This is a genomic window from Haemophilus aegyptius (assembly GCF_900475885.1).
GTDB classification, from domain to species: domain Bacteria; phylum Pseudomonadota; class Gammaproteobacteria; order Enterobacterales; family Pasteurellaceae; genus Haemophilus; species Haemophilus influenzae.
Genome location: NZ_LS483429.1, coordinates 1553541 through 1784226, shown reverse-complemented (window position 1 = coordinate 1784226; position 230686 = coordinate 1553541). Strand labels below are relative to the sequence as shown.

At 38.4% G+C, this 230686-nt stretch carries 201 protein-coding genes, 2 tRNA genes, 2 other RNA genes, 13 pseudogenes and 1 riboswitch (2 of these 219 only partly in view); of the genes and pseudogenes, 120 read left to right on the top strand and 98 right to left on the bottom strand.

Translation table 11 applies throughout. The features are described 5' to 3' along the window. Positions 1-833: the 3' portion of an acyltransferase gene (locus tag DQN49_RS09180; RefSeq protein ID WP_223395572.1), read on the top strand. It extends 289 nt beyond the left edge of the window; the window shows 833 of its 1122 coding nt (coding positions 290-1122); the start codon falls outside the window, past its left edge; its stop codon occupies positions 831-833. Further along, a complete protein-coding gene (locus DQN49_RS09175) occupies positions 830-2386 on the top strand; it encodes a glycosyltransferase (RefSeq protein ID WP_006995800.1) in 1557 nt (518 codons plus the stop codon). Before DQN49_RS09180 ends, DQN49_RS09175 begins: the two co-directional genes overlap by 4 nt. A gap of 46 nt (positions 2387-2432) precedes the next feature. Here DQN49_RS09175 and DQN49_RS10535 read toward each other — a convergent pair whose 3' ends face one another. Genes DQN49_RS10535 through DQN49_RS10530 form a run of 5 tightly spaced genes read right to left on the bottom strand, consistent with a single transcriptional unit; the run spans position 2433 to position 7994 of the window. Then, a complete protein-coding gene (locus DQN49_RS10535) occupies positions 2433-3659 on the bottom strand; it encodes a hypothetical protein (protein ID WP_006995801.1) in 1227 nt (408 codons plus the stop codon). A gap of 2 nt (positions 3660-3661) precedes the next feature. Further along, entirely contained in the window at positions 3662-4798 is a 1137-nt protein-coding gene (locus DQN49_RS09165) for a DUF2827 family protein (protein ID WP_006995802.1), read from the bottom strand. Positions 4799-4801: 3 nt separating this feature from the next. Then, complete coding sequence (locus DQN49_RS09160; protein ID WP_006995803.1) at positions 4802-6013, bottom strand: glycosyltransferase; 1212 nt, start codon at positions 6011-6013, stop codon at positions 4802-4804. Positions 6014-6016: 3 nt separating this feature from the next. Continuing rightward, positions 6017-7159, bottom strand: coding sequence for a DUF2827 family protein (locus DQN49_RS09155; protein WP_006995804.1), 1143 nt, complete (start codon positions 7157-7159; stop codon positions 6017-6019). Positions 7160-7211: 52 nt separating this feature from the next. Beyond that, positions 7212-7994 carry a YadA-like family protein gene (locus tag DQN49_RS10530; RefSeq protein ID WP_154645757.1) on the bottom strand — a complete coding sequence of 261 codons (783 nt, stop codon included), beginning with the start codon at positions 7992-7994 and terminating at the stop codon, positions 7212-7214. Positions 7995-8397: 403 nt separating this feature from the next. Between DQN49_RS10530 and DQN49_RS10525 the strand changes: the two genes are divergently transcribed. The 7 genes from DQN49_RS10525 (at position 8398) to DQN49_RS10495 (ending at position 14424) form a co-directional block, all read left to right on the top strand. Beyond that, positions 8398-8925, top strand: a complete 528-nt coding sequence (locus tag DQN49_RS10525) for a hypothetical protein (RefSeq protein ID WP_172593768.1) — start codon at positions 8398-8400, stop codon at positions 8923-8925. Positions 8926-9195: 270 nt separating this feature from the next. After that, a complete protein-coding gene (locus DQN49_RS10520) occupies positions 9196-9723 on the top strand; it encodes a hypothetical protein (protein WP_172593768.1) in 528 nt (175 codons plus the stop codon). Between the two features lie 375 nt (positions 9724-10098). After that, the gene (locus DQN49_RS10515; RefSeq protein WP_172593767.1) at positions 10099-10752 is read left to right on the top strand and encodes a hypothetical protein; all 654 of its coding nucleotides are present in this window, start codon (positions 10099-10101) and stop codon (positions 10750-10752) included. A 417-nt stretch (positions 10753-11169) separates the two neighbouring features. Further along, positions 11170-11592 (top strand): hypothetical protein, encoded by a 423-nt coding sequence (locus DQN49_RS10510; protein ID WP_172593766.1) that lies wholly within the window; start codon positions 11170-11172, stop codon positions 11590-11592. A gap of 417 nt (positions 11593-12009) precedes the next feature. Continuing rightward, the gene (locus DQN49_RS10505; RefSeq protein WP_154645758.1) at positions 12010-12186 is read left to right on the top strand and encodes a hypothetical protein; all 177 of its coding nucleotides are present in this window, start codon (positions 12010-12012) and stop codon (positions 12184-12186) included. Positions 12187-13776: 1590 nt separating this feature from the next. After that, positions 13777-13992, top strand: a complete 216-nt coding sequence (locus tag DQN49_RS10500; RefSeq protein ID WP_154645759.1) for a hypothetical protein — start codon at positions 13777-13779, stop codon at positions 13990-13992. Positions 13993-14031: 39 nt separating this feature from the next. Then, a complete protein-coding gene (locus DQN49_RS10495; RefSeq protein WP_223395570.1) occupies positions 14032-14424 on the top strand; it encodes a hypothetical protein in 393 nt (130 codons plus the stop codon). A gap of 278 nt (positions 14425-14702) precedes the next feature. Here the strand turns inward: DQN49_RS10495 and DQN49_RS09145 are convergent, their stop codons facing one another. Then, complete coding sequence (locus tag DQN49_RS09145; RefSeq protein ID WP_006995809.1) at positions 14703-15470, bottom strand: TOBE domain-containing protein; 768 nt, start codon at positions 15468-15470, stop codon at positions 14703-14705. Between the two features lie 137 nt (positions 15471-15607). Between DQN49_RS09145 and modA the strand changes: the two genes are divergently transcribed. The 9 genes from modA (at position 15608) to DQN49_RS09100 (ending at position 25314) form a co-directional block, all read left to right on the top strand. Beyond that, positions 15608-16372 (top strand): molybdate ABC transporter substrate-binding protein, encoded by a 765-nt coding sequence (gene modA / locus DQN49_RS09140; RefSeq protein WP_006995810.1) that lies wholly within the window; start codon positions 15608-15610, stop codon positions 16370-16372. Between the two features lie 134 nt (positions 16373-16506). Then, complete coding sequence (gene modB / locus DQN49_RS09135; RefSeq protein WP_006995811.1) at positions 16507-17235, top strand: molybdate ABC transporter permease subunit; 729 nt, start codon at positions 16507-16509, stop codon at positions 17233-17235. Then, complete coding sequence (modC, locus tag DQN49_RS09130) at positions 17222-18277, top strand: molybdenum ABC transporter ATP-binding protein ModC (protein ID WP_006995812.1); 1056 nt, start codon at positions 17222-17224, stop codon at positions 18275-18277. Before modB ends, modC begins: the two co-directional genes overlap by 14 nt. A gap of 264 nt (positions 18278-18541) precedes the next feature. After that, positions 18542-19150 (top strand): fimbrial protein, encoded by a 609-nt coding sequence (locus tag DQN49_RS09125; RefSeq protein ID WP_223395567.1) that lies wholly within the window; start codon positions 18542-18544, stop codon positions 19148-19150. 78 nt (positions 19151-19228) lie between these two features. Beyond that, entirely contained in the window at positions 19229-19936 is a 708-nt protein-coding gene (locus DQN49_RS09120; protein ID WP_006995814.1) for a fimbria/pilus periplasmic chaperone, read from the top strand. Positions 19937-20188: 252 nt separating this feature from the next. Further along, on the top strand, positions 20189-22771 hold the full coding sequence (locus tag DQN49_RS09115) for a fimbria/pilus outer membrane usher protein (protein WP_006995815.1): 2583 nt from the start codon (positions 20189-20191) through the stop codon (positions 22769-22771). 15 nt (positions 22772-22786) lie between these two features. Beyond that, on the top strand, positions 22787-23410 hold the full coding sequence (locus DQN49_RS09110) for a fimbrial protein (protein WP_223395556.1): 624 nt from the start codon (positions 22787-22789) through the stop codon (positions 23408-23410). Between the two features lie 13 nt (positions 23411-23423). Then, entirely contained in the window at positions 23424-24056 is a 633-nt protein-coding gene (locus tag DQN49_RS09105; RefSeq protein WP_223395553.1) for a fimbrial protein, read from the top strand. Further along, complete coding sequence (locus DQN49_RS09100; RefSeq protein ID WP_006995818.1) at positions 24049-25314, top strand: fimbrial protein; 1266 nt, start codon at positions 24049-24051, stop codon at positions 25312-25314. The genes DQN49_RS09105 and DQN49_RS09100 overlap by 8 nt, the downstream gene beginning before the upstream one ends. A 196-nt stretch (positions 25315-25510) precedes the next feature. Here the strand turns inward: DQN49_RS09100 and DQN49_RS09095 are convergent. From DQN49_RS09095 to sohB, 10 genes and pseudogenes are all read right to left on the bottom strand, one after another. Continuing rightward, positions 25511-25990 (bottom strand): annotated as a pseudogene (locus DQN49_RS09095) (sodium-dependent transporter); the annotation flags it as partial. A gap of 58 nt (positions 25991-26048) precedes the next feature. After that, positions 26049-26684 carry an endonuclease III gene (gene nth, locus DQN49_RS09090; RefSeq protein ID WP_005631918.1) on the bottom strand — a complete coding sequence of 212 codons (636 nt, stop codon included), beginning with the start codon at positions 26682-26684 and terminating at the stop codon, positions 26049-26051. A 121-nt stretch (positions 26685-26805) separates the two neighbouring features. Next, positions 26806-27513 (bottom strand): electron transport complex subunit E, encoded by a 708-nt coding sequence (locus tag DQN49_RS09085; RefSeq protein WP_006995820.1) that lies wholly within the window; start codon positions 27511-27513, stop codon positions 26806-26808. A 1-nt stretch (position 27514) separates the two neighbouring features. Further along, positions 27515-28138 carry an electron transport complex subunit RsxG gene (gene rsxG / locus DQN49_RS09080; protein ID WP_006995821.1) on the bottom strand — a complete coding sequence of 208 codons (624 nt, stop codon included), beginning with the start codon at positions 28136-28138 and terminating at the stop codon, positions 27515-27517. After that, the gene (gene rsxD / locus DQN49_RS09075) at positions 28138-29214 is read right to left on the bottom strand and encodes an electron transport complex subunit RsxD (RefSeq protein WP_006995822.1); all 1077 of its coding nucleotides are present in this window, start codon (positions 29212-29214) and stop codon (positions 28138-28140) included. Before rsxD ends, rsxG begins: the two co-directional genes overlap by 1 nt. A gap of 4 nt (positions 29215-29218) precedes the next feature. Beyond that, positions 29219-31342 (bottom strand): electron transport complex subunit RsxC, encoded by a 2124-nt coding sequence (rsxC, locus tag DQN49_RS09070; RefSeq protein WP_006995823.1) that lies wholly within the window; start codon positions 31340-31342, stop codon positions 29219-29221. Further along, entirely contained in the window at positions 31343-31924 is a 582-nt protein-coding gene (gene rsxB / locus DQN49_RS09065; protein WP_005650033.1) for an electron transport complex subunit RsxB, read from the bottom strand. An 87-nt stretch (positions 31925-32011) separates the two neighbouring features. Continuing rightward, positions 32012-32590, bottom strand: a complete 579-nt coding sequence (rsxA, locus tag DQN49_RS09060; RefSeq protein WP_006995824.1) for an electron transport complex subunit RsxA — start codon at positions 32588-32590, stop codon at positions 32012-32014. Positions 32591-32798: 208 nt separating this feature from the next. Next, positions 32799-33653 carry an OmpA family protein gene (locus DQN49_RS09055; protein ID WP_006995825.1) on the bottom strand — a complete coding sequence of 285 codons (855 nt, stop codon included), beginning with the start codon at positions 33651-33653 and terminating at the stop codon, positions 32799-32801. A gap of 157 nt (positions 33654-33810) precedes the next feature. Continuing rightward, positions 33811-34872, bottom strand: a complete 1062-nt coding sequence (sohB, locus tag DQN49_RS09050) for a protease SohB (RefSeq protein ID WP_006995826.1) — start codon at positions 34870-34872, stop codon at positions 33811-33813. A 199-nt stretch (positions 34873-35071) separates the two neighbouring features. Between sohB and DQN49_RS09045 the strand changes: the two genes are divergently transcribed. After that, the gene (locus DQN49_RS09045; RefSeq protein WP_006995827.1) at positions 35072-35737 is read left to right on the top strand and encodes a curli polymerization inhibitor CsgI-related protein; all 666 of its coding nucleotides are present in this window, start codon (positions 35072-35074) and stop codon (positions 35735-35737) included. Between the two features lie 67 nt (positions 35738-35804). Beyond that, positions 35805-37961 (top strand): YccS family putative transporter, encoded by a 2157-nt coding sequence (yccS, locus tag DQN49_RS09040; RefSeq protein WP_006995828.1) that lies wholly within the window; start codon positions 35805-35807, stop codon positions 37959-37961. A gap of 97 nt (positions 37962-38058) precedes the next feature. On the opposite strand, the gene DQN49_RS09035 is transcribed toward yccS, so the two are convergent. After that, positions 38059-38601 carry a KdsC family phosphatase gene (locus tag DQN49_RS09035; RefSeq protein ID WP_006995829.1) on the bottom strand — a complete coding sequence of 181 codons (543 nt, stop codon included), beginning with the start codon at positions 38599-38601 and terminating at the stop codon, positions 38059-38061. 9 nt (positions 38602-38610) lie between these two features. Continuing rightward, positions 38611-39546 carry a KpsF/GutQ family sugar isomerase gene (locus DQN49_RS09030; RefSeq protein WP_006995830.1) on the bottom strand — a complete coding sequence of 312 codons (936 nt, stop codon included), beginning with the start codon at positions 39544-39546 and terminating at the stop codon, positions 38611-38613. Between the two features lie 170 nt (positions 39547-39716). On the opposite strand from DQN49_RS09030, the gene rnpB reads away from it, so the two are divergent. The 5 genes from rnpB (at position 39717) to moaE (ending at position 42747) form a co-directional block, all read left to right on the top strand. Continuing rightward, an RNA gene (rnpB, locus tag DQN49_RS09025) (RNase P RNA component class A) lies at positions 39717-40093 on the top strand. A 234-nt stretch (positions 40094-40327) separates the two neighbouring features. Then, a riboswitch (molybdenum cofactor riboswitch) is annotated at positions 40328-40471 on the top strand. After that, positions 40460-41473: a GTP 3',8-cyclase MoaA gene (gene moaA, locus DQN49_RS09020; protein ID WP_006995831.1), complete on the top strand. Its 1014-nt coding sequence runs from the start codon at positions 40460-40462 to the stop codon at positions 41471-41473. (Overlaps the previous riboswitch by 12 nt.) A gap of 91 nt (positions 41474-41564) precedes the next feature. Next, the gene (moaC, locus tag DQN49_RS09015; protein ID WP_005642378.1) at positions 41565-42047 is read left to right on the top strand and encodes a cyclic pyranopterin monophosphate synthase MoaC; all 483 of its coding nucleotides are present in this window, start codon (positions 41565-41567) and stop codon (positions 42045-42047) included. A gap of 1 nt (position 42048) precedes the next feature. Then, the gene (gene moaD, locus DQN49_RS09010; RefSeq protein ID WP_005684958.1) at positions 42049-42294 is read left to right on the top strand and encodes a molybdopterin synthase sulfur carrier subunit; all 246 of its coding nucleotides are present in this window, start codon (positions 42049-42051) and stop codon (positions 42292-42294) included. After that, a complete protein-coding gene (gene moaE / locus DQN49_RS09005; RefSeq protein WP_006995832.1) occupies positions 42295-42747 on the top strand; it encodes a molybdopterin synthase catalytic subunit MoaE in 453 nt (150 codons plus the stop codon). 54 nt (positions 42748-42801) lie between these two features. Here the strand turns inward: moaE and DQN49_RS09000 are convergent, their stop codons facing one another. Together DQN49_RS09000 and DQN49_RS08995 are read right to left on the bottom strand one after the other, a co-directional pair. Then, positions 42802-45453 (bottom strand): PqiB family protein, encoded by a 2652-nt coding sequence (locus DQN49_RS09000; RefSeq protein ID WP_006995833.1) that lies wholly within the window; start codon positions 45451-45453, stop codon positions 42802-42804. Continuing rightward, positions 45437-46687: a paraquat-inducible protein A gene (locus tag DQN49_RS08995; RefSeq protein WP_013527574.1), complete on the bottom strand. Its 1251-nt coding sequence runs from the start codon at positions 46685-46687 to the stop codon at positions 45437-45439. Before DQN49_RS08995 ends, DQN49_RS09000 begins: the two co-directional genes overlap by 17 nt. A 184-nt stretch (positions 46688-46871) precedes the next feature. Between DQN49_RS08995 and proQ the strand changes: the two genes are divergently transcribed. The 8 genes from proQ to odhB all read left to right on the top strand — a co-directional run bounded on the left by proQ (position 46872) and on the right by odhB (position 57964). After that, positions 46872-47510 (top strand): RNA chaperone ProQ, encoded by a 639-nt coding sequence (gene proQ / locus DQN49_RS08990; protein ID WP_006995836.1) that lies wholly within the window; start codon positions 46872-46874, stop codon positions 47508-47510. A 27-nt stretch (positions 47511-47537) separates the two neighbouring features. Further along, complete coding sequence (gene prc, locus DQN49_RS08985; protein WP_032826274.1) at positions 47538-49619, top strand: carboxy terminal-processing peptidase; 2082 nt, start codon at positions 47538-47540, stop codon at positions 49617-49619. 73 nt (positions 49620-49692) lie between these two features. Next, positions 49693-51162: a L,D-transpeptidase family protein gene (locus DQN49_RS08980; RefSeq protein WP_011272730.1), complete on the top strand. Its 1470-nt coding sequence runs from the start codon at positions 49693-49695 to the stop codon at positions 51160-51162. Positions 51163-51177: 15 nt separating this feature from the next. Further along, the gene (locus tag DQN49_RS08975; RefSeq protein WP_006995839.1) at positions 51178-51738 is read left to right on the top strand and encodes a YcbK family protein; all 561 of its coding nucleotides are present in this window, start codon (positions 51178-51180) and stop codon (positions 51736-51738) included. A 51-nt stretch (positions 51739-51789) separates the two neighbouring features. Further along, entirely contained in the window at positions 51790-52545 is a 756-nt protein-coding gene (locus DQN49_RS08970; RefSeq protein ID WP_013527576.1) for a TatD family hydrolase, read from the top strand. Between the two features lie 9 nt (positions 52546-52554). Continuing rightward, entirely contained in the window at positions 52555-53193 is a 639-nt protein-coding gene (locus DQN49_RS08965) for an MBL fold metallo-hydrolase (protein WP_005650080.1), read from the top strand. Positions 53194-53822: 629 nt separating this feature from the next. Further along, positions 53823-56630 carry a 2-oxoglutarate dehydrogenase E1 component gene (sucA, locus tag DQN49_RS08960; RefSeq protein WP_032826275.1) on the top strand — a complete coding sequence of 936 codons (2808 nt, stop codon included), beginning with the start codon at positions 53823-53825 and terminating at the stop codon, positions 56628-56630. Positions 56631-56734: 104 nt separating this feature from the next. Continuing rightward, the gene (gene odhB / locus DQN49_RS08955) at positions 56735-57964 is read left to right on the top strand and encodes a 2-oxoglutarate dehydrogenase complex dihydrolipoyllysine-residue succinyltransferase (RefSeq protein WP_006995842.1); all 1230 of its coding nucleotides are present in this window, start codon (positions 56735-56737) and stop codon (positions 57962-57964) included. 116 nt (positions 57965-58080) lie between these two features. Here the strand turns inward: odhB and nrdB are convergent, their stop codons facing one another. From nrdB to DQN49_RS08925, 6 genes are all read right to left on the bottom strand, one after another. Further along, positions 58081-59211 (bottom strand): class Ia ribonucleoside-diphosphate reductase subunit beta, encoded by a 1131-nt coding sequence (gene nrdB, locus DQN49_RS08950; RefSeq protein ID WP_005650087.1) that lies wholly within the window; start codon positions 59209-59211, stop codon positions 58081-58083. A gap of 142 nt (positions 59212-59353) precedes the next feature. Beyond that, complete coding sequence (gene nrdA / locus DQN49_RS08945; protein ID WP_006995843.1) at positions 59354-61624, bottom strand: class 1a ribonucleoside-diphosphate reductase subunit alpha; 2271 nt, start codon at positions 61622-61624, stop codon at positions 59354-59356. Between the two features lie 254 nt (positions 61625-61878). Continuing rightward, positions 61879-62460, bottom strand: coding sequence for a division/outer membrane stress-associated lipid-binding lipoprotein (gene dolP / locus DQN49_RS08940; protein ID WP_006995844.1), 582 nt, complete (start codon positions 62458-62460; stop codon positions 61879-61881). 56 nt (positions 62461-62516) lie between these two features. Beyond that, the gene (locus tag DQN49_RS08935; RefSeq protein ID WP_006995845.1) at positions 62517-63101 is read right to left on the bottom strand and encodes a D-sedoheptulose-7-phosphate isomerase; all 585 of its coding nucleotides are present in this window, start codon (positions 63099-63101) and stop codon (positions 62517-62519) included. A 12-nt stretch (positions 63102-63113) separates the two neighbouring features. Further along, a complete protein-coding gene (locus tag DQN49_RS08930; protein WP_005654204.1) occupies positions 63114-63473 on the bottom strand; it encodes a YraN family protein in 360 nt (119 codons plus the stop codon). Next, on the bottom strand, positions 63473-65200 hold the full coding sequence (locus DQN49_RS08925; protein WP_006995846.1) for a penicillin-binding protein activator: 1728 nt from the start codon (positions 65198-65200) through the stop codon (positions 63473-63475). Before DQN49_RS08925 ends, DQN49_RS08930 begins: the two co-directional genes overlap by 1 nt. A 71-nt stretch (positions 65201-65271) precedes the next feature. Between DQN49_RS08925 and rsmI the strand changes: the two genes are divergently transcribed. From rsmI to DQN49_RS08910, 3 genes are all read left to right on the top strand, one after another. Further along, positions 65272-66123, top strand: coding sequence for a 16S rRNA (cytidine(1402)-2'-O)-methyltransferase (gene rsmI, locus DQN49_RS08920; protein ID WP_006995847.1), 852 nt, complete (start codon positions 65272-65274; stop codon positions 66121-66123). A gap of 101 nt (positions 66124-66224) precedes the next feature. After that, positions 66225-67673 carry a metalloprotease TldD gene (tldD, locus tag DQN49_RS08915; protein WP_006995848.1) on the top strand — a complete coding sequence of 483 codons (1449 nt, stop codon included), beginning with the start codon at positions 66225-66227 and terminating at the stop codon, positions 67671-67673. A 115-nt stretch (positions 67674-67788) separates the two neighbouring features. Beyond that, positions 67789-68340 carry an NlpC/P60 family protein gene (locus DQN49_RS08910; RefSeq protein WP_006995849.1) on the top strand — a complete coding sequence of 184 codons (552 nt, stop codon included), beginning with the start codon at positions 67789-67791 and terminating at the stop codon, positions 68338-68340. An 82-nt stretch (positions 68341-68422) separates the two neighbouring features. On the opposite strand, the pseudogene DQN49_RS10300 reads toward DQN49_RS08910, so the two are convergent. Next, a pseudogene (locus tag DQN49_RS10300) lies at positions 68423-68644 on the bottom strand (IS3 family transposase); the annotation flags it as partial. On the opposite strand from DQN49_RS10300, the pseudogene DQN49_RS10490 reads away from it, so the two are divergent. Next, a pseudogene (locus DQN49_RS10490) lies at positions 68645-68833 on the top strand (Hpt domain-containing protein); the annotation flags it as partial. 45 nt (positions 68834-68878) lie between these two features. Here DQN49_RS10490 and DQN49_RS10620 read toward each other — a convergent pair. Further along, the gene (locus DQN49_RS10620; RefSeq protein WP_324185943.1) at positions 68879-69079 is read right to left on the bottom strand and encodes a type I restriction endonuclease subunit R, EcoR124 family; all 201 of its coding nucleotides are present in this window, start codon (positions 69077-69079) and stop codon (positions 68879-68881) included. A gap of 167 nt (positions 69080-69246) precedes the next feature. On the opposite strand from DQN49_RS10620, the gene dld reads away from it, so the two are divergent. Continuing rightward, positions 69247-70941, top strand: a complete 1695-nt coding sequence (dld, locus tag DQN49_RS08900) for a D-lactate dehydrogenase (RefSeq protein WP_006995850.1) — start codon at positions 69247-69249, stop codon at positions 70939-70941. Positions 70942-71488: 547 nt separating this feature from the next. Here dld and pdxT read toward each other — a convergent pair. Continuing rightward, positions 71489-72067 carry a pyridoxal 5'-phosphate synthase glutaminase subunit PdxT gene (pdxT, locus tag DQN49_RS08895; RefSeq protein WP_005650119.1) on the bottom strand — a complete coding sequence of 193 codons (579 nt, stop codon included), beginning with the start codon at positions 72065-72067 and terminating at the stop codon, positions 71489-71491. Continuing rightward, positions 72068-72943, bottom strand: coding sequence for a pyridoxal 5'-phosphate synthase lyase subunit PdxS (gene pdxS, locus DQN49_RS08890; protein WP_006995851.1), 876 nt, complete (start codon positions 72941-72943; stop codon positions 72068-72070). A gap of 500 nt (positions 72944-73443) precedes the next feature. On the opposite strand from pdxS, the gene cmk reads away from it, so the two are divergent. The 7 genes from cmk to yciH all read left to right on the top strand — a co-directional run bounded on the left by cmk (position 73444) and on the right by yciH (position 78875). Continuing rightward, positions 73444-74121 (top strand): (d)CMP kinase, encoded by a 678-nt coding sequence (cmk, locus tag DQN49_RS08885; RefSeq protein WP_013527582.1) that lies wholly within the window; start codon positions 73444-73446, stop codon positions 74119-74121. A 96-nt stretch (positions 74122-74217) separates the two neighbouring features. Beyond that, positions 74218-75867 carry a 30S ribosomal protein S1 gene (gene rpsA, locus DQN49_RS08880; RefSeq protein ID WP_006995853.1) on the top strand — a complete coding sequence of 550 codons (1650 nt, stop codon included), beginning with the start codon at positions 74218-74220 and terminating at the stop codon, positions 75865-75867. 122 nt (positions 75868-75989) lie between these two features. Continuing rightward, entirely contained in the window at positions 75990-76274 is a 285-nt protein-coding gene (locus DQN49_RS08875; RefSeq protein ID WP_005683713.1) for an integration host factor subunit beta, read from the top strand. 74 nt (positions 76275-76348) lie between these two features. Beyond that, positions 76349-76642: a LapA family protein gene (locus tag DQN49_RS08870; protein WP_013527584.1), complete on the top strand. Its 294-nt coding sequence runs from the start codon at positions 76349-76351 to the stop codon at positions 76640-76642. Continuing rightward, positions 76642-77832 carry a lipopolysaccharide assembly protein LapB gene (lapB, locus tag DQN49_RS08865; protein ID WP_006995855.1) on the top strand — a complete coding sequence of 397 codons (1191 nt, stop codon included), beginning with the start codon at positions 76642-76644 and terminating at the stop codon, positions 77830-77832. Before DQN49_RS08870 ends, lapB begins: the two co-directional genes overlap by 1 nt. 23 nt (positions 77833-77855) lie before the next feature. Continuing rightward, the gene (gene pyrF / locus DQN49_RS08860; RefSeq protein WP_006995856.1) at positions 77856-78548 is read left to right on the top strand and encodes an orotidine-5'-phosphate decarboxylase; all 693 of its coding nucleotides are present in this window, start codon (positions 77856-77858) and stop codon (positions 78546-78548) included. 6 nt (positions 78549-78554) lie between these two features. Further along, positions 78555-78875 (top strand): stress response translation initiation inhibitor YciH, encoded by a 321-nt coding sequence (gene yciH, locus DQN49_RS08855; protein ID WP_005650140.1) that lies wholly within the window; start codon positions 78555-78557, stop codon positions 78873-78875. A gap of 28 nt (positions 78876-78903) precedes the next feature. Here the strand turns inward: yciH and hda are convergent, their stop codons facing one another. From hda to aceE, 8 genes are all read right to left on the bottom strand, one after another. Then, the gene (hda, locus tag DQN49_RS08850; RefSeq protein ID WP_013527585.1) at positions 78904-79599 is read right to left on the bottom strand and encodes a DnaA regulatory inactivator Hda; all 696 of its coding nucleotides are present in this window, start codon (positions 79597-79599) and stop codon (positions 78904-78906) included. Between the two features lie 63 nt (positions 79600-79662). After that, positions 79663-80907 (bottom strand): nucleobase:cation symporter-2 family protein, encoded by a 1245-nt coding sequence (locus tag DQN49_RS08845; RefSeq protein WP_006995858.1) that lies wholly within the window; start codon positions 80905-80907, stop codon positions 79663-79665. A 103-nt stretch (positions 80908-81010) separates the two neighbouring features. After that, positions 81011-81637, bottom strand: coding sequence for a uracil phosphoribosyltransferase (upp, locus tag DQN49_RS08840; protein ID WP_006995859.1), 627 nt, complete (start codon positions 81635-81637; stop codon positions 81011-81013). 123 nt (positions 81638-81760) lie between these two features. After that, complete coding sequence (gene dnaX / locus DQN49_RS08835) at positions 81761-83827, bottom strand: DNA polymerase III subunit gamma/tau (protein ID WP_006995860.1); 2067 nt, start codon at positions 83825-83827, stop codon at positions 81761-81763. 11 nt (positions 83828-83838) lie between these two features. Further along, complete coding sequence (gene apt / locus DQN49_RS08830) at positions 83839-84381, bottom strand: adenine phosphoribosyltransferase (RefSeq protein ID WP_006995861.1); 543 nt, start codon at positions 84379-84381, stop codon at positions 83839-83841. 159 nt (positions 84382-84540) lie between these two features. After that, positions 84541-85965, bottom strand: a complete 1425-nt coding sequence (gene lpdA / locus DQN49_RS08825; RefSeq protein ID WP_005663527.1) for a dihydrolipoyl dehydrogenase — start codon at positions 85963-85965, stop codon at positions 84541-84543. Between the two features lie 113 nt (positions 85966-86078). Beyond that, complete coding sequence (gene aceF / locus DQN49_RS08820; RefSeq protein WP_006995862.1) at positions 86079-87977, bottom strand: pyruvate dehydrogenase complex dihydrolipoyllysine-residue acetyltransferase; 1899 nt, start codon at positions 87975-87977, stop codon at positions 86079-86081. 62 nt (positions 87978-88039) lie between these two features. After that, positions 88040-90700, bottom strand: coding sequence for a pyruvate dehydrogenase (acetyl-transferring), homodimeric type (aceE, locus tag DQN49_RS08815; protein WP_006995863.1), 2661 nt, complete (start codon positions 90698-90700; stop codon positions 88040-88042). A gap of 299 nt (positions 90701-90999) precedes the next feature. Between aceE and mgsA the strand changes: the two genes are divergently transcribed. Then, positions 91000-91458: a methylglyoxal synthase gene (gene mgsA / locus DQN49_RS08810; protein WP_006995864.1), complete on the top strand. Its 459-nt coding sequence runs from the start codon at positions 91000-91002 to the stop codon at positions 91456-91458. A 144-nt stretch (positions 91459-91602) separates the two neighbouring features. Here the strand turns inward: mgsA and DQN49_RS08805 are convergent, their stop codons facing one another. Further along, positions 91603-93045, bottom strand: coding sequence for a YdgA family protein (locus DQN49_RS08805; protein WP_006995865.1), 1443 nt, complete (start codon positions 93043-93045; stop codon positions 91603-91605). Positions 93046-93310: 265 nt separating this feature from the next. Here DQN49_RS08805 and dnaK point away from each other — a divergent pair, with 265 nt between their 5' ends. Then, a complete protein-coding gene (gene dnaK / locus DQN49_RS08800) occupies positions 93311-95218 on the top strand; it encodes a molecular chaperone DnaK (RefSeq protein WP_006995866.1) in 1908 nt (635 codons plus the stop codon). A gap of 86 nt (positions 95219-95304) precedes the next feature. Then, positions 95305-96453 (top strand): molecular chaperone DnaJ, encoded by a 1149-nt coding sequence (gene dnaJ / locus DQN49_RS08795; RefSeq protein ID WP_032826309.1) that lies wholly within the window; start codon positions 95305-95307, stop codon positions 96451-96453. 77 nt (positions 96454-96530) lie between these two features. On the opposite strand, the gene proA is transcribed toward dnaJ, so the two are convergent. Beyond that, positions 96531-97784, bottom strand: a complete 1254-nt coding sequence (gene proA, locus DQN49_RS08790) for a glutamate-5-semialdehyde dehydrogenase (protein ID WP_006995868.1) — start codon at positions 97782-97784, stop codon at positions 96531-96533. A gap of 20 nt (positions 97785-97804) precedes the next feature. After that, entirely contained in the window at positions 97805-98467 is a 663-nt protein-coding gene (locus DQN49_RS08785) for a trimeric intracellular cation channel family protein (protein WP_005652973.1), read from the bottom strand. A gap of 97 nt (positions 98468-98564) precedes the next feature. Here DQN49_RS08785 and DQN49_RS08780 point away from each other — a divergent pair, with 97 nt between their 5' ends. Next, positions 98565-99365, top strand: coding sequence for a hypothetical protein (locus DQN49_RS08780; RefSeq protein WP_006995869.1), 801 nt, complete (start codon positions 98565-98567; stop codon positions 99363-99365). Between the two features lie 31 nt (positions 99366-99396). On the opposite strand, the gene DQN49_RS08775 is transcribed toward DQN49_RS08780, so the two are convergent. Together DQN49_RS08775 and rsuA are read right to left on the bottom strand one after the other, a co-directional pair. Next, positions 99397-100593, bottom strand: coding sequence for a Bcr/CflA family multidrug efflux MFS transporter (locus tag DQN49_RS08775; protein WP_006995870.1), 1197 nt, complete (start codon positions 100591-100593; stop codon positions 99397-99399). 1 nt (position 100594) lies between these two features. Next, positions 100595-101293 (bottom strand): 16S rRNA pseudouridine(516) synthase RsuA, encoded by a 699-nt coding sequence (rsuA, locus tag DQN49_RS08770; protein WP_006995871.1) that lies wholly within the window; start codon positions 101291-101293, stop codon positions 100595-100597. Positions 101294-101426: 133 nt separating this feature from the next. Here rsuA and DQN49_RS08765 point away from each other — a divergent pair. After that, positions 101427-102754, top strand: a protein-coding gene (locus DQN49_RS08765; RefSeq protein ID WP_111723549.1) for an IS3 family transposase whose coding sequence is annotated in 2 segments (ribosomal slippage) — positions 101427-101880 and positions 101880-102754 — 1329 coding nt in all. Because the reading frame shifts where the segments join, the coding sequence is not laid out codon by codon here. 45 nt (positions 102755-102799) lie between these two features. On the opposite strand, the gene DQN49_RS08760 is transcribed toward DQN49_RS08765, so the two are convergent. After that, a complete protein-coding gene (locus DQN49_RS08760; protein ID WP_006995872.1) occupies positions 102800-103420 on the bottom strand; it encodes a DUF1919 domain-containing protein in 621 nt (206 codons plus the stop codon). Between the two features lie 197 nt (positions 103421-103617). On the opposite strand from DQN49_RS08760, the gene DQN49_RS08755 reads away from it, so the two are divergent. Beyond that, positions 103618-105888 (top strand): NADP-dependent malic enzyme, encoded by a 2271-nt coding sequence (locus DQN49_RS08755; RefSeq protein WP_006995873.1) that lies wholly within the window; start codon positions 103618-103620, stop codon positions 105886-105888. A gap of 269 nt (positions 105889-106157) precedes the next feature. Next, entirely contained in the window at positions 106158-108083 is a 1926-nt protein-coding gene (locus tag DQN49_RS08750) for an LTA synthase family protein (protein ID WP_032826276.1), read from the top strand. A gap of 30 nt (positions 108084-108113) precedes the next feature. Here DQN49_RS08750 and uvrB read toward each other — a convergent pair whose 3' ends face one another. Further along, on the bottom strand, positions 108114-110153 hold the full coding sequence (gene uvrB, locus DQN49_RS08745; protein ID WP_006995875.1) for an excinuclease ABC subunit UvrB: 2040 nt from the start codon (positions 110151-110153) through the stop codon (positions 108114-108116). 418 nt (positions 110154-110571) lie between these two features. Beyond that, positions 110572-110647 (bottom strand) — tRNA-Asn (locus DQN49_RS08740). A 327-nt stretch (positions 110648-110974) separates the two neighbouring features. Between DQN49_RS08740 and DQN49_RS08735 the strand changes: the two genes are divergently transcribed. Next, positions 110975-114460 (top strand): YadA-like family protein, encoded by a 3486-nt coding sequence (locus DQN49_RS08735; RefSeq protein ID WP_065246974.1) that lies wholly within the window; start codon positions 110975-110977, stop codon positions 114458-114460. Between the two features lie 219 nt (positions 114461-114679). Here the strand turns inward: DQN49_RS08735 and zevB are convergent, their stop codons facing one another. Both zevB and zevA read right to left on the bottom strand, forming a co-directional pair. Further along, positions 114680-115654: a zinc transporter permease subunit ZevB gene (gene zevB, locus DQN49_RS08730; protein WP_006995878.1), complete on the bottom strand. Its 975-nt coding sequence runs from the start codon at positions 115652-115654 to the stop codon at positions 114680-114682. 2 nt (positions 115655-115656) lie between these two features. Beyond that, on the bottom strand, positions 115657-116277 hold the full coding sequence (gene zevA, locus DQN49_RS08725) for a zinc transporter binding subunit ZevA (protein ID WP_005694310.1): 621 nt from the start codon (positions 116275-116277) through the stop codon (positions 115657-115659). Between the two features lie 324 nt (positions 116278-116601). Here zevA and DQN49_RS08720 point away from each other — a divergent pair, with 324 nt between their 5' ends. The 7 genes from DQN49_RS08720 (at position 116602) to mfd (ending at position 125164) form a co-directional block, all read left to right on the top strand. After that, positions 116602-116907 (top strand): type II toxin-antitoxin system RelE/ParE family toxin, encoded by a 306-nt coding sequence (locus DQN49_RS08720; RefSeq protein ID WP_005650215.1) that lies wholly within the window; start codon positions 116602-116604, stop codon positions 116905-116907. 10 nt (positions 116908-116917) lie between these two features. Continuing rightward, on the top strand, positions 116918-117241 hold the full coding sequence (locus DQN49_RS08715) for a HigA family addiction module antitoxin (RefSeq protein WP_005650217.1): 324 nt from the start codon (positions 116918-116920) through the stop codon (positions 117239-117241). 162 nt (positions 117242-117403) lie between these two features. After that, on the top strand, positions 117404-119074 hold the full coding sequence (gene ettA / locus DQN49_RS08710; protein WP_005663485.1) for an energy-dependent translational throttle protein EttA: 1671 nt from the start codon (positions 117404-117406) through the stop codon (positions 119072-119074). 60 nt (positions 119075-119134) lie between these two features. Next, positions 119135-119476, top strand: a complete 342-nt coding sequence (locus DQN49_RS08705) for a SirB2 family protein (protein ID WP_006995879.1) — start codon at positions 119135-119137, stop codon at positions 119474-119476. A 4-nt stretch (positions 119477-119480) separates the two neighbouring features. Further along, complete coding sequence (locus tag DQN49_RS08700) at positions 119481-121451, top strand: tRNA(Met) cytidine acetyltransferase TmcA (protein ID WP_006995880.1); 1971 nt, start codon at positions 119481-119483, stop codon at positions 121449-121451. Then, a complete protein-coding gene (locus DQN49_RS10250) occupies positions 121448-121621 on the top strand; it encodes a DUF5363 domain-containing protein (RefSeq protein ID WP_005657572.1) in 174 nt (57 codons plus the stop codon). The genes DQN49_RS08700 and DQN49_RS10250 overlap by 4 nt, the downstream gene beginning before the upstream one ends. Before the next feature lie 102 nt (positions 121622-121723). Beyond that, on the top strand, positions 121724-125164 hold the full coding sequence (gene mfd, locus DQN49_RS08695; protein ID WP_032826311.1) for a transcription-repair coupling factor: 3441 nt from the start codon (positions 121724-121726) through the stop codon (positions 125162-125164). A 52-nt stretch (positions 125165-125216) separates the two neighbouring features. Here mfd and DQN49_RS08690 read toward each other — a convergent pair whose 3' ends face one another. Next, positions 125217-126608, bottom strand: coding sequence for a DegQ family serine endoprotease (locus DQN49_RS08690; RefSeq protein ID WP_032826277.1), 1392 nt, complete (start codon positions 126606-126608; stop codon positions 125217-125219). Between the two features lie 193 nt (positions 126609-126801). Here DQN49_RS08690 and accD point away from each other — a divergent pair, with 193 nt between their 5' ends. Both accD and folC read left to right on the top strand, forming a co-directional pair. Continuing rightward, a complete protein-coding gene (accD, locus tag DQN49_RS08685; RefSeq protein WP_006995883.1) occupies positions 126802-127692 on the top strand; it encodes an acetyl-CoA carboxylase, carboxyltransferase subunit beta in 891 nt (296 codons plus the stop codon). Between the two features lies 1 nt (position 127693). After that, complete coding sequence (folC, locus tag DQN49_RS08680; protein ID WP_032826312.1) at positions 127694-128998, top strand: bifunctional tetrahydrofolate synthase/dihydrofolate synthase; 1305 nt, start codon at positions 127694-127696, stop codon at positions 128996-128998. Between the two features lie 287 nt (positions 128999-129285). Here folC and DQN49_RS08675 read toward each other — a convergent pair whose 3' ends face one another. Next, complete coding sequence (locus tag DQN49_RS08675; RefSeq protein WP_006995886.1) at positions 129286-129966, bottom strand: SanA/YdcF family protein; 681 nt, start codon at positions 129964-129966, stop codon at positions 129286-129288. A gap of 157 nt (positions 129967-130123) precedes the next feature. Between DQN49_RS08675 and metX the strand changes: the two genes are divergently transcribed. Then, positions 130124-131200 carry a homoserine O-acetyltransferase MetX gene (metX, locus tag DQN49_RS08670; protein ID WP_006995887.1) on the top strand — a complete coding sequence of 359 codons (1077 nt, stop codon included), beginning with the start codon at positions 130124-130126 and terminating at the stop codon, positions 131198-131200. 54 nt (positions 131201-131254) lie between these two features. Here metX and gyrA read toward each other — a convergent pair whose 3' ends face one another. The 6 genes and pseudogenes from gyrA to DQN49_RS08640 form a co-directional block, all read right to left on the bottom strand. Beyond that, the gene (gene gyrA, locus DQN49_RS08665) at positions 131255-133897 is read right to left on the bottom strand and encodes a DNA topoisomerase (ATP-hydrolyzing) subunit A (protein WP_006995888.1); all 2643 of its coding nucleotides are present in this window, start codon (positions 133895-133897) and stop codon (positions 131255-131257) included. Positions 133898-134338: 441 nt separating this feature from the next. Then, complete coding sequence (locus DQN49_RS08660) at positions 134339-135475, bottom strand: fimbrial protein (protein ID WP_006995889.1); 1137 nt, start codon at positions 135473-135475, stop codon at positions 134339-134341. 11 nt (positions 135476-135486) lie between these two features. Beyond that, positions 135487-137988 carry a fimbria/pilus outer membrane usher protein gene (locus DQN49_RS08655; RefSeq protein WP_006995890.1) on the bottom strand — a complete coding sequence of 834 codons (2502 nt, stop codon included), beginning with the start codon at positions 137986-137988 and terminating at the stop codon, positions 135487-135489. A 61-nt stretch (positions 137989-138049) separates the two neighbouring features. Further along, a complete protein-coding gene (locus DQN49_RS08650; protein WP_006995891.1) occupies positions 138050-138745 on the bottom strand; it encodes a fimbrial biogenesis chaperone in 696 nt (231 codons plus the stop codon). Positions 138746-138824: 79 nt separating this feature from the next. Continuing rightward, positions 138825-139424: a fimbrial protein gene (locus DQN49_RS08645; RefSeq protein WP_006995892.1), complete on the bottom strand. Its 600-nt coding sequence runs from the start codon at positions 139422-139424 to the stop codon at positions 138825-138827. A gap of 450 nt (positions 139425-139874) precedes the next feature. Continuing rightward, positions 139875-140045, bottom strand: a pseudogene (locus DQN49_RS08640) (hypothetical protein); the annotation flags it as partial. 2 nt (positions 140046-140047) lie between these two features. On the opposite strand from DQN49_RS08640, the pseudogene DQN49_RS08635 reads away from it, so the two are divergent. From DQN49_RS08635 to gloB, 5 genes and pseudogenes are all read left to right on the top strand, one after another. Further along, positions 140048-140680, top strand: a pseudogene (locus tag DQN49_RS08635) (ABC transporter substrate-binding protein); the annotation flags it as partial. Beyond that, positions 140677-141451 (top strand): annotated as a pseudogene (locus DQN49_RS08630) (FecCD family ABC transporter permease). The pseudogenes DQN49_RS08635 and DQN49_RS08630, both read left to right, overlap by 4 nt. Next, positions 141451-142182 (top strand): ABC transporter ATP-binding protein, encoded by a 732-nt coding sequence (locus DQN49_RS08625; protein WP_006995898.1) that lies wholly within the window; start codon positions 141451-141453, stop codon positions 142180-142182. The pseudogene DQN49_RS08630 and the gene DQN49_RS08625 overlap by 1 nt, the downstream one beginning before the upstream one ends. 29 nt (positions 142183-142211) lie before the next feature. Further along, positions 142212-143019: pseudogene (locus tag DQN49_RS08620) on the top strand (methyltransferase domain-containing protein). A gap of 51 nt (positions 143020-143070) precedes the next feature. Further along, entirely contained in the window at positions 143071-143772 is a 702-nt protein-coding gene (gene gloB, locus DQN49_RS08615) for a hydroxyacylglutathione hydrolase (RefSeq protein ID WP_005689848.1), read from the top strand. Between the two features lie 50 nt (positions 143773-143822). Here the strand turns inward: gloB and tehB are convergent, their stop codons facing one another. Both tehB and metG read right to left on the bottom strand, forming a co-directional pair. Then, positions 143823-144683, bottom strand: coding sequence for an SAM-dependent methyltransferase TehB (gene tehB, locus DQN49_RS08610; RefSeq protein ID WP_006995902.1), 861 nt, complete (start codon positions 144681-144683; stop codon positions 143823-143825). Positions 144684-144795: 112 nt separating this feature from the next. Then, entirely contained in the window at positions 144796-146844 is a 2049-nt protein-coding gene (gene metG / locus DQN49_RS08605; protein WP_006995903.1) for a methionine--tRNA ligase, read from the bottom strand. Between the two features lie 150 nt (positions 146845-146994). On the opposite strand from metG, the gene apbC reads away from it, so the two are divergent. From apbC to DQN49_RS08590, 3 genes are all read left to right on the top strand, one after another. After that, the gene (gene apbC, locus DQN49_RS08600) at positions 146995-148107 is read left to right on the top strand and encodes an iron-sulfur cluster carrier protein ApbC (protein ID WP_006995904.1); all 1113 of its coding nucleotides are present in this window, start codon (positions 146995-146997) and stop codon (positions 148105-148107) included. A 222-nt stretch (positions 148108-148329) separates the two neighbouring features. Continuing rightward, positions 148330-148599 carry an AbrB/MazE/SpoVT family DNA-binding domain-containing protein gene (locus DQN49_RS08595; RefSeq protein WP_006995905.1) on the top strand — a complete coding sequence of 90 codons (270 nt, stop codon included), beginning with the start codon at positions 148330-148332 and terminating at the stop codon, positions 148597-148599. Then, entirely contained in the window at positions 148599-148952 is a 354-nt protein-coding gene (locus DQN49_RS08590) for a type II toxin-antitoxin system PemK/MazF family toxin (protein WP_006995906.1), read from the top strand. Before DQN49_RS08595 ends, DQN49_RS08590 begins: the two co-directional genes overlap by 1 nt. A gap of 38 nt (positions 148953-148990) precedes the next feature. On the opposite strand, the gene DQN49_RS08585 is transcribed toward DQN49_RS08590, so the two are convergent. Then, entirely contained in the window at positions 148991-149653 is a 663-nt protein-coding gene (locus tag DQN49_RS08585; protein ID WP_006995907.1) for an NAD(P)H-dependent oxidoreductase, read from the bottom strand. 113 nt (positions 149654-149766) lie between these two features. On the opposite strand from DQN49_RS08585, the gene siaB reads away from it, so the two are divergent. Then, positions 149767-150441 carry a 5-acetyl neuraminic acid cytidyl-transferase gene (siaB, locus tag DQN49_RS08580; RefSeq protein WP_006995908.1) on the top strand — a complete coding sequence of 225 codons (675 nt, stop codon included), beginning with the start codon at positions 149767-149769 and terminating at the stop codon, positions 150439-150441. A gap of 359 nt (positions 150442-150800) precedes the next feature. Further along, positions 150801-151032: pseudogene (locus DQN49_RS10680) on the top strand (DDE-type integrase/transposase/recombinase); the annotation flags it as partial. A gap of 330 nt (positions 151033-151362) precedes the next feature. On the opposite strand, the gene DQN49_RS08570 reads toward DQN49_RS10680, so the two are convergent. The 21 genes and pseudogenes from DQN49_RS08570 to ssrA all read right to left on the bottom strand — a co-directional run bounded on the left by DQN49_RS08570 (position 151363) and on the right by ssrA (position 164754). Beyond that, complete coding sequence (locus tag DQN49_RS08570) at positions 151363-151671, bottom strand: helix-turn-helix domain-containing protein (protein WP_006995911.1); 309 nt, start codon at positions 151669-151671, stop codon at positions 151363-151365. Further along, positions 151668-152006 (bottom strand): type II toxin-antitoxin system RelE/ParE family toxin, encoded by a 339-nt coding sequence (locus tag DQN49_RS08565; protein ID WP_006995912.1) that lies wholly within the window; start codon positions 152004-152006, stop codon positions 151668-151670. The genes DQN49_RS08570 and DQN49_RS08565 overlap by 4 nt, the downstream gene beginning before the upstream one ends. 590 nt (positions 152007-152596) lie before the next feature. Further along, entirely contained in the window at positions 152597-154789 is a 2193-nt protein-coding gene (locus tag DQN49_RS08560; RefSeq protein WP_006995913.1) for a DUF927 domain-containing protein, read from the bottom strand. Continuing rightward, positions 154777-155169, bottom strand: coding sequence for a hypothetical protein (locus DQN49_RS08555; protein WP_006995914.1), 393 nt, complete (start codon positions 155167-155169; stop codon positions 154777-154779). The genes DQN49_RS08560 and DQN49_RS08555 overlap by 13 nt, the downstream gene beginning before the upstream one ends. Beyond that, on the bottom strand, positions 155162-155845 hold the full coding sequence (locus DQN49_RS08550; protein WP_006995915.1) for a hypothetical protein: 684 nt from the start codon (positions 155843-155845) through the stop codon (positions 155162-155164). The genes DQN49_RS08555 and DQN49_RS08550 overlap by 8 nt, the downstream gene beginning before the upstream one ends. Beyond that, a complete protein-coding gene (locus tag DQN49_RS08545) occupies positions 155832-156035 on the bottom strand; it encodes a hypothetical protein (protein ID WP_006995916.1) in 204 nt (67 codons plus the stop codon). Before DQN49_RS08545 ends, DQN49_RS08550 begins: the two co-directional genes overlap by 14 nt. After that, complete coding sequence (locus tag DQN49_RS08540; protein WP_006995917.1) at positions 156025-156396, bottom strand: hypothetical protein; 372 nt, start codon at positions 156394-156396, stop codon at positions 156025-156027. Before DQN49_RS08540 ends, DQN49_RS08545 begins: the two co-directional genes overlap by 11 nt. Next, the gene (locus tag DQN49_RS10485; protein WP_223395549.1) at positions 156389-156628 is read right to left on the bottom strand and encodes a hypothetical protein; all 240 of its coding nucleotides are present in this window, start codon (positions 156626-156628) and stop codon (positions 156389-156391) included. Before DQN49_RS10485 ends, DQN49_RS08540 begins: the two co-directional genes overlap by 8 nt. A gap of 5 nt (positions 156629-156633) precedes the next feature. Then, on the bottom strand, positions 156634-157149 hold the full coding sequence (locus tag DQN49_RS10480) for a host cell division inhibitor Icd-like protein (protein WP_006995919.1): 516 nt from the start codon (positions 157147-157149) through the stop codon (positions 156634-156636). Positions 157150-157503: 354 nt separating this feature from the next. Next, positions 157504-158278 (bottom strand): annotated as a pseudogene (locus DQN49_RS10675) (antA/AntB antirepressor family protein). Beyond that, on the bottom strand, positions 158268-158570 hold the full coding sequence (locus DQN49_RS08525) for a hypothetical protein (protein WP_006995923.1): 303 nt from the start codon (positions 158568-158570) through the stop codon (positions 158268-158270). The pseudogene DQN49_RS10675 and the gene DQN49_RS08525 overlap by 11 nt, the downstream one beginning before the upstream one ends. Beyond that, the gene (locus DQN49_RS08520) at positions 158570-159037 is read right to left on the bottom strand and encodes a terminase small subunit (RefSeq protein ID WP_006995924.1); all 468 of its coding nucleotides are present in this window, start codon (positions 159035-159037) and stop codon (positions 158570-158572) included. Before DQN49_RS08520 ends, DQN49_RS08525 begins: the two co-directional genes overlap by 1 nt. Further along, a complete protein-coding gene (locus tag DQN49_RS08515; protein ID WP_006995925.1) occupies positions 159018-159311 on the bottom strand; it encodes a hypothetical protein in 294 nt (97 codons plus the stop codon). The genes DQN49_RS08520 and DQN49_RS08515 overlap by 20 nt, the downstream gene beginning before the upstream one ends. Continuing rightward, positions 159304-159789: a hypothetical protein gene (locus DQN49_RS08510; protein ID WP_006995926.1), complete on the bottom strand. Its 486-nt coding sequence runs from the start codon at positions 159787-159789 to the stop codon at positions 159304-159306. The genes DQN49_RS08515 and DQN49_RS08510 overlap by 8 nt, the downstream gene beginning before the upstream one ends. Before the next feature lie 14 nt (positions 159790-159803). Beyond that, a complete protein-coding gene (locus DQN49_RS08505) occupies positions 159804-160064 on the bottom strand; it encodes a helix-turn-helix domain-containing protein (RefSeq protein WP_032826278.1) in 261 nt (86 codons plus the stop codon). Positions 160065-160074: 10 nt separating this feature from the next. Continuing rightward, on the bottom strand, positions 160075-160323 hold the full coding sequence (locus DQN49_RS08500) for a helix-turn-helix transcriptional regulator (protein WP_005681754.1): 249 nt from the start codon (positions 160321-160323) through the stop codon (positions 160075-160077). A gap of 206 nt (positions 160324-160529) precedes the next feature. Then, positions 160530-161552: a hypothetical protein gene (locus tag DQN49_RS08495; protein WP_006995928.1), complete on the bottom strand. Its 1023-nt coding sequence runs from the start codon at positions 161550-161552 to the stop codon at positions 160530-160532. Positions 161553-161696: 144 nt separating this feature from the next. Then, entirely contained in the window at positions 161697-162137 is a 441-nt protein-coding gene (locus tag DQN49_RS08490; RefSeq protein ID WP_006995929.1) for a hypothetical protein, read from the bottom strand. A 1-nt stretch (position 162138) separates the two neighbouring features. Next, the gene (locus tag DQN49_RS08485; RefSeq protein WP_006995930.1) at positions 162139-162723 is read right to left on the bottom strand and encodes a Panacea domain-containing protein; all 585 of its coding nucleotides are present in this window, start codon (positions 162721-162723) and stop codon (positions 162139-162141) included. 168 nt (positions 162724-162891) lie between these two features. Further along, entirely contained in the window at positions 162892-164148 is a 1257-nt protein-coding gene (locus DQN49_RS08480) for an integrase arm-type DNA-binding domain-containing protein (protein ID WP_006995931.1), read from the bottom strand. Between the two features lie 240 nt (positions 164149-164388). Continuing rightward, positions 164389-164754, bottom strand: a transfer-messenger RNA (tmRNA) gene (gene ssrA / locus DQN49_RS08475). Positions 164755-165182: 428 nt separating this feature from the next. Between ssrA and DQN49_RS08470 the strand changes: the two genes are divergently transcribed. From DQN49_RS08470 to DQN49_RS08450, 5 genes and pseudogenes are all read left to right on the top strand, one after another. Beyond that, positions 165183-165259, top strand: a tRNA-Met gene (locus tag DQN49_RS08470). 222 nt (positions 165260-165481) lie between these two features. Next, the gene (gene rimP, locus DQN49_RS08465; RefSeq protein WP_005657488.1) at positions 165482-165937 is read left to right on the top strand and encodes a ribosome maturation factor RimP; all 456 of its coding nucleotides are present in this window, start codon (positions 165482-165484) and stop codon (positions 165935-165937) included. A gap of 16 nt (positions 165938-165953) precedes the next feature. Next, entirely contained in the window at positions 165954-167441 is a 1488-nt protein-coding gene (gene nusA, locus DQN49_RS08460) for a transcription termination factor NusA (RefSeq protein WP_013527653.1), read from the top strand. Positions 167442-167452: 11 nt separating this feature from the next. Continuing rightward, positions 167453-169987 carry a translation initiation factor IF-2 gene (gene infB, locus DQN49_RS08455; RefSeq protein ID WP_006995933.1) on the top strand — a complete coding sequence of 845 codons (2535 nt, stop codon included), beginning with the start codon at positions 167453-167455 and terminating at the stop codon, positions 169985-169987. A 101-nt stretch (positions 169988-170088) separates the two neighbouring features. Next, positions 170089-171416 (top strand): annotated as a pseudogene (locus DQN49_RS08450) (IS3 family transposase). A 65-nt stretch (positions 171417-171481) separates the two neighbouring features. Here the strand turns inward: DQN49_RS08450 and DQN49_RS08445 are convergent. From DQN49_RS08445 to DQN49_RS08430, 4 genes and pseudogenes are all read right to left on the bottom strand, one after another. Then, entirely contained in the window at positions 171482-174664 is a 3183-nt protein-coding gene (locus DQN49_RS08445) for a type I restriction endonuclease subunit R (RefSeq protein WP_032826317.1), read from the bottom strand. A gap of 1 nt (position 174665) precedes the next feature. Then, positions 174666-175712, bottom strand: a complete 1047-nt coding sequence (locus DQN49_RS08440; protein WP_006995937.1) for an SIR2 family protein — start codon at positions 175710-175712, stop codon at positions 174666-174668. Beyond that, on the bottom strand, positions 175705-177051 hold the full coding sequence (locus DQN49_RS08435; RefSeq protein ID WP_006995938.1) for a restriction endonuclease subunit S: 1347 nt from the start codon (positions 177049-177051) through the stop codon (positions 175705-175707). Before DQN49_RS08435 ends, DQN49_RS08440 begins: the two co-directional genes overlap by 8 nt. Further along, a pseudogene (locus DQN49_RS08430) lies at positions 177044-178763 on the bottom strand (class I SAM-dependent DNA methyltransferase). Before DQN49_RS08430 ends, DQN49_RS08435 begins: the two are co-directional and overlap by 8 nt. A 115-nt stretch (positions 178764-178878) precedes the next feature. Between DQN49_RS08430 and rbfA the strand changes: the two are divergent. From rbfA to tyrA, 3 genes are all read left to right on the top strand, one after another. Next, positions 178879-179265, top strand: coding sequence for a 30S ribosome-binding factor RbfA (gene rbfA / locus DQN49_RS08425; RefSeq protein ID WP_006995940.1), 387 nt, complete (start codon positions 178879-178881; stop codon positions 179263-179265). Continuing rightward, complete coding sequence (truB, locus tag DQN49_RS08420) at positions 179265-180185, top strand: tRNA pseudouridine(55) synthase TruB (protein WP_006995941.1); 921 nt, start codon at positions 179265-179267, stop codon at positions 180183-180185. The genes rbfA and truB overlap by 1 nt, the downstream gene beginning before the upstream one ends. A gap of 88 nt (positions 180186-180273) precedes the next feature. Beyond that, on the top strand, positions 180274-181398 hold the full coding sequence (gene tyrA, locus DQN49_RS08415) for a bifunctional chorismate mutase/prephenate dehydrogenase (RefSeq protein ID WP_006995942.1): 1125 nt from the start codon (positions 180274-180276) through the stop codon (positions 181396-181398). Positions 181399-181428: 30 nt separating this feature from the next. On the opposite strand, the gene queF is transcribed toward tyrA, so the two are convergent. From queF to DQN49_RS08390, 5 genes are all read right to left on the bottom strand, one after another. Beyond that, positions 181429-182268: an NADPH-dependent 7-cyano-7-deazaguanine reductase QueF gene (gene queF / locus DQN49_RS08410; protein ID WP_006995943.1), complete on the bottom strand. Its 840-nt coding sequence runs from the start codon at positions 182266-182268 to the stop codon at positions 181429-181431. 125 nt (positions 182269-182393) lie between these two features. Further along, positions 182394-183179, bottom strand: coding sequence for a Zn-ribbon-containing protein (locus DQN49_RS08405; RefSeq protein ID WP_006995944.1), 786 nt, complete (start codon positions 183177-183179; stop codon positions 182394-182396). Further along, positions 183170-183550 (bottom strand): SufE family protein, encoded by a 381-nt coding sequence (locus DQN49_RS08400; RefSeq protein WP_005665228.1) that lies wholly within the window; start codon positions 183548-183550, stop codon positions 183170-183172. Before DQN49_RS08400 ends, DQN49_RS08405 begins: the two co-directional genes overlap by 10 nt. Then, positions 183547-184746, bottom strand: coding sequence for a cysteine desulfurase (locus DQN49_RS08395; protein WP_006995945.1), 1200 nt, complete (start codon positions 184744-184746; stop codon positions 183547-183549). The genes DQN49_RS08400 and DQN49_RS08395 overlap by 4 nt, the downstream gene beginning before the upstream one ends. Before the next feature lies 1 nt (position 184747). Next, positions 184748-185230, bottom strand: coding sequence for a thermonuclease family protein (locus DQN49_RS08390; protein ID WP_006995946.1), 483 nt, complete (start codon positions 185228-185230; stop codon positions 184748-184750). 114 nt (positions 185231-185344) lie between these two features. On the opposite strand from DQN49_RS08390, the gene DQN49_RS08385 reads away from it, so the two are divergent. From DQN49_RS08385 to DQN49_RS08370, 4 genes are all read left to right on the top strand, one after another. Beyond that, positions 185345-185767, top strand: a complete 423-nt coding sequence (locus DQN49_RS08385) for a CidA/LrgA family protein (protein ID WP_005650310.1) — start codon at positions 185345-185347, stop codon at positions 185765-185767. Between the two features lie 18 nt (positions 185768-185785). Further along, positions 185786-186481, top strand: coding sequence for a CidB/LrgB family autolysis modulator (locus DQN49_RS08380; RefSeq protein ID WP_006995947.1), 696 nt, complete (start codon positions 185786-185788; stop codon positions 186479-186481). A 92-nt stretch (positions 186482-186573) separates the two neighbouring features. Beyond that, the gene (locus DQN49_RS08375) at positions 186574-187959 is read left to right on the top strand and encodes an anti-phage deoxyguanosine triphosphatase (RefSeq protein WP_006995948.1); all 1386 of its coding nucleotides are present in this window, start codon (positions 186574-186576) and stop codon (positions 187957-187959) included. Between the two features lie 94 nt (positions 187960-188053). After that, positions 188054-189997, top strand: coding sequence for an ABC transporter ATP-binding protein (locus DQN49_RS08370; RefSeq protein ID WP_006995949.1), 1944 nt, complete (start codon positions 188054-188056; stop codon positions 189995-189997). A 28-nt stretch (positions 189998-190025) separates the two neighbouring features. Here DQN49_RS08370 and can read toward each other — a convergent pair whose 3' ends face one another. Together can and asnS are read right to left on the bottom strand one after the other, a co-directional pair. Beyond that, positions 190026-190715 carry a carbonate dehydratase gene (gene can, locus DQN49_RS08365; protein WP_005631770.1) on the bottom strand — a complete coding sequence of 230 codons (690 nt, stop codon included), beginning with the start codon at positions 190713-190715 and terminating at the stop codon, positions 190026-190028. Between the two features lie 75 nt (positions 190716-190790). Next, the gene (asnS, locus tag DQN49_RS08360; RefSeq protein ID WP_006995950.1) at positions 190791-192194 is read right to left on the bottom strand and encodes an asparagine--tRNA ligase; all 1404 of its coding nucleotides are present in this window, start codon (positions 192192-192194) and stop codon (positions 190791-190793) included. A gap of 226 nt (positions 192195-192420) precedes the next feature. Between asnS and ribH the strand changes: the two genes are divergently transcribed. The 6 genes from ribH (at position 192421) to dapB (ending at position 196331) form a co-directional block, all read left to right on the top strand. Continuing rightward, a complete protein-coding gene (gene ribH, locus DQN49_RS08355; protein WP_006995951.1) occupies positions 192421-192894 on the top strand; it encodes a 6,7-dimethyl-8-ribityllumazine synthase in 474 nt (157 codons plus the stop codon). A 3-nt stretch (positions 192895-192897) separates the two neighbouring features. After that, complete coding sequence (gene nusB, locus DQN49_RS08350) at positions 192898-193332, top strand: transcription antitermination factor NusB (protein ID WP_005650345.1); 435 nt, start codon at positions 192898-192900, stop codon at positions 193330-193332. A 66-nt stretch (positions 193333-193398) separates the two neighbouring features. After that, entirely contained in the window at positions 193399-194385 is a 987-nt protein-coding gene (gene thiL, locus DQN49_RS08345) for a thiamine-phosphate kinase (protein ID WP_006995952.1), read from the top strand. Beyond that, positions 194382-194873, top strand: a complete 492-nt coding sequence (locus DQN49_RS08340; protein ID WP_006995953.1) for a phosphatidylglycerophosphatase A family protein — start codon at positions 194382-194384, stop codon at positions 194871-194873. Before thiL ends, DQN49_RS08340 begins: the two co-directional genes overlap by 4 nt. Beyond that, on the top strand, positions 194873-195502 hold the full coding sequence (locus DQN49_RS08335) for a LysE family transporter (protein ID WP_005662497.1): 630 nt from the start codon (positions 194873-194875) through the stop codon (positions 195500-195502). The genes DQN49_RS08340 and DQN49_RS08335 overlap by 1 nt, the downstream gene beginning before the upstream one ends. A 16-nt stretch (positions 195503-195518) precedes the next feature. Next, positions 195519-196331 (top strand): 4-hydroxy-tetrahydrodipicolinate reductase, encoded by an 813-nt coding sequence (gene dapB / locus DQN49_RS08330; protein WP_006995954.1) that lies wholly within the window; start codon positions 195519-195521, stop codon positions 196329-196331. Here the strand turns inward: dapB and yfaE are convergent. Continuing rightward, positions 196326-196574: a class I ribonucleotide reductase maintenance protein YfaE gene (gene yfaE / locus DQN49_RS08325; protein ID WP_006995955.1), complete on the bottom strand. Its 249-nt coding sequence runs from the start codon at positions 196572-196574 to the stop codon at positions 196326-196328. The genes dapB and yfaE overlap by 6 nt on opposite strands. 48 nt (positions 196575-196622) lie before the next feature. On the opposite strand from yfaE, the gene DQN49_RS08320 reads away from it, so the two are divergent. The 12 genes and pseudogenes from DQN49_RS08320 (at position 196623) to recD (ending at position 211768) form a co-directional block, all read left to right on the top strand. Next, positions 196623-197300, top strand: a complete 678-nt coding sequence (locus DQN49_RS08320) for a hypothetical protein (RefSeq protein ID WP_223395544.1) — start codon at positions 196623-196625, stop codon at positions 197298-197300. Positions 197301-197448: 148 nt separating this feature from the next. After that, positions 197449-198438: a phenylalanine--tRNA ligase subunit alpha gene (pheS, locus tag DQN49_RS08315; protein WP_006995957.1), complete on the top strand. Its 990-nt coding sequence runs from the start codon at positions 197449-197451 to the stop codon at positions 198436-198438. 33 nt (positions 198439-198471) lie between these two features. Further along, positions 198472-200859 carry a phenylalanine--tRNA ligase subunit beta gene (gene pheT, locus DQN49_RS08310; RefSeq protein ID WP_006995958.1) on the top strand — a complete coding sequence of 796 codons (2388 nt, stop codon included), beginning with the start codon at positions 198472-198474 and terminating at the stop codon, positions 200857-200859. Positions 200860-200866: 7 nt separating this feature from the next. Next, entirely contained in the window at positions 200867-201157 is a 291-nt protein-coding gene (locus DQN49_RS08305) for an integration host factor subunit alpha (protein ID WP_006995959.1), read from the top strand. 52 nt (positions 201158-201209) lie between these two features. After that, entirely contained in the window at positions 201210-201695 is a 486-nt protein-coding gene (locus DQN49_RS08300; RefSeq protein ID WP_005650361.1) for an NlpC/P60 family protein, read from the top strand. A gap of 338 nt (positions 201696-202033) precedes the next feature. Beyond that, positions 202034-203698: a sodium:solute symporter family transporter gene (locus tag DQN49_RS08295; protein WP_006995961.1), complete on the top strand. Its 1665-nt coding sequence runs from the start codon at positions 202034-202036 to the stop codon at positions 203696-203698. Between the two features lie 84 nt (positions 203699-203782). Then, a pseudogene (locus tag DQN49_RS08290) lies at positions 203783-204596 on the top strand (D-hexose-6-phosphate mutarotase). A gap of 129 nt (positions 204597-204725) precedes the next feature. Further along, the gene (infC, locus tag DQN49_RS08285) at positions 204726-205271 is read left to right on the top strand and encodes a translation initiation factor IF-3 (protein ID WP_425287131.1); all 546 of its coding nucleotides are present in this window, start codon (positions 204726-204728) and stop codon (positions 205269-205271) included. Positions 205272-205481: 210 nt separating this feature from the next. Further along, positions 205482-205679, top strand: coding sequence for a 50S ribosomal protein L35 (gene rpmI / locus DQN49_RS08280; protein WP_005596065.1), 198 nt, complete (start codon positions 205482-205484; stop codon positions 205677-205679). Positions 205680-205744: 65 nt separating this feature from the next. Beyond that, positions 205745-206098: a 50S ribosomal protein L20 gene (gene rplT / locus DQN49_RS08275; protein ID WP_005596075.1), complete on the top strand. Its 354-nt coding sequence runs from the start codon at positions 205745-205747 to the stop codon at positions 206096-206098. A gap of 112 nt (positions 206099-206210) precedes the next feature. Continuing rightward, on the top strand, positions 206211-209846 hold the full coding sequence (recB, locus tag DQN49_RS08270; RefSeq protein WP_006995963.1) for an exodeoxyribonuclease V subunit beta: 3636 nt from the start codon (positions 206211-206213) through the stop codon (positions 209844-209846). Continuing rightward, positions 209846-211768, top strand: coding sequence for an exodeoxyribonuclease V subunit alpha (gene recD, locus DQN49_RS08265; RefSeq protein WP_006995964.1), 1923 nt, complete (start codon positions 209846-209848; stop codon positions 211766-211768). Before recB ends, recD begins: the two co-directional genes overlap by 1 nt. 68 nt (positions 211769-211836) lie before the next feature. Here recD and matP read toward each other — a convergent pair whose 3' ends face one another. After that, complete coding sequence (gene matP / locus DQN49_RS08260; protein WP_005628871.1) at positions 211837-212283, bottom strand: macrodomain Ter protein MatP; 447 nt, start codon at positions 212281-212283, stop codon at positions 211837-211839. Between the two features lie 126 nt (positions 212284-212409). On the opposite strand from matP, the gene DQN49_RS08255 reads away from it, so the two are divergent. From DQN49_RS08255 to rpsO, 5 genes are all read left to right on the top strand, one after another. Then, on the top strand, positions 212410-214185 hold the full coding sequence (locus tag DQN49_RS08255) for an AAA family ATPase (protein ID WP_032826279.1): 1776 nt from the start codon (positions 212410-212412) through the stop codon (positions 214183-214185). 169 nt (positions 214186-214354) lie between these two features. After that, complete coding sequence (gene fabA / locus DQN49_RS08250; RefSeq protein ID WP_006995966.1) at positions 214355-214888, top strand: bifunctional 3-hydroxydecanoyl-ACP dehydratase/trans-2-decenoyl-ACP isomerase; 534 nt, start codon at positions 214355-214357, stop codon at positions 214886-214888. Between the two features lie 241 nt (positions 214889-215129). Then, complete coding sequence (locus DQN49_RS08245) at positions 215130-215858, top strand: BUD32 family EKC/KEOPS complex subunit (protein WP_006995967.1); 729 nt, start codon at positions 215130-215132, stop codon at positions 215856-215858. Then, on the top strand, positions 215858-215992 hold the full coding sequence (locus tag DQN49_RS10595) for a hypothetical protein (RefSeq protein WP_032826280.1): 135 nt from the start codon (positions 215858-215860) through the stop codon (positions 215990-215992). Before DQN49_RS08245 ends, DQN49_RS10595 begins: the two co-directional genes overlap by 1 nt. A 135-nt stretch (positions 215993-216127) precedes the next feature. Beyond that, complete coding sequence (gene rpsO, locus DQN49_RS08235; RefSeq protein ID WP_005652821.1) at positions 216128-216397, top strand: 30S ribosomal protein S15; 270 nt, start codon at positions 216128-216130, stop codon at positions 216395-216397. A gap of 71 nt (positions 216398-216468) precedes the next feature. On the opposite strand, the pseudogene DQN49_RS08230 reads toward rpsO, so the two are convergent. Together DQN49_RS08230 and dacB are read right to left on the bottom strand one after the other, a co-directional pair. Beyond that, positions 216469-217077: pseudogene (locus DQN49_RS08230) on the bottom strand (IS1595 family transposase). A gap of 93 nt (positions 217078-217170) precedes the next feature. Then, complete coding sequence (gene dacB / locus DQN49_RS08225; RefSeq protein WP_065246944.1) at positions 217171-218610, bottom strand: serine-type D-Ala-D-Ala carboxypeptidase; 1440 nt, start codon at positions 218608-218610, stop codon at positions 217171-217173. A gap of 163 nt (positions 218611-218773) precedes the next feature. Here dacB and greA point away from each other — a divergent pair, with 163 nt between their 5' ends. After that, on the top strand, positions 218774-219250 hold the full coding sequence (greA, locus tag DQN49_RS08220) for a transcription elongation factor GreA (RefSeq protein ID WP_006995971.1): 477 nt from the start codon (positions 218774-218776) through the stop codon (positions 219248-219250). Between the two features lie 38 nt (positions 219251-219288). Here greA and yhbY read toward each other — a convergent pair whose 3' ends face one another. Beyond that, on the bottom strand, positions 219289-219588 hold the full coding sequence (gene yhbY / locus DQN49_RS08215; RefSeq protein WP_005650404.1) for a ribosome assembly RNA-binding protein YhbY: 300 nt from the start codon (positions 219586-219588) through the stop codon (positions 219289-219291). Between the two features lie 127 nt (positions 219589-219715). Between yhbY and rlmE the strand changes: the two genes are divergently transcribed. The 6 genes from rlmE to DQN49_RS08185 all read left to right on the top strand — a co-directional run bounded on the left by rlmE (position 219716) and on the right by DQN49_RS08185 (position 226053). Beyond that, a complete protein-coding gene (gene rlmE / locus DQN49_RS08210) occupies positions 219716-220345 on the top strand; it encodes a 23S rRNA (uridine(2552)-2'-O)-methyltransferase RlmE (RefSeq protein WP_006995972.1) in 630 nt (209 codons plus the stop codon). A gap of 90 nt (positions 220346-220435) precedes the next feature. Continuing rightward, positions 220436-222343, top strand: coding sequence for an ATP-dependent zinc metalloprotease FtsH (gene ftsH / locus DQN49_RS08205; RefSeq protein WP_032826281.1), 1908 nt, complete (start codon positions 220436-220438; stop codon positions 222341-222343). Positions 222344-222454: 111 nt separating this feature from the next. After that, positions 222455-223282 carry a dihydropteroate synthase gene (gene folP / locus DQN49_RS08200; RefSeq protein WP_006995974.1) on the top strand — a complete coding sequence of 276 codons (828 nt, stop codon included), beginning with the start codon at positions 222455-222457 and terminating at the stop codon, positions 223280-223282. A gap of 37 nt (positions 223283-223319) precedes the next feature. Further along, complete coding sequence (gene glmM, locus DQN49_RS08195; protein WP_006995975.1) at positions 223320-224657, top strand: phosphoglucosamine mutase; 1338 nt, start codon at positions 223320-223322, stop codon at positions 224655-224657. Between the two features lie 58 nt (positions 224658-224715). After that, positions 224716-225210 carry a phosphohistidine phosphatase SixA gene (sixA, locus tag DQN49_RS08190; protein ID WP_006995976.1) on the top strand — a complete coding sequence of 165 codons (495 nt, stop codon included), beginning with the start codon at positions 224716-224718 and terminating at the stop codon, positions 225208-225210. A 213-nt stretch (positions 225211-225423) separates the two neighbouring features. Further along, a complete protein-coding gene (locus DQN49_RS08185; protein ID WP_032826282.1) occupies positions 225424-226053 on the top strand; it encodes a histone in 630 nt (209 codons plus the stop codon). 77 nt (positions 226054-226130) lie between these two features. Here the strand turns inward: DQN49_RS08185 and tdeA are convergent, their stop codons facing one another. Continuing rightward, positions 226131-227495, bottom strand: coding sequence for a toxin/drug exporter TdeA (gene tdeA / locus DQN49_RS08180; RefSeq protein ID WP_006995978.1), 1365 nt, complete (start codon positions 227493-227495; stop codon positions 226131-226133). 312 nt (positions 227496-227807) lie between these two features. On the opposite strand from tdeA, the gene DQN49_RS08175 reads away from it, so the two are divergent. From DQN49_RS08175 to DQN49_RS08165, 3 genes are all read left to right on the top strand, one after another. Further along, positions 227808-228491, top strand: a complete 684-nt coding sequence (locus tag DQN49_RS08175; protein ID WP_006995980.1) for a Hep_Hag superfamily protein — start codon at positions 227808-227810, stop codon at positions 228489-228491. Positions 228492-228709: 218 nt separating this feature from the next. Next, positions 228710-229255, top strand: a complete 546-nt coding sequence (locus tag DQN49_RS08170; RefSeq protein WP_005652768.1) for a sigma-70 family RNA polymerase sigma factor — start codon at positions 228710-228712, stop codon at positions 229253-229255. A gap of 9 nt (positions 229256-229264) precedes the next feature. Beyond that, the gene (locus DQN49_RS08165; protein ID WP_005693910.1) at positions 229265-229462 is read left to right on the top strand and encodes an anti-sigma factor family protein; all 198 of its coding nucleotides are present in this window, start codon (positions 229265-229267) and stop codon (positions 229460-229462) included. Between the two features lie 70 nt (positions 229463-229532). On the opposite strand, the gene DQN49_RS08160 is transcribed toward DQN49_RS08165, so the two are convergent. After that, positions 229533-229916 carry a helix-turn-helix domain-containing protein gene (locus DQN49_RS08160; RefSeq protein WP_006995982.1) on the bottom strand — a complete coding sequence of 128 codons (384 nt, stop codon included), beginning with the start codon at positions 229914-229916 and terminating at the stop codon, positions 229533-229535. Positions 229917-230071: 155 nt separating this feature from the next. On the opposite strand from DQN49_RS08160, the gene DQN49_RS08155 reads away from it, so the two are divergent. Further along, a complete protein-coding gene (locus tag DQN49_RS08155; RefSeq protein WP_006995983.1) occupies positions 230072-230605 on the top strand; it encodes an opacity family porin in 534 nt (177 codons plus the stop codon). After that, positions 230559-230686, top strand: partial view of a DUF2846 domain-containing protein gene (locus DQN49_RS08150; RefSeq protein WP_050789038.1) — the 5' end (the start) only. It continues 379 nt past the right edge of the window; only the first 128 of its 507 coding nucleotides appear in the window; the start codon lies at positions 230559-230561; its stop codon lies off the right edge, out of view. Before DQN49_RS08155 ends, DQN49_RS08150 begins: the two co-directional genes overlap by 47 nt.

Here is a 230686-nt window from a genome sequence, read left to right as displayed (position 1 = left end):
TTGTTTTTTATATTCTTAGTATCACAATGGCGTATTCTTGGATAAATAATGTGACTACAGCACAGTGGTTTCGGGCTTTTTTCCCTGTTATGACTTATCAATATTGGTATATTACAGCCTATTTTGGGCTTTGCTTGTTTATGCCAATATTAAATAAATATTTACAACAAACCAGTAACAAGACCCTTTATTTACATATGGGGCTTATTTTTATTTTCATTTCATTATTGCCTGCATTTATTGGCGGCGATCCTTTTATTTTAAATGCAGGTTATAGTACATTATGGATTATTGTAATGTATTTATTTGGTGCAACATTATCGAGAATACAATCTGCTTCAGTGCCTGTTTCCGGATTATTATGGTTTAGTTTATTGATTTTGGGTACTTGGTATTACAAAATGCGAATTGACTACGCTAATATTTGGAATAATGCGGAATTATCTATGCCAAACCTTGTAGATTATCGTTCTCCTAGTATTGTGCTTGCTTCAGCTCTATTACTATTTTGTTTTGCAAAAATTAAAATAAAACGACTTTTCTTAGGTAAAACAATTGTTCTTATATCCAATGCAACCTTGGGTATTTATTTAATTCACGAACATCCATTTATTCGTGAAAATTTTATTGTAAATTATGCTATGCATTTTGCAAATAAACCGACGCTTACAATGGTTTTATCAATATTTAGTGGTGCGCTCAGTATCTTTTTTATTTGTTTAATGATTGAAATTTTACGTCGTTTTTTATTTAAATTATTGGCTATTAATTTATTTATAAAAAAGTTACAGAAAAAATTATTACAAAATTTTCTTATTAAGAGAAAGAAATGAATCTAAAAAAATATGTCTTATATTCTCCCTCTCAGCCTGCTGAATTGGCTGAATTTTTACAACAAGAAAATGGCGTAGAATTTACGCCAATTAAGGGAGTCCAAGTAGAAGAGATTAATGCTTTAGCAGCAAATCATTTATTTGATGTTGAAAAATTTTATCGCTATTTTAATCGCACGCCTTTCAATGATGAAATTGCTCACACTTATTCGCATTTGCAACTTTGGCAAATTATCGCTAAAGATAATGAATTAGACGAAAATGGTTATGCTTTAATTGCTGAAAGTGCGGTCAGATTTTCTTCGCTTTTTCAACATTTTGTTGAGCTATATATTGAAAAATATCCTTACGATATTATAAAACTACAACGCAATGGCGTAGCTAAGGCAACACTAAATCCAGAACTGCCCGAGCTAGGTGCGGTAATTTATCATAATCCTGCGGAATTAGATGGATATGGTTGTGCATTTTACTTAATCAAAAAATCCGTCATTCGCCAACTTTTGGCTCAATACCAATCGCACAAACCTTTTTGGAAGGCAGATTATTTTAGTTTGTTTTATGCCCTTGAAAAAATAGTGGAAATCACACAATTTTTAGGTGATGTCGCAGTAAATATTTCTCCAAAACTTAGTCCGTTTTTTTCAATTATTATTCCTGTTTACAACACTGAAGATTATTTAGCGCAATGTCTTGATTCTGTTTTAATGCAGGATTATTCCCATTATGAAATCATTTTAGTCAATGACGGATCAAGCGATCATTGTGCAAACATTGCTTTTCAATATTCCCAAGCACATTCAAATATCACCTTTGTAAATTCGCGCAATCAAGGTGTTGCTGCCGCAAGAAACAGTGCAATGAAATTAGCCACAGGGAATTATCTTATGTTTATGGATAGTGATGATTATTGGGCTGATGCGCATTATTTAAGCCAGTGCCATAATTTGCTTGAGCAACAGCCTCAACTCGATTTAGTATTAACCAGCTATTGCACGTTTTCTCAGCAAAATGGCGAATATTCACGTATTAACAATATGGATAATCTTCATCAATATTCTTTTGGGCAAGATTTTGTAAAAGATTATTATCATTTAGTTAAACACAGTCTTTATTTAGGATTTCCTAGTATAAAAATTATTAAACGAGATTTGATAATTGAAAATCAGCTTTTCTTTCCGAAAAATAAAGTGTTTGAAGATGTGTATTGGTCGATAGAATTAAGTTATTTCATTCGTCGCTATGCTATTTTACCCGTGCAAAATTATGTGTATCGAATTGAACGGAATGGCAGTATTACACGTTTTGTTTCCCCTGATTCTTTCCTTGATTTATTAGACGTGGCACGTCATCAAATACATCAACTTGAATCAAGAAAAACAACCCATTCTGCTTTATATGATGGCAATGTATTATTTTTAACAGGATTACATCAGTATATTTTAAAATCCCATAACTTATTAACTGAATCACAACAAGCGCAGGTGGAAAGTAAATATCAAGCTTATTTAAAGGTGCATCATCAATTTTTATCAGCTTTTGACGAGCATTAAGAAAAAGAGGTTTCAATATACAAATGCTCGTTGAAACCTCTTTGGATTAAATTAAACGTAAATTATCAAAGAACCAGCGAATACGTTTTCCATCGCGATCTAATTCTCGGGTGCAAAAACTTAAGCTTTCATTGGGGGCAAGATCAACGAAATACACACTGCCCATTTGGGGATGAAAGTCGCTGTGGGCAAAACAAATTTTCACTTCTGAACAGGGCGCATAGCCCACAATAGATTGATAACCATACAGCAAGCGTACATTATGTTGATGTGGATTACGCAAGGTAATTTGACTAAATCCCGACACTTCTAACCAAAGGGAATCGACTTTAAACATTTCGCCTGATTCTTCAATTTTAGTAAAAAAATAACCGCCATTCGCAAAAGCGCACAAAAGTTCTAAAGTTAAATGATGAGATTCTGGAGGAAAAACCAGCAAGCTTTCTTTTGTTAATTCATAATCTTGATTGCCCGATAAAGCATAATCTCGCCCTTGAGTATAATATTGTTGTGGATACAAAAAGCGGTAATTAACCAGTTTTTCATCACGATGATTACGAGAAATATGGAATCCTTCGACAAGTTCATTTTGAATTAAAAATCGTTTATCGCCTTTAATTTCCACCGCGGCTACAGGTAAGCAATTATATTTCATCGGCAGTTTTTGTACTTGATTTGTTTCAAAAGAATAAAGATTTAATAGAGTGCTATCAATGCCATATTCTAATTTAAATTTTCCCGTTGTAAGAGATTGCAGGACAAAATCTTGATAATGTTGCCAAGCATCTTTATTTCCAACAATTAACCCGCATTGCCAAACCCTACTGTTTTTTTTGCTTAAGATATTGATTTTATTGATTATTTCTTCTTTGTTTTGTTCTTTTATACAAGCGGAAATAAACGAACAAAACCAAACATCTTGTGCAGCAAAAAGTGCGGTTGAATTTTCAATGGTTTTAAAAAGGCTGAGATGTGGGTTTGGAAACCAAATATCCGCATCATACACTGCCACATTGTCATAATTATATTTCTTGGCAATATCTGCCGCAGATAAATGACGGTCTAATAACAACTCTGTCACCCTATTTGATGCAGGAAAAATTTTAATTCCTTGACGATGTAAGCGGTCTTTTTTTAATTCAGACATTCCATAATCAATAACCCCCACTTCATCTTGGTAATCTGTTTGTTTGAGACTTAAACAAAAAGGAATGAAATTATCGTAATACAATGCACTGTCATCATTTAGCGCGGTTAAAATTAAGTTTTTCATGTTTATTCAAAAAGACGTTTAATTTCTTTTTCATAAAGATAAAGATTAATTGGGTTAGACGGCAACAGTGAATCTAAATAATCATTGGCACGCTTTAAGTAATCTGCGTGTTGTTTATCGTGATTTTCCATTACATCTAACAAGACTTCTGCACCCTCAAAAGCATCAAATTGGTCATAATAATAACCAACACCTTTTGGCAATAAACGAGAATTATGAATAAATGGATAGCCACCATAAAGCGCATCATTATAGGCATAATTTAAGCCGTTTTCCCATTGATGGGCTAAGACAATATCAGTATAACGTGTTAAAAAATCTGGCATTTGATAGCGAGATTCCACGCTCATAATGCCATCTCTTACCATTTGCGTACGTCCAATAAAATTAAAAAAAGTTGGATGGTCTTTTTTATCATAAATATTGGTAACATAATAATGTTCAAATTTTTCAGGGGCAGTACGATAAGCCTGTTCGCAAATTAAAATAGGCGTAAAACAACTTTTTATAACGAAAGTATTAGGCTCAAAACTGGCGATACGCCATTTTTCACGAGAAAGATTAGGGCGATAACCAAATTCAATATTATGCTCTGTTTTTAAATGATTAATGACTAAATCGCAAAATGTGGGAGCCCAAATTGCAGGGACTTGATACACTGGGCAGTTGAGCATAATAGAAAGATAAGAACGCCCTGTATTTTCATTTTGTGGAATAATCCACACCGCATCAAATGTCGCACCATTAAAAATGCGTCCGGGCTTTTGATTAAATAACACATATTCAATATCCATCACATAATCATTACCCATTTTATAGCATACAACTTTACCACCATGCGCATGCATACGATCAGATAATACGGGCTCAATGCTTAATCCCCCTTCAATTAAAATATCCAGTTCATCAATTACATCAAAAATATAGGCACAATTAAGGTTCATATTTTCCATCATAAAACCTTTTGGGGGCGTAGTTTCATTAGTTGCTCCCCAAGAAACTAAATAAACCTCTTCCACAATATCTAATCGTTTAAATAAATCATACAAAAAGATGACATTTTGATTTGCGCCGTTTGACCAAATATCGCTCTTTTTTTCTTCCAAATTCAGTGTGATACCAATTTTATATTTCCGCACCTGTTATTCCTCTTTTTTAATAAAATGTTCAATTAAATCGATGAATTGAGCCTCAATGGTTATCTGATGAAAACGTGTCATTGCTTCTGGTAATAAATCCACATAATGTTGATATAACGCAGGTGTGGTTAATAATTCATAGGTTTTTTCAATAAATGTTTGTTGCTCACCCATAGGAATTAATGCGCCATATTTTCCATTGTCTAAAATATCACGAGGCCCTGTCGGGCAGGCGTAACTGACTACGGGTGTGCCGAGTTCCATTGCTTCTAAAAACACCGTAGGTAAGCCTTCGTCTAATGAAGTATTTAAAAATAATTTCGCCTTTTTCATAAATGGCATTGGGTTATCTTTTCTTCCCAACATAATGCAATCATTTTCCAACCCTAATTCAATAATGCGTGCTTTAATCGCAGGGGATTGATCTCCCTCGCCAATTAAATAGAGTTTTTCTTGAATGCCTTTATGTTTTAATACGGCATAAATATCGACTAACTCTAACGCATTTTTTACACTAGAAAATCTTGAGACGTGAAGTAGAAAAGGTTCATCAGACACGTCAAAGATACCCCCTAAGAGGTGGCCCCCCCTAAACTCCGCTTTCTGATGGATACTATATTCATCAATCGGGTTATATAAACGCATACTTTGCACCTTATCGTGCAAATTAATCTCTTGTAAATAACTATCTACTAATGTTTTCATTTCATCTGCAATGCTGATAATGCCTGCATATTGACGAAAAATGTGAGGATAAAAATCAGGATTACCACGCCAAATATCAATATGCACCTTACCATGACACCAGCGAATTACAGGAACATTCACATGATGCTCAAACAAATAATCCCCGAAATGCAATTCAGATGATTGAAAATCAATAATTAAATCATAATGCTGTTCCGTTAATTTTTTTGATAATTTACGATTAACTTTATTAATACAGCCATGTCTCCAGCTTTCAAAATAGTGAGGATTTTCATTCATATGATTAATGCAATAAATTAAAAATTCTGATTCAATGCCTGTTAAACCATATGAAATGGAAATAGAAAAAGGAATTTCATCAATACGATGGTTCTGACGGTTTTCCAACAACAGCAATTCTACATTATATTGATCTGAGTATTTGCCCAAAATTTTGAGAAAATCAATTAATACGCTTTCCGCACCACCCAAGACAAGAGCGGGATGCACAACTAAAATCTTTTTCATTTTTTATATCTCGAATAAACGTAAAATTTCACGTTCATATTTTTTAATATTAACTATATTGCTCGGTAGCAAACTATCTAAATACTCATTGGCACGAGCTTGATACTCGGTTTGATGTTGATCGTGTTCAGCGATAACTTTTGCCAATAACTTTTTGCCAGCTTCTGCATCAAATTCATCATAATAATAGCCCACGCCTTTTGGCAAAAAGCGGGAGTTATGAATAAACGGATAACCACCATAAAGAATATCATTATAAGCATAATTTAAGCCATTTTCCCATTGATGACTCACTACCACATCGGTATAACGCGCCATAAAATCAGGTAATTGATAACGGCTTTCCACACTTAACACACCATTTGCCACCAAGTCTGTCCAACCAATAAAATTATGCATCGACGGGTGATCTTTCTTATCATAAACATTGCAAATATAGACGTGTTGTAAGGCTTCAGGCTGTTCACGATATAATTTCTCGCAAATTAAGATTGGCGTAAAACAGGTTTTTACCACATCAATATTTGGCTCAAAACAGCTAATACGTTTGCCAGATTTTGTCGGATCAGGACGATAACCAAAATGTACATCGTGATTTTCTTTTAAATGGCTCGCAAGCTGATCAACAAACACGGGTGACCAAATCCAAGGAACAACTTGCACAGGGCAACGATACATAACTTCAAAATAACTGCGACACATATTTTCATGGTGTGGCAATGTCCAAATCATATCTAATGATTTACCATTAAAAACTTTCCCTGTGGCACGATTAAACAGCACATTTTCAACATCCATAATGTAATCATTGCCCATTTTATAGCACACGACTTTGCCACCATGCGCATGCATTCTATCTACCTGCCAAGCTTCAATGGTGAGAGAGCCATCAATCAAAACATCTAACTCATCAATCACATCATCTAACAAGGCAAATTTTAAATTAAGTTTATCCAACATAAAGCCTTGTGAGGGAACAGTCTGATTTTGTGGACCAAAACACACCAACATCACATCTTCAACAATTTCAGATTGCTCAAGCAACAAATATAAATTCACTACATTTTGATTTAAACCGTTCGACCAAATATCTTGATTTTCGCCCTCAAGATTAAAGGTAATGCCAATTTTATATCGCGCTTTCATACTTTTCTCCCTACTAGAAAAGTGCGGTCAAAATTGACCGCACTTTTTTATCTTACCATTGGAAACCAATCCCTGCGCCTACTGCGTAATCTTTCTGAGAGGTTGCACCCGCCGTAGCTTTAAAGATCACCTTGTTGTTATCGCTACTTCGTGTGTAACCAACAGCCAGAGAACTTTGTCCGCGGAAGTTGCCTACCCCAATACCGATCATTGCGCCACCTGGCACTGACACGGTTGGAATATTCGCAATAGCGACCGCACTTGCGACACCCGCACTCAGTTTCTTATCTAACTTATTAACCTTGTTAGTTAAACGGTTTTCAACACCTTGAGTAGTCGAATTGAGCTGTCTTACAGTGACTGCATCAGACAATTCTTTACCATCTCTAATATTGCTCACTGTGCGATCACCCATGCTGACCGTATTGTCACGAGTGACAGTTTGATTTGAGCCAATAGCAACAGAATTGTTAGCACTTACTGTTGAGTTATGTCCGATTACCACCGAGTCTTTACCGCTGACACTCGAGGCTGAACCAATCACGGTTGAATTTTCACCGCTCGCTTTACTGTCTTTACCTAATGAAACCGTGCCATTTGCGGTTGCATGGGCATTATGACCCAATGCTGTAGCATTTTTGCCAGTAGCTTGTGCATTTGTCCCCAATGCAGTTGTCATATTGCCAGACGCTTGTGAACTATGACCAATCGACACCGCACCATCGCCACTTGCAGTAGAATTCCAACCTAATGCAGTTGCATTTACACCAGAGGCTTTTGCATCAGGCACAGATCCTTTATCCCCCGTGTGAGCTGCCGAGAAGGCAGTATGCACTTTTCCATCTGCATCACGCTCAAATAATCCTGAATCCTCAATTTGCTGCGCTGCTGTAGAAGCTTGTTGAGCCGAACTTGAAGCTGCGTTAGCAGAAGAGCTTGCTGCGTTAGCAGAACTTGATGCTTGTTGTGCGGAGCTTGAAGCTTGTTGAGCAGAGCTAGAAGCTTGTTGAGCGGAGCTAGAAGCTTGTTGTGCAGAGCTTGATGCTGCATTGGCTGATGAACTTGCTGCGTTAGCAGAGCTTGATGCTGCATTGGCTGATGAACTTGCCGCGTTAGCAGAGCTTGAAGCTTGTTGAGCAGAGCTAGAAGCCTGTTGCGCCGAGCTTGATGCTTGTTGTGCCGAGCTGCTTGCTTGTTGCGCCGAACTAGAAGCCTGTTGTGCAGAGCTTGATGCTGCATTGGCTGATGAACTTGCTGCGTTAGCAGAGCTTGATGCTGCATTGGCTGATGAACTTGCTGCGTTAGCAGAGCTTGATGCTGCGTTAGCTGATGAACTTGCCGCGTTAGCAGAGCTTGAAGCTGCGTTAGCTGATGAACTTGCCGCGTTAGCAGAGCTTGATGCTGCGTTAGCTGATGAACTTGCTGCGTTAGCAGAACTTGAAGCTGCATTGGCTGATGAACTTGCCGCGTTAGCAGAGCTTGAAGCTGCGTTAGCAGAGCTTGAAGCTGCGTTAGCTGATGAACTTGCCGCGTTAGCAGAGCTTGATGCTGCATTGGCTGATGAACTTGCTGCGTTAGCAGAGCTTGATGCTGCGTTAGCTGATGAACTTGCCGCGTTAGCAGAGCTTGAAGCTGCGTTAGCTGATGAACTTGCCGCGTTAGCAGAGCTTGAAGCTGCGTTAGCTGATGAACTTGCCGCGTTAGCAGAGCTTGAAGCTGCGTTAGCTGATGAACTTGCTGCGTTAGCAGAACTTGAAGCTTGTTGAGCAGAGCTAGAAGCCTGTTGAGCGGAGCTAGAAGCTTGTTGAGCGGAGCTAGAAGCTTGTTGTGCAGAGCTTGATGCTGCATTGGCTGATGAACTTGCTGCGTTAGCAGAGCTTGATGCTGCATTGGCTGATGAACTTGCCGCGTTAGCAGAGCTTGAAGCTTGTTGAGCAGAGCTAGAAGCCTGTTGCGCCGAGCTTGATGCTTGTTGTGCCGAGCTGCTTGCTTGTTGCGCCGAACTAGAAGCCTGTTGTGCAGAGCTTGATGCTGCATTGGCTGATGAACTTGCTGCGTTAGCAGAGCTTGATGCTGCATTGGCTGATGAACTTGCTGCGTTAGCAGAGCTTGATGCTGCGTTAGCTGATGAACTTGCCGCGTTAGCAGAGCTTGAAGCTGCGTTAGCTGATGAACTTGCCGCGTTAGCAGAGCTTGATGCTGCGTTAGCTGATGAACTTGCTGCGTTAGCAGAACTTGAAGCTGCATTGGCTGATGAACTTGCCGCGTTAGCAGAGCTTGAAGCTGCGTTAGCAGAGCTTGAAGCTGCGTTAGCTGATGAACTTGCCGCGTTAGCAGAGCTTGATGCTGCATTGGCTGATGAACTTGCTGCGTTAGCAGAGCTTGATGCTGCGTTAGCTGATGAACTTGCCGCGTTAGCAGAGCTTGAAGCTGCGTTAGCTGATGAACTTGCCGCGTTAGCAGAGCTTGAAGCTGCGTTAGCTGATGAACTTGCCGCGTTAGCAGAGCTTGAAGCTGCGTTAGCTGATGAACTTGCTGCGTTAGCAGAACTTGAAGCTTGTTGAGCAGAGCTAGAAGCCTGTTGAGCGGAGCTAGAAGCTTGTTGAGCGGAGCTAGAAGCTTGTTGTGCAGAGCTTGATGCTGCATTGGCTGATGAACTTGCTGCGTTAGCAGAGCTTGATGCTGCATTGGCTGATGAACTTGCCGCGTTAGCAGAGCTTGAAGCTTGTTGAGCAGAGCTAGAAGCCTGTTGCGCCGAGCTTGATGCTTGTTGTGCCGAGCTGCTTGCTTGTTGCGCCGAGCTTGATGCTTGTTGTGCCGAGCTGCTTGCTTGTTGCGCCGAACTAGAAGCCTGTTGTGCTGAGCTAGAAGCCTGTTGTGCCGAGCTTGAAGCCTGCTCTGCCGAACTAGAAGCCTGTTGTGCAGAGCTTGATGCTGCATTGGCTGATGAACTTGCTGCGTTAGCAGAGCTTGATGCTGCATTGGCTGATGAACTTGCTGCGTTAGCAGAGCTTGATGCTGCGTTAGCTGATGAACTTGCCGCGTTAGCAGAGCTTGAAGCTGCGTTAGCTGATGAACTTGCCGCGTTAGCAGAGCTTGATGCTGCGTTAGCTGATGAACTTGCTGCGTTAGCAGAACTTGAAGCTGCATTGGCTGATGAACTTGCCGCGTTAGCAGAGCTTGAAGCTGCGTTAGCAGAGCTTGAAGCTGCGTTAGCTGATGAACTTGCCGCGTTAGCAGAGCTTGATGCTGCATTGGCTGATGAACTTGCTGCGTTAGCAGAGCTTGATGCTGCGTTAGCTGATGAACTTGCCGCGTTAGCAGAGCTTGAAGCTGCGTTAGCTGATGAACTTGCCGCGTTAGCAGAGCTTGAAGCTGCATTGGCTGATGAACTTGCTGCGTTAGCAGAGCTTGATGCTGCGTTAGCTGATGAACTTGCCGCGTTAGCAGAGCTTGAAGCTGCGTTAGCTGATGAACTTGCCGCGTTAGCAGAGCTTGAAGCTGCGTTAGCTGATGAACTTGCCGCGTTAGCAGAGCTTGAAGCTGCGTTAGCTGATGAACTTGCTGCGTTAGCAGAACTTGAAGCTTGTTGAGCAGAGCTAGAAGCCTGTTGAGCGGAGCTAGAAGCTTGTTGAGCGGAGCTAGAAGCTTGTTGTGCAGAGCTTGATGCTGCATTGGCTGATGAACTTGCTGCGTTAGCAGAGCTTGATGCTGCATTGGCTGATGAACTTGCCGCGTTAGCAGAGCTTGAAGCTTGTTGAGCAGAGCTAGAAGCCTGTTGCGCCGAGCTTGATGCTTGTTGTGCCGAGCTGCTTGCTTGTTGCGCCGAGCTTGATGCTTGTTGTGCCGAGCTGCTTGCTTGTTGCGCCGAACTAGAAGCCTGTTGTGCTGAGCTAGAAGCCTGTTGTGCCGAGCTTGAAGCCTGCTCTGCCGAACTAGAAGCCTGTTGTGCAGAGCTTGAAGCCTGCTCTGCCGAACTAGAAGCCTGTTGTGCAGAGCTTGATGCTGCATTGGCTGATGAACTTGCTGCGTTAGCAGAGCTTGATGCTGCATTGGCTGATGAACTTGCTGCGTTAGCAGAGCTTGATGCTGCGTTAGCTGATGAACTTGCCGCGTTAGCAGAGCTTGAAGCTGCGTTAGCTGATGAACTTGCCGCGTTAGCAGAGCTTGATGCTGCGTTAGCTGATGAACTTGCTGCGTTAGCAGAACTTGAAGCTGCATTGGCTGATGAACTTGCCGCGTTAGCAGAGCTTGAAGCTGCGTTAGCTGATGAACTTGCCGCGTTAGCAGAGCTTGATGCTGCGTTAGCTGATGAACTTGCCGCGTTAGCAGAGCTTGAAGCTGCGTTAGCTGATGAACTTGCCGCGTTAGCAGAGCTTGAAGCTGCGTTAGCTGATGAACTTGCTGCGTTAGCAGAACTTGAAGCTTGTTGAGCAGAGCTAGAAGCCTGTTGAGCGGAGCTAGAAGCTTGTTGAGCGGAGCTAGAAGCTTGTTGTGCAGAGCTTGATGCTGCATTGGCTGATGAACTTGCTGCGTTAGCAGAGCTTGATGCTGCATTGGCTGATGAACTTGCCGCGTTAGCAGAGCTTGAAGCTTGTTGAGCAGAGCTAGAAGCCTGTTGCGCCGAGCTTGATGCTTGTTGTGCCGAGCTGCTTGCTTGTTGCGCCGAACTAGAAGCCTGTTGTGCTGAGCTAGAAGCCTGTTGCGCCGAGCTTGATGCTTGTTGTGCCGAGCTGCTTGCTTGTTGCGCCGAACTAGAAGCCTGTTGCGCCGAGCTTGAAGCCTGCTCTGCTGAACTAGACGCTTGTTGCGCCGAGCTAGAAGCCTGTTGTGCTGAGCTTGAAGCTGCGGTGGCGGAGCTGGCTGCGCTGCTGGCGGATGTGGATGCGGCACTGGCAGATGTGGATGCCGCACTGGCGGATGTGGATGCGGCGCTGGCGGATGTGGATGCCGCACTGGCGGATGTGGATGCGGCGCTGGCGGATGTGGATGCCACACTGGCGGAGCTGGCTGCGCTGCTTGCGTAGCTTTTTGCTGTGCTAACTTGTGTATTAATTTCGTTTAATGTATTTGTTACTGTTTCGGCTGCGGCTGCTGCAGAAGAGATTGAGTCTTTTGCAGTTTGACTTAATCCATAGATAATTTTGCCATTGCCGTCTGTGCTAACAGTAAGATCGGAGGTTGCACCAAACGTGATTTCGTTATCTTGGTTTAATCCCCACTCTTTAGCGTTACCATCTTTAGTATTTTGTTCTGTTTGACTATTTTGAATTTTGAACGTTTGTTTACGTGCTTCAAGTGCGGTCGCTTTGTCTAATGCTTTGGTAGCCTCATCTTGTGCTTTGTTTGCTAGAGTGTTTAATTCTGTCGCAACGTGATAAAGCTGTGAACCATTGATCGCATCGCTTGAATCTGCCGTAATCTTACCTGCGCCTACGTTTTGAATTTGACGATTAACGGTTGAGTTACCGATAGAAAGTACGCCTTGATCTGAGCCTAGAACGAAATTTTTACCTATGTCTTTTCCATTTAGAGTAAATGTGTTTGCATCGTGTTGCAAGGCTGTAATAGATCCGTTACCTAATGCAATATCGCCATCTTTGGTGTTTGCTTGTGCGTTGTAACCCAAGGCGATAGCGTTTTCTTTTGATGCGTTTGCGGAACGTCCGATGGCTATTGTTTGGTTTGCAGAGGCATTTGCACCATTACCCATTGCAACAGAGTAGTTTGCAATAGCTTTGGCATCAGGACCGACGGCAGACGCCCTCTCTCCTGTTGCTTGTGCGTTGTAACCCAAGGCGATAGCATTTTCTTTTGATGCGTTTGCGGAACGTCCGATGGCTATTGTTTGGTTTGCAGAGGCATTTGCACTATTACCCATTGCAACAGAGTAGTTTGCAATAGCTTTAGAATCAGGGCCGACTGCTGTTGCCCATATTCCTTTTGCTTGAGCTTGATAACCTAATGCAATAGCAGCGAGTGCTGTTGCATTTGCTCTTTGACCTAATGCGGCAGAACTTCCTGCTGTTGCATTTGCTTGCGTACCTACAGCTGTACCGCTTGAACCGCTTGCATTTGCGCCCTGACCAATAGCGGTGGTGCTAACATTAGTTGCTCTTGCCGAACCAATGGCGACAGAATTAGTTCCTGTCGCATTACTGTAAGAACCAATTGCAGTTGCATTTGTGTTTATTGCAGAAACTCGATAACCTAAAGCAACCGATGCAGATTGTGTAGAATTTGATTCTTGCCCAATGGAAATTGAACTTTGTCCTGAAGCCTTGGCATCTTTACCAATCACTACAGTTGATGTGTTAGCACTAGTTGCGTTTGTACCAACAACAATGGCATCATAATCCGTTCCTTTCGTTCTAGCATTTCGACCAATTACGGTTGCATTAAGACCCGTTGCGGTTGCATTTGTACCCAAAGCAATGCTGTAGTCGTAGTTTGCTTTAGATTCATCGCCAATTGCAATTGAGCTGTTGAGAGAGGCGCTTGCGTTAGGGCCAATTGCGATAGAGTCTGTACCTGTTGCGCCAGCGGTTTCGTTATATTTGCCTTTATTGCCAGTTTTTGCGGAATTGACGTGCAAATAACTTGTTTGGTTGTTAAGTGTGGTTTCAAGGGTAGTTGCTTTTGCTAATGCTGTACTTGCATTCGATTTCGCTTCTGCCGCTGCAGTCGCAGCTGAGGTTGCTGCAGTTAATGCTGAATTTGCTGTGCTTGCAGCAGCGGTGACATTATCGTTTGTTTGCTTTAATTGTTTGCCTGTTACAGCCTCTGTACTTGCGGCTGTAAGTGCGGCGTCGGTTAATCCTGTAATTTTGTGATTTTTAGCATCTAGAGCAAAACCATTTTTACCAACTTCAATGCCGCCTGCAGCACCATTTTCTGTTGCTCCATCGGTGCCAGCATTATTCGCAACCCCAACTATGACAGGTAATGTATTATTCTGTTCAACGGAGTTTGTAGCAGTGTTTCCCACCCCCAAATCATTTCTCGGAACCGAAAACAGATCGCCATATCGTTTTTCAGCAAAAGCCTTGCTGGATAGCATTAGCATCGATAATGCCAGTAGGGTTAATGTAAAGGACGGTTTACCTTTGGCTGAGGCTATCCCCCCCCCCCCCGCAGAAACATGGTTATCTGTTGTGGCGGCTGCTTTTCCTTGGCTTCTCGCCAATTCAGAAACAACTTCTAATCGTTGCGTTGCTTTATTCCAAATTACCTTAAAAACTTTGTTCATTAATTCATTTTCCTAAATTTACTACCAAAATATTCACTCTTTATGTTTTTGCAGCTTGTGTGAAATTAAAGAATAAAGAGGCATCCTAAAAGGTGCACAATTTTGTCACAAATATGACGATAAAAGTATCATTTTTTGTAAAAATTTGAAAGTAACATAAAGTGAACGTTTGTTTTTTCTTTCGTGCCTTATATTACAGCCCTAAAGAAGGCTGTTTTAGCAAGAAAGATGAAAAGTGCGGTTGATTTTTGGGGTGTTTTAGATTTTAGGTTAATCTCTTGGCTAATGTGGGAATTAGCCCAGCGTTGCTAAAATAATTTGCTCTTGATCAATGTGAATCCAAACTTGTTGTCCGATTTGCCATTGATTTGGTTGGTGGACTGTGGCGCAAAATTCAATGTCGCTTTCAGCAAATTGAAGGATGGCTTCTTCTTCATTTAGTGATTTGATATTTACGGGGAACTGATTCGGTTGATTTGCTAATGGTTGTTCACTGATTTTTACCCAAGGTGCCTTGAACATCAGCATCACTTCTTTTTCTGTAATCAGTTTCAAACGCACCGAGCTTTTGGTGGTAATAGAAACTTGCAACGGCGTTGGTAATCCTTGCACATTCACATCCACAACACAACGGGCGTCAATAATTCTCTGTTGTGCCACTCGCCCAAAAAATTGATTGCGTGCGCTACTTTGTAAATAAAAACGTGCGGTTGCCGTGATCAAACTATCTAACGGCACGGATTCATCTTGTAGAATATGAAACGCGTGTTCTTGCGTACGTTCTAATAAATCATAAAGTTGTAGCAAACGCTCGGCATAAGTGGTAAGTGCTGTACCCCCGCCGTTTTTTCCGCCTGTATTTCGTTCCAGCAATGGGCGAGGGCTGATTTTATTCATGGCTTCTAAATGATCCCACGCACTTTTATAGCTCACTTTTGCATTTTTCGCTGCTTGATTAATCGAACCGCATTGTTGAATTTCTTTGAGTAAACGAACTCGTTTTGGATCGATAAAAAGTGCTTGTTGAAGTTTAATTGTGAGTAAAATTTCGGTGTTTTTCATTTTGCTGTTCCTAAGTAATCCTAAGTGGTAAGCCTAAGCGTTATATATTTTACTAAATAATTTTTCTTTTGCTATATGATTGTTATTTATTTCAATATATAATCAAGTAAATAACGTTTAATCGTAGGAGATGATTCATGAAAAAATTAACTAAAATTTCAACCGCACTTTTAATCGCAGGATTAGGCTTTTCTTTTGCGGCATCCGCTAAAGTGACTGTATTTGCAGCGGCTTCAATGACTGATGCTTTACAACAAGTTGCAAAAGATTACGCAAAACAAAATCCGAAAAATGAAGTAGTGTTTTCTTTCGCTTCTTCTTCAACTTTAGCAAAACAAGTTGAAGAAGGCGCACCAGCGGATATTTTTGTATCTGCAAGCAATAAATGGATGAAATATCTTTCTGAAAAAGATTTAACCGTAAAAGAAACCGAAAAAGTTTTAGTGGGCAATGATTTAGTCTTAATCGCACCAGCAAAAAGTGCGGTAAATTCTGTGGATATTGCTAAAGGTGAATGGATCAATGCATTAAAAGATAGCTATTTATCTGTTGGCGATCCTGCACACGTACCTGCTGGTCAATACGCAGCAGAAGCATTAACCAAATTAAATTTATGGGATAAAGTGCAAGATCGTTTAGCGCGTGCAAAAGATGTGCGTGGTGCATTAGCTTTAGTTGAACGTGCAGAAGCACCTTACGGTATTGTGTACAGCACTGATGCAAAAGTTAGCCAACAAGTTAAAACGGTTGCAGTGTTCCCAGCTGATAGCCATAAACCAGTTGTTTATCCCGTTTCTATTGTAAAAGGTCATGATAATGTGGATTCTCGCGATTTCTTGAAATATTTAGAATCAGATGCAGCGAAGAAAGTGCTTGTAGGGTATGGTTTCTCTGCAAAATAAGATAGAATCTTAATAGTCATGAAGGGCGGATATTTCTGCCCTTTTGTTATTATAGAGCATCTTACCTCTCATCAATGTGGGATATTCCCATAAATAAGGGATTTAAAGAGAGGCTATTTAGATAAGGATTCATTTTGCTTACCCAATTTTTTTCATTTTTTAATCTGACGCCAATGGAAATCTCAGCAATTAATTTAAGCCTGAGTGTTGCAGTCAGTTCCATGCTTTGGAGTTTGCCGTTAGCCATTTTTGTGGCGTGGCTCTTAGCACGCAAAAACTTCTATGGAAAATCCCTGATTACTGGCGTAATTCATTTGCCTTTAGTATTGCCACCTGTGGTTATCGGTTATCTATTGCTTGTGGCAATGGGGCGTAATGGTTTCATTGGAAAGTATTTATATCAGTGGTTTGGCTTATCTTTTGGCTTTAGTTGGAAGGGGGCGGTGCTTTCCTCTGCCGTGGTTGCCTTTCCATTGGTTGTTCGCGCGATTCGACTTTCTTTAGAAAATATTGATATTAAATTGGAGCAAGCGGCGCAAACACTCGGTGCTTCCGCTTGGCGTGTATTTTTTACAATAACCTTGCCACTTTCTTTACCAGGTGTTTTAGCCGGGCTCGTGCTTGGTTTTGCTCGATCATTAGGGGAATTTGGCGCGACCATTACGTTTGTATCGAACATTGCAGGCGAAACTCAAACGATTCCCCTTGCGATGTATTCTTTTATTCAAACACCCGCTGCAGAAGAACAAACCGCTCGCTTATGTTTATTTGCTATCATTCTTTCATTGATTTCTTTGTTACTGTCTGAATGGTTGAGCCAGCGAATGCAGAAAAAATTAGGACAAGGAAATGTTGCAGATTAATGTGAAAAAACAGCTCGGGCAACTTGCCTTGCAAGCGAATATACAAGTGCCAGATCAAGGTGTGACAGCTATTTTCGGTTTGTCTGGCTCAGGCAAAACATCGCTGATTAATCTTGTCAGTGGCTTGATACAACCAGACGAAGGATTCATCCGTTTAAATGACCGCACTTTAGTGGATATGGAAAGCCAAGAATCATTGCCGACCCACTTGCGTAAAATTGGCTATGTATTCCAAGATGCGCGTTTATTTCCTCACTACAGTGTGAAAGGTAATTTACGCTATGGTATGAAAAACGTATCGCAAGATGATTTTAACTATATTGTGGATCTTCTCGGCATTACTCACTTATTAAAGCGTTATCCGCTCACGCTTTCTGGCGGAGAGAAACAACGTGTGGCAATAGGGCGTGCGCTGCTGACTGATCCAGATATTTTGCTCATGGACGAACCACTTTCTGCCCTTGATTTTCCCCGCAAACGCGAGCTAATGCAATATTTGGAACGTCTTTCTAAAGAAATTAATATCCCGATTTTATATGTTACACATAGCTTGGACGAATTGTTGCGTTTAGCTGATCGCGTTGTGCTGATGGAAAACGGCATTGTGAAAGCCTATGACAGCGTAGAAAAAATTTGGAATAGTCCTATTTTTGCCCCTTGGAAAGGGGAAAGCGAACAGAGTAGTGTACTTGCATTGCCCGTTCATTTGCATAATCCACCTTATAAAATGACCGCACTTTCCTTAGGCGAACAAGTGCTTTGGATTCATCAAGTACCCGCGAATGTAGGCGAGCGAGTGCGAGTTTGTATTTATAGTTCAGATGTTTCTATCACACTGCAAAAGCCAGAACAAACAAGCATTCGTAATATTTTACGTGGCCAAGTTGCACAAATTGAGATACAAGATTCTCGAGTGGATCTTGCCGTATTAGTGGAAGGGAATAAGATTTGGGCAAGTATCAGTAAATGGGCGCAAAATGAACTGCGTTTTGCTGTTGGGCAAGATGTTTATGTTCAGATTAAAGCGGTGTCGGTAATGTAGTAAACGCTTTACTGAATAAAACACTAATATGACATAATATAAAAAACGCTTGTAGTGTATATTACAAGCGTTTTTTTTTTGCTTGACATCTAGAAAAATAAAGAAATTTATCAAATTACCTTAATATTTATACAGCTTGCATTTTTTTTTTTTTTTTTATAATGGGTAAGTTTTCACTATAAACAATCGGGTTTAAAGGGTTTAAACGTGGTCATCCAATCTAGGATGAAATTTATTCTAAAGTTTTTATATAGGATTTTTAAAATGAAAAAAACAATCTTAGCTTTATTAGCATTAGGGGTGTTTGGTGCTAATAGTGCGTTTGCAGCGGCGGTACAAACACAAAACCAATCCGCAACTCATGCAAAAATTACCGTTAATGGTGAAGTTGTGACTCAAACTTGTGAAATTTTTATGAATGATAGAGATAAACATGTTAAGTTGGATACAGTAGGTACAAATAGTTTAAAACAAAAAGGTGACGTGGCAACTCAACAATTAGTTACTATTCATTTACAAAATTGTCTCACTACAAATGGCGTTCATACTCCACATACAGGTACAACAGATAATCAAACTACTAAAAATAAAGTCTCTGTTACCTTTAACCATACTGAAAAAGTAGATACTGCTAATCAGTTTACATTAAAAAATATTGAGACTAATGATCCAGCTACAAATGTTAATATTCAATTTGCTAATATTAATGGCAATGGATTAAAAATTGGACAAAATGATACTGATGCTAAATTAAGCGTAACTGATCTTTCTACAACGCCAGCGATAAACTTCCTTGCCCGTTACTACGCAACAGGCCAATCTCAAGCAGGTAAAGTAAAAGCTGAAGCTGAATTAGACTTAGCATACGAGTAATCAAAATATTACGTTTATTCCCTTGCCCACCTTTTTGTGTGCTTTTCGGTATCATTATTTATGCTAAGAGAGTGATGTATGTTGTCCTTTTCTAAAAAATCTATTTTTATTTCTGCGATTTTATCCTGTTTATTTGCCACCTTTTCCGCTCACGCTAGTGTGATTATTCTTGGTACGCGTTTAATTTACCCAGGGAATCAAAGCAGTCTCAATGTGCAATTGAATAATCAAGATTCTTCCCCTGCTTTGGTGCAAAGCTGGATTGAAGACAAACAAGGCAGCCAAGCACAGGTGCCATTTATTATTACACCACCCGTCACGCGTGTAGAGGGAAATCAAGGGCAAACCTTGCGTATCACCTTTACTGGCACACAAGCTTTACCACAAGATCGCGAATCGCTTTATTATTTTAACTTATTGGATATTCCGCCTAAACCAAGTAAAGCCTATTTAAAAGACAACCCAAATTATTTGCAGTTTTCGGTACGTAGCCGTTTAAAACTCTTTTACCGCCCAAGCAATTTGCCTTATCCACCAGCAGAGGCCTACAAAAAAGTCACTTGGCAAGCCAAAGGCGGCAAACTTTGGGCAGATAATCCAACACCTTATTATTTAACTTTTACACAAGCCTCAGTTGGTGGTAAATCCGCCCCTGAAGCTGTGATGGTCGCCCCTTTTAGCCAAGGAGAATTTGACGTAAAAGGTGTAAATAACGGACAAAAAGTGAAATGGTCGTTAATTAATGATTATGGCGGCGACGTAGCAGGCGAATCAACCATCAATTAACTGTACGCCCCCCTACGAGGTTTTGGTGCGATGCGATGAAATACATTCATTTTACCGTGGGCTTACGTCCACCCTACGAGGTTTTGGGGGGTGAGATGAAATATGTTCAAGTAATGGATACGAGCAATATTTAATGTTGTGAGAATGATTAATGTAGGGTGGGCGTGAGCCCACGCGTTTAATTCAAATTGTTATCGTTGGTTATATTCATTTTATCGTGAGAGTAATCCACGTAATTATTAACGAGATATTATGAGAGAATTTTCTTTTAATCCGCATTTAAGTCTAATTGGTTTTTTAATTGGATTGGCTTTTTTTCCCTTGTATGCAAAGGCGGAAAACGTACCAAATACACCAAAAGAAAGCTTGAATGTAGAAGATGAAGATGTGGAATTTAGTGCTGGCTTTTTGAATATGGGCGGTAATGGTTCTAACATTGATGTTACACGTTTTCAACAAAAAAACAGCGTATTACCTGGAGAATACCCTGCTGCTGTTTGGGTAAACGGCAAAGAAAAAGGCGAAATGACATTGCGTTTTCGTGATAATGAAAATGCAGATATGCCTTTTGCACAGCTTTGTTTTACCCCTGAATTAGAAGCGTTGTTGGATCTAGAATCAGCTGCTATCAAACACTCCCCAAGTGAGAAAGAGTGTGTGTTTATTCAAGACGCAATTCCTGATGGGAAAGCAGTATTTAACACAGGGCAACAGCGTTTAGAATTTACGATTGCACAAGCCTTAACGATTAATCGTCCTCGCGATTACATTGCGCCAAGCCGTTGGCAAACAGGCGATGTGGCAGCGTTTGCTGATTACAATATTAACCACAGTCGTTATGCAAACCAAGGTACGCAATCTTCGCAAATGTTTTTAAATTTGCGAACAGGGGTTAATTTAGGTAACTGGGCATTTCGTCATTCTGGTTCAAAAAGTTGGAGCCAAAGTGAAGAGCAAAGCTACAATACGCCGTACCAAACTTACGAAACCTATGTACAGAGAGATTTTGCACCGATTCGTGGGCTGGTTACTTTAGGCGATTTTTATACATCTGGGCAAGTGGTTGAAGGGTTTGCATTACGTGGTATTGACATCTCTTCTGATGATCGAATGCTCTCGCCATCACAACTTGGCTTTGCGCCTCGTGTGCAGGGGATTGCAAATAGTAATGCTGTAGTGAGCATTTATCAAAATGGCAATATCATTTATCAAACTAATGTTACGCCTGGGCCTTTTGTGATCGATGATCTTTATTCTAGTGGCTATAACGGCGATCTCACGGTGGAAATTAAAGAGGCAGACGGCAAAGTGCGGTCATTTATCGTGCCGTTTTCTAATGTTGCCCCTCTGATTAGAATGGGACAATTCCGCTATCAACTCGCTGCAGGGCGTTATCGCAGTGGGGAAGAAATCTATCCTGATAATGTCGCACAAGGTATGTTGCAGTATGGTTTGTATAATAATATCACTATTAATACGGGTGTGACTTATAGTAAAAATTACTTGTCAGGTGCGTTAGGGTTAGGATTGAATACCCCGATTGGTGCGTTTTCTGTAGATAGTACTTGGACTCGTAGTACCTTTTTGCCGCACAGTCTTGTGAATCAAAATGGTGCAATGAACACACAGCCAAGCGTGAGAAAAGGTTATAGTTTACATGGTAATTACAGTATTAATTTTAACCGCACTCGCACCAATATTACGTTAGCAGCTTATCGTTATTCTTCTCGTGATTTTTATAGTTTAAGTGACGTGATTAATGCAAATCATTTCATTGGGAAAAGCTTTTTTTCTGTGTTATCGCCTCGTCCTAAAAATCAGTACCAACTATCCATTATTCAAGATTTTGATAAATGGGGAAGTTTATATTTAGTTGGCGCAACACGTAATTATTGGAATAAATCAGGCAGTTACCATCAATATCAACTCTCTTATGCGAATCGTTTTAAATGGCTAAGTTATCAAATCGGCTTTTCACAAACGATTGATCGACAAAGTGGGCAGCGCGATAACCAAATTTATTTGAGTATGAGTGTTCCGTTAGGTCATAACCATTCACTTTCATCTAATTACGCACGTAATTCAGCAGGTAATAGCAGTAGCCAAATTGGTATCAATGGAAGTTTTGGTAAAAATAGCCAATGGAGTTATGGCGTATATGGCAACTCAGGACAAGAGGGATACCGCAATATGTCAGCAAATATGAGTTATCGTAATTCTTATTTCGACTTTGATGCTTCTGCTTCTAGAGATAATCGTGGATCTCGTCAAATGAGCTCTAATTTATCTGGTGTCGTGGTTGCACATCGCCACGGAATAACCTTTGGCGAATCTGTTGGCGACAGTTTTGCGGTGGTGCATGCAGATGGTGCAGCTGGTGCAGAAGTGAATAGCGGACAAGGGCAAATGTTGGATTGGTTCGGTAATGCCATTGTGCCTTACACCCAGCCTTATCGCATTAATGAAATTGGTATCGATCCGCAAAATTTACCGCTAAATATTGAATTTGATGGTACGGAGAAAAAAATTATTCCGCGAGCCAATAGTATTCATGTGATTAATTTTGAAACTAAACGTAATCGCCTCGTACTGTTTAACTTAACCCGTACGAACGGCGAATTATTACCAATGGCATCAGAAGCTTATGACGAACAAGGGCAATTTGTCGGCTATGTGGTACAAAATGGCGTACTGTTTGCTGGTGGTTTACAACAGCCTAAAGGCACAATCAAAGTCAGCTGGGGAAATGGCGAGCAAAACCAATGCCATTTTGATTACAGCGTGAATTTAGACAATGCTACCCAAATGCAACAATATGAAAAAGTGTGTCAATAAATGGAGGATAAACCAATGAAAAAAGTGAAAAAACAGCTTTTATTCCGCCAAATGATAGGCTTGTTCAGCTTATTGTTTGCTGTTGTGCCTTTTAGTTTGGCACGTGATGGCAGTGTGAAATTTACCGTAACGATTAAAAATGGTGGCACTTGCCAAGTGCATAGTGGCTATGAAAATCAACAAGTTGCTCTTGGCACAGTGTATGCCAATGAACTTAGCACAGCCAACCAAACCGCTGGCGAAAAAGATTTCGATCTTTGGGTGGAAGAGTGCGGCGATTTAATCAGTGAAACAAATAAACTGAAATTTGTGTTAATGAATACCACAAACAAGCCTGATTTATTAGCCAAAGGTGTATTGCCAAATCTTGCAACAGGTGCCAATAAAGATAGCGTTGGTGTACAATTATTGACCAAAAAAGATAATCCTGTTGAAATTAAATACAATGCCTTGCAATTACCCTATGAAGGACTTGTTTCAAGCCCGAATGGGGATACTCTCGGGGCAGAAGCTGTAGCTGGGCAAGCTCACGCTTTTAAATTGCCTTTAAAAGCACGCTTTTATGCTATTACAGATGGCAAAGACGATAAAGCAGGCGATGTGCGGGCAGAAGTGATTTTTGCTGCCTTTTATGAATAAGCAAGGAGTTAAAATGAAAAAAACGAGCTTATGGGCAGGCGTGCTATTTTTGCTATTCGCCTTGCCACAAGGCTATGCTGCAAATCAAGGCAAAGTGACTTTTTCAGGCAAGGTGCTTGCTGCCAGACTATGTAATATTACCACCGAAACCGCGGGCAAAACCATCGATTTAGGGCGGGTAAGAAGCCATCAGTTTACAGGCGAAGGAACAACTGTTGGTGGAACAGACTTTACTCTTTCTGTAAGAAATTGTGGCGAAATGCCGAATATGAACAACACACATCGCTTGAAATACTATTTTGTTTCGCCTTATGTATTTGCTCGGGTAGTTAATGGAAATTTTGCGAATATACAATACTATTTAAAAAACACGGTGCAGGATTCAGTCAATCGAGATAGTGTTGGTATCCAAATTTTTGCTAAAGAAGGCAGTGAGGCTGGAAAAGTGATTAATATAATAAAACCACCCCTACCGACAGATACTTCCACTGGTAGTAAATACACTGGCACCCAACTTGGGGCAAAAGCAAAGGGAGACACTTTTGACATTACCCTAACAGCCAAATTCTATGCTGTAACCGCTGGATCTTCAGACAAAGCTGGCAAAGTCGCCAGCGAAATGACCTTTGAGGTATTCTATGAATAAATTTGTAAAAACATTTCAAAAATTGACCGCACTTTTTATTATTCTCAATGCTATACCTAAAGAGGTGCAGGCGGATAAAGTCGGGGAATGGCATAGACAAGACTGTGATTCTGGGATATTTAGTGCTTGTATTAGATTTCCTAATATATCTTCTGTTACTAAATATCCTTCAACAAAAATCACTACTCAACGTTATCTTTTTCCACGAGATAACCCTGTTTCTACAACTCGCCCTATTGATATGGCAGGTATAATTAATGCTTTGGGCGAAAGAGATATAAAACTGGACACTTACCGTATTCCAAGTAGAGGAGTTACAGGTAGTAACTCTTGTTTTGCATTTACATATCGGGTTGATTCATCAGCTTGGAATATAGTTCAAACAAGAGAGGGAGCCGCATTTCAATTAAAACGATTTCCTCTATTAGGCTTTATTTTAAAGATAAGAACAACTTTTATCGGCCCTGCTAATTTTAACCCAGGGAATAATCAATATAAAGCATGGAGAGATGTTACTCAATATGAGGTAGAATTTCCAACTGCTTGTTCTCAAACAGGATTATTAATAATAACCCCAGAGGTAAAAATTAAACCTCTTGATCTTAGTCGCTATGTGCCAATAGATTTTGCTTTTGAACGTGATCAAATCAATACAAACGGCGAGTTTGAACTTAATTTGCAAAACACCTTTTTCGGGGCATTTTCATTAGATGGAAGGTATGGTGGCACAGCGGTTGCTACAAAGGTAACTTCTGATGGCGGAATAACCGTTGAAGGCAATAACGTAACCATCCGCCTTTCTGCGGTAACCTGTAATATTGAAGGAGGGGCAAACCATACTCGAGATTTCGGCACGAAAAAAAGTTCAGAAATCAGTACTTCTCCTATTAAAGAAAATGATGTAAGCATTCGCGTAGACTGTGGTGCAAACGCTTATATTAACCCGTGGATTGTATTTACCGATGCAAATAATCCTAGCAACAGAACTGATATACTTAAAATGATTTACAAAAATAACGGCGCGCAAACTGCCAATGTTGGCATAAAACTGAAACAAAAAAATGGTAATTACATCAGTTTCGGACCTGATAGCTCTAAAAAAGGCACTCAAAACCAAATTCAATTAACCAGAGAGTTTCAACAACAAAATAAGTACATTATTAATTTTACTCCCGAATTAATTAAATTGGATAATTCCAAAAAAATCGAAGGTGGAGAATTAGAAGGCCTCGCAACTTATACCTTGTCATATCAATAACCAAGCTAAAACAATCATAAAGTGCGGTTAAAAAATATAATAAAAGACGGACAAAGAATTGGCTTAAAAGTAATAATATTTTTGTAGAAATTAAAAAAAACCGACTAAAACTCGGTTTTTTCTTTTTTAGAATAGGTTGCTGATAAAAATGACTAAAATAATCACTGGCACAACAAATTTCACGTAGTTAAACCAAATATATAATTTCATAAGGGCTATTGCCGATATGAAGATCGTAGAAATTTTTGGCAATGTCTTTTGTGATGGGGGTTGAAATGTCTAAGGTACCGCTGATTAGGCTAATGATATAAGAAATAACCCAGCCACCAAGCACCATATAATACGCCATAATGCCAAATGCACCGAGTAAGCCCATATAACCTAATATTTTCCAATATTTAGAAATGCCTTTTCCTTTGTCGAGAATTTTATCGCCGAACGCATCAATGGAATTTACACGTAAACGGCGACCTATCACGTTTTCAACTAAAATCATTGGGATACCGATTACAATCATTGCGATACAGAAAAGTAGAACGTAAGCACCGCCACCATTTTTACCCACAAGATAAGGGAAACGCCAAGTTGCACCGAAACCGACCGTTGCGCCTGCGACCGTCATTACATAAGTGAGGCGGCTCGACCAAGTTTGTCGCTGTTTATTGTTTGTTGTCATTTTTTATCCTATTTTTAATAAAAAGTGCGGTAAATAATTAGGCTGTTTTACCGCAAAATTAAAATTCAACTTTTTCTTTATATTCACAAAGATCTTCGATAATGCAAGATCCGCAACGTGGTTTACGCGCGATACAAGTGTATCGACCGTGTAAAATTAACCAATGATGAACATCCACTTTAAATTCATTAGGTACGACTTTAAGCAGCTTTTCTTCCACTTTTACCACATCTTTACCCGCTGCAAAATTAGTGCGATTGCATACACGGAAAATATGGGTATCCACCGCAATAGTTGGATGACCAAATGCTGTGTTTAAAACCACGTTAGCTGTTTTTCGTCCGACACCTGCTAATGCTTCTAAGGCTTCACGATTTTCGGGGATTTCGCCGTTGTGCTTTTCGATTAAATCTCGGCAAGTTTTGATAATATTTTCTGCTTTACTATTAAAAAGCCCGATAGTTTTAATATAGCTTTTTAAACCATCTAATCCTAAATCTAAAATCGCTTGAGGCGTGTTTGCCACGGGGAATAGTTTTTCTGTTGCTTTATTCACGCCTTTATCGGTTGCTTGCGCCGATAGAATGACCGCAATTAATAATTCAAAGGGCGAATTATACTGTAATTCTGTGGTCGGGTGGGGGTTTTGCTCTCGTAATCTTGTGAGTATTTCGATTCTTTTTGTTTTGTTCATATTTTTGTAGAAATTAGCCTATTTAATTTATTGGAATTATCTGTTTAGAAGACTGTAAGCCCCCTTCCGTCGCTTCGTGACACCTTCCCCCGCAAGCAGGGAAAGGCAAGATTTGGTTGCTTTATTTTTTTACATTATCAATTCGATTTTTTATGGCGAGGAGCAAGCCTAAGCCTATAAATGCGCCTGGTGGCAGAATGAAAAGTAAAAAGCTACTGTCTGTATGGTAAATATGGTGCGTTAAAAATTTTGCTTGTTCGCCAAATAGATTTTCTATGCCCTCAAAAATCGTGCCTTGTCCAATAATTTCACGTAATCCGCCGAGTATGGTTAGACTAAGTGCCATTCCTAATCCCATTGAAAACCCATCCCAGATGGAATGGAGTAAGCTATTTTTTGAGGCGAATGCTTCTGCGCGACCGATAATAATACAGTTGGTCACAATTAATGGAATAAAAATCCCCAGTGATTGATAAAGCGTATAAGTGTAAGCATTCATTAAAAGTTGAACCGCTGTTACTGTGGTTGCAATGATCATCACGTAGATTGGAATACGGATTTCCTTAGGAATATATTGACGGAAAAGGGAAATGACCGTATTTGTGCAAGTGAGTACAAGCATTGTTGCTAAACTCAAACCAAGCGCGTTGGTGGCGGTGCTAGACACCGCTAAAAGTGGACAAAGCCCGAGAAGTTGAACAACCGCAGGGTTATTTTTCCAAATTCCTTGAGCAAAAATTTCTTTCCAGATGGATTTTTGTTGATTTTCAACCGCACTTTCTATTTTTTCTTCTTCAAGTGCGGTATTTTTTTCAGTTAAATCTGTCATATTATTTCACTTGTGTTGAAAGCTGTTGTAACAAGGCTTGATTATTTAGCATGATTAATGCTGAGCGTTTAGTTTGATTAACCACTGCGCGAGGTGTAATGGTTGCACCAGAAAATTGATCAAATTTTCCGCCATCTTTTTTTACCGCCCATTCGCTTAAATTATGTTCATTAATCGATTGATTTGTGAAACCTAAAATCCAGTTAGAAATTCGGCGTTCAATTTTATCGCCTAAGCCTGGTGTTTCGTGATGTTCGATTACTCGTACGCCTAACACTTCGCCTTTCGGATCTAATCCCACAAGCAAGCGAATATCACCAGAGTAACCATCTGGTGCGGTGGTTTCATAGGCATAGGCAGAAATATTTCCATCTTTTTTCGCAAAATAAATTTTTTGGATACCCACAAAATTTTTATCTTGAGGAATAACCGCACTTTCTAGCAAATTATTGTTGAAATAATCTTGTGGGATAACTTGTAGAAGTAATTCTCGCTGTTGTGCTGCGATTACCGCATCAATTTTATCTTTGGTTAGGAAATAAATCCCTGCAGAAATTGCTGTGCAAAGTAGGGCAATAAAGCCTAACAATATGCCATAACGCGATGTGATTTTTACTGTACCCATTATTTTCTTCCTTTTGTTGGATAACCAGATACGCGCGGACGTGTGTAATGATCGATAAGTGGGACGCAAATATTACTTAATAAAATGGCGAATGCCACGCCGTCTGGATAATTTCCGTGATAACGAATGAGATAAACAAATAACCCCACTAATGCGCCAAAAATAATTTTTCCGCGTGGTGTAATGGAGGCTGTGACAGGATCTGTTGCAATAAAAAATGCACCAAACATCATTGCACCACTAACGAGTTGGCTAATCGCACTTAAATGTGTGAAACCAGTAAAAGCGGTCGCGGTGGCTAAACAGAAAAAGGTGACAAGCATTGCCACTGGAATTTGCCAGTGAATGATGCGTTTTAAAATAAGGAAAATTCCGCCCGCTAAGAAAGCCACGTTGATTTGCCACCAGCCTTGAGCGAAATCAGTTCCATTACCCATAAATATAGGCAGTTTAATTAATTCATAAAAATCACTTAATTGAGTGTGACTTTTATAGAAAATTTTTGCGCTATCCAAAGGCGTTGCTTGGGTGATGCCATCAATGTTATGTGTAAGTTGTGAAAGGGTAAATCCATCCGTGGTTAAACCTGAAAATATTAATGAAAAAGTATCTGAAAAAGTCGGTGGTTCCTGTAATAAATTAATTGGTGGCATCCAAGTTGTCATTTGTAATGGGAATGAAATTAGAAGAATTACATAGCCAATCATCGCGGGATTGAATGGGTTTTGCCCTAAACCCCCATAAACCTGTTTACCTAATAAAACTGCACAGAGTGTTCCAATGATGATGACCCAATAAGGTGCATAAGGTGGAATAGCCATTGCCAAAATTAACGCAGTCAGGGCTACGCTGAAATCTGAAAGATAATTGAGCGGTTTTTTACCTCGTAATTTTATTGCAATAAATTCCGCAATGATTGCCGTACCAATGGCTAATGCGGATTGAAGCACCACGCCAAATCCAAAATAATAAATTTGCGTGAAAAAAGCGGGCATCATTGCCAAAATGACCCAAAGCATAATATGCGCTGTGAGTTTTCCCGAATGGGTATGTGGGGAGCTAACCATTTTAAACATTATTTTATTCCTGATTATTTTCTAATGTTGCTTGTGTTTTTGCCAGTTTCTTCGCTTTTGCCCGAGCAATGGCGGCGGCTACGGCTGCTTTTTTAGGGTCAAGTGCGGTTGAATTTTCTTCTGTTTTTTCTACCGCACTTTTTGTTTTTTCTACTTCATTTTCTGCGGTTTGAGCGTTTGAAATAGCTTCGCTGGTGCTATTTGCTTGTGCAAGTTTTTTTGCTTTTGCCCGAGCAATCGCTGCGGCTACGGCTGCTTTTTTCGCATCAAGTGCGGTTGAATTTTCTTGTGTTTTTTCTACCGCACTTTTTGTTTTTTCTACTTCATTTTCTGCGGTTTGAGTGTTTGAAATGGCTTCGCTGGTGCTATTTGTTTGCGCAAGTTTTTTTGCTTTTGCACGAGCAAGTGCGGCTGCAACTGCTGCTTTTTTCGCATCGGTTGGTTGAGTTTGTTGTTCTTGGTTTTCGACTTGAGATGCTGCTTGCTGACGAGCTAAACGGCGTGCCTTACGTTGTGCCATTAAATCTGTGTTATCAGGTAAAACTTCTCCTTTTTCTGAGGTTAGTGTTTTAATCTGCGTTGATTCTGTTTCATTGGCTTTTTTCGCTTTCAAGCGTTCGAGTGCCGCCTTGACTGGATCTTCCCCTTTAGTTTGTGCTAATTCTTCACGGCGAGCCTGTGCTGCACGTTGTGAACGTGCTTTACGCTCTTGTTCTTCACGTTCCATCCGTGCTTGTTTTGCTTCAAAGCGAATTTTGGCTTCATCTGATTTTTTCTGTTTTTCTTTTATTTGCCAGATTTTAGCTTTTTCTTGGCGGAAATATTGAATTAGAGGAATATGGCTTGGGCATACGTAGGCGCAAATTCCACATTCAATACAATCTTTGAGAGCGTATTCTTCCGATTTTTTGTGATCTTCACTGCGCGCAAACCAATAAAGTTGTTGTGGCATTAAATTTACTGGGCAGGCATCAGAACAGCTAGAACAACGAATACAAGCCTGTTCTGCTTCAGGTTCGGCATATTCAAGATAATCTGGCGCAAGTAAACAATTGACAAGTTTTGTCACAGGCGCATTTAGGTTTGGAAGCTCTAGCCCCATCATTGGCCCACCTGCAAATATAGGAAAATGCTTGTCAAATTGATAGCCCGCATCGCTCAATATTTGGGAAATGGGTGTGCCAAGACGCACCCAATAATTGCCTTTTTCAGCGATTTTATTTCCAGTAAGGGTGACAACACGCTCAATTAAAGGCTCGTCATTTATAACTGCTCTTTTTATTGCGAACATTGTTCCCACATTTTGCATTAATACGCCAATGCTGGATGAACGCTCACCGCTTGGCACTTCTATCCCTGTGAGCAAATAAATCAGTTGTTTGGTAGCACCTGAAGGATATTTTGTTGGAATAACCCGAACGCTAATATCATTTGCTCCCTGTAGTGCATTGCGGATTGCCGATATGGCTTCTGGTTTGTTATCTTCAATGGCAATGACAACTTTTTCAGGGTGCAATATATAACGTAAAATACGAATGCCTTTTATGATTTCATCAGCGCGTTCACGCATAAGACGATCATCACAAGTGATATAAGGCTCACATTCTGCACCATTGATAATTAAGAGTTTGACTTTTTGCTCTGCTGACTGAATTTTGGCAGCAGTTGGGAATACTGCACCGCCTAAACCTGCTATACCTGCTTGATAGATTTTGTGAATAAGTTGTTCTGGCGATAGCGTTGAAAAATCATCAATAGGATTACGTTCGATCCATTGATCTAAACCATCCGACTGTAAATGAATTGTGGGTTCATCAAGACCTGAAGGATGCGTGGCAACATAAGGTTTAATCGATTTAATTGTGCCAGAAGTGGGCGCGTGAACTGGCAACATACGCAAGCCATCGCCTTTTGTTAAGGCTTGTCCTTTTAAGACGTAATCGCCCTCTTTTATTAAAAGATTGCCTGTTGTTCCTAGGTGCTGTTTGAGTGGAATGTAAAAATCCGTGCCGAGAGGCAGATGGCGTAATGGCTGTGAATTAGATTGAGATTTCATTTCTGGTGGATGAATTCCACCTTTGAAATCCCATAATTTACCGGAATTGAAACGAGATAATACGTCCGCCATTTATTCCCCCACAACCAATTTTTTTTCAGAGCCATCGACATTCATTACTGGAATAACGAGTTTTGCATCAAATTTCCAATCCCAATTATCAATATTTTTTTTCACGGGAATCATTAAAATACAATCTGTCGGGCAGGGCGCAACACAAAGCTCGCAACCTGTACAAAGATCGGGAATGATCGTGTGCATTGCTTTATTTGTACCAATAATGGCATCAACGGGACAGGCTTGGATACATTTTGTGCAGCCAATACACATATTTTCATCAATAAAAGCAACTTTCTCGATAGGTTCTTCTATGCCCTCCATTGTTGGTACATCAACCCCTAAAATTTCGGCAATTTTTACGATAGTTGTTTGACCACCTGGAATACATTTTGTGATTTCATCGCCATTGCAAATGGCTTCAGCATAAGGCTTACAACCAGGATAACCACATTGCCCACATTGGCTTTGCGGTAAAATAGCATCAATTTTCTCTACGACAGGATCAGCTTCCACTTTGAGCTTGATTGATGCAAAGCCCAAAATCGCACCGAAAATTAAAGCGAGTAGCGTAATTACGATGAATAAAAAGGTCATTATTTCTTTCTTTTTCCTGAAAAATACTGAGAGAACCCAATAAATAAAATTAACAGAGTTATTATCATTAAAAGGTAAATCATTTTATTATTTTACAAGTCCTGTAAATCCCATAAAAGCGAGGGACATTAAGCCTGCGGTAATTAAAGCAATGGCTGAACCGCGAAAAGTGGCAGGTATATTAGCGGCGACTAAACGTTCACGAAGCGCGGCAAAAAGTACCAATACTAAGGAAAAGCCGAGAGATGCACCAAAACCATAAACGACAGACTCTGTTAAATTATGAGCGAGATTTACATTTAATAATGCGACACCAAGTACTGCGCAGTTTGTAGTTATCAAAGGCAAGAAAATGCCGAGTAAACGATATAATGTTGGACTTGTTTTGTTTATTGCCATTTCGGTAAATTGCACCACTACAGCAATAACTAAAATAAACACTAATGTACGTAAAAAAGTGGCATTTAAGGGAATTAGAATATAGTGATCGACCAAATATGCACAAAGGGAAGCAACAGTTAAAACAAACATTGTTGCTAATCCCATTCCCACAGCTGTTTCAATTTTTTTGGATACACCCATAAAGGGGCAAAGTCCTAAGAATTTTACCAATACAAAATTGTTAATTAATGCGGTGCCGATAATCAATAAAATATAGTGCGTCATTATTTTTTGCCTTTTGAATAGGGGCGTTATTATCCCTATTTATGGAAGCAAGAACAATAGAAAATTTTGCTAAGGGGAAATGGTAAGTTGCGATTTTGTTATTGAAATAAAAAACGCAGCTAATCATTTAAACGATTAGCTGCGTAATATCCTGAATTAATCACATTCAGATTTTATGTAAGTAGCCAGTTGCCTCGCCTAATATCAATTATTTTTGATATAATTTTGTTGGTCCTTGAGTACCACCATTAATTTTAGTTCCTTCTTGTAATTTTAAGATAGAACCAGAAGCAATGATCTCAACTCGACGATTAGGATGTAAGCAGTCTTTTAATGCTTTTCCTTGAGGAACGTCATTACAAGATTTTATTTGTGGATTTTTACCATAGCCTATTGCTGTTATTTGAGCAGTCACGCCATCTTTAACTAAATGATTTTTCACGCTGTTTGCACGGCGTTGAGAAAGTTCTAAGTTGTATGAATCAGTGCCTAAGCGATCTGTATATCCTGCGATTTTAATGTCTTTAGCACCATTAGATTTCAACTGATAGGATACTTTATCAATGATTTTTTTACCTTTTTCTGACAAAGTGTCTTTATCAAAATCGAATAAGAAATCGCCACTTAAATTAAATGTGGAATAACCGTTACAACCATTTGGAAACCAGAAAAAACTTTGTGCATTGTGATTTTTATCGAATAGAACTTTGTATTGGCAAATTTTGTGTGTTCCATTTTCACGATAGTTGAATACGTAATCCCATTCAGATACACCATATAATCCTTCTGTGAAATGTGGATTTCCAATTAATTGACGAATTTGGTCTTTATTCATACCACTTTCAATCATTCGGAGATTGTCCCAATTTGGCCAAGAACCAAATTGACGGCCATCGTGATTAAAGGTTGCGGAATCAATTTTTGGCCATACTAGTTGGGGAACTTGTTCTCCATTTATATTTTTATATTCTGGTGTACCAGCATCAGTCACTTTACTTAAATTGCCACAGGCAGAAAGCGCAGAGATAGCAATGGTTGATAATAGAATGCGAGATAATTTCATTTGTCTTACCTTTTTATTTATATAGGCCTCTTGATGAGTAACTAAATTTTATGAATTAAATATAATAAAACCCCTAAAGATCGGCGAGTATCTTAATGACAAAGATTTGTCTTGTAAACATAGAAATAAAAACTTCTGCTTTTTTGTGGATAAATGTTTAGTACATAAAGTCTCTAGACTGTTTTGTACTATAACGATGAATGATATTAATTGCACTTTCTTCAGCTTGTCGTCCGAATTTTTTTATTAGGGATTTTTTTAAACGGTATTTAACATTAAGCACCTGTTTTTCTTTCATTTTTTCCAAAATTAAATCATCACTCGTTGAGATTTCATCTACAAGTTGTAATGCAATGGCTTGTTGTCCAAACCAATGTTCGCCTGTTGCGATTTTATCAATATCTAGGCAAGGGCGATTTTGTGAGACAAATTGTTTGAATAATTTATGTGTTTCTTCCAATTCTTGTTGAAATTTTTGTTTGCCTTTTTCAGTGTTCTCACCCAATACGGTCACTGTACGTTTAAATTCGCCCGCAGTCATTACATCTACATCGACATCGTGTTTTTTCAATAGTCGATGAACATTTGGAATTTGAGCGACAACGCCAATAGAACCAATAACAGCAAAAGGTGCGGATACAATTTTATCGGCAACGCAAGCCATCATATAACCGCCACTTGCAGCCACTTTATCAACGGCAACGGTTAATTTTATGCCTTTTTGTTTTAAGCGAGACAATTGAGAGGCTGCAAATCCATAATTATGCACAATGCCACCAGGGCTTTCTAAACGTAGTAATACTTCATCTTCAGATTTGGCGACATTTAAGATAGCTGAAATTTCTTCACGAAGTGCGGTTGTTTCTGAGGCTGAAATATCGCCGCAAAAATCTAATACATATACGCAAGCTTTCTTTTCATCTTCTAAAGTATCGCCTTTTTTCAATTTTTCTTTGCGTTTTTTAGCATTTTGTTTTTCCGCTTTTTTTTCAGCTTTAGTGCGTTGTTTTTGTTCTTCTTCAGAAAGATTAAAATCACGTAATAAACGAACTTGTTCATTAAATTCTTCTGATAAATCTTTAATTTCTAATTCTCCCACTTTAGACTTGTTATGTTGGCGATAAGAAATAATCAAACCAACAATAGCAAGAATGAGTAATAAAATTGTTAAAATTTCTAAAATAAAAATTCCATAGCTTGTTAAAATATCGTTCAACATTGTTACTCCCGTTGATATTTAATGGATTAAATTTTCACGACACTGGTTTGGTGTGTAGATCGCCAACATAATAAAACATTGTGATTGTTTGCGCTATTTATAACAAAAAATTTTAAATTAATTCTGACTTTTTATATTTTCATTTTGGCTAATTTGGCATAACATAAGCGAGTATTTCATTTATACCAAAGGAGCAATTATGAAATTACGCGCTGTTGTATTAGGTCTTGCCACATTATGCGCAAGTACGGCAACTTTTGCTGGAATGGTTTCTACGTCATCTAACCTTGAGTTTTTAGCGATTGATGGTCAAAAAGCCTCTAAATCTCTCGGAAAAGCTAAGACATTTACTGTAGATGATACCCAAAGCCATCAGGTTGTTGTGCGTTTAAATGAAATTGTTGGTTCAGGATCGAATCAATCTCTTTTTGAATCTAATCCTGTGATTGTGACATTTAAAGGTAATGCTGAAGATTTGGTTATTTCCGCACCAGTTATTCGTAATCTTGATAGTGGCGATAAATTCAATCAAATGCCAAATATTACTGTGAAAACAAAATCAGGTAATGCTATTTCAGCGAAAGTGGATGTGTTAAAACAGGAAGGTTTATTCCCAACTGCTAATGTACTAAATGATCTTGCTGAATATAACGCGTCTGGTGCAACGGCATCAGTTTCTAAATTTACTGCAACAACTTCTGCTAATTCAATGGTTGCTGCTCCAGCAGGTAATGCAAAAGCGAATAAAGGCAAAGTGGTTGTTCAGGGCGAAAATGTTGCAGAGCAACAGCTCCAATATTGGTTCCAACAAGCGGATAAAGAAACTCAAACACGTTTCTTAAACTGGGCAAAATCCCATAAATAATGACCGCACTTTATACAATAAAAAGTGAGCCTTGTTGCTCACTTTTCTATTTTCATAAGGATTTGAAATGAATATTCGGTTAAATGCTAAAGTAATTTCTACAATTCCTGTTTTTATTGCCGTAAATATTGCGGCAGTGGGAATATGGTTTTTTGATATTTCTTCGCAATCAATGACTTTGATTCTAGGGATCATTGCAGGTGGTTTGGTGGATTTGGATAACCGTTTAACTGGACGATTGAAAAACGTATTTTTTACCCTTATTGCCTTTTCTATTTCTTCCTTTATTGTGCAGTTACATATTGGCAAGCCTATCCAATATATTGTGTTAATGACGGTGCTGACATTTATTTTCACTATAATTGGTGCCGTGGGGCAGCGTTATAGCACCATTGCTTTCGGTTCATTAGTGGTTGCGCTTTACACCACATTAACTTATATCCCAGAGGTAAATGTATGGTTTATTAACCCTGTAATGATTTTATGCGGTACTTTGCTTTATAGTGTGGTCGCTATCATTGTTTACCTATTTTTCCCAAATCGTCCCGTGCAAGAAAGTGTCGCTAAAGCGTTTTGTGCGTTGGGCGAATATTTAGATACCAAATCCTGTTTTTTTGATCCTGACGAAGTGGCTGAGATTGAAAAAAAACACCTCAATTTTGCAATGAAAAATACGAATGTTGTCACGGCATTTAATATTGTTCGCACCGCGCTTTTTTATCGCATTCGAGGACAACATCGCCATCCTCGTACTCAGAGAATGTTACGTTATTATTTTGCTGCGCAAGATATTCACGAACGCGCCAATTCTACGCATTTTGATTATCAACAAATAACGGAAAAACTAAAAAATACAGATTTGATTTTCCGTATTCAACGTTTATTAGAGCTACAAGCACAATCCTGTAAAGAAATTACGGCGAGTTTGCGTGAAAATAAACCTTATCATTTTAATGAACGTGTCGAACGATCCCTTTTAGGCACCTTGCATTCCTTTGAACTCTATCGAACACAACATCTCAATGATCAAGATGAACTGATTGATATTCAAACCTTGTTAGATAATTTACAAAGTATTAACTGGCAACTTCGCCAGTTGGGACAAGAAACGACGGATACAGAACAATTGGCTCAAATTCATACGGAACAAATCACTGGGTTAAAAAATATAAGTGCGGTGATTTTTAGCCATTTTACTTTTGAATCGCCGTTGTTCCGTCACGCAGTGCGTTTATCTATTGTGGTATTTTTATGTTGTGCAATTGTTGAATTTTTCCAATTTAATCTTGGTTATTGGATTTTATTGACCACTGTATTTGTGTGCCAGCCAAACTATTCTGCAACTAAAGTACGTTTGCGTCAGCGCATTATCGGCACGATATTAGGCGTAGTGGTAGGGTCTCTATTACCTTATTTAAATCCAACCTTAGAATTAAAACTGGGTCTTGTGGTGCTCACAAGTACTTTGTTCTTTTTCTTCCGTAGTAATAATTATAGTTTCTCGACCTTTTTCATCACACTACAAGTATTGCTCAGTTTTGATGTCATGGGATTTGATACGGCAGCCGCATTAATGCCTCGTTTACTCGATACTTTACTTGGTGCCGCGATTTCATGGTTTGCCGTATCTTACTTATGGCCAGATTGGAAATATTTGCAACTTGATAAAGTGAGTCATCAAGCATTGCGGAGTGATGCGGTGTATTTATTGCATATTATTAGTCAATTGCAATTTGGTAAAAGTGACGATCTTAAATATCGCATAGCACGTCGCAATGCCCATCAATATGCAGCCGCACTGAGTACAACACTTTCCAATATGAATAATGAACCAGTGAAATATAAGGCATATTTACAAAAAGGCTTTGATTTGCTCAAGCTTAATTATTCTCTATTAAGCTATATTTCAGCACTGGGAGCTTATCGAGACAGAATGAAAAATTTGCAACAGACCACACAATTTTTATCTGGTTTTTATCCTGTGGCAAAGAAAATTATCTATACTTTAGAACACATTGAAGAAATACCCGAAGCTATTTTTAACCAACAGCAAGAAAGTATCGAAACACATTTAAAAGAATTAGAAAAACAAGAGATGACGGCAGAAGAACGAGCGGTCTTTAGTTTACCGTATCAGCAATTAAATTTGATTACGCAACTTTTACCGCAGTTCTATGAGTATTTTAAGAAAGAGATAAACTGTCAGAGCGTGGGGGCGTTATAAAGATAAAAGTGCGGTTGATTTTTGAGAGATTTTAAAACACCTTGAAAATTAACCGCACTTTATTTTTTATTGAGCAATAACATTGACGAATGAGTTATTACTGTCCCATATTTTTCACTGATTTTAGGAAACCTTGGGCACTATCAAACACAGAAGATTTTCCCTGAGCTTGTAAAATCATGTCGGACATTTCTCGGAAGGCACCTTTGCCACCATTGGTAGAAAGTACATGATCAACAGCATTCTTCACATAAATAGGGGCATCAGCCACAGCAACAGAAGTTCCACAAACAGCAAAGGCGGGGAGATCTACGCTATCATCGCCAATATAAGCGGTTTGTTCGGCAGTGACGCCTGCTTGTTTCATCAGATCAAAACAAGCCGTTTCTTTTTCAAGTTTTCCAAGAAAGAATAATTTAATGCCAAGATCGGCAATACGACGACGCAAAATAGGGGAGTCTCGACCAGAAAGCACTGCCACTTGAATACCCGCATCCATCAGCATTTTTATGCCTAAACCATCGCGAACGTGAAAACTTTTGATGGCTTCGCCATTGGCGTCATAATGAAGTTGTCCATCGGTAAGCACACCATCTACATCAGTAATAACAAATTTAATGTTTTCTAATTTTTGTTGCATTGAAATTCCTTAGCTTGAAAATTCCACTAAACCCACAACGTGATTTTCATCATTAACAACGACTAGTGAGTGAATTTTTTTCGCTTTCATAAAGTCTTCTGCTTTGGATAAAAATTCGTCTTGATGAATAGTTTTTGGGGAACTTGTCATAAAATCTTTGGCTGTTTTATTCAGCGTTTCGGCACCATTGGCTGTAAGCGCGCGGCGAATATCGCCATCCGTGATAATGCCTTTAAGTTGCTTGTTTTCCATTACCAAGGCAACGCCCATTCGCCCTTCATTCATCGCTGTGAGGCAGTCAGTAAAATTGGTGGTGGGTAAAATTGTTGGTAAGTGAGTTTGCATTTGATCTTTCACTTTACATAATAAACGGCGACCAAGACTGCCACCTGGATGGAATTTGGCAAAGTCAGCTGGTTGGAAATTCCGTGCAGTAATAAGTGATACGGCAAGCGCATCGCCAAGGCCAAGTGTGACAAGTACGGAGGTTGTTGGTGCGAGATTATTCGGACAGACTTCACGCTCAACAGTTATATCTAGAACATAATCTGCATGGCGTGCAAGTGTGGAATTTTTGTTACTCGTCACGGCAATAATTTTATTACCGAAATTTTTTAAACTTGGAATGAGTTTATTGACATCATCGGTTTCGCCACTATAGGAAATTAACATCACAATATCAATTGGTTTTAACATACCTAAATCGCCGTGAAAGGCTTCTGTCGGATGTAAAAAGAAACTTGGTGTGCCAGTAGAGGCAAATGTCGCCACCATTTTTTTTCCGATTAACCCCGATTTTCCTATTCCGCCGATGACTAATCGTCCTTTGCAAGCAAGAATTAAATTTACGACTTGATTAAAATCTTCGCCTAAACGTTGGCTGAGTTGTAAAAGTGCGTTGCTTTCCACTGAAAGGGAATTCTGTGCAATTTGGAGATAGTTCATTTTTCTTCCTAAAAGTGCGGTTGAAATTGGCGTTATTTTAGCGGAATCATAAAAAAATACGAATGAAAAATTCGATGCAAGCGAGGCATTATTGTTTATAAGATTGACGAGCTATATCTAAAATTGGGGATTTTATTGACCGCACTAATGATTGCCCCTATACTACGCGCCGAGTTGGTTAGACAATCGCTGGTTTATTGAAGCCCTTAACCGTATTTATACGACCTAGTGGGACAAGTAAACGAGAGGAAAGTCCGAGCTACACAGGGCAGAGTGCCGGATAACGTCCGGGCGGCGTGAGCCGACGACCAGTGCAACAGAGAGCAGACCGCCGTGTAAACGGTAAGGGTGAAAGGGTGCGGTAAGAGCGCACCGTGCCGTTGGTAACAACGTGCAGCAGGGTAAACTCCACTCGTAGCAAGACCAAATAGGAATCCAATGGGTTGCCCGCTCAGGATTCGGGTAGGTTGCTTGAGCGGCAGAGTAATTTGTCGCCTAGAGGAATGATTGTCCACGACAGAACTCGGCTTATCGACCAACTCAAAATTTTTGTGGAAATAACCGCACTTTAGTTTGTTTTTCGGAATAGATTAAAGTGCGGTTATTTTTTGGGTAAAAATCATAATGAAAAGATCATCATTATCATTAATTTGTCGATCTCAAATTCATTATGTATTTTTTTATATAATTGATTTTTAAGAATTTAGGAAAATACTGATTTTCATTAATATTATTGATTGTGTTTATGAAGTGAAATCTTTTAGAATGACGACAAATCAAATTTAACGCATAACTCCGAGCTTGTTTAGCCTAAGTTTCACAAAAAAAATACGGTGGCAAGCCAATAACGCGGTACGTTATTCAGGGATACGCTGGAAACGGTTTATCCTCTCCATATTTAGAAAGGTGTAAAATGCAATCCATTCCTATCAAGAACGTGGGAGAGTCTCGCTTAGTCGATCCTTTCCAACGTCAATATTACTATCTACGACTGTCGATTACCGATCAGTGTAATTTTCGTTGTACCTATTGTTTACCTGATGGTTATCAACCCGAAGCTAACAAACCAAGTTTCTTAACCTTAAAAGAAATCACCCATCTTGCTCAAGCCTTTGCTGAAATGGGCACAGAGAAAATCCGTTTAACGGGTGGCGAACCGACTTTACGCAAAGATTTTATTTCTATTGCTGAAAGCATTGCTAACATTGATGGCATTCGTCAATTAGCCGTCACGACAAACGGCTATCGCATGGCAAAAGATGTGGCTGATTGGAAGCAAGCAGGGATTACGTCTATTAACGTCAGTGTTGATAGCTTAGATCCAAAAATGTTCCATCAAATTACAGGCATCAATAAATTTGATGACGTGATGCGTGGTATCGATCGTGCATTTGAAATGGGCTACAACAAAGTTAAAGTCAATTCAGTTTTAATGAAAAATCTGAATGATAAAGAATTTGAACAATTTCTCGCTTGGGTTAAAGATCGCCCAATTCAAATGCGCTTTATTGAGTTGATGCAAACGGGCGAAATGGATAGTTTCTTTGATAAATTCCATCTTTCAGGACAAGTATTAGCGGATAAATTGCTGAAAAATGGTTGGACATTACAGCATAAATCTCACACTGATGGTCCTGCTAAAGTATTCACGCATCCTGATTATGCAGGCGAAATTGGCTTAATTATGCCTTATGAGAAGAATTTCTGCGCAAGTTGCAATCGTTTAAGAGTGTCAGCAAAAGGTAAACTTCATCTTTGTTTATTTGGCGAAGAAGGCATTGAATTACGTGATTTATTGCAGTCGCACGAACTGCAAGGTATTTTACAGGCTCGTATTTTTGCCGCACTTCAAGGCAAACGTGAACATCATTATTTGCATATCGGTGATACTGGTGTAAGAAATCATTTAGCTTCTATTGGTGGCTAAAAAGCAAAGTGAGATGAATGGTAATATTCATCTGCTTCCTTTTGTCGCTTATTTAAAACATTCAATATTTTAACCGCACTTTTATTATATTATGACTACATTTACACATATCAATTCTCAAGGCGAAGCCAATATGGTGGATGTTTCTGCTAAAGCGGAAACTGTTCGTGAAGCTCGTGCCGAAGCCATTGTAACTATGTCAAAAGAAACTCTTTCCATGATCGTGGAAGGTAAACATCACAAAGGCGATGTATTTGCTACTGCTCGTATTGCGGGTATTCAAGCCGCAAAACGCACTTGGGAGCTTATCCCACTTTGCCATCCATTGTTACTTTCTAAAGTAGAAGTGAATTTAGAACCGTTACTTGAAACCAACCAAGTTCGCATTCAATCTCTTTGCAAATTAACTGGAAAAACTGGCGTAGAAATGGAAGCACTAACTGCCGCAAGCGTAGCAGCCTTAACCATTTACGACATGTGTAAAGCTGTGCAGAAAGACATTGTGATTGAGCACGTTCGCTTGTTAGAAAAGAGCGGTGGAAAATCAGGTCATTTTATTGCGGAGGAAAAATAAGATGTTAAATGTTTTATTTTTTGCTCAAACTCGTGAATTAATTGGCATTGATGCTATTCAATTAGAAGATAATTTTGCCACTGCGGAAGCGGTGCGTGAACACCTTGCTCAAAAGGGCGATAAATGGGCATTGGCACTGGAAAAAGGTAAACTTTTAGTGGCAATTAATCAAACCTTAATGCCTTTAGAAAGTGCGGTAAAAAATGGCGATGAAATTGCCTTTTTCCCACCGGTAACAGGGGGCTAAATGACGGATATTCAAATTGCGGTACAAGAACAGCCTTTTGATCAAAATGCCGTTTATCAATGGCTTTCTGAGTTACATTCGGTTGGCGCAACGGTTATTTTTGTGGGTAAAGTACGCGATCTTAATTTAGGCGATGCAGTATCTAGTTTGTATTTAGAACATTATCCCGCAATGACAGAAAAAGCCTTACGTGAAATTGTAGAACAGGCGAAAGCACGTTGGGATGTTCAACGTGTATCGGTAATTCATCGTGTTGGGCTTTTACAAACTGGCGATGAAATTGTTTTAGTGGGGGTAAGTTCCGCACATCGTGGAGATGCCTATCACGCCAATGAATTCATTATGGATGTTTTAAAATCTAAAGCCCCATTTTGGAAAAAAGAACAAACCAATCAAGGCGAGCGTTGGATTGAAGCAAGAGAGAGTGATAAAGAAGCATTAGAAAAATGGTAATAGCTTATCTGCACCCTAATTCATTAAGGTGCAGATTAAATATTTTCATTTATGTTATTTTGATAACGCGCCACTTCCCCAAGTTTGTACTTCTTCAGGGCGGTTTATTTGAAGCAAGAAACGTTTGTTGGGCTGCGCTTGCGGTTGAATTTCTTTTTCTGCTGGTGTGGAGAAAGAAATCCCACCTTTTAGCAACTGCTGAACGCTACCCGTATTAAATACCGCACCTTTCCAGCCTAAGCTAAAGTCGTAGCCTGATGCGATCCAAAATTCTGTGTTTTGTCGAACAAGATGGCTATATTTCGGCATAATGGCAATATGCACTAACACACGATCACCAAGACTATTAAGTTCAAATTTCTTCACTGTGCCAACTTCTACACCTCGATAAAGAATTGGCGAACCTTCACTTAAATTCATCGCATCACGCGTTTCTAAAATAAACGGCGTGCCATTGCTAAATTTATTACGCTGTGGTGCCGTTTGCGCTAAATTAAATTGTGTTTTTGTGTTTCCATTACCAATTTCAATATCAATATCAATATAAGGCTGTAATAAACTATCAAGGTTATCTATTCCGCCTGCCGAAATTTGTGGCGAGATTATCGTAAAATTAGCCCCTTCTTTTGCAATTATATTCATATAATTTGGATTTATTAGGGCTTTTGCAGTGATGCGTTTTGCTTTTGCATCAAGCTGAATACTGTCAATTTGCCCCACATCTAAACCAAGATAGCGCAGATTCATTCCTTTGCTAAGATTAGTTGCATCATCTGTGATTAACGTAATTACAAACCCAATGGATTTTGCATAACTTTCATTTGCATAAAGTGTTCGATTATTGCCCGAACCGCCATTATCAAAGCCAATTGCTCCTTTTAAGGAGCGTGCAAGTGGCGTTGCTTGAATACTAATGCCTTTTGGAGTTACATCTATTTTTGCTGCACTTTCTACCCAAAAACGGCTTTTATCTGTCAATAAATGTTGATAAGCAGGATAAATATAAATGTCTACATCAAAGTTATTTGTTTTAGGTTTAATACTTAAAATTTTTCCTACTTCAAATTGACGATATAGTACAAGAGAGCCTTTATCAATGCTTGGTAAGGTTTGGGTGTGTAAGGTTATCGTTCGCGTAAGAATATTTCCTGTGATGCCATGTTCAGCATTGCTGATATTTTGATAAAGCGGATAACTGGTTTTAGCTTTTCCCTGACCTTGTTTTGCCAGCACTCGAACGCCGCCTTGTAACCATTTTTCTGGTGTCGCGGATTCAAAACGCAATCCATCTAATCCAACGCTTATATCAAAATTGGTTGCTGCCACAAATTGTGTATCTTCGTGAATTAAATTGCGGTATTCAGAGGCAATTGCTGCTTTAAATTGTACGCCATTTACATCTATTGTTTGTGAAACAATTTGCCCAATTATCATATTGTTATAAAACACATTTTGCCCTTCGTTTACACCATAATTTTCTGGCGCAGTAAGGGTTAAAACTAACGTGTTAGGCGCATTGAGTAATAATTCATTTTCTTTAATCACGTTAAATTGATGTTTAGTTTCGCCGTCTCCCGCAATCACATCAAAATATTCGCCACGAAAGAATTTTTTTGGCTCTGATAAATTGCCAAGATCCATTTTTTTATTGCGTAGGACAATTTTGCTATTCGCTTTAAACAAAGAGGCTTGGTTTGGATCTATCAATAAACTGCCCTCTAAAATTTCATCGTTATTTTCTACCGCACTTAGCTTGGCGAGAATCCCTATAGCATTATCTTGAGAATAAACTTCCGTTTGCCCTGCAATAAGAGCGGAAGAGGCAGGAATTGTTACCTTAATTTCCATCCCACGTTTAGCCGCTTTTAAATTGGTATAGAGCGTGAAATGACTATTTTCATCTGCTTTTGGGCTGTCAGCGGGAGAGTCAAAAGAAACCGCCCCTTGTACAACGGCATTTAAACTTTCTACATTTAGGTTTAAGCCTGATGGACTAATGTTCGCGTTAATGCTACTAATATTCCAAAAGCGTGAATCTTTTTTCACAAACTTGGCATAGGCTTTATCAATGACCACATCTATTTCTACTTTACTGTTTTTATTAATACGGTAATCATAGATTTTTCCTACAGGTAATTTTTTAAAATACACAGACGCACCAATAGAAATCGAACCTAAATCATCAGAAATTAAGTGAATCAATAAATCTCCTGCGGAAACTTGTGCAATAGGGCCTTGTTCTTCTGCTATAAATTCATCTTCACGATCGCCATCACCCGGTTGAAGAGTAATGTAATTACCTGACACGAGAGAATCTAATCCTGAAATGCCAGCAAGAGAAACATTTGGTTGAACAAGCCAGAATTTTGTATTTTCACGCAAAATACTTGATGCTTCAGGATTGATATTGGCTACAACTTCCACTTTTTGCAGGTTATCAGTGAAATGAACTTCTTTTACTATGCCAATTTGTAATCCTTGATAACGAATTTGAGTTTTATCCGCAACGATACCTGAACCATTGGTAAAAGTAATCGTAATGCTAGTACCGCGTTCTTTCACAATTTGGAAGAATAAAATTGCCCCAATACATAATGCGATAAAAGGCAATAGCCAAAAAGCCGAAATGCGTTTGGTTTTACGTAAGTTCGCCGTTATTTCTTGATATTTTTCTTCTATTGAGGAGGAATTATTTTTCTCTGTCATAAATTTTCCAAATTAATTTGCTATCAAATTGTGAGGTGGAAAGCATAGTGCAAAATACGGCTGCACCAAAATAAAATGCGCCTGGCCCTACGGTAAAATTAATGATTTCTCCGCGTGTGACAAGCGACATCATTAAGGCTAATACAAATAAATCAAGCATAGACCAGCGTCCAACAAAATGTACTAGATGCAATAAACGCATTTGCCATTTAATAGAATGTTGCCATTTAAAATGCACGCAAGCAAGTAAGTAAAGCATAATAAAAATTTTGCTGATAGGCACGAAAATACTGGCAAAAAATACAACAAAAGCAACAAAATAACTACCTGATTTAACAAATGAAATAACCCCAGAAATTAAAGTATCTTCAGATAATGCGCCTGTTAAATAAATGCCAGATATAGGTAATATATTTGCAGGAAAAAGCATAATAATCCCTGCAATTAAGGTTGCCCAAGTTGCTTGTAATTTTAGCTTATCCGATGTATTAAGAGGCGATTGGCAGCGGGGACAACAAATCTTTTGTTGATGATCGTAATAGATAGATTTTTGCGTAAAGGTGTAGTGGCAAGCAGGACATAATTCAACAGCTTGTTTTGTATAAACTGAAGTGCATTCAGGATAAAATTCCTGCCATAAGGCGGAAAGATTAAGTTTGATAAAAAGCAACGTAGTTAAAAGTGCGGTAAAAATAAAAGGAATTAAATAAATATTAATTTCTAATGTTGCATATTCGCGTACTTTAAATATGGTTACTCCGAGTGCCACTAAATAAACATCAAACATTACCCAAGCTTTAATGTAACCAAGAAATAGTAAAACACTACGAGGTTTTATCTGAAAAATCTTAGCCAGCCAAAGCATAATCACTAAAAGTGCAAACGTAATCGGCATTACTACTGCACAAATAAAGATCATAAACGCAGTGTATTCATAACCACCCACTGCCATTTTCCAAATGCCATCCCAAATAGAGGCATCAATTTTAATACCCAATAAATGTAAACTTAATAAGGGGTAATTCAAGGAAAAAGGCATTAATATCAAAATAGATAATGCAATCATTGCACAACGATGTAATGACCACCTCGTACTACTTTCTAATAGATGATGACAACGTGGGCATTCGGCTTGTTCATTTGATTGAAGAATAGAAGGCACGTTAATGCAAGCATCACATTCTGTGCATTTTAAAATTTTAAATGGAGGCGAAGTTAGCTTTGTTTTAGGCACGCTTGTGGTCTTTCTTTATAAATCAAAAACGCGCCATTCTATCGTTGTTTTAACGTATTTGTGAAGTCTTGGCGTTATTTTTGTGTGAAATTTATTCAGCATAACGGGATCCGTTGTTAATTTTGTAAAAAGTGCGATAAACTAAGCAAATCTTTATTTTATTAATAGCCTCAAGGATATAACTATGACTGACATACAATTATCATCTCAAGTTACAGATGTGCAAACGGAAGTGCAAAAATTAACCAACGCAAAAGCTATCATTACTTATTTAGCAGAAAAATTTCCTCTTTGCTTTGTTTTAGAGGGCGAAGCAAAACCATTAAAAATAGGTTTATTTCAAGATTTAGCTGAAGCATTACAAGATGATGAACGCGTAAGTAAAACCCAATTGCGTCAGGCTCTTCGCCAATACACATCAAATTGGCGTTATTTATATGGCTGTCGTGAAGGTGCAGTGCGTGTTGATTTACAGGGTAATCCTGCGGGTGTATTAGATGCAGAACACGTTGCTCACGCTGCACAGCAACTTGCTGAAGCGAAAGCGCGTTTTGCGGAAAAACGTAAAGCAGAAGCTGCAGCTAAAAAAGCACAACAAAAAAAGCATCTGCGTAAACCTGCGAATAAAAACCTTAAAAAAGAGAGTAAATTATCACTAAGTGCGGTTGATTTTTCACAAATTTCTGTTGGTTCTGTTGTGAAAGTTAAAGCTGGAGATAATGCTAAAAAAGCAATAGTGGTAGAAGTATTAAAAGATTCAGCACGTGTTGAACTGGAAAATGGTTTGATTATGAACGTTGCTGCAGATCGTTTATTTGCTTAATAAATAAAAATTGACTCGGAAATGGTTATGAAATTTAAAATGTCAAAAAATGTGATTTGTTATGCGTGGTTATCGGTGTGTTTGAGCGGAGCAATTCCTGCATTTGCTGTACAACCTACATTAAAACCAAGTGACATTAGTATTCCAGCGATAAGTGAAGAAAGCCAGTTGGCAACTAAGCGTGCAACGACAAGATTAACTCAATCCCATTATCGTAAGATTAAATTAGATGATGATTTTTCCGAGAAAATTTTTGATCGTTATATTAAAAATTTAGATTTTAGCCACAATACTTTTTTGCAGTCTGATATAGACGAACTTCGTCAAAAATATGGTACTAAGTTAGATGAACAATTGAATCAAGGCGATCTTTCTGCGGCGTTTGACATTTATGATGTAATGATGAAACGTCGCTATGAACGTTATACTTATGCGTTATCTTTATTAGATAAAGAGCCTGATTTAAATGGTCAAGATCAAATTGAAATTGATCGTGAAAAAGCGGCTGCGCCACAAACTGAAGCTGATGCGAATAAACTTTGGGATGCTCGCGTAAAAAATGACATTATTAATCTTAAATTAAAAGATAAAAAATGGTCAGAAATCAAAGCAAAGCTTACAAAACGCTATAATTTAGCCATTCGTCGTTTAACGCAAACAAAAGCAGACGATATTGTTCAAATTTATTTGAATGCTTTTGCACGTGAAATTGATCCTCACACCAGTTATCTTTCCCCAAGAACAGCAAAAAGTTTTAATGAAAGTATAAATCTTTCTTTGGAAGGCATTGGGACTACTTTACAATCAGAAGATGATGAAATTAGCATCAAATCTCTTGTACCTGGTGCGCCAGCGGAACGTAGTAAAAAGCTGCATCCTGGGGATAAAATCATTGGTGTTGGGCAAGCAACAGGCGATATTGAAGACGTTGTTGGTTGGCGTTTAGAAGATTTGGTAGAAAAAATTAAAGGGAAAAAAGGCACTAAAGTTCGCTTAGAAATTGAGCCTGCTAAAGGGGGAAAATCACGTATTATTACTTTGGTTCGTGATAAAGTCCGTATTGAAGATCAAGCGGCTAAACTAACCTTTGAAAAAGTGTCAGGAAAAAACATTGCGGTAATAAAAATTCCAAGTTTTTATATTGGATTAACCGAAGATGTCAAAAAACTACTGGTTAAATTAGAAAATCAAAAAGCTGAGGCTCTTATTGTTGATTTACGTGAAAATGGCGGTGGTGCATTAACGGAAGCGGTGGCGTTAAGTGGTTTATTTATTGCCGATGGCCCTGTTGTGCAGGTTCGCGATGCTTATCAGCGTATTCGTGTTCATGAAGATGATGATGCTACGCAACAATATAAGGGGTTATTATTTGTGATGATTAATCGTTACAGTGCTTCCGCATCAGAAATTTTTGCTGCAGCAATGCAAGATTATCGTCGAGGTATTATCATCGGGCAAAATACTTTTGGTAAAGGTACGGTGCAACAGAGTCGTTCGTTAAATTTTATCTATGATTTAGATCAGAGTCCGTTGGGTGTTTTGCAATATACTATTCAAAAATTTTATCGCGTTAATGGTGGTTCAACCCAATTAAAAGGTGTTGCAGCAGATATTAATTTTCCTGAAATTATAGATGCGAAAGAATATGGGGAAGATAAAGAAGATAATGCGCTTGCTTGGGATAAAATCCCATCAGCGAGTTATATGGAAGTAGGAAATATCGATTATATTGATAATGCAGTAAATATTCTAAATGAAAAACATCTTTCTCGTATTGCTAAAGATCCTGAATTTGTTGCATTGAATGAAGAATTGAAAGTGCGAAATGAACGCCGAGATCGAAAATTTCTATCATTGAATTATAAAATGCGTAAAGCAGAGAATGATAAAGATGATGCAAGACGTTTAAAAGATTTGAACGAACGTTTTAAACGTGAGGGTAAGAAAGCATTGAAAGATATTGATGATTTGCCGAAAGATTACGAAGCACCAGATTTCTTCTTAAAAGAAGCTGAAAAAATAGCAGCTGATTTCGTTATTTTTAATTCAGATCAGAAAATTAATCAAGCAAACGGCCTATCCGAAGCAAAAACGGAAAGTAAAAAATAAATACTAAATGGTTTTGACCGCACTTTGTTTGAGAAAAGCAACAAGTGCGGTGATTTTAATAAAGGTTTAGGAAATGGTAGTGTTTAAAAGCACCTTAAAGTTATCATTATTCGCCTTATCATTATCTATGATGATGTCGGGTTGTGTTTTAGTAGGTTTGAGCAAAAATGACCAATCTAAATCATTGTACGGCATTAATCTTTCCCATTTGTCACTCGCAGAAAGAAAAGAGCTTGAAGAAGCTATTTATGCGGATCAGCAACGTTTAACGGAAGAAAAACAAACATTGCTTAATATGACGCTAACACACGAAATAGGCGATCATAAGTTACAATTTAAGCCTTTACTCGCGCGTTTATATGCATCTCGTAAATATGCCCCGTTATGGACTGACAATGCGGCAGCTCGTCAATTGTTACGTGATTATGCGGCAATGGTGGCAAGCGGTATTTCAAAATCGTCGGCAACTTCACTAGAAACATTGGCATTGGTAGAACAACAAGGCGGATTGGTTTATGATGTGTTATTAAGTGATATTTTGTTAGATTACTTATATTACACACAAAATGTTCGTTCTCAAGCATCTAATTGGTTGTATTCATCTGCTCAGTATCAAGCACAACAGCCTGAAAATGATCATATTCAACGCTGGTTAAGTGCGGTGGAAAATAATCAACTTCTTGATTTCATACAAAGTTTAGCGGGAGAAAATCATTTATATCGCCAAACAGTTCAATCATTGCCGATGTTTATTCCGACTTCTAAAGAATCAAATATTGCTCAAAAATTGGCAATGAATGCACAGCGTTTACGTGTGATTCCTGATTTTCATAATGGAATTTTTGTGAATATTCCAAGCTATAAATTACAGTATTATCGTGATGGCGATTTAATTTTAGAATCTCGGGTAATTGTTGGCACAGATTCGCGCAGGACACCTGTAATGTATAGCAAATTAAGTAATGTGGTTGTAAATCCACCTTGGAATGCGCCAATTCGCTTAATTAATGAAGATTTATTGCCAAAAATGAAAGCCGATCCAAATTATATTACGGAGCATAATTATTCAATTTTAGATAATCAAGGCAATGTTGTTGATCCTGCTTCTATTGATTGGGAATCTATTGGTAATAAATTTCCTTATCGAGTTCGACAAGCGGCTGGCGATAGTGCGTTAGGTAATTATAAATTTAATATGCCAAGTTCTGATGCAATTTATTTACACGATACGCCAAATCGCGGATTGTTTAATCGTAAAAATCGAGCGTTAAGTTCTGGTTGTGTGCGTGTTGAAAAATCTGATCAATTGGCAAGTATTTTATTAAAAGAAGCAGGTTGGACAGAAACTCGAAAAAATACAGTATTAGCAAGTAAAAAAACCACTTCTGCGCCGATACGCTCGGATAATCCTGTTTTTTTATATTATGTTACAGCGTGGATTGAAAACGGAAATATTGTAAATTTACCTGATATTTATGGTTATGATCGTCAGATTAATCTTGCTGAGATTAATTGGGATCTCGTAAAAAAATATCTTCAATAAAATAAGGGAGCTATAATGAATTATGTGGATCAGAATAAACGAAAATGGTTATCGCTGGGCGGTATTGCGTTAGGAATATCTATTTTACCAAATTCTGTATTAGCAATGGTTTCAGCACCTAAACCTCGTATTTTAACTTTCCGCAACATTAATACGGGCGAAAGATTAAGTGGCGAGTTTTCTTTAGCAAAAGGTTTTTCGCCTGCGATGTTAAAAAAATTGGATTATTTAATGCGTGATAAAAGGACAAATCAAGTGCATAAAATGGATCCAAATTTATTCCATAAATTTTATAATATCCAAACTAATTTAGGCTTACGCAATGCTGAAATTGAAGTAATTTGTGGTTATCGTTCAGTCGCTACTAATGCAATGCGTCGTCGCCAAAGTCGTGGCGTAGCGAAAAATAGTTATCACATTAAAGGAAAAGCCATTGATTTTCGTATTGCGGGTGTGCCTTTGATTAAAGTGAAATCTTCTGCGGAAAGTCTGCGAAATGGTGGAGTGGGTTATTATCCAACTAGTAATTTCATTCACGTAGATACAGGTCCTGTGAGAACTTGGAAAGGCGTGTAAAACAAATGTAAAATTAACCGCACTTTTGTGCGGTTTTTCATTGGAAAAGATATGTTATTTGACAGCCATCTTCATTTAGACCAACTCTCTGATGAGAATATTCAGCAAACACTTGCTCATTCAAAGATTATAGGTATGCTTGCGGTGAGTACTAATCTCAACAGTGCCAAAAAACTGCTGAATTTAAAACAGACTTACCCAAAGAAACTTTATATTGCAGCTGGTTTTCATCCTGAACAGCAATTACCTAGTTTAGAAGAACAAAAAGAATTATTTCAATGGATTGACGAACATTATTCATCGATTTCTGCCATTGGCGAGGTGGGCTTGCCACATTATTCTAAACGAGAAAATCCGAATTTAGATTACGTGCCTTACATTGAATTACTTGAACGCTTTATTCTGATAGCGAAAAAATGGGATTTACCGTTAAATTTGCATATTGTACATAACGATGTAGAAATTGCCCTTGAATTATTGCAGAAACACAAAATTCAGCGGGCTCACTTTCACTGGTTTAAGACAGATGAAAAATCTTTTCAGAAATTTTTCTCTACCCCCTATTTTGCAAGCCTAACCCCTGATATTTTATGGAACCCTAAAACCCAATATGTCGCACAACATTTACCCTTAAATCGCTTGATGATTGAAACGGATAGCCCTTGGCAACACGAAGGATTTGAAAGTGCGGTAATTTCTGAGCAATTATTTGCAGTAGCGAAGAAAGTAGCTGAATTAAAGTCTTTGCCATTACATTCTGTTCAAAAGCAAATCCTTTTGAATACTCAACAGTTTTATCGATTATAAGGAGTAAAAATGAATATCGAAATTATCCCTGTTACCGCATTCCAACAAAATTGTTCTTTGATTTGGGATGATGAAAAAAATGCCGCAATTATTGACCCAGGTGGCGAAGCCGAACGCCTAATTCAACGCATTGAAGAACTGGATTTAAATCTCAAAGTGATTTTGATTACCCATGGTCATTTAGATCACGTTGGTGCTGCAATGCAATTAAAACAACATTTTGGCGTTGAAATTTGGGGTTCTAATGAAAAAGATAAATTTTTATTTGAGAGTTTACCCGAGCAAGCCCAACGTTTTGGCTTGCCAAATATTGACGCTTTTTTGCCTGATCGTTGGTTTAATCAAGAAGGTGAAATTTTAAAATTAGATGGCTTTAATTTCGAGATTTTACATTTACCAGGGCATACACCTGGGCATATTGGTTTCATTGAACATGAGAAAAAAGTGGCATTTACAGGCGATGTATTATTTCAAGGCGGAATTGGTCGCACCGATTTCCCTCGCGGGGATTATGAAACATTGATTTCTTCAATTCGAACAAAACTATTACCATTGAATGACGATCTTATTATTATCGCTGGACACGGATCTTACACAACCATTGGGCAAGAAAAGCGGAGCAATCCATTTTTAAATCCTAAATCTTAAATCCTAAATTCTTGGAGGTTATTGATCAACCAAGTGCAAAATAAATGATCAATTAGCCTAAAAGTGCGGTAAATTTTTTCCACGTTTTTTATTTAATTTCCAAAATGTGAAGTAGCTCACATTTTTGAAATTATTTTCTGTTACAACCAACGCCCTCAATTATTTTCTTGACAAAGGAGCAAAACAATGAAAATCATTAAGCAAGCAAAATAGTCTAATCCGCCTTTCTTTAATCAGTCTACTTATTCCCACTTCTTTTTATTCTGTTCAACCTTTTGCTGCAACTCCTACGTGGAAGCCTGCCTATGGTAAAGCGAATGGTGATGCAGAGTGAAAAAGTTAGAAAAAGGCAAAACGCAGCTCTTTCATCAAGTGGTTATTCTGGCGGTGGAGCAAGCGTAGGATTTATGTGGTAATACTTTGAAGTTTTAAAAACACAGGTAAAAATAACCGCACTTTGTTTAAGAGATGAAGTGCGGTTTTTATTATTTGAAATACAAAGAGTTTGAACTAGATCACAAATTTGTAACAATTTCTGATAAGAGGCTTATTTCCGTTGCAATCCTATGTATAATGCGTAAAAAATGGAGCGAAAATATTGCTTCAAATATCATAATAAAGAGGTAATTATGCAGCAGAACAAGGCGTTTGATGATTGGTTAGCCAGCACAGCATTAGGCGGTGCAAATCAATCCTATATAGAAGAACTTTATGAAAGCTATTTGAGTGATCCACAGTCGGTGGAGGAAAGCTGGCGAAAAACCTTTGATTCTTTGCCAAAAACCACCGCACTTGAACAGCCCCATACTCCAGTGCGAGATTATTTTCGTCGCTTAGCGCGAGAAAACCATAATGAAGCGGTGACAGTGATAGATCCTGCTGCTGGTGCAAAATTAGTGAAAGTTCTACAATTTATCAATGCCTATCGTTTTCGTGGCCATTTAGAGGCTAATCTTGATCCTCTCAATTATTATCGTTGGAAAGTATCTTCTGTCCCTGAATTAGATTATCGCCATCACGGTTTTACTGAACAAGATCTCAACGAAACTTTCAATATAAATCATTACGTTTATAAACGCGATACCATTAAACTTGGCGAATTAGCTCAAATGTTGAAAGAAACATATTGTGGCTCAATTGGCTTGGAGTTTATGCACGTGCAGGATATGGAGCAGAAAATATGGCTTCAGAGTAAAATGGAAAGCCTGTTAGATAAACCGATTTTTACATCTGAAGAACGTGTCAATTTTCTTCGTGAACTTACGGCAGCAGACGGTTTAGAACGTTATCTTGGTGCGAAATTCCCTGGGGCGAAACGCTTTTCTTTAGAAGGAAGTGATGCGTTTATTCCATTGATGAAAGAAATTATTCGCCATGCTAGTCGTCAAGGGGTAAATGATGTGGTAATGGGAATGGCACACCGTGGGCGTTTGAATATGCTTGTGAATGTATTAGGTAAAAAGCCTGAAAATTTATTCGATGAATTTGCAGGTAAACATTCCAGTGAACGTACGGGGGATGTGAAATATCATCAAGGTTTTTCTTCTGATTTTGCCGTGGATGATAAGAGAGTCCACTTAACGTTGGCATTTAATCCATCTCATTTGGAAATCGTAAGCCCTGTTGTGATTGGTTCTGTTCGATCTCGACAAACTCGTATGAATGATACAGAACATAGCAAAGTGCTTGCTATTACTGTTCACGGAGATTCAGCTGTGGCAGGACAGGGGGTTGTTCAAGAAACATTGAATATGTCAAATGCCCGTGGTTATAGTGTGGGCGGTACTATTCGCATCGTGATTAATAACCAAATTGGTTTTACGACATCCAATCCTAATGATACGCGCTCTACAGAATATTGCACCGATATTGCGAAAATGATTCAAGCACCGATTATTCATGTTAATGGCGATGATCCTGAAGCGGTTGCTTTTGCTGCGCGTATGGCGGTGGAATATCGTAATTTATTCAAACGAGATATTTTTATTGATTTAATTTCTTATCGTCGCCATGGTCATAACGAGGCAGATGAACCATTAGCCACTCAACCAATGATGTATAGCATCATCAAAAAACATCCTACACCGCGTAAAGTTTATGCAGATCGCTTAGTTTCAGAAGGCGTGATGACTGAAGAACAAGTTACCGAGATGGCGAATGATTATCGCGATGCGCTAGATAATGGCGATCGCGTGGTATCTGAATGGCGAGAAATGGATACGGCAAAAATGGATTGGTTGCAATATCTCAATTATGATTGGACTGCACCGTATGAAAGCAAATTTTCACAGGAACGTTTTTTAACGCTTGCTAAACGTGTATGTGAATATCCAGAAAGTTTACGTGCGCATCCTCGCGTAGAAAAAATCTATAATGATCGTAAAGCAATGTATCAAGGCGAAAAATTGCTCGACTGGGGTATGGCTGAAACCATGGCTTATGCAACCTTACTTGATGAAGGTGTTAATGTTCGTTTATCAGGTGAAGATGCGGGGCGTGGAACCTTTTTCCATCGTCATGCCGTTGTGCATAATCAAAATGATGGTACGGGGTATGTACCATTAACACATTTACACGCCAATCAAGGTCGTTTTGAAGTATGGGATTCGGTACTTTCTGAAGAATCTGTTCTTGCTTTTGAATATGGCTACGCAACAACAGATCCAAAAACTTTAACCATTTGGGAAGCGCAATTTGGCGATTTTGCTAATGGTGCGCAAATTGTTATCGACCAATTTATTAGCTCTGGCGAACAAAAATGGGGCAGAATGTGTGGTTTAGTTATGTTATTGCCTCATGGCTATGAGGGACAAGGCCCTGAACATTCTTCCGCACGTCTTGAACGTTATTTGCAACTTTGCGCAGAACAAAATATGCAAGTTTGCGTGCCATCAACGCCAGCACAGGTGTATCACATGTTGCGCCGTCAGTCTTTACGTAAAATGCGCCGTCCATTGATTGCCATTTCCCCAAAATCTTTACTACGTCATCCATTGGCAGTGTCCAGTTTAGACGAGTTGATTAATGGAGCTTTCCAAACGGTAATCGGAGAAATTGATGAGCTTGATCCTAAAGATGTAAAACGTGTGGTAATGTGTTCAGGTAAAGTTTATTACGATTTACTTGAACAACGTCGTGCGAATAATCAGAAAGATGTGGCGATTATTCGTATTGAGCAGCTTTATCCATTCCCGCATGAGGATGTGAAGAAAGCGCTTGAGCCTTATGCGCATGTCACGGATTATGTATGGTGCCAAGAAGAACCACTTAACCAAGGGGCTTGGTATTGCAGCAAACATAATTTTGAATCAGCAATTCCAGAATCCGTTAAACTCAAATATGCAGGGCGTCCAGCTTCAGCTTCGCCAGCTGTGGGTTATATGTCGCTTCATACTAAGCAGCAAAAGCAGTTAGTGGAAGATGCGTTGAGTTTTTAAAGTGCGGTTAATTTAATAAAGGTTTTACATCTTTGCTTTCCTCTGTAAATAGGGAGCCAAGATAATTAAGATATATAGTAAAAAAGAAGAAAAGGAAAAATAAAATGACAATCGAAATTCTTGTTCCAGACCTACCTGAATCAGTTGCTGATGCAACTGTTGCTACTTGGCATAAAAAACTGGGCGATACAGTGAAACGTGATGAAGTTATTGTGGAAATTGAAACGGATAAAGTTGTGCTAGAAGTTCCCGCACTTTCTGATGGTGTACTGGCTGAAGTTGTTCAAGCTGAGGGCGAAACAGTGGTGAGTAAACAGTTGCTAGGAAAAATTTCTACGGCTCAAGAAGGAGATGTCAGTTCAGCGACGTTAAAAGCAACGAATGAACCCACACCATCAGATCGTCAAAATGCAGCGATTGAAAATAGTCATAATCATAATGCGGATCAGAGCCCTGCAATTCGTCGTTTATTAGCAGAACATGATTTACAAGCAGATCAAATTCAAGGTTCGGGTGTGGGGGGGCGTTTAACACGTGAAGATATTGAACGTGAAATTGCAAAACGACAAGCACAGCAAGTGAAACAAGAAGCTGCCACTGAGCAAAATACAATTAGTACGGTGGCTTATAGCGCACGTTCTGAAAAACGTGTGCCAATGACCCGTTTGCGTAAACGTATTGCTGAACGTTTACTTGAAGCCAAAAATAGTACGGCGATTCTTACCACTTTCAATGAAGTGGATATGCAGCCGATAATGACTCTGCGTAAAACCTACGGCGAAAAATTTGAAAAACAACATTCAGTACGTTTAGGATTTATGTCTTTTTATATTAAAGCGGTTGTGGAAGCATTAAAACGTTATCCTGAAGTGAATGCTTCTATTGATGGGGATGATGTTGTTTACCATAACTATTTTGATATTAGTATTGCGGTTTCGACTCCTCGTGGATTAGTCACACCAGTGCTTCGTGATTGCGATAAGCTCAGTATGGCAGAGATCGAAAAACAAATTAAAGCATTAGCTGAAAAAGGTCGTGATGGCAAATTAACAGTAGAAGATCTTACTGGCGGCAATTTTACCATCACAAATGGTGGCGTGTTCGGTTCTCTTATGTCCACTCCAATTATCAATCCACCACAAAGTGCGATTTTAGGAATGCACGCTATTAAAGAACGCCCGATTGCACTTAATGGTCAAGTTGTGATTCGTCCTATGATGTACCTTGCTTTATCTTACGATCATCGTTTAATTGACGGCCGTGAATCTGTTGGTTTCTTGGTAACGATTAAAGAATTATTGGAAGATCCAACAAGATTGTTATTAGAAATCTAAGAAATAAAAGGCTTTCTGTGTTAGAAAGCCTTTTAAAATGAACAAAAAATTAACCGCACTTTAAATATTTAAAAAGAATATTCCAAAGTGCGGTTAGTTTTTTTATGTGTTTTTAATTAGAGAGAAAAATCGTCAAAATCATTCGTATCGACTTTTGAGTCAATTTGACCGACAAGATAAGAGCTTACTTCTACTTCTTGTGGTGCAACCTGTACGTTATCTGACACTAACCAAGCGTTAATCCAAGGAATTGGATTTGAACGTGTTTGGAATGGTAGTGGCAATCCAACAGCTTGCATACGGATATTAGTAATATATTCTACGTATTGAACTAAAATATCTCTGTTGAGGCCGATCATAGAACCGTCTTTAAATAGATAATCAGCCCACGCTTTTTCTTGTTCTGCCGCTGCAACAAATAAGTCATAGGCTTCTTGTTTACATTCTTCCGCAATTTCTGCCATTTCAGGATCGTCTTGGCCTGCAGCCATAATATTTAAAATATGCTGTGTACCTGTTAAATGCAAGGCTTCATCACGTGCGATAAATTTAATAATTTTTGCATTCCCTTCCATTAAACGACGTTCTGCAAAAGCAAATGAACAAGCGAAAGAAACGTAGAAACGAATTGCTTCAAGTGCATTCACGCTCATTAGGCAAAGGTAAAGTTGTTTTTTCAAACTACGTAAAGTTACGACGCATTCTTTGCCATCTACGGTATAAGTGCCTTCGCCGTATAAGCCATAAAGTTGGCTATCACGGATTAAATCATCGTAGTAAGATGAAATATCTTGTGCACGTTTGATGATTTCTTCGTTAGTTACAATGTCATCAAATACGATAGAGGGATCGTTCACAATATTACGAATAATATGTGTGTAAGAGCGAGAGTGGATGGTTTCAGAGAATGTCCAAGTTTCAATCCAAGTTTCTAATTCAGGAATAGACACTAAAGGCAATAATGCCACGTTCGGGCTACGACCTTGAATAGAATCCAATAAGGTTTGATATTTTAAGTTGCTGATGAAAATGTGTTTTTCGTGTTCAGGCAATGCTGCGTAGTCGATACGGTCTTGCGATACATCTACTTCTTCTGGACGCCAGAAAAAAGAAAGTTGTTTTTCAATCAGCTTCTCAAACGTCTCGTATTTTTGTTGATCGTAACGTGCAACATTAACGTTTTGACCAAAGAACATTGGTTCTTTTAATTGATCGTTTTTATTTTGGGAAAAAGTGGTGTATGCCATTTTATTTATCCTTTTAAATAGAAGTTATCATTTATTTAGCTTTCCCTGTTTATCAGGGGAAACTATCAAAGACTGAGGAATGTATCCTAATTCGTTATGTCGTGCTATTTTCCCCATAAGTTGGGGAAGACAATAGGGGCGTTTAAATTTTGCAAGCACCACCAGCACAGCCGTCATCAAGATCTTCTTGAACATCTTCGGCACCGTCGCGGGTATTTTGATAGTAAAGGGTTTTTAAACCGTATTTGTAAGCGGTTAATAAATCTTTTAACAACACTTTCATTGGTACTTTGCCGTCTTCAAAACGTTTTGGATCATAGTTTGTGTTTGCAGAGATCGCTTGATCCACGAATTTTTGCATAATACCGACTAAGTGTAAGTAGCCGTCATTACTTGGAATATCCCAAAGTAATTCATAGTTATCCATTAAATTTTCATATTCAGGTACAACTTGTTTTAAGATACCATCTTTTGATGCTTTAATACTTACGTGACCGCGTGGTGGCTCAATACCATTAGTCGCATTGGAAATCTGCGATGATGTTTCTGATGGCATTAAGGCAGTTAATGTTGAGTTACGTAAACCAAATTCTTGAATATCTTTACGTAAACTTTCCCAATCATAATGTAGAGGCTCTTGTGTTAAGGAATCTAAATCTTTCTTATAGGTATCAATCGGTAAAATGCCTTTTGCATAAGTGGTTTCATTGAAGTATTCACACGCACCTTGCTCTTTTGCTAAGTTCATAGAGGCTTTCAATAAATAATATTGAATGGCTTCAAAAGTGCGGTGTGTTAAATCGTTGGCTGAACCATCAGAATAGCGAACACCATTTTTCGCAAGGTAATACGCATAGTTAATGACCCCAATACCGAGTGAACGGCGTGCAAGTGAGCTACGTTTTGCTGCCACAACAGGGTAATCTTGATAGTCTAATAAGGCATCAAGAGAACGAACCGCAAGATCCGCAAGTTCTTCTAATTCATCTAAGTTTTCAATTTTACCTAAGTTAAAAGCGGAAAGTGTACAAAGTGCAATTTCCCCATTTTCATCGTTAATGTGCTGAAGCGGTTTAGTTGGTAATGCAATTTCTAAGCATAAGTTAGATTGACGAACTGGAGCCACTTGTGGATCAAACGGAGAGTGGGTATTACAGTGATCCACGTTTTGAATGTAAATTCGACCCGTTGATGCCCGTTCTTGCATTAATAAAGAAAAGATTTCAACTGCTTTAACAGTACGCTTACGGATAGTTGGATCTTGTTCGTATTTTACGTAAAGTTCTTCAAATTTGTCTTGATCCGCAAAGAATGCTTCATAAAGTCCAGGTACATCTGATGGACTAAATAAAGTAATCTCGCCACCTTTAATTAAACGTTGATACATTAATTTGTTTAACTGGACGCCATAATCCATATGACGAACACGGTTGTCTTCTACACCACGGTTATTTTTTAATACGAGCAAGTTTTCTGCTTCTAAGTGCCAAATTGGGTAATAAAGTGTTGCTGCACCGCCACGAACGCCACCTTGTGAGCAAGATTTAACTGCAGTTTGGAAATATTTATAGAATGGAATACAACCTGTATGGAATGCTTCTCCACCACGAATTTCGCTACCTAATGCACGAATAGCCCCTGCATTAATACCAATCCCTGCACGTTGTGAAACATATTTTACAATAGCTGATGCTGTTGCATTGATTGAATCTAAACTGTCATCACATTCAATTAATACGCAAGAGCTGAACTGACGAGTTGGTGTACGCACACCCGCCATAATTGGTGTAGGTAAGGAAATTTTGAAAGTCGATGTGGCATCGTAGAAACGTTTTACATAATCCAAACGTGTTTCTTTTGGATATTTAGAGAATAGACTTGCGGAAACCAGCAAATATAAGAATTGTGCAGACTCGTAGATTTCTCCAGTCACACGGTTTTGTACTAAATATTTACCCTCCAATTGCTTCACTGCAGCATAAGAAAACGTCATATCACGCCAATGATCGATGAAGCCGTCCATTGCGTCCCATTCTTCACGAGTATAATCATCTAATAACGCTTGATCATATTTTTCCATACGTACTAGTTTTTTGACGTGATCGTATAAACGAGGGGGATCGAAATGACCATAGGCTTTTTTACGTAAATGGAAAATCGCTAAACGAGCAGCTAAATATTGATAATCTGGCGAATCTTTGCTGATTAAATCTGCGGCTGCTTTAATAATGGTTTCGTGGATGTCTGAAGTGCGAATGCCTTCATAAAATTGAATATGTGAACGAAGTTCTACTTGAGAAACAGAAACATTGTCTAGTCCTTCAGCAGCCCACGTAATCACACGATGGATTTTATCAAGATTGATTTGTTCTTGCGTACCGTCACGCTTTGTAACCATTAAACTTTTATTCATTGTATTAGCCTTCTTGTTGTTATTTAAAACAGGATTTAAAACACAAGATATAGTGTTTTTATGAAAACGATGCACAAGATAATGTGTTTGAGAAAAGATCGCAAGTAATAAATTTTTTGATTTGATTCTTGACAATAGATAACTTATTTAAAAATAAATGGTTTTTGTGAGAATAAAAATTAAAATTTTTTATTTAGAAAAATAAGAAAAAGTGCGGTAAAAATTTGTTGAATTTTTCACCGCACTTTGAAGGATTAGTCTAGGTATTTGAATACTTTAATTACTTTTTTCACGCCGCTGATTTTGCTGGCAATGTCGGCTGCCGCATTGGCTTGAGATTGTGTGACGTTACCCAGTAAAAATACTTCTCCATTTTCACTAATCACTTTGACATCTGTGGCTTTAACTCGACCATCAACGAACATCTTAGATTTGACTTGCGTTGTGAGCCAACTATCTTTACTGATTTGTGCAAAAGAGATTTTTGGGCTAACAGTTAGTTCATTATAAACTTCATTGACACCTTTAACACCCTTTGCAAGAGCTGTGGCAGTGTCTTTTACATCACTATTAGGAACTTGACCTATTAAAAGTACTCGGCCATTGTAAGACACTGCATTTACACGGCCTTCAGCCTTAATTTGGGCATCTTTTTCTACAGCATTTTCTACTTTAAATTCGAAGGTTTCATCATCAATTTGTGTCCCTGTCGTTCGGGGATCGGTAGCTACTTTAGCTGCTACAGCACCACCTCCAATCACAGCTGCAACACAGCCTTGTAGAAAAATAGTCGCTCCAAGCAGGATAGCGAGTTTTTTTAACGGGGATAATGTCATAATTAACTCCTTTTTAGATTAAATTACTATTAGTTTGAAAGTGATTTATTTTCCTGTCAAGCACTTGGGAATAAAGTCTGATCAACCAATTCACAAAGTGCATTAATCACAAAAAGATGGTTCTCTAAGATACGACTTTCTTTGGTGGCTGGGATTGATATTTCTAGATCCTTATCTGCTAAAATTCCTTGAATGGCATCGTTGTTAGAGCCAGTTAGCACAATAACATTAACTTCTTTGCTGACAGCGTGGGAAATAGTATTTAGCACGATTTTTTCTGTCCCCAAAGGTGCAAAAGCAATAAGTAAGTCGCCCGATTTTGCAATGGCATTAAATTGATGACAATACAATTCTTCAGGCGATTGTTCAAAAACAAGTGAAGAACCCACCGCACTTTCTAAGCTCAATAACACAGACGGGAAGCTCGGTCTAACTAAATCATATCGATTAAGTAAGTTTGAGACGAGAAACTGTGCATTAGCATAAGAACGCGAGACGCCACAGGCGATAACCTTATTACCGCCTAATAAACATTGCATTACCATTTGTGTGGCGTTGGTAATATTTTCAGAAAGCATATTTGATGCTGCAATTTGAATTTGAATACTTTCGCTATAAATATCTTTTACTTTTTGTAACATTATAAAAAGCCATTAATCGAGAAAATTAGGAATCCATTGAATATCTTGAGGTGTTTTGCCAAAAGCGATTAAATCAAAGCGGCAATTAGCATCTTCTAAGCTCATATTTTGTTTTGCAAGCCATAAATTTGCGGCATCTAACCATTTTTGTTGTTTTCGCCAATCTACGCTTTCTATAGCAGAACCATAGGCGGAATGACTTCGTTGGCGAACTTCAACAAAGACGATAGTTTCTTTGTCATTCATTATTAGATCAAGTTCACCACATTTGAAATTTTGATTAGCCGCAATAAATGTTAAGCCTTTTGATTCTAAAAAAAGGCGAGCTTGATGCTCAAAGCTCGCCCCTTGCTGACGTTTTAAAGAAAACATTAGTTTGCAACTGGTACAATTGCACCATCTTGATATTGATACCAAGTCATATCGCGTTCAACATTACAGTTGGTATCAGCACTTAAAATCCCCGTTAAGCCACTCAAGCGATAGCCTGGCACTTGGCGTAATTCATTAAATTGATTAATGAGCAACCACGCATCCGCACCCATTGCATATAAACGCATCAATTGATATTCGCCCCCCGTGGATTTTGCTAACTTCTGATATTGTGGAGAATTGGTATCTTTAAAAAATGGAATATCACTAAACTGTACACCGTTCATCTGTGCGATGAAGTCAGCATTAGTGTTTGTCGCACTTGCGCTTGCTCGAGAACTGGCATAAATCGCTAAATTAGGTACGATATTTGTTAAATAACCTTTCATTTCTGCCAGTTCAGTTGGACTTGCTACGGTATAAAGTGCGGTTGTATTTGAGTTATTTTCTTGAACGAAATAGGTCACATCCGCAGGCAAATTGTAGTAACGGATATTCGCATCAGTACCTGCTAATTGCTGCCAACGTACATTAAAGGCATTGCCTACGCGTTGTCCTAAATCATTTTGCGGCATTGCGACAAGTGGATTACGCACGCCATCGTTCCACATTTTATTGGCGGCAGATTCAGCTTCATCTTCTGGCGAAAGTCCGTAATAACAAAGTTGAGGAATCGCACGAGAATGTGGTGTGGCATTTAATGCAAGCACATCCATACCTTGAATTTGAGCAGGATCCGCTAAAATCACATCAAGATTTTGTTTTAGTAATGGGCCAACTAAGGTTTTAATCCCCGCTTGTTTTGCTTGCGCAATGATATCTTGTACAGAATTCATTGAGGTATCAAACACTTGCACTGGAATGGTTGAGTTACCTTTCGCGTCGTTGAAACCCGATTGAATGGTTATGCCAAGAATTTGTCCGTCACCACTTAATGGCAAGAGTAAACCAATTTGTGACACATTCGTTTGTTGAAAATTAAGCAATGTAAGCAATTCTTTTGGGAACAGCGTTGCGGCTGCATGATTTGGATAAGCATTTTTCCAACTTTGTAAGGCTTGGCTTAATTGTACAGGCTGACGAATATAATCGTTGTAGGCTTTGATTAATGTTAGCCAACCGCCTAAAGCTGCATTACCTTCATCAGAGGCATTATTAATAACGCCAGTATTCGCTGAACGCAATAAAGCCCAAGTTTTATCAATATTATCTTGACGACGTTGTACATCTGTTAAATTCTTATCCATTTCTATCCGCGCTTTTACCGCTTCAATCATGTCTTTACGGTTTTCGGCAACAATAGCTAAGGTTTCGTAATAACGAGATTTTTGTGACGGGCTTAGTTTATTTAAATCCAATGCACGTAATTGATTTTGCGCGACTTCATTGGCATTTTTTGCAGCAGAAATTCTCGCTTCAATTAATGCACGATCTAATTTTTGCGCATTATTTAATTCGCCTAATTCCCTCAATAACGCTGCCGATTGTTTAACCTTATTTTCACGGATTAACACTCGAGCCGCGAGCAATTTATAGGTTTGTTGATCTTCAAGTTCTTGCGTTTGCCCTAATTTGTTTATATAAAATTCAGAACTTGCATTTGCATCTTTTTGTAAGGTTTGCGTGAAATTGCTACCAAGTAGATTTGAACAGCCAGCTAAAGCCATTGACAATAAAATTGGCATTAAACGTTTTTTAAAACGTTCGCCTTGTAATAGAATAGACATCTTTGCTCCATCATAAACAGACAATAGTTGTAGCAAATCTTACTTATCTCATAACTTAAAAGCAAACAAAAATGACTGATTTAACCGGAATTTTATACATTGTTGCCACACCCATTGGCAATTTACAGGATATTACCCAGCGTGCTTTAGAGACTTTTGCTCAAGTGGATTTAATTGCAGCAGAAGATACTCGCCATAGTGGACTTTTATTGGGCCATTACGGCATTAAGAAGCCATTTTTTGCTTTGCACGATCATAACGAACAAGAAAAAGCCCATATTTTGGTGGAAAAGCTCAAGCAGGGGAGTAATATTGCCTTGATTTCTGATGCGGGGACGCCATTAATCAGTGACCCTGGTTTTCATTTAGTACGCCAATGCCGTGAAGCTGGCATTCGAGTTGTGCCTTTGCCAGGAGCTTGTGCGGCAATTACCGCTCTTTGTGCATCGGGGATTGCTTCTGATAGATTTTGTTTTGAGGGTTTTTTACCCGCGAAAAGTAAAGCGCGCAAAGATAAATTAGAAAATATCGCAGAAGAAGACCGCACTTTGATTTTTTATGAATCCACTCACCGTATTTTAGATACACTAGAAGATATGCAAGCGGTGCTAGGGGAAGAACGATACATTGTGTTAGCCCGTGAAATGACTAAAACTTGGGAAACGATTACGGGGAATACGATTAAAAATTTACGCGAATGGCTTTTAGAAGATCCCAATCGTACAAAAGGCGAGATGGTTTTGATTGTGGAAGGCAAACCAAAGTCTGACAATAACGATAAAATTTCGCCGCAAGCGGTAAAGGCACTTGAGTTAATTGCAGAAGAATTGCCACTTAAAAAAGCAGCAGCTATAGTTGCTGAGTTGTATGGTTATAAGAAGAATGCTTTGTATCAATTTGGATTAGCGCATTTGGAAAAATAACCTCAAAATCAACCGCACTTTATTAATCCGATTTTAATCTGTGCTGTTGTATTAAACGGATACAAGCACTCACAAGATATTTACTTTAGACTGGAAAAAATATGTTAAACCAAGTTTCAAATACATTACTGACACCAAGTAATCTTTCAACTCAAACATTACTCAATATTTTTGACATTATGTCGCATCGCAATATTGATTATGCCGATCTGTATTTTCAACTTAGCCAAGATGAAAGTTGGGTATTAGAAGACGGCATTATAAAAGAAGGCGGTTTTCATATTGATCGTGGCGTTGGCGTTCGGGCTGTTTCTGGCGAGAAAACGGGGTTTGCTTATGCCGATCAAATTAATCTTGCTTCTTTGCAGCAATGTGCGGAGGCGGTAAAGGGGATCGCGCAAGTCAAACAGGGGAATTTGATTTCGCCATCCGCTTTTAATGTTGTAAATCCTATTGCTCGTTATGCGGCGATTAATCCTTTGGAAAGTTTGACTAAAGAGAAAAAAATTGAGCTATTACATTTGGTTGATCGTACAGCGCGCGCAGAAGATCATCGTGTAACCAAGGTTTCAGCAAGCCTCAGTTCCGTTTATGAAGAAGTATTAATTATGGCGACAGATGGCACATTAGCCGCAGATATTCGTCCTTTAGTTCGCTTATCTATTTCTGTGTTAGTAGAGGAAAATCGAAAACGTGAACGAGGAAGTTGTGGTTCTGGTGGGCGTTTCGGTTTAGATTGGTTCTTTGAAGTTGTTGATGGCGATATTAGAGCAGTACTTTTTGCTAAAGAAGCGGTTCGTCAAGCCTTAGTAAACCTTAGTGCAGTTGCAGCACCCGCAGGATTAATGCCTGTTGTATTAGGTGCGGGTTGGCCGGGCGTGTTGCTACACGAAGCGGTAGGTCACGGTTTAGAAGGCGATTTTAACCGTAAAGAAAGTTCACTTTTTACAGGCAAGATTGGTGAGCAAGTGACTTCACCGTTATGTACGATTGTGGATGATGGCACGATTGAAAATCGTCGAGGTTCACTAACTATTGATGATGAAGGTGTGCCAAGCCAGTGCAATGTACTCATCAAAGACGGGATTTTGCAAGGTTACATGCAAGATAAAATGAATGCCCGTTTAATGGGCGTAGCACCTACGGGGAATGGACGACGTGAGTCTTACGCCCATTTACCAATGCCTCGAATGACTAACACCTATATGCTTGCTGGACAAAGTCAGTTTGATGATTTGATTGCTTCTGTAAAACAGGGCATTTATGCACCGCACTTTGGTGGAGGGCAAGTGGATATTACCTCTGGTAAATTTGTATTTTCCACTTCAGAAGCTTATTTAATTGAAAAAGGAAAAATCACGAAACCAGTTAAGGGTGCAACTTTAATTGGCAGTGGCATTGAAGTGATGCAAAAAATTTCTATGGTTGCAGATAAATCAGAGCTTGATTTAGGTATCGGAGTTTGTGGTAAAGAGGGGCAAAGTGTACCTGTTGGCGTAGGACAGCCAGCACTAAAAATTGATGAAATTACTGTTGGTGGAACAAATTAAGTCAAATTTGTGTAAAAGATCACAAAAATTCCATTAGAATTGGATTTTTACTGGCAATTTTATTCAAATTTTGATAGTCTCTGCAAAATTTTATTTCTTTTAATTATTTGAAATTATGTTGAAAAGAATTTTAGTTATTATTGGTTTAGCTGTATTAGCAACCGCTTGTTCTAATGCACCACGAACGGTAAGTCATCAGGTTATTTCAGAAAATGATGATATTCAATTAACTGGTTTAATTAATAATTTAGAAAAAGATAATCGAACAGGCATTTTTCACAAAGTGAGAACAAACCGTTCCTCTGCTTTGATGGGCGATAAGGCTCTAGCCAGTGTTTATAATGAATGGGTTGGCACTCGCTATCGTATGGGCGGTACGACTAAACGTGGTATTGATTGTTCAGCATTTATGCAAACTACTTTTTCTGAAGTTTTTGGTATTGAATTGCCTCGTTCTACGGCTGAACAGCGTCATTTAGGTAGAAAAATTAATAAATCAGAACTTAAAAAAGGCGATTTAGTTTTCTTCCGTAAAAATAATCACGTTGGTATTTATATTGGTAATAACCAATTTATGCATGCAAGTACAAGGCAAGGCGTGACAATAAGTTCCCTTAATGAAAAATATTGGGCTAGAACCTACACTCAATCGCGTCGTATTATGTAATGAAAAAGAAAAGCGAACATTAAGTTCGGTTTTTTTGATCAGTTTATTGATAAATGATCTGACCCCAAAAAGTTAGACTTATTTAGCTCAAGGACTGAGTTCTGCCATTCACAGGGCTCAGTCTTTAGCCTCTTCTGAATACGCTCATGGAGCTTTTTTTCCAGTTATTAAAACATCTAAAGAAGCTTTCCATTCTACTGTTATCTAAACAATTTCCCTTCCTTGACATACTTTGAATGCCATTCTCCCTGAGTATGTGTTGATAATCTATCATCTGATATTGCTAACCTTGGTCGGAATGTAAATTTTAAAAAATTTATCTTTATTCAAACAAACCATGCCTAATTATCTTACTCAATTATCAAAAGATAATATGAAAGAAACAGAAAATACTGTTCATAAAATTAAAAGAGTAGCAGCATAGGTAGGGTTAAATCATTTATGTAAATTAGCGGATACTTTAGAAAGTGCGGCTAAAAATTCTGATGTTTTTTTATTGTGCTTAAAATTCACTTCAAAAACTACCTCATCCCAATTCCTAATTGATGGTCGACTTTGCTTTTTCCTCGCCAGCTTTTTGATAACCAAGCCAATCTCGAATGTTGTTGTAAGTCGAGTGATAATTTTGAATATTACGTTCGTTTGGCATATCAATAAGTTGTATTTCAGTAAAAGTTTCGTTTGTTAAATAATATTTTTCTTTATCTTTAAAGGTTTCAACGGATTTTGCATTGCTGATATTGAGTGATTGAAATACCCATACAGCACTGAACCTATCATAAAGAGAGAATTTTCTTTATATGCAGAGCAGTTCCAAAAACACCGATTAAAGCCTAAAATATCCTTATCCAAATGGGAATTATTCTGTTATAGTACTATTAATTCTTGTTACAAGAGGATAATAAAATGTCTGTTCAACAACTCATTTCACGACTGACCGATATTGTTGGATCTCGTTATATTATTACTGAGCCAACTAAAACAGAAGCTTATCGAAGTGGTTATCGATTTGGAACAGGAAACGCCCTAGCTGTTGTTCGCCCTGCCACTCTACTTGAGTTTTGGAACATTGTAAAAGTTTGCGTTGAACATGATGTTATTGTTATAAACCAAGCGGCGAATACAGGTTTAACTGGTGGCTCTACACCAGATGGCAATGATTATGATCGCGATATTGTCGTCATCAATACAATGCGAATTGACGGAATCCAACTCATCAATAACGCTTCCCAAGTTATTTGCTTACCAGGCTCTACACTCAATGAATTAGAAAATCAACTTAAACCGTTTGGTCGTGAACCCCACTCTGTTATTGGCTCATCTTGCATTGGCGCATCAGTTATTGGTGGGATTTGTAACAATTCAGGTGGAGCATTAGTTCAACGTGGACCAGCCTATACAGAAATGGCACTTTACGCTCAACTTAATGAAAAAGGTGAATTAGAACTAAAAAATCATTTAGGCATTGATTTAGGAGAAACTCCTGAAGAAATTTTAACTAATCTACAAGAAAAACGTTATCAGGTTAAAGATATTCGACAAGATTGCGGACATGGTCACGACCATTACTACTGCAACTATGTTCGTCAAGTTGATGAAGGCTCCCCTGCTCGTTTTAATGCCGACCCAGCTCGCCACTATGAAGCCTCAGGCTGTGCAGGAAAACTTGCTGTCTTTGCGGTTCGTTTAGACACCTTTCCGCTTGAAAAAGAGACGGCTGTTTTCTATATCGGCACCAATCAAACTTCTGTCTTGAGCGATATTCGTCGCCACATGTTAGTAAACTTCGAAGTGCTACCCATTTCAGGTGAATATATCCATCGTGATGCATTTGACATCGCAGCAAAATATGGCAAAGATACCTTTTGGGTCATTAAAAAGTTTGGTACACATTGGCTACCAAAACTCTTTTCCTTAAAATCAAACGTGGATCGCATCGGCAAAAAATTCTTCTTTTTACCACAACATTTAAGCGATAAATTTATGCAAACTGTGTCTAAATTCATCCCAGAACATCTTCCACAAAGCTTATGGGATTATCGCAACAAATACGAGCATCACTTAATTATCAAAATGGGTGGAAAAGGCATTCAAGAAGCCCGTGAATATTTGGAATCCTACATTGCAGATGGCTCAAAAGGTGGCTATTTTGAATGTAATGCAATCGAAACCCAAGCAGCAATGCTTCATCGTTTCGCTGTTGCAAGTGCTGCAATTCGTTATCGTGCAATTCACGAAAAAGAAGTAGAAGAAATAGTTGCTTTAGATGTTGCATTACGTCGCAATGATCAAGATTGGTTTGAAGTGTTACCGCCAGAAATTGATAACAGAATTATCTCTAAACTTTACTACGGACATTTTATGTGCCATGTCTTTCACCAAGATTACATTGTAAAAAAAGGTTATGATTATGAAGAACTAGAATACGAAATGTTGAAATTACTTGACAAGCGTGGTGCGCAATACCCAGCCGAACACAATGTAGGGCATTTATACGAGGCTAAACCAACCTTGAGAAAATTCTATAAAGAGTTGGATCCAACCAATAGCTTTAATCCAGGTATTGGTAAAACGACGAGGAAAAAATACTGGGCGGAATAAACCTCTAAAATGCAAACAAGATGTCAAATGTGACCGCTTGTTTATTATTTCCTCTTCTTAGATAGAGCCAACTCATCAAAATAAGGTCAGCAAATTATCTGATGTTTACCGCAAAATTATTTGACTTATTTCAGTCTACACTTGTACAGTAATTGTTGGTTACTAAATGTGACATTGTAAAGTGATTGATTTGTCGTGGATTGGCAATGAGCACGAAAAAGGCTGCTTGATATAATATTTTGGCAATCGTAAGATCCAAGCCGTCGGTGCTTTCTAGATGATTCAGTCCGCATTGAAACCTTGTAAATACTCAATGGTGTGTAATGTCTTTAGGATTGTTGATTTTGGTTCGTTTTGGGGAAAGCCCAATTACGAAGTGGCGTTTGCTCTCGACAATACAACAAGAAATTTTGTTTTTGTTCATCCTTATCCTACCTTGCATTCGGTTTTAAGTCTAGTAACTGTTCGGTTTTTTGATGAAAATTATCTGCTCTCATTGCTACAATATGGTTTGTTTCCTAGGGAGGGCAGATATGCAGATAATGGTTTATGCTACTTTACATATATCGATAAAGTACTTATGCAAACTCAAGTTATTTGTTAATTCAGGATGAAATGATGTTACCAGCATATTCTTTTCTTGGGCTGCAACGATTTTATTATTTACCGTTGCAAGAATATTGACTTTTTTACCAACACTACTGATGATAGGTCCTCTGATAAAAGTCATAGGAATTTTACCAACCCCTTTGCAATCTGCTTCTGTATAGAAACTTCCCAATTGGCGTCCATAGGCATTCCTCTCAACCACAATGTCCATTGTTCCAAAATGACTCTCTTTCTGAGAAGTAATCTCTTTAGCCAACAGAATCAAACCAGCACAAGTTCCAAAGACAGGAAAGCCAGAAGAGATAGCTTGTTTTATCGGTTCCAGCATATACAGCTCTCTTAAAAGTTTTCCTATGGCGGTGGACTCACCGCCAGGTAGAATCAAACCTGATAAATCACTGTAATGTTGTTGAAAATTTTTTAAATTTCTCAGTTCGACACTTTCAATTCCTAATTTTTCTAGCATTTGTGCATGTTCCGCAAAGGCACCTTGTAGAGCTAATATTCCGATTTTCATTTATTTTCCTCGCTCAGCCATGAGAATTTGGATTTCATTTTCATTGATACCAACCATGGCTTCACCTAAATCTTCGGAGATTTGTGCTAGGATTTGTGGATTTCGATAGTTAGTTACAGCTTTGACAATAGCGCTCGCACGTTTTACAGGATCTCCTGACTTAAAAATACCGGAACCAACAAAGACACCCTCTGCGCCAAGTTGCATCATCAAGGCCGCATCTGCTGGAGTTGCAATTCCTCCAGCTGCGAAGTTGACAACTGGCAATTTCCCATGCTTATGGACGTATTGAACCAATTCTACAGGAACTTGTAAATCTTTGGCCGCAACATAGAGCTCGTCCTCACGTAAATTTTGAATGCGACGAATTTCTTGACTCATCATGCGCATATGGCGAACAGCCTGGACGATATCTCCTGTTCCTGGTTCTCCTTTTGTACGAATCATTGAAGCCCCTTCAGCGATACGACGTAAGGCCTCGCCCAAATCCTTGGCACCACATACAAAAGGTACTTGGAATTCTTTCTTGTCCACATGGAAACGGTTGTCAGCTGGAGAAAGCACTTCACTCTCATCGATATAGTCAATTTCAATAGCTTCCAAAATCTGAGCCTCAACGAAATGTCCAATTCTAACTTTTGCCATAACTGGAATGCTAACTGATCCTTGGATTTCCCTGATCATCTTAGGATCGCTCATTCGAGAGACACCTCCAACAGCACGAATATCTGCAGGAATTCGTTCCAAAGCCATCACTGCAGCTGCACCAGCAGCTTCTGCAATGCGAGCTTGTTCAGGGTTTTGAACATCCATGATAACACCACCTTTGAGCATCTGTGCTAAGTTTTTATTTAGTTCATAACGATTTTCAGCCATTTCTTTGTCCTCATTATTTGATTATTTGATTATTTGATTATTTGATTATTTGATTATTTGTATTGATAGCTACGTTTTTTATTGTAATGTAGAAAAGTCTTTAGAACAAGTTTGAAAAAATGCGTATATATTAAAAGGCATAATGTCTAGCGTGCTTAATTTCAGTTTTTTGTATAAACGAAGTGTAGAACGTCAGAAGGATTGTCCAATTTAATAATAGAAAAAAGAGCTACTTTAGCTGAAAGAATTTCGTCCTTAAGTGCCACAATAGTTATTAAAAAAACCTTGAAATGTTTTTAAAAACCTTTTTCTATGTGGTTAGATTTTCTGAAATTTAAGAAAAAGCTTGAAAGGGAGTTTACGCTTTCCTAGAGCTTGTGAAATTAACTTTATTAGATAAGCCATACAAAATATGGAAGCTAGTAATAATCTCTAGGATGGTAATGAGGGGCAATTGTCTCTATAATGCGCAAAATTTTGAGAAGGAAAGGATAATTTGTATGGGAATGATTATTACTGTTGATGGTCCTAGTGGTGCTGGGAAAGGGACGCTTTGTTATGCGTTGGCAGAAAAGCTAGGTTATGCGTTATTGGATAGTGGAGCAATTTATCGCGTTACTGCATTGGCAGCGTTGCAACATAAAACTGATCTAACAAATGAAACAGATTTAGCAGAATTAGCACGTCATTTAGATATTCAATTTATTCCTCAAAATGGCGAGGTAAACATTTTGCTTGCAGGAATGGATGTGAGCCGTTTAATTCGCACGCAAGAAGTGGCAGATGCTGCGTCAAAAGTAGCAGTCTTTCAAAAAGTGCGGTCAGCTTTATTACAACTTCAGCAAGATTTTGCGAAAAATGATGGATTAATTGCGGATGGCAGAGATATGGGAACGGTTGTATTCCCAAATGCACAAGTAAAATTATTTTTAGATGCAAGTGCTGAAGAACGTGCAAAAAGACGCTATAAACAGTTGCAAAATAAAGGAATAAATGGTAACTTTGCACAGATTTTAGCCAAGATAAAAGAGCGTGATTTTCGTGATAGAAATCGTGAAGTTGCGCCGCTAAAACCAGCAGATGATGCTTTATTATTGGATAGCACAACCTTGAGTATCGATGAAGTTATTGATCAGGCGTTAGCTTATATTCAAGAAAAGGTATCAGTTTTGATTTAACTGTTTGTTCAAGGAAGAATAAGCATTTATCCTCAACCCCGCATTTTATGGATTTTAATGTGGATGTTATTAACTTAAATTAAGAAGATTATTTATATGTCAGAATCTTTTGCTCAACTTTTTGAAGAATCATTAAAAGTCCTTGAAACTCGTCAAGGTTCAATCGTTAGCGGTACTGTAGTAGCTATCCAAAAAGGCTTTGTGCTTGTTGATGCAGGTTTAAAATCTGAGTCTGCAATTCCAGTTGCTGAATTCTTAAATGCACAAGGCGAACTTGAAATCCAAGTTGGCGATACTGTAAATGTTGCATTAGATGCAGTTGAAGATGGTTTCGGCGAAACTAAACTTTCTCGTGAGAAAGCGGTTCGTCACGAATCTTGGATTGAATTAGAAAAAGCTTACGAAGAAAAAGCGACCGTTATCGGTTTAATCAACGGCAAAGTGAAAGGTGGCTTCACAGTTGAGTTAAACGGTGTTCGTGCATTCTTACCAGGTTCTTTAGTTGATACTCGTCCAGCGCGTGAAGCAGATCACTTACTTGGCAAAGAATTAGAATTCAAAGTAATCAAATTAGATCAAAAACGTAACAACGTTGTTGTTTCTCGTCGTGCAGTAATTGAATCTGAAAACAGCCAAGAACGTGAACAAGTATTAGAAAATCTTGTGGAAGGTTCAGAAGTTAAAGGTGTCGTTAAAAACTTAACTGAGTACGGTGCATTCGTTGATCTTGGTGGTGTTGATGGTTTATTACACATCACAGATATGGCTTGGAAACGTGTTAAACACCCAAGTGAAATCGTAAATGTTGGCGATGAAGTTACTGTTAAAGTATTAAAATTCGATAAAGATCGTACTCGTGTATCTTTAGGCTTAAAACAATTAGGTCAAGATCCATGGGCAGCAATTGCTGAAAATCATCCAGTAAACAGCAAATTAACAGGTAAAGTAACTAACTTAACTGACTATGGCTGTTTCGTTGAAATCTTAGATGGCGTTGAAGGTTTAGTTCACGTTTCTGAAATGGATTGGACTAATAAAAATATCCACCCATCTAAAGTGGTTAGCTTAGGCGATACTGTAGAAGTAATGGTATTAGAAATTGATGAAGAACGTCGTCGTATTTCTTTAGGCTTAAAACAATGTAAAGCTAACCCTTGGACTCAGTTTGCTGATACTCACAACAAAGGCGATAAAGTAACGGGTAAAATCAAGTCTATCACTGATTTCGGTATCTTCATCGGTCTTGAAGGTGGTATCGATGGTTTAGTTCATTTATCTGATATTTCTTGGAGTATTTCAGGCGAAGAAGTTGTTCGTCAATACAAAAAAGGTGACGAAGTGTCAGCTGTTGTATTAGCTGTTGATGCAGTAAAAGAACGTATCTCTTTAGGTATTAAACAACTTGAAGAAGATCCATTCAATAACTTTGTCGCAATCAATAAAAAAGGTGCGGTAGTATCTGCAACTGTTGTTGAAGCAGATGCTAAAGGTGCTAAAGTTGAATTAGCAGGTGGTGTTGAAGGTTATATCCGTTCTGCTGATTTAACAAGTGAAGTAGCTGTTGGCGATGTCGTTGAAGCGAAATACACTGGAGTAGATCGTAAATCTCGTATTGTTCACTTATCAGTGAAAGCAAAAGATCAAGCTGAAGAAGCTGCGGCAGTTGCAAGTGTAAATAACAAACAAGAAGATATTGTTATTCCAAATGCAATGGCTGAAGCATTTAAAGCAGCTAAAGGTGAATAATTAATTCACGTAATAAGGCTGGGCTGATGTCCAGCCTTATTTGTTAGGAGTTATTGCTAATATATTTGTGTAATTTATTATCAATAGATCTTAATTTAAGTAATATTAAGGAAGTATAGAGGATGACTAAGTCAGAACTTATGGAAAAATTGTCAGCAAAACAGCCAACTTTACCTGCAAAAGAAATTGAAAATATGGTAAAAGATATTTTAGAGTTTATTTCTCAATCTCTTGAAAAGGGTGATCGTGTTGAAGTTCGAGGTTTTGGTAGCTTTTCTTTACATCATCGGCAACCACGTTTGGGAAGAAATCCGAAAACAGGCGATTCAGTAAACTTATCAGCTAAGTCTGTTCCATATTTTAAAGCGGGTAAAGAATTAAAAGCTCGGGTGGATGTTCAGGCTTAATTGATTAAAATTTAATTAAAATATTTTTGATTAAAAAGTTTATTTTGGGTTACAAATATTTTAAAGGAAATGAAATGATTAAATATATTTTAGGTATTGTGATCTTTATTGCTATTGTGTTAGTTGCAATTACCATTGGTGCGAATAACGATCAGATTATTACATTTAATTATATTGTGGCAGAAAGTCAGTTTCAGCTTTCAAGCCTCGTTGCTATTTTATTTGGGTTAGGTTTAATTCTTGGTTGGCTAATTGCTGCTTTTTTCTATATAAAGTTAAAATTAAAAAATATGGCACTAGCTCGTCAAGTGAAACGTCAGACTTTACAAATCAATGAATTGACGACTACGCGCGATAAGGTCGTTTAATGATAGAATTACTCTTTCTATTATTGCCTATTGCTGCTGCCTATGGTTGGTATATGGGGCGGCGTAGTGCGAAGAAAGATCAAGATGACATAAGCAATAAACTCTCCCGAGATTATGTTGCGGGAGTGAATTTTTTACTTTCCAATCAAACTGATAAAGCTGTAGATTTGTTTTTAGATATGTTGCAAAAGCAAGAAATCGAAAATGAAATCGAAAGTCACTCCCAATTTGAAGCAGAACTTACACTTGGCAATCTGTTTCGTTCTCGAGGCGAAGTTGATCGTGCATTGCGCATTCATCAAGCTTTAGATCTTAGTCCTAATTATACTTTTGAACAAAAATTACTTGCAAAACAACAGCTTGCTCGAGATTTTATGGTGGTTGGTTTTTTTGACCGAGCTGAGAATCTTTATATTTTACTAGTAGATGAACCTGAGTTTGCAGAAAATGCTTTACAGCAACTTTTAGTGATTTATCAAAAGACAAAAGAATGGAAAAAAGCAGTCAATATTGCTGAAAAACTCGCTAAAATAAAGCCACAAGAGAATAATATTGAACTTGCGCAATGTTATTGTGAATATTCACAAAGTTTAGAGCCTGAAAGTGCGGTTGAAAAACGCAGTGTTTTACAAAAGGCTTTGTCGGTTTCTCCGACTTGTGTTCGCGCTTCTTTATTGCTTGCAAATTTAGCAATGCTTGACGGTCAATATCAACAAGCAGTAAAAATATTAGAAAATGTTTTGGAGCAAAATCCAGATTATACGGGTGAAATTTTGTTACCTTTAAAACATTGTTACGAAGAATTAAATCAGTTAGATAATTTTGAGTTATTTTTAATTCGTGCAGGTCAAATTATTAATAATGATGAAGTAGAGCTGGCACTAGCTAAATTAATTGAAGAAAAAGATGGCAAGTCTGCTGCTCAAGCTAAGCTTTATCAGCAACTCACGAAAAAGCCAAGTACTTTAATTTTCCATCGTTTTATGCAGTATCAAATTGATGATGCAGAAGACGGGCGTGGAAAAGAAAGTCTAATTTTATTACATAAAATGGTTGGCGAAAGGATTAAGCAAACATCGCCTTATCGTTGTACAAATTGTGGTTATCAAATCCATAAGCTATTGTGGAATTGCCCATCTTGCCGTCAATGGGAAAGTATTAAACCGGTTTCAAATCAAGAACATAATTAATTGACACTCAGTGAGGTAACATTATGACAAGTAAAATTATTGTGGCATTGGATTTCGAGAAAGAAGCAGAGGCTCTTGCTTTAGTTGATCAAATTGATCCAAGTTTGTGTCGATTAAAAGTGGGTAAAGAAATGTTTACCACACTTGGTATTAATTTTATAAAGCAATTACATCAACGTAATTTTGATGTTTTTTTGGATCTGAAATATCACGATATTCCAAATACGGTAGCAAGAGCAGTTCGTTCTGCTGCTGATTTAGGCGTATGGATGGTGGATTTACACGCAAGTGGTGGCTTGCGTATGATGGAAGACGCGAAGAAAATTCTTGAACCTTATGGGAAAGATGCGCCATTGCTTATTGCTGTGACGGTATTAACCAGTATGGAAGACTTGGATTTATTACAAATTGGGATTAATGCATCGCCAATGGAACAAGTTTTACGCTTAGCTCATTTAACCCAACGGGCAGGTTTGGATGGTGTGGTTTGCTCTCCGCAAGAAGTTGAAATTTTACGTAATGCTTGTGGAGAAGACTTTAAATTAGTGACCCCAGGGATTCGTCCAATAGGAACTGATTTTGGCGATCAAAGACGTGTAATGACACCTACCGCAGCAATTCGTGCAGGTTCAGATTATTTAGTTATTGGACGCCCAATAACTCAAGCGGATAATCCTGCGGAGGTTCTCCGTTCTATTAATGTATCTATTGGGTAATCATAAATGTCAGATTCTGTTTTAGTGTATTCTACAGATGTAGGTCGAATTAAAGAGGAAAAGGCTTCTGTAGCTCGCCCAAAAGGAGACGGTGTTGTACGTATCCAAAAACAAACGAGTGGTAGAAAAGGTGCTGGCGTATCAGTTATAACTGGTTTAGATTTATCTGATGAGGAATTGAAAAAATTAGCGGCTGAATTAAAAAAACGTTGTGGATGTGGTGGAGCAGTTAAAAATGGTATTATTGAAATTCAAGGGGAAAAACGAGATTTGCTCAAGCAATTATTAGAGCAAAAAGGGTTTAAAGTTAAATTATCAGGTGGATGATTAAAAAGGCGCATTAGCGCCTTTTTTGTTAGAGATTCAAAATTTCTTTGACGAAAGGAATCGTAAGATTTCGTTGAGCTTGTAATGATGCTTTATCTAGTAGATCAAGTGCTTCAAATAAAGTATGCATATCTCGTGCTAGTCGTGTAATTAAAAAATTTGCAGTTTCGTCAGATAATTGGAATCCTCGTTGGTAAGCTGCGAGTTGTAGTACTTTGATTTTTTGTTCGTCTGTTAATGAATTTAATTGATAAATTTCCCCCCAAGTTAAGCGAGAGTTTAAATCAGGTAATTTGACAGAAAGTGCGGAAGGCGATTTATCTGCACTAATTAGTAAAAGCGTTTTCCCACTTGCTTTAATTCGATTAAACAGATCGAAAATAGCTAATTCCCATTCATCATTTCCGATTACATTTTGTAAATCATCTAAGCATACTAATTCTTGTTGCTCTAAATTTTCAAGAACTGCGGTAGAAAAATATTGAGATTTGCTAAGGGGTACATAAATAGCAGTACGTTGATTGATTAAATATTCGTTACTGAATGCTCTAAGTAAATGGGTTTTACCAGAGCCTTTATTTCCCCAAATATAGAAAAACGGTTGTTTTAATTCAGATGAATTTTTGCGTAAAGAATCGAGCAATAAAAGATTATTATCGCCGTAAAAGTTCTCTAATGTAGCATCATCAATTTGATGAATAGGTAAGGGGAGTTGCTTATTCAAATGTTTATGTAGCACAGATTAAGTAAGAAAGGGCTAAATGATAATTTAACCCTTTGAAATGGCTTATTCTACTTCATTTTTTGCTTTCGGTAAAACAAGGTTTAAGATGATAGCAACAATCGCACACAAGCTGATACCTTTTAGTGATACGTTACCCACATCTACAAACATATTGCCGATACCAAATGTCATTACGACAGAAATAATACAAAGATTACGAGCTTTGGTAACATCAACTTTTCCGCGAATTAAGGTACTCATGCCCACAACTGCGATTGAACCGAAAACAAGCATCATAATTCCACCCATTACAATCGTTGGAATGGTTGATAGGAATGCGCCTACTTTTCCACAGAATGAAATCGCAATAGCCCAAACTGCAGCCCAAGTCATAATATTTGGGTTAAAGTTGCGTGTTAGCATCACAGCACCAGTAACTTCCGCATAAGTCGTATTAGGCGGGCCTCCAACTAAAGAGGCAGCAGCGGTAGCGACGCCATCGCCTAATAAAGTGCGGTGTAATCCTGGTTTTTTTAAAAAGTCTTTACCTGTTACAGAGCTGATTGCCATAATACCGCCCACGTGTTCTACGGCGGGGGCAATAGCAATTGGTAACATATAAAGAATGGCTTCTAGGTTAAATTCAGGTGTCGTTAATTTGGGCAAACTGAACCAAGGCGCATCAATCACTGGTTGGAAATTAATTAAACCTAGAAATAAACACAAAATATAGCCTGCGGTAATACCGAACATTATTGGAATAAGCTTCATCAATCCTTTGGCAAATACTGCCACAGATAAAGTGGTAAGAAGCGTTACCATTGAAACTAATATTGCGTCGTTATAAGCATAGGCACTGTTTTTGCCTAAGGACATATCCACAGCAATAGGTGCAAGCCCCATGCCAATGATAATAATTACTGGCCCAACAACCACTGGTGGGAAAAAACGTTGTAATGCTTCTGCACCCCGTAATTTTACTAAAGTGCTCAAGGCGAAATAAACAAGACCAGTGAACGCTAAACCACCCATCGTAGTCGCAATTCCCCAAGTTTGTACGCCATATTGAATGGGCGCGATAAAGGCAAAAGATGATGCCAAGAAAATAGGCACTTGTTTGCCTGTGCAAAATTGGAAGAGTAGGGTGCCAACGCCAGCGGTTAATAATGCCGTATTGGAATCAAGGCCTGTAATTAATGGCACGAGTACTAGCGCACCAAATGCAACAAAAAGCATTTGTAGACCAACGAAAGATTGTTTTAATTTGCTTTGATTTTCCGCTAGGGAAGGAGGGATTTGGTTTGTCATTTAGTTTCAACTCTCTGTTTGAATTAACTTAAAAGTGCGGTCAGTTTTTCTTGTGTTTCACGCACGGAAAAAAGACGGCTTAAATGCCGTCTTGTTTTGGGGATTATTTTGTCCCAAAAATTTTATCGCCCGCGTCACCAAGACCGGGAATAATGTAACCTTGTTCATTTAAATGGCTATCAATAGAAGCGCAGTAAAGTTCAATGTCAGGGTGCGCAGCCTCAAGAGCTTTAATTCCTTCTGGTGCAGCGACTAACACTAATACTTTGATATGTTTACAACCTTTTGCTTTTAAAAGATCAAGGGTTGCAATCATAGAACCGCCCGTTGCAAGCATCGGATCGACAACAATTGCAAGTCGCTCTTCTAAATCGCTAGCTAATTTTTGGAAGTAAGGAACTGGTTCAAGGGTTTCTTCATTACGGTAGATCCCCACTACGCTGATACGTGCGCTTGGTACGTGTTCAAGTACACCATCCATCATACCTAAACCTGCACGTAAAATTGGCACAACCGTTACTTTTTTACCTTTAATTCGATCGATTTCTACTGACCCATTCCAACCGTTGATCGTTACTTTTTCAGTTTCTAAATCAGAGGTTGCTTCATAGGTTAATAGGCTACCGATTTCTGTTGCAAGTTCACGGAATTTTTTTGTATCAATCTCAGCTTCACGCATCACACCTAGTTTGTGTTTTACAAGTGGGTGTTTGACTTCAACCAGTTTCATTTTTACTCTCCTTTTGGCTCTTAAAAAACAAATTGACGGATTTTAGATTAAAAAAATACAAAATGGTAGAGGTTTATAAAAATATTCTGACTTGAAACGGGAGTTTTCAATACAATATTGTCTTTAAACTGGTCGAATACTCTCTACATCTAATTTTGCATCAAACTCATTAAGTAGAATTTGTAATTTACTATCTTTTTGCAACTCATTTTGAGCTTTTTCCCGCAATGCTTGATAAATATTGCGGCGATATTCAATTGGCGTCGTGACATTGCTATCATCAAGATTAATTGTTAATCGAATATCTTTACCTTGTAATTTGCTTAATGCTTCAGCTAAATTTTTTATACTTCTGTCTTGGCGTAAATGGGATTTTTCTGAATGTAGTCCAAGATTGATTTCATCATCGGTTTTGCTTTGTAAGAAACAATTTAATGCTAATTCTTTGCTAAATCCTGTTACGCCAGAACGCTCAACTATATCTGCCCACTCATCTTGTTGTTGAGTTTGGGTAATGATTTTTAAACGTAATTCAGGCGTAATATCTTTTAAAATCGCCTGTTTTATATCAGAAGGACAAACGCCTGTATCGGCTTTAGCAAGTTCTGGATTGCTCCATTCCCAACGATAGGTGTCAGCACTCAAGATTTCTTGCTCATCTTGAGCAATTTCTACATTATCATCACTTGAATTTTCTTCTGTACTATTTTTTTGTGGAGCCTGTGCGGCATTTGATGGTAATGTTGGCTTTTCTATGTGCTTGGGCTTCGGCTCAGTCATTTCTCGCACGGGAAGTGCGGTCATTTTTTTATGAGATTTTTCTTCGTCTAGTTCTTGGATGTGATGTAAGGTTTCACTTACTACAGCTAATGATTCAGCTTTGTGTTCTTGACGTTCTTGGTTTTCCAGTTGTGTTAAATGTTCAAGCGCATCTAAAGCCGAAAGGCTTGCCAAATTTGGAATGCCCGTTTTATTTGGTTTTGCTTGAGAATAAGCAGATTTGATACTTTGCGACAGTACTGGCACATCGACATAATTACCCGTATTTTCAACCGCACTTGGCGTTGATGGCGGTGGAGTAATTGTAGCATTAGCCTTTGGTACTGCCGTAAGGAACTTTGGGTGGAATGCCAATGCCCTCAATAATGTCATCTCTGCGCCAATACGACGATTTGGCGCATTTGATAAATCTTTTCTACCAGAAACAATGACTTGATAAAAAAACTGAACATTTTCTGGAGAGATATGTTTGGCTAAAAATGAAAAATGTTCATTGTTATCTGAAGATTTTTGTGGAAGAAGTTGCATAAGCGCAATTTGATGTAATTTTTCTGCACATTCGCCAAGTAATTTATCCCAATCGCCTGCCGCATCTGCAACTCTTTGCAGTGTTCGCATTAAGAGTTCGCCATTGCCTTGATGTAAGGCGTATAAAATATCAACAGAATAGTTATCATCAAGCAACCCTAACATATTGCTTACAACATTATTTGTAACTTGTCGGTCGCCCATTGCAATGGCTTGATCCGTTAAACTTAAGCTATCACGAATACTTCCTTGTGCCGCTTTTGCAAGTTTAACTAATGCGGGATCTTCAAAAGGAATATTTTCTTGCGTCAAAATATGGGCAAGATGCTGGGAGATTTGGGTTTCATCTAATGCTTTAAGATGAAATTGTAAACAGCGAGAAAGAATAGTTACAGGTAGTTTTTGTGGATCTGTTGTTGCGAGTAAAAATTTTACATATTCGGGCGGTTCTTCTAAAGTCTTGAGCAACGCATTAAATGAATGACGAGATAGCATATGGACTTCATCGATTAAGTAAACCTTAAATCTGCCCACAACTGGTTTATATTGCACGTTATCCAATAATTCACGCGTGTCTTCAACTTTTGTGCGTGATGCCGCATCAATTTCAATTAAATCAATAAAATTGCCTTGCTCAATGGCTTTACAATTTTCACATTCGCCACAAGGGGTTGCTGTTACGCCGTGAACACAATTTAATCCTTTCGCGAATAATCTAGCAATAGAGGTTTTTCCTACACCACGCGTGCCTGAAAAGAGGTAAGCGTGATGTAGTCGATTATCTTTTAATCCATTTGCTAATGCTGTGATAATATGTTCTTGCCCAACGACATCAGCAAATGTTTTTGGTCGCCACTTTCTGGCTAAGACTTGATAGCTCATCGAATCCTTAATTAATGACCTTCAAAATTGACGAGTGTATAGCAATCAACGCCCAAATTATTTAAGCGTTTTTCACCACATAATTCAGGTAAATTAATCACAAATGCAGCGTGTTTTACCGCTCCACCTAAACGTTGCACTAATTTTACTGTCGCTTCAATTGTGCCACCAGTTGCTAATAAATCATCAATAATTAAAACATTGTCACCTTCTGAAATTGCATCAACGTGCATTTCCAAAGTATCTTGACCATATTCTAATTGATAAGATTGCGAAATAGTCTCACGTGGTAATTTTTTAGGTTTACGTACTAATTCGAAAGGTAAACCTAGTGCTAAGGCAACGGGGGCACCAAAAATAAAACCACGAGATTCAGTTCCAAGAACTTTGGTAATTCCTTTGTCGCGATATTGTTCCACAATAAGATCTATTGTTGCTTTAAAAGCTGCTGGAACTTCTAAAAGGGTCGTAATGTCGCGAAAGATAATGCCTTCTTTTGGATAATTAGGAATTGATTTGATAGAAGATTTGATTAAATCAAGTTGTGTAGTCATAAATAATGCTCAAAAGTGCGGTAAAAAAAAGAAACGTTTTTAGATTGGCATTCTATCATAAAAAAATAGAAAGAGAGGAAAATAAAAATCCCCAATTGGGGATTTTTATTTAGGCTGGAATTTTTAATCTAAGCAGAATTAAAAATTCTTCAATAAGAATTATTTTTTCTTCGCTTTTGCATTTGGAAGGTCAGTAATTGAGCCTTCAAATACTTCCGCAGCTAAGCCAACAGACTCGTGTAACGTTGGGTGTGCGTGGATAGTTAATGCGATATCTTCTGCATCACAACCCATTTCAATGGCAAGACCAATTTCGCCTAATAATTCCCCACCATTAGAACCTACGATTGCACCGCCCAGTACACGATGCGTATCTTTATCAAAGATTAACTTCGTCATACCTTCTGAACATTCAGAAGCAATCGCGCGGCCTGATGCAGCCCAAGGGAATTTAGCCACTTCGTAGTTTAAGCCTTCTTGTTTACATTCTTTCTCAGTTTTACCTACCCACGCCACTTCTGGTTCGGTATAAGCGATTGATGGAATTACTTTAGGATCGAAGTAGTGTTTTTGTCCCGCAATGACTTCTGCGGCAACGTGACCTTCGTGAACACCTTTATGTGCTAACATTGGCTGACCTACAATATCCCCAATTGCGTAGATATGTGGCACGTTGGTACGCATTTGTTTATCAACGTGAATAAAACCACGATCATCTACTTCAACGCCTGCTTTACCTGCATCAATCAATTTACCATTTGGCACACGACCGATAGCGACAAGTACTGCATCATAACGTTTGGTGTCATTACAGGCTTTGCCTTCCATTGAAACGTAGATACCATCATCTTTTGCTTCAACTGCAGTCACTTTGGTTTCAAGCATTAACTTGAATTTTTTCTCAACTTGTTTAGTGTAAATACCAACAACATCTTTATCTGCTGCAGGAATCACTTGGTCGAACATTTCCACAACTTCAACTTCAGAACCTAAAGCATTGTATACAGTACCCATTTCTAAACCGATGATACCACCGCCCATAATAAGTAGTTTTTTCGGTACTTCTTTTAATTTGAGCGCATCTGTTGAATCCCAAATACGAGGATCTTCGTGTGGGATAAAGGGTAATTGAACTGGACGAGAACCTGCCGCAATAATGGCATTGTCGAATTTAACAGTCGTTGGGTTTCCATCGCGATCACGCGCAACTAATGTGTGAGAATCGGTAAAAGTCGCTAAACCTTCAACAACAGTCACTTTACGTGCTTTTGCCATTCCTGCTAAACCGCCAGTTAATTTAGCAACAACAGCTTCTTTACCTGCACGTACTTCATCTAGCTCAATGCGTGGTTCACTAAAATAAATACCATTTTTATTAGCATGCTTTGCTTCTTCAATTACTTTTGCAACGTGTAATAACGCTTTAGATGGAATACAACCTACGTTTAAACACACCCCACCTAAGGTTGAATAACGCTCAACAATAACAGTTTCTAATCCTAAATCCGCACAACGGAATGCGGCTGAATAACCTGCAGGACCTGCACCAAGTACAACGACTTGGGTTTTAATTTCTTTACTCATTTTTACCTCGTAAAAACGTTCAAAATATTGACCGCACTTTTACGGTCTTTATAGGATGGGTTTCTGCCCACCAAAGATTTCATTAATCGGTGGGCTTAAAGCCCACCTACAGATTACATTACTAAACGACGTAAATCTGCTAAAACAGAGCCAAGATAGCTAATGAAACGAGCGCCATCTGCACCATCAATGACACGGTGGTCGAATGATAATGACATTGGAAGAATTAAGCGTGGCGCAAATTCTTTACCATTCCATACTGGTTCCATCGATGATTTAGACACACCAAGGATGGCAACTTCTGGCGCATTTACGATTGGCGCAAAGTGCGTTGTACCAATACCACCAAGACTTGAAATGGTGAAACAGCCACCTTGCATATCAGATGCAGTCAATTTGCCTTCACGGGCTTTTTTCGATACTTCCATTAATTCACGTGAAAGTTCGATAATGCCTTTCTTGTTCACATTTTTGAATACAGGCACTACTAAGCCATTCGGCGTATCTACTGCGACACCGATGTTAATATATTTTTTCAGGATTAAGCGTTGAGCATCTTCGGTAATTGAGCTGTTGAAACGTGGATACGCTTCTAATGCTTTTGCCACCGCTTTCATAATGAACACAACTGGCGTGATTTTTACACCGAGTTTTTGTTTTTCTGCTAATGCATTTTGTTCTTTACGGAATGCTTCTAAATCCGTGATATCTGCTTTATCGAAGTGAGTAACGTGTGGAATTATTACCCAGTTACGATGTAAGTTAGCACCTGAAATTTTGTTGATACGACTTAATTCAACTTCTTCAATTTCGCCAAATTTACTGAAATCAACTTTTGGCCATGGCAATAAGCCTAAGCCAGCACCATTTGCTACACTATTGCCAGTAGCTTGTGCTGTTGCACCGCTTTCATAAGCTTTAACTGCGGTCTTCACATAAGCTTCAATATCTTCTTTAACGATACGACCTTTACGACCAGTACCTTTTACTTTATCTAGATTTACACCAAATTCACGAGCTAAACGACGAATTACTGGTGTTGCGTGTGCATATCCTGTACTTGCTTCTACTTGTTCTTGGCTTAATCCAGATACGTTGTTATTTGATTGAGGTGCTTGTGCAGTAGTAGCAGGAGCTGCTGCCTGTGGTGCTGATGCTGATGTTGAAGCTGATGCTGCTGGCGTTGCACCCGCTACTTCAAAACGCATAATTAATGAACCAGTTGAAACTTTATCGCCTGATTTCACTAAAATTTCTTTTACTACGCCAGCAATTGGTGCTGGAACTTCCATTGAAGCTTTATCGCCTTCAACGGTAATTAAAGATTGTTCTTCAGTGATTGTATCGCCAACTGCAACCATAATTTCGGTTACATTGACTTCATCGCCACCAATATCTGGCACATTTACATCTTTGATTGCAGATGTTGTAGCAGCTACAGGCGCAGCAGTTTGAGCAGGTGCTGTTGCAGCAACTGGAGCAGCTGATGCTGTTTCAAATTTCATAATTAATTTACCAGTAGAAACTTTATCACCTACGTTAATTAAAATTTCTTTTACTACGCCAGCAATTGGTGCTGGAACTTCCATTGAAGCTTTATCGCCTTCAACATTGATGATTGATTGATCAACTTCAACGCTATCGCCCACTTTAACCATAATTTCAGTAACATTGACTTCATCAGATCCAATGTCTGGCACATTTACTTCTACAATAGCTGAAGCCGTTGGTGCGGTAGCAACCACTGGTGCAGTAGGCGCATCAGCTACTGGAGCAGCTCCCGCCGCTTCTAATACAAGCATTGGAGTACCAGTTGAAACTTTATCGCCCACTTTGACTAAAACCTCTTTTACGACACCCGCTTCTGGTGCAGGCACTTCCATTGAAGCTTTATCGCCTTCAACGTTAATGATAGATTGATCAACAGAAATGGTATCGCCTACGTTTACCATCACTTCTGTTACGGTAACTTCATCACTACCAATATCAGGAATTTGAATTTGTTTTGACATTTTTTGTTCCTTTTAAAGTGCGGTCATAAAACACAATGTTTTTTGACCGCAGTTTTCATCAATTACGTGTAAAGCGGATTGATACGATCTACATTCAAACCGAATTTCGCAATCGCATCTGCAACCACTTGGTTAGATACTGTACCTTCTTTCGCTAATTGAGAAAGTGCAGCAACCACAACATAACGTGCATCAACTTCGAAGTGTTCACGTAAGTTTGCACGGCTATCTGAACGACCGAAACCGTCTGTACCTAATACATGATAGTGCTTACTTGGTACAAATGCACGGATTTGATCTGCGTATGCTTTAACATAGTCAGTTGAAGCAACGGTTGGTAAATCAGCTAATACTTGAGCAACGTATGGTACGCGTTGTGTCTCTGTTGGGTGTAATAAGTTCCAACGTGCTGCATCATGACCTTCGCGTGCTAATTCATTGAATGAAGGCGCAGAAAATACATCTGAAGTCACACCGTAGTCATTTGCAAGAATTTGTGCCGCTTCGCGAACGTGACGCATAATCGCACCAGAACCTAATAACTGAACGTGACCTTTGCCTTTTTTACCTTCCACTGTTTCAAATTTATATAAACCTTTACGGATACCTTCTTCCGCACCAGCAGGCATTGCAGGTTGATCCATCACTTCATTTAATGTAGTCATATAATAGAATACATCTTCTTGTTTTTCGCCGTACATACGGTTGATGCCGTCTTGCATAATAACAGCAACTTCAAATGCAAATGATGGATCGTAAGTGATACAGTTAGGAATGATACCCGCTTGGATATGGCTGTGACCGTCTTCGTGTTGTAAGCCTTCTCCATTTAAGGTTGTACGACCAGAAGTACCCCCTACCATAAAGCCACGAGCTAATTGGTCGCCTGCAGCCCACATCATATCGCCCACACGTTGGAAACCAAACATTGAGTAATAGATGAAGAATGGAATCATCGGTTGGTTATTGACAGAGTACGAGTTCGCTGCTGCTAACCAAGATGCGGTTGCACCTAATTCATTGATACCTTCTTGTAGCACTTGACCATCTTTTGCTTCACGATAGTAAGCCACTAAATCACGGTCTGAAGGTACATAGTTTTGACCATGTGGGTTATAAATACCAACTTGACGGAATAAACCTTCCATACCGAAAGTACGCGCTTCATCCGCAATCATTGGAACGATAGTTTTACCGATGTTTTTATCTTTTAATAAGATGTTTAATGCACGAGTAAACGCCATAGTGGTTGAAATACCACGAGGTTGTTCTTCTAATAATGCTTTAAACTCTTCTAATGCAGGAACTTTATATTCAACATCAAATTTAGTACGACGAGCAGGAACATGACCGTTTAATGCTTTACGGTGACCATGTAAGTATTCATACTCAGGTGTGCCTTCAGCAAATTTAATGTATTCTAATTTTTCTACTTGTTCATCGGTTAATGGTAATTCAAAGAAGTCACGGAAACCTTTAAGGCTTTCGTAAGACATTTTTTTAGATTGGTGAGCGGTATTTTTGCTTTCCGCTTCAGGAATTTTATAACCTTTAACTTGATGCGCTAAAATCACAACTGGTTTCGTTGCATTTTGTGCTTTTGCATAGGCTGCATATAATTTTTCGCTATCGTGTGCACCACGGCGTAATGCCCAGATTTCATCATCGGTCATATCAGCAACTAATGCAGCAGTTTCTGGATAACGACCGAAGAAGTGTTCACGAATATATGCACCATCTTTAGATTTAAAGGTTAAATAATCTCCATCAACCACTTCCATCATTAACTGAGTTAATTTACCTGAAGTATCTTTCGCGAATAATTTATCCCAATTGCTGCCCCATAAAACTTTAATCACTTCCCAGCCAGCACCAGTAAATAGCCCTTCTAACTCTTGAACGATCTTACCATTACCATTCACAGGACCATCTAAACGTTGTAAGTTACAGCTGATAGTGAAGATTAAGTTATCTAACTTCTCACGAGCCGCAAAAGTTAATGCCCCTTTAGACTCAATTTCATCCATCTCGCCATCGCCTAAGAACGCATAAACTTTTTGATCTTTGGTATCTTTTAAACCACGGTTATCGAGATATTTTAAGAAACGCGCTTGGTAGATGGCATTCACAGGGCCTAAACCCATAGAAACCGTAGAAAATTGCCAAAATTCAGGCATTAATTTAGGGTGTGGATATGAAGATAAACCGTCGGTAAAGGCTTCTTGACGGAAGTTATCCATTTGTTCTTCAGTTAAACGACCTTCTAAGAAAGCACGCGCATACATACCTGGTGCTGCATGGCCTTGGAAGAAAATTAAGTCGCCACCGTTTTTCTCTGTTGCGGCTTTAAAAAAGTGGTTGTAGCAAACTTCATACATTGTTGCTGCAGATTGGAAAGTGGAAATATGCCCACCTAAATCAAGATCTTTCTTCTGACTGCGTAAAACCATCGCGATCGCATTCCAACGTACTGCTGAACGAATACGACGTTCGATGGCGTGATCACCTGGATAAGCAGGTTGCTCAGCCACAGGAATAGTATTCACGTAATCAGTGGTAACTCCTGTTGGCAATGAAACACCACTTGTACGTGCTTGACCAATAACTTGCTCAACAATATATTGAGCACGCTCAACGCCCTCTTCACGAATTAATGAATCTAATGATTGCAACCAATCTTGTGTTTCGATTGGATCAACGTCATTTTTTAAAATCTCAGACATAGGTTTTCCTTAATCTGTTTTGAGTGAATATTAGTTTAGACAAGGCTAAACACGAATACGGCAATATTTGCTTTTCACAAACATTTAACAAATCTTGTAAATTTTAGAAGATTTTTTGAGATAAAGATAGTGAATTTTCATCAAATCATCATATCAAATCAGCTTTGCCATAAATAATTATTTGAAAGTGCGGTAATTTTTTTGTGTTTTTTTGTTCGCTAAAATAACCAGTCAAATATTGCATTCCATCGGGCTTTGTTTTAAAGTTTTTTCAGATTTTTTTCAAAAAGGACTCAGCAATGCAGACAACAACTCGAACCCTCACTCAACACAAACGTATTGCACTTGTGGCTCACGATAGTTGTAAAAAAAATTTACTGAATTGGACGCAAAAACACAAAGATGCTCTAGCTCCTCATATACTTTATGCAACAGGTACAACAGGGCATATTTTAGAACGAGAAACAGGTTTAAGCATTCAATCTTTATTAAGTGGTCCAATGGGCGGCGATCAACAACTTGGTGGATTAATCGCAGAAAAGAAAATCGACATGATGATCTTCTTTTGGGATCCAATGAATGCTGCACCACATGATCCTGATGTGAAAGCCCTTATGCGTATTGCAACAGTGTGGAATATCCCTGTCGCCATTAATCAAAGCTCTGCAGATTTTCTTTTAACTTCAGTTTTATTTGAACAAGATGTTGAAATTGACGTGCCGGATTATGAGGGGTATTTAAAAGAGCGGTTAGCTTAAACTGCAACGAAAATTTACCGCACTTTATAGTTGTAGGGTGGGCTTTAGCCCACCAATTAACCATAAAAAATGAATAAAAACGGTGGGCTGAAGCCCACCCTACGATACTGAAAAACGCGAACAAAATTTACCGCACTGTTTCAGTTATCTCCCAAATCCCCCCATTACAAGCATAAAGAGGATCATTTTTAGTTGTTCTTCTGGGATTAGCTTGCCGTTTAGTTTCAATTCGTTATTCTCTAAAGCAAGCCTTAATGTTACGGTTTTGTCCGTGTTTACGATAATGCCATTTGCTTCGCCTCCAGCAATTAATTCGTCTATTCTGTAAACTAAATCTTGTTTTTGATTTTCTGGTACAAATTTAGATAACAATGAAATTGCGGTTTCTTTATTCACATCAAAATTGATTGAAAAATCTTTGAATTGTTTGTATAAGCCGCTGCGCATTAAATCGAATTTAGGATTTGGCACCAAAGCAATATTCAGATCCAATGTCACTTTGCCTTTTTCATCAGAAATAGAAAGAGGGGCAAATTTAATTTGAGGCTGATTATTCGCAATGGTCATGCCTGCTTGTTGTAATTTTTGCACCAATGCTTTAGATAAAGGCGTATCTGAGTCGGCTTTGCCTATTGCAACTAAAATATTTAAAAGTTCTTGTAATGCGTTGCCATCAATATGGTTGAATTCTACATTGTTGGTCACTTTACCTAAGTTGTTACCGTTAATATGTAATTCATCCAGATTTGTTTTATTGATGATATTTACTGTATCACCCTCAACTTGTGTAGTTAAATTTGCTTGGCTGTTTTTCTGAATAAGAGAGAGTTTTTCTCCAGTCTCTGCAGATTCGGTATTTTGCTCAAAATAGCCTATTTTACTATTTATATTTCCACTATAAATAAATGGCCATTTTGTGCTTTGCAACGAGCCTTGTACGACAAGATCTTTTATTTTAATTGATGAAGCGGTTGAAACTGCATGATTAGGGGTATTTGAATTAAATGTATCGACAGATAGCACATAGTTATTTGGTGTATTTTGGTTTAAATCAATATTTAATACGACATTTGACCAATCAAAATCTGTCTTAGATTGCTCATTGTGATATTGCCCCGATGCAAGTTTTAATTCCGCATTACCGCTTAATGAATAATTCATTGCGAAATTCAGTTGTAACGGTTTCTCTGATTCTGTGATATCAAAGAATGCCTGAGTTGTTGCATTTTTTTCTAACAAGGTTTGGCTTGAGAAAATGGTTGGAACGAAATTCAGTTTCGCCACACGATCAAGCGGCAAAGGCCCGTGATAAAGTGTTGATGATAAAGGAATAATGATCGTCTCATTTGCCTTGTGGATTTCTATTTGATCTTGAATATGAGACGCAAATAATCCTCTGTCAAATTTTATATTTTTATAAAAAATTTTACTTTCTTCTAATGCATCGGTTTTGGCAAATAGTTGATTTAACTGTTTTAGTTGATGTAAATATTCTTCCTCAGCTTTTTTCCCTGTAAACCATGCACCTGTACACCAAACGGCAGCAAGGGCAACGACTACGCCTGCAGCAATTTTTGATTTTTTCATTTATTTCTTTCCTATTTTAAAGTAAAAGTTTTCGCCAAATTTATCACAAATCCCTTTTTTTTGCCTGAAAATTTTTGTTTTCCCCTTGAAGTTCATCATTTGAGACTTATCTTGAAAGCAAGAACGGAAATTACCGCACTTTAAGAAATAAAAAATTTTTAAAATTTTCTCTTGAAATGCGAAAGAATATCCACATCTTACAATTCGTAATAAATAGGTCCAAAAGCCCTACCCCGAATTTTAAAATTTTTACTAGGAGTACAAAATGGGAAAAATTATTGGTATTGACTTAGGTACAACAAACTCTTGTGTAGCTGTAATGGACGGCGATAAAGCTCGCGTTATTGAAAATGCAGAAGGGGCACGTACTACTCCGTCAATCATTGCATATACAGATAATGAAACCTTAGTAGGTCAGCCAGCAAAACGCCAAGCAATCACTAACCCGAAAAATACATTGTTTGCGATTAAACGTTTAATTGGTCGTCGTTTTGAAAGTGAAGAAGTTCAACGCGATATTAAAATTATGCCTTTCGAAATTACTCGTGCTGACAATGGTGATGCGTGGGTAAACGTGAAAGGCGACAAATTAGCCCCACCGCAAATTTCAGCAGAAGTATTGAAAAAAATGAAAAAAACTGCAGAAGATTTCTTGGGTGAAGCGGTAACTGAAGCAGTAATTACTGTGCCTGCATACTTTAATGATGCACAACGTCAAGCAACGATTGATGCAGGTAAAATTGCAGGCTTAGATGTAAAACGTATCATTAATGAACCAACAGCGGCTGCGTTAGCGTTTGGTTTAGGTTCAAGCAAAGAGAACCAAGTGATCGCTGTTTACGACTTAGGTGGTGGTACATTTGATATTTCAATCATCGAAATTGATAACTTTGATGGTGAACAAACTTTCGAAGTATTGGCAACCGGTGGTAACACTCACTTAGGTGGTGAAGACTTCGATAACCGTGTAATTGATTACATTATTGATGAGTTCAAAAAAGAACAAAATATCGATTTACGTAATGATGCAATGGCATTACAACGTGTGAAAGAAGCTGCAGAGAAAGCAAAAATTGAACTGTCATCAGCGCAATCTACCGAAGTAAACTTACCTTACATCACGGCAGATGCGACAGGCCCTAAACACTTAGCATTAAATATCACTCGTGCAAAATTAGAAGCATTAGTAGAAGATTTAGTGGCAAGCTCAATTGAGTCTTTGAAAGCGGTATTAAAAGATGCAGATAAAGGTGTAAGCGAAATCCACGATATTATTCTTGTGGGTGGCCAAACTCGTATGCCACTTGTACAACAAAAAGTTGCTGAATTCTTTGGTAAAGAAGCACGTAAAGATGTGAACCCTGATGAAGCGGTGGCAATTGGTGCGGCAGTTCAAGGTGGTGTATTAAAAGGCGATGTGAAAGATGTTCTTTTATTAGACGTAACTCCATTATCTTTAGGTATCGAAACCATGGGCGGTGTGATGACCACTTTAATTGAGAAAAATACCACGATTCCAACTAAAAAATCGCAAGTATTCTCAACAGCAGAAGATAACCAAAGTGCGGTAACTATTCATGTTCTTCAAGGCGAACGTAAACGTGCGGCAGACAATAAATCTTTAGGTCAATTCAACCTAGAAGGTATTAATCCTGCACCGCGTGGTATGCCACAAATCGAAGTAACATTTGATATCGATGCAAACGGCGTAATCAACGTATCAGCAAAAGATAAAAATACGGGTAAAGAGCAACAAATTCGTATTCAAGCATCATCTGGTTTATCTGATGAAGAAATTCAACAAATGGTGCGTGATGCAGAAGCAAATGCTGATGCAGACCGTAAATTTGAAGAAATTGTTCAAGCTCGTAACCAAGCAGATGGTATTGCTCACGCAACACGTAAACAAATTGCAGAAGCTGGCGATGCATTGAGTGTCGCAGACAAAGAGAAAATTGAAGCTGCAGTCGCTGAGCTTGAAACAGCAGCAAAAGGCGAAGATAAAGCTGAAATTGAAGCAAAAATTGAAGCGGTAATTAAAGCCTCTGAACCATTAATGCAAGCAGTGCAAGCAAAAGCTCAACAAGCTGGTGGCGAGCAACCACAACAATCATCAGCAAAAGATGATGGCGTGGTAGATGCTGAATTTGAAGAAGTGAAAGATAATAAATAATTCACCGCTCTTCTTAGCATAAACAAAGGGCGTGGAAACACGCCCTTTTGGTGTATTTATTTTCAGCAACAAATTACAAAATTACTATGGCAAAAAAAGATTACTACGAAGTCCTTGGCCTACAAAAAGGGGCGAGTGAGGACGACATCAAACGTGCGTATAAACGTTTAGCGTCTAAACATCACCCCGATAAAAACCAAGGCAGTAAAGAAGCTGAAGAAAAATTCAAAGAAATTAATGAAGCTTATGAAGTATTAGGCGACGATCAAAAACGCGCAGCCTACGATCAATATGGTCACGCAGCCTTTGAACAAGGTGGTGGCACTGGTGGCTTCGGTGGCGGCTTTGGCGGTGCTGATTTTGGTGATATGTTCGGTGATATTTTTGGCGATATTTTCGGCGGTGGTGGACGTGGTCGCCAGCGCGTTGTTTGTGGCGAAGACTTACGTTATGACTTAGAAATTAGCCTAGAAGAAGCCGTAAAAGGTACAACCAAAGATATTCAAATCAATACTCTTGCACATTGTGATAGCTGTGGTGGCTCTGGGGCAGAAAAAGGTTCTAAAGTGGAAACTTGTCCGCATTGCCACGGCTCTGGTCGAATTCGCCGTCAGCAAGGTTTCTTTGTATCTGAAAGTATTTGTCCAACTTGTCATGGTAGCGGTAAGAAAATTGAAAAACCTTGTCGCAGCTGTCATGGAGAAGGACGAGTTCATAAGAAAGAAAATCTTTCAGTAAAAATTCCTGCAGGCGTAGATACGGGCAACCAACTTCGCTTAGCTGGAAAAGGCGCAGCAGGCGAAAATGGCGCACCAGCGGGAGATTTATATGTTGTGATTCACGTGAGAGAACATCATATTTTTGAACGTGATGGCTCTAATCTTTACTGTGAAGTACCAATCAGCTTTGCAATTGCAGCATTAGGTGGGGAAATTGAAGTGCCAACTTTAGATGGCAGAGTGAAACTTAAAATCCCAGCTGAAACGCAAACGGGAAAATTATTCCGTATGCGAGGCAAAGGTGTCGCTTCTACACGTAGTGGCTATGCGGGCGATTTAATTTGCCGTATTGTGGTCGAAACACCCGTTAATTTAACCAGCGAGCAAAAAGAATTACTCCACAAACTTGAGGAAAGTTTACAAGGTAAAGATTTAAGTAAACATGCACCAAAATCTTCAGGATTTTTGGACGGTGTGAAAAAATTCTTTGATAACTTAGGTAAATCTGACAAATAAAGATAGTGAAAAAGTCCGCATTTCGCGGACTTTTTATATGCAAATAATCTCTTCTAAAAATTACCGCACTTTAGGTTTTATTTGCGGACAGTATATTCGCCTTCACAAACCCATTTATAACTGGTTAATGCTTCTAATCCCATTGGGCCACGAGCGTGAAGTTTTTGGGTGCTCACTGCAACTTCTGCGCCTAATCCAAATTGTCCGCCATCAGTAAAGCGTGTGCTTGCATTCACATAAACGGCTGCCGCATCAACTTGATTGATAAATTGACGGGCTAGGCTTTGTGAGGAAGTTAAAATACTTTCAGAATGTTGCGTACCATATTGGCGAATATGCTCAATAGCGGCATGAATATCTTCCACAACAACGACATTCAAATCCAATGATCCCCATTCTTCGCGCAATTCTTTTTCTGTCACTTCGCAGACATTCGCACCTGCTTGTTTCAATATATTAAGTGCGGTGGATTTTGCATGATATTTTACGTTTTTAGCGGAAAGGTGAGAGACGAGTTTTGGTAAAAATTCTTCAGCAATAGAATGTTGAACTAACAATGTTTCCAATGTGTTACAGGTGCTTGGACGTTGGGTTTTGGCGTTATCAATAACAAAAACCGCTTTATTTTGATCCGCACTTTCTTCAACGAAAGTATGACAAACACCCACACCACCCACAATAACAGGAATAGTCGAATGTTGTTTACACAATTCATGTAAACCCGAACCACCACGAGGAATAATCATATCCACATAGCGATCCAGTTTTAATAATTGCATAACGAGTTCACGGTTTGGATCGGTAATGGCTTGCACCGCAAATTTTGGTAAGCCTGCTTGCTCTAAAGCATTTTGCACAACTTCGATTAAAATCTTGTTAGAAAATTGTGTTTCTTTACCGCCGCGTAAAATCACTGCATTACCGGTTTTAAGGCAAAGACTTGCCACATCAATGGTCACATTTGGGCGAGCTTCATAAATTGTACCAATGACGCCGAGCGGAGTGCGTACGCGTTCGATTTTAAGTCCGCTATCCAATGTACCGCCGTCTATGATTTTCCCCACGGGATCTGCTAGAGAAATAACGTGGCGTACATCATTAGCAATGCCTTGTAAACGTTCTTGTGTGAGCAGTAGGCGATCAATCAAGGCATCCGATAATCCATTTTGTTTGGCAAGTTCAATATCTTTTGCGTTTTCGGCTAAGATAAGCGGTGCTTGTTGTTCGAGTTGTTCTGCAATAATGGATAATGCACAATTTTTTTCAGCAGTGGTGAGTTGAGCCAAGATAAATGCTGCATCTTTGGCTTGTTTACCCATTTGTTCTAACATAGTTATTCCCTTTATTGTATTTATTTCTTTTTATTTGGCAGCTTATCTTGTTCTTCCGATGTGAGTTCTTGGTAATTAAACACCGGCAACCCCCATTCGAAATGAATAGCTAAAAGGCGTAAAGTAAAGCTGCTAATAAGTGTGAGTAACACGGCAAGCGTATGTTCTACTTGAAGTGTGCTTAATGCGTAATAAGTCAGCGTGGCAAATAGCGCAATGCTGGCATAGAGTTCTTTTTGGAATACGAGAGGAATTCGATTGCATAGCATATCGCGTAGAACCCCGCCAAAGGCACCAGTAATACAACCTGCAATACAAACAATAGTGAGGCTATGTCCCATATCCATTGCAATTTGTGCGCCAATAATGGAATACACCACTAAGCCCATCGCATCAAGCACCAAGAAAATAGTGCGAAAGTAGCGCATAAAATGATTGATAAATGGTGCAACATATACGGTAATTACCGCCGCACTTGCCACCATTAAAAAATATTCTGGGTGCTTAACCCAGCCGAGAGGGTAATGCCCAAGCAGTACATCACGCACAGAACCGCCACCAATGGCAGTGACAGATGCGATAATGATCACGCCAAAAATATCCATTTTCTCACGACCTGCCGCAAGTGCGCCTGTCATTCCTTCAGCGGTGATACCGATGATATATAAAATACTAAGTAACATTCATGTACCTAAGTGCGGTTAAAATTGGTTTCATTCTACTTTAAAATTTAATGAATTTTTAGCATAATGGCGCATTATTTTTTCAGACGTCAAAATTATGTCAGAACAATCTTCTAAATATATCGCAGCATTGCTTGCGGTATTATCGATCTCAATGGTGCTTGGCATCGATCTATTTATTTTTTCTTTGCAATCTGAAAAGCAAACAATGCCTCATTTAGGTGTAGGCGTGTTGGTTGCACAGTTAATTTCGTTATTGGTGTTTTATCGTGGCGAAATTTGCCCGGGGCAGCGTGGTCGTTTAATCAAAGTGAATATGACTTTTGCTATTTATTGGGCAGTGTGGTTGCTGATAAGCCTATTACAAAATAATCACACGCTTACTAACGTGATGAGCGTATGTGGTCTTTCTGTCGTGTATTTTATTTGGAAACAACCCAAAACTGAAAAAATTCGTAACAGCTTTTTATTGATGGCTGCATTAATTGCGGGTTTAGGTTGCTTGAGTTATTTAATGATTTTTACCGTGCTTCCTGCGAGTAATTTTGCTGAATATAACCCTTTTGCATCAATTTTATCTGGCGTGATTTTAGCAAATCTTGCGCTTGTTATTGCACGAAATCGTTTACAAGGTTTTATAGCATTGTTGCCCTTAGCCATGATTATATTGCTTGCTCTAAATGCTTTGGCAATGTTTTTATTTTTACTTTTAAATGGTATGGAAAGTGCGGTTAATTCTGAGAGTGTTTTTGCCTACATCATTTATTTTGTTTGCCATTTTGTGATTGCGGCTATTCTGATTCTGCATAGTTTCCAAAAGTGGACATTATCTACCACTAGTTTATTTATCCTATTATTTATTGCTGTTTGCTTGCCGTTATGGATGGTTTTTGTTTAATAAAGAAAACAATCATTGCACCGTGGGGAATTTACCCACGGCTTTTAAGATTTCGGCTGGTTAGAAAGTAATACGCCAACACGGAAATCACGACACATGCCCCCATAGTAAAGAGCATTGGTGCGGCAGTATCCATTTTCATTGACGCGACTAAACTTCCCATAATTGCACCCACTGCAAAACGTACGCTACCAATCAAAGAATTTGCTGTTCCTGCCATTTGAGGACATTTTTCTAAAGCTGATGCCATTGCATTTGATGAAATCACTGGGTTTGGACCGACGAAAAAGGCGACGCCAATTGCCATTGGCCAAAAACCAAGATCTAAAAGTGCGGTCAAAATTAGCCACATTCCAGAAAGGAATTGAATTGCGAGGGCTATCCGTAACATTGTTTCTGCGCCCACTTTAGTAGCAAATCGGCTATTCAAAAAGGAGGCAAAGATCATCGTAACGATATTCATCATAAAGAAATAACCGAACTGATCGACGGGAACGCCATAAATGCCGATATATACAATTGATCCTGCCGTCACAAAAGCAAACAACCCGCCAAAGCTAAAAGAGGCGGCAAACATGTAGCCAAGCACTTCTTTTTGCTTCCAAAGCAGAAGGAAATTGCGAGCCATAATATTTAAGCGCAGCGGAATGCGATTTTCTTTTTTATGGGTTTCTGGAATGATGAAAAAGACCAATGCAGCGGCTAATAATCCCACGAGCGAAATAATGTAAAAAATCGCATGCCAATGGAAAAATTTAACGATGTAACCACCAATGATTGGTGCAACTAAAGGTGCAAGCATAAATACTAACGTGATGGTGGACATCACTTTGGATAGCTGATCTTTACTAAATAAATCACGCAATAATGCGCCAGAAAGTACAACAGGTGCGGCACCAAAGAAACCTTGCACAAAACGAAGTGCGGTAAAATTTCCAACTGAATTTATTTCGGTAAGCACTAAAGCTGTTAATGCGCCCACAATAACACCGAGTAAAATGATCGGTTTTCGTCCGAAACTATCACCAAAAGGCCCCCAAAAAAGCTGACCAAACGCCATGCCATAAGCAAAAGAGGTGAGCGTGTGTTGTACTTGTTCTGGACTCACGCCGAGATCTTTCGCAATTTCTAAAAAAGACGGCAAATACATATCCACGCCAAAGGGCGGTAGCATAGAGAGAATACCGAGGGTAAGAATAAAGATGAAAGTCGATTTTTGTTGATTCATATTATTTTACTAACTTTTCAATTTCACTTTGAGTTAATGGGCGGTATTCGCCTTCTTCTAAGGATTCATCCAACACTACATCACCAATTTTCCAGCGATGTAATCCAACGACTTTATTCCCAAGTGCGGCAAACATACGTTTTACTTGATGATAGCGACCTTCAGAAATGGTCAGATTTACATTGTAGTCATCTAAAATTTCTAATTTTGCTGGTTTAGTGGGCTCTTTTTCTCCGCGTAATAAAATACCTTCCGAACAAGCCGCTGCATAATTTTCTTCTACGGGATCAGCTAATGTCACCAAATAGGTTTTTTCACAATGATGCTTTGGGGAAGTGATGCGATGTGACCATTGTCCATCATCGGTAAGCAATACGAGACCTGTCGTATCCACATCTAAGCGACCCGCGCTATGTAATTTTCCAGCTAAAGGGTAATCAAAAAATTGATAAATTGTTGGATAGTCGCCGTCATCATTAGAACAAACACAGCCTTGTGGTTTATGCAACATAAAATACTGGCCTTCTTCTACCCAAGTTAATAATTCATCTTCAAAATAGATTTTATCTTCTTGTGAAATTTGAACCGCACCACTTTTGACAATTTCACCATTAATTTTTACCGCACTTTGGCGGATCGCTTTTGTTGCTTGAGAACGAGTTAATCCCGTATTTTCAGCAATAAATTTATCTAATCTCATTATGTTTTCTCTTATTAAAATTCGCTAGGCATTTTACAGGTTTTTGCTTTTAGAACGAAACAAAAAAGGCTGCAATTGATCTGCACCCCAAAAGTTGGACTAAACAACCAACTCACTAAGGTGTAGATTTTTTATGACCAAATACAATTTTCTTTTCAAGCAACAAGTCATCGAATTTTATCTTCAAAATGGTAAAAATAGTTCACTTACCCGCAGGCATTTTCAACTTGCCGAAACAACATTAGAACGTTGGATTAACCAATTTAATCATAGTGGAATCAATGGGCTAGCGGTGCTGGGTAAGAAGCGAAATTACTCACCTGAATTTAAACTTAACGTGATACAAGCGGTTAAAAATGGGAAATTTTCTGCAGAAGCCGCTTGCTTACATTTTGGTATTGCCAATGCAGGTGTTGTTAGCCAATGGTTGAAAGCCTTTGAAAAACAAGGTATAAACGGCTTAATCCCCAAACCTAAAGGTCGCCCAACCATGAAACTCCAATACCCTAAAATGCCGCCTAAACCGAAAACACGAGAGGAAGAACTAGAATTGGAAAATCTCCGACTACGTGCGGAGAACGCAATCCTAAAAAAGTTGCAAGAGCTCAACCAACAAAAAATGCAGAAAAAGCCGCTATCGTAAAGGCATTACGCATTCATTTTCCGCTGCCCATTTTATTAGATTTAATCGGCTTGGCACGCAGTGTTTTCTTCTATCACTTGAAGACGAAAAACGATAAAAATGTAGCACTCTCACAAGAAATCGCCACTATTTATCATGATAATCACGGAAACTACGGTTATCGCCGAGTGACGTTTAAGCTAAGAGAAACCATTAAAATTAACCATAAAAAAGTGCAACGTATTATGCAATGGTTGGGGCTTAAGGGAAAATGCAAGACACAAAAATATCGTTCTTATCAAGGTGAAGTCGGGCATATTGCGGATAATCTGTTACAACGCGATTTTACGGCAACACAGCCTAATGAAAAATGGGCAACCGACATTACCGAATTTAAGTGCGCTGAAGGCAAGCTCTATTTATCCCCAATTAAGGATTTATTTAACAATGAAATTATTGCTTATGATTTAGCGCGAAGCCCGAACTTTGAGCAAATTACCCGAATGATGAAACAAGCTGTAGCAAGGCTTGAAGGCGCAAAACCGATTTTACATTCCGACCAAGGTTGGCAGTATCAGATGATAGGTTATCAAAACATACTCAGGGAGAATGGCATTCAACAAAGTATGTCAAGGAAGGGGAATTGTTTAGATAATAGTGCGATGGAAAGCTTCTTTGGGCGATTAAAAACGGAATGTTATTACGGCAAACGATTTGAGACGTTCGAACAACTGGAAAAAACGATCCATGAATATATTCATTATTACAACCATGAGCGCATTCAGGGGAAACTAAAAGGACTCAGCCCTGTGAATTACAGAACTCAGTCCTTGAACTAAATCAGTCTAACTTTTTGGGGTCAGATCAAATGCAGCCTTTATCTATTAAGCGTGGTTAAACCACTTCACGTAATCGAATTGATCGTAATATTTTTTCCCATTCCAGCCAGAAAATTCAAAAATATCGCCCACCTGATTTTGCTTCTCGAAGCCTTTTATATAATAAGCCGATTTAAAAGCTGGATAGGGCTTGTGAGTAAAAATCACTTTATTTTTGAAAGGGAGTTGATCAAAAAGTTGAATGTCTTTTTCGGTCACGCCGTCTCGATCTGTCATCATAATAAAAAGATTATCGAAATTCATTCGTGACGTGCGAAGTTGCCATTTTTCATTGGCTTCTTGCTCACTGTGATAATGCATAAAATGAATTTCAAGATCAGCAAGTTTTCCCACTGGATAACTTTTTTCTGTTTGTACGAATGTGAGAGGTTGAGTACGGTAGAAATCCATATTTTGTAAATAACGCAAAAAATCCTGTGGCGAGAGATAGAGATTCACAAAAGGGGAATTAAACGGCTGGTGCAAATCATGTAAGATAAAAGCACCCATACAATTGGCAGAAATGACAGTCATACCTTGATTTGTTAGTTTACGTTGCAGAGTGCGATTAATGAAAAATCTTTGGCATTTATTCACCGCACTTTTGATTTTTTGAAATGGATTCATTTTCTCATCCTTTATGCTTTTGTTGCGAAAATCCTACCTTTTTTGCTGAAAAATGAAAAGTCTAGCTAATGCCTCGCATCAAAAAAATTTTGTTATAAAGTTGTAAAAGTTTGCAGTTCGTCACAATTTTTTGAATAAAAAACAGATATAATCGACGCAGTATTTCAATCCTGTTTCAAGAAAATGGAGCACTTATTATGACCGAACAATTACGTCAAGCAGCCTTAGATTTCCACGAATTTCCAATTCCTGGAAAAATCGAAGTTACCCCAACAAAATCACTCGCAACACAACGCGATCTTGCTTTAGCTTATTCACCAGGTGTGGCAGAGCCTTGTTTAGAAATTGAAAAAGATCCTGCCGCCTCTTACAAATATACAGCACGTGGCAATTTAGTGGCGGTGATTTCCAATGGTACAGCGGTACTTGGGCTTGGCAATATTGGCGCGCTTGCCGGCAAACCCGTAATGGAAGGGAAGGGCGTATTGTTCAAAAAATTTGCGGGCATCAACGTATTTGATATTGAAGTGAATGAGCATGATCCCGATAAACTTGTGGATATTATTGCCTCGTTAGAGCCAACTTTCGGTGGGGTAAATCTTGAAGATATTAAAGCACCTGAATGCTTCTATATCGAACAAAAATTGCGTGAGCGAATGAATATTCCTGTATTCCATGATGACCAGCATGGAACAGCGATCATCAGTGCTGCTGCGATCATCAATTCTCTTCGTATTGTAGGTAAAAAAATTGAAGATGTACGCTTAGTGGCTTCTGGTGCGGGTGCAGCATCTATTGCGTGTTTGAACTTATTGCTTTCTTTAGGTATGAAACGTGAAAACATCACGGTTTGTGACTCGAAAGGCGTGGTATATAAAGGCCGTGATGACAAAATGGATCAAACCAAAAAAGAGTATGCAATTGAAGATAATGGCTGGCGTAAACTTGGTGATGCGATTCCAAATGCAGATATTTTCTTAGGTTGTTCTGCGGCTGGTGCGCTTACACAAGATATGGTTAAAAGTATGGCTGCGCATCCAATTATTCTTGCTTTAGCTAATCCAAATCCTGAAATTACCCCGCCAGAAGCAAAAGCAGTTCGTCCTGATGCGATTGTATGTACAGGCCGTTCTGATTATCCAAACCAAGTAAATAACGTGCTTTGTTTCCCATTTATTTTCCGTGGTGCATTAGATGTGGGCGCAACCACTATTAATGAAGAAATGAAACGTGCGGCAGTTTATGCCATTGCTGACCTTGCATTAGAAGAACAAAATGAAGTGGTAACTTCGGCTTACGGTGGCGAAGGAGCGACATTTGGTGCGGATTATGTGATTCCTCGTCCATTTGATCCTCGCTTAATTGTGCGTATCGCACCAGCGGTAGCAAAAGCTGCAATGGAATCTGGTGTGGCAACTCGTCCAATTCAAAATTGGGATGCTTATGTTGAAAAACTAACTCAGTTTGTTTACAAAACGAGCTTGTTTATGCGCCCTATTTTCAGCCAAGCAAAAGCGGCAAAACAACGCGTTATTTTAGCGGAAGGGGAAGAAAATAAAGCATTACACGCTACCCAAGAAGTGATTTCAATGGGCTTGGCAAATCCAATTTTAATTGGTCGCCGCAGCGTGATTGAAGAAAAAATTAAAAAACTTGGTTTACGTTTAACTGCAGGTGTGGATTTTGAAATTGTGGATAACGAAGATAATCCACGCTATGAAGAATGTTGGAAACACTATTACGAACTTACTAAACGTAAAGGCATTACACCTGCAATCGCAAAACGTGTCGTGCGTTCTAACACTACCGTATTAGCTTCTACATTGCTTAGCTTAGGTTATGCAGACGCTTTAGTATGTGGTTTATTTGGTTCATACGGAAAACACCTTGCCTCTATTCGAGATATTATTGGCTTAAAAGACGGCGTGAAAACTGCCGCTGCTTTAAATAGTCTTGTATTACCGACTGGTAACGTATTCTTAACAGATACTCACGTAAACAGTAATCCTACAGCAGAAGAATTAGCTGAAATTACCTTAATGGCAGCAGAAGAAATTCATCGTTTTGGTATTGAACCTGCAGTTGCATTGCTTTCTCATTCTAATTTTGGTTCATCTGATTCATTAGGCGCACCAAAAATGCGCGAAGTATTACAAATCGTCAAAGAGCACAATCCACATTTAATGATTGATGGGGAAATGCGTGGAGATTTAGCGATGAATGAAGCACACAGAAAAGAATTAATGCCTGATAGTTCATTGAAAGGAAGCGCAAATTTATTAGTGTTCCCTGATTTGAGTGCATCACGTATTAGTTATAGCTTATTACGCGGCACTACTACGGCAATTACTGTTGGCCCGATCTTAATGGGTATGAATAAATCTGCGCATATTCTTAATCCAGGTGCATCTGTTCGTCGTATTATCAATATGATTGCCTATGCAGCAGTGAAAGCACAACAAGAGTAATCGAAAAAAGTGCGGTGAATTTCTGTCGTTTATTTAATGAAGCCTCGATTTTTCTCGGGGCTTTATTTTTATCATTCTATTGAATGTGATTAGCTAAAATTGCGCTACGCAGAATTTGGCATATTGTTTACATTTGAGATTAAGTAAAACTATGTGAAAATTTACCGCACTTTAAGGCTTTTATTTTGTCGAAAAGGAGCTGATAGACAGTTGCCTATCTTTCTTTAATTTAATACGGCTTGGATGCCGTTGTGTTAGTGGTTTTTACAATGAAAAAAGCGTATTTCCCTTTATTCCCCATCTTCACATTCGTGTTGATTAATCTTATTCTACTTTCTTTATCGCGTTTGGGACTTGCGGTATGGCAATCAGAGCGTGTATCCGCCGTAGATGGCTGGTTGCAATTATTTTTGCAAGGCGTACGAATGGATGTTGTGGCACTTTGTTATTTATTTGGCGTACCAGCATTGCTCACAACATTGTTCCATAGCAGTAAAGTTTGGGTAAAAATTTTACGCCTATGGCTAACCTTTGGTAGCGTGTTCATTATCTTTATGGAAATTGCCACACCTGCCTTTATTGAAACCTATGATTACCGACCAAATCGTTTATTTATCGAATATCTGATTTATCCGAAAGAAGTTTTTTCAATGCTTGCTGAAGGGCATTTAAGTGCGGTAATTTTTAGCCTTGTTTTCACGATTTTAGCTGCCGTGATTTATTGGAAAATTTCTGGTTGGGCAGTCAAAAATTTACGTTCAATGAGTTGGAAACTTCGCCCTGTGATTGCTTTGCTTGTGATTGTCGTGAGCTTCCTTGGGGCACGTTCAAGTTTTCAACACCGTGGTATAAATCCTGCTATGGTGGCATTTTCCTCTGATGCGTTAGTGAATTCTTTGGTGCTTAATTCGGGCTATTCCGTCATTTATGCGGCACAGCAATTTAAAGATGAAGAAAAATCTTCAGAAATGTACGGAAAAATGGATGCAGATGAAATGTTTCGTATTGTTAAAGCAAGTCGGGGTCGCCCAGACAGCGATTACATTTCAGATAAATACCCAACTTTAACGAAAAATGTCGCAACTTATCAGGGGAAACCTAAAAATATCGTGATTTTGCTACAAGAAAGTCTCGGTGCTCAGTTTATTGGAACACTCGGTGGCAAACCACTTTCTCCAAATGTGGATCAGCTCGCAAAAGAAGGGTGGTTATTTGAAAATCTTTATGCAACAGGCACGCGTTCAGTACGTGGTATTGAAGCAACAACCGCAGGTTTTACGCCAACACCCGCTCGTGCAGTGGTGAAACTTAATAATGCCCAAAGTGGTTTCTTTACTATTGCGGATTTATTACATAAACAAGGCTATAACACTTCCTTTATTTATGGTGGTGAAAAGCATTTCGACAATATGGCGAGCTTTTTCTACGGTAATGGCTTTAAAGATATTTGGGATCAACAAGACTATCAGAATCCAACATTTACTGGTACTTGGGGCGTGAGTGATGAGGATTTATTTGATAAAGCCAATGAAACTTTCACGAAATTACAAAATGAAGGTAAACCGTTTTTTAGTTTAGTATTTAGCTCAAGCAATCACGATCCATTTGAATATCCAGATGGCAAGATTGAGCTTTATGAGCAACCAAAAGCCACTCGTAATAACGCAGCAAAATATGCGGATTATGCGTTAGGTCATTTCTTTAAAATGGCAAAACAGTCTAATTATTGGAAAGATACGATTTTCTTAATTGTTGCGGATCACGATTCTCGTGTAGGCGGAGCAAGTCTTGTGCCGATTAAGCATTTCCATATTCCAGCCTTGATTCTTGGTGATGGCATTACGCCACGCCGTGATAGCCGTCTTGTGAGCCAAATTGATATGCCAACTACATTACTTTCTTTAGCAGGCGTAAGTGGCAATTATCCAATGATTGGTTTTGATTTAACGCAAGATGTAAACCCAGATCGAGCTTTTATGCAATACGATCAAACTCAAGCAATGATGAAAGGCAATAATGATGTGGTGATTCAAATGCCAAATAAAGCAGCGCAAGGTTATCATTATGATAAATCAACAGAAACTTTAACGCCAAAAGAGGTGCCTGATGCAATGAAAAAAGAGGCATTGGCTCACGCTTTATTAGGTAGTTATTTATATAAAAATCGCTTGTATTCTTCAGGTGAAAATAAATAGACAGAACGCCAGCTTAAGCTGGCGTTTCTTTTAGTTATCAAAAACAAACTGTTCACGTAATTGATGTAATTGATCGCGAATAGCCGCGGCTTTTTCAAATTCCAAATCTTGCGCAAATTTATACATTTGTTGTTCCAGTTTTTTGATTTGTTGTTGATATTCTTTGGCATTTTTCGGTGCATTATAAAGTGCGGTTGGTTCTGCCGCCATTTTTCCACGTTGTTTATTGGCTTTCGCTTTTTGGTTTGCACCTTGCCCAATATCTAATAATTCACCGACTTTCTTATTCAATGCTTGTGGCACAATGCCATGTTCTTCATTGTATTTTGTTTGTTTTTCACGACGACGATTGGTTTCAGTAATAGCTTTTTCCATGGATTTTGTGATGCTATCCGCATATAAAATCGCTTTACCATTTAAGTTTCGTGCAGCTCGGCCGATGGTTTGAATTAAAGAACGTTCGGAGCGTAAAAATCCTTCTTTGTCAGCATCTAAAATCGCCACAAGAGACACTTCTGGAATATCTAAACCTTCACGCAATAAGTTAATTCCAACCAATACATCAAATTCACCCAAACGCAAATCACGGATAATTTCGACGCGTTCCACCGTATCAATATCAGAATGTAGATAACGCACACGAATTCCATGTTCATCTAAATAATCCGTTAAATCTTCAGCCATTTTCTTCGTTAGCGTCGTCACTAAAACGCGTTCATTTTTATCCGCTCTTTGGCGAGCTTCGGAAAGTAAATCATCCACTTGAATTGACACTGGACGAATTTCAATAAGCGGATCAAGCAAACCAGTGGGGCGAACCACTTGATCGATGATTTCACTGCCTGATTTCTCTAATTCATAGGCCCCTGGTGTTGCGGAAACATAGATGGTTTGCGGAGCTAAGCGTTCAAATTCCTCAAAGCGTAACGGACGATTATCCAATGCGGACGGCAAACGGAAACCATATTCGACTAAGGTTTCTTTACGTGAACGGTCGCCACGATACATCCCGCCAATTTGAGGCACAGTTACATGAGATTCATCAATAATTAAAATGGCATCAGAGGGCATATAATCAAACAATGTTGGTGGTGGCTCGCCTTCATTTCTGCCCGACAAATAGCGAGAGTAGTTTTCAATGCCCGAGCAATAGCCCAATTCATTCATCATTTCAATATCAAATTGGGTACGCTGGCTGATACGTTGTTCTTCTAAAAGTTTATGTTCTTTAATGAAGTACTCACGGCGTGATACCAGTTCTTTTTTGATGTTTTCTATCGCATCTAAAATACGTTCTCTTGGCGTCACATAGTGAGTTTTTGGATAGATCGTAAAACGTGGTACAGCACCAAAACTACTACCAGTGAGCGGATCAAATAAACTTAAACGCTCGATTTCATCATCAAATAATTCAATACGCACCGCACGATCATCAGATTCCGCAGGGAAAATATCAATAATTTCTCCGCGAACACGGAAAGTTCCACGCTGAAATGCTTGATCATTTCGGGTATATTGCAATTCCGCTAACTTCGCTAAAATTTGGCGTTGATCGATAATGGCACCTTGTTGTAAATGCAACATCATTTGTAAATAGCTATCAGGATCGCCCAAACCATAAATTGCAGAAACAGAAGCTACCACGATGGTATCTCGACGTTCTAAAAAAGATTTCGTCGCAGAAAGTCGCATTTGTTCAATTTGATCATTAATAGACGCATCTTTTTCAATAAATGTATCACTGCTCGGCACATAGGCTTCTGGCTGATAATAATCATAGTAAGACACAAAATATTCCACCGCATTTTCTGGAAAAAAAGCTTTCATTTCTGCATAAAGTTGAGCAGCAAGGGTTTTATTCGGTGCAAGTAACATTGCAGGGCGATTTAATTGAGCGATTACATTGGCGATAGTAAAGGTTTTCCCCGAGCCTGTTACCCCGAGTAAAGTTTGATGCGCCAAACCATCCGTTAAATTTTCAGCCAATTTTTCGATAGCTTGTGGCTGATCGCCAGAGGGACGAAAGTCGGAATGCAGAATGAATGGTTTTGTGTTGATTTTTTCAGACATAAAGTGCGGTTGGTTTTTTGATAGTTTTGAATAATGCCTATTTTAGCATATTTAATGTGTAAAATTGATCAGGCAAAAATCTAAGTTTTACACAGACTTAGCGATGTCAAGAGGAAGATTTCACAAATTCATTAAAAAAACTTTAAATTTTTACTAGACAAAACTTAACTTATTGATTTTAAATCAAAATTTAATTTTAGGCTAATCTATAATCAAGATCGAATAATCCTTGTAAGAACAAGGGATCCGCAAAATTTTAAAAAGTTAATCCACAAAGTTATCCACAGGCTATGTGGATAGAAAAAAGAGAGGATTCTGATAAAAATAAAGCCCATCAACATGATGGGCTCAAAATCTTCTGGTTGCTAATTTAGAATTTGTAAAAGGAGACAAACAAACTCTAAACCAAAAGAAAAATTGGCTCCTCCTGCTGGACTTGAACCAGCGACATATGGATTAACAGTCCACCGTTCTACCGACTGAACTAAGGAGGAATAAACTTTGTATCACAAGGGATAGGGCGCGAATTTTAATAAGGAGAATGAGTCTTGTCAATTAAAAATTTATAAAAAAATATAGATTTAATTTACATATTATTTATTGAACTGATAATTAGTTATCACATTATGTTTATGAAGTTAATTTGAATCTCTTCTTTCTTTACAAATCTTTACAAAAAACAAGCATTAATCATATTGATATATATATATATATATATAATTGAAAACCTTTATCTCACGCTTATTTAAACGTCACTATCTAGAAAATACGTTAAGAATATGTGGGCTATTTTATACCCCTGAAATGAAGGTTATTTATTTATGAATCGTATATTTAAAATTATTTGGAACAAAACAACACAGAGACTAGAGGTTGTTTCAGAATTAACGAAAGGTGCAGTTAAAGCTAGCTCAACATCTAGCTCGGAAAAAAATAACAAAACTCTCCCTATATCTATTCTGGCTACACTAGTTACCTCTATTCTTGCAAGTAGTGTTTCTTATGCTGATAAAATCAATTACAACGACATCCCTACGCAGGGCGTCGCTGTTGTTTCTGATAAAGATAGTGACATTTTAAGAAATATGGCGTTAGAAGGAACAGAATCCCTTGGCTTTTTATCTGCTAGTAATGCAGTAAACTCATTAAACAAAATGTTAGGACACTATAAAGGTTTTGTGCATGTTAATTCTGAAGGGGATAAAACTAATAAGACTGGTATTTGGGATGATTGGCTTACAGCTAAGACCTCAAAAGTAGAGGCTGAAACAAAAAACTCAGGTGGAGCATTTAGTTATAACTTGGGTAAATTTACAGAAAAATCTGGTGCTCAAGGTTCCCGATCTGTTGCTGTTGGCGTATATGCTAATGCCTTAGCTGCTGATTCTATTGCTATCGGCTCTCGAGCAAATGTTAATAATTATTGGGGAAATCAATATCGTGAAGCACTAAATGGAATTGCTATTGGTAGACAAGCACAAGTTGAAGGTGCAATAAACTCAATTGCATTCGGTACTAATGCGAAACTTCTGGCAAGTACTCCTTATGCACTAAAACCTGATAACTCAATTGCTATTGGTAATAATAGCACCGTAAACTGGGCAAGCAATGCTATTGCCTTAGGTAATAATGCAAGTATTACAGGAGCGCACGCTGTTAATGGTGCTTGGCAAGGTTCAGATAACAGTATTGCGATTGGTCATGAGACAAAAATTGGACGTGAAAATACTGTTGCAATCGGTAGTAATGTAAATGCACAAAGAGAAAATACCGTTGCTATTGGTACAAATGTTACTGCAAAAAGAGAAAACTCTGTTGTTATTGGTCAAAATGCAAAAGGAGAACTAGAAAGGGTTGTCGCCATTGGTGCTTATGCAGCAGCAAATGGCGATAGAACAGTTGCAATTGGTCCAGAAGCAACAGCCAATGGCTCAAAATCTATTGTGATTGGTGGCTTGGGAAATAATAAAACAGATAATAAAGCACAATCAGAAAAAGGTGCAACTCAAGCTATCGTAATTGGTAATGGTGCACAAGCGAAAGCAGCTGCAAGTTATTCTATTACTTTAGGTAACAGTGCTAAAACAGAGGCTGCTACAGGGATTAGCATTGGTGATCGTGCTAATGTTGCTTCTGGTGCAAATTCTGGTATTGCCTTAGGTAAAAGTGCAGTTGCTAATAAATCTGGCGATATTGCTATTGGCGAATCTTCAAGTACATCGGATAAACATACAGTAAATGGCCTCAAAATTGGTGACACAACCTTATCTACAGGCGTTGCCGCAACCAATAATGGCACTGTAAGTTTTGGTAATAACAATGTTAAACGACAAATCCAAAACGTTGGTGCAGGCGAGATCTCTGAAAATTCTAGTGATGCTATTACAGGTTCACAGCTTTATTCTGTAATCAAAGCAACTGACGAAATTGCTAAAACAACATATACATTCAAAGTAAATGGGCAAGATGTAAAAATTATGCAGAATAAAGCAGTAAGTGCTACTAATAATGCTAATAATACGCTTGATTTTAAAGCTGGCGATGGGTTAGATGTTGTATATGAAAATAATAATGCAGTAACTTACAAATTAAATGCTGATTCTAAGCAAGCAATTGCAGATGCTAAAACCGCGGCAACCACCGTAACTAATAAGCTCCAAGAGATCAATCAATCTGTTACACGTGCAGAAACAGCAGCGGGTAAGGCAGAGGCTGCGAAAACAGCGGCAGAGACGGCTAGAACTGGCGCAGAAGCAGCGAAAACAGCAGCAGAGACAGCTAAAGCTGGAGCAGAAGCAGCTAAGACTGGAGCGGAAGCAGCGAAGACTGCGGCTGTAACAGCCCAAGGTAAAGCAGAAGCTGCGAAGACCGCGGCGGAGACGGCTAAAGCTGGTGCAGAAACCGCGAAGGTCGGTGCAGAAGCTGCGAAAGATGCAGCAGAAACTGCGAAGACTGGTGCAGAAGCCGCTAAAGATAAAGCAGAAGCTGCGAAAACAGCGGCAGAGACGGCTAGAACTGGCGCAGAAGCAGCGAAAACAGCAGCAGAGACAGCTAAAGCTGGTGCGGAAGCAGCGAAGACTGCAGCTGTAACAGCCCAAGGTAAAGCAGAAGCTGCGAAGACCGCGGCGGAGACGGCTAAAGCTGGTGCAGAAACCGCGAAGGTCGGTGCAGAAGCTGCGAAAGATGCAGCAGAAACTGCGAAGACTGGTGCAGAAGCCGCTAAAGATAAAGCAGAAGCTGCGAAAACAGCGGCAGAGACGGCTAGAACTGGCGCAGAAGCAGCGAAAACAGCAGCAGAGACAGCCAAAGCTGGTGCAGAAACCGCGAAGGTCGGTGCAGAAGCTGCGAAAGATGCAGCAGAAACTGCGAAGACTGGTGCAGAAGCCGCTAAAGATAAAGCAGAAGCAGCGAAGACAGCTGCTGTAACGGCACAAGGTAAAGCAGAAGCGGCTAAAACAGCAGCAGAGACAGCCAAAGCTGGAGCAGAAGCAGCGAAGACAGCTGCTGTAACGGCACAAGGTAAAGCAGAAGCGGCTAAAACAGTAGCAGAGACGGCTAGAACTGGCGCAGAAGCGGCGAAAACAGCAGCAGAGACAGCGAAGACTGCAGCTGAAACGGCAGCAGATAAAGCTAAAGATTCCGAAAATACTGTAAAAGTGATTAAAGATCGTATTGAAGGTTCAGGATTAATTAGTGCTGATGGTAAAACTAGTTTTGCCTCAAATAATGCAAGTAATCGTGAAAGTGCTAAGGCCTCAGGTAAAGATTCAACTGCAATGGGATATGGCTCTGAAGCGAAAGGGGATCACTCTACTGCTCTAGGTAATAACGCTAAAGCACATGCAGAACACTCAACAGCTATAGGTCATAATGCAGAAGCTAAAGCAGCGGGCTCCGTTGCATTAGGTGAAGGATCAGTTGCTAAAGAAGAAAATACTGTTTCAGTGGGAGATATTGGTCATGAACGTAGAATAACAAATGTTCAAGATCCTAAAAACTTAACTGATGCAGCAAATAAACGCTATGTTGATCATTCTGTAAATTCAGTTCGTAACGAGCTAAAACAAACAGATAGAAAACTTCGTGGTGGGATTGCTGGGGCAGTTGCTATGGCAAATATTCCGACAGTCAGTAATGCAGGAGGCGCAATGATTGGCTTGGGGGTTGGTAACTTTAAAGGCCAAAATGCTGTGGCGATAGGCTTAAGTAAATCAAGTGATAATAACCGCATTCATTTCAAAGTGAGTGGCTCGGCAACTAGTGCAGGAGATTATGCTGTTGGTGGAGGTATTGGGTACCAATGGTAACAATCTATTAGCAAAAAACTCCCTCAATATTTTGAGGGAGTTTTTTTATTGTTTAAAGTGCCAGACTAATTCAAATATGTTCAACATATATATTTTTCTGTTGATATGCGGATTATGAGCTATTTTCTAATGAAATTTATATCTGACTGTTGTTTATAATTTAATAAAATATCAATGCAACCTATTATCTCTCAATAATAAAATATCTTTGATAGCTTATTAATTTCCAAATAAAATAGTTCCTCCATTTACTGGGTTTAGCGTTCCATACAACAAACTCAAGGCAAAAAATAGCATTATTCCACCTGCGATTAGTTTCACGATGCTTCCGCTTTTTCCTTTCGTATGTTTTGAACTATACCAACGCCCTAAGTGAATTGCGGTATTTCGTGCATAACGTACAATCCCCGCGAAGGCTGACAGCATAAGTCCTGTGCCGAAAGACATGGCTAATACAGCTAAAATTCCCCAGCCATAAAGATCAAGCATATAAGCTAAAAATAAAACGAAAATTGCACCGCTACATGGTCGCATGCCAATTGTTAAAATCACGAGGAATTGCGATTTTAGATTGGTTGCTTGTGCAGTTTGTGTGGGGCTTGGCAAATGTTGGTGTCCACAGCTACAAGTGTTTGGTTGAAAAGTGCGGTTATTTTTGACCGCACTTTTTTCGTGTAGGGGGAGGGGATTGAGGGATTTAATGGTTAATTTAGCTTTTTTACGATAGGCACGTAAACCTTGCCAAATCCAATAACAGCCGAGAAATACCAATAATAGCAAGGCAGTTCGTTCTAACCAAAGCTGACTTAATTTGAAATAACGTGATGAAAGATTTAGCACTACAACAAGCAATGTTGTTGCTGTAATCGCAACAATGCCTTGCATTAAGGAAGAAAGTAAACTCAAGATAGTGCTTTGTTTTAATTGGCTTTCATGCGTGGAAAGATAGCTGGCAATAATAAATTTGCCGTGTCCTGGCCCGAGGGCATGGAGTACGCCGTAAACAAAGCTGGCAAAAATAAGTGTGATGCCTGCCTTGATGCTATTATTTTGAATTTGATGTAAATTTTCCGAAATAAGCTGATTAAACTCTTTTTGCCAACTGGCAATATGTAAGAAAAACCAAGGGGAAAAATAGGCAAGTAAGGCGAGTGTAATCACTAATAACACGAGCCCAGTTTTATATTTTTTCATTTCTACTCACATTGAATTATTATTTTTTGCGCGAACATTACGCCTAAGGAATCATCTTCGTTCTTTTGGGATTTATCAAGTGAAGATGCGTAGGCTTGGATTTTTTCATCCACATTAGGTTCAATTAATTTTCCTTGGCAATTTTTCGAAAGTGCGGAAAAATCTACCGCACTTTTTGAAGCGTAAGTCATCGCCACATAATAAGTGGGATCGTAAGTTTGTAAGCTAAATGTGTTTTTTTCTAACTTTTGCGGATGGGCGAGTGGCACATCAAAATAATATTGCAGTTGTAAGCCTTGAACATTAATGCCGTAATTTTTTGGGCGAGGGGAATATTTGATTTTATTATTCTGGGCATCATATAGATAGCTGAAATAATGCTCACTGACGATATTTCCCATTACATCATCAAGAAGTTTTTGTTTTTCCGCTTTAGTTCTAGCTTGTTTCATATCATAAATAACTGCAGACGAACTTGGTTCATCCAACGTCCATTTCATTGAAAAACCTGTGAGTTGATTATTTTCTATAATGGGCGTGGTTTGTATATCAATAAATGCGTGAGGATGGGCTAAAACACCAAAACTAATGAATAAACCGAGTAATAATGAATACGTTTTCACAAAAAATCCTATTATTTTGAACGCTAGAATTTGAAGTTGTTTATTCTACACGCAAAAACGAATTTTTCTGTCAAAAATGTTGATGTAAATCAAAAAAACTCTCAATAGCATTTCCCTTGCCTTTCAATATTCAGTAACATAGCTCCCGTCAAGTGATTGCTTGATATTCATAAAGTTCCTAAATAAAATAATGATAAATATAGCTAAACTACTTTCCTGCCACCCATTTCGGGTGGTTTTTTTTATCTAAGTCGAAAGATGCACTCTTGCATTGTGCATTTATTCTTATTATGATCAGCTCGAGTATAACTAAGAGAATAATAGATGTTTAATTTAAAGCGTGAGCATTTTAGAGATGATTATCTTTATAGGTTTTATCAATATGGTGATACTCATAGTAAGATTCCTTCTAATTTGTATAAAGTATTGGCAAGAAAATTAGATATGATAAGTGCCTCAGAAAATATCAACGATTTACGTTCTCCACCAGCTAACCATTTGGAGTTGCTTGAGCCAAAAGAAAATAAAATTTATTCTATTCGAGTGAATAAACAATATCGTTTAATTTTTAAATATGAAAATAACGAAGTAAATAATTTATATTTAGATCCACATTCTTATAATTTGTAAGGAGGATAATATGATGACGAGAAAACCCACCTCTGTTGGTGAAATTCTACAAGAAGAGTTTTTAGAACCTTTAAGTCTTAAAATTAGTGATTTAGCTCAAATTTTAGATGTACATCGTAATACGGCAAGCAATATTGTTAATAATAGTTCACGAATTACGCTAGAAATGGCAGTTAAACTTGCTAAAGTATTTGATACTACGCCTGAGTTTTGGCTTAATCTGCAAACACGTATTGATTTATGGGACCTTGAACACAATAAACGTTTTCAACAAAGTCTTGCAAATGTTAAGCCCGCTCTACATCGGCATGATACTTCTACATTTGCAATGTAATTTGAGCCCTAAAGTGTCTATTTAATTTAGGGAATACTTCACTCTAAATATTTACAAGTGGTTAGGTTTCGCCAAACTTTTGCAAAATCTGTCCACTTGTTTCCTATATTTTCGCCCTATTTTCCAGTAGAATAGGGCGAATTTTTTTGTGAGGAATTATTAATGTCATCTCAATTTGTGTATACGATGCATCGTGTCGGCAAAGTAGTGCCGCCGAAGCGTCATATTTTGAAAGATATTTCTTTAAGCTTTTTCCCTGGTGCTAAGATCGGGGTTTTAGGTTTAAATGGTGCGGGTAAATCGACTCTTTTACGCATTATGGCAGGCGTAGATAAAGAGTTTGAAGGGGAAGCTCGTCCACAACCGGGTATTAAAATTGGGTATCTTCCGCAAGAGCCAAAACTCGAGCCACAACAAACCGTGCGTGAAGCAGTGGAAGAAGCGGTTTCTGAAGTGAAAAATGCACTGACTCGTTTAGATGAAGTGTATGCGCTTTATGCGGATCCTGATGCAGATTTTGATAAATTAGCCGCAGAACAAGCGAACCTTGAAGCCATTATTCAAGCGCATGATGGACATAATTTAGATAACCAATTAGAGCGCGCCGCAGATGCGTTACGTTTACCTGATTGGGATGCCAAAATTGAACATTTATCTGGTGGTGAGCGTCGCCGTGTGGCACTTTGCCGCTTGTTACTCGAAAAACCAGACATGCTCTTATTAGATGAGCCAACTAACCACTTAGATGCGGAATCTGTGGCATGGTTAGAGCGATTCTTACATGATTATGAAGGCACTGTTGTGGCGATTACCCACGACCGTTATTTCTTAGATAATGTGGCTGGTTGGATCTTAGAGCTTGACCGTGGCGAAGGCATTCCTTGGGAAGGCAACTATTCTTCTTGGTTAGAGCAAAAAGAGAAACGTTTAGAACAAGAACAAGCAACTGAAAACGCACGTCAAAAATCCATTGCGAAAGAGTTAGAATGGGTTCGTCAAAATCCAAAAGGTCGTCAAGCGAAAAGTAAAGCACGTATGGCACGCTTTGATGAATTGAACTCTGGCGAATATCAAAAACGAAACGAGACTAACGAACTCTTTATTCCACCTGGCCCACGCTTAGGCGATAAAGTGATTGAAGTGCAAAACTTAACCAAGTCTTATGGCGACCGTACTTTAATTGATGATTTATCATTCAGTATTCCAAAAGGTGCAATTGTTGGGATTATCGGAGCGAATGGTGCAGGTAAATCAACTTTATTCCGTATGTTGTCAGGTCAAGAGCAGCCAGATTCAGGTTCTGTGACAATGGGAGAAACCGTTGTACTTGCATCTGTGGATCAATTCCGTGACGCTATGGATGATAAGAAAACCGTGTGGGAAGAAGTGTCTAACGGACAAGATATTCTCACTATCGGTAACTTTGAAATTCCAAGCCGTGCCTATGTGGGACGCTTTAACTTCAAAGGTGTGGATCAACAAAAACGAGTAGGAGAATTATCAGGCGGGGAACGTGGTCGTTTACACTTAGCAAAACTTCTACAACGCGGCGGTAATGTATTGTTATTGGATGAACCAACCAATGACTTAGATGTTGAAACCTTACGTGCATTAGAAAATGCGATTTTAGAATTCCCAGGCTGTGCAATGGTGATTTCCCATGACCGTTGGTTCTTAGACCGTATCGCAACGCATATTTTAGATTACGGCGATGAAGGTAAAGTCACGTTCTATGAAGGTAACTTCTCAGACTATGAAGAGTGGAAAAAGAAAACTTTAGGCGATGCCGCCACTCAGCCACATCGTATTAAATATAAACGTATTGCGAAGTAATTTAGATTGAGAAAGTGCGGTGGATTTTGACCGCACTTTTCTTACTTTTTTGGAGTGATTATGCTAGTTCATTTACATATTTTTTTCGCCTTTTTAAGTTTGGCATTGTTAGTAATTCGTGGTGCAATGCAGCTTAATGGTAAAAATTGGCGTTCGATAAAATTATTAAAAATTTTACCGCACTTATCAGATACCTTGTTGATTGTTTCTGGCGTTGTCATTTTATATATCTTCACTTTTTATATTGAATGGTGGTTAGTGGCTAAATTCGCATTACTGATCTTGTATATCGTGTTTGCTGCGAAATTATTCAGTAAAAAAGTTTCTCAACCAAAACCTATTTTCTTTTGGCTTGCTTGCGCAAATTTTATTGGTGCGATGTTAATTGCCCATTTAAAATAAAACGATGTCATTTCGCCATCTTCAAATTTTAATCAGTAAAACTTTGCCGCTTGTGCCTGATAACGTATTAATTATCGGTGAAAGCGGCATTGCTTTTTCTAAAGCAACGAATTTGCTCGGACAAGAATTTGAACATATTTTATTTGATGGACGAAATGGTATTCATCTTGAAGCACTAGCTATTGCAGCGGGAACACTGAAAATGGGCGGCACACTTTGTTTAGTGTTATCTGATTGGGAAAATTTATCTCAGCAGCCTGATCAAGATAGTTTACGTTGGAATGGAAATCAGTTAGCGATTGCTACACCTAATTTTATTGATCATTTCAAACAGTGTATTGAACGCTATCATTTCCCCATTTTCAGAGAGGAAAGTGCGGTTGAATTTCCTCCCATTTTTTATTCTAACGAGCATCATAAAAATGCCACGTTAGCTCAACAACAAATTATCGAGACTATTTTACAGGCCGAGCAGAATATTTATTTTCTAACTGCTAAGCGGGGAAGAGGGAAATCTGCATTATTGGGAATGCTTGCTAACCAAATTCAGGCACCAGTTTATCTGACTGCGCCGAATAAAAGTGCAGTGCATTCGGTTATCGAATTTTCAGAACGAGAGATAGAGTTTATCGCGCCCGATGAACTGGCTATTCGGTTACAAAATGAACCCGAATTTAGTCAACCTGCTTGGTTGCTCATAGATGAAGCAGCAATGATTCCATTGCCGTTATTGCAAGAATATTCTCAATATTTTCAACATATTGTCTTCAGCACAACAATTCATAGCTATGAAGGAACGGGGCGTGGTTTCGAATTAAAATTTAAACGGAAAATTCACCGCACTTTTCAGCATTTTGAGCTTAAACAGGCCCTACGTTGGCAAGAAAATGATCCGTTAGAACATTTTATTGATGATCTTTTATTGCTAAATGCCGAAGATGATTTTCAGCACTTCGACTATAGCAATATTACTTATAACATAGAGGAAAACGCTAAAAACCTTGCCTTCCCCTGCTTGCGGGGGAAGGTGCCCGTAGGGCGGAAGGGGGACTTAGATATAGCCAGCCCCCCTCAGTCTTCGGTAGCTCCCCTCACAAGCAAGGGCAGCCAAGGGGAATATAGTCATCAATTTTTCTTTCGAGATTTTTATGGGCTAATGACGATTGCTCACTACCGCACCTCGCCACTTGATCTTCGCCGTTTACTTGATGGAGAAAATCAACGTTTTTATTTTGCCGAATATCAACAGAATTTGCTCGGTGCAATTTGGGCATTAGAAGAAGGAAATATGGCAGATGATAAGTTGATTGTTCAAATTCAACAAGGCAAACGCCGCCCGAAAGGGAATCTTGTGCCACAGGCATTATGTTTCCATGAAAATTTATCCCACGCCTGTAAATTACGATCTTTACGCATTTCACGTATCGCCGTTCAGCCAAATTGGCAAAAAAAGGGTATTGGTCAAAATCTAATGAAATTTATGGAAAATTCAGAAGTGGATTTTCTTTCGGTAAGTTTTGGTTACACCGACGAACTCGCAAAATTTTGGCAAAAGTGCGGTTTTATTTTGGTGCATTTAGGAGAACATCAAGAAGCGAGTAGTGGTTGTTATTCAGCGATTGCCCTTAAAGGTCTTTCCAAAGAAGGCTTGGCTTTAGTTGATACTGCACACAAACAATTTCAGCGTAATATCCCTTTATCTTTTCATCCGTTCGCCATAAATTTTGAGCAAAATCAGTTTGATTGGCAGCTTGATGAGTTCGATTGGCTGAGCTTAAAAAACTTCGCTAATTTTCACCGCACTTTATTTTCGAGCATTCCTGCGATAAGGCGTTTATTAAAATTAGCGGGCAAAGAAAACTTCCCATTAATTTCCGCTTATTTAACAAAAAAACAACTTCCCATTAACAAGAAAAAAGGCGTAGAATGTTTGCGTTTAGAAATTAAACAATATTTAGCGCGAGGAACTTTATGACAGAGCAAACCGCAAAACCAAAAGGCTGGTTTAAACGCGCACTTGAAAAATATGACAACTTCATTAAAGAATGGGGGTTAGATCAACCTAATTGTAGCTGCGTGCCTATGTCAGCAACAGAAGATGAAAATGGCAATTTGAAGAAAGAAGAATCTTCTTTAAAGAAATAAATATTAACTGGTTTTTTAAACAGTAAATTTGTTGAAAGATAGGTCAAATTCCAGTACACTATGCGTCAATTTTTATACAAGATTGACGCATTATTTATATTTATGAAAACGGCTTTTTTCCAACCTGATATTCCAACCCAACCTAATGATCATAAAATTTTAGGCAATGTCTTACAAGGTGCTGATGCACTGGCGATTAGTGAAATTGCAGAGCAAAATCAAAATTTAACTGTAGTAGTCACACCAGATACACGAAGTGCGGTACGTTTATCACGGATTTTATCGGAATTAAGCAGCCAAAATGTATGCCTTTTTCCTGATTGGGAAACCTTACCTTACGATACCTTTTCTCCCCATCAAGAAATTATTTCCTCTCGTTTAAGTGCACTTTTCCATTTACAAAATGCGAAAAAAGGCATTTTCTTATTGCCGATTTCGACATTAATGCAACGCCTTTGCCCGCCACAATATTTACAACACAATGTGCTTCTGATTAAAAAAGGCGATCGTTTGGTCATCGATAAAATGCGCTTACAATTAGAAGCTGCGGGCTATCGTGCTGTGGAGCAAGTATTAGAACACGGCGAGTACGCAGTTCGTGGTGCTTTGTTGGATCTTTTCCCAATGGGAAGTGCGGTGCCTTTTCGTCTTGATTTTTTTGATGATGAAATTGATTCTATTCGCACTTTTGATGTGGATACACAACGTACTCTTGATGAAATTAACTCAATTAATCTTTTGCCAGCGCACGAATTTCCAACGGATGACAAAGGGATTGAATTTTTCCGTGCGCAATTTCGTGAAACCTTTGGCGAAATTCGTCGTGATCCCGAACATATTTATCAGCAAATCAGTAAAGGTACCTTGATTTCTGGCATTGAATATTGGCAGCCACTTTTCTTTTCTGAAATGGCGACTTTATTTGATTATTTGCCAGAACAAACGCTGTTTGTAGATATGGAAAATAATCAAACGCAAGGCGAGCGTTTTTATCAAGATGCCAAACAGCGTTATGAACAACGTAAAGTGGATCCGATGCGTCCGCTTTTATCGCCTGAAAAATTATGGCTTAATGTAGATGAAGTCAATCGCCGATTGAAATCTTATCCACGTATTACATTTAAAGCGGAAAAAGTGCGGTCATCGGTACGCCAGAAAAATTTACCTGTTGCCGCTCTACCAGAAGTGACTATTCAATCCCAGCAAAAAGAACCATTGGGACAATTACGTCAATTTATTGAGCATTTTAAAGGAAATTTATTGTTTTCTGTGGAGACGGAAGGTCGCCGAGAAACTTTGCTTGATTTGCTTTCACCGTTAAAACTCAAGCCAAAACAAATTCAATCTTTGGAACAGATTGAAAATGAAAAATTTAGCTTGTTAGTCAGCTCTCTTGAACAAGGTTTTATAATTGAACAATCGCTTCCTGTTGCGATTATTGGCGAAGCTAATTTACTTGGCGAGCGCATTCAACAACGTTCTAGAGACAAACGTAAAACAATTAATCCTGATACGCTTGTACGAAATCTTGCCGAACTGAAAATAGGGCAACCAGTTGTGCATCTTGATCACGGTGTGGGACGTTATGGCGGTTTGATTACCTTAGATACAGGCGGCATTAAAGCCGAATATTTGCTACTAAATTATGCAAATGAATCAAAACTTTATGTGCCAGTGACTTCATTACATTTGATTAGCCGTTATGTTGGTGGTTCTGATGAAAGTGCGCCATTACATAAATTAGGGAACGAGGCTTGGGCGAAATCACGCCAAAAAGCAGCGGAGAAAATTCGTGATGTGGCGGCAGAGTTATTAGATGTTTACGCACAACGTGAAGCGAAGAAAGGCTTTACCTTTAAATATGATCGTGAAGAATTTCAACAATTTGCCGCAACCTTTCCTTTTGAAGAAACCTACGATCAGGAAATGGCAATTAATGCGGTAATTTCGGATATGTGTCAGCCAAAAGCAATGGATCGCCTTGTTTGCGGAGATGTGGGTTTTGGTAAAACTGAAGTGGCAATGCGCGCTGCGTTTTTGGCTGTGATGAATCATAAGCAAGTAGCAGTGTTGGTGCCAACTACACTTTTAGCCCAACAGCATTATGAGAATTTTAAAGATCGTTTTGCAAATTTGCCTGTGAACGTAGAAGTGTTATCGCGTTTTAAAACTGCAAAAGAACAAAAACAAATTCTGGAAAATCTTGCAGAAGGGAAAGTCGATATCCTAATTGGTACCCATAAATTAATTCAATCAGATGTCAAATTTAATGATCTTGGCTTGTTGATTATTGATGAAGAACACCGTTTCGGTGTGGGGCAAAAAGAGAAAATTAAACAGCTCCGCGCAAATATCGATATTCTTACCTTAACGGCAACGCCAATTCCGCGAACGCTTAATATGGCGATGAATGGTATTCGTGATCTTTCCATTATTTCTACGCCACCTGCTCGCCGATTAAGTATTAAAACCTTCGTTCGCCAGAATGACGATCTTGTTGTACGAGAAGCGATTTTGCGTGAAATTCTCCGTGGTGGGCAGGTTTATTATCTCCACAATGACGTTGCAAGCATTGAAAATACTGCGGAAAAACTTACCGCACTTGTGCCAGAAGCGCGAGTGATTGTGGGACACGGACAAATGCGAGAACGTGCGCTAGAGCGCGTGATGAGTGATTTTTATCATCAGCGTTATAACGTATTAGTTTGTTCAACCATTATCGAAACGGGTATTGATGTGCCAACGGCAAATACCATTATTATTGAACGAGCGGATCATTTTGGGTTGGCTCAGTTACATCAATTACGCGGACGAGTCGGGCGTTCACATCATCAAGCTTATGCTTATTTGCTTACGCCACCGCCAAAAATGATGACAAAAGATGCTGAACGCCGTCTAGATGCGTTGGAAAATCTTGATAATCTTGGGGCTGGTTTTATCTTGGCAACCCACGATTTAGAGATTCGTGGTGCAGGCGAATTACTCGGAAATGAACAAAGCGGACAAATTGAAAGCATCGGTTTTTCGCTTTATATGGAATTATTGGATGCGGCGGTTAAAGCGTTAAAAGAAGGGCGAGAGCCATCATTAGAAGAATTGACGCAACAACAAGCGGATATTGAATTGCGCGTGCCTGCTTTATTGCCAGATGATTATTTAGGGGATGTGAATATGCGTTTATCCTTTTATAAACGTATTGCCACAGCAGAGAGTAAATCAGAATTGGACGAGTTAAAAGTTGAGTTGATAGATCGATTCGGATTATTGCCTGATGCGACAAAAAATTTACTGCAAATTGCAGAGTTACGTTTGTTGGTTGAGCCATTGAAAGTTGTGCGAATTGATGCAGGTACGCAAGGCGGTTTTATTGAGTTTTCAGCAAAAGCACAAGTAAATCCAGATAAATTTATTCAATTAATTCAAAAAGAACCTATTGTGTATCGCTTTGAAGGCCCATTAAAATTTAAGTTTATGAAAGACCTATCTGATAACAAAGTGCGGTTAGAATTTGTAGTGGATTTGTTGAAAGCGATTACTTCATAAAAAGAAGTCCGATCATAATGATCGGACTTTTTTCTTAAATATATCAAGAAGATTATTGTACTAATAAATAGAAATTACTGTTACCTCGTAAAATATTAAGTGCAACTGCTGACGGCTCAGTTTCAAGCACTTTATTTAATTCACTAAGATTTTCGATCATTTGACGATTGATACCAATAATAATGTCGCCAGCTTTTAAACCACGCTGTGTGGCAAGTGAATTAGGCTGAACTTTTGTGATTTCAATGCCTTTGATGCCTTTTGCATCGTAGTTTTTCAATGTCGCACCATCTAATGCAGGTAATTCGGTTTTTGAGGAAAGTTGGCTACCATCATCTGCTTGTAATTTCACTTTAACATCGTGGGATTTGCCGTCTCGTAAGTAGGTTAAGCTAATCTCTTTCCCTGCACCAGAGGTGGCGATTTTTGCACGTATTTCAGCAAAACTTGAGATTTTTTGACCGTTCATTGCCGTGATAATATCGCCTGCTTTAAGACCTGCTTTTTCAGCAGCAGATTTCGGTAAAACTTCGCTCACAAATGCGCCTTGTTGCACGCTCACATTAAAGGCTTTGGCTAAATCAGCATTGAGTTCACCACCTTTAATGCCAAGCAATCCTCGGCGTACTTGACCAAATTCTAAAATTTGTTGCACTAAATTGCTTGCTTGATTACTTGGAATCGCAAAGGCAATTCCTGCATTGCCACCACTTGGAGAAATAATTGCAGTGTTAATTCCAATAAGTTCGCCATTTAAATTTATTAACGCACCACCCGAATTACCGCGGTTTACTGCTGCATCGGTTTGAATATAGTTTTCGTAAGCACCGCTGTCAGAGCCTGTTGAACGACCTAATGCAGAAACAATACCTGATGTCACAGTTTGACCTAAACCAAATGGATTACCAATTGCAACAGTGAAATCGCCTACGCGTAATTTGTTGGAATCAGCAAATTTGATTTCTGTTAAATTACTTGGTTTTTCAAGTTGAACTAACGCAATGTCTGATTGTTCATCTTTTCCCACTAATTTCGCTTTAAATTCACGCCCATCTTGTAATTGCACAGTGATTTTATCGGCATTATCAATGACATGATTATTGGTTAAAACATAACCTTTTCTTGCATTAATAATGACACCAGAACCTAAACCGCGAAAGTTACGTTTTGATTCACTACGTCCACCAAATTGTTCGGCAAAACGATCACCAAAGAAAAATTTAAATTCTTCAGGAAGATCATCTGGAAAGCTAGAGCGAGAATTAACTTTTGCTTTTCCTTCAACGGAAAGAGTGACAACGGCAGGTTGTACTTTTTCTAACATCGGTGCAAGGCTATTTTGCTCTGAAATAAAGCTTGGCAAAGTGGCTTGAGCAACAAATGATGTGCTTAATACACTTAATCCAAGTGCAATACTATTTAATACAAAACGTGTTTTTTTCATAAATACTCCAAAATAAGGTTTCAGATAACGTGGCTTATCAGACAAAAAAATAAAAAAAATGTTCAATAAGAGGAGAGTAGATTATCTTGTTTAAAAGGAAATCAGAGCAGTATAAAAATGCCTTACAAGTAGCAAATTCTATAAATTTATGTTCTAATATGCGGAATTTTCTAGTCAATAAAAAGGTCAAAAAATGAGCTGGATTAACCGAATTTTTAGTAAAAGTCCTTCTTCTTCCACTCGAAAAGCCAATGTGCCAGAAGGCGTGTGGACAAAATGTAATGCTTGTGAACAAGTACTTTATAGTGAAGAACTTAAACGTAATCTTTATGTTTGCCCTAAATGTGATCACCATATGCGTATTGACGCCCGTGAGCGTTTATTAAAATTATTAGACGAAGGTTCAAGCCAAGAAATTGCGGCAGATTTAGAGCCAAAAGATATTTTAAAATTCAAAGATTTAAAGAAATATAAAGATCGTATCAGTGCGGCGCAAAAAGAAACGGGCGAAAAAGATGCGCTAATCACTATGACAGGTACACTTTATAATATGCCAATTGTTGTAGCTGCATCGAACTTTGCTTTTATGGGCGGTTCAATGGGTTCTGTAGTTGGGGCAAAATTTGTTAAAGCGGCTGAAAAAGCAATAGAAATGAATTGTCCTTTTGTATGTTTCTCTGCAAGTGGCGGTGCACGTATGCAAGAAGCCTTGTTTTCTTTAATGCAAATGGCAAAAACCAGTGCAGTACTTGCCCAAATGCGTGAAAAAGGCGTGCCGTTTATTTCAGTATTAACGGATCCAACTTTAGGTGGCGTATCAGCAAGTTTTGCGATGTTGGGCGATTTAAATATTGCCGAGCCAAAAGCCTTAATTGGTTTTGCAGGACCACGCGTTATTGAACAAACTGTGCGTGAAAAATTGCCAGAAGGTTTCCAACGTAGTGAGTTTCTACTTGAGAAAGGGGCAATTGATATGATCGTGAAACGTTCAGAAATGCGTCAAACTTTAGCAAGTGTACTGAGTAAATTAACGAATCAACCTTCTCCTTTTATGGAGCCTGAACTCATTTCAGAAGATGAATAATATGCAACTTAAAGCCACTTCGCCACTCGCTGAGTGGCTTTCTTATTTAGAAAAAAGTCATTTTAAACCTATTGATCTCGGTTTAGATCGTATTCAATCCGTAGCGGAAAAATTGGATTTACTTCATCCCGCCCCTTATGTGATAACTGTGGGGGGGACGAATGGTAAAGGCACGACTTGTCGCTTGTTAGAAACGATTCTGCTTAATCACGGATTACGTGTAGGTGTGTATTCTTCGCCCCATTTATTGCGTTATAACGAGCGAGTACGCATTCAAAATCAAGATTTACCCGATGAAGCACATACCGCCTCTTTTGCTTTTATTGATGAAAACAAAACAGAATCGCTGACTTATTTTGAATTTAGCACCCTTTCTGCATTGCATTTATTTAAGCAAGCAAAATTAGATGTAGTGATTTTAGAAGTGGGGCTGGGCGGACGTTTAGATGCGACCAATATTGTGGATAGCCATCTCGCTGTGATTACTAGCATCGATATTGATCACACCGATTTTCTTGGGGATACCAGAGAGGATATTGCTTTTGAAAAAGCAGGAATTTTCTGCGAAAATTGCCCTGTCGTGATTGGTGAACCTAATGTGCCGCAAACAATGTTAGATCAGGCTGAAAAATTACATTGCCAAGTTGCTCGTCGTGATGTGGATTGGTTATTTGAGCAAAATGCTGAAAATTGGCAATGGCAAAATAAAAAAGTGCGGTTAGAAAATTTGCCGTTTTGTCAGATTCCATTAGCGAATGCCGCAACGGCTCTGGCTGCCGTTCAATGTTTACCTTTTGATATTTCAGAACAGACTTTGCGAAAATCTTTGCAAGAGGTAGAACTGGTTGGTCGTTTTCAAGCTATAAAAACAGATAAACGTGAGAAATTAGCGGATTATCTTGGCGTACCAGTTGAAACCTTGCCAACAATTATCGTTGATGTGGGGCATAATCCTCACGCTGCAAAATATTTATCTGAAAAATTGACCGCACTTAAACGTAGCATCGAGGGCAAAATGATTGCCGTGTGTGGGATGCTCAAAGACAAAGATGCAAATGGGGTATTTGAGCATTTAACACCTATTATTGATGAATGGCATTGTGTAACTTTAGGCGGCTATCGCGGGCAGTCAGGCGATGAATTAGCAGAGAAATTGAAAAGCCATTTCCCAAATATTCAAGCTACATCAGATAATTCTGTTATGGATGGTGTGTGTACAGCACTCAAAAGTGCGGTAAAGAATGATGTTGTTTTAGTCTTTGGATCTTTCCACACCGTAGCTGAATTTTGGGCTGTGGTGGAATAAAATTTACCATCAAAGCAAAGGGCTGATATTTAAAATCAGCCCTTATTTTTTGGAATATTATTTCCAAGAATATTTCACACCCACGGTGCCTTGGTAACCTTTATGACTATTTTTTTCTCTGTTTTATCTTTTACATCAATTGTGAGTTCAACGACAATTAAAGTAAACCCTTTAGCATAAAACAGTATTTTCCTTATCGGTTGGATTTTAACCAGTTTGTGTTTATTTAACAAGTTTAGATTAGTGTGATTTTAGAAAAATAGAAGAAATATGATTTAGAACAATATTTATAATGTGGTGCTGTTTGGCAATGGCTGAGGTTCCCCTAAAAAATAAGGCTCAACACCTAATATCAAGTCAAAAACCGCTTTTATGCGGGCAAAAACTTCTCTTATTTGTGTGGAAAAATGTAATTCTGGCTGTTTTGCCACAAAGCAAATGGCATCAATATTATGTGCTTGGGCAATTAATAGTGCGCGTTCGCAATGAAATTTTTGACTGACAATCGTAAATGCTTGCACTTGGAAAATTTTATCGGCGCGGATAACGGAATCAAGGGTGCGAAAACCTGCAAAATCACGGAACATTAAAGTTTCTGGCACGCCCATTTTGCGTAAATCGCGAAACATTGCTCTTGGTTCGTTATATTGCAAAGTTCGGTTGTCGCCACTTAATAAAAGATAATTCACTTTTTGTTGTTCGATTAGGCTTTTAGCTGCCATTAAGCGACTATCGTAATAAACGTTCGGTTTTCCGCTGACGGTGTATTTTGATGTGCCAAGCACAAGGGCGCAGGGGCGAAAGGGGAGTTCATCAATATTTGTGAATATTTTATCGCGAACATAAAAACTGACGCCTCGATCCACTAGCAAGCAAAGTATAATCAATGCAAAGATTGCGTAGAGTAGTGCGCGAAAAAGTGCGGTGAATTTTGGAGATAATTTTTTTACTAGCATAGCGGTAAACATAATGAAAAATCGACCGCACTTCAAGGAGAATTTGATGGATTTTGTGAATCGCATTGATGTGCGATAATTTAGCCGTTTAGACGGCTAAAATTTCTTGACAAGCTAATCGACTTACTGATAGTTTAAACGCCATTCTGATTATTACGATAGGTTTTCAATGTCTGTGCAAAATGTAGTGCTTTTTGACACACAGCCTTTAACTCTGATGCTTGGCGGCAAACTTTCCCATATTAATGTCGCGTATCAAACTTATGGCACGCTTAATGCCGAAAAAAATAATGCGGTATTAATTTGCCACGCTTTGACTGGTGATGCTGAGCCTTATTTCGATGATGGTCGAGATGGCTGGTGGCAGAATTTTATGGGAGCAGGTTTAGCATTGGATACGGATCGTTATTTTTTTATTAGCTCGAACGTATTAGGTGGGTGTAAGGGAACAACTGGGCCTTCATCAATTAATCCGCAAACGGGTAAACCTTATGGCAGCCAATTTCCTAATATTGTTGTGCAAGATATTGTTAAAGTACAAAAAGCCTTGCTTGAACATCTTGGTATTAGCCATTTAAAAGCGATTATTGGTGGATCTTTTGGCGGCATGCAAGCGAATCAATGGGCGATTGATTATCCTGATTTTATGGATAATATCGTGAATCTTTGCTCATCCATTTATTTTAGTGCTGAAGCCATAGGCTTTAACCACGTAATGCGTCAAGCGGTAATTAATGATCCTAATTTTAACGGTGGCGATTACTATGAGGGGACACCGCCAGATCAAGGGTTATCTATTGCGCGTATGCTGGGTATGCTGACTTACCGCACCGATTTACAACTAGCCAAAGCCTTTGGGCGTGCCACAAAATCAGATGGCAATTTTTGGGGCGATTACTTTCAAGTGGAATCCTATCTTTCTTATCAAGGCAAAAAATTTTTAGAACGTTTTGATGCCAATAGTTATTTGCATTTGTTACGTGCGTTGGATATGTATGATCCAAGTTTGGGGTATGACAATGTTAAAGAGGCATTGTCACGCATTAAAGCACGCTATACGTTGGTTTCTGTGACAACGGATCAACTTTTTAAACCCATTGATCTTTATAAAAGTAAACAGCTTTTAGAGCAAAGTGGCGTCGATCTACATTTTTATGAATTTCCATCAGACTACGGACACGATGCGTTTTTAGTGGATTATGATCAGTTTGAAAAACGAATTCGAGATGGTTTGGCAGGTAATTAATTAGTCATAAAAAAGTGCGGTGAAATTTCACCGCACTTCTTCTCTTATAATAGGTTATTCTTCAGAACTACTTTCTTCCAAAGAATCTTCTTCATCCGCATCACAAACACGTTCTAAACTTACTACGTGTTCATCATCGGCAGTACGAATTAAGCGAACACCTTGCGTGTTACGCCCTACAATGCTCACTTCGCTTACGCGTGTGCGAACAAGCGTTCCTGCATCAGTGATCAACATAATTTGGTCTGTTTCTTCTACTTGAGTTGCGGCAACTACTTTACCATTGCGTTCACTCACTTTAATCGAAATCACACCTTTTGTATTACGTGATTTAGTTGGGTATTCACTTAATTGTGTGCGTTTTCCGTAGCCGTTTTGTGTTGCGGTTAAAATTGCACCTTCACCTTTTGGCACAACGAGAGAAACCACTTTATCGATATTTAAGTCTAACGATGCTTCAGCGTTGTCATCAGAAATTTCTTCAATTTCTACCGCACTTTCATCGTCAGAAATATCGTTTGTTAAAGCCAGTTTGATACCGCGAACACCTGTTGCTAAACGTCCCATTGCACGCACGGCATTTTCAGCAAAACGCACCACGCGACCTTGCGATGAGAACAACATAATTTCGTTGCTGCCATTAGTAATATCCACGCCGATTAATTCATCTTCGTCACGTAAATTCAATGCGATGATACCGTTTGAACGTGGACGGCTAAATTCGGTTAAGGCGATTTTCTTCACAATACCGCCAGCAGTTGCCATGACCACGAATTTATCTTCTTCGTAAGCAGAAACTGGCAAGATTGCAGTAATACGTTCGTTTTCTTGTAACGGAAGAATATTCACAATTGGACGCCCGCGTGCGCCACGGCTCGCTTGCGGAAGTTGATATACTTTCAACCAATATAAACGACCACGGCTAGAGAAGCAGAGGATGGTATCGTGAGTATTTGCTACCAGTAATTTTTCGATGAAATCTTCTTCTTTCATCTTCGTTGCAGATTTGCCTTTACCGCCACGGCGTTGTGCTTCATAGTCAGTCAGTGGTTGGTATTTCACATAACCTTCGTGAGAAAGCGTCACCACCACGTCTTCTTGTGCGATTAAATCTTCTAAATCAATATCGCCAGAAGCAGCGGTAATTTCAGTTAAACGATCATCACCAAATTGTGCTTTTACTTCTTCCAATTCTTCACGAATTACTTCCATTAAACGTTCTGCGCTACTTAAAATATGAAGAAGATCCGCAATTTTAACTAATAATTCTTCATATTCTTTTATAACTTCTTCAAACGCAATGCCCGTTAAACGGTGTAAACGAAGTTCTAGAATTGCGTTTACTTGCGCTGGCGATAAGTAATATTGTTCGCCTTGAATACCAAGATTTTCTTCTAACTCATCAGGACGAGCGGAAACATCAAGAAGATTAATAATATCGTTATGTAACGTCCAAGAGCGTGAACTGATTGCTGTTGCGGCTTCTTCACGGTTTTTAGAGTTGCGAATAATTGCAATCATTTCATCGATATTAGAACGAGCAACCGCTAAACCTTCCAAAATGTGCGTACGTTCACGCGCTTTGCGAAGCTCAAAGATAGAACGACGTGTCACCACTTCACGGCGGTGTAAAACGAAGGATTCAATGATTTCTTTAAGATTAAATAAACGTGGCTGACCGTGATCCAATGCCACCATATTGATACCAAAGGTCACTTGCATTTGAGTGAGTGAGTAAAGATGGTTTAATACCACTTCCCCTACTGCATCACGTTTAATATCAATTTCAATACGGATCCCTTCTTTGTTTGAAAGGTCAGTAATATTGCTGATGCCTTCGATTTTTTTCTCGCGAATTAATTCGGCAATTTTCTCGACTAATTTTGCTTTATTTACTTGGTATGGCAATTCAGACACGATAATTTGCTCGCGTCCTTTTTCGTTGGTTTCTACTGTTGCGCGCGCACGAACATACACTTTACCACGACCAGTGCGATAGGCTTCTTCAATCCCTTTACGACCATTAATTAATGCCGCGGTTGGAAAGTCTGGGCCTGGAATATGTTGCATTAATTCATCAATGGTAATTTCATTGTTGTCTATATAAGCCAAACAACCATTTAATACTTCATTTAAGTTGTGAGGAGGAATATTAGTTGCCATCCCCACCGCAATACCAGAAGAACCATTTGCTAAAAGTGCTGGAATACGAGTCGGTAATACATCTGGAATCATTAATTCGCCATCATAGTTTGGCGAGAAATTGACGGTTTCTTTATCCAAATCCGTGAGCAATGCTTGCGTGATTTTTTGCATACGTACTTCGGTATAACGCATTGCAGCTGGCGCATCACCATCAATTGAACCGAAGTTACCTTGCCCATCAACCAACATATAGCGAAGTGAGAATGGTTGCGCCATACGAACGATTGTATCGTACACAGCTGAGTCACCATGCGGGTGATATTTACCGATTACATCACCCACAACACGCGCTGATTTTACGTATTTTTTATTGGCGGTATTGCCTTCGCGATCCATTGAGAATAGTACGCGGCGGTGAACAGGTTTTAAACCATCTCGAACGTCAGGTAATGCACGCCCAACGATAACCGACATCGCGTAGTCAAGGTAGGAAGATTTGAGTTCTTCTTCGATATTGACAGGGGTGATAGATGATTGGATTGAATCCGTCATTGGTATTCCTTTTTTGATCAAAAATTGTGGCGGATTATAGCATAAAGGTATGTTTTTTACATTAGGATTTCGCCTAATGGCGACTTACTTTCTTTTGCTTGTACAAAAGAAAGTAAGCAAAGAAAAGTACCCCCAGTTAAATCGCTGATCTTTGCTTTATTTCAATTTTCTTTACGGCAATTTTCTGAACTCGCAACTGCGTTGCTCAAACAGACGAAAATTGCCTAAAAATTGAAAGTCGCAAAGGCGATTTATATGGGGATAGAGTTTGTTGGAGCGTTATTTAAAAAGTGCGGTTGTTTTTAAGATGTTTTATATAACACTAATATTTTGTTAATTATTTGTTTGTATATAAGATTGTTATAATTGACTTATGGGAGGGAAAATTATTCTGAGATAGAATAAAAGAAAGTTAGTTGAACCTAACTTTCTTTTTGTAGGTTATTGATATGATAAAGTGTAAGTTGCAATAGCTTGTACTGTGCCAGCACTAACTGTACCATTATTTACATAATAGGCTTTAAAGGTTACAGTTGGAAATTCTTCTCCATTTGTTTTAGAAATTTGGAATTGATTAGGATTAGCATACTTAGCTGACTCTTCACCATATTTTATAGGTGTAGTATCTTCATTTTTATAAAGTTTTATTCCAACTCCTCGTGCTGTTGATTGAGCTGTTAGGGATAGTATCTCAGATCGATTATCTGGATTAGATTGATCGGTAAATGTCATCAAGGATCTAATTTTACCATTATTATCATCTGCACCTGTTTGGCAACGTAAACCAATTTTAAATTGACCGCCATAACGTTGGCTGCCAGCAGCAGAAATTGCTGCAGTTGAAATAGTTGGCATCGTAAGAATAATATTTTTTGGCGTGATTAGTTCACAAGTCATAGCAGCGACTTGCATGCTAAATGGTGGCACCCAAACATCCCATTCCGTTTTTCCGCTCCATCCATTCTCTTTTGCATTGGCTCGACGTTGAGCATCATTTAAAGATGTATTTTCTGGTTTTAGGATTTTCATTGTTGCTACTTTTAATCTGGGGATGTTCAATGTTGTACCAGCAGGAGGTTGTTTTAATAAGACGGGAATTACTCCAGCGTAAGCACCTGCTGCAGACGTAGCACAAAAGCCACTAAAGACTGTTCCCCAAGTGCCAGCTGGTGTATTGCTATTCTGACTAGGTTTGTCCCCAGTCATAACATAAAAACCTAAATAGTCATTATTTGGAATTTTATAAATCGTTCTTCCATTTGTGCGGAGTGCAACCTCTAAATCAGATTTAGCCTCTAACTTCCAGCACATGCCTTCAGTATTGCCACCACCTACAGCACCACCCTCCATCCATGGGGTTGCAAATTTGTTAGCTTGGTGTACTTGTAGTTTTCTATTATTGAAGAAATAAGGGATATTATCCCTTCTGTAGTTAATAATGCTATTCCAATTTGGTGTAGGTAAAATAAAATCTTCAGCCCTAACAACCCTTTGAGCATTCTTCCAATCCCAATACGATTGATCTGCATAAGTATTTATTGATAATAATGTGGATATTAATACGACTCTTTTTTTCATTTATCTCTTCCTTAGCGACAAATTGCTTCATATTGTTGAATTTCATCATTTTGATTATCTAAATTTACATTGTAATTAAACTGGCATTGTTCACTTTCATTAGCACCCCAGCGAACTGTGATATTGCCTTTTGTTTGAGTTAAACTATTTGCAAATAGCATACCACCTTGTCCAATAAAGCCTGCAAAGCTGCCATCACTATTTTTAGCTTCTGCAGCCATAGGTATAGCTCCTCCTTTAGCTAGTTTAATTTTAAATAGAATCATTGTGTTTTGATGAGATTCAAAATTAACCAAGTTAATGCTGTTAGCTCTAGGAATTACTTGTTTCTCAGTTGCTGAAAATTCAAGATTATTAGGCATATGGCTAGTATCAATACCTATATAATTGATAGAGTATGGAGTAGAGTAGGGTACAATAGCATTACCAAAATAATCTAATGTTTGACCCGTTCCCGTATTAACTTTAGCCCCATGCCCATTTTTAGCATGCACGATCATAAAATTATCATTAACCGAATTACCTAATGTAATTCCGTAAGGGTGTGCAACAATTGAACCGTTTGCACCCAAACCATATTGTCGTATGCCATCATTATAAATAGCTGCTGATGCACTATATTCAGCAATATTGGTTCGATAATTTAAATTAGTTGAAGTTGAGCGATGATTTTTGCTATCAGTCATCGCAGATAAATTATAGTTAAATTGATTATTCTCACCCATTGAATCACTAAATGTAGTTTGTAAACTATGATATTGGCGATTATTTGCCATTGTTGTTGAAACAGAGGCTCCTTTTCCACCTATAGGTAACGAAAAGTTTACATATAAACTGTTATTGCGAATTTTACTTGTTCTATCAATAGATTGAGAAAAACCAAATTGATAGCTTAAACTTTTATATGTATTACTGTAAGAAAATTGATATTCATGACGAGCATGATTACTATTCCAATAATTATAAGTTGAACCAATGATATAAAAATTCCCCCATTTTTCGCCGAGTCTTTGGTTTATTGAAATTTGATATTGATTTTTAGGGCGATAAAATAGAGATGAATGAATATTTTCATCATCGATAAAATTAGAGTGGTTAGCAAAAATAGCATCTCTTAAATTATAGAAATCACGAGAAGAATAGCGATATGCAGCTAAGGTTACGTTAGTACTAGTTGCTGGTAGGTTTACACTATAACTAGCGTGTATACTATATCCTCGTTTAACATTATTTGAATTAGAAAAATAAGTGCGAGATAAGGTTGCATCCGTAGTAAATGCACCAAGAGGAGTATTGAACCCTGCGCCTAATAATAGTGATCGGTAATCTTTGTGTAGTATTGCGCCTGAGTTTATTGTTAGGGCATTTAGTAAACCATATTGGAATGATAACTGTGCTACTTTGTCTTGTGAATAAACTTGGCTGCCATAGCGATAATGTCCAGCAGCAGCTTGATAAGTAAATTGTCCCATTCGAATAAGTGGTGTGAGCGAAGCATATGGCACGTTAAAACTACGTTTAACACCATTAGCTTCTGTAATTTCAACTGTTAAGTCATTATTTGAACCACTTGGGTATAAATCCGAAATATTAAAAGGTCCAGCTGGAACATTAGTTTGGTAAATAATATTTCCATCTTGTTTAATAGTAATTAAAGCATTAGTGTTTGCTATCCCTTGGATTACAGGCGCATAACCTCGTTGTGAAGATGCAAGCATTCTATCATCAGAGGAGACTTGTATACCTCTTAGTCCAATACTTTCTTGAACTTTACTTTGGCTATTGAACTCTCCTAAAGTTACTAGCCCTTGAATAGTTGCAAAATCTTTTTGTAGATAGGTTTCATTATTTTGATAGCGACTTTTTTCTGAAACCCCTTTACTGGTTTTATACCAGTTGCGAGAGCCACTATGACGTAGAGCCCAACTACCAATATTGGCACCAGTACGAATAGAGATAAATTGTTGATTGCTTTGAATAACTTTACTCTCGTAATGGTAATTATTAATATCATAATTAATAAAAGCTGCAGGTACGCCATCTTGCCATTGTGATGGAGAAATATAATCTCTTGGACGCTGAGCTATCAAGGCTTGAGGGGCACTAATGTTAAGCCGTTGTAAAGATGTATCAAATACTATATTTATATTAGTTAAAGCTATTTCAGCATCTAAACAACCACTATTGTCATTTTGACCGCTATAAGCTTCTTTGTTTAGATCTAAAAGGTTAATTAAATCTGGAGTTAAACAAAGTACAACTTTTTCTCCTTTATCAGCGAAGATTAATGATAGACTACCTTTATATTGTTCATTAACATAAATCTCAGCAGGATATTCTCCCGCTAATACAGCATTTTTATTATTAAAGCGGCTAATATCTATTAATGGAGCATCATTTTTTTGACGCAAGAAGTTTACATTGAAAGTATCATCAGCTTTCACAGGTGTGCTTAAAAGGCACGATAGCAAACTATAGTAAATAGTACTTAACTTAAAATTAAAAATTTTCATATGTATATTCCATAATATTTATTCGGAGGAAACTTACGCTTAATTATGTCGTTTCCTCTTTTTACTGCACGATGGAATGACCAAGTTGATCGCCGCCATAGTCATTTACAACAGTCCAATCTACTTTATTACCTGATTTTACACCTTTAAATGGATAGTTCTCCTGTGAATAAGGTGCAACCATACCGGGGCTTTTTAATAATTGATTATTTATTTTAATTTGAGCATAAGTAACGTAATAAGGTGTTGGGTTATCTATTTTTAAATATGTACCATTTGAACTAAAAACCACTTTTGAGTAAGCATCATTTATACTTATGGGTAAGCCTGAGGGGCGATAGAAAAATTTTAATCGGCTTTTAATAGCAAGTTGTAGATAATTTGGGTTCTGTGATAATTTATCTGCACTAGGTTTCGGTGGTATATCTAAGAGATTAAAATAAAATAGACTTTCCCGATCTTTGGCTAAGGTTTCTGTATTAGTGAAGGTTGTACGTAAGGATTGCCCACTATTTGCCTCAATACGTGTAATTGGCGGGGTAATAATAAATGGTACTTGTGTTGAATCAGGACTGCTTTGTATATCTCCTTTATCTAGCCATGATTGCACTAAAGCAGGAGATTCCCCTACATTTGTTAGCTGAATAGTAATACTTTTTTGTTCAGCGGGATAGATGATTCGAGTGCCAGTAATTACCACATTAGCTTGTGCAATAAGTGGTAATATGATAAGTAATGGCATAAATTTTTTTAGCATAAGATTCCCTAATAAAATATTAAAAGCCGACTAATTTTTTAAAGTATTAGTCGGTATAAAGGTGCTTATCAGTTATGATTTATTCATAAGCAAGGTTGTATTCAACAATGCCTTGAACATCGCCTGTACCAGCTTTACCTGTTGCGTAATATTGTGCTGCATAAGGGATTTTACCTGTAGTAATACCAGCTGTAAGCGCAACACTTTGAGAGCCTTGAACTTGTGTTGCGTCTAATTCTGTACCATCTGCTGCTGTAATAGCTTTATCATTTAAACCTGCTTTAATTACACTACCATCAGCATTTAATAATTGAATTTTTACATTAGTCGCTGGGGTGCTAGTAGCTTTATTTTCTAATAAACCACTAGCATCAGTAAATCCTGATTTAGGTAGGAAGAATGCTTTTACTTGATTATGACCTACCGCAGCCTTACAATTTTGAAACTGAATAGCAAAATCAGTTTTACCTGCCGTTGCACCTGTTGTTTTTAAAGAGCCTGTTTGCACGGTTGGTAGGGTAACGATAATATCTTTACTATCATTAGTAACCACGCAGGTTTGATCAACAACTTTACCCTTAATAGTTACTTTCCCGTCAGCTCCATTACTGACATCTGCTTGAGCATTTAGAGTGTTTAACGCAAGTAATAAACTTGCTGCTAATGTTAATTTCTTCATATGAAAAAACCTTTTTGAATGAATGAGTTAAAAATAAACTTGTTTATTTATATATTTTATTTATATAAAAAACTGCTCAATTCTACCCCCCCCCCCCCCCGAAAAGTCAAACGTTTTTCGCTTTTAAAATATTATTTGGTAATGAAAGTTTTACAACTTGATTTATTTAAGCCTAGAATGATGTGTATTAATACATATTTGGAATATGTTCTAACACCGTATTTATCATATTTACTCTGTAATGATGGAGAGAATATAATTCAAAGACTAAAGAGAAAAAGGGTTTAGAAGAAAACAGAAAAGTGATTGATAAGGAAAATGATTATAATACTGTAAAACATACAGAAAAAAGAAATCCTCTTATTGAAATAAGAGGATTTTCATACGATTATTTGTAACATCAGTCTTTACGTAACCATTTAATACTTAAAAGTACGAAATAAGCCTAATTTATTTTTGATGTGCTATTTTGGCTTTCTGCAACTTTCCATAAGCCCCCAGTAAAGCCTGATGTTCCTTAAAGTTTTCCAAATTCTCATCACTTGCTGGAAGATTGTAGAATGGATTGCCACTTTCAGAGACCGCAGCCCAAGCTTGTTTAACTGCATCTTTACCATACAGACCGCACTTTTGCTCAAACTCAAGCACCGTATTTGTTGTTAGATGGCAGATTAAGTGAAACGCCCGCTTTGTTACGTAAATTAGGTAAATTGCTTGGTAACGAAAAACAAGCTGAAGCACAAGCTAAATATGCGGAAGACACCCTTAAACAAGCACGCGATTTTGCTAAACAACATCATAAAACAGCCTATTTAGCGCGTAATGCGGATGGCTTGCAAACTGGTCAAAAAGGTTCGATTCATACGGAAGCAATGGAATTGGTTGGCTTGGAAAACGTCGCAGAGGGAGATCAAAAAGGCTTAACTCAAGTTTCAATGGAACAGCTTTTATTGTGGAATCCTCAAATGATTTTCACCCAATATGATGAGTTTTATAAAGATCTTAAAAACAATCCGCAATGGAAAGAATTAAGTGCGGTGAAAAATCAGCAAGTTTTCTTTGTGCCGCATACACCATTTGGTTGGATTGATTCACCACCAAGTTTAAACCGTTTATTAGGCGCGCGTTGGTTACAACATATGTTGAGTGGTAAGGCGAATGCTGACTTTGTGCCTGAAATGCAACGTTTCTACAAATTGTTTTATCACATTGATTTAACCAATGAACAAGCACTTAAGTTGTTTCAAGTAAAATGATGAGATCGACTTTTCTTTTACGTTCGCCTCGTTTATTTTTTATCTTGTTAGTTGGAATATTGTTTGGCAGTATTTTACTTGCTTTGAATGTGGGGAAATATCCGCTTTCCCCTAGCCAACTTTGGGAGACAATAAGCTGTTCGTTTAGCGGGCAATGTGAAGGAAACACGGAACAAACAGTACTGTGGCAAATTCGTTTGCCACGTATTTTTGCCGCTTGTTTTGTCGGGGCTGCGCTTGCTTGTGCGGGCGCAACTTATCAAGGTATGTTTAAGAATCCGCTTGTTTCGCCAGATATTTTGGGCGTTTCAGCGGGCGCAGGTTTCGGAGCAAGTTTGGCAATTTTTTACAATTTGCCAATGGTTTATATCCAGCTTTTTGCTTTTAGCGGTGGCATTTTAGCTGTGTTATGTGTATCGCTCATTGCCTCGCGTAGTCGTACACAAGATCCTATTTTAGTGCTGGTGCTTTCTGGGATTGCAATTGGTTCTTTACTTTGGTGCAGGCATTTCTTTGTTAAAAATTCTTGCGGATCCTTTCACTCAATTACCTTCAATCACTTTTTGGCTACTTGGTAGCCTGACGGCTATTAATCAACAAGATTTAATTCAATTGATCCCGATATTGTTGCTAGGGATTGTTCCCATTTTTTTATTACTTACTGATACGCTGGCTCGCACTATTGCACCGATTGAATTACCACTCGGTATTCTGACTTCTGCGTGTGGTGCACCATTTTTCCTTTATTTATTAGTGCGAGGGCAAAAATAATGTTACTCGAAACCCAAAATCTTGCCATTGGCTATGAAGGAAAAACACTGGTTCAACATATCCGATTTACCCTAGAGGAAAATCAAATTTGTTGTTTGCTTGGTGCAAATGGTGCAGGCAAAAGTACGTTTTTGAAAACTTTACTTGGTTTACAACCGCCTATTGGTGGTGATATTGTTTGGCAAGGAAAGTCGCTTTCTGATTATTCACCAACAGAATTGGCTCGGCATATTGCTTATGTGCCACAAGCGCATTCTCATTTATTTCCTTTTTTAGTGCAGGATATGGTGATGATGGGGCGATCTGCTTTTTTAAAGTGGTATCAAACCCCGAAAAAATCTGATTTGGATTTAGCATTAATGGCGTTGCAAGAGTTAGAAATTGCTCATCTTGCACAACGTTATTATCATCAATTAAGTGGCGGCGAAAAACAGCTTGTGTTGATTGCCCGTGCGATTGCTCAACAAGCCAAACTTTTAATTATGGACGAACCGACTTCTAGCCTTGATTTTGGTAATCAAATTCGAGTGTTAGAAAAAATAAAACAACTGCAAAAGCAAAAAATTGCGCTTATTATTAGCACGCATAATCCACAACAAGCGGCATTTTTAGGGGATAATATTGTTTTGCTTGATCAACAATTTGGCTTTCAACAAGGCGATAAAAAACATTTATTAACCTTAGAAAACTTGGCGAAAATTTACCGCACTTCGTCCGAACTTTTACATTAACATTTGAATAATTACATTGAAAAATCACTATGACTATTTACGACATCAATTTTGCTGAACTTTATCAACAGCACTTAATCGCTTGTAATCATTACAACTTACCTCCGATAAAATGGGATAAAAAAGCTGTGAAAATGGCAGAGAATTTAGTCGGCAAACCTTCAGCATATAATCAGCAATTATTGCAAGCTATGAATGTGCAAACCGATGAAACTGTGTTGGATATTGGCTGTGGGCCTGGTACTTTTGCTGTGCCGCTCGCACAACAAGGCTCAACCGTATATGCCTTAGATTATAGCAATGGAATGTTAGACTGTTTGGCACAATTCAAACAGAAATTGGGGTTGCATCATCTCACGACATTTCATAAATCTTGGGCGGATAATTGGGATGATGTGCCACAAGCTGATGTAGTGTTGGCATCTCGTTCAACGTTGGTGGACGATTTGGACGATATGATCGAAAAACTCTGTGCCAAGGCGAAAAAAACGTGTGTTTTTGACTTCTGTCACACAACGCCATTTCTTAGATGAGGGCGTATTTGAGGCAATTGGCCGAGAAGATATTGGTTTCCCGACTTATATTTATTTACTCAATCGGTTGTATCAAAAAGGCATTCAGGCAAATTTGAATTTTATTGAAACGGAATCGGGTTGTTTTCAAGGTAAAAGCTACGAGGATTTATTAGCCTCAGTGGAATTTTCTTTAGGCGAACTGTCCGAAAAAGAAAAACAAGGTTTAAAAGCCTTTTACGATCGTAAACAAGCTAACAACGAACCCATTTCTCACGGACAGAAAAAATGGGCGTTAATTTGGTGGAATGTGGATCGCATCTAATGTTTCAAGTGGAATCAATTTATTTTTCCATCACAAATGAAAAGGACGATTATGTTATTTGCTTTACCTGCGCTGAATGATAACTACATTTGGCTTTATCAACGAGAAAATCTGCCGCTTATTATTGTGGATTTGCCTGAAACGGACAAGCTGTTTGCATGGCTAGATAAGCAAAACGCAACGATTGAAGCGGTGTTGCTTACTCACGAACATGATGATCATACACAAGGTGTGTCGGCATTTAAAAAACGTTATCCAACAGTGCCGATTTATGGGCCGCAAGAATGTGAGAAAAAAGGTGCGACTCAAATTATGAACGAAGGGACGATCCTTACCGCACATTATCAAATTGATGTCATTCCGACTGGGGGACACACTAAACAGCACGTTAGTTTTTTAGTGGATAATCATTTATTTTGCGGTGATGCGTTATTTTCTGCAGGTTGCGGACGTGTTTTTACAGGCAATTATGCGCAGATGTTTGATGGTTTGCAGCGTTTGAATACATTGCCTGACGAGACGATTGTTTGCCCAGCTCATGAATATACCTTGGGGAATTTAGCATTTGCGGAAACTGTGCTGGTGGAAAAAAGTGCGGTAGAAAAACAACGTATTTTTGTTGAAACACAACGGGCTGAAAATAAACCGAGTTTGCCGACAACCTTAAAACTTGAGCGAGAAATTAATCCGTTTTTACAAGCAAAAACACTTGAAGAATTTACCGCACTTCGCAAAGCAAAAGACATGTTCTAAGTTATCTTTTTTATCAGAGGCAAAGTGCGGTGATTTTTTAAATTAGCAGATTATTTCTTTCTCGCTAACATGGTGGCAAATTTCATTTTAATGCGATTGCCGTTTTCATCAGTTTTGTGTAATTCGCCCATATTTTCGTTATATTCTAAGAATTCCCAATCTTTGTAATATTCTTTCAATTCGTTTTCAGCAAAAGTGAATGAGAATGGAAGTGGGCAAGGCACATCATCTGTGGACATGGCGGCAACGATTAAATTATATCCGCCAACATTGGTATGTTCTTGCATATTTTTGATGATTGACGGCACACGTTCACGATTTAAGAACATAAACACCACCGTTGAAACAATAAAATCATAGTTTTCTTGAATGTTGGCGGCGTTAATGTCGTAAAGTGCGGTAGAAATATTAAGGTTTTCTTTCTCTTTGGTTTCATTTAAAAAGGCAATGCTGTTTTCATTGTGATCCCAAGAGGTTACATCATAGCCTAATAAACTTAAATAAAGTGAATTACGCCCTTGTCCGCAACCTAAATCTAATACTTTACAAGGCGAGATAATTTTTGCTGCATCCACCACATCGCCGTGAATGGCAGTCATGTTGTATTTTTTACTGAAATAATCTTCTTTTTTGCAATAGAAACCTAGGGTACATTCTAAATCATCAGAAAGTGCTTCTACACGATGCCATGCTTGAGGTTCAACAAAAGGAATGTGGCTTTCTGGGGTAAAAATATGCTCGGCAACAACATCGCCATTTTCGGTTAGCTCATAAAATTTGATCTTACCTTTTAATACAGTTAATTTCCCCCAAGTGCCGACTTTTGTGTTGTGCTTTTCTTGGAACATTTGTGGCAAGTTGTCTTTTGTCCAAACTGGCATTTGTTTATAGCAAATTAATTCGTTTTTCATAATATTCTCCAAATAGATAAATAGTTGAGTGTTATGGTAGGTTATAAGTCATCTATTTTCAACAAGAAAATAAAAAGGCAACGTAATGTTGCCCTCATTTAGATTGAATTGATTATTTTACTTGCATGCCCGCAGTGACACCGCTATCGGCAGATAACAAGAATAAATCACCACCGCCTGTTCCTGCGGATAGAATCATTCCTTCAGATACACCGAATTTCATTTTACGTGGTGCAAGGTTTGCCACCATAATCACAAAACGACCTTCTAATTCTTCTGGTTTATTGTAAGCCGCTTTAATGCCAGAGAAGACTTGACGAGTATGATCACCAAGATCTAATTCAAAACGTAAAAGTTTATTAGATTCTGGCACTGCTTCGCATTTCAATACTTTTGCTACACGCATATCAAGTTTAGCGAAATCATCAATCGTGATGGTTTCAGCAATAGGTTCAACGGCAGAAAGTGCGGTTGGTTTTGCTTCTGTTTTTTCAGCGGCTTTATTGGCTGCTGCAAATAAGGCTTTGGTTTCTTCCACAACGGCATCAATTTGTTTTTTCTCTAAACGAGAGAATAAGGCTTTAAACGGTGCAAGGGTATGACCAAGTAATGGTTGATGAATATTATCCCAACGTAATTCAGCTTGTAAGAAGGCTTCTGCATGTTCTGCCAGTTTTGGAAGAACAGGTTTTAAGTAAGACATCAACACGCGGAAAAGCTCAATACCCATTGAACATACGGCTTGCAATTCTGCCTCTTTGCCTTCTTCTTTTGCAATTACCCAAGGGGCTTTTTCATCAATATATTTATTGGCTTTATCCGTTAATGCCATAATCTCACGAATGGCTTTATTGTATTCACGGCTTTCGTAATAAGCGGCGATTTGCTCGGCTTGGGCGGTAAATTCTGCAAATAATGTTTCATCTTCCAGTTTATCCGCAAGTTTGCCTTCAAAGCGTTTCGCAATAAAGCCCGCATTGCGTGAAGCCAAATTTACTAATTTGTTTACAATATCCGTATTGACACGTTGTACGAAATCTTCAAGGTTAAAGTCTAAATCTTCAATGCGATCATTTAATTTTGCTGCATAGTAATAACGCAAACATTCAGGATCGATATGATTCAAATAAGTGCTGGCTTGAATGAATGTGCCGCGAGATTTTGACATCTTCGCCCCATCCACCGTGACATAGCCATGAGCGAACACATTAGTCGGTTTACGATAGCCACTGCCTTCAAGCATTGCAGGCCAGAATAGACTGTGGAAATAAACGATATCTTTACCGATGAAATGATAAAGCTCCGCATCACTGCCTTCAGCCCAAAATTCGTTGAAATCAATGCCTTCACGATCGCATAGATTTTTGAATGAAGCCATATAGCCGATTGGTGCATCTAACCAAACATAGAAGAATTTATCTTTTGCACCTGGAATTTCAAAACCGAAATAAGGCGCATCGCGTGAAATATCCCATTGTTGTAAACCGCTTTCAAACCATTCTTGCATTTTGTTCGCAATTTCAGATTGAAGTGAGCCAGAACGAGTCCATTCTTTTAACATGCCTTCAAATGCAGGCAAGTCAAAGAAAAAGTGTTCAGATTCTTTTACTACAGGTGTTGCACCAGAAACAGCTGAACGAGGATTAATTAAATCCATTGGGCTATAAGTAGAAGCGCACACTTCGCAGTTATCGCCATATTGATCTTCTGCTTTGCATTTCGGGCAAGTGCCTTTCACAAAACGATCAGGCAAGAACATATTTTTTTCAGGATCGAATAACTGAGAAATAACTTTACTCTTAATAAAGCCATTGGCTTTGAGTTTATTGTAAATTTCTGCAGTGAGCTGTTTGTTTTCTTCGCTGTGAGTAGAATGGTAGTTATCAAAACTAATATTGAAACCTGCAAAATCACGAATGTGATCGGCTTTTGCTTTAGCAATTAATTCTTCAGGTGTAATGCCAAGTTTATCGGCATTCAGCATAATAGGCGTGCCGTGCGCATCGTCCGCACAGACAAAATGGATTTTATTGCCACGCATACGTTGAAAACGCACCCAAATATCCGCTTGGATATGTTCTAACATATGGCCTAAATGAATTGCCCCATTGGCATAAGGCAAGGCGCAAGTGACTAAAATTTTACGGGGTTGAGTTGTCATTTATTATTCTCTTTTTTAGCATACAAAAATTGTGCTTATCTTACTTTAAATAGGGGATTTTTTCTAGTTTGAAAAACTTTAACTTAACATACCGCACTTTCCGTGATTAAATATGCCCGACAAATTTACTCTACTAAATAGGAAGTTATTATGGCAACCTACTTTTCTGATAATTTGACTGCCGACCAGCAAAACCAAGTTCAGCAGATTATCCAACAATTTCAGCATCCAACTCTGCAAAAGGATCTGATTGTGCTTAATACTTTGAAAAAAGTGGAAAAGGGCGGCGATACTTTACGCATTGAATTGAAATTGCCTTTTGCGTGGAATTCTGGTGCAGAACAGTTAAAACAATCGGTTTCAGATGCGTTATTGAAAGCAACAGATTGTAAATTAATTAAATGGGCGGTGTCTTATCAAATCGCCACACTCAAACGTGCAAATAATCAACCGGCAGTAAAAGGTGTGAAAAATATTATTGCGGTGAGTTCTGGTAAAGGCGGCGTAGGGAAATCATCGGTTTCTGTTAATCTAGCTTTAGCATTACAAGCACAAGGCGCACGTGTTGGGATTTTAGATGCGGATATTTATGGTCCTTCTATTCCACACATGTTAGGTGCAGCGGATCAACGCCCGACTTCGCCAGATAATCAACACATCACCCCAATTAAAGCACATGGTTTATCTGCAAATTCCATTGGCTTTTTAATGAATGAAGACAGCGCAACAATTTGGCGTGGCCCAATGGCGAGTAGTGCATTAAGCCAATTATTAAATGAAACTCTATGGGATAGTTTAGATTATCTTGTTATCGATATGCCTCCAGGCACTGGCGATATTCAACTTACCTTATCACAACAAATCCCTGTGACTGGTGCCGTGGTAGTGACAACTCCACAAGATATTGCTTTGCTTGACGCAGTGAAAGGTATTTCAATGTTTGAGCGAGTATCCGTACCAGTGTTAGGCATTGTGGAAAATATGTCTATGCATATTTGTAGTAAGTGCGGTCATCACGAAGCGATTTTTGGCACAGGCGGTGCAGAGAAAATGGCGGAAAAATACAATGTGAAAGTATTAGCTCAACTTCCTCTGCATATTCGTATCCGTGAAGATTTAGATGCAGGCAACCCGACCGTTGTGCGAGTGCCTGAAAATGAAATTTCACAAGCGTTCTTACAACTTGCAGAAAAAGTCTCTACAGAACTTTACTGGCAAGGTTCCGTAATCCCAAGCGAGATTTTATTTAAAGAAGTGAAATAATCAAAAAAGATAGGGCTGCATTTGCAGCCCTTAAAATTTATTTTCATCTAATTTACCTTGAATAAGATGAAATGATTCTTTTATTTGACATCAATGAATATCAAGCTACACTAGCAGAGTATTATTAAGTGATACATTATTGCCAATAGTTAATTAGTATAAGGAGAGGCTGATTTTTGACTTATTTTTTATTAAAAATAAACTTTTGTCAGCTATATAACTATGAATATAAGATTACAAGTAAAACAGTGGGGAAATAGTAAAGCAATCCGTTTACCTAAGGACTTTACCGATTCTATGAATTTGGATATGGGGGACTTTTTGGAACTAGAAAAAATCAGCGACAATACAATTAAAGTGATTGTTGTGCCTAATAATCCGAAAAAAAGAAAAAGATTAACCTTAGATGAACGTCTTGCAATGACCTCATCAAAACAATTACCCGTCATTCAAGAATGGGATTCACTTGAGCCGACAGGACAGGAAATTTGATGGCTAAACAACAATTTAAAAGAGGTGATATTATCACAGTTTGCTTAAATCCAGTTGTGGGAAATGAATTACAGGGTGAGAAACGTCCTGCATTAGTATTAAGCGATAATAAATTTCATAATTTGGGATTTATGATGATAGCACCGATTACACAAGGAAATGCTGCGCTTGCCAGAGAAAATGGTTTTGCGGTAACGTTAAGTGGAACAGGCTGTAAGACACAAGGTGTCGTTGTTGCATATCAAGCCAGAATAATTGATTTTCGAGGTAGAGACGCAAAAAAAGTTGAATCTGTACCAGATTATGTTTTATTTGAAGTTCAAGACATTGTTGAAGCGATTTTAAGAGATTAAAAAAATTGCCCTAGTTTTTTTGCTAGGGCAATTTTTATTTATTTCACCCATCTCACCACTTCATCCAACGTTTTACGGGATTTTTTCGCAATATCGCGTGAGCGGTAGCCGAAAGTTGCGGCGACAGAAACGGCATATTCTTGAGGATCGAATAATCCTTCTTCGGCGAGGCATTCATTCATTTTGTCGTAATGAAAACCTTCAATTGGGCAAGAGTCGATGCCAAGGGCTGAAGCTCCAGTAAGCATATTTGCAAGGGCGATATAAGTTTGTTTACTGCACCAATCAAATAAAGTGCGGTCGCTTTCGAGTAATTTCATATCTTCTTCTTGCAGGGTTTTGTATTTTGCGAGGGCAGCTTGTTGTTGCTCTGCGTTCAAGCCTTTGCGTGCCATCACATCCACAAAAAACGGACTATCATAACGGGCATTTTTCTTCGCGAGAATTACCACAAGATGACTGCAATTATCAAGCTGATTTATCATTCCCCAGCTAAAAGGTTTCATTTTTTCGCGTAAGGTTTTATTTTGAATCACTAAAAATTTCCAAGGCTCAGAGCCTACAGAACTCGGCGATAATCGACCGCACTCTAAAATACATTCAAAATCTTCATCACTGATTTTTTTTGTTGGGTCGTAATAACGTGTTGAGCTACGTTGATGGAAGAGTTCAAGAACTTGTTCACGAGTAAGTTGAGTCATTTTATTTCCTCTTTGTTAAACAAAAATGTGGTGCCATATTAAAGATTAGTTTTTGCTAAAACAAGGGAAAGATTCTAGAATAGTCAGTGCTTTTATCACAGAGGGTGAAAATAATGACAAGAATTGCAATTATTCCTGCGAGAGCGGGTTCTAAAGGCATTAAAGATAAAAATTTACAGCTTGTGGGGGGCGTTTCTTTGGTGGGGCGAGCGATTTTGGCAGCGCAAGAATCGGGTGTGTTTGATCAAATTGTGGTGACATCAGATGGCGAAAATATTTTAAAAGAAGCCACAAAATACGGCGCAAAACCAGTGGCACGCCCTGAAAGTTTGGCACAAAGTGATACACGCACCATTGATGCTATTTTGCATTGCTTAGAAACACTTAATATTTCACAAGGCACCGCTGTACTTTTGCAACCAACCAGCCCATTGCGTAATGCTTTAGATATTCGTAATGCAATGGAAATTTTCCTTGGCGGCAAATATAAATCAGTGGTTTCAGCTTGCGAATGTGAGCATCATCCTTATAAATCCTTCACTTTAGAAGGCACTGAAGTTCAGCCTATTCACGAATTAACGGATTTTGAATCCCCTCGCCAAAAATTACCCACATCTTATCGTGCAAATGGTGCAATTTATATTAATGACATCCAAAGTCTCTTTGAAGAAAAACGCTTTTTTATCGCGCCAATGCGTTTTTATTTAATGCCAACTTATCGTTCCATTGATATTGATTCCACACTTGATTTGCAATTAGCCGAAAGTTTAATTTCAAAAGAATTCTAAAAAAATTGGTCGCACTTTTGATCTGCACTCCAAAAGTTGGATTAAACAACCAACTAAGGTGCAGATTTTTTATGACCAAATACAATTTTTTTCAAGTAACAAGTCATCGAGTTTTATCTTCAAAATAGTAAAAATTGTTGATTCCCCTGCAGACATTTTCAACTTGTCAGCAGAACATTGTGACATTGGATTAATCAATTTGATCATATTAGAATCAATGGCTTAGCGTTGCTGGGTAAGAAGTGAAATTACTCATCTGAATTTAAACTTAAGATGATACAATCGGTTAAAAGTAAGCAATTTTCTGCAGAACCCGCTTGCTTACATTTTGGTGCTGGAAATGGCTAGGGATTAAGAATACCGAGTTCAAGTGTGTGAAAGGCAAGCTCTATTTATCCCCTCATTAAGGATTTATTTAACAATGAAATTATTGCTTATGATTTAGTGCGAGGTCCGAATTCTGAGCAAATTACCCAAATGATGAAACAAGCTGTAGCAAGGTTTGCAGGCGCAAAACCGATTTTACATTCCGACCAAGGTTGGCAGTATCAGATGATAGGTTATCAAAACATACTCTGGGAGAATGGCATTCTACTCCTAAAATCCAAAGTACCCCTAAATTCTATTCATTTTTGCGAATAACTATTCATCATCATTTAAGATTCAAAATTTCAATCTATGGTTTTTCAAGATAGGAAATGATAGGGCGGTTATCTGTAAAAATAAAAATTTTCGTGGGAGATTTTTTTGCGAAGTTTAATCACTTCTAGCCACCAGCAAAAAAAGAAAAACGCAGTATATTTGACTGCGCTTTATTGCTTTATATCGTTTTATACTCTCTTTGTATAATTATACTTTTAATGTATAAAAGCGTATAAAGCATCTTATTTCTGCTGCTTGTCGTGCAATGATGAGTGATTATTATATCCCTGCGATGAGCTCAAAGGTTTGCGGGGCTTTATCCACCATGCGCAACAATAAGGAGGCGTGTGCGCTAGGTTTGGTTTTCCCTTGCTCCCAACCTTGATAGGTTCTTACACTAGTTCGTAACTTCTGCGCAAAAACGGCTTGAGAAAGGTTTAATTTCTCTCTAATTGCTTTCACTTCCTCTGCTGTAATGCTTGCAGGTTCAATTCGTTCACGCGTCTCTACTCTGAGCGTTATTTTCCCCTGTGTAAAGTCTTTATAGGCATTTAGCCCTTCTATAAGCTCATCAAATAATTTACTCATTGCTCTAGCTCCTCTATCTCTTTCACCAGTTTAGCTAAAATTTTATATTGCTCTGTGGTTAAATCTTCGCATCTGTTTTTACTGTAAGCGGTAACGAGTAATATCTGCGATTTACGTATGAGATAGTAATAAATCACTCGTGCGCCACCTCGTTTCCCTTTATTTCTTTCACTATCGGCAATCCTAATTTTCCGCAAGCCACCAGCATTTTGTATCACGTCTCCCTTTTCAGGGTTTTCTAATAGCTCATTCTGGAAAGCCCTATATTCATCATCAGATAAATGTGCTTTTCTGTAACGCTCAAAGGGCGGTAATTCAATAAATGATAATTTCACGATAAATAGGCTAAATGTTATTTAGCCTATTTATTATACGCTTTAAGGGTATGAAGTAAACATTTTATTCAATGCTCATTTCCTCGTGCGCGCGTACTGGTCGCAAAACTCAATAAAAAAGGCTCAATGCATTGCATAAAGCCTTATTCTTACCTACCATGTTTTAGTAAAGTTTTACCTATAGATCAACCATTGCCATCCACCACCTAAAAAATAAAAAAAGTGTATAGATAACTAAAAAACACTGGGCACGCTGGGCATTTGGGCACGAACCTTTAAAATCAATAACTTAGATGCGATTTTCGTGCCCAATCCACTGGGCACGGCTGGGCACAAATTGGGCACGATGGTAAATTGGTCGTTTTTTGACTGGGCACGGAAGCCATAAAATTGGGCACGCTATTTTTTTATAAGTAATTGATATATTTATATTTTGTTGTTTCCGTGCCCAAAATGCCCAATATTTTTTAACTCATCTACACACGGAAAAAATTTTTTTGTTTTTTTCCCGTTGGTGGAATAAAAAAAGAGCAAATCAATTATGATCTACTCTTTATTATTGATAGTCTATACCTTTCAAAATAGGCTTTTTATTCTATCTCTTCGCTTTCCTCGTCCTCGTTTAAGATTTCCAGTACATAGCATCGGATAGTTTTCCCTCCGCTTATTGTTTTGGGTAAACGGTTAAGGTATTTGCGCCCTCTCTCTTTTCCCTGTATTAACATTCCTGCACCCAATAAGATTTCATTTGCCTGTTTTTCATTAAAGCCTTTAATGACATCTTGAATATAAACTTGCGGAAATACCCAATATTTATCGCCCTCTTGCTGTTCTTTACTGTCGGCTAACTGGCGATAACCTGCCGTGTCGTTCGGTTCTTTCTGATTTGGATTGAAAGGAAAATCTAAAAATCTAGCCCCATTGCGTAAAAGCCAGCCATTCACTTGTTCAATGATTTGCTTTTCTTCTCGAGAATGTAGCCCATATTCATTTATCCATTCATTAAATCCGTGCAGAAGTGCGGTTTTGTTTTCGCTCGTTTCCCAGCCTGTTAGATGCGCTGCCAGCTGTAAAGCGGTTTCTAAAATGGCAAATCGCCCCGCCACTCGTTTTACTTGTGGGCTTGCGTCATTTGGTAGCATTGCTTGCCATTGTTCGCTTAAACGTTCATATTCAGCCGTTACCGCACTTTTATTTTCAAGTAGCCATTCTATCCACGCTCTGCCCATTGTGCCGTAGTAACGCCTTGTCATTGCGTTTAAATGGTCAGCGTGGGCTTTACCATTGCCAAAATGATAAAACGCGCTAGACGGCGTGATAGGGATATTTAACAGGCGGACTAATTGCCCAGCATTAGTTTTGATATTGTCTTGTTTTAAATAAAGCTCTAAATCTTGCTCGCCTATAGAAAATACCAAAATGCGCCAGCGGTTTAGTTCTCTGTTTCCGCCGTCTTTTGCGCCTTGTATTTTTCCCACGCCATTAAATAACGTGTAGGCGGTTTGCTCTACGTGCTTTTTGCTTGCCCCTTGTCCGATTTCATCAAGAGGAATAAAGCCGTCATTACGTGTGGCTGCCTCGTTAATCAATCCTAGGCTTGTGCCGTTCCACGATAAACGGATTAAATCAGGCTCGCCATAAATTGAACTCGCAATATTGGCTATGGTGGTTTTTCCTGCACTGGATTTACCGAATAAATGCACGCCAAAACTTTCCGCCCCAATTAAGCCAATCAACGGGGCAGACAAAGAACAAGCCACGCCTAGCATCATTGAATGATTGCCTCGTAGATATTGCCCTATTTCCCTTTGCCAGTCACTTAGCGTGCCTTTGGCTTGATAGCCTGCGCTGGTGGTTGATTTGCTATTGAAATAAATCGGTCGTTCAGGTTTCCCTAATACCTCGCCACTAGGCAGCACATAGGCGTTAAAGTCTGATTGCCAGCCTGTTTCGTTCACGATTTGATAAATCGGCTTATTCTGGGTATCTTGCAGGAAATCCGCTAAATGCGGTTTCAAGCGTTGGCTATTGGTAATTCTTAACCCGTTTTGTTTGAGTAATTGCCAGCCAGCACGCTCGCCAATATCCGCCCAAGGTAAGGCGATTAAAATCGGCTCGGACTTGCCTTGTGCTTGGAATGAAAGCATTGAAAAATAATCGCTATCAGAAAGCCCAATTCCCACGACATCAACACAATCAGCCAACCATTCGCATTTATCCATCATTTCGCCCGTGTCCTTGTCTAACTTTGGCACAACCCTAAAAAGCCCCTCTATGCCGTTCTCCTTGCGTTTTTCGGTGTAGGGCTGGTGGTTATCTCGGATAGATTCACAAATTGGTTTAATTTCCCCGTGATAGGTGTCCCCATTGCGTAACCGTTGAATATATCGGCTTACCTCTTCCAGAACTTCGCCCGCTTCATTGCAATAAATCACACTCTCTGCGCTGGTGGATTGCGCGATATTTAAATAAACACGCTCAAGCGTTTCATTTGACAGTGCCATGCCATTATTCGCCTGTATTAAGCGGATAGATTGGGTATTTTTAGGCGCAATGCGATAGCGTTCTATATGCTCTAAAATCTCACTATCTACCACCACACAAGGGAATGATTTCCCTTGCTCGCCTAGTGTGTTTTCTAGCTCAATTTCTACCGCACTTTTACCCATTTCATTAAAATGTTTTGCGATAGTTTGTGCTTGCGTGCCTATGCAAATAGTCACAAGGCTTTGCCCTGTGGGGTCTTGTTGTTTAGCGTAAGGCGCATTGATTAATTTAGCCATTTCTTGCCTCCTTGCGCTGCATCAATCCCTAATCTAATTCCTGCGCATTGCTTAAATAAAAATGCGTCCTTGAACTGAATTACTCTAATTTGTGCAGTAGGGTAGAGAATTTGAAAATGCTCTATCGCCTCCTCTAAATCTGCACGACTTCTTTTCCCCTTTGCGTGAATGATAGGGGCTTGTGCATTGCCTAAGCTAATTTCTAGCGTGTAGTGATTTAAATTAATTTCCTTGATATTCGTTAGCTTACCTTGCAGGGTATAGGTGCGATGAAAACTTAAAATAGCCTCTTTGCTTTCTCCCGTTGCGATAACAATCGGCATAAAAGAACCCTCAAAAACATGAACGCCAGCAGTTAAAACAAAAGCGGTTTTACTCATAGCTTACCCCCTGTAATTTCTCGCCCTCAATGCGCTCAATATTTAGTCGCTCAATTTGAGCCACTACCTCGCCGAACTTATGAATTAGATAACCGTTAGCTTGGTTGAAGTCTTTTAGGGTAGCTTGATTATCTCGGCAACATGTTCCCCCTTGAGATTTAGCCAGCGCATTAAAGAGCTTGCCACCAGCTTTCAATCTGTCGATTAAGTCCATCATTTCATCACGCATTTTAAGCTTATGATGAAAATCATCGGGGTAAACGTCTAAACACTTGCGATTGCTGTCTAAAATTAGCTTAAATTGGCGCGTAAGCTGGGCAAATTGAAAGGCTAAGGGATTAGCCCATAGTTTCCCTTGATATTTGCTTTTAGCCTCGCCTTGCGCTTCCTGTTGCGTTTTTGAGATCTCCTCAATTTTGAGGTTACCTAATTTTTTAACCGCACTTTTAATTGTTTTGCCACTTTCGCAAATCGCTTCAGCGTTTCGCAGTTTGCTTTCGCAGTTTTTAACCAGCTCATTTTTGAGCTCGTTAGGGTGTACGCCGTTGGCTGATACACTACTATCGCTTGCTAAATTCTTAGTGCGGTTCATTTCATTCACGAACTGATTTATCTTTCTTTGCTGGTTGTTTTTCTTCCATTGCTCAAGCTGTGCCATTGCATTAGTTGGTTTCATTTTCTTCCCCTTTCAAAATCGTGATCACTTCTAACACTCGACCGCAAATATCGGTTTGCCCTATTTCGTGCTTACATTTGATTTTTGCCTGTAACGCCTCTCTAAGCGTGCCATATTCGCCCGCTATGAATTGGTCGCCGTTGTCATAAACAAAGATTAATTGATAGGGTAGGTTCGGTTTAATCATCATTTCTTTCAATCTCCCCATCTAAGCCACCAGCAAGATAATATTCGCTTAAGCTGGCGGTTTCTCTTAACGCATTGAGAAGATAGGCGTTTGCCTTGATTAATCCCCCGATATGTTTCACGTTATCGTTACTCATTGCCTCCCGTGTAAAATCCTGCTCTGTGTCGGCAAGATTGCCTAGGGTTTGCATTAAGTCGCCTAAGTGCATCAATCCATATTCGATAGACTCACAAAGATTTTCAGATTCACTGCGTAAGTCTGTTAATTTTTCCTTACTCATTGGTACAGGGATTTGCTTGTAGTTGTTAATGTCGTTAAAGTCCGCCATCTCTTGAAGTGCAGATAAAATTGATTGATTAAACATTTGCGCCCCCTTGTGTTACAGGTACAGAAAGGGTAGGAAATGTCGCTAAAGTGCGGTTGTTTTTGGGGTAGATTTTCATTGTTGGATTTCTCTTTGGTTTAGTAAGTAATGAATTATCGCCCTTAAATGGGTGTGATAAGGGTTCAACTGCTACCAAAGAATAGCCCACGTTATTCGTGCTTAAAGCCTTATTTCCGTGTGTCGCCCTTACCACAAATTCGATATAAGACAACGTGCCTAATTTTTTAGGAACGTGCAAGGAATGAATTTTAGGTAAAAAATACCGCTTAAATGACGGTTGCGGTTGCCGTCTTTGGTTTCAGTACTTTCAATACTACCTGCATCTTCACATTTCGGCAAGCTGTGATTTTTCCCATTAGTTGAAAAAGTGCGGTTGTTTTTAAGTGGGTTTTGGTTGATTCTGCCAACGAATAACAAGGTGTCGCCATCGGTAAAACGTGAGCGTGCTTGTTGTTCATTATCGGCAAGAAGTCTGATTTTGATTTGAGGTGCGCGTGATAGCGCGAAAATGAATTGATACATTTTGCGTAACTCCGTATGTAAACACTTGAGAGTTACCGCGTAAAGTTTCGAGGCTTTGGCGGTAACGTGTAACGGTCTCGAAAACTGCCACATACGGTTAGCAGCAAAGGGCGAACCTTTACCGCTACACGCTACCATTGAGAGAGATTTGTAGATTTGATGAATAAAAACAAAATCCGCAAATTCTTTGGGTGTGCGAATGTTACGCATAAAAAAAAACACGCTTTAGGCGTGCTCTGCGCCGTATGTAAATAAGTCGAGTTTCGAGGCTCGGCAATCGTTTTTTTCGACTGCAGGGAAATAATGCCAAATTTCACCGCACTTTGTAAAGGGTTTGAATTGTAAAAGTTTTCATCATTGCTATAATGCTTGTGAATTAGGTTCATATTAATGCCTAGTTTAATTGGTTGCATAAGATTATTCCTTAGTTACGCCGTAGGGTTGCTTATTTCCCTATGGCGTTTTGTTTTATAGGGTTGCTGCAAGGCTAAAAGCCACCAGCAATAAGGCGATAAAAATTAGAAATTGAAGAATTTCGGTAAAGTCGTTCATTGTGTTTCTCCTTTATTCCGCTCTTTCACGCTCTGCCAGTTCGGATAATCTGCCTTTTCGCTCGTGATAGCTCATATCAAGATTGATTAAGGCTGTGTTCGTTGCTTGTAATGTTTTTAATAGTTTCAGTTGCGATACATTAAGCGCATCTCGAACATTGCCTACAATGCCGTGTTTAGCTTTCCATTTCCGCACATTTGAACCAATAACAAGGCTATCTAGCATTTCTTGGTTTTGGCTGTAGTGATAGGCTTTAGGTTTCACGCCCGCCCGCACTAATTGAGCCTTGATTGCATCGGTCATTTCCTTGTTTCGGTCTATGCTTTCCAATCTCTCTATAGTTTTTGATAGGGTGTTTTTATATATGGCAGGCGATGAAGTTCTTAGTTGTTTTTCAGCCTCGATAAAATGCTGTCTTATTGCTCGCCCTATTTCGTTCTTTTCCATTAAACAAAGGTGCTTAGCCATATCTAAAGAAACGATATAATCAATCAGCTTTTGCGGTCGTGCCATCGTTGAAAGCTGTTTATTATTTGTGCTCGCCAATTCGGGGGGAGCTCAAATTTTCTACAATCAAAAAATCTTGATTTTCGATAAAGCCTGCTTGTTTAATTCTGGCTCTAATCCATGTGGAATAATCCCGCCCCACTTTTAAGAATCGGTGCACATCTCGGGCATTGATTCCGCTCACGCCATTAAAATGGTTCTGCGGATTGGCTAATAGGTTGATAATTTCTGCTTTGCTTGTATCAAGCCCTGATACATCTAGTTCAATTCTATTTTTCATTGTCTGCCTCCTGTTTTCTTTTTCTCATCATCTCTAAGTGTTTTTTCGTGGTGTAAAAACTCGTTTCTAATCGCTCGTTCTTTCGCAGCCCCGCCGTCATCTTCGTAAAGCTATCTATTTCGCTCTGAATCGCATTAAGACGCTGTTCTAACACTTGAATAACGTCATCTATCGGGTACGGTTCGTTATCGTCATATAGGCTCATAAACGTGAAGATTTGATGCGATTTTCTATAGTGTTGAATGGCTTGTTGAAGCAATAAGCTGTTATGTTTTGCTATGGTGCATTTCACTATAAATTCTCCTCTTGGGGTTCATCGCTAAAGGTTACGTTAATCACAGTAGGCAAGGGTTTTATATCGCCCTCAAGATTGATTGTTTGTTTATCAAAGCCTAAAACTTTTGCTTGACCCATTACGGCTGATACTGCTGAAGATAGATTGCCCTTTTTCATTGCTTCGCTGTAAATATCTTCTAGCTTGTTCAAAATATCGCTCACTGTAATGTTATGTTCCTTGCGGTGTTCTGCCCGCAATGCCTCAATTCTTGCCTTAATCTTGCTGTTTTCCATTAAATCAAAGGCTCGGCGATTTACGGTTTCAGGTTTCATATTTTCAGCGTCATAGGCTCGGCGATAGGCTTCGCTTGCGTTACCTGTTTCAATGTAAAACAAGCAAAAATCACTTTGTTTAACCGTTAATTCATTCATCATTTCTTCTTCCTTTGCCTTGTTGAGCAACTCACGGTAAATAACTCGCATCAGCTTTGTGTTCTTGATGAATAGCCAACACTTCAATTTGCCGTTTTAAGTCGTTTACTTGCTCAATGGCACAATCCACTTCTTCAAGGATTAACTCATAGATTTGCTTAGGGGTTGCTGGTGGACGGTTCCCGTCTTTATCTGGATAGTCAAGAATTGTGCCCTTGATTGCCGTGTCGGTTATGTATCGTAAGCGGTCTAATGTTCTTGAAATCGTCCATAGCGTAGCGTGCTTGCATTTTTCGGTATTGGTCTGTTGATTTGTATTAGTCATTTTTTTCAGTCGCTCCTTGTTCGTTTAATTCAACATTCCGCCCATTTCGGTAAATGTCAGTTTTTTCATCTTGGCAAAATTGTTGTTCAAGGTGTCGCATGGTTTCTTGTTTGGTATCAGTGGAAAGGATTTCATCAAGTGGAATGAGTGCGCCATTTGCTTTTTTCATCGGGTTAAATGCCATGCCATTTTCAGAAAGTGCGGTGAGTTCTTGTTGCATGTCCTCATCAATCAGCAATGGGGCTTTTGTGCTTTGTTGAAGAAAAGCAACCATTATCAACGCCTCTTGCATCGTGTCAGCATCAATGCCTAAGGGTAGGAAATCGTCCACTTCAAGCCATAAAACGGCATTTATTCCCCAACCTGTAGAAGTTGCCGTTAAATGTGGGAATTGTGCCTTTGAATAAGTAATTGAAATCGGAGTATTAATTAAATCTTTGCGCCCTTGTTCTGTTGAGCGGTCTTTGCAATCGGTCATTTTTTTATTTCTCCTTAGTCGTTATATTGATAATTTTGGCTTACTTCATTTTGGTGCAGTACATACACGCCCACACGGTGCGCTAATCCGCTTGAATCGGTTTCTTTGCGATAAAAAGTATCAATATGAAACCCTTTATCTCTAAGTTCCTTAATTCGTGCGGGTGGAAAGTAAATACCTAGCTCTCGCAATTCGTTGGTACTATGCGGGCGAACAGATAAGCACTGCAAAATGTATTTTTGTTGTTCATGGGTGCTAGTTGTATTGATTGCCATCATTTCCGCCTTAGCTAACTCTACATTCGTTAGCGAGTTTTAAAACGTAAGCATTAATTTCAGATTCAAGAAAACAAGTTGCCCCATTTGCCACTTTGATTGCCTTAGGAAAATCAGGGCGATAGCGTTTAGCTTTTGGGTTGCGCCAGTCGTCTAAGGTGGTAAGGCTCACGCCTAATCGCTCGGCGGTTGATTTGCGTCTTAAAAAGCGCGGTGCTTGTTCTGTGTCGTTTGATGGTGTGGTAGTTTTGTCAGGCATAAATCCCCCATAATGTTATTGATAGATACATATACCGCCTTATAGTGCTATTTGCGGTTCGAGGGGTATTGTGGGGAATTGAATTTTTATAGGTGGTAAGTTACCAAAATCTTTTGGTAAGAAGTTTTGGTAAGAGGGTTTAAGCCTTATGCTTACTGGGTTTACGCAATTTTGGTAAGAAGTAATTAGAAATAAAAAAGGCGGTGTTATTCCGCCTTAGTGATAAGATTAAGTGCTTCCCTAATTCTTGGTCTGATTGTATCTAATGTTCTAGTTTTGGTTTCAGGTTGCAATAGCTTTATTATCTCGTGTTCTATACCTCTGCTAATCGCATTTTGATTAATTCGATTGCTTCCTTTTTGATAACTTTGTTTATATCCTGCAAGAAGATTAGAAAGTGCACCAATCATCAATAAATGCGTTTCTCGCTCCCTAACATCGTAAGCCTTAGCATTTTCTAAAACTGGTTCAGAATCTACCGCACTTTGTTGTAGCTTTTGTTCAAGCTCTGCAATTCTATCTTGTTGTGCTTTTAATTCTGCCTTTAAGCGTTCATTTTCAGCTTGTAGCTGTGTGTTTTTAGCTTTTTCTTCCTGTAATTCGGTTGAATCTATGGAATCGTTTGATTGTTTTTTAAGTTGTTCATCTTGATGAAAATCTATGATCTCTTTAAGCTGTTCTATTAGAACATAGGTGTATTGGGTTGGAACATCTAGATAGTTGTTAGGAAAATCAAAATTTAACCCAAAATTATGATTTAAATCTCCAAACTCATTATTTAAAAAACGATATGATGAAAATTTGTCTAATATGATTTTTTGAGCAGTTTCATTGATTGTTCTACTTGGAATTTGGATAAAACCGTCAAATTGAATCATTGATAATTTGCCTTTCGCCTGTTCATCACAATCAGATAAACCGTAAACATAACCAAAAGGAACATCATCTTTTTCGTCATCTATCTGTAAGTCTATGTTATAATCTGCAACTTTAAAAAAATCATTGTAAAATCTATCTTTCTTTTCACTATTTACAAATCCGCATAATTCAAAATCACTATTAAATTCAGTTTTGACCTTTTTGCTTTCAATTTTTTCTATTCTTATAAATAAATCAAGTGCATTATTCTTAGAATAATGAAAAATCTCATCAATACCAAAATTAAATTCATTCTGTAATTTTTGAATATTTTTATCATTTAAAATTAGATAAGAACCCAGAATGCTCACAAAACGCCCCTATGCGTTACCCCTATTTATGAAAGGTAGTGCGACAAAATAAAAATAGGGTTTTATTCTTTCAGTGTAGGTAATTAGTCCGCACCTAGTCGCACTTTGTTGAGTTCAGTTATTAAGGATTATTTAACAACTGGATTAATTGAATATATCGGCGCATGCACATTGAGCGATTGCGCTTTTTAAAAATCGAACATATCGGCGTTCAACATTATCAGATTTTAAAATGCCTTTTAAAATTCGCTTATAAAGCTCGTCATTAATTAAATCTTTTGCAATAAAGCTTCCGCTATCAATTCCCTTTTGTATTTCTTCGGCTCTATCTATGCGTAAGTGGTTGTAATGAATAAAGCTATCTCGCTTTATAAATTCGTGTTCGCCTTGTTTAATAACGCAAGTAGAATCAAAACATTTGCCCTCTCTTATACTTGAGCAACTAACACTTAAAACGCATTGATCTACGCCTGTCTCACCGTTAAAAAATGGATCTGTAAGAATGAAATATAAGTGATAATATCCGCTTTCTTTCTTGCCGTAATCTGTAGGCTTTAATATGGTAATTTTTCGTTTGATAACCACTTTAAGCCTCTTTTAAAACTCGGTTAAATGATGCCTTGAGTTCTAAGTCTTCAAAAATATAGTCTATTTCCTGTGGCGTTTTGCCTATATGTGTTAGTAATGTTTTGAGTTCAATTTTCTTTCTGCTTCCTTTCGGGTCTTCCCATTCTGGGATGTAGTTTTTATTGTGGGTATATTCTACTAATGCAAACGGCTCGAAATGTCCAAATTTATTGAGGATTTGATTTAATATTTCTTCATCACTAACAGAAAGGCAATCCCAAAAATATTCGTCTGTTTCATCTACTTTTTTAGCCAATTTAACGCAATAATTCGCATCGTCTGCTATCCATTTATCCCACACATTCGCATTTGCGCTATTAAGTTGATTAAATGTTTCACCGTGCATTAAATCCAATGTTTTGGATAACACTGGTCCATAAGGCAAGGAATAATATTCATCGCCTGTTATTGCGTAATCTCGTTCTTGCCAGCTCAACCTATCAGCAAGATAAAGCAACTTCATTAATTTTAAGTGTTTCATTGAGCCACCAGATTTATATAGCAAGTAGGCGGCCGCCTGTGCGGTTTTCATCTCATTAAACATTTATTGACCCCCAAACTTCGCACTTTAAAACGCGCAATATTTTAACACTTATACTTTATGATGTTATATAATGCTTTATAGTGCTTATTTTAACTGATATTTTGCACAGTTCAAGTATAGACAAAAAATAACCGATAACGTTACTTGTTATCGGCTGTCGGTGGTGGCTTAAACAACCATTTTTAAATGATACTTAGGCAATGCGCCGTTTGAACATTCCTCAATAAAATCGCCCCATACCTGCAGTAACTTAAAACGTTGCTCTAATCGTTCTCCCCTGTCATAGGCTGCCTTGATTCTATCTGATTTCATATGCGATAGTGCAACCTCGATTAATTCGCTATCATAGCCTTTGTCATTCAAATAGGTGCTTGCTATGGCTCTCAATCCGTGCGCAACTAATTTACCGTGATAGCCCATGCGTTTTATTGCAGAATTTGCCGTTTGTGTGTTTACGTGGGTTTGAGGGTTCTTTGCGCTAGGGAATAAATAAACCTTACTCTCACTTCGTTTTTTAATTTCTCGCAATAATGCCATCGCTTGCCGTGATAGAGTGATTTTATGCTCACGCCCTTTGTCTGTTTCTTTAATCCCTTTTTTGATGTAAATCGTCCATATTCTCGCTTGCTCGTCAATATCCTCATATCTTGCGGTAGCTGCCTCATTTGGGCGTGTCATCGTGAGCATTTGCCATAGAATTAAAAAGCGGGTTTGTAAGTGAATTTGAGCGTTATTTAAGGTGTAAAGAAATTCCCCTAAATCTTCTGGCTTAATGGTTTTAAAGTGTTCTACCGTAGGGCTGTCAAATTCTTTAGATATTTTTTCGGTAGGGTTGCTTGATATGTAGCCTCTATGCAAGGCGTAAGTCATTATCTCATTATGCTTTTGAATAGTACGCTTAAGTTTCTCTAGCGTCCCTTCGTCTTGATAGCGTTTGAACGCTTTTAATGCCATAGGGGCAGTAATTGCAGAGATAGGCAATGCGCCAAAGTGTGGTAAAAGATTTCTTCTTATTAGGCTTGCTACGTCTTTTTGATAATCCAAAGAGAAGTTCTTTTTTGTCTTGCGATATTCAAACCACGCCCACGCCATCGATTCATAGGTATTAGCTAAATCATCTGCTTTTGTTTTGTGCAGGTGCCCCCTATGCGTTTTAGGATCTATATTTTGTGCCAATAGTGCACGATATTCTTCACGGATTGCGCGCGCCTCTGATAATGATATGTCAGGAAATGAACCTAGACTAATTTCAGTGCGTTTAGGTGGGGTAGTAAAAGGCTTGTAATAATTAAATCGCCATAGCTTAGAGCCTTTTTGCGTTATAGATAAAAATAAACCTTGCCCATCTATTAGCTTATAGGGCTTATTTTTTGGTTTCGCTTTCTCTATTTGGGTATTGGAAAGTGTTTTAGTAGTACGTGCCATAGTAGTACAACCTTATTTTAGTAGTATAAAACTGAGAGCGGTTGAGCCCAGTGTTTGCAAGGGGTTTCAGTGTTTTAGGAGTATAATTTTTCCCTTGTTAAAAAAGATCCTACTAAATCTACTCCTAAAATTCTAGGGTTAAATAATGTTTTATAGTGGCGTATAGGGAATAAAAAAAGCCTTAATTCCAGTAAAATCAAGGCTTTGTGATGTCGTATAATGACGTATGATTTTGATTGTTGGTGGAGCTGGGGGGAGTTGAACCCCCGTCCGAAATTACTCTACCTTCAGTACTACACGTTTAGTCTCGTCTTTAATTTCACTTAAGCATGCGGACAGACACGCTAAACTTAAGCTAGTTTGATTCAATTTAGTGCTTCGATCCTCAAACGGTGGCTTCCACACGATCTCGTTTTGGTTTGACTCCGCGTTATCCCCGTCTTACGAGCGGAAGCTGGAGCGCGAAGGCTAAATGCAGGTTATTAAGCTGCTAAAGCGTATTGTTCGTCGTTTGCGACTATTTTTTTGCGGTTTATTTACGAGGCCTACCGCACCTCGACGTGCACCTTGGGCTTCGCTAATCCCGTCGAATCCAGAATCAGCCCCAAAATTGCGTGTTAGTCTAACAAAAAAAGAAAGGTAGGGAAAGTCGAGATTGATTGAATTTTTGTATGAAAGCTAGAATAACCTTAAATATTGTCTATTTATTATTGGCTTATTACCTTATTAACAATTCATCTCTAAATTGATTGGAGACGATCATTGATTTTTTATGGACGGGAGGCTTGATAATGGCGTTAATTAATTGGCATTATTTCACGCTTTATTTTTGATGATAGGAGCTATAGATTTGTAAATTATGGCAAAATTAAAGATATTTACGAATTCCTGAAAATATAACACAGCATATATGCTATAATTAGCTCCTAAACTTTTTGGAAAATGTTATCTTATTCTAGTATTTATTATCAATGATTTTATAAAATTTCTTGCATATTAAATTTTTATCACTATAATGTAGCACATGTTTCGGACGCGGGGTGGAGCAGCTTGGTAGCTCGTCGGGCTCATAACCCGAAGGTCGTTGGTTCAAATCCAGCCCCCGCAACCAAATAATAAGTTCAGTAAAAGAACCCCAGTTTTGGGGTTTTTTTCTATAAGAAATTTAGTAACTGGGCTTAGGTTCTTATGAACCTAACCCTTTTTTTATGCCTGAGATTTAATAAACTATCTTCTTACTATTACTAAAATAGAGGGATAAGTATTGTTTAGGATAAGGTTTCATAAGGTTATGATATAGTGCGGTGAATTACACCCTATATAGGAGTAGAAATTGGCTACATTAGAACAAAATTTACAAGAAATGCTACAAGATGCGGTAGAGGATTTAGGCTGTGAATTGTGGGGCATTGAGTGTCAGCGCGTGGGTCGTTTTATGACAGTTCGTTTATTTATAGATAAAGATGGTGGTGTGACAGTTGATGATTGTGCTGATGTAAGTCGTCAAGTGAGCGCAATTTTAGACGTGGAAGATCCAATTGCGGATAAATATAATCTAGAAGTGTCGTCACCTGGTTTAGATCGTCCGCTATTTACCTTGCCGCAATTTGAACGCTATATTGGGCAAGATATCGCTGTGCATTTGCGAATTCCAGTGATGGAACGCCGTAAATGGCAAGGTAAGTTAGAGCGTATTGAAAAGGATATGATTACTTTAATCGTTGATGATCAAGAACAAATTTTAGTCTTCGGAAACATTCAAAAAGCGAATGTTGTTGCAAAATTTTAAAAGGAGAAAAAGAGAAATGAGTAAAGAAATTTTACTGGCGGCGGAAGCTGTATCCAATGAAAAATTATTACCACGTGAGAAAATTTTTGAAGCATTAGAGAGTGCGATTGCGATTTCTACTAAGAAGAAGTTTGAATATGAAACGGATATTCGCGTTTCAATTAATCCCAAAACAGGAGAATTTGATACTTTTCGCCGTTGGTTAGTCGTAGATGAAGTAAAAGTACCAACGAAGGAAATTACTTTGGAAGCGGCGCAATTTGATGATCCAAATTTGCAACTTGGAGAGTATGTAGAAGATCAAATTGAATCTATTGCATTTGACCGTATTGCAATGCAAACGGCACGTCAAGTTATTAGCACTAAAATTCGTGAAGCTGAACGTGCAAAAGTGGTTGAACAATTTCGTGAAGAAGAAGGAAAAATTGTAACAGGCACTGTAAAAAAAGTAAGTCGAGACAGTATTATTTTGGATCTTGGCAATAAAGCGGAAGCGATGATTGCACGTGAAGATATGTTACCACGTGAAAACTTCCGTCTGGGAGATCGTGTTCGTGGGGTGCTTTATAAAGTAAATCCTGAAGGCAAAACTGCACAATTATTTGTGACACGTTCTAAACCAGAAATGTTGATCGAATTATTCCGTATTGAAGTGCCTGAAATTGGCGAAGAAATGATTGAAATCCGTGGTGCAGCTCGTGATGCTGGCTCTCGCGCTAAAATTGCAGTGAAATCAAATGATAAGCGAATTGATCCAGTTGGTGCTTGTGTAGGAATGCGTGGTGCGCGTGTTCAGGTAATTACGAATGAACTTGGTGGCGAGCGTGTAGATATCGTGCTTTGGGATGACAATCCCGCGCAATTTGTGATTAATGCGATGGCACCTGCGGATGTTTCTTCTATTATCGTTGATGAAGATAATCATTCTATGGATATTGCTGTTGAAGCTGATAATCTTGCTCAAGCCATTGGTCGTAATGGTCAAAACGTGCGTTTAGCAACACAATTAACGGGTTGGACACTAAACGTAATGACGACTGATGAGTTAAATGCTAAGCATCAAGCAGAAGATAACAAAGTGTTAAATTTATTTATTAACGCATTAAAACTTGATGAAGAATTTGCTCAAATCCTTGTAGAAGAAGGCTTCACAAGTTTAGAAGAAATTGCTTATGTGCCAATGAATGAATTGACTGCAATTGATGGTTTGGAAGATGAAGATCTTGTTGAAGAACTTCAAACTCGTGCTAAAAATGCGATTACAGCCGCAGCAGTAGCTGAAGAAGAAGCACTGAAAAAAGCGAATGTTGAAGATCGTTTATTGAATTTAGAGGGAATGAATCGTCACGTTGCAATCAAACTAGCAGAAAAACAAATTACCACCCTTGAAGAACTCGCAGAACAAGGCGTTGATGATTTAACTGATATTGAAGAATTAACCGCAGAACAGGCCGCAGATTTAATTATGGCTGCACGTAATATCTGTTGGTTTGGCGAAGAATAAGGAGAGCAGTAATGACTGAAGATGTTAAGGCTGATGCGCCAAAAAAATTAAGCATTCAACGCAGAACAAAAACAACAGTGAGTAGCACCACAACTGGCGGTAAAAGCAAAGAAGTACAAGTAGAAGTACGTAAAAAACGCACAGTAAAAACTGATATTGCTCAACAAGAAGAAGCAAAATTAAAAGCACAGCAAGAAGCGGAAGCGAAAAAAATTGCTGAACAAAAAGCAGCAGAAGAAAAAGCTCGTTTAGAAGCTGAAAAAGTGGCAGCTAAGAAAGAGGCTGATGAAAAAGCAAAAGCTGAAAAAGTGAAAGCTGAAACTGCTAAGCCAGTAAAAAGTGCGGTAGATTCTAAAGTGAAATCTGTTGATCCTGAAAAAGAGAAACGTAAAGCAGAAGAAGCAGAACTTCGTCGTAAAGCTGAAGAATTAGCTCGTCAAAAAGCAGAAGAACAAGCTCGTCGTGCAGCAGAAGAAGCGAAACGTTATGCTGAAGCAGATGATTCAGACAATGAATCTTCTTCAGAAGACTATTCTGATTACAATCTAAGTTCAAGATATGCACTTGAAGCTGAAGATGAAGAAGATCGTCGTAATGAAAATCGTGGTCGTGGCAAAAATAAAGTAGCGAAAGCGAAAAAAGGCGGTCGCGACGATGAAAATAGCAAAAACTCGAAAAACGAGCGCGAATCTAATCGTAAAAATCAAAAAGACGCTAAGTTTGGTAAAGGTAAAAATGGCAAAAAAGGTGCCGCACTTCAACAAGCCTTTACTAAACCTGCTCAAGTAGTTAAAGCGGATGTAGTCATTGGAGAAACCATTACGGTTGCAGAACTTGCGAATAAGATGGCGGTAAAAGCTACAGAGATCATCAAAATGATGATGAAGATGGGCGAAATGGTTACTATCAACCAAGTTATCGACCAAGAAACCGCTCAATTAGTAGCAGAAGAACTTGGTCATAAAGTGATTCTTCGTAATGAAAATGAGCTTGAAGAAGCGGTATTAGGCGATCGTGATGTAAACGCAGAAAAAGTAACCCGTGCGCCAGTTGTAACCATCATGGGTCACGTTGATCATGGTAAAACCTCTTTACTTGACTATATTCGTAAAGCGAAAGTTGCTGCAGGCGAAGCGGGTGGTATTACTCAACATATCGGTGCGTATCACGTAGAAATGGATGATGGCAAAATGATCACCTTCTTGGATACTCCAGGACACGCAGCGTTTACTTCTATGCGTGCACGTGGTGCAAAAGCAACAGATATCGTTGTTCTTGTTGTTGCGGCCGATGATGGTGTGATGCCTCAAACTATCGAAGCGATTCAACACGCAAAAGCAGCGGGTGCACCTTTAGTGGTTGCAGTAAATAAAATCGATAAACCAGAAGCAAATCTAGATCGTGTTGAGCAAGAATTATTACAACATGATGTCATTTCTGAGAAATTCGGTGGTGATGTGCAATTCGTTCCAGTATCGGCGAAGAAAGGTACAGGGGTTGATGATTTATTAGATGCTATTTTGCTTCAATCTGAAGTACTTGAATTGACTGCTGTAAAAGACGGTATGGCAAGTGGTGTAGTCATTGAATCTTACTTGGATAAAGGTCGTGGCCCTGTGGCAACTATCTTGGTTCAATCAGGTACACTACGTAAAGGTGACATCGTACTTTGTGGTTTTGAATATGGCCGTGTGCGTGCAATGCGTGATGAAAACGCGAAAGAAGTTGATGAAGCGGGTCCTTCAATTCCAGTTGAATTATTAGGTCTTTCAGGTGTGCCTGCAGCGGGTGATGAAGCAACCGTTGTACGTGATGAGAAAAAAGCACGTGAAGTGGCGTTATATCGTCAAGGTAAATTCCGTGAAGTGAAATTAGCTCGTCAGCAAAAAGCTAAACTTGAAAATATGTTTAGTAATATGTCTGAAGGCGATGTGGCTGAATTGAACGTTATTGTGAAAGCTGACGTACAAGGCTCTGTAGAAGCGATTGTTCAAGCATTAAATGAACTTTCTACCAATGAAGTAAAAGTTAAAGTGGTTGGTTCAGGTGTAGGTGGTATTACTGAAACTGATGCAACTTTAGCTGCGGCATCTAATGCTATTATTGTTGGCTTTAACGTTCGTGCTGATGCATCTGCGCGTCGTGTCATTGAAGCGGAAAACATTGATTTACGTTATTACTCAATCATCTATGAATTGTTAAATGAAATTAAAGCAGCAATGAGCGGTATGTTAGAGCCTGAATTTAAACAAGAAATTATTGGCTTAGCTGAAGTTCGTGATGTATTCCGTCATCCGAAATTTGGTGCAATCGCAGGTTGTATGGTAACCGAAGGTGTAGTGAAACGTAACAATCCAATTCGCGTATTACGTGACAACGTCGTTATCTTTGAAGGGGAATTAGAATCTCTTCGCCGTTTCAAAGACGATGTATCTGAAGTTCGCAACGGTATGGAATGTGGTATCGGCGTGAAAAACTACAATGATGTAAAAGTCGGTGACCAAATTGAGGTGTTTGAAGTGGTTGAAGTTAAACGTTCGATTTAATCTTTAACAAAATAAAGGGCGGTTAAAAATCATAGTGTTTTTAATGATCTGCACCCCAAAAGTTGGACTAAACAACCAACTCACTAAGGTGTAGATTTTTTATGACCAAATACAATTTTCTTTTCAAGCAACAAGTCATCGAATTTTATCTTCAAAATGGTAAAAATAGTTCACTTACCCGCAGGCATTTTCAACTTGCCGAAACAACATTAGAACGTTGGATTAACCAATTTAATCATAGTGGAATCAATGGGCTAGCCTTGCTGGGTAAGAAGCGAAATTACTCACCTGAATTTAAACTTAACGTGATACAAGCGGTTAAAAATGGGCAATTTTCTGCAGAAGCCGCTTGCTTACATTTTGGCATTGCCAATTCAGGTGTTGTTAGCCAATAGTTGCAAGCCTTTGAAAAACAAGGTATAAACGGCTTAATCCCCAAACCTAAAGGTCGCCCAACCATGAAACCGAAATACCCTAAAATGCCACCTAAGCCTAAAACACGAGAGGAAGAACTAGAATTGGAAAATCTCCGACTACGTGCGGAGAATGCCATTCTAAAAAAGTTGCAAGAGCTCAACCAACAAAAAATGCAGAAAAAGCCACTATCGTAAAGGCATTACGCATTCATTTTCCGCTGCCCATTTTATTAGATTTAATCGGTTTGGCACGCAGTGTTTTCTTCTATCACTTGAAGACGAAAAACGATAAAAATGTAGCACTCTCACAAGAAATCGCCACTATTTATCATGATAATCACGGAAACTACGGTTATCGCCGAGTGACGTTTAAGCTAAGAGAAACCATTAAAATTAACCATAAAAAAGTGCAACGTATTATGCAATGCTTAGGACTTAAGGGAAAATGCAAGACACAACAATATCGTTCTTATCAAGGTGAAGTTGGGCATATTGCGGATAATCTGTTACAACGCGATTTTACGGCAACACAGCCTAATGAAAAATGGGCAACCGACATTACCGAATTTAAGTGCGCTGAAGGCAAGCTCTATTTATCCCCAATTAAGGATTTATTTAACAATGAAATTATTGCTTATGATTTAGCGCGAAGCCCGAACTTTGAGCAAATTACCCGAATGATGAAACAAGCTGTAGCAAGGCTTGAAGGCGCAAAACCGATTTTACATTCCGACCAAGGTTGGCAGTATCAGATGATAGGTTATCAAAACATACTCAGGGAGAATGGCATTCAACAAAGTATGTCAAGGAAGGGGAATTGTTTAGATAATAGTGCGATGGAAAGCTTCTTTGGGCGATTAAAAACGGAATGTTATTACGGCAAACGATTTGAGACGTTCGAACAACTGGAAAAAACGATCCATGAATATATTCATTATTACAACCATGAGCGCATTCAGGGGAAACTAAAAGGACTCAGCCCTGTGAATTACAGAACTCAGTCCTTGAACTAAATCAGTCTAACTTTTTGGGGTCAGATCATAATCGCCCTTTTGTTATTAAATAAACCGCATCAAAATTATAAACCAGTTAAATCCTCAGCAATTTCTTCAGCTTGTTTAATCACATAAGTTACCGCTTCTTCCTGTTTATCAGGCGGGTATTTATATTTTTGTAAGGCACGTCGAACGAGTAATCTAATTCTTGCCCGCACCGCTTCTTTGTACTGCCAGTCGATTGTGACCGATTTTCTAAGTGTTTCCGTGATTTCTTTCGCCAGTTTAGAAAGCACTTCATCACCCATCAAATCTTTTGCACTTTGATTTTGAGATAGAGCTTCATAGAAGGCAAGTTCTTCTTTGGTTAATCCTAGTTTTTTCCCTAATGCTAGACGTTCTTGGAAATCTTGGCTCATTTTAAAGAGTTGGTCCAAAATCTCTACCACAGTCAAATTATGGTTGTGGTATTGATTCAATGCTTCTTTCAAACGCTGTTCAAAATCTTTTTGCAATGTTAAGTTTGTGCCTGATTTAACTTTAATTTCACTTGCTAAATAACGTTCCATTGCCGTAACCCATAAATTTTTAGTTGGGCTATTTTTTACAGTTTGTAAAAATTCCTCGGAAAGCAAGCTAATTTGTGGTTGTGGTTTTTCTAGCAGATCAAATAAATCAATCACGCCTTCAGAATACACAGTTTGATTAACCAATTTTTTCAATAAAATCTGTCTTTCATTTGTGCCTGTGCCTTTCTGTTCACGTTTAGTTAAAATTGCCCGTACGGCATCATAAAAGGCGATTTCTTGGTTATACGGCTCAACTTCAGCCAATGCGCCGCACAGCATATAGCCTTTTTTTACCAAGCCTGCCGCCTTCAAAAAGGCTTTTTTGCGTGGTTCTGTTTCTTTTTTATTAAACCAATGCTGCTCGTGCGCTTTGCCATCAAACGATAATTGATCAAGGCTTAAAATATGGTTGGCAGCAAAACGAATCGCCATCAAAAGCTCATTCGGATTATCTTTTTCTAAGACCGTCTGAACATCAAAGGTTTTCCCCTCAACTGGCGTTGTAAACAGGCTGCGGATAACTTCTAAATGCTCTTTCATTTTAAAGAATACATCAATCACGCTATCAGCCAGCTTGCCCTTGCCTTGCGAGTTAGTATATTGTTGGGTGGCATCTTTGAGCTCGTCAGCAATGCCTACATAATCCACAATCAAGCCGCCATTTTCTCGGCTTTTATTGCGGAATACACGGTTTACTCGGGCGATGGCTTGCATTAGGTTATGCCCCTTCATTGGCTTATCAAGATACATAGTGTTACAGCACGGTGCATCAAAGCCTGTCAGCCACATATCACGCACAATCACCACTTTCAGCGGATCGTTCGGGTCTTTAAAGCGGCGTTCTAGCGTTTGTTTTTCCTGCTTACTGTAAACGTGTTTCTGCATTTCAGACGCATCGGAAGCAGAACCTGTCATCACAATTTTAATCGCCCCTTCGTTAATATTGTCCGAATGCCATTCAGGGTGCAGAGCGATGATCTGATTATACAAATCCACGCAAATCTGACGGCTGGAAACCACCATCATCGATTTGCTGTCCACCACTTCATTGCGTTTGGCAAAATGTTGCACAAAATCGACCGCTAAATCATGCAATCGAGCTTCTGAGCCGAGCAATTTTTCTCGCAAGCGTAATTTCGGGTTTTCTTCGCCTTCCAGCAGTTCATCAATTTCTGCAAATAATTCATCGTGATTAGCATTCTCCGCTAGCTTGATTTGGCGTGCTTCATACACAATCGGCACGGTTGCGCCATCTTCCACCGCATCTTGCAAGTCATAAATGGACACATAACGACCGAACACATCTTGCGTGTCCTTATCTTCTAGGCTAATTGGCGTACCTGTAAAACCAATAAACGAGGCATTAGGTAAAGCATCACGCAAATGGCGAGCATAACCTGTCTGAAACTTGCCGTTATGCAGCTTTTGCGTAAAGCCATATTGGCTGCGGTGAGCCTCATCGCTGATCACAATAATATTACTGCGCTCATTTAAAATAGGGAAGCGGCTTTCTTCCTCATTTAGGGCGAATTTCTGAATCGTAGTAAAAAACACGCCGCCGACTTCATTTTGTGCGAGCAGTTGGCGCAGTTGATCACGGTCTTCTACTTGCTGCGGTGTTTGTTTGATTAAATCTTTGCCTGAAGAAAAAGTTTGGAAAAGCTGACCATCTAAATCGTTGCGGTCGGTAACCACTACAATGGTAGGATTTTTCAATTCAGGCTGTGCAAGCAGTTTGCCTGCATAAAACAGCATCGAAATCGACTTGCCCGAACCCTGCGTGTGCCACATCACACCAATGCGGCGGTCGCCTTGTTCTGAAGTCGCCCAAATGGTGGAATCGACTGCTTCATTTACGCCGTAATATTGATGGTACGCCGCGATTTTTTTAATGGTTTTGCCAACGGAATCCCGTTCAAACAAGACGAAATAGCGGATATAGTCCAATAAATCCTCAGGCTTTAGCAAGCCATTAAGCAGGCTTTGCAACTCATCGTCAAAATATAACCGCGCGCTTTTATTTTTTTCATCGACCACTTTCCACGGCGTAAAACGTTGGAAATCTGCCGAAAGCGAACCCAAAAGGGCGACAATGCCGTCTGAAATAATCAGAGCTTGGTTGTAAACAAACAGCTCGGCAATTTCATCTTTATAGGTTTCAAATTGATTAAACGCCTGCAACAAATCCGCCGATTCACGCAGCGGATTTTTGAGCTCAAATACCACCAACGGTAAGCCATTGACAAAGCCGATAATATCGGGAATTCGTTTACCTCCTTTGCGGCTGCGGATTTCCAATTGATTGACGGCGACAAAACGGTTGTTTCCCCAATGCTCGAAATCCACCAAACGTGCCATCTCGATTTTCTGCTCATTTTGTCCGTGGCTATTGGGAGCCTGATATTCCACCCGCACGCCATCACGCAGCAGTTTATAAAACGCCTGATTGCGTACCACCAAGTCGCCAATATCGCTTTTCGTTGCCGATTTCACTACAGAATCCACCGCACTTTCAGGCAGCTGAGGATTAAGTTTACGCACCGCCTCACGCAGTTGCTCAACAAAGACTACGCCGCTCAAATCGCCACGGGCAAACTTGCCCTCATGAACAGGCAAGTCTTTACCGTAGCGATATTCCCAACCGAGGGGTTGCAGGCGTTGAAGAGTGAGTTGTTCTATGTCGTTTTCGTTGAGCATTTTATTGTTCTCCATCATTTAATAATTCCAGCAAGGCTTCAATGCTTTCATCATGATCGCCATCATACCAAATTGGGAAAATATTGGATTTTGCTAATTCTTCTTTTCTGTTAATTCTGTTCACGTCCTTTTTAGGATCTGAAAATAAAAAAGCATAATGTCTAGGTAGATTTTCACTGCCTTTTTCTTGAACAATCTCGGCTAGCGCCTTAATTAAGCGATCAATAGCTAAACTACAACCGATAAATAATAGAGAACTTGAAAATAAGCTTTCTACACAATTTTTCAATTTACTAGTTTGGTCATTGTAGTGTTTATCGTAGTCATTTTTTGTTAGTATTCGATTTTGTGGTTTATCAAAAGTGCCATGTATCTTTAATAAGAAATTTTGTTTATGTAGAAGTTTATTATAAAGGTCTTCTAGGTATAACCCATTTAGTTCATCAGAAAATGGGTAATTACATTGTTGATAAATAGTACTAAGTATATTGTCATAATTTGTTGTAATAATAGGAGTGTTATTAAAAATTTTGGGTAAAAGGCAAACTACACCATTTATTTCATTAAATAGATATTTCCGACCAAAGATATTATCTAACTGCTCTTGTAAGTGTGAAGGACTACAGTCATCTAGATACTGAGCAGCTTCTTCAAATTTACCTTGAGATAATAGCTCTTCAAAATAGAAACGATCAGTTCTAGTTTCTTTTTGGACACTACGCAGAAATTCGCTCCAAGAAGGTAAACCAGTAGATATTGACATTCCAGCTCCAATAAAGGGAATAATCTTTTTCTCTTTGAATAGTTCTTTTAATCGAAAAAATCGATTTCGATTATCTGAAGTAATATCCAATATTCTATTGGCTTCATTTAAGTTTCTTTGTTTTCTTTCTGTTTTCCAAAATTCAAAAACGTCTTTATATGCTTCAGGATCAAGAGTATATAAAATTTCATCTCGGAAAAAACTGTTTCCGCTGATAATAATTTCGCCTTCAGAGTTTAGTTCCTCAATGAAAAGTCGTTCTAAATAATCGGTAGTTCTATCCATTGAGTTCACCATTTAACAATCTAGGTAATAACAAATCTCTAGTTTCCACTAGATTTTTGTTTTCTATAGTTAAGTTTTTAATTTGTGCAAATATATTACTAATTTTCATCTGAAAAGCTTTTATCAATTCTTCATTTGGTATAAGTATTTCAATTCCTTTAATTGTTTTTGAGTTAACAGCTGTTGCAATTGATGATGTACTTCCAAGGCTATTGAAATCAAATTGTTGAAAGAATAGATATAAATATTCGGTTGTTAAGAATGATTTATCAGTTATTTTAAAATGAGCTATGGCTTCATTAGTTGTTGTCTCACACGTTGTGATTGATACACGTCCAATTGTTAATTTAAAACTGAGTAAAACAGTATTCTCTGGAATTTTACGAATATTAAATTTATCTACGGCTTGATTTGTTAAGAATTCACTACTCTCAGTAATAAATACTCCAGAATTTCCCATATCCTTAATGGAAATCCATTGCATATCATCGGGATTTGTAGAAAACCATTCAGTTTCTTTTCTTAGAGGTGTTTTACCTATGCCAATATCAAATAATTCATCAGCTGGTTTATACTCCCACCCCTTCGGCACTTCAACTCCATCAACCTCCACCATCTCACACGGAAACGCTTTGGCGGTTTCGGCTAATTCGGCGTAGCAGTCAGGTTGTGTTTGTGAAAGTGCGGTCAGTTCTTCGGGTGTTTTTCCGCTGATTGCCTGCATGGCTGCCAGTTCCGCTTGTTCAAGGCTCATGCCCTCTGAAAGGGCTTGGACTTTGGCACGCACGGGGTCGAAATCGACAAACCAGCTTTTAAACAGGGCTTGGGCGATTTGTTCCAAGGTTTGGTTGATTTGGGTGTTGAATCTAATTTTTTTATCTAAATTACTAAGAATATTGCTTATATATTTTTGTTTTTCTAATGATGGAATTTTAATCTTAAAATTTTCCATAAATGATTTTGTAATATGAATAAAAATTGACCCATTACCATTATCTTTTAAGGAATCAGATATTAGTTTCAATTTATAATAAAAATAAAATTTATCAATTATTTTTTCATTGCATACAATTTTCCATATATGGTAATGGTATATACTTTTTTCCCCTCTCCATATATAAGGTCCAAATGTCGCAGACCATGCATAAATTAGGTCTCCATTCTCGATATATTTATTTTCATCTAATTGAAGATCTGAATATACTGTTTTTCCTTCTCCTGTTAAATTTTGTATTCTAACAATAGGTGTTCCTGAAGTTTTAAACTCTCCATTTTTGTAGGCTCTTCCATTATAGAATGTAGCAAGTTCACCTAATTTATACTCTTTCCAATCACTCATACCCCAATCCCCCTAAATTCTTCTTAATCTCCGCTTCCAACTCTGCACTTTTTGCAAACTGTTCCTTCAAAAGAGCGGTCAGATTTTGCATTTTTTCTGCAAATGGCACGCCGTCGTCTTCTTGTTCTGCGGTGCCGACGTAGCGTCCTGGTGTGAGGACGAAGTCGTTGTCTTTAATTTCTTCTAACGTGGCGGATTTGCAGAAAGCGGCTTGGTTTTCATAGCCGTCTGATTTTTGCCAAGTGTGGAGGGTGTCGGCAATTTTGGCGATGTCATCGGCGGTGAAATCACGCAAGACTCGGTCTTTCATATAGCCGATTTGGCGGGCATCGATAAACAACACTTCGCCTTTACGTTTTTTGTTGCGGTTTAAAAACCAAATACAGGCGGGGATTTGGGTGTTGGTGAAAAGCTGTCCGGGCAGGGCAACCATACATTCGACCAAGTCGGCATTGATGATGGCTTTGCGGATTTCGCCTTCGTTGTTGGTTTGGCTGCTCATAGAGCCGTTGGCAAGCAATAATGCCATTTTGCCGTTGGGTGAGAGGTGATAAATCATGTGTTGCAGCCAAGCGAAGTTGGCGTTGCCTTTAGGCGGCGTGCCGTATGCCCAACGTGGATCATCGACAAGGGATTCGCTCCACCAATCGCTGATGTTGAATGGTGGGTTTGCCATGATGAAATCCATCTTTTTGTCGATGTGTTGTGGCTGGGTGAAACTGTCGGCGTTGTGTTTGCCGAAGTCGTAATCAATGCCACGAATCGCCATGTTCATGGCGGCGAGTTTCCAAGTGGTGGGGTTGAATTCTTGCCCGTAGATGGAAACGTTGTTGATGTTGCCTTGATGGGCGGTGATAAAGCGTTCGGTTTGCACGAAAAAGCCGCCGCTGCCCATGGCTGGGTCATACATGCGTCCTGAATAGGGTTCGAGCATTTCGACAATCAGGGAAACGATGGATTTCGGCGTGAAATATTGCCCACCGCGTTTGCCTTCGGCTTGGGCAAATCTGCCGAGGAAGTATTCGTAAACGTGGCCGAGAATATCTTTTGCGCCTAAATGTACGGGCTCGCCGTTGTAAGTCGGACGGGTAAAGTGGGTATCGGAGAAAAGGATAATCAGCCCGCGCAAGGTGTCTTCGTTTACGGCATAGCCGCTGATGCGTTGGAGTACGCCTTTCAGTTTTTCGTTGTCTTTTTCAATGGCATCGAAGGCATCGTCAATCAGTTTTGCCACGCCAGAAAATTTTCCACCCCAAGGCAATTCTGCCCCAGTGTTGAGAATAGAGACTTCTTGTAAGGCTTGCCAACGTGCAGAAGCTGGCACCCAAAATACGTTATCTGCGGTGTAATAATCACGGTTTTCTAGTTCAGCGGTTAAGGCTTCTTGATACTCTTCTTCAGTATCAAAAAAGTGCGGTCAAGATAGAGTGGGTTTTCAGGTGTGGAGAGTTCCGCCTGAATTTTTTCCTGTTGATGGGTGAAATTATCAGAAATGTATTTTAAAAAGATAAGACCAAGAACGATATGTTTATAATTGGCGGCATCAAGTTGTTGACGGAGTTTATCCGCAGATGACCAGAGTTTTTCGTCTAATTCATTTAAAAATGCTTGTTGTAATGTGTGATTTTCATCGACAATCTTGGTCGTCTCGTCTCGCTTGCATAAATTATGCCCTCTGTAAAGTGATTTTTATCGGAAGTTTGAATATTCAAACAAATTATCAGGTGTCATTTTATCGAAAAACAGTATCAGGTTGAAAGGGATTTTTGCGTGCTAAATCCAATGATTTCCAGTAGAATGGGGCGATTTTATAAATAAGGAATAACTATGGCAAGAGAATTTAAACGTAGCGATCGCATCGCTCAAGAAATACAAAAAGAAATAGCAGTCATTTTACAACGCGAAGTGAAAGATCCCCGTATTGGGATGGTGACGGTTTCTGATGTGGAAGTGTCAAGTGATTTATCTTACGCAAAAATCTTCGTGACTTTTTTATTCGATCACGATGAAACGGCAATTGAGCAAAGTATGAAAGGCTTAGAAAAAGCATCGCCTTATATTCGTTCGCTGCTAGGCAAAGCGATGCGTTTACGTATCGTGCCAGAGATTCGTTTTATTTACGATCAATCCTTAGTGGAAGGGATGCGTATGTCAAATCTTGTGACAAATGTTGTGCGTGAAGATGAGAAAAAACATGTTGAGGAAAGCAACTAATGTCTAGACCTCGTAAACGCTGGCGTGATGTTGATGGAGTGTTTTTGTTGGATAAACCACAAGGCATGTCATCAAATGACATTATGCAAAAGGTAAAGCGTTTATTTCAAGTGAACAAAGCTGGGCATACTGGCGCGCTCGATCCGTTGGCAACGGGGATGTTGCCGATTTGCTTGGGCGAAGCAACTAAGTTTTCACAATTTTTGCTTGATGCAGATAAGCGTTATCTTGTTACGGCAAAATTAGGAGAACGTACCGATACTTCCGATGCGGAAGGGCAAGTGGTGGAAACTCGAGAAGTTAATGTTAAAACTCAGCAAATTTTGACCGCACTTGAACAATTTCGTGGTGATATTTTGCAAGTGCCGACAATGTTTTCTGCACTAAAACATAACGGCAAACCGCTTTATGAATACGCACGCCAAGGTATTACGGTTGAGCGTGAGGCGCGTCCAATAACGATTTTTGAACTTAATTTTATTGAATATCACGCACCTTATTTAACCTTAGAAGTGCATTGTTCAAAAGGCACTTATATTCGCACCTTAGTAGATGATTTGGGTAAAGTGCTAGGTTGTGGCGCACATGTGACAATGTTACGCCGTACAGCCGTAGCGGATTACCCCATAACGGAAATGATGCCAATTGATGAGCTACAACTGCTCGCTGAAAGTTTTCCATTAAGTGAATTGGATCGTCTATTACTGCCAACCGATACCGCAGTAAGTAAATTGCCCGCTTTGCATTTGGATGCAGAGCAGAGTAAAGCCATTGGTTTTGGTCAGCGAGTGAAATTTGCTAACGAACAGCAATTAAGCGGTCAAGTGCGGTTATTTTCAGCGGAGAATTTATTCTTAGGCGTGGCATTAATCGACGGGAATATTATTCGCCCACAACGGTTAATTACACAATCCGCATAACTTCATTGCCTTTCCTGTAAAATTCTAGTAATCTTCTTGTAATTAATTTTTTACAATATATGTAAGATAAAAATTACAGGTGAGTTTTATGGAAGCCCTTAAAGATTTACGTTCTGAAATTGATTCGCTTGATCGCGAACTTATCCAACTTTTTGCTAAACGTCTTGAGTTGGTTTCTCAAGTCGGTAAAGTTAAACATCAACATGGATTACCTATTTATGCGCCAGAACGTGAAATAGCAATGCTCCAAGCACGTCGTTTAGAGGCTGAAAAAGCAGGCATTTCAGCCGATTTAATTGAAGATGTTCTACGCCGTTTTATGCGTGAATCCTATGCCAATGAAAACCAATTTGGTTTTAAAACTATCAATTCTGATATTCACAAAATTGTTATCGTGGGCGGTTATGGTAAATTAGGTGGTTTATTTGCCCGTTATTTACGTGCATCTGGCTATCCAATTTCTATTTTAGATCGCGAAGATTGGGCGGTGGCTGAAAGTATTTTAGCGAATGCTGATGTCGTGATCGTTTCTGTTCCTATTAATCTCACCTTAGAAACAATTGAACGCTTAAAACCTTATTTAACGGAAAACATGCTACTTGCAGATTTAACCTCTGTTAAGCGTGAACCGCTAGTGAAAATGCTTGAAGTTCATTCTGGTGCAGTTTTAGGTTTACATCCAATGTTTGGTGCAGATATTGCAAGTATGGCAAAACAAGTGGTTGTACGTTGTGATGGACGTTTTCCTGAACGTTATGAATGGTTACTTGAGCAAATTCAAATTTGGGGCGCAAAAATTTATCAAACCAATGCCACAGAACACGATCACAATATGACTTATATACAAGCCTTGCGCCATTTTTCGACTTTTGCGAATGGTTTACACCTTTCCAAACAGCCCATTAATCTCGCTAATTTATTGGCGCTTTCTTCTCCTATTTATCGGTTAGAACTTGCGATGATTGGTCGTTTATTTGCGCAAGATGCAGAGCTTTACGCAGATATTATTATGGATAAGTCAGAAAATTTAGCGGTAATTGAAACGCTAAAACAAACTTACGACGAAGCCTTAACTTTCTTTGAAAATAATGATCGTCAAGGTTTTATTGATGCTTTCCACAAGGTGCATGACTGGTTCGGCGATTATTCTGAACAATTCTTAAAAGAAAGCCGTCAGCTATTACAACAGGCGAATGATTTGAAGCAAGGGTAGTAAAATGCGGTGAAATTTCACCGCAGTTTTTTACTGTCTCGCCAATCTTAAATTTTCAGGTAAATTCTCAAAATTAGAGCGGAATGGATTAATGTCTAATCCGCCACGACGAGTATAGCGTGCGTAAACGGTGAGTTTTTCTGGTTTTGCGTAGTGCATTAAATCGCAAAAAATACGTTCGACACATTGTTCGTGGAATTCATTATGCTGACGGAACGATACAACGTAACGCAATAATTTTTCCTGATTGATTTTTTTACCAATATAGTGAATATGCAAGGAGCCCCAGTCTGGCTGATTAGTGATGAGGCAGTTAGATTTCAATAAATGGCTGACTAATTTTTCTTCGACAATTTCATCAGATACGCAATCTTTCAGCCAATTAGCGTTAAATTCGTAGCTGGTAATTTCAATATCTTGTTCATCAATGCAATCGCCTTGTAAATGATCAATTTTTTGAGCATCATAAACTGCTACTGGATTTAACCGCACTTTTACATCGCCTTGCGCACATTCGCTTAAATCGCGTTGCATAGTTTGTTGAACGGCGTTGAAGTTGGCAAATTTGCTTTGGTTAAAGCTATTTAAATAAAGTTTAAAACTTTTTGATTCAATCAAATTTTGGCTTTGATAATCCAGATAAATGTCTGCGATAGCCACTTGTGGTAAGCCTTTTTCGTTGAGCCAAGAGATTTCATAGGCTGTCCAAATATCGGCGCCGATAGTAAATGGTTGGTTTTGAGTAATGCCCAATCCATCACGATTTAAGGCGCGTGGCACTGGCTGTAATAAAGTGCGGTCATATTGAGAGGCGTATGCCGTTTTCTGACCTAGTTTTAAGGATTTTAAGCTGTTATCTTGGTAATTCATTTATTTTTCCTTTATATGTTAAAAAATAATTTGCCTTCCCCTGCTTGCGGGGGAAGGTGGCGCGAAGCGTCGGAAGGGGGCTAAGACTTTATCATTCCAACAGAGAGTTGAGGCATGGACTTAAATTACAAAAAATTCCACGATAGATTCGAAACTAATCGACAGGTATCGCATTTAAAATGAAAGGTATCAAAAATCGCATTTTTTAACGCCCAATTTGCACCACAAGAAGGGCAGCAACGGGATTTTTCAGATTCTAAAGATTGCCCACCTACACGATATAAATAATAGTAAGTCGGTATGCCAGTTTCTTTTTCTATTTCTTTAGCTAAATATCGTCCGTGTTTTGAAAGCGTACTTTGATGATCGGAAATTTCTGCCAAAGATTGTTGTTCTAATACCGCACCATTCATTTGTAGTTGATCGCAGGCTTGCCAATTTTCTTGCCATTTAATCAGATCTTGGCTTAAGTGCGGTTGATTTTTTAGTTGTTTATACAAAGGGATGGGCGCGAAATTTTCTCCACTATGAATCGGCGAGCAACTTTGTAAATGGGTTGTGTAAAGCACTTGCCAAGCTGGCGATGTATTTTCAGCCGTTTGATCTGAATTGAAATCATCGCCCACAAGTTGAAAACCATCAAAAATTACACCGCACTTTTCGGCTTCTTGTAATGCGCGATTCACTTCTGCGTTATTATTTTGCGGGAAAAGACTATCTTGCTCAGGGCAAATGACACGCATAGCAAAGCCTTGTGCACCATCTTCTTCCGCTAAATATAAAGGAATTTCACGTCCGATAATTTGCCCGTTATACCGCCATTGATCGATCACTGCATTGAGTAAACGACTTTGTGATTCAATATTATTTTCGAGCGCAGTCAGGCGAAAATAGGTTTCGATTAAATACATAAATTTTTTAATTGCTGTCCGATTTGGTTTAAGCCGTTTAAACGTGTTTCGCTTAAACGTTGTGAAATGCCGAGTTCGCTAAAAAAGGCAATAATATCAAATGTATTCAATTCATCCGCTGTTTTGCCATTGATTTTATTGAATAAAATCCAAAGCAAGCCATTCATAATTCTGGCTTCGCTAAATCCGCTGAATTGAAAAGTGCGGTCATTTTTAGGCATAATTTGAAACCACATTTGTGCTTCGCAGCCAGTAATAGGTTGCATTTGAGCGAGTTCATTATCGCTTGGGCGAGGTAAATTTTTACCTGCTTGAATAATCAGGCGATAGCGATCTTCCCAATTTTTAGCTTGTTTTAATTGTTCTATCATTGTAATAAATCCAGTGCTTTATCTAAGGCGGTAAAGAATGCCTCTACATCTTTTTGCGTATTATAAGGCGCAAAAGAAAGACGCAATGTGGTGCGTTCGCCTAAGCGTGCTAAATAAGGCTGGGCACAATGTTCGCCCACTCGGAGCGCAATATTTTGTTCGCTCAAAAGTGTAGAAAGATCGGAACAGTCAATGCCGTCAAATACAAAACAAACGACAGTGCTTGGTTGAGGGGAATCGAATAATCGGCAATTCTCGTAAGATTTTAACCGCACTTTGACGGATTCAGCCAAGGATATAGCGTACTGTTCTGCCGCAGTGAAATCCCATTTTTGTAACCAATCCAGTATAGCATTAAAGCCAATAACCCCAGCAATATTGGGTGTGCCTGCTTCTAAACGATAAGGCAATTCAGCAAAAGTAATACGATCATTTGATACACGATCAACCATTTTCCCGCCAAAAAAGAGCGGTTGAAGTTGAGAAAGTGCGGTCAATTTTCCTGTTAAAACGCCAAGCCCATTTGGACCATAAATTTTATGGGCAGAAAATGCGAGGAAATCGGCATCTAAATCTTGTAAATCGATTTTAATATGACTAATCGCTTGTGCAGCATCCACTAAAACCAACGCATGACTATGTTTTCTAATAAGTTGAATCAGGCGTTTAATCGGCTGTTCTGTGCCCGTGACATTTGAAACAAAATTTAGTGCAACGAGTTTTGTTTTTTCAGAAAGGGTAGAAATAAGCACATTTTCATCAATTAGCCAATTATCTAAAATCGGTAAAACTCGAATTTTTGCACCGCACTTTTTCGCCGTTTCATGCCAAGTGACAAAATTGGCATGATGATCTGCTTGGCTAATCAGAATTTCATCTTCGGCGTTTAATTGCGGCAGCAATCCATTTGCCACTAAGTTTATTGCGTGAGTTGTACCCGAAGTCCAAATAACAGCGTGTTTATCTTCTGCATGAACCCATTCTTTAACCTGTGTGCGAGCCTGTTCATATTGCGCAGTTTGTGCCGCATCATATTGGCTGCGATGCACCAAACCTGCAGACGCATAAAATTCAGCGGTGCGATCAATTAACACTTGAGGTTTCAACGCGGTGGCGGCGTTATCTAAATAAATAACCGCATCTTCACGTTGGAAATAGGGAAATGCTTGACGGAACGTTTGATAATCAAAAGCCATATTAATTTTTCTCTTGTCTGCGCCATTGACTTGGTTCAATCGGATTATTATCTGCCCAAAGACCAATTCCTTTGGCTTGTGCATTTTCTTGTGCTTGAAGATAAATCGGATCATGGGAATATTGCTTATAAGCCCATGCCATACCCTGTTTAACCATTTCTAAATTAATATTTTGTTTTTGATAATAAACCACCGCTAAGGTGCGTTGATAGCGATCTTTTCCTTTTAGTGAAAGACGTACGTTTTTTTGATAAACCAGATCAGACAAGGTTTTTTTCGATTTTTGCCCAAAGGCTTGAGATTTTTCTGGCGCATCAATTTCGGCTAAACGAACTTTAATGGATTTATTGCCTTTAGTGAGGCAAGTGAGCGTATCGCCATCACTAATTTTAACCACACGACACGTATTTTTTTCGCGAGAACAAGCAGAAAGTACGGTAAAAATAAGTAATAAACTCGTCAATAGTATTTTTCGATTTATCATTTTGCAAAGTTTTTGATCTAAGTCTGGTTATTTTACCGAAAAAATGGCTCAAGTTAGCAAAAAAAAGCGTAAAATAATTTTGAAATATTATGAAAATAGTTGAAAAGGTTGTATATGATTCAAAAATTATTTTTATTAGTTCGTTCGTTGGTCATTTTATCTATTATGTTATATCTCGGAAATCTTATTGCTTATTACATTCCATCAGGTGTTCCAGGAAGTATTTGGGGATTGTTATTGCTCTTTTTAGGTTTAACAACACGAGTGATTCATTTAAATTGGATTTATTTAGGCGCAAGTTTGCTAATTCGTTTTATGGCGGTGCTTTTTGTACCAGTGAGCGTGGGAATTATCAAATATTCTGATTTATTGATAGAGCAAATTAATATTTTGCTTGTTCCTAATATTGTGAGTACTTGTGTCACTTTACTTGTTATAGGATTTTTAGGTCATTATTTGTATCAGATGCAATCTTTTACACATAAACGCAAAAAAGTAATAAAACGTAGAGAAAATCAGGTAAAACAAGCGAATTAGTATGTTAGGAAAGTTTATATGCAGCAGTACATTATTTATCTTTATACATTTTTAACAATTTTTGGGTTTTGGCTCGCACTACAAATTAGCAAACGTTGGAAGTCAATGATTTTTAATACTTTTGTTTTAACAGTATTAATTTTGGCGGCGATTTTAGTGATAGGAAAGATTCCTTATGATGATTATATGGCAGGAAATGCGCCTATTAATAATTTACTTGGCTTGAGTATCGTTGCTCTCGCATTGCCTCTTTATGAACAACTTCGCCAAATTGCCAGACAATGGAAAATTATTCTTTCAACGGTGGTTATAGCCTCTTTTTTGGCGATGTTAAGTGGCGGGCTTTTAGCACTTCTTTTAGGCTCAACGCCCGAAATGGTCGCTACGGTTTTACCTAAATCCATCACAATGCCTATTGCGATGGAAGTTTCTCGTCATTTAGGCGGCATTCCTGCCGTAACTGCAGTTGGTGTTGTGGTTGCAGGTTTGCAAGGATCGATATTTGGTTATCTTGTATTAAAAAAATTGGGTGTTGAACATCAAGAAGCTATTGGGCTTTCTGTTGGTTCGGTTTCTCACGTGCTCGGTACAGTAAGTTGTATGGAAACGAATCCAACAGCGGGAAGTTACAGTTCTATTTCTCTTGTGCTTTGTGGGATTATTAGTTCTATTCTCGCGCCATTTGTATTTAAGCTGATTTATTTCTTTGTTTAAATATCAATAAAAATTCAACCGCACTTTATTCATTCTAGATTTTGTTTGTTCTAGATAAAGTGCGGTTGTTTTTTGCGCTAAATGATTAGATAATGCAGAAAAACGAAATAAAACAAAGCGATATGAAACCACTTATCATTGATTCTTCTTGGACAGAACGTTTTCTTCCTGATCCTCCACGTGAAAAAGATAATCGCCCACCATTTCGTCGTGATCGTGGGCGAATTTTACATTCTGCCGCTTTTCGTTGCTTACAGGCGAAAACTCAAATTCACGCAATTGGCGAAAATGATTTTTATCGCACTCGCTTAACCCATTCTTTGGAAGTGGCTCAGATTGGCAGTAGTCTCGTTGCACAACTTAAATTTTTAGAAACCTTTGAAAGCCTTTCACAAACATTAAATATTGATAAAAACGAGTTGCAAAAACAATTAAAATCTTTATTGCCGAGTAACGATCTTATTGAGAGTTTGTGTTTTGCGCATGATATAGGGCATCCACCTTTTGGGCATGGTGGCGAAACGGCATTAAATTATATGATGGCAGAGCAGGGCGGTTTTGAAGGCAATGCGCAAACCTTTAGAATTTTAACGAAACTTGAGCCTTATACTGAAAATGCAGGGATGAATCTAACGCGTAGAACACTATTGGGTGTCGTGAAATATCCTGCGTTGTTAGATGTGGCTTCGCCTCAATATGCAGAACTTAATTTTTCTCGCAATATCGATCCTCGTTTTGTGCGTATTCACGATTGGATTCCAGGAAAAGGCATTTTCCGTGATGATTTAAAAATGTTTAATTGGTTGCTGGAAAATCTTTCTGAAAATGACCGCACTTTATTCTGTCAATTTAAAAAAGTGCGGGAAAATCCAGCTGAATCTTTACATACTCGGTTTAAATCGCTGGATTGCAGCATTATGGAATTGGCAGATGATATTGCCTATGGCGTACATGATTTAGAAGATGCCATTGTGACTGGCGTGGTCAATCCTCATCAATGGCAAGCGGCACATTCCGCATTAAAACAAATTCCATCAGCTTGGTTGCATGAAAATATTGATTCAATTAGCCAACGACTTTTCTCTGATAAACATTTTGAACGAAAACAAGCCATTGGTGCATTGGTGAATTTTTTTATTACTAATGTGCGGTGGAAATTAACGGCAAATTTTGATGAACCTTTGTTACGTTATAACGCAGAGTTGTTACCTGAAGTGATTGCTGCACTTGGTGTATTTAAAAAATTTGTTTGGGATTATGTTATTCGCGATGTAGATACTCAACGAATCGAATATAAAGGGCAGAGAATGCTAACAGAAATGTTCCAAATTTTTGAATCTGATCCAGAGCGTTTATTACCGCGAAATACTGCAAATCGTTGGCGTAATGCCCCTGAAGAAAGGAAGAAGCGGATTATTTGCGATTATATTGCAGGCATGTCGGATGCACACGCATTGCGGGTATATCAACAACTTTGATTTAAGAGAGAATCCCATCGAATTGATGGGATTTTTTTATGTAAACCGTATAGAATAGTGCGGTTAATTTTCACTGAATTTTTATGGGGCAGTTGTGGCATTAATTAGTTTAACCAATGGATATCTTTCCTTTAGTGATGCACCTTTGTTAGATCACGCAGAACTACATATTGAACCGAATGAACGTGTTTGTTTAGTTGGGCGTAACGGTGCAGGTAAATCAACTTTATTGAAAATCATCGCAGGCGATGTGCTTATGGATGATGGCAAAATCCAATACGAAAAAGATCTTGTGGTTTCTCGTTTAGAACAAGACCCACCGCGTAATGCACAAGGCAATATTTTTGATTATGTCGCGGAAGGCGTAGGGCATTTAACGGATTTATTGAAAGAATATCATCAGATTTCTGTTCAATTGGAAGAAAATGACAGTGATCAAATTTTAAGTCAATTAGAGCAAGTTCAGGCTAAATTAGAACACGCTGATGGCTGGCGATTTGAAAATAAAATCAATGAAGTGCTGTTAAAACTAGGTTTAAATCCAAACACAAAATTATCCGCACTTTCGGGAGGTTGGTTACGCAAAGCGGCACTAGCACGTGCATTGGTGTGCGATCCTGAAGTGTTATTACTCGATGAACCAACCAACCACTTGGATGTGGAAGCTATTGAATGGCTGGAAAATTTCTTACTGGATTTCCAAGGTAGCCTTGTATTTATTTCCCATGACCGTTCTTTTATTCGCAAAATGGCAACACGTATTGTGGATTTAGATCGCGGTCAATTGCAATCTTATCTAGGCAATTACGATTTATATTTAACCACGAAAGAAGAAAATCTACGCGTTGAAGCCTTGCAAAATGAATTATTTGATAAACGTCTTGCACAGGAAGAAGTGTGGATTCGCCAAGGTATCAAAGCTCGCCGTACAAGAAATGAAGGGCGAGTGCGAGCATTAAAAGCGATGCGTGAGGAACGCCACCAACGCCGTGAGGTAATGGGAACAGCCAAATTACAATTAGATACCTCAAGCCGTTCAGGCAAAATTGTCTTTGAAATGGAAGATGTGAGCTATGAAATCGCAGGAAAAACCTTGTTAAAAGATTTTTCAACAACGATTTTACGTGGAGACAAAATTGCCCTTGTTGGGCCAAATGGCTGTGGGAAAACCACGTTCATTAAATTATTGCTGGGGGAAATTCAGCCTACATCAGGCAAAATCCGTTGTGGTACTAAATTAGACATTGCTTATTTTGACCAATACCGTGCTGATTTAGATCCTGAAAAAACTGTAATGGATAATGTGGCAGATGGTAAACAAGATATTGAAATCAATGGTGTAAAACGTCATGTGCTAGGGTATTTGCAAGATTTCTTGTTCCCGCCAAAACGAGCAATGACCCCAGTTAAAGCCTTATCGGGGGGAGAACGAAATCGTTTATTACTCGCAAAATTATTACTCAAACCAAATAATTTATTGATTCTTGACGAACCAACCAATGACCTTGATGTAGAAACATTGGAGCTTTTAGAAGAAATTTTGACTGATTATCAAGGCACATTGTTAATTGTGAGCCACGACCGTCAATTTATCGATAATACTGCGACAGAATGTTATTTATTCGAAGGCGAAGGGCTTTTGAATAAGTATGTGGGAGGATTCTTTGATGCGAAACAGCAACAAGCCAATTTCTGGGCAAGTAAAGCAGTGGAAGAACAGGCTAAAGCGAAGAAATCTGAACCACTAAAAGAAGAAAGTGCGGTGAAAAATGACCGCACTTCTAAGCCGAAATCCGTGAAACTTTCTTATAAAGAACAACGTGAGTTAGAACAGCTGCCACAACTTTTGGAAGAGTTGGAAACCAAAATCACCGTACTTCAAGCTGAAATAGCCGATACAGCATTTTTCCAACAGGCTCATGATATTACTGACACTAAATTACAAGCATTGGCGGATACTGAAGCAGAATTAGAAACCGCATTTTTACGCTGGGAAGAATTAGAAGAAAAGAAAAATTTGGCTGAAAGTAAAGCTTAAAAAATAACGCCCGAAAGGGCGTTTTTTTTTATGTATTTTCAAGATGATCTTTTTTCAAAATATTTTCTTCATCAAGTATTGATAAACGAGCGATAGCGTTTCGATAAGAAATTTCAAGAGTTTCTCTGCTGGTTGCCATTACGCCTTGATCCACTAAAAATCCATCATTTACGTCATATACCCAGCCGTGTAATGAGAGTTTTTGTCCGCGTTCCCAAGCACTTTTTACAATAGAAGTTCGACCAAGATTGTAAACCTGTTCCGCTACGTTAATTTTAGTTAGCATATCGGCACGTTTTTCTGGAGAAAGTTTACCGAGAAGATGACCGTGTTTAAACCAAATATCACGAATATGAAGAAGCCAGTTGTTGATAAGCCCTAAATCTTTATCTGCCATAGCAGCATGAATCCCCCCGCAGTTGGTGTGACCACAGATAATAATATGTTCAATTTTAAGCACATCGACGGCATATTGCACAACAGAAAGGCAATTAAAATCTGTGTGAATTACTTGGTTAGCAACATTACGGTGAACAAATAATTCACCAGGTTCAAGATTCGTCAATTTCTCAGCGGGTACACGGCTATCAGAGCAACCAATCCAAAGGTAATGTGGCGTTTGATGATCCGCAAGTTCTTTGAAGTAAGTAGAATTTTCTTCTTTCATTCTTTGCGCCCAACTGTAATTGTTGGCAAAGAGTTGTTTAATTTTATCCATTTTACTTTCCTTAAAATTCTGAAAAAACTAACCGCACTTTGGCGTAAGTGCGGTCAATATTAAAGTTAAATTGAATTAGAAACTCGCATTTCTTGGCACGCGTGGGAATGGAATTACATCACGAATATTTTGAACGCCAGTTACATAGACGATTAAACGTTCAAAACCAAGACCAAAACCAGAATGTGGAACGCTGCCGTATTTACGCAGATCGCGATACCACCAATAATCATCTGGATTTAATCCCATTTCTTCCATGCGTTTATCAAGCACGTCTAAACGTTCTTCACGTTGTGAACCACCGATGATTTCACCAATTCCTGGTGCTAACACGTCCATTGCCGCCACAGTTTTTCCATCATCATTTAAACGCATATAGAATGCTTTAATATCTTTTGGATAGTTTTTTACCACAACTGGTGATTTGAAATATTCTTCCGCTAAGAAACGTTCGTGTTCAGAAGAAAGATCAATGCCCCAAGAAACAGGGAATTCAAATTTCTTACCAGATTTTAATAACACATCAATGGCATCGGTATAGTCAATTTGCACAAAATCTGAGTTTACAAAGTTTTCTAAACGAGTAATAACATCTTTATCTACATGTTTTTCAAAGAATTGTAAGTCATCTTTACGTTCTGCTAATACTGCACGGAATACGTATTTCAACATATCTTCTGCAAGTTTTGCGTTATCCGCTAAAGTTGCAAATGCAACTTCAGGTTCAACCATCCAGAATTCAGCTAAGTGACGAGTGGTATTCGAGTTTTCTGCACGGAATGTTGGGCCGAAAGTATAAATTTTGCTCAATGCACAAGCATAGGTTTCGCCGTTTAACTGACCTGAAACTGTTAAAAATGATTCTTTACCGAAGAAATCTTGGCTGAAATCAACTTTTCCATTTTCACCACGTGGAAGATTTTCTAAATCAAGTGTAGAAACACGGAACATTTCACCCGCACCTTCAGTGTCTGATGCAGTAATTAATGGGGTTGCCACCCAGTAGAAACCTTGCTCATGGAAGAAACGGTGAATTGCTTGAGATAAGCAATGACGAACACGCGCGACCGCGCCAATAATATTGGTACGAGGGCGTAAGTGAGCCACTTCGCGTAAATATTCGATAGAGTGGCGTTTTGCTGCCATTGGGTAAGTATCTGGATCTTCAACAAACCCTGTCACTTCCACTTTTTCTGCTTGTAATTCAACCGCTTGTCCTTCTGAAGGTGATTCAACGACTTTACCGGTTACAATCACAGAACAGCCTGTTGTTAAACGTAAAATTTCGCTTTCGTAATTTTCAATATCGTTATTAATAATCGCTTGAATTGGATCAAAGCAAGAACCGTCATAAACCGCTAAGAAAGATAAGCCTGCTTTAGAATCGCGACGGGTACGAACCCAACCACGCACAGTGACGGTTTCACCAATCGCCACTTTCCCTTGTAATACATCAACAATTGATGCCACTTTAGACATATTAAACCTCTGTAACTGAATGTAATTCACATAAAATTGCCGACAGTTTACCTTAATAAAGGAAATTTTCCATAAAAATATAGTGTTGGTGCGGGCTATGAACAATAAAATAGCCTTAAAAATGAGTCCTAAATAAAATAGGGTAAAGCCTTATTAATATTGAATATACGCGATTTTATGCTAAAATCTTGAGCCAAAATCATTATGGCTAATAATAGGAAAAAATATGAAAGTTTTAGAAGGCTCAGTTGCAGCACCTAATGCAAAAGTTGCAGTAGCAATTGCTCGTTTTAACAGTTTTATTAATGAAAGTTTATTAGAAGGCGCAATTGATGCATTAAAACGTATCGGCCAAGTGAAAGATGAAAATATCACTATCGCGCGTGCCCCAGGCGCGTATGAGTTGCCATTAGTTGCTCGTCGTTTAGCTGAAAGTAAAAAATTTGATGCGATTGTGGCATTAGGTGCAGTTATCCGTGGTGGTACAGCACATTTTGAATATGTAGCAGGAGAAGCAAGTAGCGGTTTAGGAAAAGTTGCAATGGATGCTGAAATCCCTGTCGCTTTTGGTGTATTAACCACAGAAAATATTGAACAGGCGATTGAACGTGCTGGTACTAAAGCGGGTAATAAAGGTGCAGAAGCAGCCTTAACCGCACTTGAAATGGTTAATCTTATTCAACAAATTGATGCGGCATAAATCATGACAGAACAAAAACAAGTGAAAAAGCCTTCTGCTCGTCGTCGTGCGCGTGAATGTACCGTTCAAGCCTTGTATTCTTGGGCGGTATCCGGCAATACTGCAGAACAAGTGGAATTAGCCTTTGTGTTAGATCAAGATATGGATGGGGTAGATAAACCTTACTTCCGTAAATTATTTCGTCAAACAATAGAAAATATTGAAACCGTTGATTTTTCAATTTCGCCTTATATTGACCGCGCTTTTGATGAGCTTGATCCTATTGAAACTGCAATTTTACGTTTGGCCGTTTATGAATTGCGCTTCGAGTTAGATGTGCCATATAAAGTGGTTATCAATGAAGCGATTGAAGTGGCAAAAGTATTCGGTGCAGATGAAAGCCATAAATATATCAATGGCGTGCTTGATAAAATCGCGCCAGCATTAGGGCGTAAATAATCCTTTTAAACTGAAAATGGCGCGCGTTTTTAATGCGTGCTTTTTCTTTTATAAGATAGGTGAAAAATGGCAATGGGTGAATTTGATTTAATTAAACGATATTTTCAGCAACAAATATTAGTTGATGATTCCGTTCAATTATCTATTGGCGACGATTGTGCGCTGGTTTCCGTGCCAGAGAATTATCAGCTTGCCATTACGACCGATACAATGGTAGAAAATACGCATTTTTTACCAACTATTTCACCTGAAAATTTAGCTTATAAGGCTGTTGCAACAAATTTAAGTGATCTTGCTGCAATGGGGGCACAGCCAAAATGGGTTTCTCTGGCATTAACTTTGCCAAATGTAGATGAAAATTGGATTTCAACATTTAGCCAAAGTTTATTGCACACGTTAAAACAATACAACGTCACATTAATTGGTGGCGATACTACAAAAGGTAATTTGTCTATTACGATTACGGCACAAGGTTTTGTCGAAAAAAACAAAGGAATTTGTCGGCATAAAGCACAAATCGGTGATTTAATTTATGTTTCAAGCACTTTAGGCGATAGTGCGGCAGGTTTAACACAAATTTTATTGGGCAAAAGTGCGGTTGATTCTGATGATGTTTTTTTGCAACAACGACATCTTAGACCCACACCTAGAATTGAACTTGGGCAGGCGTTAATTGGCATTGCTCATGTTGCCATTGATCTTTCCGATGGGCTAATATCTGATTTAGGGCATATTCTTGAACGAAGTCAATGTAGTGCTGAAGTTGAATTGACTGCATTACCTCTTTCATCATCGATTTTAAATAAATATGATCGCACTCAAGCGGAACAATTTGCCTTAAGTGGTGGCGAAGATTATGAACTCTGTTTTACTATACCGCCCAAATCTAAAGATGAATTAGAATTACGCTTGAAAAAACTGAAAGTGCCTTGTACTTGCATTGGTAAAATCACTGAAAAGTGCGGTAACTTTTCTCCCCGTTTTTTACGGGATGGAAAACCTGTGAATATAACTTTTTCAAGCGGTTTCGATCATTTTAAGGAATCAAAATGACAGAAAATAATCCTCTTAAAAAAATCTCTCTTTTAAATCCTATTCATTTGCTTGCCGTTGGTTTTGGCTCTGGTTTAATTTATCCAGCACCCGGCACTTGGGGGAGCTTAGCTGGAACAATTTTAGGCGTGATTTTGCTTTCTTTGTTAGGTGTAAAAACCTTTTTAATTTTCACCGCACTTTGTTTTCTACTCGGTTGCTACCTTTGTCAAAAAACTACTGCAGATATGGGCGTACACGATCATGGTTCTATCGTCTGGGATGAATTTGTCGGCGTATTTATTGTATTAGCGGCGATACCGTCATTATCTTGGCAATGGATTGTGGCTGCTTTTGCGTTATTTCGCTTTTTTGATATTTTAAAACCGTTTCCAATTCGTTATTTTGACGAAAAACTCGAAAATGGTTTTGGCATTATGGTCGATGATGTATTAGCGGCTATTTATGCGGTGATTGTCGTATTTGCAATTCAGTATTGGATGTTGTGATGCTAAATTTAATCATTGTGCATTTATTTGGGTTAATGACACCAGGGCCTGATTTTTTCTATGTAAGTCGGATGGCAGCGAGTAATTCTCGTCGTAATACAGTTTGTGGCATTTTAGGCATAACGCTTGGCATCGCCTTTTGGGGAATGCTTTCTATGTTGGGATTGGCGGTGTTGTTCGTTACCATTCCAGCATTACATGGCGTTATTATGTTGCTAGGCGGTAGTTACTTAGCATATCTCGGTTTTTTTATGGCTCGCAGTAAAAAATACGCTCAATTTGAACCGCACTCTGATACTGAATTTAATCAGCAAACCACAATCAAAAAAGAAATTTTGAAAGGGCTTTTAGTGAATTTATCCAATGCAAAAGTCGTGGTGTATTTTAGTAGCGTGATGTCGCTTGTCTTAGTAAATATCACTGAAATGTGGCAAATTATCTTGGCTTTTGCAGTGATTGTGGTAGAAACATTTTGTTATTTTTATGTGATTTCATTGATTTTTTCACGTAATATTGCCAAGCGTTTATACAGTCAGTACAGCCGTTATATTGATAATATGGCGGGTATTGTATTTTTATTTTTTGGTTGTGTGCTTGTTTATAACGGCATCAACGAAATAATTCATTAATAGAAAAGGAAGTAACATGACATTAAAAATTGCAATCGCTGGTGCTGGCGGAAGAATGGGGCGTCAATTAATTCAAGCGGTTCATTCTGCGGAAGGCGTAGAACTAGGTGCAGCTTTTGAACGCAAAGGATCATCTTTAGTTGGGACGGATGCGGGAGAATTGGCGGGAATTGGTCATCTTGGCGTTGCAGTTTCAGACGATCTTGAAAGCCAAAAAGATAAATTCGATTTATTAATCGATTTTACCCGACCAGAAGGCACCCTTGAACATATTGCATTTTGCGTAGCGAATAATAAAAAAATGGTGATCGGTACAACAGGTTTTGATGAAAATGGTAAAGTGGCGATTAAAGCAGCTTCAGATAAAATTGCTATTGTGTTTGCATCAAATTTCAGTGTTGGCGTGAATTTAGTCTTCAAGCTTTTAGAAAAAGCGGCAAAAGTGATGGGGGATTATTGCGACATTGAAGTGCTCGAAGCTCATCACCGTCATAAAGTTGATGCGCCATCTGGCACTGCACTTTCTATGGGCGAACATATCGCAAAAACCTTAGGTCGCGATTTAAAAACTCACGGAGTCTTCTGCCGTGAAGGAATTACAGGAGAACGTAAACGCGATGAAATTGGTTTTTCAACTATTCGTGCTTCGGATGTGGTGGGGGAACACACGGTTTGGTTTGCAGATATTGGCGAACGTGTAGAAATTTCCCATAAAGCATCAAGCCGAATGACTTTCGCTAATGGAGCAGTGCGTGCTGGTAAATGGTTAGAAAATAAGGCGAATGGCTTATTTGATATGACCGATGTATTAGATTTAAATAATTTATAAATCAATTTCAAGGTCACTTTCTACGTGACAGCAACATAATAAAATCTCATCAGGTTGAATAAAGGCAAGAGGCATTTCTTTATAAGACACTTTGCCTTTTTTGATCTTAACGCGACAAGAACCACAATAGCCACTACGGCATTGATATTCGTGATGAATATTATTTTTCTTGAGATGAACAAGTAAACTTGTTTCATTATTGAATTCTAATGTGGTTTTACTGTAGATTAGATGAATTTTCATAATAACAATGCAGTGAAATTTGCTGGGCATTATATAAGGAAAATCCATATGTTAAAAATACTGTGTTTTATAACCGCACTTTTTATTACGGCTTGTAGTTCTATTAGCAAAGAACCAGTGAAGACGGTGGATGTTTATATCAAACCTTATTATTCTGCTGAAAATGGAAAAGCAGAAAATGTATTTGTACATAAAAAAATTGATCCGATGCTACGTGAAAATACGATAAAAGGTTATAAAAGTGCGGTGAAATTTGTAGAAGAAAATCCAGCTCGAATTTCACCAATGACGATGTTCACGTTAGCCGCTCGGGCTTATGATTTTGGCTTAAGAGATGAAGCCGTTACTTGGTTTTATCGTGGACAAAATCGTTTGATCACCGCACTTTATGTGTTGGAGCTACCAAAACAAACGGTGCAGGATAATACAGGGTTCAGCCATGTAGTGGGGCAGTTTGTTAATGCTTATGCGTTTTGTAATTTTGATAAACAGAGTCTTGCTGCCGAAAATGCGGTGAAATGGACAATTGCACATCCTTATGAAGTGATTTTCTTACCAGCATTACCCGCAAAATTTGCAGATCGTCAAAAAGCGTTAAAAGAAGCAGAAGAAAAATTAGTTCAACGTTTACAGGAACAAGCCCGTTTTTTTGCTAATCCAAAAAATAAAGAAAAATGGCAAAAAGAGCGGTCAGAAAATTTTGTGAATGAACGATTTTGTTGGTAACAAGAAAAAATGGAATAGCGAATACGTTATTCCATTTTTATTTTTGATAAGCCAATGATTTTTCGCATTATTCTTTTACTTTTTAAGGACTTGGTATTATCATTACTCGGTTTTTTATTTTATAGAGAAAAGAGAAGCAGGGGAAACTATGCAACATCTGAACGAGCTTGTCGAGAAAGCAAAATTAGCGATTGAATCCATTCAGGATAAAAGTTTAACGGCTTTGGATGAAATCCGTGTCGAATATTTTGGTAAGAAAGGGCATTTTACGCAATTAATGCAAGAATTGCGTAACGTGTCAGCTGAAGAACGTCCTGCGATGGGCGCAAAAATTAACGACGTAAAACAAGCTGCGTTAGAATTTTTAAATACAAAAAAAGCGGAGTGGGAACAGGCTGAACTTAACGCAAAATTAGAAAAAGAACGTGTAGATGTCAGTTTACCAGGTCGCAAAGTTGAAACCGGTGGCTTACACCCAGTTACCATGACGATTAATCGTGTAACAAAATTTTTCTCAGAACTTGGCTTTTCAGTTGAAAATGGCCCTGAAATTGAAAGTGATTATTACAACTTCGATGCGTTAAATATTCCTAAATATCACCCAGCACGTGCCGATCACGATACTTTCTGGTTTAATCCAGAATTATTACTCCGCACTCAAACTTCTGGCGTGCAAATTCGTACTATGGAAAAAATGCAGCCACCAATTCGCATTATGGCTCCAGGACGTGTATATCGTAATGACTACGATCAAACGCATACGCCAATGTTTCATCAAATTGAACTACTTTATGTGGATAAAAAAGCAAATTTTACCGAATTGAAAGGTTTATTGCACGATTTCTTACGCGCTTTCTTTGAAGAAGATTTACAAGTGCGTTTCCGTCCATCTTATTTCCCATTCACAGAGCCTTCAGCGGAAGTGGATGTGATGGGTAAAAATGGTAAATGGTTAGAAGTGTTGGGCTGCGGTATGGTGCACCCAAATGTGTTGCGTAATGTTGGTATTGATCCGAATGAATATTCTGGTTTTGCAGTGGGAATGGGTGTTGAGCGTTTAACAATGTTACGTTATAACGTAACAGATTTACGTTCGTTCTTTGAAAACGACTTACGTTTCTTAAAACAATTTAAGTAATTTCTCGGATTTGAATTAAAAGGATAACAACAAATGAAATTTAGTGAACAGTGGGTAAGAGAATGGGTGAATCCATCCGTTTCAACCGAGCAATTATGCGAGCAAATTACCATGCTTGGCTTAGAAGTAGATGGCGTGGAAAGCGTTGCGGGTACATTTAATGGTGTCGTTGTTGGTGAAGTAGTGGAATGTGCACAACATCCAGATGCAGATAAATTACGTGTAACTAAAGTGAACGTAGGCGGTGATCGTTTATTGGATATTGTGTGCGGTGCACCAAATTGTCGTCAAGGCTTAAAAGTTGCTTGCGCAACAGAAGGTGCGGTATTACCTGGCGATTTCAAAATTAAGAAAACGAAATTACGTGGTCAGCCATCAGAAGGGATGCTTTGTTCATTTTCTGAATTAGGTATTGATGTTGAAGCGGATGGTATTATTGAATTGCCACTTGATGCACCAATTGGTACTGATTTACGTGAATATTTAGCTTTAGATGATAATGCCATCGAAATTAGCTTAACGCCAAACCGTGCGGATTGTTTGAGCATCGCAGGTATTGCGCGTGAAATTGGTGTGGTAAATAAACAACTCGTAAATCAACCGCACTTTGAAGCAATGCCAGCAACAATTTCTGATAAAGTTCAAATTGATTTACAAGCACCAGAAGCTTGCCCGCGTTATTTATTACGTGTGGTGAAAAACGTTAATGTGAAGGCTGCATCGCCAATGTGGATGCAAGAAAAATTGCGTCGCTGTGGTATTCGTTCTATCGATCCTATTGTCGATATTACTAACTATATTTTGCTTGAGTTTGGTCAGCCAATGCACGCGTTTGATGCAGCTAAAGTTACACAACCTGTTCAAGTTCGCTTTGCGAAGGAGGGAGAGGAATTAGTATTATTAGATGGCTCAACCGCAAAACTTCAATCAAATACGTTATTAATTGCTGACCAAAATGGTGCTTTAGCAATGGCAGGGATCTTTGGTGGTGCAGCCAGTGGCGTGAATAGTGAAACGAAAGATGTGATTTTAGAATCCGCATTTTTCGCTCCATTAGCGATTGCAGGCCGTGCAAGACAATATGGTTTACATACTGATGCATCGCACCGTTTTGAACGTGGTGTGGATTTTGAATTAGCGCGTAAAGCAATGGAACGAGCAACCATATTATTACTTGAAATCTGTGGTGGTGAAGCGGGTGAGATTTGTGAAGCAAGCAGTGAAACTCATCTTCCTAAAGTCAATACAGTTCAACTTCGCCGTAGTAAATTAGATGCACTTTTAGGTCATCATATTGAAACAGGAAGCGTAACGGAAATTTTCCATCGTCTTGGTTTCGGTGTTACTTATGCAAATGATATTTGGACGGTAACTTCTGCAAGCTGGCGTTTTGATATTGAAATCGAAGAAGATTTAATTGAAGAAGTGGCGCGTATTTATGGTTATAACAGCATTCCAAACAATGCACCATTAGCGCATCTCCGCATGCGTGAGCACAAAGAATCTGATTTAGATTTAGCTCGAATTAAGACCGCACTTGTGGATGCAGATTATCAAGAAGCTATTACTTATAGCTTTGTGGATCCAAAAATTCAAAGTTTATTACATCCACATCAAGAAGCACTTGTATTGCCAAACCCAATTTCTGTGGAAATGTCCGCAATGCGTGTGTCTTTAATCAGCGGTTTATTAGGTGCAGTGCTTTATAACCAAAATCGCCAACAATCTCGTGTTCGTTTATTTGAAACAGGATTACGTTTTGCACCAGATGCCAATGCTGAATTTGGTGTGCGTCAAGAATTTGTTTTAAGTGCAGTGATTACTGGAACGGCAAAATCTGAACATTGGGCAGGTAAAGCAGAGTCTGTAGATTTCTTTGATCTTAAAGGCGATTTAGAATCAGTACTTTCTTTAACAGAAGGTGGTAATAGAGTTCGTTTTGTTGCAAAACAATTTGATGCATTACATCCTGGTCAATCTGCTGCTATTGAATTAGATGGTCAAGAAATTGGCTTTATTGGTGCAATTCATCCCTCTATTAGCCAAAAACTTGGCTTAAATGGCAAAGCCTTTGTATTTGAAATGCTTTGGAATGCAATTGCGGCACGTAATGTAGTGCAAGCAAAAGAAATTTCTAAATTCCCTGCAAACCGTCGTGATTTGGCATTAGTGGTAGCCGATAGCGTACCAGCAGGGGAATTAATCGCAGCCTGTAAACAAGCAGGCGGTGAAAAATTGGTGCAAGTGAATTTGTTCGATGTATATCAAGGTGTGGGTGTTGCTGAGGGCTATAAGAGTTTAGCGATTAGCTTAACAGTCCAAGATAATGAAAAAACACTTGAAGACGAAGAAATTAACGCAGTGATTTCAGCAGTATTAGCTGAAGTAAAACAACGCTTTAATGCTGAATTAAGGAATTAGGATTAATATGGCTACGATAACTAAAATTGATATTGTTGAATATTTAAGCGATAAATATCACTTATCTAAACAGGATACGAAAAATGTAGTGGAGAACTTTTTGGAAGAAATCCGCTTATCGCTAGAATCTGGTCAAGATGTGAAATTATCAGGATTTGGTAATTTTGAATTACGCGATAAGTCATCTCGCCCAGGGCGTAACCCAAAAACAGGTGATGTTGTGCCAGTTTCTGCTCGCCGAGTAGTGGCATTTAAACCTGGGCAAAAGTTACGTGCCCGTGTAGAAAAAACTAAATAGTAAGCAACAAAAAGTGCGGTGAATTTCTACCGCACTTTTCATATGAAAAGGTATGAAAGTATATAAATCATTTTTAATCGCTACTGCCTCGCTGTTTTTATTCGCTTGTTCCAGTTTTCAAAACGATGATTATGCGATGAACTATAAAGGTCAAATCGGCGATCCTATTATGGCCATAGCCATGTTGAGCGAACAACAACATGAATGGGCAGGTACACCTTATGTGCTCGGCGGCGTTTCTCGTCGTGGGGTAGATTGTTCTGGTTTTGTGCAGAAAACTTTCTTCGATCGTTTTAATCTTCGTTTGCCTAGAAGCACTGTTGAACAAGCTAATTATGGTAAACATGTACGCAAAGAAGATATTCAAACTGGCGATTTAATTTTCTTTAAAACTGGCCGAGGCCCTAATGGTTATCATGTGGGGATTTATGTAAAAGAAGACAAATTCCTTCATGCTTCCACCAGAGGGGGAGTCGTCTATTCTTCAATGAATAACCCTTATTGGTCGAAAGCCTTCTGGCAAGTCAGACGGATTTAAAAAGTATAATGCTGAAATTTTCCAGCATTTTTTATTGTTTTTTCAATTGCTAGAAAATAAAAACCATTAAATTTATCTTCAATTATTATTTCTGTGATCCATCTCACAATCTTAATATGACAATTATCATAACCCTTTAGAGCGCGTTATATTATCTTTATGCTGTGTTAGTCGATATGGGAGAACAATATATGCTTACGACGATACTCAGCTTCCTCATTGTAACCACTGTGGTTGCGTATGTTTCTTGGTTAAAAACAAAAGGGGATGATTTAAAATTTTCAAAAGGGTATTTTTTGGCAGTGCGTGGGTTAAGCGGTTTAGTAATTGGCTGATGAATGGCACTCACATCGCTTTCAACTGAACAACTTATTGGCGTCAATGCGGTGTCCTATAAAGGTAATTTTTCCGTGATAGCTTGGACAGTTCCAACGGTTATTCCGCTTTGTTTCTTGGCTCTTTATATGCTGCCGAAATATTTGCGTAACGGTTACACCACAGTACCAGAGTTTTTTGAAAGCCGTTTCGACCGTCAAACTCGTTTGATTATGTCTACGCTTTTCTTAGTGTTTTATCTTTTCATCGTAATTCCAACCGCACTTTACACTGGTGCAATTGCCTTCAATAAAATCTTCAACTTAGAAACTGCATTTGGCTTAAGCTATGGGGCAGCCATAACTTACACTGTCATTGCCATTGGTGTTGTAGGGGCTATTTATGCGATTTTTACTGGATTAATGCCGTCGTCTCACGGCATTATTAAAAATGGGGAAAAGGGCGGTATAGGCGAAATTAGCCAAGAAAAACCGAATATCGGTAAATTGGCTGGCTATAATACTTATGTTGTAGGAAAGTGGCACGTAGGTACAAAATCCGTACCTGAAGATTACGGGATTAAAGGCCATAACTTTGATGGTTATGGCTATCCTGGCAGTGGAGTATATAAAAATTTAGTCTTCAACCAACCGCCAAGACATTCTAATCGTTATAAAGAATGGTTAGAAGAAAAGGGGTATGAAATCCCAGAAGTAAGCCGTGCCTACTTTGGTGATAACCCACATTTACGAGTACAAGAACTTTGTGGTTTACTCTCAGGTACAAAAGATCAAACCATCCCTTATTTCATCATTGATGAAGCGAAAAAATATATTCAAGAGTCATTAGATGAAGGCAAACCATTCTTTGCATGGATAAACTTCTGGGGGCCGCATACGCCTTGTATCGTGCCAGAACCTTATTATTCCATGTATCGAAAAGAAGATGTGGTGCTTGATAAAAGTTTCTTTACACCGTTAGAGGGCAAACCAGACCATTTCCGCACAATTTCAAAAATGTGGGGAATGTGGGAGGTGAGCGAAGATCATTGGAAAGAAGTCATCACAAAATTCTGGGGTTATATTACCTTAATTGATGATGCGATCGGTGAATTATTCGATTATCTTCAAAAACGCGGAATTTATGACCGCACTTTCTTGGTGGCTACGGCAGATCATGGCGATGCAATGGGCGCACATAGAATGATTGAAAAAGGGGAGTTTATGTTTGATACTACCTACAACATTCCGATGATTATCAAAGATCCAAACTCTGATCGTGTAAATCAAGAAGATGATAACCTTGTTTATCTTCACGATTTAACTTCAACAGTGTTCGATTTAGCCAATCAAAAAGTGCCTGAAAGTTTTGAAGGGCAGAGTATTTTTCCGATTATGCGCCAACACCAAGATAACCAACGAAAAGGTGTGCTTGGTCAGCTTGCGGGGCATTTTGTGTATTTTGAACAGCGTATGTGGCGTCGTAAAGATTACAAACTCGTATTTAATGCGACTGATGTTTGCGAACTTTACAACATCCGTAACGATCCAGAAGAAATGCATAATTTATTCTATGATTCACAATATAACAGCATCAAAAAAGAGATGTTGGAAGAAATGCGTGCTGAGATGAAACGTCTGAATGACCCACTGGAAAATTGGGTTTATCGAATTATTGACGAAATTTAATCAAAGTCGTAGATTAAGGGCGTATCTGATACGCCTTTTGTTATCTCTGTACCTTATTTATCTTTTAAAACCACAGGAATAAACATGAAAACAACATTACTAAAAACACTGACACCAGAGCTTAATCTTGTTCAACATAACGACATTCCAGTTCTTCACTTAAAACATGCGGTTGGAACAGCAAAAATTTCCTTGCAAGGGGCACAGCTTATCAGTTGGAAACCGCAAACTGCGAAGCAAGATGTATTATGGTTAAGTGAAGTAGAACCATTCAAAAATGGCAATGCCATTCGTGGGGGAGTGCCGATTTGTTATCCTTGGTTTGGTGGCGTAAAACAACCTGCACACGGCACAGCTCGTATTCGTTTATGGCAGTTAAGCCATTATGATATTTCAGCCCATAAAGTGCGGTTAGAATTTGAGTTGTTTTCTGATTTAAATATTATCGAAGCTAAAGTCTCAATGGTATTTACAGATAAATGTCATTTAACTTTTACCCATTATGGCGAAGAATCAGCCCAAGCAGCATTACATACCTATTTTAATATTGGGGATATTAATCAAGTGGAAGTACAAGGTTTACCTGAAACTTGTTTTAATAGCTTAAACCAACAACAAGAAAATGTTCCGTCACCGCGTCACATTTATGAAAATGTTGATTGCATTTATTCCGCAGAAACAATGCCATAATCAAATCCTAGATAAAAGTTTCAATCGTACAATTGCACTGCATCATCATAATGCAAGTCAATTTGTCCTTTGGAATCCTTGGCACAAAAAGACGAGAGGAATGAGTGAAACTGGCTATCAAACGATGTTGTGCTTAGAAACTGCACGTATCCATCACTTGCTTGAATTTGGCGAAAGTTTAAGCGTAGAAATTTCGCTTAAAGGCTAAATTTTGTTGCATAAGTGGTGTGAATACTATAGAATTCGCGGGATTTTGCTCGTTCCTCGCGGGCAACAAATTTGAAATCTTTTATTTTTAGCGAAAAGATTTTTACTATTAACCAATAGAAGGAATACGATTATTAAAACCGTAAAAAAAGCGCCGGCAGTAAATCGCCCAAACCGTATCAATGAAGAGATTCGTGTAAAAGAAGTTCGTTTAATTGACCAAAATGGTGAACAGGCAGGGATTGTTTCTATTCAACAAGCCCTAGAAATGGCAGAACAAGCAGAGCTTGATCTTGTTGAAATTAGCCCAAATGCAGAGCCGCCGGTTTGTCGCATTATGAACTACGGTAAATTCCTTTACGAAAAAAGTAAAACCGCTAAAGAACAAAAGAAAAAACAAAAAGTTGTGCAAGTTAAGGAAATTAAATTCCGCCCAGGCACAGACGAAGGTGACTATCAAGTTAAATTACGCAGCTTAATCCGTTTCTTAGAAGACGGAGACAAAGCGAAAATTACTGTGCGTTTCCGCGGTCGTGAAATGGCTCATCAAGACATCGGTTTAGATGTATTAGAGCGCGTAAAAAATGATTTAGCTGAAATTTCTGTCGTTGAATCTGCACCAGGTAAATTAGAAGGCCGTCAGGCTGTAATGGTGTTAGCACCGAAGAAAAAATAAGAATTTTGCTGAGATTCTTCAGCAAATCTTTTTGTTTAAGTTTGACTTAAATGAAAAGACAACTGCATGTTAGGCACACTACGCAGCCTAACTGCTTTTGAAAAGGCAATTTAATTTGCCTTATGATGGAAATAATCAGTGCTTCCAAGTAACTTTATAAGTTCGCCTGATTATGTTGTTTTAAACGAAAAATGCGGAGTTATTTTAACAATGCCTAAAATCAAAACAGTACGCGGCGCAGCGAAGCGCTTCAAAAAAACTGCTTCTGGTGGTTTCAAGCGTAAACAATCTCACTTACGTCATATTTTGACTAAAAAAACAACTAAACGTAAACGTCATTTACGTCATAAATCAATGGTTGCGAAAGCAGACCAAGTTTTAGTAGTAGCTTGCTTACCATACGCATAAGCCGTTATTTAAGCAAAACGTACGATTAGTTCATTTTAGAAAAATATTACATAGGAGATTAAATAATGGCTCGTGTAAAACGTGGTGTTATTGCAAGAGCACGCCATAAGAAAGTTCTTAAGGCTGCTAAAGGTTATTATGGTGCACGTTCACGCGTGTATCGCGTTGCTTTCCAAGCGGTGATCAAAGCTGGTCAATACGCATATCGTGACCGTCGTCAACGTAAACGTCAATTCCGTCAATTATGGATTGCACGTATCAACGCTGCAGCTCGTCAAAATGGTTTATCTTATAGCAAATTCATCAACGGCTTGAAAAAAGCATCTGTTGAAATCGACCGTAAGATTCTTGCTGATATCGCTGTATTCGACAAAGTAGCGTTCGCTGCATTAGTTGAAAAAGCAAAATCTGCACTTTAATTTTTTAAAGTTTAGATAAAGAAGAATTAGGACGCTGAAAAGCGTCCTTTTTTTGCACTTATGACTTTAAATTTTGTAAAATAATGCCATTAGTTCTCATCTGTTAAAATCTATGGCCGAAACAATCCCACTGAATCCCATCACGTTGCCTTTAAATCAAATTAGCTTAATCGAAGCGTCCGCTGGTACAGGGAAAACCTACACTATTGGTTCTTTATACCTCCGACTTTTATTAAAGGCGGGAGAAAATAACTTTTCTCGTCCGTTAAATGTGGAAGAAATTCTGGTGGTAACCTTTACGGAAATGGCAACAGAAGAACTCAAGAAAAAAATTCGTGAGCGTATAACAGATGCGATTGATAAACTCACTGCCTTTGCTAAAACCCAAGATAAATCCGCATTTAAAAATGATGAATTTCTTACCGCACTTTGTGATAATTTAGATATTTTTGAGGCAATTCATCGCTTGAAATTAGCCGAGCAAAATATGGATTTGGCGGCGATTTATACCATTCACGGTTTTTGTCGCCGTATGTTGATGCAATATGCTTTCCATTCAGGCATTCACTTCAATTTAGAATTAATAAAAGATCAATCTGATTTGTTAGTTCGTTTTGCTAATGAATTTTGGCGAGAGCATTTTTATCCGTTAGATTTTGAATCTGCGAATTTTATCGCGACAGAATTAGTATCGCCAGAAAATGTGTTGTCTTTGTTGAAAGCGGATTTAGGTAAAGATTTGCAGGTGGAGATTGAAAATAAACAGGCGTTATCTGTACCAATACAAATCTTTTTACCGCAATATCTTGGTGGTTATCAAAAGGCGTTGAATGAATTAAAGGCATTTTGGTTAGAAAGTGCGGATGAAATTTCAGCGATTATTACCAATGAACTGGAGAAAGATTATCCAAAAGATCAGTTGAAATCGTTAAATCGTAAAAAGTACCAAGTAAAGCGTTTAGGGGATTGGATTAATAAAATCAATCAATGGTCAAATAATCCTAGAGATTATCAAATTAATACCACATTGAAAGACTATTTCCTACAATCATCTATTGAGAAAAATTGCGAAGAATCAACGGATAAAAATAAAGATAAAAAACCCGCAACGCCTTTTTATTCCCCGATTTTTGCAGAGCTTGAAAAGCGCGTTAATGCCTTAATGACACCAGATTTACTAAGCAAACTCACTCTTTATCATTATCGACAAGGCTTACAACAAAAACTTTTAGACTATAAACTTAATCACCAAGAAAAATCCTTTGATGATTTATTGCGCTTGTTTTGCGAAGCTCTGCAAGGTGCGCAAGGAGATGAATTAGCGGAAATGATTCGCTTCCAATATCCTTTTGCGATGATTGATGAGTTTCAGGATACAGATTCACAACAATACGCTATTTTTTCAAAAATTTATCGTGATAATCCCGAAAAAAATACTGGTTTTATTATGATTGGTGATCCGAAGCAGGCGATTTATCGTTTCCGTGGTGCAGATATTTTTACTTATCTAAAAGCATCGGACGAAGCCCAATCTCGCTTTGAACTCACTAAAAATTATCGTTCAGAGAAGCATTTGGTTGATGGCGTAAATGCGTTGTTTGATTTTCCTCAATCGCCATTTATTTATCAAAATATTAACTTTACTGCTGTTGATTCTCGTGATGATCATCTGCGATTTTATTTGAACGGTAAAGCCGAACCAGCTTATCGTTTTTATCTAACTGAAAGTGACAAAGTGAATAAAACTGAAATGGCAAAAATATGTGCGATTTCTATTCAACATTGGCTAAAAAGTGCGGCAGAAAATCAGGCAGTTTTTCAAAATGAAGATACCTGTAAAACATTGCAAGCGGCGAATATTGCCGTATTAGTGCGTGATAAAAATGAAGCGGCTTTAGTAAAAAATGAATTGCAAAAATTGGGGATCGCGTCAGTTTATCTTTCTGATCAAAATAGCGTATTTGATAGCAATGTTGCGAAAGAATTAGCTTGGGTGCTTAAAGCCTGTTTGAATGTGGCAGAACGTCCAATTTTGAACGCAATTGCGACCGCACTTTTTGGCTTAAATGCAGCGGATATTCATCAAATTCAGCAGAATGAGGCAGACTGGCAACGTTGGGCTGATAGCTTTGCTCAATACCAACAAACCTGGCAACGCCAAGGAATATTGGCAATGTTACATCAAATTTTATTGGAGCAAGGCATTTCAGAACGCTTATTAAGCCAAGCCACGGGCGAGCGAGATTTAACGGATTTCCTACATTTGGCAGAAATTTTACAACAAGCTGCCACGATACACGAAAGTGAAGCGGCATTGCTCAGTTGGTTTGAAAAACAAATTCAAGGCGAAGGGCGTCAAGAGGCTCAAATTCGTTTAGAAAGTGAACGCCAGTTGGTAAAAATTGTGACAATCCATAAATCTAAAGGCTTAGAATATGATTTAGTTTGGCTACCATTTTTAGCTGCGCCGAGCAAAGATCCAAGTAAAAAAGACATCAATATTTATTATTCTAAAGAACGAGATGAAACCTTATGGGATATAGAAAATCGCAATTTAAACGCTCTTTGTGAAGAAACTTTTGCGGAAGAGTTACGTTTATTTTATGTGGCTTTAACGCGTGCCAAATATCAAATGGCATTCGCTTTGCCTGCGCAATTTGATAAAAAATGGAATGCCTTGCATTATGTACTAAGCCAAGGTGAAATAGGCAAGGAAATAAATTTGTCGGATTCTAAAGATACCGAGACGTTGTTGCAAGCCTTTAAAGAAAAAATGCGAGATAATGTGGAAATCTGTACTAAGCCAAATCTAGAGGCTTTGCCGACCTTATCAATTAATACAAAAAATGATGATTTTAAAGCCGCAGAATTTACGGGCAATATTGAGCAAGATTGGCGAATAACCAGTTTTACTTCAATTGAACAAGCACATCGCCGACAAAATTATTTCACTGAAAGTGCGGGTAAAAAACACGCTGTTTTTGATGACGCAAAAGATTATGACAGCCAAAATTCGATTGAAATGTCCACCGTACTTTTAAACGAAAGCGAATCAAGCATTTTAGATTTGCCAAGAGGTAAACAAGTCGGGACAGCATTGCATCGCCATTTTGAAAATTGCTATTTTTCTGATTTAGCAAATATAGAAGAAATTGACAAATTAAGACAATCCTTACAGTTAGATGAAACTTTTACAGAGTCGCTACAAAATTGGCTACAACAGATTTCACATACACCACTTTCTAATGAAATAGGAATAGCATTAGCTGATTTGGCAAATAAAGATTGCATTAAAGAAATGCCATTTTATCTGGCTATTCGGGAACATTTTGATGTTGAAGCGTTTAATCACACGTTGAAAGTCCATCATCATTTGCCAAGCGAGCCACTTCAATTTGAACAAATTCAGGGCATGGTGCGAGGTTCGATTGACTTAGTTTTCCGCCATAATGGAAAGTATTATCTTGTTGATTATAAATCTAATTTCTTAGGTTCAACCCTTGCTGATTACAATCAAGAGGCATTGAAAAAAGAAATGTTACACAGTCACTATGATTGGCAATATTTAATTTATACGCTGGCATTAAATCGTTATTTACAAAGCGTCGTGCCTCATTACGATTATGCGCGAGATTTCGGTGGGGTATTTTATCTTTTCTTACGTGGAATGAACGGTGAGCCACAATCTGGCATATTTTACGATCGTCCAAGGGTTGAATTAATCACAGAATTAGACGGGGTGTTTTAATGTTATCTGTATTACACAAACTTAAAGAGCTGCGCATTCTTTCTCAAGGTGATTATTATTTTGCTAAGTTGATAGCTGATAAACAATGTCATACGGATTATGCGGAACCAATCAAAAATTTAGCTATATTATTAGCCGCACTTTGTAGCTGGCGTTATACACAGGGAAATACTTGCAGCCAATTAGATCGCTATTTAGAACATAATTTATTTGGTTTGGCTTATCGTACAACGGAAGAAGATTATTTAGCAGAAATTCGTGAAAAGATTGGTTATTTAGCTGTGGAAGATTGGCAAAATGCGTTGCGCGGGCATATTGCATTTACGCAAGATCCTGTCAATCAAATTGCGCCAATGGCATTTCAATTTGGCGCGTTGTATTTCTATCGAGCTTGGCAAGATGAATATCGCATCGCACAATATATAAAAAACACCTTAAAAAAACACCGCACTTTAGCCTTTTCTTATGATGAAATTCATCAAAAATTAGATAAATATTTCCCTGAAAAACAGGAAAAAACAGATTGGCAAAAAGTGGCAGTGGCGACAGCGATTAAAAGTCCATTTTCGATTATTACAGGCGGCCCAGGAACAGGAAAAACCACCACAGTTACGCGTTTATTGCTCGTTCTACAAGAATTATTTGATTGTAAATTACACATCAAATTGGTTGCGCCGACTGGCAAAGCCGCCTCCCGTTTGGAAGAGTCGATTAAAAATGCGTTAGGTTTTATGCAAGAAAAAATGAATGTATCCGATTCACTTTTCAATGCGATTCCACAAAAAGCCAGCACCTTGCATAGTTTACTGGGCGTGAACGCCTTTAATGATTACACGCGCTATAACAGCCATAACCCTTTGCAATTAGATGTGTTAGTTGTCGATGAAACATCAATGATTGATTTGCCGATGATGGCAAAACTTATCAATGCGTTAAAGCCCGAAACCCGATTAATTTTATTAGGCGATCAAGCGCAATTAGCCTCTGTTGAGGCGGGGGCAGTATTGGGAGAATTAGCTCAATTTGTTACTCAACCTTATAGTCATGAACAAGCCACGTATTTACAAGCGACAACAGGTTACAAAGTAGAAGGTTCCGATTGTTCAAATCCAATACGTGATTGCTTATGCCATCTAACAGAAAGTCGCCGTTTTGATAAAGATTCAGGCATTGGCAAGTTGGCTGAATTCATTCAAAAAGGCAAAGCAGACGATAGCCTTGAGTTATTTGACCATTATCCGCAAGAATTGCACTTTAATGCCCTAAATGATGAAAGCGATGCGGTCAATCAAGTGGTGAAAAGTGCGGTGGAAAATTACCGCACTTTCTTAAAAATGTTGGATGATTTACGTAAACAAAAAATTGATCCTAACGCTAAAAATGAACAAGGCATTTCCTATGCCGAAGCTATTCAAGTGCAATTTAATTCTGTGAGATTTTTAACCGCACTTCGTAATAACAATTTAGGTGTCGAAAATCTCAATAAAGAAATTGCGTTAGCGTTGCGAGAGGAAAAATTGCTTTGGTTCCGTAATGAACAAGATTGGTATATCGGCAAGCCAATTATGATTACTGAAAACGATCATAATGTTCGCCTTTATAACGGCGATATTGGACTGTGCTTGGCAAATGGCAAAGTATGGTTTGGCAATCGAGAAGTGCTGACAAGCCGAATTCCAGCGCATGAGCCCGCTTTTATGATGACGATTCATAAATCTCAAGGTTCAGAATTTAAACATACCGTCATGGTGCTTCCAACAGAAGTAAATCCAGTACTGTCGCGAGAATTAGTTTTCACGGGCGTCACTCGTGCGAAAAAAGAACTCACTGTATTTGCCGATGAAAAAATATGGAAAACAGCGATTCGCCAGACCGTCAAACGCCAGAGCGGATTGGGAAAATTATTGGAAGATTTAAATTAGTAAAAGGCGGTAAATTTGGAAGATAAATCAATCAGATAATCTCCATTTAAAATAACTTTTGGGGAAGATTATTTTAATAAATTCTTCAAACTGGTTTTCATTGCTGCCATTTGATTTTCAAATTGTGCCTTGCTTTCTCTTTCGTCAATCATATAGGTAATTGTTTCCGAAAGCGTCATCTTCATTTTTCGAGAATATTTAGAAAGACGTAGCCAAACAGCATATTCCAAATCAATGGATTTTTTCTTTGTATGTTGTTTTTCTCCATTAAAAAAGCGTTTACGGCGTGCACGAATAGCTTGATCAAGCTTAATTGGTAAGGCTGGAGAAAGATGATTTTTAATCCATTCTTCAATTTTTTCAGGATAATTTTGGGATTCTAATAATTCTTGGGCTTTAGCTTCTTGCAAACTACGTTCTTCGTAGCGAGTAATATTTTCCCCTTCGCGATGTTTACGAATTAGGTAAATCCATTTCCAATTTGCTTCTTGATTTTCGAGTTTTTGGTATTTCATTTTTCATCATTGAGTGACGTGGTAACTGCATTAATATACGTGTTTTTATGCCGATTTTCTAGTGGATTTTCACAAGGCTATTAAATATGCGATAATGTGGTCAATTTTTCTAGAAAGAGACCAGCCGTGAGTTCATTATTTTCTCAACAACAAGCTATTGAGCAATCTTTAAATTGGCAGGCATTACAACCTGATTTGGTAATTCAAGATTTTCCTTTAGAACCAGTGAATTTCTGGGCGTTACAACCGAATGCTACACAGGGTATCGATTTATTTTTACGTCATCCGACACGTTCCTTACTAATGATGAAAGTGGGCGAACCTGTTGAATATGCGGAGTTATTACAAAATTTTATATCGCAAAATCATCATAAAGTGCGGTCAATTTTTGGTGTAAATTATGTGATAGAGCAGGGCGACTCTTTTTCTTTTCCTCATGTTTATACTGAGCCAGCAAAATCTTTAGATGATAATTTTGCTAGTCAAGGAGAGGCGTTAAGTGCATTGTATTGCGATCAATTCCAGCTTTTCGGTAGTTTTCGGATTCATCCAAGTTCACAAGATATTCAATTAGTGCCGGGATTGGTGCATAAGGCTAATGGTGGCGTTTTGATTTTAAGTGCGGCAACATTGTTATCTCAATTTGATTTATGGGGGCGATTAAAACAAATTCTGCAAACCCAGACTTTTGACTGGTATTCAGCCCATCCATTTAAAAATTTACCTTGTGATATACCAAGCTATGCGCTGAACTTAAAAGTGATTGTACTTGGTAATCGTACTGAATTAGCCACTTTGGCTGAGTTAGAAGAAAATCTTTATTCTTTCGCCGATTATGCTGAAATTGAAAGTTATATTTCTGTAGCTAAAGTGGAGGAACAAAAAACTTGGGCGGGTTATGTACAACAAATGGCTCAAGAGCAAAATATTGAGCTAGATTTTCTTGCTTTAAATAAACTCTATCAATTATTAGTTCGTGAAAGTGAAAATCGCTTTTTAATTAATGCATCTCCTCTCAAATTAAAAGAAATATTACAGGATGCCTCAACTTTTGCTGAAAAAACAGCATTAAGTGCGGTGGATTTTGAGGGTATTTTTCAACAAAAATTAGCGCAATATGGTTTCTTAAAAGAACAAACTTATGCCGATATTTTAAACGAGCAAGTTTATGTCGAAACGCAAGGCGAAATTGTTGGACAAATTAATGGGCTTTCGGTAATTGAATATCCTGGTACGCCAGTATGTTTCGGCGAACCTTCGCGTATTAGTTGTATTGTGCAATTTGGCGATGGGGAAGTGATTGATGTTGAAAGAAAAAATGAACTAGCGGGAAATATTCACGGCAAAGGAATGATGATTGCGCAGGCTTGTCTTTCCAATATCTTAGATTTGCCCTCGCAATTGCCATTTTCTGCATCATTGGTGTTTGAACAGTCTTATGGAGAAATTGATGGCGATAGTGCATCTTTGGCGATTTTTTGTGTGTTAGCAAGTTCTTTAGCCGATTTGCCTTTGCCTCAACATATCGCAATTACAGGATCGATTGATCAATTTGGACTTGTTCATTCTGTTGGTGGTGTAAATGATAAAATCGAAGGCTTTTTTACTATTTGCCAACGTCGTGGTTTGACTGGAAAACAAGGTGTAATCATTCCAATGACAACAATCCAGCAACTGAGTTTATCTGATGAAGTGAAAAGTGCGGTAAAAAATGGCGAGTTTTTTATTTATCCTGTGGAAGATATTTATCAGGCTTGTGAATTGTTATTTGGGCGTGATTTGTTAGATGAAAGCAAAGATTATACAGAAAAAACTGAGCCTTTATCTCGTCTTATTCAACGTCGTATTGAGGGACGTGCCGATTCTGAACGAAAAAGTTTTTGGCATTTTTTCCGCTCCTAATAGAGAAAAGCGAGCATTTTTTCGCTTTTCTTTTTTTTCTATAATTTCTAAGAGTGACTGCTCCGACAAGTTTTGCGAACAAGTGTTAGCTATTTACAGTTTACTGCGTTCCTTTTAAAATAAATATATCAGTTATAAACTGGATTTATCATATATAAAGGAATCTGAAATGCAAAACGCTTGTACACTTAATAAAAAAAGTAGTTATTCTTATGATGATTTGCTCGCGTCAGGTCGCGGTGAATTATTTAGTAAAGAAGGTCCGCAATTACCCGCGCCAACAATGTTGATGATGGATCGTATTATTGAAATGAATGAAGAAACAGGTGCTTTCGGTAAAGGATACATTGAAGCCGAACTTGATATTAAACCTGAATTGCCGTTCTTTGGTTGCCATTTCATTGGCGATCCAGTAATGCCAGGTTGTTTAGGATTGGATGCGATGTGGCAGCTTGTTGGGTTTTATTTAGGCTGGATTGGTGGCAAAGGAAAAGGGCGAGCATTAGGGGTTGGAGAAGTTAAATTCACAGGACAAATTTTGCCAACAGCTAAAAAAGTGGTGTACCGAATCCATATGAAACGAGTTATTAATCGTAAACTAGTTATGGGAATGGCTGATGGTGAAGTTGAAGTAGATGGTCGTGTTATTTATACCGCGACAGATTTAAAAGTGGGACTATTCCAAGATACCTCAACATTTTAATTTTCCTTTATTAATTCATACAAAAGTGCGGTGAAAATTTTTCTTAGATTTTCACCGCACTTTTACTTATTAAATTGTAATAAATTTTTAAAATATCTATAATATTCTTGTTATTTTTTAATTTTATTAGTGGTAAATAAAGTTTATTTTAAAGTTTTTAATAAACGTTATTATAGAAAATATTAAATTAATTTCTATTTAAATTATAAATGATTAAATAATATATTAAAGTAGTGGGAATATGATGGTAAATGATGATTTTCAAGAATATGTGAAGCAACTGGTAACAAAACATCGAGATGAACGAATTTATCCTTTTCAATATGAAGGAAAAAAATATTGGTTGAAGCAACCTGAAAAATTGAAAGGTATTTGGCTATTATTAAAACCCCATCCTAAAAAATCTTTTAAAAATGAATTATATACTTTATTGAAGCTTGCTGAACAAAATGCGCCAGTGCCAAAAGTCTCTTATTATAGTGATCATTTTTTTGTTTTAGAGAATGTGGGACTTACCGTATCACAATGGCTATGTAATAAAAATATAGGTGAACAACAGAAATTTTTAATTATTTATGATGCTTGTCTCGCTTTGATTGATTTGCATGCTAAAAATTTGGTGCATGGTCGTCCTGCCATTCGAGATATTACTTGGGATAAAGGGAAAGTTACTTTTCTTGATTTTGAATCTCGTTCAAATAGCCGAAATCAAAATTGGGTAGTTATTCGGGATATGTTATTTTTCTTTGATAGTTTATGTCGAGAAGAAGATATTTCGGACACTTTTATTCAAAAAGTAGCGTTGTATTATCAAACACATTGTGAAGCGAAAAATTGGCAAAATATGATCGTATTTTTGCAACGTTTTAGCTGGATTTATTATCTTTTATTGCCTTTTAAACCTATTGCAAAGACAGATTTAATTGCGATTTATCGCTTATTTGAAATTTTCTTGATAAAGAAAAAATGATGAAGAAAATATTTTTTATTTTTGCATTATCAGGCATATTAGCTGCTTGTACTGTGGGTGCTGGTGTTAGTGCTGGTGGTGGAAGTAATGGTGTAGGATTAGGTGTGGGGATTGGATCTGGTATTCGCTTCTAATAATGAAAAGTGCGGTAACTTTAATCTTTATCTTGCATTTGAACTTATTCATCGTTAGAATGCGATTTCCTTGTCACCGCTGAGTTAGAGATCGGCGAATGATGTATTAATAACACTACCTTTTAGGAGTAAAAAATGTCTCTAAGTACAGAAAAAAAAGCAGCAATCGTTGCTGAATTTGGTCGTGATGCGAAAGATACTGGTTCTTCTGAAGTTCAAATCGCATTATTAACTGCACAAATCAACCACTTACAAACTCACTTCGCAGAGCACAAAAAAGACCACCATGGTCGTCGTGGTTTATTACGTATGGTTTCTCGTCGTCGTAAACTTTTAGACTACTTAAAACGTACTGATCTTGCTTTATACCAAAGCACTATCGCTCGTTTAGGTTTACGTCGCTAATTTTTATTACGATAGTAAAAAATCAAGCCCTCGAATATCGAGGGCTTTTTTTATGGGGCTGTACTAGATCACTAGACCAAACTCCCCTTAACTAATTGTTTTAAAATGGAAATTTGAGATTTTATTTCACTGTTGTTAAAACGCCATTCACATTCTTTTAAATACAGCTCAAAATGCTCTTTGGGAATGCCATTAAACTTCTGTAAATGGCGTTTTGCGTGATTCCAAAAATTCCCAATTCCGTTTATATAGTTGTGATTTTCAGCAAAATGCGTGCTGTGATTGATGCGAAAATGACTAAATTCACTGACATCAAGCACATCATAACCACGAAAGGTATCCGTGTACACAATGCTATCAGGCTTAACTTTCTCTCGGATAATTGGCAATAATGTCGCTGATTGCGCATTAGGAACAACGACGGTATAAACCTTGCCATTTCATTTGAGAAGCCCGAATACTGCGACTTTCCCTGCAACACTGCGACCACGTTTGCCTTTTCGAGTACTGCCGAAATAGCTTTCATCGGCTTCAATTTCGCCTTCAAACATTTCCAAATGTGGGCTTGTTTGATAAATGAGTAAGCGTAATCGATGAAAGTAATAAGTGGCTGTATTTTTGTTTACATTAACCAATTTACTGGCTGTTCTTGCTGTGACACCTACGGCAAATAGTTCAATGAGTTTATTTTATTTATGCTGGCTTAAGTGACTTTTTCTCATTGGTTTATTCTAACCTGAATGGGATTTTTAGTTGTTATCTACTACAGCACCTTAATATTTATAGAGTTCGTTATATAAATTACGCTCGAATTGTACTAATGGGGCACGTTTTGTTTTGCTTTCCAAATCGCCAGTTGAGTAGCCATTAATAAATTGTACAAATGCCACTTTTTCCCCTCGTGCATTTGTCATAAAGCCAGCTAGGTTATAAACGCCTTTCAAAGAACCAGTTTTAGCAATCACGTTTTTCACTAATGGCGGGCTAATTAATCCACCTCGCCCACTGATCGTGCCATCTACACCTGCGATGGGGAAAGTTTCCATTAAATGTAGTTTATCTTCGTTTTTGGCGATGTATTCTAAAACGGATAGCATCGTTTTAGGTGCCACAAGATTATGGCGAGATAGACCCGAACCATCGGCTAAAATGCTATTACCAAAACGAATTCCTTGTTTTTGCAATATGGATTTAACCGCTAATGTGCCTAATTGAAAGGAGGCGGGGCGTTTATAGTAATTGAATGCCACCGCACGGAATAATGAATCGGCAATTTGGTTATCGGATTTTTTCATCATTTTTTTCAATAAATCTGGTAATGGTTTTGATAAATGTTTCGCTAATAGCTGACCTTGTTGTGGTTTTTGGGGTAGTAGTACTTTGCCGTTAAACTCAATACCTAATTGTCTTAATTGACGTTGAATAATTGCGGCAGCATAAGCATCTGTATTTTGCACGGCAAAACTTAAGCCAAAAGGTTTAGATTGACGGGATAAACATCCTTTTACTTGATAGCGATTATTGTCGTGTACAACAACATCGAGCTGACAATAAGGCACTTCATTGCTATCCGCTACATAAACTTGTCCGAACACTTGAATTGGAAATTGTGCAGGCACATTAATTTTTACTATTTCACCTGGATTTTTATTCGCATCTAGTTCCGCATAAAAACAGTTGTTATCAATATTTGCAGCTGCTGGTGGAGAGTTGAAACACATTGTGAGATCGTTCCAAATCCAACCTAATCCTCGGTCGTGACTAGAAAAAACAGAGGTATCTAATACTAAATCGCTATTAATTTTTTTGATGCCTTGTTTTTTTAATTCTGCAAGTAAGCTATAAAGCTGACCTCTTGTGAGATCAGGATCGCCTGTGAAACGCACGATTAAGTGACCATCTAAATTCCCATTTTGAATTTTTCCATTACTCAAAAGAGCGGTCTCAAATTGGAATTGATCGCCTAATGCAAGTTTAGCGGCAACGGCTGTAAAAACTTTTTGTGTGCTTGCAGGAAGCATAAAGGTTGAGCCATTATAATTAGCAATTATTTGATTTTGATTGATATTTTTAGCAATAACACCTGCGTTAGAGCCTTCAGGCAATTTTTGTGTTAAATCTGAAATATTAATATTGGCGAAAGTTGGTAGGCTAAAACTTACGGAAAGTAAAAAGGAACCAAGTGCGGTGGAAATTGAAGATAATTTTTTCATATTAGGTTTGTTATGGTTGCTATTTTTTTTTAGACGAACAATAATAAGCCCCGAATGAAATTGAGTAAATCATTTTCTCATTTCAAGTTTATTTTTAATAATACTGCAGTAAGATTTTAGAATTTTACTGTGGTTTTTGTTTTATTTAGTAAAAGGAAAAACAATGCAACAAATTCCAATGACTGTGCGTGGCGCAGAACAATTACGTGAAGAATTGGATTTCTTAAAAAATGTACGTCGTCCAGAAATTATTAAAGCCATAGCAGAAGCACGCGAGCACGGAGATTTAAAAGAAAATGCAGAATATCACGCAGCGCGTGAGCAACAAGGTTTTTGTGAGGGGCGTATTCAAGAGATTGAAGGTAAACTTGGTAATGCTCAAATTATTGATGTCACAAAAATGCCAAATAATGGTAAAGTGATTTTTGGTGCAACAGTTGTACTTGTAAATACAAATACAGACGAAGAAGTCACTTATGGCATTGTAGGCGATGATGAGGCTGATATTAAATCTGGTTTGATTTCGGTTAATTCACCAATTGCGCGAGGTTTAATTGGTAAAGAATTAGATGATACCGTTAATATTACAACGCCTGGCGGTGTCGTTGAATTTGATATTATTGAAGTGAATTATATTTAAATAAAAAAGTGCGGTTAAAAATGGCCGCACTTTTGTTGTTATTTGCGTGGAAGCTGAATTTTTGCTTCTTCGCTTGGGCGATAAAGCACCAAAATATGCCCGATAGTTTGTACTTGTGCTGCTTTAGTTTCACGCACAATCGCATTGATAATAAGTTGTTTTGTTTCACGATCTGCACCAGCAACTTTTACTTTAATGAGTTCGTGATGATTAAGTGCATTTTCAATTTCAGCAAGTACACCTTCGGTTAAGCCATTTCCCCCAAGCATAACGACTGGGTTAAGATGGTGCGCAAGACCTTTTAAAAATTGTTTTTGTTTGGTTGATAAGGTTGTCATAAGGATTCCTAATAAAAAAGAGCGGTTGATTTTCTCAATGTTTTTTACTGATTTCAATCAGCTTCGGCTTGAATTTGACAGATTGTATCCAAATATAGGCGAAACGACTACAAAAAAATAGAAGATTATGGGAAAGAAAAAACGTTCAGCGAGTTCTTCTCGTTGGCTGAATGAACATTTTAGTGATCAATTTGTGCAAAAAGCACATAAGCAAAAGTTGCGATCACGTGCTTATTTTAAGATTGATGAAATTCAGCAAACGGATAAATTATTTAAACAGGGAATGACCGTGGTTGATCTCGGCGCAGCACCAGGCGGTTGGTCACAATACGTAGTAAGCCAAATTGGTGGCAAAGGTCGAGTGATTGCTTGTGATATTTTAGAAATGGCTCCCATTGTAGGCGTTGATTTTCTACAAGGTGATTTCCGTGATGAAAATGTTTTGAATGCTTTATTAGCACGCGTAGGCGAAGATAAAGTTGATGTTGTGATGTCTGATATGGCTCCCAATTTTAGTGGAATGCCATCAGTGGATATTCCACGTGCAATGTATTTGGTCGAGCTTGCTTTAGATATGTGTAAACAAGTCTTGGCAAGCAAAGGAAGTTTTGTTGTTAAAGTCTTTCAAGGGGAAGGCTTTGATGAATATTTAAGAGAAACTCGTTCTTTATTTAATGTGGTAAAAGTGCGTAAGCCTGAAGCATCACGTGGACGATCTCGTGAAGTATATATTGTGGCAACAGGCTATAAAGGATAATTGCTTTGATAGCTTTTCATTGCTAATGATGTGTAGTATCTTGTGACGAAATTTTTTAACTTAGGAAAGGTAGGTTAGACTTTGAACGATATGGTCAAAAATCTAGTGCTTTGGGTGGTAGTGGCAGTCATTATGATGACAGCATACCAAAGTTTCAATTCATCTTCGGTAGAAAATTCTACTGATTATACAACCTTTGTTTACGATGTAAGCAACGGACAAGTGACAGCGGCACGTTTTGATGCCAATGAAATTACGGTAACGAAAACCGATGGTTCTAAATATTCAACCGTAATGCCACCACTTGAAGACAAAAAATTGCTTGATGATTTATTAAGCAAAAAAGTCAAAGTGGAAGGCACGCCATTTGAAAGACGTGGTTTTTTATCCCAAATTTTAATTTCTTGGTTCCCAATGTTATTCCTTGTTGGTGTATGGGTATTCTTTATGCGTCAGATGCAAGGCGGTGGCGGCAAAGCGATGAGCTTTGGTAAAAGCCGAGCCAAAATGTTGAATCAAGATCAGATTAAGGTGACTTTTGCGGATGTGGCTGGTTGCGATGAAGCAAAAGAAGAAGTGGGCGAAATCGTTGATTTCTTGCGTGATCCGAATAAATTCCAAAATTTGGGCGGTAAAATTCCAAAAGGTATTTTGATGGTAGGGCCTCCAGGTACTGGTAAAACTTTACTTGCTCGTGCGATTGCGGGAGAGGCAAAAGTTCCATTCTTCACTATTTCTGGCTCTGATTTCGTAGAAATGTTTGTAGGTGTTGGTGCATCACGTGTACGTGATATGTTTGAACAGGCTAAGAAAAATGCACCTTGCTTAATCTTCATTGATGAAATCGATGCAGTGGGTCGCCAACGTGGTGCGGGCTTAGGCGGCGGACACGATGAGCGTGAACAAACCTTAAACCAAATGCTAGTTGAAATGGATGGCTTTAGCGGTAATGACGGCGTAATTGTTATTGCAGCAACTAACCGTCCAGATGTGCTTGATCCAGCTTTAACCCGTCCAGGCCGTTTTGACCGGCAAGTAGTTGTTGGCTTACCTGATGTGAAAGGTCGTGAGCAAATCTTAACAGTGCATATGCGTAAAGTGTCTGTTGCGCAAGATGTTGATGCAATGACGTTAGCGCGTGGTACGCCGGGCTATTCTGGTGCAGATTTAGCAAATTTAGTCAATGAGGCGGCTTTGTTTGCTGCTCGAGTGAATAAACGTACGGTAACCATGCTTGAGTTTGAAAAAGCGAAAGATAAAATCAATATGGGGCCAGAGCGTCGCACTATGATTATGACGGATAAGCAAAAAGAATCCACTGCTTATCATGAAGCAGGTCACGCCATTGTGGGTTATTTAGTGCCTGAACACGATCCTGTTCACAAAGTGACGATTATTCCTCGAGGACGTGCCTTGGGTGTAACATTCTTCTTGCCTGAGGGCGATCAAATTAGTATTAGCCAAAAACAATTAGAAAGTAAGCTTTCTACCTTGTATGCGGGGCGTTTAGCGGAAGATTTGATTTACGGCGAAGAAAATATCTCAACAGGTGCATCAAATGATATTAAAGTCGCAACTAATATTGCGCGTAATATGGTAACGCAATGGGGATTCTCTGAAAAGTTAGGTCCGATTCTTTATACAGAAGATGAGGGCGAGGTTTTCTTAGGTCGTTCAATGGCGAAAGCGAAACATATGTCAGATGAAACTGCGCATTCGATTGATGAAGAAGTGCGTGCAATTGTAAATCGCAACTATGCGAGAGCAAGAGAGATTTTGATCGACAATATGGATATTCTTCATGCGATGAAAGATGCGTTAGTCAAATATGAAACCATTGAAGAAGAGCAAATTAAACAATTGATGAATCGCGAACCTGTCACACCGCCATCAGGTTGGGGAGAGCCGAAAACTCAGCAGGCTGCTTATGCAAATTCAACAACGAATGATACAAAGCCCGAAAGTGCGGTAGAAAATACCGATGATTTTAATGTTTAACTCATCAAAGCCTTTCTTCGGAAAGGCTTTATTTTTTCCTAATGATTTTGTTCTTGGATGTATTTCGCTATAATCGCCCACCAAAATCACTCTAAAAATTAACCGCACTTTATGAAACTTTACGCAAATAATAAATGTCTTGATTTAAGCGTGCCTCAAATTATGGGGATTCTTAATTTTACGCCTGATTCTTTTTCTGATAGCGGACAGTTTTTTAGTCTAGATAAAGCACTTTTTCAAGTGGAAAAAATGCTAGAAGAGGGGGCGACAATTATTGATATTGGTGGTGAATCTACACGTCCAAATGCGGATGAAGTTTCTGAACAAGAGGAATTGCATCGTGTTGTGCCAGTAGTGGAGGCGGTGAGAAACCGTTTTGATTGCTGGATTTCTGTTGATTCCTCAAAAGCAATTGTGATGCGTGAAGCGGCAAATGTTGGAATGGATTTGATTAATGATATTCGTGCTTTGCAAGAGCCGAATGCGTTAGAAACGGCGGTAAAACTGGCTTTACCTGTTTGCATTATGCATATGCAAGGGCAACCTCGCACGATGCAAGCAAATCCTTATTATGAAAATGTCGTGCAAGATGTATTGGCTTTTTTACAAAAACGTACTAATGAATGCCTTTCTGCTGGCATTAAAAAAGAAAATTTAATTTGGGATATGGGCTTTGGCTTTGGCAAATCTGTACAGCATAATTATCAATTATTACAAAATCTGAATGAATTTTGTAAGAATGGCTATCCAGTATTAGCGGGATTATCTCGCAAATCAATGATTGGCGCAGTGCTTGATAAACCTGTTAATCAAAGAATAATTGGCAGTGCGGCAGGCGCACTTATTGCAGTGCAAAAAGGCGCAAAAATTTTACGCGTACATGATGTTGCTGCAACATCAGATATGCTCAAAGTTTGGCAGGCAACAGCAAATGCCTGATGGTTTTATAACGATAAAAAATTAAAGGAATTTTATTATGGTAAATCGTAAATATTTTGGAACAGATGGTGTTCGTGGAAAAGTAGGTGCTTACCCAATTACACCAGATTTCGCATTAAAATTAGGTTGGGCTGCGGGAAAAGTGTTGGCTTCTCAAGGTTCGAAAATGGTTTTAATCGGTAAAGACACCCGAATTTCTGGATATATGTTGGAATCAGCCCTTGAAGCAGGTTTAGCCGCTGCGGGGTTATCCGCTGCATTTACTGGCCCTATGCCGACACCTGCAATTGCTTATTTAACCAGAACTTTCCGAGCTGAAGCAGGTATCGTGATCTCAGCCTCTCATAATCCTTATTATGATAATGGCATTAAATTCTTTTCAGCAAAAGGCACTAAATTACCTGATGAAATTGAAGAGGCCATTGAAGCAATGTTAGAACAACCTATGGATTGTGTGGAATCTGCCGAATTAGGTAAAGCAAGCCGTATTAATGATGCAGCAGGACGCTACATTGAGTTTTGTAAAGGGACATTCCCAGCACACTTAGGCTTGGAGGGTTATAAAATCGTGGTAGATTGTGCAAATGGTGCAACCTACCATATTGCCCCTAATGTACTAAGAGAACTTGGTGCGGAAGTCATTGAAATTGGTACGGATCCAAATGGTTTGAATATTAATGAAAAATGTGGTGCAACTGATGTAACTGCATTGCAAGCTAAAGTTGTTGAAACGAAAGCTGATGTTGGCTTAGCTTATGATGGCGATGGCGACCGCATTATGATGGTCGATCATTTAGGAAATAAAGTCGATGGCGACCAAATTCTCTTTATTATTGCGCGTGAAGCATTGCGCTCAGGTCAATTAAAAGGCGGTGTCGTTGGCACCTTAATGAGTAATATGAGCTTAGAGATTGCGTTGAAAATGCTTGGTGTTCCCTTCTTACGTGCAAACGTGGGAGACCGTTATGTATTGGAAAAAATGGTTGAAAATGATTGGACGCTTGGGGGTGAGAATTCTGGACATATTATCATTGCGGATAAAAATACAACGGGCGATGGCATTGTTGCGTCATTGGCTGTATTGGCAGCGATGGCACAGCATAAATTATCATTAAATGAATTAGCGAGTGCGGTTAAATTATTCCCTCAAGTGTTAATCAATGTACGTTTTGCAGGTGGGGAAAATCTACTTGAAAATGATGCTGTAAAATCTGTTGCCGCAGAGGTTGAAAAACGCTTAGAAGGTAAAGGTCGTATTTTATTGCGTAAATCTGGTACGGAACCACTTATTCGCGTTATGGTGGAATGCCAAGATGCTGAACTTGCACAACAATGTGCAGAAGAAATTGCAGAAGCCGTGAAAAAAATTAATTAATTTTTGACCGCACTTAGTAAAGTGCGGTTTATTTTTATAAAGTTTTTAGGAAAGCAAAATGAACATTTTTATTATGCGTCACGGCGAAGCGGAAGTGATGGCTAATAGTGATAAAGCTCGCCATTTAACTGTTTATGGTTCTAAACAGGCTTTTTTACAAGGGCAGTGGTTAAAACAGCATTTAAGCACGCTAGTAATTAATTCACTAGACCGTATTTTAGTGAGCCCTTATGTCAGAGCTCAAGAAACCTTTCATCAAGTTAATCAAGCGTTTGATTTGGAGTTAGAAAATAAATTTGAAATTTGGGAGGGGATTACGCCTTATGGATATGCACATTCCGTAATTGATTATTTAGAAGTGCTAAAAAACGAAGGTGTTAAATCTGTATTGATTGTTTCCCATTTGCCCTTAGTGGGAGAAATTGTTGCTGAACTGTATGGAAAACGAAATCCAATATCATTTTACCCTGCAACTATTGCTCAATTATTATGGGATGGTAATAAATCAGAAATATTGATGCATCAAGCATCTCCTGTAATTTATTTAAAATAAACTATTCTTTTTTTTACAAAAAATAAAATTTTTATTGGTTTTTATATAATCTATTAAAAATCAATATCTTAGATGTTGTTTTATAAAGTAATCTTTTTAAAGAAAGGTAAAGTTTTACTATTATTGTTTTTCTTTTTATGAAAATTCCCGTAAACTAAACTGCATCAAAGTAATAGGGCTTTGTAATAATCAAATTATTCTATGGAGAAAATAATGAAAAAATTAACATTAGCATTGGTTTTAGGTTCAGCTTTAGCAGTGGCGGGTTGTTTTGATAAGCAAGAAGCAAAACAAAAAGTTGAGGATACGAAACAAACTGTAGCATCAGTCGCATCAGAAACAAAAGATGCTGCAGCTAATACAATGACTGAAGTAAAGGAAAAAGCACAGCAGCTTTCTACAGACGTGAAAAATAAAGCAGCAGAGAAAGTGGAAGATGCGAAAGAAGTAATTAAATCAGCAACAGAAGCAGCATCAGAAAAAGTAAATGAGATGAAAGAAGCAGCATCAGAAAAAGCAAGTGAAATGAAAGAAGCAGCATCAGAAAAAGTAAATGAGATGAAAGAAGCAGCATCAGAAAAAGCAAGTGAAATGAAAGAAGCTGCATCAGAAAAAGTAGGCGAAATGAAAGAAGCAGCATCAGAAAAAGCAAGTGAGATGAAAGAAGCTGCATCAGAAAAAGTAGGCGAAATGAAAGAAGCAGCATCAGAAAAAGCAAGTGAGATGAAAGAAGCTGCATCAGAAAAAGTAGGCGAAATGAAAGAAAAAGCAACTGAAATGAAAGAGGCGGTTTCAGAAAAAGCAACTCAAGCAGTAGATGCAGTGAAAGAAGCGACAAAATAATAGGTTTAATTTAAATAACAAAATCCCTGTTAAAGAAATTTAACAGGGATTTTTTATAGATTAATCCAATTTGATTTTTACAAATAATATCCCGCTATTGAGCTATATACCGCATTTTCACTTTGCAGCACTTGATATTTTGCATTCAAAATCGCAAGTTGTGATGATTTTTCCGTATTGGCTGCAACTAACCATTCGCGCAATTCGGATACGCCCGCATTATAGCGGTTTCGATAATATTGCGTGATACGCTGATTGTAACTATGGGTTTGCTGTAAATTACTTAATGTACTTTGCGCTTGGGTAAATGCGAAATAGTTGGTATCCACATTATTGAGAGCCGTGGTAATACGTTGTTCGTAATTTAAACGAGCTGTTTCATAGTCAGCTTCAGAAATTTTAACGTTCCATTTTACGGTGTTCCAATTTAAGAATGGCAAGCTAATTCCTACAGTGCCAGCAGCCACAGGGTTATGTAACGCCGTACCAACCGTGCTTGCTGTTGAAGAAAGGCTTGCACCTAAATTAACCTCTGGGAACCAACTTTTTTGAGTTGCTTTGGCATTTTTGAATGCACTGCTTAAACGGAATTGTGCTGCTTTTACATCAGGACGATTTGCAATCACAGATACTGGTACATTCAAGTTCACCCCAGCAATTTTCACATTCATAATGTGAGGGAACGTGATATTTAATGCTTCATTTGGTTTTAGGTTGAGAAGATTACGCAGTGTTTGTTCTGCTGTTTTGCGTTGGGTTTCAAAATTTAATTTGTTATTACGCGCCATTAATATGGCTTGTTGTGCTTGATCAACGCTGGCTGTATCAGCCACGCCTTGCGCTAAACGCGTTTGCATAATATTGCCAATATCCGTGTAATATTTGATCGTTTCGTTGGTTGTGCTAATTGCATCATTTAAATAAGCAATTTGATAATAAGTTGTTACTACAGAATTGATTAATGATAAACGAGCCGATTCCATATCTTCTGCAGTTGCTTTGTGCGACCATTCCGCCGCATCAACAGTATTGGCCAAACGTTGCCACAGATCTAATGTATAGCTCACATTTAAAGAACCTTTGTGTGAAATGGCAGAGTTTGTACTGATATCAACTCGACGTTGTGCCGCAGATGAAGTTGAACCATTAAATGCAGGCACTAAATTTGCACCCACTAAATTCGCACTATAAAGCGCACGGTTTACCGCCACGGCTGCTTTAGCTAAATCTTTGTTGTTTATTAATGCTTGTTCTACTACGCGATTTAATTGCGCATCATCATATAACGACCACCAATTTTCTTTTACATTATATTGCTTGGTAATTTCTTCATATTGCTTGTAATCTTCAAGGCTTGCTTGATAAGAATCGCCAATATTGGCACATCCCACCAATGCACCAGACATCAACAAAGCAAGCGTGATATTTTTCATTTTAAACATTGAATTTTCCTTTCTACGAACTAAAAAGTGCGGATGATTTTAACCGCACTTTTTTATTTATAAAATAAATATTGTGACTTTTATTTATAATGAATGTTTGTTCAGAGGCAAGTATTTTAAAGTTAAATATTGGAATTTGCACGAAAAAATTTGTATTTCCTTTACATCAATTTATTTAACGTAAAGTCACGCTTCTTTTTTGTTTTATCCTAGGAGGATATAATATGTTTTATTACAATTCTGAAAGCAAGCAATGCTAATCTTTTCTTTTCATCTGTCAAGCTAACCACGACAGCTTCACTTATCAGCAGTTTGCTGATCTCTTCTCAAGCCTTTGCGGCGAGTGACAATTCAATTAGTACGAATTACGGCATTAAAGAGTTTGGGGCGTATAGCCTGATCATTGGTAATTTAAAGAATAATACAATTAATAGTAAAAAAGCCGAAGACTTTAGGACTTACAAAGATGGTATATATAATACAGTATTGGGGGTGTCAAATAAGGTTGAAGGTTCATATAACATTGCTATAGGTTATGAAAGTGAGGCTAAAAATGAAACTGGTACTAATGAAGTAGAAAATGCTATTGCTCTAGGTAACAAAGCAAAAGCTAAATATAACAACTCTATTGCTGTAGGATATAGTTCAGAAACTACAAGAGAAAATGAAGTTTCTTTTGGTAGAGAAGGTACAGAAAGATATGTTGCTAATGTAAAAACAACCGAAAAAGACACTGATGCAGTAAATAAAAAACAAATGGAAGATGGCGATGCAAAAACTTTAGCAGATGCAAATCAATATACCGATCTCAAATTAGGCACGTTACAAACTCAAATGAATAATTTCCAATCAGGCTTTAACGAGTTAAATGGCAAATTAGGGAAATTAGACAGTAAATTAGAACGTGGTTTAGCAGCAGCTAACGCCCTTTTTGGTTTAGTATTGCCACAAGTGGTTGGAAAAGCGAGTTTTTCTGCTGCGGTGGGCGGTTTGTAATGCGATGGCAATTGGTGTCGGCTACACAAGCAAATATCATGTTAAAAAGCGGTATCAATTATTCTTTTCTTAAACACCTGATTTTTTCCTAACTTCGAAAAATAGATTCAATGTAAAATTTTTCATTTTAAATTTCCTTTTTTGAGTGTAAAAATAGCTACCTTAGTTTGTTAAAAGAAGTGAGTTTCATTTCTTACATAAGTTTTAAAGGAATTAAAATGAATGTTATTTCTGATCTTGAGCTTCAGCAAATTCGCACTCAAATGCTGACATTTGCACAATTGCAAGTAAATCAAGCCGATCTTGCTGAAGATTTAGTACAAGAAGCTTTTTTAAGTGCATTCAAAAATCTCGCTAATTTTAAGCGTCAATCTGCATTTAAGACTTGGATTTTTGCGATTCTTAAAAATAAGATTATTGATTATTTACGTCAGAAAGGGCGGTTTGTTTTAGAAAGTGAACTTGAAGATGAAAATACTAATAATTCATTTTTTGATGAAAAGGGGCATTGGAAACCAGAATATCACCCGAGTGAATTACAAGGCGAAGAAGAAACGGTTTATTCCGATGAATTTTGGCTGATTTTTGAAACTTGTTTGACTTGTTTACCTGCTAAACAGGCAAAAATTTTTATGATGCGAGAGTTTTTAGAGCTTTCATCTGAAGAAATTTGTCAAGAAACACATTTAACTTCGTCTAATTTACATACCACCCTTTATCGGGCTCGTTTACAGTTGCAAAACTGTCTTTCAAAAAAACTTTAGGAGAAAATTATGCGTTGTCACCAAGCCACTCGAATGATTTCCGAATCGCACGAACGTTCATTAGATATACAAGAAAAAGTTGGGTTAAGAGTTCATTTAGTTACCTGCCCACATTGTCGTCGTTTTCAAAGAAATTGCAAAACCTTAAGCGAGATGATGAAGCAATTTAGGGATGCCGAACCATCTATAGAATTAACTGATAGGTAGCAAAAAATAAGCGGTTGAATTTGCAAAATATTTTACAGCTTCAACCGCTTATTGTTAAAAATACTTTATTTCACTTTTCTAATAATGAAATCATTTTTCTAAGCGTTTCTAATTCTTTTTCTTTCTGCGCTAATAATTCATCTTTATGAATAAGTTGTAATTTTAATTTTTCAATTTCAAACATTATAGAGTGATCACCGCTATAATAATTTGCAGAAGTATTATTTCCATTTTTATTCATAAAGAAGATAACACCTTTATCATTATCAACAAGATCAGATAAACTCACATTAAATATCTGAGCAATTTGCACTAATTTATCGTATTGTAGGCGAGTTTCACCTCGTTCAATCTTGGCATAACCACTTGGCGACATATTCATTTTCTCAGCCATATCTTCTTGCGATAATTGACGAAGCTCTCTCATCATACGAATTTTATCGTGCATTCCCATCTAAATTTAATCCTTTCGAAATTGAGCAATTTTTGCCGAAATTAGGTGCTATTTTGTCCTTTTTGTTGCTGTTTTTGCTGGTTAAATTTCCATAAAATTTACCCGCATTTACTTATGCAACTGATGTATTTTCACACATTTAGAGGTCTTAATCTATGAAAAAATTACTTATTGTAACTATGTTATCTACTTTAGCACTATCAGCTCAAGCTCAATGGTATGTTCAAGGCGATTTAGGTGCTTCAAAAATTGATATTACTGATTTAAATAGTTCAGACAGTCCATCTTTTACCCAACGAATTAGTGTTGGCTATGCTTTTGATAAGAACTTTCGTTTAGCCGTAGATTATACAAACTACGGAAAAGTAACTGCAAATTATGCTGATGTTGCAGATGTATCTCTTAAAGGTAAATCATTAGGCTTCACTGGTTTTTATGATTTTGACTTAGCCGATTTCAAACCTTATGTTGGTGTCCGTGTATCTGCCAATGAAGGGGATGTAACTGCAAATGCAGGATATTATCGCATAGATTTTGCAACCGGAACGAGCATAGGCATTGGTGCATTAGCTGGTGTTCAATATAAATTAACTGATAACGTGGCACTTAATACTAATATTGAATATAACCATTTAGCCTCAGATGTTTCTGATGTGGGCGTTAAGGCTGGTTTACGTTTTAGTTTCTAATGGGTATTTTGTGAAACAGTTATTTGCAAGAGCATCAATTATAGGGGTAGCGTTATTACTTTCAGCTTGTGCAACCGTTCC

Coding starts and splice junctions, on each gene's coding strand:
- DQN49_RS09175 (WP_006995800.1), top strand. CDS start 830: ATGAATCTAAAAAAATATGTCTTATATTCTCCCTCTCAGCCTGCTGAA.
- DQN49_RS10535 (WP_006995801.1), bottom strand. CDS start 3,659: ATGAAAAACTTAATTTTAACCGCGCTAAATGATGACAGTGCATTGTAT.
- DQN49_RS09160 (WP_006995803.1), bottom strand. CDS start 6,013: ATGAAAAAGATTTTAGTTGTGCATCCCGCTCTTGTCTTGGGTGGTGCG.
- DQN49_RS09155 (WP_006995804.1), bottom strand. CDS start 7,159: ATGAAAGCGCGATATAAAATTGGCATTACCTTTAATCTTGAGGGCGAA.
- DQN49_RS10495 (WP_223395570.1), top strand. CDS start 14,032: ATGCCGCCTGCAGCACCATTTTCTGTTGCTCCATCGGTGCCAGCATTA.
- DQN49_RS09145 (WP_006995809.1), bottom strand. CDS start 15,470: ATGAAAAACACCGAAATTTTACTCACAATTAAACTTCAACAAGCACTT.
- modA (WP_006995810.1), top strand. CDS start 15,608: ATGAAAAAATTAACTAAAATTTCAACCGCACTTTTAATCGCAGGATTA.
- modC (WP_006995812.1), top strand. CDS start 17,222: ATGTTGCAGATTAATGTGAAAAAACAGCTCGGGCAACTTGCCTTGCAA.
- DQN49_RS09125 (WP_223395567.1), top strand. CDS start 18,542: ATGAAAAAAACAATCTTAGCTTTATTAGCATTAGGGGTGTTTGGTGCT.
- DQN49_RS09120 (WP_006995814.1), top strand. CDS start 19,229: ATGTTGTCCTTTTCTAAAAAATCTATTTTTATTTCTGCGATTTTATCC.
- DQN49_RS09115 (WP_006995815.1), top strand. CDS start 20,189: ATGAGAGAATTTTCTTTTAATCCGCATTTAAGTCTAATTGGTTTTTTA.
- DQN49_RS09110 (WP_223395556.1), top strand. CDS start 22,787: ATGAAAAAAGTGAAAAAACAGCTTTTATTCCGCCAAATGATAGGCTTG.
- DQN49_RS09105 (WP_223395553.1), top strand. CDS start 23,424: ATGAAAAAAACGAGCTTATGGGCAGGCGTGCTATTTTTGCTATTCGCC.
- DQN49_RS09100 (WP_006995818.1), top strand. CDS start 24,049: ATGAATAAATTTGTAAAAACATTTCAAAAATTGACCGCACTTTTTATT.
- nth (WP_005631918.1), bottom strand. CDS start 26,684: ATGAACAAAACAAAAAGAATCGAAATACTCACAAGATTACGAGAGCAA.
- DQN49_RS09085 (WP_006995820.1), bottom strand. CDS start 27,513: ATGACAGATTTAACTGAAAAAAATACCGCACTTGAAGAAGAAAAAATA.
- rsxG (WP_006995821.1), bottom strand. CDS start 28,138: ATGGGTACAGTAAAAATCACATCGCGTTATGGCATATTGTTAGGCTTT.
- rsxD (WP_006995822.1), bottom strand. CDS start 29,214: ATGTTTAAAATGGTTAGCTCCCCACATACCCATTCGGGAAAACTCACA.
- rsxC (WP_006995823.1), bottom strand. CDS start 31,342: ATGGCGGACGTATTATCTCGTTTCAATTCCGGTAAATTATGGGATTTC.
- rsxB (WP_005650033.1), bottom strand. CDS start 31,924: ATGACCTTTTTATTCATCGTAATTACGCTACTCGCTTTAATTTTCGGT.
- rsxA (WP_006995824.1), bottom strand. CDS start 32,590: ATGACGCACTATATTTTATTGATTATCGGCACCGCATTAATTAACAAT.
- DQN49_RS09055 (WP_006995825.1), bottom strand. CDS start 33,653: ATGAAATTATCTCGCATTCTATTATCAACCATTGCTATCTCTGCGCTT.
- sohB (WP_006995826.1), bottom strand. CDS start 34,872: ATGTTGAACGATATTTTAACAAGCTATGGAATTTTTATTTTAGAAATT.
- DQN49_RS09045 (WP_006995827.1), top strand. CDS start 35,072: ATGAAATTACGCGCTGTTGTATTAGGTCTTGCCACATTATGCGCAAGT.
- yccS (WP_006995828.1), top strand. CDS start 35,805: ATGAATATTCGGTTAAATGCTAAAGTAATTTCTACAATTCCTGTTTTT.
- DQN49_RS09035 (WP_006995829.1), bottom strand. CDS start 38,601: ATGCAACAAAAATTAGAAAACATTAAATTTGTTATTACTGATGTAGAT.
- DQN49_RS09030 (WP_006995830.1), bottom strand. CDS start 39,546: ATGAACTATCTCCAAATTGCACAGAATTCCCTTTCAGTGGAAAGCAAC.
- moaA (WP_006995831.1), top strand. CDS start 40,460: ATGCAATCCATTCCTATCAAGAACGTGGGAGAGTCTCGCTTAGTCGAT.
- moaC (WP_005642378.1), top strand. CDS start 41,565: ATGACTACATTTACACATATCAATTCTCAAGGCGAAGCCAATATGGTG.
- moaD (WP_005684958.1), top strand. CDS start 42,049: ATGTTAAATGTTTTATTTTTTGCTCAAACTCGTGAATTAATTGGCATT.
- moaE (WP_006995832.1), top strand. CDS start 42,295: ATGACGGATATTCAAATTGCGGTACAAGAACAGCCTTTTGATCAAAAT.
- DQN49_RS09000 (WP_006995833.1), bottom strand. CDS start 45,453: ATGACAGAGAAAAATAATTCCTCCTCAATAGAAGAAAAATATCAAGAA.
- proQ (WP_006995836.1), top strand. CDS start 46,872: ATGACTGACATACAATTATCATCTCAAGTTACAGATGTGCAAACGGAA.
- prc (WP_032826274.1), top strand. CDS start 47,538: ATGAAATTTAAAATGTCAAAAAATGTGATTTGTTATGCGTGGTTATCG.
- DQN49_RS08980 (WP_011272730.1), top strand. CDS start 49,693: ATGGTAGTGTTTAAAAGCACCTTAAAGTTATCATTATTCGCCTTATCA.
- DQN49_RS08975 (WP_006995839.1), top strand. CDS start 51,178: ATGAATTATGTGGATCAGAATAAACGAAAATGGTTATCGCTGGGCGGT.
- DQN49_RS08970 (WP_013527576.1), top strand. CDS start 51,790: ATGTTATTTGACAGCCATCTTCATTTAGACCAACTCTCTGATGAGAAT.
- DQN49_RS08965 (WP_005650080.1), top strand. CDS start 52,555: ATGAATATCGAAATTATCCCTGTTACCGCATTCCAACAAAATTGTTCT.
- sucA (WP_032826275.1), top strand. CDS start 53,823: ATGCAGCAGAACAAGGCGTTTGATGATTGGTTAGCCAGCACAGCATTA.
- odhB (WP_006995842.1), top strand. CDS start 56,735: ATGACAATCGAAATTCTTGTTCCAGACCTACCTGAATCAGTTGCTGAT.
- nrdB (WP_005650087.1), bottom strand. CDS start 59,211: ATGGCATACACCACTTTTTCCCAAAATAAAAACGATCAATTAAAAGAA.
- nrdA (WP_006995843.1), bottom strand. CDS start 61,624: ATGAATAAAAGTTTAATGGTTACAAAGCGTGACGGTACGCAAGAACAA.
- dolP (WP_006995844.1), bottom strand. CDS start 62,460: ATGACATTATCCCCGTTAAAAAAACTCGCTATCCTGCTTGGAGCGACT.
- DQN49_RS08935 (WP_006995845.1), bottom strand. CDS start 63,101: ATGTTACAAAAAGTAAAAGATATTTATAGCGAAAGTATTCAAATTCAA.
- DQN49_RS08930 (WP_005654204.1), bottom strand. CDS start 63,473: ATGTTTTCTTTAAAACGTCAGCAAGGGGCGAGCTTTGAGCATCAAGCT.
- DQN49_RS08925 (WP_006995846.1), bottom strand. CDS start 65,200: ATGTCTATTCTATTACAAGGCGAACGTTTTAAAAAACGTTTAATGCCA.
- rsmI (WP_006995847.1), top strand. CDS start 65,272: ATGACTGATTTAACCGGAATTTTATACATTGTTGCCACACCCATTGGC.
- tldD (WP_006995848.1), top strand. CDS start 66,225: ATGTTAAACCAAGTTTCAAATACATTACTGACACCAAGTAATCTTTCA.
- DQN49_RS08910 (WP_006995849.1), top strand. CDS start 67,789: ATGTTGAAAAGAATTTTAGTTATTATTGGTTTAGCTGTATTAGCAACC.
- dld (WP_006995850.1), top strand. CDS start 69,247: ATGTCTGTTCAACAACTCATTTCACGACTGACCGATATTGTTGGATCT.
- pdxT (WP_005650119.1), bottom strand. CDS start 72,067: ATGAAAATCGGAATATTAGCTCTACAAGGTGCCTTTGCGGAACATGCA.
- pdxS (WP_006995851.1), bottom strand. CDS start 72,943: ATGGCTGAAAATCGTTATGAACTAAATAAAAACTTAGCACAGATGCTC.
- cmk (WP_013527582.1), top strand. CDS start 73,444: ATGGGAATGATTATTACTGTTGATGGTCCTAGTGGTGCTGGGAAAGGG.
- rpsA (WP_006995853.1), top strand. CDS start 74,218: ATGTCAGAATCTTTTGCTCAACTTTTTGAAGAATCATTAAAAGTCCTT.
- DQN49_RS08875 (WP_005683713.1), top strand. CDS start 75,990: ATGACTAAGTCAGAACTTATGGAAAAATTGTCAGCAAAACAGCCAACT.
- DQN49_RS08870 (WP_013527584.1), top strand. CDS start 76,349: ATGATTAAATATATTTTAGGTATTGTGATCTTTATTGCTATTGTGTTA.
- lapB (WP_006995855.1), top strand. CDS start 76,642: ATGATAGAATTACTCTTTCTATTATTGCCTATTGCTGCTGCCTATGGT.
- pyrF (WP_006995856.1), top strand. CDS start 77,856: ATGACAAGTAAAATTATTGTGGCATTGGATTTCGAGAAAGAAGCAGAG.
- yciH (WP_005650140.1), top strand. CDS start 78,555: ATGTCAGATTCTGTTTTAGTGTATTCTACAGATGTAGGTCGAATTAAA.
- DQN49_RS08845 (WP_006995858.1), bottom strand. CDS start 80,907: ATGACAAACCAAATCCCTCCTTCCCTAGCGGAAAATCAAAGCAAATTA.
- upp (WP_006995859.1), bottom strand. CDS start 81,637: ATGAAACTGGTTGAAGTCAAACACCCACTTGTAAAACACAAACTAGGT.
- dnaX (WP_006995860.1), bottom strand. CDS start 83,827: ATGAGCTATCAAGTCTTAGCCAGAAAGTGGCGACCAAAAACATTTGCT.
- apt (WP_006995861.1), bottom strand. CDS start 84,381: ATGACTACACAACTTGATTTAATCAAATCTTCTATCAAATCAATTCCT.
- lpdA (WP_005663527.1), bottom strand. CDS start 85,965: ATGAGTAAAGAAATTAAAACCCAAGTCGTTGTACTTGGTGCAGGTCCT.
- aceF (WP_006995862.1), bottom strand. CDS start 87,977: ATGTCAAAACAAATTCAAATTCCTGATATTGGTAGTGATGAAGTTACC.
- aceE (WP_006995863.1), bottom strand. CDS start 90,700: ATGTCTGAGATTTTAAAAAATGACGTTGATCCAATCGAAACACAAGAT.
- mgsA (WP_006995864.1), top strand. CDS start 91,000: ATGCAGACAACAACTCGAACCCTCACTCAACACAAACGTATTGCACTT.
- DQN49_RS08805 (WP_006995865.1), bottom strand. CDS start 93,045: ATGAAAAAATCAAAAATTGCTGCAGGCGTAGTCGTTGCCCTTGCTGCC.
- dnaK (WP_006995866.1), top strand. CDS start 93,311: ATGGGAAAAATTATTGGTATTGACTTAGGTACAACAAACTCTTGTGTA.
- dnaJ (WP_032826309.1), top strand. CDS start 95,305: ATGGCAAAAAAAGATTACTACGAAGTCCTTGGCCTACAAAAAGGGGCG.
- proA (WP_006995868.1), bottom strand. CDS start 97,784: ATGTTAGAACAAATGGGTAAACAAGCCAAAGATGCAGCATTTATCTTG.
- DQN49_RS08785 (WP_005652973.1), bottom strand. CDS start 98,467: ATGTTACTTAGTATTTTATATATCATCGGTATCACCGCTGAAGGAATG.
- DQN49_RS08780 (WP_006995869.1), top strand. CDS start 98,565: ATGTCAGAACAATCTTCTAAATATATCGCAGCATTGCTTGCGGTATTA.
- DQN49_RS08775 (WP_006995870.1), bottom strand. CDS start 100,593: ATGAATCAACAAAAATCGACTTTCATCTTTATTCTTACCCTCGGTATT.
- rsuA (WP_006995871.1), bottom strand. CDS start 101,293: ATGAGATTAGATAAATTTATTGCTGAAAATACGGGATTAACTCGTTCT.
- DQN49_RS08760 (WP_006995872.1), bottom strand. CDS start 103,420: ATGAATCCATTTCAAAAAATCAAAAGTGCGGTGAATAAATGCCAAAGA.
- DQN49_RS08755 (WP_006995873.1), top strand. CDS start 103,618: ATGACCGAACAATTACGTCAAGCAGCCTTAGATTTCCACGAATTTCCA.
- DQN49_RS08750 (WP_032826276.1), top strand. CDS start 106,158: ATGAAAAAAGCGTATTTCCCTTTATTCCCCATCTTCACATTCGTGTTG.
- uvrB (WP_006995875.1), bottom strand. CDS start 110,153: ATGTCTGAAAAAATCAACACAAAACCATTCATTCTGCATTCCGACTTT.
- DQN49_RS08735 (WP_065246974.1), top strand. CDS start 110,975: ATGAATCGTATATTTAAAATTATTTGGAACAAAACAACACAGAGACTA.
- zevB (WP_006995878.1), bottom strand. CDS start 115,654: ATGAAAAAATATAAAACTGGGCTCGTGTTATTAGTGATTACACTCGCC.
- DQN49_RS08720 (WP_005650215.1), top strand. CDS start 116,602: ATGTTTAATTTAAAGCGTGAGCATTTTAGAGATGATTATCTTTATAGG.
- DQN49_RS08715 (WP_005650217.1), top strand. CDS start 116,918: ATGATGACGAGAAAACCCACCTCTGTTGGTGAAATTCTACAAGAAGAG.
- ettA (WP_005663485.1), top strand. CDS start 117,404: ATGTCATCTCAATTTGTGTATACGATGCATCGTGTCGGCAAAGTAGTG.
- DQN49_RS08705 (WP_006995879.1), top strand. CDS start 119,135: ATGCTAGTTCATTTACATATTTTTTTCGCCTTTTTAAGTTTGGCATTG.
- DQN49_RS08700 (WP_006995880.1), top strand. CDS start 119,481: ATGTCATTTCGCCATCTTCAAATTTTAATCAGTAAAACTTTGCCGCTT.
- DQN49_RS10250 (WP_005657572.1), top strand. CDS start 121,448: ATGACAGAGCAAACCGCAAAACCAAAAGGCTGGTTTAAACGCGCACTT.
- mfd (WP_032826311.1), top strand. CDS start 121,724: ATGAAAACGGCTTTTTTCCAACCTGATATTCCAACCCAACCTAATGAT.
- DQN49_RS08690 (WP_032826277.1), bottom strand. CDS start 126,608: ATGAAAAAAACACGTTTTGTATTAAATAGTATTGCACTTGGATTAAGT.
- accD (WP_006995883.1), top strand. CDS start 126,802: ATGAGCTGGATTAACCGAATTTTTAGTAAAAGTCCTTCTTCTTCCACT.
- folC (WP_032826312.1), top strand. CDS start 127,694: ATGCAACTTAAAGCCACTTCGCCACTCGCTGAGTGGCTTTCTTATTTA.
- DQN49_RS08675 (WP_006995886.1), bottom strand. CDS start 129,966: ATGTTTACCGCTATGCTAGTAAAAAAATTATCTCCAAAATTCACCGCA.
- metX (WP_006995887.1), top strand. CDS start 130,124: ATGTCTGTGCAAAATGTAGTGCTTTTTGACACACAGCCTTTAACTCTG.
- gyrA (WP_006995888.1), bottom strand. CDS start 133,897: ATGACGGATTCAATCCAATCATCTATCACCCCTGTCAATATCGAAGAA.
- DQN49_RS08660 (WP_006995889.1), bottom strand. CDS start 135,475: ATGAAAAAAAGAGTCGTATTAATATCCACATTATTATCAATAAATACT.
- DQN49_RS08655 (WP_006995890.1), bottom strand. CDS start 137,988: ATGAAAATTTTTAATTTTAAGTTAAGTACTATTTACTATAGTTTGCTA.
- DQN49_RS08650 (WP_006995891.1), bottom strand. CDS start 138,745: ATGCTAAAAAAATTTATGCCATTACTTATCATATTACCACTTATTGCA.
- DQN49_RS08645 (WP_006995892.1), bottom strand. CDS start 139,424: ATGAAGAAATTAACATTAGCAGCAAGTTTATTACTTGCGTTAAACACT.
- DQN49_RS08625 (WP_006995898.1), top strand. CDS start 141,451: ATGTTACTCGAAACCCAAAATCTTGCCATTGGCTATGAAGGAAAAACA.
- gloB (WP_005689848.1), top strand. CDS start 143,071: ATGTTATTTGCTTTACCTGCGCTGAATGATAACTACATTTGGCTTTAT.
- tehB (WP_006995902.1), bottom strand. CDS start 144,683: ATGAAAAACGAATTAATTTGCTATAAACAAATGCCAGTTTGGACAAAA.
- metG (WP_006995903.1), bottom strand. CDS start 146,844: ATGACAACTCAACCCCGTAAAATTTTAGTCACTTGCGCCTTGCCTTAT.
- apbC (WP_006995904.1), top strand. CDS start 146,995: ATGGCAACCTACTTTTCTGATAATTTGACTGCCGACCAGCAAAACCAA.
- DQN49_RS08595 (WP_006995905.1), top strand. CDS start 148,330: ATGAATATAAGATTACAAGTAAAACAGTGGGGAAATAGTAAAGCAATC.
- DQN49_RS08590 (WP_006995906.1), top strand. CDS start 148,599: ATGGCTAAACAACAATTTAAAAGAGGTGATATTATCACAGTTTGCTTA.
- DQN49_RS08585 (WP_006995907.1), bottom strand. CDS start 149,653: ATGACTCAACTTACTCGTGAACAAGTTCTTGAACTCTTCCATCAACGT.
- siaB (WP_006995908.1), top strand. CDS start 149,767: ATGACAAGAATTGCAATTATTCCTGCGAGAGCGGGTTCTAAAGGCATT.
- DQN49_RS08570 (WP_006995911.1), bottom strand. CDS start 151,671: ATGAGTAAATTATTTGATGAGCTTATAGAAGGGCTAAATGCCTATAAA.
- DQN49_RS08560 (WP_006995913.1), bottom strand. CDS start 154,789: ATGGCTAAATTAATCAATGCGCCTTACGCTAAACAACAAGACCCCACA.
- DQN49_RS08555 (WP_006995914.1), bottom strand. CDS start 155,169: ATGAGTAAAACCGCTTTTGTTTTAACTGCTGGCGTTCATGTTTTTGAG.
- DQN49_RS08550 (WP_006995915.1), bottom strand. CDS start 155,845: ATGAAACCAACTAATGCAATGGCACAGCTTGAGCAATGGAAGAAAAAC.
- DQN49_RS08545 (WP_006995916.1), bottom strand. CDS start 156,035: ATGATGATTAAACCGAACCTACCCTATCAATTAATCTTTGTTTATGAC.
- DQN49_RS08540 (WP_006995917.1), bottom strand. CDS start 156,396: ATGTTTAATCAATCAATTTTATCTGCACTTCAAGAGATGGCGGACTTT.
- DQN49_RS10480 (WP_006995919.1), bottom strand. CDS start 157,149: ATGCGTAACATTCGCACACCCAAAGAATTTGCGGATTTTGTTTTTATT.
- DQN49_RS08520 (WP_006995924.1), bottom strand. CDS start 159,037: ATGCGAGTTATTTACCGTGAGTTGCTCAACAAGGCAAAGGAAGAAGAA.
- DQN49_RS08515 (WP_006995925.1), bottom strand. CDS start 159,311: ATGACTAATACAAATCAACAGACCAATACCGAAAAATGCAAGCACGCT.
- DQN49_RS08510 (WP_006995926.1), bottom strand. CDS start 159,789: ATGACCGATTGCAAAGACCGCTCAACAGAACAAGGGCGCAAAGATTTA.
- DQN49_RS08505 (WP_032826278.1), bottom strand. CDS start 160,064: ATGGCAATCAATACAACTAGCACCCATGAACAACAAAAATACATTTTG.
- DQN49_RS08500 (WP_005681754.1), bottom strand. CDS start 160,323: ATGCCTGACAAAACTACCACACCATCAAACGACACAGAACAAGCACCG.
- DQN49_RS08485 (WP_006995930.1), bottom strand. CDS start 162,723: ATGTTTAATGAGATGAAAACCGCACAGGCGGCCGCCTACTTGCTATAT.
- DQN49_RS08480 (WP_006995931.1), bottom strand. CDS start 164,148: ATGGCACGTACTACTAAAACACTTTCCAATACCCAAATAGAGAAAGCG.
- nusA (WP_013527653.1), top strand. CDS start 165,954: ATGAGTAAAGAAATTTTACTGGCGGCGGAAGCTGTATCCAATGAAAAA.
- infB (WP_006995933.1), top strand. CDS start 167,453: ATGACTGAAGATGTTAAGGCTGATGCGCCAAAAAAATTAAGCATTCAA.
- DQN49_RS08445 (WP_032826317.1), bottom strand. CDS start 174,664: ATGCTCAACGAAAACGACATAGAACAACTCACTCTTCAACGCCTGCAA.
- DQN49_RS08440 (WP_006995937.1), bottom strand. CDS start 175,712: ATGGATAGAACTACCGATTATTTAGAACGACTTTTCATTGAGGAACTA.
- DQN49_RS08435 (WP_006995938.1), bottom strand. CDS start 177,051: ATGAGTGATTGGAAAGAGTATAAATTAGGTGAACTTGCTACATTCTAT.
- rbfA (WP_006995940.1), top strand. CDS start 178,879: ATGGCAAGAGAATTTAAACGTAGCGATCGCATCGCTCAAGAAATACAA.
- truB (WP_006995941.1), top strand. CDS start 179,265: ATGTCTAGACCTCGTAAACGCTGGCGTGATGTTGATGGAGTGTTTTTG.
- tyrA (WP_006995942.1), top strand. CDS start 180,274: ATGGAAGCCCTTAAAGATTTACGTTCTGAAATTGATTCGCTTGATCGC.
- queF (WP_006995943.1), bottom strand. CDS start 182,268: ATGAATTACCAAGATAACAGCTTAAAATCCTTAAAACTAGGTCAGAAA.
- DQN49_RS08405 (WP_006995944.1), bottom strand. CDS start 183,179: ATGTATTTAATCGAAACCTATTTTCGCCTGACTGCGCTCGAAAATAAT.
- DQN49_RS08400 (WP_005665228.1), bottom strand. CDS start 183,550: ATGATAGAACAATTAAAACAAGCTAAAAATTGGGAAGATCGCTATCGC.
- DQN49_RS08395 (WP_006995945.1), bottom strand. CDS start 184,746: ATGGCTTTTGATTATCAAACGTTCCGTCAAGCATTTCCCTATTTCCAA.
- DQN49_RS08390 (WP_006995946.1), bottom strand. CDS start 185,230: ATGATAAATCGAAAAATACTATTGACGAGTTTATTACTTATTTTTACC.
- DQN49_RS08385 (WP_005650310.1), top strand. CDS start 185,345: ATGATTCAAAAATTATTTTTATTAGTTCGTTCGTTGGTCATTTTATCT.
- DQN49_RS08380 (WP_006995947.1), top strand. CDS start 185,786: ATGCAGCAGTACATTATTTATCTTTATACATTTTTAACAATTTTTGGG.
- DQN49_RS08375 (WP_006995948.1), top strand. CDS start 186,574: ATGCAGAAAAACGAAATAAAACAAAGCGATATGAAACCACTTATCATT.
- can (WP_005631770.1), bottom strand. CDS start 190,715: ATGGATAAAATTAAACAACTCTTTGCCAACAATTACAGTTGGGCGCAA.
- asnS (WP_006995950.1), bottom strand. CDS start 192,194: ATGTCTAAAGTGGCATCAATTGTTGATGTATTACAAGGGAAAGTGGCG.
- ribH (WP_006995951.1), top strand. CDS start 192,421: ATGAAAGTTTTAGAAGGCTCAGTTGCAGCACCTAATGCAAAAGTTGCA.
- nusB (WP_005650345.1), top strand. CDS start 192,898: ATGACAGAACAAAAACAAGTGAAAAAGCCTTCTGCTCGTCGTCGTGCG.
- thiL (WP_006995952.1), top strand. CDS start 193,399: ATGGCAATGGGTGAATTTGATTTAATTAAACGATATTTTCAGCAACAA.
- DQN49_RS08340 (WP_006995953.1), top strand. CDS start 194,382: ATGACAGAAAATAATCCTCTTAAAAAAATCTCTCTTTTAAATCCTATT.
- DQN49_RS08335 (WP_005662497.1), top strand. CDS start 194,873: ATGCTAAATTTAATCATTGTGCATTTATTTGGGTTAATGACACCAGGG.
- dapB (WP_006995954.1), top strand. CDS start 195,519: ATGACATTAAAAATTGCAATCGCTGGTGCTGGCGGAAGAATGGGGCGT.
- yfaE (WP_006995955.1), bottom strand. CDS start 196,574: ATGAAAATTCATCTAATCTACAGTAAAACCACATTAGAATTCAATAAT.
- DQN49_RS08320 (WP_223395544.1), top strand. CDS start 196,623: ATGTTAAAAATACTGTGTTTTATAACCGCACTTTTTATTACGGCTTGT.
- pheS (WP_006995957.1), top strand. CDS start 197,449: ATGCAACATCTGAACGAGCTTGTCGAGAAAGCAAAATTAGCGATTGAA.
- pheT (WP_006995958.1), top strand. CDS start 198,472: ATGAAATTTAGTGAACAGTGGGTAAGAGAATGGGTGAATCCATCCGTT.
- DQN49_RS08305 (WP_006995959.1), top strand. CDS start 200,867: ATGGCTACGATAACTAAAATTGATATTGTTGAATATTTAAGCGATAAA.
- DQN49_RS08300 (WP_005650361.1), top strand. CDS start 201,210: ATGAAAGTATATAAATCATTTTTAATCGCTACTGCCTCGCTGTTTTTA.
- DQN49_RS08295 (WP_006995961.1), top strand. CDS start 202,034: ATGGCACTCACATCGCTTTCAACTGAACAACTTATTGGCGTCAATGCG.
- rpmI (WP_005596065.1), top strand. CDS start 205,482: ATGCCTAAAATCAAAACAGTACGCGGCGCAGCGAAGCGCTTCAAAAAA.
- rplT (WP_005596075.1), top strand. CDS start 205,745: ATGGCTCGTGTAAAACGTGGTGTTATTGCAAGAGCACGCCATAAGAAA.
- recB (WP_006995963.1), top strand. CDS start 206,211: ATGGCCGAAACAATCCCACTGAATCCCATCACGTTGCCTTTAAATCAA.
- recD (WP_006995964.1), top strand. CDS start 209,846: ATGTTATCTGTATTACACAAACTTAAAGAGCTGCGCATTCTTTCTCAA.
- matP (WP_005628871.1), bottom strand. CDS start 212,283: ATGAAATACCAAAAACTCGAAAATCAAGAAGCAAATTGGAAATGGATT.
- fabA (WP_006995966.1), top strand. CDS start 214,355: ATGCAAAACGCTTGTACACTTAATAAAAAAAGTAGTTATTCTTATGAT.
- DQN49_RS08245 (WP_006995967.1), top strand. CDS start 215,130: ATGATGGTAAATGATGATTTTCAAGAATATGTGAAGCAACTGGTAACA.
- DQN49_RS10595 (WP_032826280.1), top strand. CDS start 215,858: ATGAAGAAAATATTTTTTATTTTTGCATTATCAGGCATATTAGCTGCT.
- rpsO (WP_005652821.1), top strand. CDS start 216,128: ATGTCTCTAAGTACAGAAAAAAAAGCAGCAATCGTTGCTGAATTTGGT.
- dacB (WP_065246944.1), bottom strand. CDS start 218,610: ATGAAAAAATTATCTTCAATTTCCACCGCACTTGGTTCCTTTTTACTT.
- greA (WP_006995971.1), top strand. CDS start 218,774: ATGCAACAAATTCCAATGACTGTGCGTGGCGCAGAACAATTACGTGAA.
- yhbY (WP_005650404.1), bottom strand. CDS start 219,588: ATGACAACCTTATCAACCAAACAAAAACAATTTTTAAAAGGTCTTGCG.
- rlmE (WP_006995972.1), top strand. CDS start 219,716: ATGGGAAAGAAAAAACGTTCAGCGAGTTCTTCTCGTTGGCTGAATGAA.
- ftsH (WP_032826281.1), top strand. CDS start 220,436: ATGGTCAAAAATCTAGTGCTTTGGGTGGTAGTGGCAGTCATTATGATG.
- folP (WP_006995974.1), top strand. CDS start 222,455: ATGAAACTTTACGCAAATAATAAATGTCTTGATTTAAGCGTGCCTCAA.
- glmM (WP_006995975.1), top strand. CDS start 223,320: ATGGTAAATCGTAAATATTTTGGAACAGATGGTGTTCGTGGAAAAGTA.
- sixA (WP_006995976.1), top strand. CDS start 224,716: ATGAACATTTTTATTATGCGTCACGGCGAAGCGGAAGTGATGGCTAAT.
- DQN49_RS08185 (WP_032826282.1), top strand. CDS start 225,424: ATGAAAAAATTAACATTAGCATTGGTTTTAGGTTCAGCTTTAGCAGTG.
- tdeA (WP_006995978.1), bottom strand. CDS start 227,495: ATGTTTAAAATGAAAAATATCACGCTTGCTTTGTTGATGTCTGGTGCA.
- DQN49_RS08170 (WP_005652768.1), top strand. CDS start 228,710: ATGAATGTTATTTCTGATCTTGAGCTTCAGCAAATTCGCACTCAAATG.
- DQN49_RS08165 (WP_005693910.1), top strand. CDS start 229,265: ATGCGTTGTCACCAAGCCACTCGAATGATTTCCGAATCGCACGAACGT.
- DQN49_RS08160 (WP_006995982.1), bottom strand. CDS start 229,916: ATGGGAATGCACGATAAAATTCGTATGATGAGAGAGCTTCGTCAATTA.
- DQN49_RS08155 (WP_006995983.1), top strand. CDS start 230,072: ATGAAAAAATTACTTATTGTAACTATGTTATCTACTTTAGCACTATCA.